Below are 230,686 nucleotides of genomic sequence, written 5' to 3'. Positions count from 1 at the left end.
CAAGTTTTATAGAAAAGAAAACGGTTTTCGATAAATTATTTGAGGTTATTAAAGCAAATTCTCATAAGAAAATTATTATAGGCTCAAGCGTTTTAAGTAGTTTTGAGCGAATCAAAAGCATAATTCAAAATTATGAATATAAATATAATGAGATAAATAAATTAGATGAGGCTAAGGCTTCAATAATAAATGTCGCGATAATTCCTTTAAATCAAAGCTTTTATACGAAAGAATATTTATTTATTACCGCTAGCGAATTATTAGAAGAAAAACCTAGCTCTACAAACACTAACAAAAAACTTAAAAATATCTTGCTGGAGCTTGATAATTTAGCTGAAGGCGAATTTGTTGTTCACAAAGATCATGGAATAGGGCAGTTTTTAAAGCTAGAAGCTTTAGAAATCAAAGGCAAACCACATGATTTTTTAAAGATTTTATATGCCGGCAATGATAAATTATATATACCAGTTGAAAGTATAGAGGTAATAAAAAAATACGGCAATGATAATGCGGTGCTTGATAAGCTTGGTAGCGTTGCATGGCAAAGAAGTAAGGCAAAGCTTAAAAAGCGTATAAAAGAGATAGCACTGCATTTAATACAAATAGCAGCTAAAAGGAAACTTAATAGTAGTGCTTCCGTTGAATTTGACCTTGAAGAATATGATAAATTTTGTGCTAATTTTCCTTTCAGCGAAACGGAAGACCAATTAATCGCTATAAACGATATTAAAGAAGATCTAAGAAACGGTATGTTAATGGATAGGTTAATATGCGGTGATGTCGGGTTTGGTAAAACAGAGGTAGCAATGCGTGCCGTCTTTATGGTAGCAAAATCTCTAAATGAACATTTACCTCAAGTAGCAGTAGTTGTACCGACAACTATTTTATGTAGTCAACATTTTTCAAGGTTCATAGAAAGGTTCAAAGGTTTTGGTTTAAATATCAAGCAATTATCTAGCGTTATTAGTTCTAAAGAAGCAAAAATTATAAGATCGGAGCTTGAAAGCGGTAAAATAAATATAATAATAGGCACTCATTCTTTATTACATAAAAATATAAAATTCTTTAATTTGAAATTGTTAATAATCGATGAAGAACAACATTTCGGTGTCGGTCAAAAAGAATTTCTTAAATCGCTAAAATCCTCTTCCCATGTACTTGCAATGTCGGCAACACCGATTCCTCGAACGCTGCAAATGTCAATGACCGGTTTAAAAGAACTTAGCATTATTGCAACGCCGCCTCTAAACAGGCTGGAAGTTCATACCTCGGTTATGCCGTTTGATCCCGTTATTATCAGAGATGCATTATTACGCGAACATTTTAGAGGCGGAAGAAGTTTTTATGTAGTTCCAAGAATTAAAGATATAGAGGATATCGCAAAACAATTAAAACAAATCGTGCCGGAATTAAGCTATAAAATAGCTTACGGAAAAATGACTCCGAGTAAAATTGATGAGGTTATGAGCGAGTTTTATGCCGGCAAATTCGATATACTAGTCTCAACTACTATTATAGAATCAGGAATTGATATAGCCGAGGCAAATACCATGATCATACATAATGCTGATATGCTGGGTCTTAGTCAGCTATATCAATTGCGTGGTCGAATAGGTCGAGGTAAAATGCGGGGTTATGTCTATCTAACGGTAGCAAGTCATAAAAAGATGACATCGCACTCCTTAAGATGCTTAGAGATAATACAAAATAGTTGTGCTTTGGGCTCAGGTTTTACTATTGCAAGCCGTGATATGGATTTACGAGGTTTCGGTAATTTGATAGGTGAAGAACAATCAGGACAAATTAAAGAAGTAGGTACAGAACTATATCAAGAAATGCTGGAAGAACAAATAGCTATTTTTAAAGATGAACCGATTGTTTCAGAACAACCCTTTATCCCGACTATTAATTTGGGATTATCCGTCTTTATTCCAGATAATTATGTAGCAGATGCAGCTCTTAAACTTGGACTATATAGAAGAATAGGTAATTTAAGTAATGAGATAGAAGTAGAGACATTTAAAGATGAGATGATTGATAGATTCGGTTTACTACCGATTGAATTTAATAATTTACTTGATATTGTAAAAATAAAACTATTATGCTTTAAGTTAAATATTGAAAATCTAGATTCAGGAGATAACGGATTTGTGATTAAATTTTATAAAAATGCCGATATGACTGATAAAATTTTAAAATTCGTTAGTACTTACTCTAATCAGGCAAAAATCAAACCAGATAATAAATTAGTATATATCAAGCAATTAGTAGATAAAAATATAATTGTTGAGGCAAATCAACTACTTTGGAATTTATCGGAGATGTAGACTCGATGTCATTCCTGCTCTGTCATTGCAAGCAGCCGTAGGCTGCGTGGCAATCTCATGAAATAATAACAAACTCCTGAGATTGCTTCGTCAATTGCTATGCAATTTCCTCGCAATGACGGTAACACGTTTTTAACATAATAAATATGTCCCATAACCTAAAGCAATTATTTCAACAACATAACGTAAAAGGTTTGTCGATTAATTCTAAAACCGTTAAGGATAAAGATATCTTTTTTGCGATTAAAGGACGGAATACTGATGGAAATGATTTTATTAAGGATGCTTTAAGCAAAGGTGCAGTATTAGTAATTACGGACAATAAAAAAAATATTGTTATAGATAAAGTAATTTACGTAAAAGATGTGCAGGCAGCTTTATATGAAGCCATAGAAATATTCTATCCTAAAAAACCAAAGGATCTAATAGCCGTAACCGGTACTAACGGTAAAAGCTCGGTAGTATCCTATATAGCTCAAACATATTCGTTACTTGGGAAAAAAGCAGCATCTATAGGTACGATAGGGGTAGAAATATTTGGCTGCGTTAATCTTATAAATGATGTACCGGAATTAACAACTTTAGACTATTTAAGCTTTAGAAAAATTGCTCATAATTTAGCTGAAAATGGTATAGAATATTTAGTTTTTGAAGCTTCTAGTCATGGTCTTGATCAAGCAAGACTTAGGGAAATAAAAGTAAATATCGCATGTTTTACTAGCTTTAGTCAGGATCATCTAGATTACCACCATACAAAAGAAAATTATTTATTAGCCAAACTGAAATTATTTATAAATCATTTATTACCGAACGGTATCGCAATATTAAATTCTGATATAGAAGAAATAGAGTTTGTTAAAGATTATCTACATAATCATAATGTTAAATTTATAACCGTTGGGACAAAAGGTGATTTAGAAATAACTAGACTTAACTGTTCTTTAAAAGGACAAAATATTAATTTTACATTTAATAATAGAGAATATAATTTTAATACCCCGATAATTGGTAGCTTTCAGGCTAGTAATTTATTAATTGCTGTTCTTAGCATTCATTATATTGGTTTTGCTTTTGATGATGTTATAGATTCTTTAGTAGAAGTTAAAGCAGTAAAAGGCAGAATGGAGAGAATAGATAACACTAATATCTTCGTTGATTATGCCCACACTCCGGACGCTCTTGAAAAAGCTTTAACGGAACTGAAAAATATTAAATTACGTGATAGTAAGCTAAGCGTAGTTTTTGGCTGCGGCGGTAATCGTGATAAGGCAAAGAGAAGTCTTATGGGGCAAATAGCCGCAAAACGTGCCGATACCATCATAATTACAGATGATAATCCACGCCATGAAGACCCAAAGCTTATTAGAGCTGAAATCATAAGCGGTATAGAGAAAGCAGATTATACAGAAATAGCAAATAGAGAAGAGGCTATTAAATACGGTATAAATAATTTAAAACAAGATGATATCTTATTAGTTGCCGGCAAAGGTCATGAAAATTACCAAATTATAGGCGATAAGAAATTACCTTTTGATGATGCTGAGGTTGTGAGGAAGTGTATAAAAGTTTGTCATCCCGTGGCTTGACCCATAGTACCGGACAGTTTAAAAAAAACTTGATGTCATCCACGCGGAAGCGGGGATCCAGAAAAATAACTTCAATATTAATACAGAAGTGACATATTTGATAAAATAAACATATAAAAAGCTTGCTTTTTATATGTTTACTGGCTTCCTGCCTACGCGGGAATGACATAAACACGCCATACAACAACACATAAATAACAAAAACATATGATCTGGAATTCTAAAACTTTAAGTGCTGTTCTCGGTATAACAATCTCTAATTCTATAAATTGTAATGAAGTGCAATTTAATTCCAAAGATGTTAAAAAAGGTAATTTATTTATAGCACTTCAAGGTAATAGAGATGGTCACGATTATGTTCTAGATGCAATAGATAAAGGAGCAGCAGCCGTAATTATTAGTAAGCGAGTAGAGATCAATGATAAAGATAAAATTATCTTAGTAGATGATTGTTTTGAAGCTCTACAAAAAATGGCTTTATATAAACGAGAGAATTCAAAAGCTAAATTTATAGCTATAACAGGCAGCGTTGGTAAAACTTCTACAAAAGAAGCACTGAAAGTATTATTACAACATGATTTTCTAGTTTTTGCTAGCCGAGGTAACTTCAATAACAAACTCGGTATGCTTATTAATCTTGCTTCAATGGCTGATGATACGGAATATGCTATTTTTGAGCTTGGCATGAACCATCAAGGTGAAATAAGAGAGCTGGTTCAAATATTAAAGCCGAATATTGCCATGATTACTAATATTTCAGAGGCTCATTTAGAATTTTTTAACTCGCTTGAAGAGATAGCTGAAGCTAAATGTGAGATTTTTGCAAATTTTAGCAAAAATGATATTGCCGTTATTAATGCCGATACTAATTGCTATAACAAAATATTATCGATATTAAAAAACCTTTCTATCACCGATATACATAGCTTCGGTAGATCAGCTAAAACTTCAGCAGAATTAATGTTATATGAGAACCTAGGAGAGCAAGTCTACTTAAAGTATAAGATAAATAATAAAGTCTTAGATGTAACGATACCGTTTATTCCTCGGCATTTTACCGAAAATTATACCGGTGTACTTTTAATTATCGATATATTAGGTAAAGATATAGAGATAGCTGCAAATCACTTAGCAAATATTTCTCCTACTAAAGGAAGAGGGGAAATTATCAATATACAAAATTGTCGTGTAATTTGTGATTACTATAACGCAAGTCCGCAGTCAATGAAAGCTGCATTAGAATATTTAAAACAAGTACCTGCCGAGAATAAAACTGCTATAATAGGCGATATGCTAGAGCTAGGGGAAAATTCTAAACGATTACATGAGAAACTAGTGCAGTACATATTAGATGCTGCTTGTTCTAAGGTCTATTTAGTAGGAGTAAATACTAAATATATTGATGATTTACTACCTTCCAAAATAGCTAAAAAATACTTTAAAAATGTTGATGAATTAATTACGCATATTACGGATTTATTTGAAGGTAATGAGCTGATTCTAATAAAAGGGTCAAGAGGCGTAAAACTTGATAAGATTGTTGATTATTATAAATAAATACACTAGGATATTCTTAATATTGTGTGGTTTGGTTGCCCGTCATTGCGCGGAAATTACGTAGTAATTGACTAAGCAATCTCAGGATGTTTGACGAGATTGCTGCCGCGCAGTCTACGACTGCGCGCAATGACGATTTGGTATCCAATAACATCAAAATATACTTTTAAATTTAAATCTACAAATGTTATACAATCTTTTACTCCCTCATATCCATAATTCACATATAGCTAATTTATTTCACTATATTACTTTTCGTAGCGGTCTTGCTATTATTATAACTCTAAGCCTTAGCTTTATCACGGGTCCGATATTAATAGAATTCCTGCGATCTATTCAAAAAAACGGTCAGCCTATACGCTCAGACGGACCTGAATCGCATCAAACAAAAGTAGGTACTCCGACAATGGGGGGCATTATGATTATTTTGTCTAGTTGTCTTTCTACTTTATTACTTGCTGATTTAACGAATAAATATATTTGGATTACGTTATTTGGTTTTATTAGTTTCGGTATTATAGGATTTATGGATGATTATGCTAAGGTAACTAAAAATAATCATTACGGAGTAAGAGGAAAAAGTAAGCTTTTACTTCAAGGAATTATTAGCGTCATTATATGTGTTTTACTAGAATATCTAGATAAAAGTCCAAGTCATTTACTTAACGTACCGTTTTTTAAAAATTTAAGTTTGGATCTTGGTTATTGTTATATAGTTTTTGCTATATTTGTTATAGTCGGCTCTTCTAATGCCGTGAATCTAACGGATGGGCTTGATGGTCTTGCTACCGTTCCTATTGCCTTTACTGCCGGTTCTTTTGCTTTAATAAGTTATTTAGTAGGAAATCTAATTTACTCGAACTACTTACAGCTAACCTATATACCGAATACCGGAGAGTTAACGGTGTTATGTGCAGGATTAGTCGGTAGCTGCCTTGGATTTTTATGGTTTAATGCACAACCGGCAGAAGTTTTTATGGGCGATACCGGTAGTCTAAGTCTTGGCGGTGTGCTTGGTATTATTAGCGTTATTACTAAGCATGAAATAGTTTTAGCTATAGTTGGCGGCTTGTTTGTTATTGAAACGGCATCCGTAATTTTACAGGTATATTACTTCAAAGCTACTAAAGGAAAAAGAATATTTAAAATGGCACCGCTCCATCATCATTTTGAAAAACACGGCTGGGCAGAATCAAAAGTCGTAATAAGATTTTGGATTATTTCAGTTATATTTGCTCTTATAGGCTTATCATCCTTAAAATTACGTTAACTATATTCGTTTATCTATCTTTTATTTATCAAAATACATTACATATATTAACTTTCTCTTTGCTTTTGTACAAGAAATTTGCTATAATACTGATATTAATTTATAGTAGGTATATGGCATGGTTAAAGAAATAGATATAAATAAATTATTAGCACAAGAAAATAATGCTTTAAATGCTATATTAAGCCACGTAAATGAATTATGCAAGCAAAATAAGCAGTTGCAAGGTTTAATCGAAATACAAAATGAAACTAAAGAACTAGAAAAAGAACATAATAGATCGTTGCCTTGGTTTAAAAGATTTGTAAAAACAGTTTCTAATGTAAAGTATATTTTAATAAAAAGTGAAGAACAGTTAACAAATGAAGCAATAAAGTATAATAATAAAATATTAAAAGATATTGATAATAAGATATATAATATAGCGGAAAAATCTGCACCTTTAAAGCAAGCATTACAAGAAGAAATCGAAAAAAGTTTTAAGGATTTAACAAAGAAAGATTTATCTAAAGATCAAAGAGCAAGATTATCGGAAGTATTTTTTAGTTATAAGAGTAAACCTGAAAGATTCTCAGCTCTACATATGACAAATCCCTTACAATTCATTAATGCTGAAGCGCTAGAGAAACAATTTAATTCTTTAAATGCTACAAAACAAAACATCCAAAATTTAATATCCGAAAATTCTAATATCAAAGAACTGAAAGAAATACAAAAACAGGTTGCTGAAATTAGAGCAGAAGTACCTCATACATTTTTTGAAAAATTAAATAATATTTGGCAAAATGTTAAAAATGTTTTTGTAAATAATAGTGAGCAGGTTTTAGCAAAAAACAAAGAGAGTAATACTAGAACAATTAGAAAGATTGATGAACAATTATATAAAATGCAGCATAAATTTGAGGAATTAATTGAAAATAAAGAAAGAAATATTAAGGATATAATTGCAAAATTACCTGACAATGAGGAGTTACAAAAGATAGTAAGTAACCTTACAAATCACATGGCTTCAAAAAAAGAACCAATATTAGCAAATGTGTCCCTAGCTAAACCTTTGGAAAATAACATTCCACCTCCACCTCCACCACCGCCTCCTTTACCGGACAATAACATTCCACCTCCACCTCCACCTCCACCACCGCCTATGGCTCCGGTTAAGACATTATCTAAGGCTGTAGAAGCTACTACGGTTAAAAAACTGGAAAATCAACCACGTCCTTCTATAGATACTTCTGATTTAATGAGAGAAATAGCAGGGCCAAAAAAACTAAAAAAGGTTGAATTTGACCCTAATACAGGAAAACCGGTTGCACATTCTCATAGTAAGCCTGCTCAGAATGTTAACAAACCTAGTGGACTTGAATCAATTTTCGCACGAAGAGTTGCTATAGAGATGAGTGATAGTAGTAGCAGTGAAAGCGATAGTGGTAACTGGAGTGATGTTAGTGTTAATAGGAATAAATCAAAAATGCTTAAAACTAAAGGAGAACGAGATGCTAAAATGACTACGCATGCTCAAAAAATTAATAATAGGAACTCACAAAAACCATCATTTGTTAGATAATAAATGTCATTCCCACGGAAGTGGGAATGACATAAAACACCATATAAATCTACCCTTTAAACTTCTTAGTTATTTCAACTATTCTTTTACCAAAGAAATTAGCAGTTTTTAAATCGCTTTGAGTAGGAGTAATATCAGGAGAAGATTTGTGGTTAGATTGAGTCATACGTCCTGACCAGCTACCTAAGCGGTTAATTTTATTGAGATCAGGCATCTCATGATCAGAAAAATTCGGAGCAGCTTCAGCTTGCCTGACCCAAATCATACAATGCTGCATAGGGAAGTGAAATAGCTGCTGAATACTGCAAACTTATCACCTGTAAAAAGCAGAATTAGTAAAAGCTGCAGCTATTTTATCTTTCCATTTTTGTTGTGCCCATCTAGTTGAGGTAGCTTCCATAAATATTTTAAACAATCTGGCTAAACTACCCATATAGGTTGGGACTCCAAAAATGATAGCCCCTGCATTGTCTAATAAATCCCAATCGAGATTATTAGGTTTATCTTTATTTATTTGTATAAGAAACATTTGCTCCTGCTTCTTTTATGCTCTTATTTAGTTTTTCAGCTACTATAATATTACGATAGCTACTTTAACCATTTTATTCTCCTATAAATTAACTATAAACTCGGCTTCAGTTTTAGACTTTATTTCTTCAATAGTAACATCGTCAGCTTGTCTAACTAATATCATTTCATCTTTATCAATATCAAAAATTCCAAGATCGGTAATTACTCTGTTAACTACTTTTTTACCTGTTAACGGAAAGTTGCATTCTTTTAATAATTTAGCACCGCCATCTTTTGCGTTATGTTCCATTATAATAACTACTCTTTTGGTGTTAGCGACCAAATCCATAGCTCCTCCCATACCTTTAACCATTTTACCCGGAATAGTCCAGTTGGCAAGATCGCCTGTTTGTGAGACTTGCATAGCACCTAAAATAGTTAAATCGACATGCGAACCTCTAATCATCCCAAATGAAAAGCTACTGTCGAAATAGCTGCTTTCAGGAATAGCAGTAATAGTTTGCTTACCGGCGTTAATTAAATCAGGATCTTCCGCTCCTGCGTAAGGAAATGGTCCCATACCAATCATACAGTTCTCGCTTTGAAATATTACATTCACTCCTTGAGGTATATAATTTGCTACATGCGTAGGCATACCTATACCAAGATTGACATATAATCCGTCTTTAAGTTCCTCTGCGGTTATTTGATAAATTTCTTCTTTGCTCCAAGGCATATTTTATTTTTCCCTGACAGTTAATTGCTCAATACGTTTCTCATATTTTTCACCTACTATTAATCGCTGTATGAAAATATTAGGTGTGTGAATATTGTTAGGGTCAAGCTCTCCCACCTCAACTATTTCCTCTACTTCACAAACTGTAACTTTAGCGGCACCTGCCATGACTGCATTAAAATTTCGTGCAGTTTTATTATAAATCACGTTGCCGCTTTTATCAGCTTTAAAGCCTTTAATAATAGCAAGGTCAGCTTTAAGGGCAGTTTCCATGATATATTTTTTGCCGTTAAACTCCTTTGTTTCTTTACCTTCCTCTACAATTGTACCTATACCTGTTTTAGTATAAAAAGCTGGAATTCCCATACAAGTAGCCCTAATTTGTTCAGCTAAAGTGCCTTGTGGGTTTAGCTCAAGCTCTAAAACCTTATCAAGATATTGTTGCTCAAAAATCTTATTTTCTCCGACATACGAAGAAATCATTTTTTTTATTTGTTTAGTTTGAAGAAGAAGCCCAAGTCCGAAGTTGTCAACACCGCAATTATTGCTTATAACTGTTAAATTTTGAACATTGCTTTTAAGAAGTGCATTTATTAAATTTTCAGGAATACCGCATAGACCGAATCCGCCCGACATTATAGTCATGCCGTCATAAAGAAGTCCTTCAAGAGCAGCTTCAGCCGAAGGATAAATTTTAAATTATTTAATATCTATTATTTAAGACATTAGGAAGATTTGCAAAAGAAGTCAAGGACATACACAAGTTTGGTATATTACAAAAATACTGTACAAGAAATTAAATTTAACCATTGCTGCTTGTTTTTTGTATTCATCAACAGTATTAGTAACTGCATCAAATATTGATGACAATATAACAATTCAAGAAAATTCTAAAAAAAATTATAGTTAATTATAGTTATGTAGTGACTTATGATAAAGATATGTCCTCAAGAGTGAGTAGTAATGTTGCTATGTCATTAATTGAAGGTTACCGTCAATTAGATGATGCTATGTTTGCCGATTCAGATAATATAGCTATGAAGATCTTAAGTTATATTACAAGATTTACTGCTACATCTTGGATTATGGTAGGTAATCATGAAATAGGAGGTTATGGAGCAAGAGCAAAGAATTTGATTTAAAAGTAACAAAATATGAAGTAGATCCTTTTGAGGGTACAACATATTTTAAAACTAAAGATTTTAATTCTTTGCAAGTTCATAAGCACATTGCTATAGATACAGGGGGAATGCAAGCAAGTTATTTGTTATCTGAAAATATTAAAGATAGATACATGGCAAGTAACAAAATTAATCCTACTTACGGTATAGGTTATTTATGGACAAGACTAGAGCAAGCAAGTTATATTTTTAGTACTAAGTTTGATGGCAAAGATAAAAGCGGTAATGATATAAATACATATGTAAAAGCGATTAACTCCATATACGGTAAAAATTATATTACTGTAAAATTTTTTCATATGCTTATTTAGATTTATTTGATCCGTTTTTATTCTATTCAGGATATTCATTTATTAACTTAAATAATATTCCGATGATTGAATTAGGACCGGTTAAATATTTACCGGCTACTAGAGCTATACTTGCTCCATACGGTTTAGAGCGTGGTTTAGTTAACCATTTTGTTGTTGATAACAAATATATTCAAGTTAATATTAATTACGGCAAAAATCAAAAATTTAAGTCTTACGGTGTTGGAGTTAAAGCTAATAACTTAGTCAAAGTTGAATTTATCGGTTTAGGTTTAGAAGCGACATTTTGGAATCAGCCTAAAATGTTAATCGCTACCCCTTTAAAAGAAAATTGTAAGCAAGGTGGACTTGGAGCCGTTAATTTTGAGCTTAGCTTAAATGAAACATTTAAGATAGTCGGCTCAGACGGTTACAAAACAGTGGGATTTATAGAAGGTATGCCTTTAAAATCCTCAGCTATAGTTAGAGCAGGGTTAAAATTAGCTTTATACGAGAAGGCTTTGTTGCATGATTAATATGTCATGCTTGTGAAAGCAGCAATCCAGAAAAAAGCGCGATACATCAAGCTTTTAATTTTCAAAACTTACTGTGTATGCACCGTTTAATTACTGGATTCCCGCTTTTGCAAGAATGACATATTAATCATAATTTGTATATTTTATTATTCTTCTTTTATTATAAAGTATATATATTTGTATATAAGATAATTATGACTATATATGCTAACTATTTTAGAAAAATTCTTATTCTCTTCTGTAAAAACGTTCATCAATATACGTGAAGATACCGTATCTGCTCTTAAAAGGCTTGGTATTAACAATATTCGTGATTTATTATTTTATCTACCTGTTTCATATCAAAATAAAATATTATCTCCTAATTTAACTGAAGTTAGAGACGGTGACATAATCCAAACAGAAATTGTAGTTGAGAGCATTAATTTACCCAAGAAAAGTAGTCAGCCTTTAAAAATTACAGCTAGCAATGATACTGGTTCTTTGTTATTAGTGTTTTTTCATAAACCCCCACCGTTTATTTTTAATAAGCTGCAAGTTGGTACTTCTCATATTATCAGCGGAAAGGTACAATTTTTTGATCATTACTTACAAATTGCGCATCCTGAATTTATTGTAAATCCTAAACTCGCAAAAGAAATAGAGCCGATTTATTCCCTGACATATTTACTTAGTAACAAGAAGTTATATTCATATATCATAAAAGCAATAGAGATATTTGAAGAGAAGTGTAAGAGTATAGAAGATAAAGAAGTAAAAGATTATTTAGATATTATATTGCAGAATTTGCAAATGTTGCATGTTTTCCATCATTGCGAGGAGGCATGCATGCCGACGAAGCAATCCAGTAATGTAAAATCAATAAATGCTAGATTGCCACAGCCCCTAAAGGGGCTTCGCAATGACGATTTATATACTAACGCCAAAAAACAATTAGCAGCTAAGGAGCTTATAGCTAATCAAATATCTCTTTTAAATGTACGTACGCAAATAAGTAGAAGACAAGGTAATATTTACCCTAAAGCTGTATCTATTCAAGCAAATATATTAAATGAGCTAGGATTTGAGTTAACCTCTTATCAAAAGCAAGTCATAGAAGAAATAGAGTGTGATCAAAGCGATAAAATAGAAATGATGAGATTGTTGCAAGGCGATGTTGGTTCCGGTAAAACTTTGGTAGCTCTGCTGACGATGGTAAATGTGGTAGCCACTGGATTTCAAGCAACGCTTATGGCTCCAACTGATTTGCTTGCCAATCAGCATTATGAGTTTTTTGTTAAAGCTTTAAAAAATACTAATATAAGAGTCGGATTACTTACAGGTAAGATACTGGGGGCCGCTCGTAAAAATATTATGATACAACTTGACAACGGTGAGATTGATATATTAGTCGGCACTCATGCTTTATTTCAAGAAAAAGTAAGTTTTAAGAAATTAGGTTATATAGTTATTGATGAGCAGCATAGATTTGGGGTACAACAGCGTTTGAATTTAATAAATAAAGGAGTAAATCCCGATGTGTTAGTTATGACTGCAACGCCGATTCCTCGAAGTCTTGCACTGACTATGTTTGGTGATATGACTATCTCAAAGCTAATGGGTAAGCCGAAAAGTCGTTTACCTATCGCTACAAATACCATGTCCGTTAATAAGATAGAGCATATTATAGTAGCGATAAATAAGAAGCTTATTGCAGGTGAGCGGGTATATTGGATTTGTCCATTGATAGAGCAGGGAGGGAAAGAAACGCCGGAAGAGGATAGTTTATTGATGGATGTGATGAATCGTTTTAACTCTATCGACAATATCTATCCAGGTTATACCGGTATTATTCACGGTAAGATGAAGAACGAGCAGAAAGACCAAATCATGAAGCAATTTAAGGAAGGTGAAATTAAGATATTAGTTGCAACAACCGTTATTGAAGTCGGAATAGACATACCTGAAGCCACTTTGATAATTATTGAAAATGCTGAGCAATTTGGTCTCGCTCAACTTCATCAGCTTAGAGGTAGAGTAGGGCGGGGTAGTTTGCAGTCATATTGTATATTGTTATACAATCCTAAAAGGCTTAGAAAAGTTGCACGAGGTAGGTTTGAGATAATGAAACAAACTAATGATGGATTTTATATAGCTGAGCAGGATTTAAAACTTCGAGGTAGCGGTGAGATTTTAGGAGTAAAACAAAGTGGCGAAATCGCATTTTTCTTCGCCGATTTAGCGGACGATTATGACCTACTTCTTAAAGCGCATAAATTTGCGGCAATAGGCTCAAAAGGTAATGTAAATTTTGTTAACTTTCAGATCAAGCTCTTTGCCAAATCTCAAGTAAGCGAGCTGGTTTAGTTTGAATATGCTATTTCCGCTTGACATTGGCGTTGTTGCGTGGATCGATTTTTCTGTCATTGCGAGAAGAATTACGCAGTAATTCGATAAAGCAATCTCGTGCCAAAATCCTGAGATTGCCGTGCTCCTTTCAGTCGCTAGCAATGATGAAAAACCGTACCGTGCAAGCAAGCTTTTTTATAAAATCTAGAATACTATAAGTTAAAGTTAATCCTGTGTGATTTCAGCAAGTCTAGTAAACAGAGCGTCAATCATATCCCAGCCTTTTTTTTGAATAGTGAGTAAAGAAGCATCATTAATGTTTATTTGTTTTAATAAAGCTATTCCCATTTGTTCATGTTCAGGATCAAGATACATATGTGTTTTGAAATGTTTTGCTGCTTTATGATTAAAAAATATTGATCCTAGTTTTGCATAAAATATAGTAGCACAAGACTCTATTACTAAATGGACAAGGACGGCTCTTTCACTATCTCCAAGAGTCATCATTTTTAGCGTAAACCAAGAACCTAAGGCCTCAAAAATAGAATCTGTAGTTTCTTCATTATTTTCTAGATTTTGGAATAATTCTATATTATGTCCAAATTCATCGGTAAGATGCTCCCATGCAAGTTGTTGAAATTCTTTTGTTTCAGAAAACACTACTCTTGCTAATACCATTTTTTGAAATGCGTCTGACCAAAGCCGAAAATGTTTAAGAAATTTATTTTTTCGTAGCGTACTATCTAACTTAATTTTAAATAATTTGTTTTTTTTAAATTGCTCTTTATATTGTTCATTATCCAACATTAAACGATCTATTATATTCATATATTTAAATATATTAATATTAACTAAATTACGCATCTATTATATTCATATATTTAAATATATTAATATTAATTAAATTACGCTGTCACTTATTCTTAATGTTTATTTACCAATTTTTAAAACCATATGTGTATTTATAGATGAATATGAATTGTAAGATCATAATGTGTATGCAGTAAATATATAAAACATTGCGACTTATCCATTTTAGATTTATAGCTATTTTTTGTGAATAATCGCTTAGGATCATTAATATATAGGTAATTGTTAAGAAAGTGAGGTTTAAAATTAAGTCAGTATTTGAAAAATTAAACTCATTAAAGGAAATCGCAAGAGTAAAAAGAGTTGAATGCACGAAAGAAGCAAAAATTGCTATAAAACAGCAAAGTTTTAAGTTTGCCTGCTCATGTTTTGAAATAAATCCAAGTATCATTGTAGCAATTACAAGAGTCCCGTAATCAATCAAAGCCCAGCTAATATACCACAATAGTACCATTATAATTGCATGACAATAACCGCTATAGAAAAAGCGAGTTAAAGAATTACGAAAATAATAAATATACCATTGCCCTAAATAGATAGAGATTAGAATATTTGTAGTAAGAAACTGTTTAAATAGTACAGTGGTATATATTTGTAATAAAACACCGAATATTATTATATGGGTTTTTGGTTTATCATGAAAATTATAACCGGCAAAAAAGCAAAATACTGGCATAGTTGTACGACCTATGATCCGCATAATTGTTAATTCAGGATATAGATATAAACCTACATGATCAATGATCATGGCTATAATAGCTAAGGCTTTTAGCCAATCCTGATAATTTGATTGGTGCTTATTTTTTGTTATTATCATAATTAACCGCTTTTAATAAATATGCCGTGCCGAAAAATGCTCCCATTCCAACTGCAATTGTACTACCTAGCATACAGACTTTAATCAGTAAATATTCCGAATAAAAATATTCTAAATAATAATGCTTTATTAAAGCAATTATAATAGACATTAATATACAGCATAACAAAATTTTACCGCAGAAAAGTTTTATACCGGCTTCTATATGAAGCTTATTTTGTTTTGTAGTATAGCTATATAATAAACCTAGATTATACCAAGCTGCAATAGATGTACCGACTGCAATACCGATATGTTTCAAAGAATCCATTAATAATAGGTTCATGCCGGTATTAATTATTATTGAAAATAAGGTTATTTTGAGCGGTGTTTTAGTATTTCCGTTAGCATAAAAAATAGGAGTTAAAATTTTTGCCAAAATAAAAGCAGGGAGCCCAAGTGCAAACGCAGAAATAGCCTCAGCTGTATTTGTAGTATCTTGGCTCGTGAATACTCCTCTTTCATAAATTATATTAATAATCGGATGAGATAGAATTATAATACCAAATGTAGCAGGCAACGATAATAATAATCCCATTCTAATAGCATTATTCTGTATTTTTTTTGCAGCTACTATATCATTTGATTTATAGATTTTTGACAGCTCAGGTAGCAATATAGTAGAGAAGCTAGTACCTATTATTGATAGAGGAAATTGATATATCCGGTCGGCATAAGCTAATATAGAAATAGCACCTTCAATAAAGCTAGCAATAGATTGGGATATGAAAAGGTTTAATTGCTGTATGCCGGAGCTAATGGTTGCCGGTCCCATATTAATCAAAAGCTTTTTTACATCGGGATCGCTTAGGTTAAAAATTATCGGAAAGTTTAAATCCGCTCTTTTCACACAGACAAACATAAACGAAACTTGTAATATTCCGGCCATTATTAAAGATAAGCTAATTGAGATAGTAGATTCTATATAATGATCGAATGTTAAAGTAAAAATTATTACGCATATACTTAAAATAACCGGTGAAAAAGCAAATGCAGCGAATTTTTTTATAGAGTTTAATATTCCGCCAAGTAGAGCCGTTAATGAAACAAATATTAAATAAGGTATTGTAATTCGGCATAAAAATACCGTAAGCTCAAACTTTTCTTTTTTACCGTGAAATCCAGGAACAATAAACAGCATTAATTGTGGCATGAAGATTTGCATTAATGCTATTATTACTATTAATGTCACAAGTAAAAGGGTAAAAATCTCACCTGAAAAATTATTAGCAGCTTTCTTAGAAATAAGCATTTTTTCATTATAAATAGGAATGAATACGCTTGATAATGCTCCTTCTGCAAAAATTCTTCTAAATAGATTCGGTAGTTTAAAAGCAACATTAATGCTATCACCCATAGGCGTAGAGCCGAATAATGATGCGATAAACTGTTCACGCACTAAGCCAAATATGCGAGAAATTAATGTGCAAAAAGCTACTACGACTCCTGAACGAAATAATCGACTTCTTGCATAACTTGCCTCTAAAGGTAATTTGTGCGTCAATCCGGTACTCGCATTCTCACGTACTAAAGTGTACGCTGCGGTGCTGTGTTCCGTGTTTCCTTTAAATTCCTCTTTATTAGCTACGTTATGCAAGAAGTCGGTCACTGTTTGTTTTTTATCTTATTTTTCTGATGTCATTCCCGCGGAGGCGGGAATCCAGTAAAACCTATAAAAAATAAAAACTTCTTTTTATAGGTTTATTTTGTTAATTAATGTGTAATTGTTGAGATCGGGATTAAGGCTACTTTTTCTGGATTCCCGCCTCTGCGGGAATGACATCAAGCACCATGCAAGCAACGTCATGAATTCTTATCCCTAGCTGACCCTATCTATTCCTTCATTGATTAAAGCGTCTGCTTTTGATTTATTTTCCCATCCAGTAACTTTAACCCATTTACCTTTTTCTAAATCTTTATAATGCTCAAAGAAATGCACGATACGTTTCTTGAGCATGTCACATAAATCATCTAGCTCTTTAATATGATCGAAAGTAATATCGAGCTTAGAAGTCGGTACTGCGATTATTTTCTCATCAAGCCCTGATTCGTCTTCCATCATCAATACACCGACTGCTCGGCATTGTATAACCGACCCAGGCACTACCGGATGATGAGCTACGACAAGTACGTCTACTGGATCACCGTCATTTGAAAGAGTATGAGGAATAAAACCGTAATTGCATGGATAGCTCATGGTAGTTTGCATAAAGCGATCAACAAAAATTGCTCCTGATTCTTTGTCAAATTCGTATTTGATTGGACCGCTATTCATCGGAATTTCGATAATTACGTTTATTTCGTAATTATTTGCTTTTGCTTTGATTTTATCTATAAACATGTTTTTATTTATTTGGTTTAGTTGTTTTTCGTCATTGCGAGAAAATTTACGTAAGTAATTGACGAAGCAATCTTAGGCCTATTTTACTAGATTGTCACGTCGCTTCGCTCTTCGCAATGACGTTGTTATTGCGGAGGTCTGTAATTCTCATCATGCTTTGCAAGTAATTGTCTTGCTATAAATTTCCCGTTCGATAATTGCCCGATGGCAATAATTCCTTGTCCTTTACGAAATAGAGCCGGAAGGGCGCCTTGATATAATATCTCGCAATCCTTAATATTATCGGTAATAACAAAACTTATCTTATCATCAGCAATTTTATTTATTGAGTCTGTTTTAACAAGCCCACCGACTCTTAACTCTTTGCCTTGTTCTATTTCATTAATTTTTGACGGCGGCAAAAAAAATACTATATTTTTCTCTAAATTGTAAAGTATTATACTAATTCCTAAAAATGCTGAGCAGAAACAAATAATTATTGTTATTAATCTATTTCTTACTCTCTTTTGCATTAAAGTTCTGTTTATTTTTCAATGACTTGTAATTTAAAAAACTTACAATTAACAATGCCGCTAAGGTTAAAAAGGTAAATAAATACGCTACCGATATATAATTATTCATTTCTTAAAAATTCCATAATTTCCTTAGGTGAAGAATCTAAATAGAAATGTTTCAGATATTTTCCGTTTGCATCGATTAAATATGTAAAAGATGAATGATCAAGCATATAGTTCGGGTCATCATCATCACCATGCACACGAGCATAGAAGACCTTGAATTTATCAGTTACATCTTTTATTTGCTGCTCGTTACCGGTAAGACCTATAAATTTCGGATGAAAATGTTTTAGATATTCTTTAAGTGCTATAGGAGTATCACGTTTTGGGTCAATAGTGATAAAAACAGGTAGAATATCTATTTTATGTTTATTTAAAATTTCTACAATCTCCGTCATTTTATTTAGAGAGGTTGGGCATATATCAGGACAACTAGTAAATCCAAAGTAAATGAGGCTTAAGTGGCCTTTCAACTTATCACTATTAAATATCTCTCCATTTTGGTCTATGAGTTCAAAATCACCGCCGATTTTTACGTTATCTTCATAGATATTAACTTGACCGGCAAGTGGCTTTTCAGGCGTTCTTAAAGATAACAACAAATATAATGCTCCTACTCCTATTAATAAGCTAATTACGATAATTATTTTTATAACATTTGACTGTATTTTCATAAGATATTATCCATTTTTGTGTTGTCATCCTAGCTGGTCCTGCTGCATGGCTCTTATGTTATTCCTGCGAAAGCAGGAATCCAGAGAAAAGTGAAAATGTCATACCGTGGCTTGACTACGGTATCTTATATCACAGGCCATGTTCTGAGATCCCGCAATCAAGTTGCGGGATGACATTAAAGGTTACTGGATTCCCGCTTTCGTGGGAATGACATAAAAAGACCATACAACAAAGTCTACTCTTTTACACAAGCCCTAATTTTTTAGGTTTAAAATATTGTACCCAAATATCTATTAACAATTTAGTAATGATAATCGCCGAAAACATTGAAGATATAATCCCGATCGTTAATGCAACGGCAAAACCTTTGATTGCACCTACTCCAAATATATAAAGTAAAAAAGCAACGATTAAAGTAGTTAGGTTAGCATCAAGGATAGTGGCAAACGCAGATTCAAAACCGGTTCTAATAGCATAAAGATTAGACACTCCTTTATGCAGTTCCTCTTTAATTCTTTCGTAAATCAATACATTAGCATCAACAGCCATACCCATAGTGAGTATTATTCCTGCAATTCCCGGCAGAGTTAAAGTAGCTTGGAAAAGTGAAAGTAAAGCTAAAATATATAACAATGCAAGGCTTAAGGCTATATTGGCAAATAAACCAAGCACACCGTAAGACCAAACCATAAATACACACACTGCTATAAATCCTATAAGTCCTGCCTTTTTGCCCGACTCTATAGAATCAGCACCCAAATTTGGACCTATACTTCTCTCTTCAATAATTCTCAGTGGGGCAGGAAGCGAACCGGCTCGCAATAATAGTGCAAGCTCATTTGCCGACTCAACGGTAAAATTTCCTGTTATTATACCGCTTCCGCCCATAATCGCTCCGTTTATCATTGGAGCACTTAGTAATTTATTGTCTAAAACTATAGCAAGGCGTTTACCGGTATTATTTTTAGTTATTGCACCAAATATTTTACTACCTAAATTGTTGAAAGAAAAAGCAACTACCGCTTGCGAATTTTGGTCAAAAGAAGCTGAAGCGGTTGTAAGCTTATCCCCACCCAAAACAACTTTTTTCTTTATAACGACATAATACTCCCCATGACTTTCGTTATCTCCCTTAACTAGCATTGAACCTACTGGAACATGTCCTTTTACCGCTTCTTCGATATTGGCATTTTCATCAACTAAATGAAAAGTTAGCTTTGCAGTTTTCCCTAATATATTCTTCAGGTAAGAGGGATTTTCTTCACCGGGAACTTGCAGTAATATATGCTTATCGCCTTGTTTCTGTAGGGTCGGCTCTTTAGTGCCGGTACTATCAACTCTCATGCGAACGATCTCAATAGATTGGTCTACGACCTTATTAAGTAAGTCATTTAATCTAGATTCGCTGTAGCTAAGCTTTATTTTATTTTCATTTACTTCAGCGATAATTTCTGGATCGATTTTATTAATTATTTTCTTTAACAGCTTTAATTTCTCAGGCGATCTTACTTCTAATTGAATGCTATTTTGTCTAACTAACAGATTTTTATAGCCGATTTTATCCTCACGAAAATTTTTGCGTAAAGTGTCGGCAAGATTTTCCATTGAATCATTTAAGTAGGTGTCAAAATCAACATCGAGTAATAAATGGGCTCCTCCTCTAAGATCAAGTCCTAGATTTACTGAATCATGAGGTAGAAACTTAGAGTGTACCTGCATGAAATTAGGTAAGGCACAAATAACCGCAAAAACCGTACATATAATTGAAAGAAAAATTTTCCACTTAGGAAGATTTTGCACCGCTTACCTTCTTATTTTTTTTGTTTTCTTTTTTTACTGCTACTTCTTTTGTACGACTAGTTATATCGATAATAGCACTTTTTAAAACTTTAATACGTACATCTTTAGCTATTTCGATTTCAATATTATTGTCATTTTCACTTACTTTAGTCACAATACCATAAATGCCGCTATTTGTTAGAACTTCTTCGCCTTTTTTAACTTCACTTACTAATTTCTCTCTTTCTTTGCGTCGTGTTTCTTGTGGACGTAATAATAAGAAGTAAAATACAGCAAAAATTAAAACCATCGGTATTAAGCTTGTTAACCCCGATTGTAAAGAATTTGTTTCTGCAGGCACTACCTCAGTTTCCTGTATTTCTATAGTGTCGTTATTATTTGCCTGATTATCTTGCGTATTTGCTGACATATGTAATTTCCTAATTGTTGCAATAGTCTTTTCCTGTATAACCTCTTTCTAAAAGTAATTTGTATACCTTTGATACTTCAAGCTTTGGTACGTCAAATTTTAGGCTTCGCCTTTGCTCATGTAGTTTTCTACGCTCAGCAGGCTCACCACTTACTTGGCTTCCAACTTTTGAAGTATCTGCGGTATACATCAATCGGGTACTCGCATCTCACGTCCCTTTTTGTACGCTGCGGTGCTGCGTGCCGTGTTTCCTTAAAATTTCTCTTTATAAGATAGGTTATCACTAAGTCTAATAAAATAAAAATAGCTACCTAATAGCTTTAATGCAAGGGTAAAATAATAATATAAAATATATTTAAATGTATTTTATACTAATATAAGTTATCACAAAACCGATAAATGGCTATTTTTATGACAGTTATAACTAATAGAATTTCTAATGCACTAGATATTATACTTTCTAATGTTGTTAAGGAAATCGCTAGACCAAAAGGATATATTATACGTAAAGCAATAGAAAGTTATATAGAAGAAAAAGCAGATTTATTAATTGCTGTGTCTTGTGTAGAAAAAAGAGAAGAAGTAATTTCATTAGAAGATATTAAGAAAAAATATGGTTTGGAAGATTGAATTTATAATAAACTTACTGATGTCATTTGCAAAAGGGTGTTGTTGCTTGGCTCAAAACACATGCTCTATGTCATTCCCGCCTACGCGGGAATGACATAAAATGGACAAAATCACTGGAGCGGGTGAAGGGATTCGAACCCTCGACTTCAACCTTGGCAAGGTAGTGCTCTACCCCTGAGCTACACCCGCTTAAATAAAATAACGGCGTTTTAATGTAAAAAGTTTAAGGGGATCAAAATTAATTACATAAAAACGCCTTAGTGCTTTTTAACCTAAGCGAACCTGAATATAAGTAATTATAAGATAAATTGCAAGTATTAAATTAGAAATTTATTGGCATTGCTAAATAAAGATATATTATTTAATAAATTAACGCGCAAGGCAATTACAAAGTATATTGACTAAGCAATCTAGTTAAAAACTCTGTAAACTAGAATTTATTATTATTTTTTTAGATTGATACGCTCCTTTCAGTCGCTCAGCTCATTACGACACCTGTCTTGAGTTAGCAATGCTATAAAAAATCTAATTTTGTTAACTTGACTTTTATTTTGATATAAAACAGTATAGTTCTTTATTAATTTTAACTAATCTGTAGAAAAGTATGTGAAGTTACGCAAAAGAGCAAAAAAGTTTAGCCCGTAATCAAAAAGAAACAATAGGACTACTATCGATAGGTACGTTTCTTGCATATTTTGATCTCACGCTCGTACACATGGCGGTAATACTTAACGAGCTATTTTTTCCTGAAACCGATGTACTAGCAGCTTCTCTATATTCTGCCATTGCATATTGTGCAACATATGTATTTAGACCTATCGGTGCTTTAATATTCGGTTGGATAGGAGATACTATAGGTCGTAAGGCAACGGTCATTATTACAACTTTTTTAATGTCGCTTTGTTATCTTATAATGGCTAATTATAAAAACTTATGCCGAAATTGGTATTACGGGGACTTTTGTAGTAACTGCGTGTCATATCGCTCAGGGGATGTCCTTTATAGGGGAGGTATTAGGTGCCGAGCTTTATCTAACCGAAATGACAAAAATTCCTCAACGTTATTGGGTGGTGGCTTCGCTTGTTGTTTTTGTAATTTTAGGTGCAACCGTGTAGCATTGGCGGTAGGAACACTTGTTACTTCTTTTGGACTTGATTGGCGTATTGCATTTTGGTTTGGAGCAGCTATTGCTATAGTTGGTGCTGTTGTAAGGACAAATCTTAGGGAGACTCGAGATTTCATTGATGCAAAAAGACGAATAAAGAAAACTGTAGAGCAAGCAGGGATAGATAGTAATCAGCTAAAATCAAGCCCTATTTGGAGTGAAAAAATTAATAAACCAACAGCAATAGCTTTCTTTTTGGTACATTGTGGAGCCCCGTTATGGTTTTATTATTGTTTATATTTATTGCGGTAATATGCTAAAAACTCATTATAATTACAGTGCTAATCAAGTAATTCATCAAAATTTTATTGTTTGTGGTACAGAATTAATAAGTACAATAATTGTTACTTATTTGGTTTGTCAAATACATCCTTTAAAAGTCCTTAAAGTAAGATGAATAATATTTTCTATGGTAGTCCTTATATCTTCTATCTTACTAAATAATATTTCAAATACTATAGAATTACTTTTATTCCAATTATTTATTGTAGTATTTGTCCCTACTACTTTTCCGGCAGGTGCAGTGTTTTATGCAAGATTTCCAGTATTAAAACGTTTTACATGCGGCAGTTTTATATTTGCTTTATCACGAGCTTTAATGTTTGCAGTTTCTTCTTTTAGAACAATTTACTTGATAGATTCTTTTAATCACTGGGGATTATTATTCTTGATTATTCCAATTCTAATTGGTTATACATTTGGAGTAAATCATTTTATAAAGTTAGAGGAGGAAGCAGAGAGTTATTATTAGAAAAAGCTTTGTGTCTTTCAAGTTCAATATTAAAAACTTTTAGGCATAACTTAGCAAATTCTTGTTCTAGTTTATAATTTATATTAGCAGCGATCAGAAGAAAATTTATTAAAGTCGCTTCAATAATTTTTCTAGCTTTCTCAGTGATTTAACTCCCAAAGTTTGCACATTATGAATTCGGTCAAATAATTTTATTAATGCCGTATTGTATCTTTTTTCTTTAATTAATAAGTTTAGGCTTTCTCCGCTACTTATCTTCCCGTAAGATTTAATTCTAGTTAGACCTTCTACGTGTTTTGCTACTTCCGGTCCAAAAATTTCGGTAATTGCTTCTTCAGTTAATTCAGTGTCTTCAATAGTATCATGAAGTAAAGCGGCTTGCAGCATAATAATGTTATAAAGCTTAGGTGCTTCTTCAGCTACAAATTCAGCAAGCATAATTTTTACCTCAATCGGGTGCGAATAATAAGGATCGCCTGATTGACGTATTTGAGAACCGTGTTACGTGCATAGTGGATACCTTTTGTGATTTCGAGTATATCTATAGGATTTGCTACTTTAGTATTTAAATATTCGAGTTTATCAAGTAATTTTTGACTATAAACACAAATTGCAAACTTTTCTTTCCAAGAGCTTATATCTTCTATAAAAATTATTGCTTATTTCATTATAATTTGTGGGCTATTAATTAAAAAATTAGGCATTGCCTAGAAAAAGTTGATAATTTGAAAAGTTTACGTCATTGCCACGCTCTTTGCAGTCGCTTAGCTCATGACGATATCAACCGTTGCGAGGAAATGTCAAAAATTGCAGTAATAAATAGCTGCAGATTAGGTTCTATGAAGGAAAATTAATCCTAAAGTCAAAATATAACTATGTTAAACCGTAATAGTTTAGAAGTACAAGAGTACGCACAAGCTAGCTCCTTAAATAATACTAATCTAACTGCATCACAGGGTGAGTTAATACTAACTGTCGCAAATTTATTGTTCAAAGAGTCAAATATTAATAATCATCAGAATATACAAAGAGATAATAATATATCTTATGAGAATAATATTACCGACTTTGAAAATCAGGATACAAGTTGTGGTATATGTAAATGTCTTGGAGCGATAGCTACTGTTTGCTGCAATGTATATATATTTTTATTTGAATAAACACCAAATTTTACACTAAAAAAATATGAGCAAGGCTTAAGAAAGTTAGGAAACCTAGAGCATCGGTTATGGTTGTTAGAAATACACCGGAGCCTGTAGCGGGGTCTATATCAAAATAATGCAGTATTATAGGAATAGCAGAGCCGAATAATCCGGCTACTAAAAAATTTAAAATAACTGCAATAGCAAAAATAACGCTAAGGTTTAAGTCAAGCAACATCACAAAGCTAAGTCCTGCTCCGATAATTGCAAGTACAAAACCGTTAAAAGCCGATACGGCTATTTCTTTTAATATAACTTTATTGACATTATTATAATGAATATCTTTATTAGCAAGGGCTCTAACCGTAACGGTCATGGCTTGTGTTCCGGCATTTCCGCCCATTGAAGCTACAATAGGCATAATGGCTGCAAGCGTTACAAGTTTTGCAATAGTATCGTTAAAATGGTTAATGATAAGTGAGGTCATGCAGGCGGTGATTAGATTAACAAAGAGCCAAGGAAAACGATGTCTAACGGTATAAAATACATTGAAGAAGGTATCTTGAGTGTGTACCCCGCTTAATGATAATATATCTTTGCCGGCTTGTTCTTCGATAATATAAATTATATTATCGATTGATACGCTACCTACTAACTTACCGCTTTTATTTACTACCGGTACAATAGTTAAAGCATATTGTCTAAAAATGAAGCTTAGTTCATTTAAGTCGGTAAAAGCATCTGCAAGTTTAAAATCTTTGTTCATCAAATCTTTTATCAATTCATTTTGTTTGCCTTTAATTAGCGTGCTAAGAGAAATAATACCGATAGGGCGTAATTTATTATCCGTAACGATTGCCGCATAAAAGTCATTCTTTACGTTCTTGATAAAATTTAATGATTCCTCGACCGTCCATCCTTCTTGAAGATTAATAAAATCTCGTTCAATTACCCTACCTACCGTATTTTCGGGATATGTACAACCTACGGTAATTTGGTGTTTTTTTTCTTTAGTGAGATTACTTAGGATCAGGTCTTTTATATCATCGTCTAGATCGATTACTACTTCAATAGCATCTTCTATAACTAGCTTATTGATTAATTCTGCAGATTTTTTTATGCCTAAAGTTTCTATTATTAAAGGTTTACTATAAGCATTTAATGATACTAACGTTTCAGGCTTAATTTCATCCTGTAATAAAGGAATAATTATTTTATATGTTTTATTGTTAAGATTATCTAAGAAATCTGCTAAATCAGCATAATGAAGCTTGGCCAGCCTGCTTGCAGCAGCATCATAATTGTGATTTTCGATCAGATCGTTAATTTGATCAAAAATTTCAGCAAATTGATCGTGATGATCTGGTAAGATGCTTTTAAATATATTGAAATTAGGCATAGCCTATTGACCTAATAGTTTATTATAGACTTATTATAATTATTTAAAGCTGGGTAGCTAGGCTTGGCACAGAATTGTGTACAATTTGCTAATCAATATAAATCACAGAGTACAAATAAGCAATAGTTTTTATTTTAACTCCTTTTCATTTATCAGGAGTATACAATTAGCACAAACATTTGCTAACAAGACGAACTTAGGAGTAAATATAAAATCTGAAGTGTCGAAACAAACAAAAATTTGACTTTGTGAAAAACCGGCGAATGGTGCGGTCGAGAAGACTTGAACTTCCAATCTTTTTACAGAACAGCACCCTCAATGCTGCGCGTCTACCAATTTCGCCACGACCGCTTAAGTTTTACTCTATAGCAGATTATGAGTAAAATATCAATAGAATTCTTTTGATGTTATTTCCACCTTTCTATGTCATTCCCACTTCCACGGGAATGACATAAACTAGCCATGCGACAACACCTTTAGTCGTTCGCAATGACGGAAAGCTATTCAAGATAAATCAACAACAAAACTAGGTGTAATCGATTGCTTAACAGCAGCTTTCATTAAACTATCTAGTTTTTCATCAATATTATCAAAATCAATATGATATTCTCTAGAATTTCCGGTTAACACTAGGGCAGAGTCTATACCAAGGCGATTTGCTGCAAGTATATCGGTGTAAACAGTGTCCCCAATCATTAACATGCGATTCTTAGGGGTATTATGACATTCTTTTAAAATTTTGCTATATATTTCTTCATATGGCTTACCACTATAAATTACTTTTCCGCCAAGCTGCTTTATTTTTTCGGCATAATAGCCGCTACAATATCTATAAACACCGTGCTGATTTATTCCAAGGTCAGGATTAGCACAAATATTGACCATTTTACGTTGTACAACAATTTTAAATAATTCATTGAATTCGTTTAAATCTAAATTTTCGTTTTCGTCTCTGTAAATAGTCATTAAGAAAATATTAGCTTTGTTAATATCGTCAGTGATAGGATATTGAATTCTGTTTATTATATCATTTTCTAAATGTCCTAAATGATATATTGCTGGTTTTTCTATACCGAACCGCTCTTTACTTTCTAGTATCATTTCTACTGCTATTTCTCCTGAGCTAATGATCATTTCCGGTTCTGCATTTAATCCCCACGATTTAATTGTTTGATGCAGTGAAACAATATTGCGTGGAGCATTAGTGACAAAATATACTTTTTTTCGTTCAATAATCTTATTGATATTTTGTACGACTCCCGGATAGGTAAGCCCCCCTTCAATTATTACCCCCCAAAGATCGAATAAAAACACGTCATAATCATTCATTACATCGAAAATATGTTTGAACTTTAATATATTCATTGTTATCTCGCGAATTTTAAATCAAGAAACTTTACTATTTTAATAAGTTACGTTATAGTCATTTTTATTGTTTCTAGCAACAAGTAATAGAGCCAAATATATAACATGTCGGAAATTGAAAAAAAATTTAACGAATCATCATACGGTGCTGATTCCATAAAGGTTTTAAAAGGTCTTGAAGCCGTAAAAAAAAGACCGGGAATGTATATCGGGGATGTTGGAGACGGGTCGGGTCTACATCATATGATTTATGAAGTAGTCGACAACGCTATCGATGAGTCGCTTGCTGGTTATTGCGATCTAGTACGAGTAACATTAAATAAAAACGGTTCAGTAACCGTATCCGATAACGGGCGAGGTATACCCGTTGAAATTCATGAAGAAGAAGGAATATCGGCAGCTGAAGTTATTATGACTCAACTTCACGCAGGCGGTAAGTTTGACCAGAACGCTTATAAGGTTGCAGGCGGTCTACACGGTGTTGGTGTATCGGTTGTAAATGCTCTTTCTGAATGGCTTGAGCTGCGTATTTGGCGTAATAATAAGGAATATTTGATGAGATTTAATAATGGTATAACGGAAGCTCCGCTTGCGGTTGTCAAAGAAAATATTGATAAAAAAGGTACGGAAGTTACTTTTTTTCCGTCTGTAGAAACGTTTACTAATATAGAATTTGATTTTGGCACTATAGAGCATCGTCTTCGTGAGCTTGCTTTTTTAAATTCAGGCGTAAAGATTTTACTCGTCGATAATCGCTTTGAAGAAGTGAAAGAAGTAGAGTTTTATTATACGGGCGGTATAGAAGCTTATGTAAAATATATAGACAGAGCGAAGCACGCTATCCATCCATGTATAGTAGTTAATACGGAGAATGCTGAGTCCGGTATAAGCCTTGAGCTTGCGATGCATTGGAACGATTCTTATCATGAAAATATTTTATGCTTTACTAATAATATTAGGCAGCGTGATGGCGGAACTCATCTTAGTGCTTTCAAATCAGCGATAACACGTGTTATTACCTCGTATCTTGATACTACGGGTCTTAATAAAAAAGCTAAAAATTACTTTAGCGGTGAAGATACTAGGGAAGGGCTATGTTGTGTGCTTTCCGTTAAAGTCCCTGATCCTAAATTCTCTTCTCAAACAAAAGATAAGCTAGTAAGCTCCGAAGTACGACCGGTTGTTGAGAATGCCGTTTATACAAAGGTTCTTGAGTGGTTTGAAGAGCATCCAGCAGAAGCTAAGGCAATTATAGCTAAGATTATGGAAGCTGCGAATGCTCGTGAAGCTGCTAGAAAAGCAAGGGAACTCACTCGAAGAAAATCAGCTTTAGAAGTTTCGAATTTACCAGGTAAACTTGCAGATTGCCATGCAAAAGATCCTGCTATTTCAGAATTGTTTATTGTTGAGGGGGACTCTGCGGGCGGTACTGCAAAGCAGGGTAGGGATAGCAAAATTCAGGCTATATTGCCTTTGCGTGGTAAAATTTTGAACGTTGAACGTGCAAGATTTGATAAAATGCTCGGTTCGGACCAAATCGGTACGTTAATTACAGCGCTTGGAATTAGTGTTGAACGAGAATTTTCCTTAGAAAAGCTTAGATACCATAAAGTTATTATTATGACTGATGCTGATGTTGATGGCTCGCACATTAGAACTTTATTACTCACGTTTTTCTATCGTCATATGCCTGCGCTAATAAATAAAGGCTATCTATATATAGCTCAGCCACCGCTTTATAAAGTAAAGAAAGGAGCAGCCGAGTTTTATTTAAAGAATGAGCAAGCGCTGCAAGATTATTTGATCAAATCAACTATTAATGATGCAACCTTAATTCTAGACGATAAAGAGCAGTTAGTGGGTGATAATTTAGAAGAGCTAATTAATAAAGTGGTTAAGTTTAACGGCTTACTTGACCATGCTAGCAAAAAATTTAATCGCTCAATTACCGAAATTCTTGCTATTAATGACTTACTTAATAACAAAATATTTGATCCTGAAAGTGATTTAAGACTTAAAAAAGCTTTAGATGTTTTAAATAGCTTAGAAGATTCGCCTGATAAGACTAATTGGGAAGTTTTAAAACATGAAAATAAAATAGAGTTCTTCCGCTTTAGTAGGGGTTTAAAAGAAAGTAAAATATTATTGAAAGAGCAGTTAGAATCATTTGAGTTTGTACAAATATCAAAGCTTGCTTTAACGATTTTTGATATATTTAGTAAGCAATTAAAGCTTATAGTGAAAAGTCAGGAATTCGATATTTTAACACCGAGTCAGTTGTTAAATACCATTATAGAATGCGGAAAAAGAGGTATAAATATTCAGCGTTTTAAGGGTCTTGGTGAGATGAATTCCGACCAGCTATGGGAAACTACTCTTGACCCTACAAAAAGAACTTTGCTTCAGGTAAGAGTTGCAGAAATTGATGAAGCAGAAGGCATTTTCTCTACTTTAATGGGTGATGTTGTTGAACCTCGCAGGTTATTTATCCAAGCAAATGCGTTGAATGTCGTGAATTTGGATGTGTAGTATAATCGGTGTCATACCGTGGCTTGACCACGGTATGACAATTTAATCAGTTTTTTCTCGCAATGACGTTACAATTTTATCAAAATAATTTATGCACAAATTGATTATTCACGGTGGTACACCTCTGAAAGGTAGTATTAATATTAGCGGTGCTAAAAATGCCGTGCTACCTATTATGGCAGCGTCTATTCTTACCGATAAACTGCATATTACTAATGTTCCAAAGTTAACGGATGTTAGTACTATGAAAGATTTGCTCCGAAGTCACGGGGCAGATATTGAAATAATAAAACATCAAGATGAATTTGAGCTTATAATTGATACCAAAAATATAAATAACTTTACTGCAGATTATGAAATAGTCCGTAAAATGAGAGCATCGATTTGGGTGCTTGGTCCTTTGCTTACCAAATACGGTAAAGCAAAAGTATCGCTTCCGGGTGGTTGTGCTATTGGAGCAAGGCAAGTAGATTTGCATATTGCTGTATTAAAAGCTATGGGAGCTGAGATTGAAATAGAAGACGGTTATATTAACGCTTCAAGTAAAGGACGCTTAAAAGGTACTCATTTTGTTTTTGATAAAGTTTCCGTAGGTGCTACGATTAATGCAATACTTGTAGCTGTTTTAGCAGAGGGGGAAACTGTGCTTTTTAATTGTGGTCGAGAGCCGGAAATAGTTGATTTATGTAATTGTCTTATCACAATGGGAGCCGATATTGCAGGTATCGGCACTAGCGAAATAACAATTAAAGGCAAGGATTCTTTAAATAAAGCGAGCTATAAAGTACTTTCTGATCGTATTGAAGCCGGTACTTATATGTTTGCGGCAGCTATTACTAAAGGTGATGTAAAAATTTGTGGGATTGATTACCATATTGTAGAAAATATAGCTTTAAAACTTATCGAAACGGGTATAAAAGTTGTGCCGATCAATAACGGAGTTCAAGTAACTTATGAAGGGAAGTTAAATTCAGTGGATTTAGAAACTAATCCCTATCCTGGCTTTGCTACTGATTTGCAAGCACAATTTATGAGCCTTATGACGCTTAGTAGCGGTGTTTCAATGATCACCGAGAATATTTTTGAAAATCGTTTCATGCATGTTCCTGAATTATGTAGAATGGGAGCAGATATAGTAGTACGAGGTAATAAGGCGGTTGTTCGAGGTGTAGAAATGTTAAAAGGCGCAGAAGTTATGGCAAGTGATCTTAGAGCTTCGGTATCGCTAATACTCGCTGGTCTTAGTACTAATAGCAAAACCGTATTACACCGAATATATCATTTAGATCGTGGCTTCCAAGATTTAGAAAAAAAATTAAGTAATTGTGGTGCAGATATAAAAAGGGTATAATATATTCGATCAACTTCAAAAATGGGCTAAGTCGTTCGTTCTACAAGAGCTGCAGTACGCACGTATTAAGTATACGCTGTGTTCCTCGCCTTGTCAACTCCTTGCTCTTTTTGAAGTTGATCTGCGTATATTCGTTTCCTATTTATTTATAGTATACTATTTTTAACGGAGAAAAATTATGGCAAGAATTACAGCAGAAGATTGTAATAAAATTATACCGGATAGGTTTCGGCTTGTTGTCCTAGCAACAAGATATGCTAAATTATTAAATTATAAAGTAGAAACTAATCACATCAAAAAAGAAAAGCTTGATAAGCCTCCTGTTATCGCATTACGTAGAATTGCTGCCGGAAAAGTATCGGTAGCTCAGTTAGAACAAGATTTAATAAATAGTCTGCGTACAAGAACTATGATAGAGCCGCTTGTTAATCAAGATGAATCAGAAGCTGTAGAAGAAAAATTTGAGTATTTACCTGAAGTGTATATCGGGGAAGATTATTCTGATTTAGATGATCAAATCTTTATTGATGAGCATGGCGAAGATTATGAAACCGATAAGTAAATGCTTATCGGTGTTGGTACTGATATAGTACAAATTCCTAGAATCGAAAAAATATTACATTTATATCCAGAACTTTTTGCTAAAAAAATTCTAACTTCAAAGGAATTAAAACAGTTTGCTTTGTTGGGAAAAATAAACCATGCTGCTTTTTTAGCCAAGCGTTTTGCTGCTAAAGAGGCTGTTAGTAAAGCCTTTGGAGTCGGTATAGGTCAAGGTATAAATTTTAAAGATATTACTATACTAAATAATGATTTAGGTAAGCCTATAGTAGAAGTTAGCTCAAACTATACAAACAAACTCTCTCCTTTTAATATTCACCTTTCTCTTGCTGATGATTATCCTGTGTGTGTAGCATTTGCTGTGATTGAGAGTAGTTATAATGTTATTCGTGGGTAGAGGCGTGTTACTGTGTGAACCCTATTGCATTCCTGCGGAGGCATTGTTGCATGGATACCCAAACCGTCATTGCGAGGCGCGAAGCGACTTGGCAATCTCATGCAGTAATAACAAACTCCTGAGATTGCTTCGTCAAAACTTACAGTTTTTCCTCGTAATGACGACTTGGTATACGGGGAATGCCCGCTCTCGCAATGACAAAATATAAATTACGATCCGGCTTTGCTGTCTGCTTTAGGTAACATGATTTTTACATTAGCTTTAGCTTCTAAATCAGCAATATATTTCTTTAGTATTTCTGCAGCTAATATATTATCAATAGTTACTTTTGCTTCTTCTTTTGTTGGAATAGGCACAGGTTTTTTCTCAAGCACTTTGATAATATGCCAACCGAAATCGGTTTTTACAGGAGTTGAAACTTCATTTACTTTTAAAGCAAAAGCTTTCTTTTCAAATTCCGGTACTAACTGCCCAGGTTGATTTAGTAGAATGTAACCGATAACGCCGCCGTTTGAAGCTGAAGCTTTATCAAGAGATAACTCTTCTGCAAGCTTAGTAAAGTTTCCGCCTTTGCTTAATTTGGTTTTTATATCATTAGCTTCTTTTTGAGATTTAACTAAAATATGAGCAACTTTTATTTGTTCTTTACCTTTAAGATTAACGACATATTTATTATATTCGTCATCAAACATCTTATCTGTAATGTTAGATTTTATGTAGTTTGCTAGTAATTCTTGTTGAGCTAATTGATTTTTTGCATTTTCAAGTTTTTCTTGGAATTCTTTAGAAGAAGTAATATTTGACTTAGCAACTTCTTCTTTTAACAAAAGATTATTAACATAAATTTTTATTAATTTTTCCTGATCTTGTGGTGGAAAATCATCAAAATTTTTGATTGTTTCACCTGATTGAAGATTAAGCTGAGGCTTAAATTCTTTCATAATTTGCGATGCTTTTACTTCACCGCCTTTATAGGTAGCAACTACCTTGTCTTTATCAGCAAAAGCAATACCGGAAAGCATGCTCACTGATAAAAATATAACAGATAATTTTTTCATTTATGACTCATAATTGTGTTAAATATAAACTTAAATTTTATAAAAATAATATATAACCGTCAACAGCTATTTGAGAATATTTTATTTATTAATAATAATTTACAAATATTTGTAGTAAAAAAATTATTCATTTAAATAAAATTATAACATTTGATAATTTTATAAAAAATACCTATATTCAAGTACTAAAATACTAAAAATATCATAAGGACTTTAATGCTTTCTATTTTAAAAAAACTTTTCGGTACTGCAAATGATCGTACTGTAAAAAAACTATTTTCTGAAATTACAAAAATTAACTCGCTTGAACCTGCTATACAAAAATTATCAGATGAGGAGTTGAAGAATAAAACTGTGGAGTTTAAAGAAAAGCTTAAAAACGGAGCTACTTTAGACGATATAGTATATGAGGCGTTTGCGGTAGTTAGGGAAGCAGCTAAAAGAGTTTGCGGTATGCGTCATTTTGACGTTCAGCTTATAGGTGGCCTGATATTACATCGAGGCATGATTACCGAAATGCGTACCGGTGAGGGTAAGACCTTAGTTGCAACGCTTCCTGCTTATTTAAATGCTTTAACTGGAAAAGGTGTACATGTTGTAACCGTAAATGATTATCTAGCACGCCGTGATTCTGCTGCCATGGGTAAAATTTACAATTTTTTAGGTTTATCGGTTGGATGTATTGTTGGCGGTATGCCTGATGAGGTAAAACGAGCCGCCTATAACGCCGATATTACTCATGCAACAAATAATGAACTCGGTTTCGATTATTTAAGGGATAATATGAAGTATAGCTTGCAGGAGCGGGTACTGCGTCCTTTTAATTTTGCTATCATCGATGAGGTTGATTCGATTTTGATAGATGAAGCAAGAACTCCGCTCGTTATCTCGGGTCCGGTTAATGATAATGCAGAATTATACGGTAAAATTGATAAAATAGTACGTCTGCTTAATGCAAGTGATTTTGAAAAAGACGAAAAATTAAAAACTATCAATTTAACGGAAACCGGCATTACACATATAGAATCGCTTTTAAGTAAAGAAAATATTATAAAACCAGATACCAGTTTATATGATTTTGAGAATTTAACTTTAGTACATTATATTAACCAAGCCTTAAGAGCTCATAATATGTTTACTGTTAATGTAGATTATTTGGTGCGTGAAGGTAAAGTAATGATTATTGATGAGTTTACCGGTCGTGTAATGGAAGGGCGTAGATATTCGGAAGGGTTACATCAAGCATTAGAAGCAAAAGAAAATGTGAAAATTCAAAATGAGAACCAAACTTTAGCATCTATTACTTTCCAAAATTATTTTCGTAATTATCCTAAATTATCGGGTATGACCGGTACGGCTATGACCGAAGCACCGGAACTAAAAGATATATATAATCTCGATGTGGTCGCAGTCCCAACCCATAATAAAGTTACAAGGCTTGACCTTGATGACGAAATTTACGGTAGTAAAAAAGAAAAATATGATGCTATCTTAAAGCTAATTAGGGATTGTTACGATCGTGGACAGCCTATACTTGTCGGTACGATAAGCATAGAAAAGTCAGAAGAACTTTCAAGCGTTTTAAATAAAGAAAACATCCCTCATAAAGTATTAAACGCCAAATTTCATGAGCAGGAAGCTTTTATTATTGCTCAAGCAGGTAGGTTTAAGGCAGTAACGATTGCAACTAATATGGCAGGACGGGGTACTGATATTATGCTTGGCGGTAATCCTGAAATGTTAATAGAACAGCTGGATAAAGAACATAATTATGAAGCTAAAATAGCTGAAATAAAAGCTCAAATTGCCGAAGAAAAGAAGCAGGTTATTGAAGCAGGCGGCTTATTTGTGATAGGTACGGAAAGGCATGAAAGCCGTAGGATAGATAATCAGCTAAGAGGAAGATCAGGTAGACAAGGTGATCCTGGTAAAACTAAGTTTTTCCTATCGCTTGATGACGATTTAATGCGTATTTTTGCATCAGATCGTATATCAGGAGTCCTTAGAACACTTGGATTGAAAGACGGAGAGGCTATCCACCATCCAATGATTAGTCGTTCACTTGAGAAAGCGCAGCAAAAAGTGGAAGGACATAACTACGAAATGCGTAAAAATTTATTACGTTTTGATGATGTAATGAATGACCAACGTAAGATAATATACGAGCAACGTACTGAAATTATTAAATCTAAAGATAGTCACGGTTTCTTAAATAGTACTACTGAGGAACTCGCCAAAAAGATAGTATTAACTTTCATGCCGGTAGGCTCTTATAGAGAAGATTGGGATATAGAGAATTTAAGCGTAGAATTACATCGTGTTTTTTCTATAAAATTTGATCATAATGTAGTAAGTAAAAATGATGTAACGGAAGAAGAAATCACGAAGACCGTTATACAAATGGCTCATGATATATATAAGTCAAAAGAAGAAGCCTATAGTAGCGAGTTAATGCATAATGCCGTGAAATATATTTTATTAACTACCCTTGATCAAGTTTGGAAAGATCATTTATATAGCTTAGATCATTTAAGACAAGGCATATCTCTTCGAGCTTATGGCCAAAAAGATCCTCTTAGTGAGTATAAAAGAGAAGCATTTAACTTATTCGAGCAGATGCTTAATAATTTAAAAGAATTATTTATTCAAACCGTATACCATTTCCATATTGACTTAAAAAATGTTCAAAAAGAAGATGTTTCGCTTGAGTATAAAAAACTTCAGAAAAATATGTGTGAGAGTCGGGAAGATCCGGCATTTAGTAAATATAACGCAGGAAGTAGCCTTGAGACTGACCTTAAACCAGTCGTATCACGCATTGATCCAAAAGATAGAAACCCTGATGATCCTACTAGTTGGGGTAGGGTATCTCGTAATGAGCTATGTCCGTGCGGTTCAGGCAAGAAATATAAATATTGTCATGGTGCAAATGAATAGATGAACACCTATAATACCCTACGATTTTTACTCTATGTCATTCCCGCGCAGGCGGGAATCCAGCAAAACTCGAAAAAATCAAAAGGTTATAGCTATTTCTTACAATTTCTTTACATTTTTAGAAAAAGTAAAAATTCTTCGAGATTTTTATACTTTCTGGATTCCCGCCTTCGCGGGAATGACATAAAACAAGCCATTAATTCTTAAGACAATAAAACCTTTTTAAAAATTGTAGGGTATTATAATGAATATCACTTTACATCAGCGTTCTCTAAAAATCCAAGCTAGGCTTAATTTTATAGTGTAGCAAATTCTAGATAGTGCACAAGATAAAATCGCTATGATTATCTTTGGCTCTTTTGCAAGAGGTGATTGGGTGCGTTATCTACCTAACGGTTACCATACGGCAAGGATTAATAAGTAGGAGTTCTCAGTATTGTCTGCGTGACTTCCTAATCGTCATTGCGAGGAAATTGCATAGCCATTGACTAAGCAATCTCAGGAGTTTGTTATTATTTCATAAGATTGCCACGCAGCCTACGGCTGCTCGCAATGACGATTTGGGTATCCAAGCAAGCCTTTTGCAGGAATGACAATGAGATCTTTATCACCTTTAAGAAATACAAAGTATAAATAAGTAGAATATGATAAAAGAACTATTAAATAGTAATTTAACTCTGTTGCTAAAGTCAAATAGAGTAGTAGTGCAAGATATAGAACATTATGTAAAACAATGTAGCTTTGAAAATGTTTTAAAAGAGTCTATTTTTCTCTTGATAAAGTGGGCCTAGTAAGGAGTTTAAATGAATTACGTGCAGTATCTACTACTGAACTATTTTCGGTATCTACAAATAATGCACTAAAAGTTGGCTAAATGGTTAGTTGAAGAAAAAAAAGCAAATGTTAATATGTGTAGTGATATTTTGAAGAATACTCCTTGAAATTCAGCTGCACGTCACAGAAATTGTAGCAGAATATCTAATATCAAAAGGCGTTGCAGTAAACGGGAACGAGGAGCTTGGCTAGGATCACCTTTATATGCAGCAGTAAGCACTTTAATGTAGCAAAACTATTACTTAAGAACGGAGCTGAGGTGGATCAAAGAAAATCCGGAGGAATACCTTTGCATGCGGTTGCTAAAAATGTTCGATGTACTTCTAAAGATATTAAGGATGATGAAATATATAAGCTGTTAGTATCATATGGTGCTGATATCAACGCAAAAGTAGAATGTACAATAGAGCATTTGTCGGTGAAAGTGAAGTAATAACGGAAGAATAATGATATTTTGAGATATCTTAACATATTTATAGGCATTGCCTAGAAATCGTTGATACCCCGTCATTGTAAGCGGCTGTAGGTTCCTGTTGCATGGATACCAAATCGTCATTGCGAGCGACTGTAAGGAGAGTGGCAATCCAGAAAAATAATAAAAATGCTACGCATTTTACTAGCTTGCTTCGTCAATTACTTTGTAATTTTCCTCGTAATGACGTCAACTTTTCAAATTATCAACTTTTTCTAGGTAATGTCTATTTATCGACACGGTAGTTATTGACAAGTTTAGGAAAAAGTTTTATATTCTTCACAAGTTTAAGAAAAAGTTAATAGTATATGTCTAAAGCAAAAACAGCTTCCAAAAATAACCCGACTTCTAGGGAACAGGCTAAAGAATATTTTCATAACGGTCAGAAAATCAAACCGGTCAAGCTTATTGCTGCTCAAAAGTCTTTTCTAGCTGCCGAATATGAATCTTCCGGAGATTTAGTCGTAGGGAGCAATGGTCAGCCATTACCTTGGGGATTAGTTAAAAGCTTATCTTAATATTTTCACTTCCAAAAACCTCGCTAATAAATAATCGGGGGCATAGCTCAGGGGTAGAGCATCTGCTTTGCACGCAGAGGGTCAAGGGTTCGATTCCCTTTGCCTCCACCACTTCCGATAAGGGTTTCAAGGCTTTTTGAAATTTAGTAAAAACTTTGAATGTTCCTTTTGTTTTAATTTTCGCTCCATGTCTTGCTAAAAAAATATTCTGTACCTACTATTATTGGTTATGGGAAGTATTTACAACAGCAGAATCTAGGCAAAAATAATAATCTACATACTCAAAAGTTGAGGTGACTATTTACTTGAGAAAGAAATATACGAAGCTTTGCTAGAACTCAGTAATTATAGCAGTGAAGAGAATAATAAATTATTAAGTACGACTTATTTTTTATAAATTAATAAAAAAATAAGGACATAATATGGAAAACTAAAGAATATGGTTACATAATTGACTATGTAGGGTTATCGAATCAATTAAAACAAGCACATCAATTTTATGAAAATTATGGTTTAAACAATTTTGATAGAGAAGATTTAGAAGATGCTATATTTTTTGTATATGATACATTGAAAGCATTTTTTCCGTTACTACAAGAAATTAAAAATATTTTTATAAAGTGCCTAACGATTTGGATTCTGAACAGCTCGAACAGCATTTAGCCGATAAAGTTATACGCAATAAGTTTTATTTCTTGTTGAATAAATTGAAAAATCTGATGTCTATAGCTTCTAATTCTTATAAATCTTATGAAGAAAAAGAACAAGTTAATTTACAATATGAATAGAATTTAATAAGCTCAAAGAGAGAGTGGAAAAGCGTTATAAAGAAAAACCGGATAAAAAATATATACCGCTCAAGTCATGAAGTTGCTTGATGAGTATGTTATTGCCGGTCATATTACTAAAACTGAAGCGGTTCACATTCGGTCATGGATATGGCTAATCAAATACAAGATACTATTAAGGATTATATCAATATCGATCCTGCCTTTTATCAAAAATTTTCTACCCTTAATAAATAACACAATAATACAGCATCATAATAAACGTTTATCGTAGAGTGATCTTTTAAATAGAGTTAAAAAATAAGAGCTGAATTTAAAAATGATGTGCCAAGTGAACTCGGCACTAACAAAACAATAATAGCTTTTTACAGAATCGAAAAGATCAAAATCAGCGTGAAAATGCCATGCAAATTGCTCTTGATACCTATGACATCATTAAGCAGGAAATAATTGTTCATTGGACAAAAAACACTTCCATTTTAAATGCAAAATTCACTTGATGATTATTTTGTTGATGTTGTTAAAAAAGAAATGAGGATTGACTTTAATAATGAAGATTTAAGTGATGTTGTGGAAAGCCTAATTGATTTTGCTAAAGATCATGAAGCTAAATGATTTGGCTTAAATAACGCAAATAGCGAATTATTGCATAATGCGCTATTATAGAATTTTTAAGCTATCAATATTTATAATATCTTTAGTCGTATTATCGTAATATTTTCCTAATATGTCTAAAGTGTTTTGGTCATAGTCATTTTGAGCTTCCATATGCCATACCGGTTCATAATCGCGAGCTGCTAAAAAATGTTTTGTATAATGTTTTAATTCTCTCTCACCTGAGTTACCAAGTTTGTATGAAAGTGTATAAGAAATGGTGGGTTGATTTGGGGCCTTTTCTATTTTTTATTGAATATAATTATACTGTAATTCGTTTGTATTGCCTATAATGTGGATATTTATGTGTCTGTGTTGTAAGTTATATATCTCTGTTAGCTTTTCAGGTTCTATTGTGCACATAGCATTCCAGCCTTTATCAAATACCTCATTATCTCGTATAGGATTACCGTTTTTTTCTTGTATAAGCTCATTCATTTTCTTACGAAATTTTGCGGTAGTTATTTTACCGGTTTTATACTGATCTATTATTCCGTTAGTTTTTCTTCTTCTTTTGCCATAGTAGCAATATCCGGTATACTTAGTCCGCTGTATTTGCTAAATGTTATTATAGCGAGTTCCCTCTTGGTTAAAATTACCTGCGAATATTTAAAAACATGAGCTTTTATCATAGTGATTACCTATAAATTGTTAGTTTTAAAAATATAAAATTGTTAAATAAAAAATCAATATTATAATATTAAGAAATCATATTTAGGGTAAAATAATGAGTTTAAAATCCGCTTGGTTAGATACGCCTCTTGGTTCTATGCTGGCAATTAGTGATACAGAGAGGCTTTATTTGCTCGATTTTGTTGAAAGTAAAGGATTAGAGTATAAAATTAAAAGACTTAAGATTAACACAAAATCGGCTATTACTGAAGATCGCACTAGACCGATTATATCAATTGAAGAGGAGCTTAAATCTTACTTTAGCGGTACTTTGCAAAAATTTAATACTCAGATATATCTTTTAGGAAGCGAATTTCAAAAATTAGTATGGCAAGAACTAATGAATGTACCTTATGGTGAAACAAGAAGTTACTTTACCCAAGCTAAATTAATAGGTATGGAAAGATCTTATAGAGCCGTTGCAAATGCTAATGGAGCAAATAACTTTGTTATAATTATTCCGTGTCACCGCATCATCAATAATAATGGTAAGCTTGGCGGTTATGGTTCAGGGCTAGATCGCAAAAAATGGCTTATCGAGCATGAGAGACAGAAGTATTAAATAAAAAATCAATGCCTGAATTTCGGTTACAGGAGTTTTAAAAAGTTCATATAATATAATTATAAATTTATATTATAGGATAAATTAATATGTTTAATAAGCTTCAAAGACAAGAATATTATCAGGCATTAATTAATAAAGATGACAGATATGAAAATATCTTTTTTGTAGCGGTTAAAATAACAAGAGTATTTTGTAGACTGACTTGTCCTGCACGGAAACCTAAATTTGAAATTGTGAATTTTATAAAACTGCTAAGGAAGCTTGGCATACTTCATATAGACCTGGTCAGCGTTGCAAGCTCTTTCACATACTTGGCGAAGCTTCAGGTTTAGTTTGTACTCTTGTTAATGCTATTGAGTTTAATCCTGCTAAAAGATGGAAAGATAGTGATTGTGATGAGCTATCAGTAGCTGCTTCTACAGCACGTTGCCAATTTAAAAAACGTTTTGGTATGACGTTTGTAGAATATGCGAGAGCAAGGCGTATGGGTATTGCGATGAAGCAAATGCGCATGGGTGAATCGGTCATGAATACACAAATTGATATGGGTTATGAGTCAAGTAGCGGTTTGCGAGATGCTGTCTCTAAAATAATGGGAGGACCGAAAATTTAACCGGCATTTAAATATTTTAAAAGCGGCTTGGCTAGATACGCCTCTTGTTTCTATGCTGGCAATTAGTGATGAAAAATTGCTTTATTTGCTAGAGTTTGTTGATCGAAGAGGTTTGGAGCGTGAACTTGAGAGGCTAAGGATTAAGATAGAATCTGCTATTATTGGAAGCACTGAACCGATTTGAATGATTGAAGAGGATCTTCAATTGTACTTATAACGGAAAAATTTAATACGTCTATATAGCTTTTAGGAAGCCCATTTCAAAAAATGGTTTGGCAAGAATTAATTAATATACCTTACGGTGAAACACGAAGCTATTTAAATCAGGCTAAAGTTTTGGGCAAACCTAATTCTTATAGAGCTGTTGCAAATGCTAATGGTATGAATCAGTTAGCAATCATTGTTCCTTGTCATCGTATTTATTAATAGCAATGGCAAACTTGGAGGCTATGGCAGGGGATTACATCGTAAAAAATGGCTTATTGAACATGAGAGAAAATTGACAACAAATTAGAAATATTTTACTTGAGAATGCTACTATTCCTGTAGAACGTAGAATGCTATTCTTGAAAACTAGAGGAGAGTAGGGAGAGCATGACCGATTTATTGGTGTGACCGTGCCGACTTTACGTACAATAGCTAAAAGTTATTTATAATTGGATATGGAGGATTTAAGCCGACTTATTACTTCAGAATTTAATGAAGAGAAATTTTTAGCATTAGCTATTTTGATTATGCAATATCAGACAGCACAAGATAAAGAGTTTTTGTATAATTTTTATTTAAACAATATAAAACACGTAAATAATTGGAATTTAGTGGATGCATCAGCTCATCATATAATCGGAGCTTATTTATGGGATAAAGAAAAGGATTATCTCTTTACACTAACAAAATCGGAAATTCTATGGAAAAGACGAATAGCTATAGTTGCTACTTGGTATTTTATCAAAAATAATACATTAGATACGACTTTTGAAATAGCAAAATTACTCTTAAACGATAAACATGATTTAATGTATAAAGCAGTAGGTTGGATGCTACGTGAAGCAGGAAAAAAAGATGAAAAACAATTAATAGATTTTTTGGATCGCTATACTTTACAAATGCCAAGAATCGCAGTTCGTTATGCTATAGAGAGATTACCACAAGAAGTGTACAAAAAATATCTTTTAAAAAACTAGATTTATATTTAATCTATGTTAATATTTCATTTTAATTTATTAAGGGTATTATTATGCTAAAAACATTACTAATTAGTTTTATAACTTTAATTTGTGCAGTAAACTATGCTGATAACCAAACAGCTCAAAATCCTAATTCTACAAATTCTTCTTCTGATCAGCCCGATGATTTACCTGCAGAGGCAGCCGTTCACTTTGCACAGCCTTGGGCAAGACCTACAACAAATGTGCAAGGTAAAGTTAGCAATTCTGCTATGTATTTTACATTAATAAATAGTAGAAGTAAGAGTTATAATTTAGTGAATATATCTTCAGATAAGATAAGTGGAATAGAAATTCATCAAACAATTAATGATCAAGGGGTTAGTAAAATGGTAAAAGTGGATTATCCATTTTTAATTGCCGGTAATATTAATGTTGATTTTAAGCCCGGTGACATGCATATTATGCTTTATGACCCAAAAGTAGATTTAAATGTAGGAGATGAGTTTAAAATAACCTTTTTCTTTGATGACAATACACGAAAAATAGTGAATGTTAAAGTCGCAAATGACAATCCGTATAATAAAACGGGGAATTGAAGGTTATTGTTGCATGGTGCACTCTTCTATGTCATGCCCACAAAGGCAGGAATCCAGTAAAACCTATAAAAAACTTGTTTTTTTAGGTTTAATGTGTAATTTTTATATCAATATTAAGGTTATTTTTTCTGGATTTCGGCTTTTAGCTAAGGACCACTATACACATGACCCTAGAAATTACCGGAAGTGAGTTAATTAAATCTAAACTTATAGATGCTCCTGAACGTTCAGGGGTTTATCGAATGTTTGACGTTAACAAGCAAGTTCTCTATGTCGGTAAAGCTAAAAATTTAAAGAAACGCCTTACTAATTACATTAAAAGCAATTTAGATAATAAGACGCTTCGGATGATTGCAAATACTTGTTTTTTAGAGTATAGCATCACTAATTCTGAAGTTGAAGCACTACTTTTAGAAGCACAGTTAATCAAGAAATTTCAGCCGAAATTTAATATTCTTCTTAAGGACTGCAAGTCTTTTCCTTTCATTAAGTTACGTTTAGAGCATGATTTCCCACAATTACTAAAATATCGAGGTAAAACTCTAAGTGACGGGAAGTTTTTTGGTCCTTTTGCCTCGAGTGTGGACGTTAATACTACTTTGACCGAACTACAAAAAATTTTTAAATTACGTTCCTGCACGGATAATTACTTTAATTCACGTACTCGTCCTTGCTTACAATATGAAATAAAACGTTGTTATGCTCCTTGCGTCGGTAAAATAAACAAGGAAGACTATAGAGACTTAGTAACTCAGGTTAAAGATTTCTTACAAGGTCGCACTAAAGAACTCCAAGAGAACCTATCTAGAAAGATGGAAGAGCTAAGTAGTCAGATGCGTTTTGAAGAGGCGGCAGAAATTAGAGATCGCATTAAAGCACTTAGTTATGTGCAGCTTAAGGCAGGGGTTTCAGATGTCGTTAAAGACGCAGATATAATCGCTATTGTGGAAAAGAACGGGCATTATTGCGTGGAAGTGTTTTTATATAGGGCAGGGCAAGCATGCGGTAATATTCCTTATTTTCCTACTTCTACCGAAAATAGTACCAAAGAAGAAGTATTAGAATATTTTTTATTACAATTTTACCAAAAACAACACGTGCCTGCGGCAATTATAATTAATCATGAAATTAATGATAAAGAGAATGTGATAGAGGCGATTAAGAAAATCAACAATATACTTCAGCTTAATATTACAGTACCTAATAAAGGCGGTAAGGCTAAATTAGTTCAAAATGCTGAGATAAATGCTTTATTTTCTCTAGAGCAGTATTTGAAGAAATTTGCAAAAAATCAAGAGATTATATTTGAAATTAAAGAGCTATTTGGTCTTTCTGCAATTCCTGAAAGAATTGAGATTTATGATAATAGCCATATTCAAGGTAAGTTTGCGGTTGGAGTGATGGTAGTTGCTGGTAAAGTCGGTTTTGATAAAAAAGAATATCGGGTTTTTAATGTCTATGCTCCCTCTCTCGTATGTCATTCCCGTGAAAGCGGGGATCCAAAAAGGTTAATGGATTCCTGCTTTCGCGGGAATGGCATCAAGAACTGCTGGGGTGACATAAAAGGTGACGATTATGAGATGCTCCGGCAAGTCCTAACAAGGCGGCTTACAAGGTTAAGGCAAGAGCCGCATAAATTGCCAAGCTTAATGATTATAGACGGCGGCAAAGGGCATTTAGGCGTCGTTAAAGAGGTGATGGATAAATTTGAAATGAATATTCCTTTTGTTTGTATGTCAAAAGGAGTAGATAGAAATGCCGGTTTTGAACAGTTCCATGTGATAGGTAAGGAAGTATTTACTCTAGATAAGAATTTGCCTGTTATGAAATATTTACAAATCTTGCGAGATGAGGCACATAATTTTGCCATAAAGAATCATAGACTAGGTAGATCACGTGCTATAAAAATATCACGCCTTGACGATATAGAGGGCGTAGGTGAAACTCGAAAAAAAGCATTACTGCATTATTTCGGTTCGTATAAAGCAGTATGCGACGCAACCATATATGAGCTTGCTAAAGTAAATGGTATTAACAAGTTACTTGCTGAGATGATTTTTAATGTTTTGCACAGAAAAAACTAATATTATAACTCATGAAAAACCTAGTTGTATGAGTCGCGATGTCATTCCCGCGGAGGCGGGAATCCAGTCACTAAAAAGTCTAGACATACTAAATTTAAAAAATTAAAAGCTCGATTTTCCTACTTGTCACTGAATTTCCGCTTCCGCAGGAATGACATCGAGCAGGTTTCTGGATTCATGCAATAAGGCTAGCTTTTTATATCCTCAATAGGATCTTTAAGTTCTTGGTATGCTTTGCCTATTAATTTAGGTTCATCATTCTGAGATAAATAATTAATATTAAATTTAGTTAAGTCAGGATAATATGGAGTCATTGTACTATGAATAGAATAATTTAAAGTTCCTGTCATTAAAGAGTTAACAGCATAATTTTTTTGCTTAATAGAGTAATACATATTACGCATATTTTCTGAATACTTAGCTATATCAGCTAAAGTGCTGCCATTAACGTCATCACGTGAATTTAAGCTTAAATTTTATTCTCCCATTCTTGTCTTCAATAGGAATTATTATGCTATATTTTCCTTCAATACTATTTTGCTTAGACATAAAATCCTCATAATTCAATTATTAATCTTGAGTTAACATATTAAATTATTTAAAACTTCAAGTAAATAGATAATATATTTTATATGACTTTCTTCGTAATGACATTAGAATACCACCATCCTAGAATAAATATCACAAGACTCACCATTGTCCCTATAAACACTCCTCTAAGGTTGAAATATTGCAACGATAAAGAATAATATTCCCATATTAAGAAGATAGCTGCTCCGCCAAGTGATGATAAGACCATTATAGTTTTAGATGTTCTGATACCAAAAAGCGTTGTTATTAACGGTACTAATGTTACCGGTCCCCAGAAACCAGTGAAGAATACTACTAAGTCAATTACATTACTAAATTTTAAAGCTACAATTATTGCAAAACTTCCTATTATAACGTTAATAATTCGAGCAATTAATAATAATTTTTGCTGATTTTTAACCTTAAAAATAGGATTGATTATATCTTTAACAATAGCTATAGAAGTAACGTTTAAATCAGAATCAGCAGTAGACATAACGGCAGCTAAGAGTCCACTCATTACTATCCCTTGAATTAAAGTTGGGATGATTTGGTTGATTAAATAAGGTAATACTAAATTTGACGGTTGGTTTGGATAAAGCTTATAAGCAGTTAAACCATTTAAAGTAATGCAAATCAAGAAGAAAAAATATATAGCGGATTTTGCATATATTGCTTTAGTTGTTTGCGTAGGATTTTTATTAATTAAAGCTCTTTGAATAAATGTAGGATATAGATTCATGACGCTAAAACTTAAAGCTGCTGCGATTGTATAAGAAAGTAGGTTGCTCCGATCAAAATTTGCATTTTCCGTAGGTAGGTTATTAATAAAATCTACAAAACCGATTTTATTTAAACTGATAAAAGTTATGGTTGGTATAGCGATTATCATCGCCAAAAATTGTAGTAAATTAGTAAAAACAATAGATTGTAAACCGCCTATTGTAGTATATATAAGTACTATACTATAACTTAAAATTACCCCATTTACATCATTTATTTCTAAGATATATTGAAAAATATAGCCGCTGACGCTTATTTGAGCAGCCAAAAACCCCACTGAAACGATAACCGAACTAACCCCTCCGATAAAACGACCTATATTACCGTAATATGTACTTAGGATATCGCCGATGCTTTCAGCTCCGTAATGTTTGGCAATTAAAGGCACTATATAGATTGCAATTAATATATCTATAGGTATTGTAAGTATAAGAGCGTAAGCATAATATTCATGCCCCAAAAAAGCCTTTTCCATAATGCCGAAAGTGGTGGCTCCTCCGACAGAACTTACAAATATCGTAGCTATTAATAACAGCTTACTATTTTGCGCTTTACTTTCAACATTTGCATAGTTCTTAAAACTACTATTTTTAGTTCGGTAATATATACCAATAAGTAGAATAGATATTAGGTATATGAATACGATAATATTATCAATAGGTAAATTAAACATAAATTAGATTTTAAAGCTCAAACTTAGCATTTGTTCACAATATATATCAAGAATGCTAGATTTATAATTATGTGTCATAATCTGTTCCAAGAAGTTCAGTATCCGGTGTCCAAATATCTTGGTTGGGAGCATATTTCTATATTTTACAGTGGGGTTTAATTTTTTTTTCAGTAGTTTTTTTCTTTAGGGGATAGTTAGAGTTTGATTGAGTTGTAGTTTTTATATTTTTACAATATTTATGTATTTTAAAAATACCTATTTTAAGTTGCGGCATAATTAACCTTTATTTATGTAAAAAATAAAATCATTATTAACATTAATCAATAATTATTTCAAATAAAACATAATATAATTTAATATTTTTTAAATTAACCTATATTAAAATAGTTTTATAGGTCATTATTGAGTATGTTTAAGAAACCTATTCATGTACTTCACCAGCTAATTCAAGTCCTAACTCTTCAGGATTTTCATTAGCAACCACAACAATTTTAGATATTCTTGAACCGGTATAGAAATTTGTAGTATCATTTAATTTTTCTATATCTTTAGTGGTAACAAGAGAATTATCTATAAAATTACTATAATCATTTATCTGAAATTAATATATTAAATAATATGAATTTTCAAGGTGAAAATCACTTTAAAAAATCCATAAAATCATTGGATTAAACTTTGTTGTGTGGTTCGATGTTATTCCTGTATGGCGTTGTTGTGTGGATCAATTCCCCCTCTGTCATCCCACGACTTGATAGCGGAATCCATTCTAAAATACTAATATTAGTATTTTAAATTATTTTTTTGGATACCGTGGTCAAGCCACGGTATGACATCTTAATAATTTAATTCATCCTTGTTAAAAACCCTTGACTCCTTGATATTCCTATAATATTCTATAATTTCCCATTAAATCCCAAATTAACCCAAATTATACCAATGAATGTATTTTTATCTAAGTATGTAAATGGTGTTGATAAAAAGAGTAGGGTATCGGTGCCGGCGAATTACCGTGCGGTACTAGGGAAAGAATTATTTAACGGTGTAATTGCTTATCCGTCGATTAGGAATAATTGTATAGAGGTGTGCGGTATTTCGCATATCGAGAAATTAAGGCAGATGATAGAGACGCTTGATCCTTATTCCGAGGAGCGTGATGCGTTTGAGACTATGATATTCGGGGAAGCTGTACAACTTTCCTTTGATGGGGAGGGAAGAATTATATTGCCGCAATCTTTAATGAAGCATGCAGGAATCGAAGAGCAAGCATGTTTTGTAGGTAAAGGGGTGATTTTTGAGATTTGGCAGCCGCAGAATTTTGAGAAATATTTAAATGCCGCTCAAAAAATTGCTCATGAAAAGCGCTTAACTCTAAGGAATGCTCATTAGTGATACAATCTCACGTGTCTGTAATGCTAAATGAAATGTTAGAGGCCTTAAGCCCAAAAGCCGGTGAGTCTTATTTAGATTGTACGTTTGGAGCAGGAGGATATAGCAAAGCAATATTAGAAAGCTGTAACTGTTATGTCACAGCCTTGGATCGTGATCCAAACGTAATTAAAAGAGCCGAAGAAATTCAGCAAAATTACGGTGAGAGATTTGATTTTGTAGAAACAAATTTTGCGGATAGTTTTGCAAAGCTTAAGGAAAAAAAATTTGATGGGATAGTGCTGGATTTAGGCGTTTCATCAATGCAGTTAGATATAGCAGATAGAGGATTTTCGTTTTTGCATGATGGACCACTCGATATGCGTATGAGCGGGCAAGGGCTTAGTGCCGAGGAGTTTGTAAATGCGGCAGAGGAAAAAGAGCTAGCTGACGTAATTTACAAATACGGAGATGAGAGCTTTTCACGAAGAATTGCTAAGAGAATTGTAGAATATAGAAAAACGGCGAGAATTGATAGTACAGGCAAGTTAGCCGAGATTGTTAGAAGTAGTATAGGATTTAGAAAAGGCAAAATTGATCCTGCAACTAAAACCTTTCAAGCCATTAGGATTTATGTAAACGATGAGCTTGGGGAGTTAGAGCAGTTTTTAGTGAATGTAAAAAATATATTAAAGAAAGACGGACGTTTAGTTGTGGTGTCTTTTCACTCTTTAGAAGATAGGATAGTTAAGAATTTCTTTAAAGAAAATTCGGAAAAGCCGGTAGTAAGATCAAAATATGCTAAAGACGACATGACAATTGATCCAAATAAATGGCTTAAGATTATTACTAACAAAGCTCTAGCACCGTCAGATAAAGAAGTAGGGCTAAATATTAGAGCGAGATCGGCAAAACTTCGAGCAGCAAAAGCGATATATGAGTAATTAATTATGAGTATAAGAAAGCTTCACTATTTAACATTATTGATAACAATTATAGCAATATGTAGTTTGTTTAGCATAAAGGAGCGAGTCTCAACTCTTGATTATCAATTAAGTAGCGTTGTAAAACAGATAAATAGTGAGAATAATAATATTCATATTTTAAAAGCAGAGCAAGCTTATCTACTTTTGCCGGCTAGATTGGAAAAACTTGCGGCGGCTTATTTAAAATTAGAAACAGTTAAATCTTATCAAATGATAAAAGATCCGTTAGGGCCAAATATAGATCAAAATATTAAATTTAATCATAATATTAGTATTTCCAAGAGTAGTAAATGGCGTTACAAAAGAATTACAAATAATAAGTATATACAGACTGTTTCGAGTAGAGTGAAGGGTACTCGATGAACTTCAAAAATTGGCTACGTCATCCTACAAGTACTGTGGTACTCACGTATTAAGTATACGCTCCGTTCCTCGTCTTGTGGATTCCTTGCTCTTTTTGAAGTTGATCTTCGTATCTTGGTAGGATTGTTGCATGGTTTGGACAAAGCGTTCGATGTCATTCCCGCGTAGGCGGGAATCTAGGGTAAAGCGAGATAAATCGAGCTTTTCAAAACATCTTGATTTTAAAGATTTTTTATTTTTCAAATCAAGTTTTGAAAAGGTTTTAAAGTACTGGATTCCCGCTTTTGCGGGAATTACATAAGGATTGCAGAAATATTAGTGTTTGAAACACCATAAATAACATATGAAACAAATTTGGGAAAAATGGAAACCTACAATTAAAAGTCTAACAATTTGGAATGTTTGTAGTAAAAATACAAAAATCCGATTATTAATGGTTATTTGTGTCTTTTCTTTTCTTTTTTGTACTTTATCTTACAGATTGATAATCGTTGCTACGAATGTTTACGATAAAAATATTAATTCCTTTAAAAAAAAGCATCAATTTAGAAAAGAAATAGTTGATCGAAACGGTAATTTATTAGCAGTGAACCTACCTTCTGCCTCATTATTTGCTAATCCACAAATAGTACTTGATCCTGAAACTTCCGTAAAAAAGCTAGCAGAAATTCTACCTGATATTAATAAAGCTAAATTACTTGCAGAACTTAAGTCAAATAAAAGCTTTATATGGGTAAAAAGGGATGTACTACCTAGTCAGCAAGAAAAGATCACTAGCCTTGGGTTACTTGGTTTTGAATTTGAAGAAGAGCAGAAACGAATTTATACCTTTTCTAATTTATTGTCGCATGTTATCGGTTATGTAGGTAGAGACTCGGTAGGGCTTAGTGGCTTAGAGCTCGCTTATGATAAGTATTTAACTAATTCTGATTATGAATTAAACGAACCAAAGAATCGGAAAGAACCGCTTCAATTATCTATTGATATCAGATTACAAAGTATTTTAAGTGAGGAGATTGATAAAACTTTAAAGCAATTTAAGGCCATAGGAGCAGTGGGTATTATTGCTGATCCAAATAATGGCGAGATTTTAGCATTAGTAAATAAGCCTGATTTCGATCCGCATTATCCGAGTTTAGCCAAACCAGAAGAGCTGTTTAATATAGCAAGTCTCGGGATTTACGAAATGGGTTCGGTGTTTAAGGCATTAACTATGGCAGTCGGCTTTGATACCGGTGCAATAAATATGAATGATGCTTATGATATAAGTTATATGAAAGTAGGAGGATTCCAGCTTAAGGATTATACGCCAAGGCAAGGATGGCATAGTGTACCTGAGATTTTTCTATATTCTTCAAATATTGGCACAAGTCAAATTATGCTTGAAATCGGTAAAAGCAATTTTAAAAAATACCTAAAGAAATTAGGCCTATTAGATCAGTTGCAAATAGAATTACCTGAACGAGGTACTCCGTTATTTCCTTCCGAGAAAAGATGGAATGAGTTAACGAGTGTTACTATGTCGTATGGCTACGGCATTTCAATTAGCCCTTTGCATTTTGTTAGAGCAATGTTACCGGTTGTTAACGGCGGTACTTTATATGATCTTACTTTATTAAAAAGAAAGGATGAAAAAGTAATAGGTACAAAAGTTTTTAGTGAAAATACCTCTACCCAAATGAAGAAATTATTTAGAGCGGTAGTAAAAGAAGGTAACGGTAAAAGAGCAGAGGTCAAAGGCTATCTTATCGGCGGTAAGACCGGTACGGCAGAAAAACTTTCACAAGGGGCAGGGGGAAAAAAGAAATATCTAAAAAATAGTAGAGCGTCATCGTTTTTAGGTATGCTGCCTGCATCTAACCCGCAATATATTATTTTTATTAGATTTGATGAGCCGAAACCGACTAAAGAAAGCTTTGGCTTTGCAACCGCAAGTTGGACGGCTGCCCCTACTGCCGGTAGAGTATTTGAACGTATGATATCTTTATATGGTTTAGAACCGATAGAACAAAGTGAGGAAGAAAGTTAAAATATTACCTAATAATTATAGATTTTGTCATTGCAAGCAGGCATTGTTGCGTAGATCGGTAAAACCTACTTGATGTCATCCCCGCCTATGTGGGAATGACATAAAACGAGCTGTGCAACAAAAAGCCTAAATTTTCTGGTAATGACGCATTTATAAGCTAAAAAGGAGGTTTTTATGTCAAAAAATAAAAATATAACAGATAAAGTATACCTATCCCACGGCTTAAGTTTTTGGATCTTACGACAACAATAAATAATATTATATCAAAACAACTATTTATATCCACAAGTTCCGAGGCACAAGCAGAATTAGAGCTTAGCGATAATGCTAAAAGACCTAACCCTAGTTGTTGTGAGTTATTGTAGAATCCATATTCATTTTTTAAAACTGTACAAAATAGAAAATTAATTTATATTTTGTATATGGTTGATATGGTCGTTGGGTGGTTGCAATTTTTCTATTGTCACCCCGTGGTTTGACCACGGGATCCAGTAAAAATGACTACACAAAATGTTGTTTATATAGATCCCGCGATCAAGTCGTGGGATGACAACCTAATTGCCGATCAAGTCACGGTATGACACAGTACAAAACTATATAACAAAAAACTATTTATGTTAAAGATAAAACAGGAAATATATAAAAATAGCTTACAAATAATATTAAAATTGCTGTTTGCTTTGCTATGTTTTTTTATAATATTATTTCCGTTAGTGAGTTATAAAATAAATATTCAAAGCAGAATCTTTCCGGCGATGGAAATTATATTTATTTATTATTTTATGTCGTTATATTCCTTAAATATTTTTGGCATATTTTTTCTCGGTCTATTTATAGATCAAATAAGTGGTATGCCTATCGGTACAAATTCGCTAGTTTTTTTATCGGCATATACGATTTATAAATTATCTTCACAATATTTTGTAGCTAAAAACTATTTAATAAATTTCATTATTTTTTGCGTTTATTCTTTATTTATATTGAATTTTAAATATTTACTAATAACAATCAAGAAGCTAGAAGCAGACGGATATTTAATAATTTTCTTTCAATTTTTAACAACTATATTTTCTTATAATATAATTCGTCTTATACTTGACTCTCCTATGAATTACTTTAAAAAGTATGCTAAATAAGAAAATACTACATGGTGAGTTAATTTCACGAAGAGCCTTTATAATCGGATTAGGTAAACTCGGATTTTTATCGTTGCTTGGAATAAGAATGTTTTATTTACAGCTTATTAAAAGCGAAGAATATAAGACTTTATCGGATAAGAATCGTATTAATTTCGTTGTACTTCCACCGACTAGAGGAAGAATTTACGATTTAGACGGTAATATTTTAGCTACTAATAAACCATGTTATCAGCTAGTAATAGATAGAAGCATTAATAATAATTATAGGGATGAATTAGAAATAATTAGTAATATTCTAAATTTATCTCCGGAAAAATATAATTATATTAAGCAAAAAATTAAAAAATCTAGTCGCCACACTCCTTTAATAATATTTGATCAGCTTGATTGGCAGCAAGTATCAATGATTGAAGAACAAAAGCATAAACTCGCTTCAATATTTATTGATATAGGTTATTTAAGGTTTTATCCTTTTTCAAGCGTTACTTCTCATTTAATCGGTTATCTTGGTCAAATAAATGAGCACGAGAAGCAGGAATTAAATATACATAGTTTAAGCGATTTTAATATCGGTAAATCCGGTATTGAAAAATATTACGATAACAAACTAAGAGGAGCATTTGGTTATAAAAAAGTTGAAGTAAACGCTTATGGTAAGCAGGTAAGAGAAATAGCAGGAACCCCTACTAAATCGGGTGAAGATATGCATTTAAATATCGATGTGTTTCTTCAGAAAAATATCCAGCAATATTTAAATCCTAAAGGTTCTTCGGCAATAGTTATGGATACTAAAACCGGAAATGTACTAATTTGTGCTTCCACTCCGGGTTTTGAATCAAATCATTTCAGTAAATTATCGGAAAATTATTGGCAAAGTTTAACGAGTGATCCTTATAAGCCTTTAATTAATAAGGTAATACAAAATTCTTATCCTCCAGGCTCGGTTTTTAAAATAATTACCGTACTTGCAGCCCTTGAAGTAGGCATTAATCCTAATAAAACCGTTTTTTGCGACGGTAGCTCTGCTCTTGGTACTAATAGCTTTAGATGTTGGAATCATAGCGGACACGGAACGTTAGATATGATGTCTGCTTTAAAGCATTCTTGTAATATTTATATGTATGAATTAGCAAGAATAGTAGGTCCGGATAAAATTCTTGAAGTTGCAAGAGAATTTGGCCTCGGTTCAAAAACCGGTGTTGATTTAGCTCCTGAAAGTAGCGGGTTTGTACCGTCAAAAGAGTGGAAAAAGAAAAAATTAAAGCGTCCTTGGTCAATAGGAGATAGTTTTAATTTAGCAATCGGACAGGGGTTTCTAGGGGTAACGCCGATGCAGCTTGCAAGGTTTATTACAGCTATTGCAAGTAACGGTAAACTGTATACGCCTAGAATATTAAAAAATAATCCGGAATTTTATAATGTCAATATTAAGCCCGAAAATATCACAATAATCCAAGAAAGTTTGTATAATACCGTTAATGTTGCGGGAGGTACGGCGTATTATAATAGAATTTTAGGCAAAAATAGGCAGCTCGCTGGTAAAACCGGTACTTCGCAGGTGCAAGGCAAACTAAATGCTAAAGATGATTTAAGCCGTAAATCTATTGCTTGGGAGAGGCGTAATCATGCCTTGTTCTTAGGCTTCGCTCCTTATCACGATCCTAGTTATTCCGTTACCGTCTTTATTGATCATGGTGGAGGCGGTAGTAAAGCCGCTGCCCCTGTAGCTCGTAAAATTATGTCGGACGTGTTGGATAAGTATTTATAGCTTTTTTTAGTTTGTAGTTTGTGCTATTATGTGTCGTAATGTGTTATTAATTAACGATAGGTCACAAGATGGCAAGACTGAATTTAACTATTCCAGACGAACTAAATAATAGTTTAGCATAGTCAGCAAAAAACTTAGACAGATCAAAAGGGTATATATAGTACGTAAAGCAATTGAATATTATCTACAGGAAATACAAGAAGATTCAGAAGATGCAAAATTGCTTTGCAAAGAATTAATGCCCCTGATTTTAAAACTTACACTACTGACGAAGTGAGGGAATGGTTAAAAAAGAAAAATGTTTAAAGTTATATGAGAAAATAAGGCACGTGCAGAATTAGCTGAATTGTGTGGTATCCAGAAAACAACTTAAAATACTAATAATATTAGTATTTTTAATTAGACCCCGTGATCAAGGAACTAGGTGACAATGGCAAAACTGATCCACACGTATAATAATGCTAGCTTTATATAATTATATCTTAACTCATATCAAAAAATACTTTATTTTAGTTAGTAGTTTGTGTTATTAATAACTAGGCTTTGCATGCGGAAAATTGAATTAATCTATTTTTTGTTGTAAATCATAAGATTTTTTTGAAATAGGAATAACTATTATTGCAAAAATCTTATTAATTTTCTTTTACAAAACCTAGGAATTATTATAGAGTTATATATATGTCTAAGAAAAAGCAGGACGATCAAATAATAAAAGAATTAGAAGAAAGACTAGCAAAACTTAAAGGTACTCCTCCATCACTTGAAGAATTAGAAGAAAGGTTTGCAAAGCTCCAAGATAGACCTTATATCCCCACAAAAAAATCCGGTAATGAAGTAGACGATCTAATTGAGCAGTTGCAATCTGAGCTTAAACTAGAACAAAAAAGTAAAAGCCTTAATGATCAAAAAGACCAAGCAATACGTGATAGGCTAGATAAATTAAGAGAAGACAGTCCTATAACACAAAAAAAGACACCTATAGATCTTTCTTTTAATGATACTAAATCAATAATTACCGATACTATAGATGCTCAGGCAGATATAGCTAGTTCATATGCTAATCGCTCTAACGAGTTAGAGGAGAAAAAAGCATTACTCCATTTAGCTCATAATCTAACTGAAGCGAGAGATATTATTAGGGATATACCCCCTATATCTCAAGAATATGCGCCTAAACTATTAGATGTTATTGCTAGTGGGTTAGGTAAAATTTATGAAGGAATAAAGAAAATAGCTTCGCCTGCAGTTAATATTATAAAAGAAATAGGTAGTAGTCTTGTTAATGCGATTAAATCACTTCCTCACAAATCTTCCAAGCAACAAATAAAATTAAAGAAGTTATATAGAACATATGTTGATTTGAAAGGAATAAAGCCAAAGATAAAAGAACAGTTTCTTAAAAAACATTATGAGCGAATTGATCAGCTACAAACTCCTAAGGAAATATTTGTAGAAACTGCCAAAATTACTCAATCTATAAGGATAGCCGGAAAACAAAAGATAAATACTCTTAAACAACAACAAATTATTAATAGAATGAAGCAGAAAAGTCCTACTGCTTTTATAAATAATAATTCATTTACACCGTCTAATACTCCTACTAATAAAGCAAAGTCTTTCAAGAGCAACCAAAGGTAAATGCTATGTTATTCCTGTGAAAGCAGGCATCTAGAAAAATAACCCTTAATATTGGATAAAATTATACCTTTAACAAAATAAGCATATAAAAAATTTTTTATATGTTTTACTGGATGCCCGCTTGCGTGGAAATGACATAAAGAGCATTTACTGATCCACGCAACAATGCCACGCGGGGATGACATACTGAATGTTCGTATAAGGACCAAGGTATTTAAAGATTATTCTACTCCTTTCATTCCGCTTGTCTTAGCTTTATCAAACGAAGTATCTTTAATTGCTGCTTCGGTAAAATCGGCATTTGTTAGGTCGGAGTTATTAAAGCCCGCCTGATCAATTTTAGCTGATTTAAATATACTATCTGTTAATATTGAGTTTGAAAAATCTGTTTTAGTAAGTATTGCTGCAGAAAAATTAGCCTCTTTTAAAATAGAATTTTTTATTACCGTATTTGTTAGGTTAGCATTTTTAAAGATACTATTTGAAAAATCTACTCTATCAAATATTAAGTTGCTCAAGTCAAAATTTGTTAAATTCATATTTGCTAAGTGAGTTATTTTTTGCAAATCTTTTACCGAATTTATTACTATATTATTTGGTAGAATTTTGCTCGAATTATCACTATTTAAAATAATATTATTAGAAACATTAGTATTAATAAAACCGGAATACGCTTGGTAGTTAATATTATTTATTTGCGAATTAGAAAGGACGGAGTTAATAACCGCAGTATTTGTTAGAGTGGAATTTATTAGAGCTACTTGGTTTAAATTGCCTAAAGTAATTTTAACATCTGAAAAATTTACGTTTTGTATTAAAGATTTAGAAAAATTTATATTATTAAATTGTCCGTTAGTTATATTTGAGTTTATTATTTCACTGCTGTTTAAGTCAGTATTAATCACTATAAATTGTTTAAAATCATTATTGCTAAAAATATTATTAGTATAGCTAATATTATCTAAAGTAATATTTGAGCCTTTAGTTTTATTAATCCTTACAAAATTAGCATTACTATTTTTTATTGATAAATTATTAAATTTATTATCGTTTAGACTCATATTATTTAATATCGCATTATTGATTTTAAAATGCTTTAAAACTGAACTACTAATTGTACTATTTTGTAAATCACATTTAGTAAGGCTAATATTTTGTAGTGTTGAATCTTGAAAGGAAGCGTATGAAAAGCAAGAGTTATTACTTTGTACGTTATTAAAATTTACTTCATTAAAAATACTTTGTGTGAAGTTAGAATCCTTAATTATTACTGCTGTTAATGTAGTTTGACTTAGGTTGCTAGATTCAAAATAATTATTAGTAAAATTGGTATTATTTATTATACTTTTTTCTAAATCCGTACCGTAAAATATTGAATTTGTTATATTAGTATTTTTAAAGCTATTATTCTGTAGGGTAGCTTTTTGAAAATTAACACCGTCGATAGTATTATTGCTCCATAATACATGCCTAAATTTAGAATTTTCAAAGTTGACATTTATTATAGTAGTTTTATTAAAAGCAGTATCGCTAAAATTTGATTGAACAAAATTTGTATTTTGTAATGTTATATTGTGAAAAATTGAACCTTGAAAGTCAGAATTATATCCGGAAATATTTTTTATTACCGAATCTGCAAAATTACTTTCTTGAATTATAGCATTTGTAAGTATTGCTTTTTCTAAATTGCTACCTGTAAAATCAGCACGTAATATTTCGCAGGAAGTCAAATCTATTCCTGATAAATCTTCATTGATTAGCTGTACTCCTATTAATTTTACTCCTTTTAAATTTGAACCGAACTTCTCTTTAAGGTTCACTTTAAGGTTTTTAGAATTTTGCGATATTATATAATTCCGAATTACCGTGCTTTGGCTATCCGTAAGTAATCCGTTCGCATCACGAGTAGATTCGGAGCAGCTGCTTAATAACAAATAAATCGTAATTATTGATATGACTTTAAGCATTTGCTTCCTCATATTCTTCGTCATTTATTCTATTGGTAGGAGGTATATGTAAGCTTAATAATTTTAATTTACGATGCAAAGCCGATCTTTCCATACCGACAAATGCGGATGTTTTTGAAATATTATTATTAAAACGACTCATTTGTGCCGATAGATATTGACGCTCAAAAACTTCTCTAGCTTCTCTAAGCGGCATAGATAACATATCAAAGTTATCTTCAAGTTTTGTAAGATTAGCACTATTTGCTAATATTTCAGAAGGTATCATATAAGGTTTTATAATTTCATTATTACCTGTAGTTAACGGATTCATAATTAAAGTCCATTCAACAACGTTACGTAATTGTCTAATATTGCCCGGCCATTCATAGGATTGAAGAGCAGCGATAGTTTCATCGGCAAAGCTACGTTCTTTTAAACCTGAAAATTTTGAGAGTTGCTTAACAAAATACTTAACGAGTAGCGGTATATCTTCTTTTCTTTCATATAATGAAGGTACTTTTAGAGAGGATACATTAAGGCGATAATATAGAGCTTCTAGGAATTTGCCGTTATTAACTTCATCTTGGATATTTTTAGAAGTACCGGTGATAATTTTTATATCAATTTTAATACTTTTTCCGCAAGGTTTTGTAATAGTTTGATCTTTAAGGAATTGTAATAATTTTACTTGGATAGGAATAGGAATATTACTGACCTCATCTATATATAAAGTACCGTTATTGGCAAATTCTAAGATAGTAGGGCGTTTATTATTTGCCTGCTTTTCCGATTCGCCAAATAATTCTTGATTGATTTTTTCCGTAGTCATACAGGTAGGGCTAAAAATAATGAACGGATTATTAACCCTTTTAGATTGTTTATGAATTAATCTTGCTGCAAGTGCTTTACCGCTACCGACTTTACCGTGAATCATTATACGACTGCTAGAGGTAGCTGCCTTTGCTATTGCCATTTTATATTTTAAAGTTACCGAACATTCGCCTACTAATTCAGTTTTATCTATAACCTTTGATTTTAAATCTATATTTTCGCGTTTTAACTTTGTTACTTCACAAGCTCTTGTAAGTAAAATAACTAATTTATCATTATTAAAAGGTTTTTCTATATAATCGTAAGCACCCATTTTTATAGCATTTACTGCTGTTTCTATAGTACCGTGACCGCTAATAATTATTACCGGCATTAAAGGATAGCGTTTTTTGATTATCTCTAAAATCCCAAGTCCGTCAATTTCGCTTCCTTGAAGCCAAATATCAAGTATAACTGCAGAGACCGGTTTTTCGGAAAGTATTTTAAGGGCTTGAGTACTATTAGCGGCAACCTTAGGGTTAAAACCTTCATCTTTCAAATTTGCAGCAATGAGATTTCGTATACTCTCTTCATCGTCTACTATTAAAACATCTAGTTGTGACATTACAATTTACCTTAAAAATATTAATACTAGGTTCTTGCGTACGATTTCTAAAAAGATTTAATATTTTACGATATTTTTTAGCGAAAATTAATAAGATTTTGAAAGAATTAGTTATTCATTGTTCAAAAAAAATCTTATAATTTGCAGCAAAAAATAGTCAAAATTAAATCTTTTTAGAAATCGTATGCAAGAACCTAAATATATACGTTAATGCCGAATGTAAAAGAAAGCAACATTTTTTTATAACATTTTTGTCACAATAGCTATTTATAATGTAAAGGTTGGCTAAGATTACATAATATTAAAATTATTTAAGGAATTTTAATTAATTTTATTTGCAGTTTGTAGTGTTATAAATGATTATATATAATGAGAGGGGTAGGATATCCAAGTCGTCATTGCGAGCGACCGTAGGGAGCGTGGCAATCTCATGAAATAATAACAAACGCCTGAGATTGCTTCGTCAATTACTTCGTAATTTCCTCGCAATGACGATGACGATTGTGTATCCAACAGTAAAACCGATTTTAAAAATTATGCTTAACATCTTTTTAATTATTATTTCATTATTTATTTGCTTAATAACCTACCTATTTATCAGCAAAACGGATATTTTGACAAATTTGTTGATTTTAAATAGCTTCACGACTTTAGCGAGTTTATTGATTTGTTGTTTAGGTTTATACTCAGGCAATAGTTCATATTTGGATATAGCAATTATTTATTTTCTTCTAAGCTTTATAGCAACAAACGGATATTTAAAATATTTCATAAATGAATCGAATGAAAACAAAACAGATTGATAGACATCTTGCCAAATTCGCTTATAGAGAGGAATTTGTAGGAGACACGAAACGCAGCACCGCAGCGTACACAAGCTTACGTGAGGATGCGAGTATCGGATCGACGCACAAATTACCTCTAGAAGTAGAAGAGTTTGGGAAGATGTCTAATACGGTAATTTTAGGATGCGGTCTTAGCGGCATGTTAACGGCGCTTTCTTTTGCACAAAAGGGTATAAAAACTACTATATTCGAGAGTAAATCGGTAAAAAGCCCAGAGTTTTTTAAAGATATAAGAACTACTGCTTTAACGCCGCATTCTAAAAATTTCTTATTCTCTATTGATATATGGGAAGAGCTTGAGAAGTTTGTAGCAGAAATGCAAGACATATATGTAGTAGATAATAAGGCTTCAGAGATATTAGACTTACGAAATGACGCTGACGCTGTACTTGGATATGTGGTTAAGAATAGCGACTTTAAAAAAATGCTATTGTCAAAAATAACTAATAATCCGTTGATAACATTAATTGATAATAATCAATATCAAGAGGTTATAAGCCATAATGACTACTCGATTATAAAATTTGATGATAACCAAATTAAGTGTAATTTATTAATTATATGTGACGGAGCAAATTCCAAAGTGAGGTCTCATTACTTTGCTAATGAAATTGAGAAACCTTATCAAACTGCTCTTACATTTAATATTAAGCATGAAAAGCCGCATGAAAATTGTGCTATGGAGCATTTCCTGCCTCTTGGTCCTTTTGCTTTGCTGCCTTTAAAAGATCAATATGCTTCATCCGTAATATGGTCAACTTCTTCTGATCAGGCTGCTTTAATTGTTAATTTGCCTTTAGAAGAAGTTAGATTTTTAACTCAAAGAAATGCCGGTAATTCCCTAGGTAAAATTACTATTGATAGTGAGATTAGTAGCTTTCCACTAAAAGCCCGTATAGCAAATAGATATTTTCATAACCGTATAGTGCTTATTGCCGACACTGCCCACACAGTACATCCGCTAGCCGGACAAGGGCTTAATCAGGGCATAAAGGATATAGAGATTTTGAGTATGATAGTTAGTAATAATGGCACATTACAAGAATATCAAAAGCTAAGGCAAGAGGATAATTGTATTATGTATAAGCTGACTGATGAGTTAAATAATATGTTTTCAAATTATTCCAAAAATTTAAGATGTTTAAGACAAATAGGATTTAAGGTGATCAATAATTTTAAACCTGTAAAAAACTTGATTACTAGCTATGCTATGGGGAAGAGGTGAGTGTTCTTTTGTAGCATTTCTAGCTAGTTCTGATGTCATTCCCGCGAAAGTGGGCATCCAGTAATCAAGAATCGATAAAAGCATTGTTTATTTATACTGTTTAAAAGATGGATTCCCGCTTTCACGGGAATGACATAGAATGTGAAATAACATAGAACATAATTTTATAAGATATGCATGAGTAAAGAAAATTTAAGCAGTAAATCATCTATTAATACTCCTAAAGAAGGAATAAAAAATGCAGCAGAAGATAATCAGCTTAAATCTTCAATAAATACTCCTGAAAGAGTAGAGCTTTTAGAAGCAGCACAAACAAAAGCTTCTGAGCCTTCACAGGAGAACGGCAATCGTAAAATAAGCCAGCAGGAACAAGAACGCTGCAAGAGGATACAGCACTTTACGGTGCTAGAGTTGCTCGTGCCGGAATCGCTGCAAGTGGAGTAGCAATCGAAGTGGTACAGGAGGGCAGTAAAGTTATCGCTAGTCCTACTCATATTAGTAGAAGGAGTAATTAACGTTGGAGAAAAAGTAGCAAAAGCTTATGATCCGGTTGATACACTTCAGCAAGGTGCAAAAATTAAAGAAAAAGGTCCCCCAAGTCCCGGTTTAGCCGATAAGGCATTAAATAAAATCATGACACTACCCGGTGGTGAAACTGCAGCAAATGTTCTAGAGAAAACATATAAAACATTAGGTAGTAAAGCAGTAAGACGTGCGGCTAGAATTGGTGGCGTTGCAGTATCGTTAGTCCTTAATCCCACTCCCGTTGGGGTTGGGCTTGCTGCACTTTCTTTATCAACCGTTGCTTACAATGTTGGAAAAGAAACTTTAGCAGTAAAAGAAGATAAGCGTTTAGATAGAAAGAAAAAACTTTAGAAAATATTAAAGCTAATTATGTGAAGCAAGCAGAGTTAGTAGTTACTACTCGAATAGATAAAGCAAAAGATAGCCCTGAACTTAAAAATGTCTTGTATACTTAATGAGCTAAAATTTACCAAGAAAAAGTTGAATCTGAAAAATTAAATACAACTAGAACTAAAGAGATTTTAAAAGCAATACGAGATACTACCTTAGAGACGGTATCTTTAGTAGCACAAGCAAGCTCTGTAGGCGGTATTATAGGCGGTTTGGTAGCAGGTGCTACTGGAGGAGGAGCGGAGTCCTAATGTAATAGGTGAAGGAGATGCTAATTTAGTGCGTATGGAGCGAACAAAAGATAAAATAAATCAAATAAATAGTTTAAAACATCAATAGGAAATTATGAAGATAAGAAAGACTTGCTTGAAAAAGAAAGGCAAGCAAAAATAGATACCAAAGCATTAGAAGAATTTTTAACTATACCCCCTAAAATTGATCAATTAAGTGAAGGGCAGCTAAGAGAGCATTTTAATGTAACTAGAGCAAAGGTTGCAGCGAGACCTGAATTTGCTCCTCCTGCTGAAAAAACTAATTTTGAAAAAGTTAAATCGGCAGTAAAAGTAGGAGTCGGTTATTTTGTTGAATCGCAATTTGGTGATTTAAAAGAAATATACGGTAAAAAAGAAGAAATATTTCAATCTTTTATAACGCCAAATGTTAGCAATAAAGTAAAACCTGAGCAAAATAAAACTCGTGAGCAAGCCAACATATGCAAGAGAATTTGTCACGTGGCAAGGGGGTTCGTTATGGTGCTAGCGCACCATCATCACAATCAACACCGAATGCTTCTAAACACCATGAATCTTCAAGAGGATTTTAATTGTTAATAAAGACTTATAATTAATATCTTGCCGCAGAGATGTTTTTAAGCGGTGCGGAAATACTAGGGGGAGCGGTGAATTTTGTAGCGATTGTTGGAAGAAGCTAGAGTTTATAGCAAGACTCTATTGTAGTATATGTGGACAAAGATTTAGTATAAAAATCTTAGATAACTGCATTTGTGGAAATTGTTATAGCAACAAACCTAATTATGAGTTTGCTCGCAGCTTATTTAAGTGTAATGAGCATAGCAAAAAAATAGTTCATCAGTTTAAATATCAAGATAAGACGATATTTGCTAAGACCTTTGCTAAGCTTTTATATAATAGATATAGCAGCGAGGATATAAAAGATATTGATTTAATCATACCTGTACCTACGAATGTATAATCCTGCTCGTATTTTAGCTATGGAAATTGCAAAAGTTACCGATAAAATGTTAAAAGCTGAGATTTTAACTAAAGCAAAATGGACTAAGTCTCAGACTTTTCTCTCACGAAAACAACACAAAAATAATATAAAGGGTAGTATCAAATTTAACACAAAGTATAATATTGAAACATCTTATTAGTCGATGATGTCGTTACCACTGCTGTTACTATAAATGAATGTGCTAAAATTTTACGACAAGCCGGGGGTGGCGTTGGTAAAAGTCTTAAGTGTTGCTATGACATAACGTTATTGCAAGGGGACATGGTTGTGTGTATCGAAAAACACACTCGATGTTATCCTTTGGCTTGAACATGGGATCCAAAAAATAATAAAAATTTTTAGTATTTTTAACTGGACCTCATGGTCAAGGCACGGGGTAACACAGAAGGTAACTTATGCAAAATGAAATAAAAAAAGTTTGTGTTATCAGTGCGGAAGTAATGGGTTCAGGGATTACAGCGTTAATTGCTAATTCCTCTTATAAAGTAGTGCTGCTTGATATTATTGCTAAAGATTCCGATGATCCTAATAAAATAGTTAACACCGCTAAAGACAATTTGCATAAACAAAAACCTCCACCTCCACCTTTATCTTTTCCTGATAAAGCAAATTTCATTACCATCGGTAATTTAGAATATGATTTAGATTTAATTAAAGAATGTGATTTAGTGATTGAAGTTATTGGTGAGAAGTTAGAAATCAAACACCAATTATATAATAAAATTATTCCTTATCTTAAAGAAGATGCAATTATTGCTTCTAATATCTCTACATTACCGCTTGAAAGACTCAAAGAGAATTTACCAGATAATATTAAATCTAGGTTCGTTATTACGCATTTCTTCAATCCGCCAAGATAATATGGAACTGCTTGAGTTAATTATAGACCCTATGATAAAGGCTGAAGTAATAGAAAGAGTATCAGAGTTCTTAACGAAAACGCTTGGTAAAATTATAGTAAAATGTAATGATACGCCTGGTTTTATTGCTAATAGAGTAGGGTATTTTTTACTTGAATTAGTAGCCCGTAAAGCGATAAGTCAGAATCTTGATGTTGCTACTATAGATAAAATATTTACTACATTTTTGGGGCTGCCGAGTACCGGAATTTTCGGTTTATATGATCTAATCGGGTATGACGTAATGAAGTTCATTTCAAGTTCATTACTTGCCTCTCTTCCTGCAAATGATGCTTATCATAAAACAATATGTAAAGACCCTTGTCTTGATAAGATGATAGAGAAGCAGTTAATTGGACGTAAAAGTGACGGTGGATTTTATCGTTTATCGGTATCAAATGGCAAAAAGATTAAAGAAGTTATCAATATAAACGACTTATCATATAGTCCTGTTCAAAAAGTAGATATTTTAATCTTGATGCGCTTCTTGTAAGTGATTCGGTTTACGGTAAATTTTTTACTGAAATTATCACGGAATTTTATGTTTATTTAGTAGGTCTAGTTTCGTCGGTTACGGATAATATTTATGATATCGATGCTGCCATGAAGCTTGGTTACAGCTGGAAATATGGTCCATTTGAATTATTGACTATAGCGGCTAAAAACGGTTGGAATTCGGTAATTAAAAATGCCGATTTAATGCATATCCCACTTCCGCAATATTTAGCCAATAAAGAATATCAAAAAATCGATAAACAAAAATTTAATTCTCACAAAGATATTTTACAAGAAAGTCAGATAGTATTAGAGAATAGCTCGGCAAAATTAATACTTTATCAAGATGTTTTGATTTTTGTTATTACTATAAAAATGAATTGTTTAAATCATGAGGTGTTTTATTTACTACAAGAAGCAGCAAGTAAAGCCGAAAATGACGGTAAAAATCTTTGTATTTATCCGCAAGGAAATAATTTGTCTGCCGGTGCTGATTTAAAACTTCTTCTGTCTTATATTGAAGGAATTTTCACGATCTAGAGAATTTACTAAAGTTGGGATAGTGAACCATGCTCCACTTAAAATATTCCTCTGTACATGTTATTAGCTTGTGGTCTTGGTGTGGCACTTGGATGTGGATATGAGCTGTTATTGCACTCAAGCTTTATTATAGGAAATCAAGAACTTAACGCAGGGCTTGTAGAACTTGGTGTTGGTTTAATACCCGGGTGGGGCGGTGTTACCGAAATGTTTGCTGGAAGTAATGGTAATAAAACTGCACTAATTAGAAATATCAGCAATATTATAGAGCAGAATAAAACAAGTTCAGCCGGATTACTTGAAAGCAGATTATGATGTAGAGAATATGCACGTAATATTATATTTTAGAGGAAGCTTTAAAATTAAACCTACCTAAAAAGATATTACCGATTCCGCATAAAATTACTTTGCCTAAAATAAATTTAGCAACAGCAATAGATACATCAAAATATAACGATCTACAAAATAAGGTGCTTAGCAAATTTCAAGATATTATTGATACACATAATGAAACAAATGAAGAAGAGCTACTTGCCTATGAGTAGGAAATATTGTGAGAACTTGTAAAAGATCCAAAAACTATAGAGAAGCTGAAAGTAATTGTGGGATAAACTCCTACTATGTCATTTCTGCGAAAGCAGGAATCCAGAAAAAGTAGTCTTAATATTGACAAAATAAACCTAAAAAAACAAGTTGTTTGTAGGTTTTACTGGATTCCCGCTTTCGCAGAAATGACATAAAAACCGTGCGGGTAATGTTACTCCACAATAATATTGCCTATAACACCACGATAGTAAGTTTGAGGGTCGTACATAGCTTCACTGTAAATAGCAGGAGTAGAGAATATGCCCTTATTAACTGCTTTGATTTTATACTGATACGTCATTTTTTGATCAGAAATAGTACCGAAAATCATAACTCTATCATCACGATTATTTATATATATCGGTTTCCATATAATTATTTCCTGCGTGCGTTCTAATATATTTATGTGGTTGTTATCCGGTAAAAGCTCGAAGCCTGCCGGTAATAAATCAAGTAGAACCATATTGCTCAAGGTTTTATTACTACCTGAACGCATGGTGATTTCCACCGTAATATTATCACCTAATTTTACTTTGCTAACCTCTTTATTATTTTCATCGAGATATTTTTTTGTTATTTCTATGCCTTTAAATATCTCTTTATGTTCTGTTAATTGCTTATCATAGCCTGAAGTTAAAAGCTGATAGAAAAAGCCGTTACTTGAGGATGTTAAGTCGATATTCTTATTTTCTACCGACAGCTCAGCAATCATCACTTTATTGCCTGTTAAAGTAACTTCTTTATCTGTAGAGGTTACTTTAATAGTAGCCTCATCTACATGATGTATTTTATCGGCATAGGCAAGACTTGCCATAATAGCATAGCTTGCGGATAGGCTATTATAGTTATCTTTAGCAAAAAGAGCGATATCCTGTACAATGTTTGGGTCAAAGTCTTTTAACCGTTCTGGAAAATGCATAGAAATTAAGTATAAATACTGACTATATTTTATTAGAGGATTGTAATACTGATAGTCTGTTTTTGATATAGGTTTATTTAGAGTAATCTGTCTAATAATTTCTCCGCTTCTTCATTTATTTGCAGCATTTTATAGCTAGCTGCTAAATAAACGCTAGTCAAATCATCTTGCCATGTATTTTTATGGTACTCGTCTAAATATTTTAAAATATTTGCAATATAGCTTGTAGTAATAACGCTGTTTTGTGTCAGGATATAAACCGCATATGCCTTTTCTCTTGCTTCATCTAAGGAGTTTATTGATCTGTTAGCCATATTCTCTAAATAGTAAATACCTTGATTAAATGTATCACTTGGAACGGCTAAATATCTAGTTGCTCCCTCGCTTAAGAAATGCATAGCATAAACGGAAATAAATGGATCGGAATCGTTATTAAAATTGTTCCAATATCTCTAAATCCACCGTCATAATTTTGACGTTCTGATAAAGTTTGGAATATTTTTGATAATGATTCATCCATTTTTTTACGATCAGTTTTAAGAATCTGAACTCGCTCTTGTGCATTATATAATAAAATATTGGCAAAATTTTGGCTTATTAATTGTTCAGTGCAACCATAGGGATAATTATCTAGGAAATCTTTAAAGCCAGAAATAATAGCTAGCGGTGATTTAGAAGCGGAAATTTGTAGTTTAGCAAATTCAGGATATACATCCCGTAAGATTTTTAAATTAGCCTTGTTGTCTGTAATAAAGCCTGTATTAACTGTTGTAACGTTCGGACTAGCAGGGCGAACGCTCGTAGTACTAGTTAATTCGGAGCTATGTACTACTGCCATAGATATTATATCCGGCTTTAGGTGATTTATAGAAGCCACAACCTTTAAATCTGCCGAACCGATTTGATTTTTGCAGGAAGTGTTAATCCAATATCTTGTTTATGTTTATAAATGCCCGCAGTAAACGGTACTACTGCATAGCTAAACGGTGATATAAAGATTTCCGTAGCTTCTATGTCTCTTATAAATTGTACATTTACATATCCTTTACCCTCAAAGCCGTCAGGAATTTTTATTTCTTGAATGCTATTATTTGCATCAGCTTTAAACCATTCAAAATTATGTACTTTATCGGTCTCGATAGTAATTAACCCATAACCTGTATAAGGAGTTATAATATTTAAAAGAATAGTATCGCCGGCTTTATAATCATCTTTATCAAGTTTAACTTTTAAATTTGCTTTGTCTGTTAAATTAGCCGTAACATTTCCTTCACCTATTACCGAAAATTCAGCTTAGGCAAAGATTGTATCTTCTGTATCGGTTAAGTAAATAACGTAATCGCCTGCTTCTTTAGTAGGCACTTTATAAATATAACTTTCGTTTGCCGTGATATTAATTTTGTCAGAAGATATATTAGTCTCAATAGGTACTGAACTGTAAGAATAATTACCGTTACTATCTGCTACTAAGTTATTTACATAATTAATCTTTTTTAAGTTAAGAGTTAAATTAGGTGCAGCTACTTTTTCTGCTTTATTTGATATGGCTATGAATTCTATTGCCGCGCTTGTTTTTGTCTTAATATATTTTAGATCCGCTATTGTTCTAAATCCTATAATATAAGGCAGAGGTGACACTATAAGCGATTTGCTTGCGTTTACGCTTCTTCCTGAATCAGGCTCAAATCCTTCTGTTGAAAATGTTAGATTAAAAGTAGCGTTATAATATTTCTCAAGGTTAAGGTCAAAGTTTGCCGTACCTTTAGAGTCGGTAGTAATATCTCCTAAACGTAAAAACTCTTTATTTCCTTTGCTACTATAAAATTTATATTCTTTAAATCTAGGTACGAAAAACTCGGTAGGTCTAATATCAATAAAGCCGTTGACTTTTCTATTTTCTGCAGGAGTGCCGTAAAGATTTATGAGATTAACGGTTGCTTTAAGATCTTTTGGATTCCTCCATAGCTCATCTTGTGAGTTATTGAAGTTTATGTTTATTTTCATGCAGTCAGGCTGAAAATCACCAACCCTGACAGACACGCTATTAAGATAGTTATTGCTGCCTTTATCTCCTACTAAATATAAGCTTATATTGTATAAGCCGGTTAAGGCATCATCAAGCGTTGAGAATAAATATTCGCCGAATCCTTCTGCATCTAGAACTATTTTACTTTTATCTATTACTTTTCCTCTAGGGTTAGTTACTTGTATTTCTAAAGGTAAGCCGTCAAATTTTCCTTGCCAGTCGGTTTGTTTGAGCATAATGCCTATGTGACCTTGCTCGCTTGGTCTATAGATGCCACGATCGGAAAATAAATAAGCTTTTAACCATTGATCAGAACTAACGGCTCCTGCTACATCAAACCGAGAATAATTAACTTGTCTATCAATTCTACTATACGGCATAAATGAAAAATCATCCTTAGTAGTGAATATATAAGCCACGGGAGTTTTTTCTTTTGAAAAATCATTTATATTTGATAAAACGGCATGTCCTTTACTATCGGTTTTGCTGCTTACTAACACCTCACCGTTAAGTCCTATAATATCTGCTTTTACGCCTCCAGCCGGTTTACCGTTACTGATATAAGAAACAAAGATATGATGCATCCCGGTTTTATCGGTTTTTACTATACAACCAAGATCGGTAAAAAATTAATCTTTTATCTTGAGATATAATGTTATTATTGTCTTTAGCATAAACTTTTGCTAGAAATAACCCCTTGGAATAGCTGCCTGCTTCTTCTACATTAAAATATTTACTGAAATCTAAATCGGTATAATGAGGTAAATTTAAATTTTGAGAGTTCACTATTACTTCGTCTTGAAATACCTCGGAAATATTATACTCATTAAAGGTATATTCATTTATAAAAGTTGGGTTTTGGAAAATATTATATCTATTTGTTTGGCTGATTAAATGATTAACTTCTTGCTGATTACTCTTATCGATTTCTAAATATAATTTATCTATGCCAAGTGAATATACGGGCAGCTTTCTTTCGCCAGCTAATGAAAGAATAGAACCGTCGTACATTAGCTTAACTTCTTTAGGGTTACCCGGTATTTGTACGATTTGAAAATAATCTGAGCCGAGTGTTAAATTATCCGATGTTTTAACACCTTGATTTACTTTAACAAGCAAAGCTCTTGAGGCAAACGTATCTACTTTAAAACTATGCATAGTAGTAATGCTTGGGACGGAAGATAAAAGCTCAAAATTTATTTTTTCACTCGATTTAAGAATATCATCGGTTATTTCTTTCGGATTTTGCCATTTATAGTTTTTTTGCCTGCAACTCCTAAGAAAGCCTGCTTATCCTGCGGAAAAATAACTCTAAATGTTTTTTTATTTCCTCACCCGACACCGGTGTATTTGTGGTAATTATAATTATCTGTTCCGGTTTTAGTTTATCATCTTTAACAATTGTAGCAGTACTATTAGTGATTTTTAAATATGAGGATAGACTTGGAATTAATACATTTTCTTTATAAGAATATCTTATGTTATTTGGCGTCTTATTATTTTGATCTTTTACATTGCTTCCGTATTATTGGTATTGAATTTGATAGAAAACGGTAATTTTTCTTTAGTTGAAGATTTTATAAACTCTATTTTCCTCTAGAGTGTTAGGATCGATAGGATAGTTAAAAGCTATTTTAGTTTGAACGAATTTTTTGGAAATATCGATATTATCCTGTAGATAATTCATTTCTTTAATAATAGGAAGTAGTGGTAAAATCGTGAAACTTATATTATTACTTTTTAAACCGACAAAATTAGGGAATATATAATCTTCGATAGTAATCTTATAAGTTTGATGAGCTACAAAATTGCTTTCTGGAGTAAAATTTATGTTATACCACCAGCCAAATCACCATTCTCCTTTAATATCAGATGAAATAGATATGTAATTATTTATTTTTTTTCCGTTAAGCCCTAGCTCTCTTTGTGGCTTTGTACACCATTCTTTAATTCTAGAGTCGCAAAGGTCAATATTTAACGCATTTTGTCCTGCTAACAGATTTTCGTTAGTTAATTTAAAATATAAAGGTATTTTTTCGTTAAAGCTTGCAGCAATTAGTTGTAAATTTATTAAACATACGAAAATAGTAAATACAAATTTGCGGAAAATATTTTTCATATCTATAGCTTATTATTTATGATCACTTCAATTATATATAAATAAAATTAAGTAAAGTAATGAATAAGGATATTTTTTTCAATATTCAGCAAAAATTTTTTTGTTATTTGGACAAGAAGAGTGTTATGAGATTATCATAATATTCGGATTTACTATATTAGGAGGCAACTATTTGCACAAGCTATGTGTGTATTACTTTTCACTACAATTTTAAATATATTGTTAAAATATATATTTGAAATAACTTTGAATCCTGCTCTAAATATTAAAGGTTTTGCTTTCCCTAGCGGTCATATGAGCAGCGGCGTAGTATTTTACGGTTGGTTGTTTGCAAATATTATATATTCCTTATTAAAATAATAGTAGTGACTTTAACCGGTATGGGATTTGCGCTGATTTATAAGGGCTATCATTATCCGGTTGATATTATTGCATATAACAATTGGAATAATGGTTATTGCTGTTATATATAGTGTAACCAAAGAAGAGATTATTCAAAAATACCCTTATATGTTTGGAGCGTTTTTATGGCTATTAACCGTACCGATGGTAGCTTATCTTAAAATTATTGACGTGCATTGTCTTGCTTGGGTATGGACGGTATTTTGGGGATTACTCGGTTTTACTATTTCTGGACGACTGTTTTATAAATATTTTGATTTTCCTCAATCAAAAAAATCGTTTTATTAATTTAGCTATCATTGTTGCTTCAGTAGCTTTGATTGCATATATTAATTATCTATTCAAACAATATTTGGGATATAAGTTTTATTTAACTTGGTTCTTAATAGGTTTTAGTTTTCCACTATCGGTGAGGTTATGCCATATTCATATAAGATCAACGTATTAGTATATGAAGTGAGTTAAGTTGCACTTCGTTTCCTTATTTATCGTATAAAGCGAAATTTCCTATTGACTTTTATATAAAACAGTATAAGTTTCTTTACAATTTAATTTTTTATAAAGACATTATGCTCGGCTATGAGAAAGAACAAAGCAGCTTAAATCGTAATCAAAAAGAAGCAATAGGTTTATTATCTGTTGGTACATTTCTTGAATATTTTGACCTTATGCTTTATGTACATATGGTAGTAGTATTCAATGAATTGTTTTTGCCAAAGGCTTATCCAAAAGTAGTTTTTATTTATTCTGTATCTGCTTTTTGTTCAACATATTTATTAAGACCTTTTGGAGCTTTTTAATATTTGGTTGGATAGGAGACGCTATAGGACGTAAAACAACAATTATTACTACCACCTTTTTCAATGTCTATATCTTGTTTAGCATAGATGATGTGAAGAAAGATGAGTCTCCCAAAAGACAAAAAATTGACCTCAGTCGAAATGATTTATTGTTGCAGAAAATTAAGAATAATGATCCTGAAATTGTTCGTGTAGAACTACCTTATGAAGAAGATAGTAGTTTTTTGTCAATTGTAATTAAAACTTTAGAGAAAAATACTGTAGTAAAAGAAATTGATTTATATGGCAGCAACCTTAGTAACGATGATATAAAAAATCTAAGTAAAATTGTAAAGTTAAATCAAATATCACATTTAAACCTGAATTCTACTTCTTTAGATAGTGAAAAAATAAAAATTCTTATTGATGCTTTAGCCGATAATACCTCTCTTGAATATTTATCTTTAAATTCTATTGCGCTGAAAATAGAATATTTAAGAATATTAATAGATGCTATTAAAAACCACCCTAATTTAAGTTCTTTAGCATTATAGTAGTGAAGTAGGAAATAAAGGAGCAGCAATTATTAGTGAGTTGTTTCATTCAAAACTACCGTTAAAATACTTAGATATAGGACAAATGAATATTACTGCCGAAGGGATAGACGTTATCGCAAATAATATTAGCAGTGCAAAATTAATGTCGTTAAATTTAGGGTATAAGAACCTTAGAAACGAGGGAGTCATAAAATTACTGCATGCTTTAATGGCTAATCAATATATTAAAGAATTAATATTAAATGAAACAAGAATCTCCGAAAAAAGTGCAGAAGTAATTGAAAATTTTTAACCTCACATCTATTGATACTTTAGATTTAAAACAAATAACTTAGGAGATGAAAATATATAGCATCTGCTTTAAAATTAAATCCATGGTTAAAAACTCTAAATCTTAATAACAAGAATTTAACCCATAATAATATAAAAGAACTTACTACTGCATTAACCGAAAATAAAGCGTTAGAAACTTTACTCATAAGCAATAATATTGAAATAGGAGATCTAGGTTTTGAAGCAATAGCGAACATGCTACAAAAAAACAATTCTCTAAAAAAATTAGCGCTTATGAACATTAAATTAGGAGATCTAAGAGATAATAACATAACCAATTTGGGTGCGGAAAGCTTAAAAAGCATTCCAGGTAACATGACGATTTTAGTAGACGGTAATGATATTGATAATTCAATATTTGAGAAAAGCGTTGAGGCTTTAGGAGAAAAGAATTAAAATTATAAAATAATATTTATATGGCAAATCTAACAAATGCACAGAAAGAAAGGTTAACAGTAGAGTGTGTTAAATATGTAGATAGCCAGACAGTAGAGGAATCATAAGAGATAAAAAATCGAGAGAGGCTTTATTAAAAAGTATTATATTAAACGAATCTATATCTGCCTTAAAAATCCTTACTGAACACTATAAGAAAATACACAAAAATAATAGTGAAACCCTGGATGAAAGTTTTGAAAAATTAGCAGTTCTAGCGGTTTTAGCAAGTAAAACAGAAAAGATGATTCCAAAACAACTTGTTCCTTATATGGTATTTCATGTTGGATTTGCTGACGAGAATCCTACCCACGGGCTATTCAATGACAACAACAACTCAAATCTGCAGAATTTTGCATATGCTTTCCGTACTCGACTTAACTCAAAGATTATAAAAGAAAATGATACTCCTTTACAAAATAGACGCTTTGATGCCTTAGGTAGGTTAATTCTATAATAGCCAATGTAGTGCCGTATGTTTTGACGGCAAACAAATTTTAGTAGCGTTCAACGAATTACATAATTCTAGTGTGAACACAAATAAAGTTGAACAAATTGAGACACATACCACAAAAGTCTTTAAATATTTACAAGATTATGCTACTTACACAGCTTTACCTACAGAAGAGCAAAAAAATTTTCTACAACAACAAAATCTATCTACTCAACGAAAAGCGCTACTTCTAGATGTTGCACAATATTATTATAAAAATAATAGTGACCATAAGGATATATTACCACGTATTTTGCAAGAGCTAGAAAAATATCCGAATAATAATCAAGAGGTTCAACAAAAAGTCTGTAATGTAACCAGTGTAAGTCCAAAAGTAGTGAAGGCAGTAGCTAGAGCTAGAAGAGATTTGATGAAATGAGAAGATGCATTAAACCCTGATACTATTGATGCAAGTAAAAAATTTGTCCATTCAATTATTGAAGCTATAAAACAACCATATAAAATTGTATTAGATGGTCCACTTAGCTATAAAGCTTATGCTGAAATGAGAATAATACAGTATATGAAAGCACAACTTCCAGATCGTGATAATCAATTAAGTGCAGAAATATAATACATAGGATTGTCTAAATTTTGTTGTATTAGTTGTGATTTAATTATAAATAAAGCAACGAAAAATGTAGATTTGCATTTTACTAATAAGAGTAAACAAAAACACTTAATACCGCTTAATATTACTACTAGCGGAGGAAATGGAGTAGGATATGAATGGGATTTAATAGATGTTATAAGAAAAAATCCTGACTGGTTAGAGGATTTGCTAGGTAAAACAGCATATGCAAAATATAACGCTTTATCAGAACAGGAGAAGAAAATAGCAATTAACGGTATAGTAAGATATATAGGCAAAGGGGAATTAAAGATTAAGGACACCCTGCTTAAAATAAACCCGGAGAAAGAACAGAGCAAAGATAAAGAACATGAACCTTTGAAAAAACAGAGACAAAAGCAATTGACTGCTGACACTTCTTCTATTGAAGCTGAAGCAAAAAATGAACCTAGGCAAAAGATAATTGCTGCTAAGTACAACGGAAAGCTTTAAACGATCAGTCACAAAGCAATATCTCAACTGGGAGATAACTCTATATAGAAGAAAAATCTTTATTTCGCGAGAATAAATGTGTTTCTTTCTTGCTTAAATCTCACTTGGTAAAGTTAAATCCACCTCGCTTAAAATATAGTCCGTTCCAGCTTACGGCATTTAACTAAGCCTTTAAGTTCTTGATCCTTTACATAGGTAATTGTGTTTAAGAAGTCAAGATAAGAGCTAACTTTTTGGCTTTTCCTTGTTTTACAAGTCTTTTATAAAAAGGTTTAACTGCCGAATTATATCTTACAGACGTAACAGTGGCCATATATAATGCTGCCCGCATCGTTTTTCTACCACCTTTAGTTTTTGCTAACCTAACACTTAAACCTGAAAAGCTTGATTTTATGATGCGTCCACCGTTTGATTCATTCATAAAGGTGAAAGAAATTGAAGAATGGCGCACCCGAGAGGAGTCGAACCCCTAACCTTATGATCCGTAGTCATATACTCTATCCAATTGAGCTACGGGTGCCTAAGTTTGAAGTACTTATTTCTAAGCCTTATTTCTTGTTGCTAACATACGAAGAAGCATATATAAAAGCATAGTATTTGTCAAGAAACATAAATTGTTCTTATGTTTCTCTGAATAATAAAATATAAAAAATTACAATTAATAATTGCATTATCATATTATATATTGTATATAGAGGTTCATAAATTGATATGAGAAAAAAATGAATAAAATTAATCATAATTTACTTACTTTGGATTAATATGACTGCACAAGCAGACAATATATCAGAAAGTGCTAAAAAAAATTTAGCAGTAATTAACTCTTGAAATGTTGAGGAAAAGTGGTAGAAAGGTAATGTAATAAATTGTAAGTCGGGAGCAACTTTATTAGAAGAAACAGAAAAATATAATTCTCCTAAGTTAAAGCGTTTGACTCATTGTAGTTGTTTTGCGTATGCTGCTAGTGCAGCCTTGGGGTTTCCAAATCAGTCTCTACCATCCTGAAAGCGATAAAATTTTTATACCTTACTTTATCAAATAAGAAAGCTGAGTGGCTTGAAACAGATCTAATAAAGAACGGATGGCATTTTGTTAAAGCAGGAAATCGTGATGATAGTTTTATTCAAGCACAAAAATTTGCTAATCAAGGATATTTTGTTCTATCGGTATATAACAATGCTAATCCAAAAAGAGCAGGGCATATTGCCGTTGTAGTACCAAGTAGTAAGGATATAGAGAAAATAAAAAATGAAGGACCGGACACGGCTCAAGCTGGTAATATTAATTTTTCCTGTAGCTCTTTGAAAAAGGGTTTTAGGAATAAAAAAGATGCATTTAAAAACAACGAAATAAAATTTTATTATTATAAAATATAACAGATATCAGTAAGGTAACCGGACAGTTTTTATTCTATGTCATTCCCGTGGGGCATTGCCTGTATGGATCGATTTCCTGTTGTCATACCGTGGCTTGACCACGGGATCCCTAAATATGATAAAAAAATACTAGTATGTTTAACTGGACCCAGCAGGTACAGGCTACAGGGTGACAATGGTGGAATCGATCTACGCAGGCAATGTCCTCCTGCAGCAGCGGGCATCCCCAGTGTTTTAAGTTATTTTTTTGGATCCCGTGGTCAAACCACTGTATGACACAGTGGATTTTACTGATTCATGCAACAATGTCTTGCAGGAATGACGCCGATTTATGCAACAACGTCCCTGGTTTGCAGGAATGACATAATCAGCTTTTTTAGTTATTGGCTATTTTAGAGATTTATGCAACAGCATATACCCATGAAATTTCTATGGATCCACTTTAGGAGTTTCGCTGTCTTGGTAAGTTATCATACACAAGATGAGCTAAGCCGGCTATTCTGTTTACTATCCCTGCTGTATTTTCATAAGCAAATTTTGCTGCTTCTATTCCTGTATAAGTCGTATTTTTTAATAACTCAAATGTGTTCTCCGGTGAATATGCAAGAGCTGTTCCAACACAAATCCCCAGAGCAACTGTAGGATGAGCATAAAATCTCCATGCAGCCGTTGATATTGCTGTTTTTACAAATATTCGCATGATAATCTAATATATCAAGTATTGACAAAGTACTTACATTCTTTATAACATTGAAAATGTTTGTATTATGAGTATCAAACTAGATTCTTACGAACAAGATATTGAAGATAATTTTGAAAAGCAGCAAAAAATTGATGATAGAAGTGAAATAGTTTTGCTTCAAAAATTTGCAAAAGCACATCTTAGTAAAAAAAGATCTGTTACTATTAGGATTGCAGAACATGACATAGAAGCAATAAAAATTAAAGCTTCTAAGCATGGTTTGCCTTATCAGACCTATCTTAATATGCTAATTCATTCAGACACTACTAAACTCTAAATATATGACCAAGTATAGGTATAATCATGCAAAGAACGTTAAGTTATTGAATGAGCGTGGTGGTATAGGCTTTGAAGAAATAATACAGTCGATTGCTGACGGTAATTTATTAGATATTAAATTACATCATAATCAAGAGCAATATAAAGGTCAAAAAATTTTATATGTTCAAATGATTGCGCAAGTATATGCAGTACTTTATATAAAAGGTTATAAAGATGCTATTTTCCTGAACACTTTATTTCCTAGCAGAAAAGCAAAAAAGGAATTTTTAAAAGATAAGAAATAATATATGCGTTTTATAGAAGAATTTATAAATAAAGGATATTTCCATCAATGTACCGATTTGGATCGGTTAACTGCTATAACGAAAGAAACAAAAATAGCTGCGTATATAGGCTTTGACTGTACTGCTACATCACTCCACATCGGTAGTTTAATGCAGATAATGATTCTGCGATTGCTTCAGCAGCACGGGCATAAGCCTATTGTAATTATCGGCGGCGGTACGAGTAAAATCGGTGATCCTACTTGGAAAGACGAAGTGCGCAAAATTTTAAGCAAAGAAGATATAGCTAAAAATGCCGAAGGTATTAAAAAATCTTTGTCGAAGTTTATCAAATTCGGTGACGGTAAAAGTGATGCTATTATGCTGGATAACGCAGAGTGGTTAGATTCGTTCAATTATCTAGATTTTCTACGGGATTTTGGTAGCTATTTCTCGGTAAACCGTATGCTGACTATGGATTCGGTAAAACTAAGGCTTGAGCGTGAGCAGCATTTAAGCTTCTTAGAATTTAACTATATGTTATTGCAGGCCTATGATTTTTACTATTTAAGCAAGCATTACAATTGCAGCTTGCAGCTTGGCGGTAGTGATCAGTGGGGCAATATCGTAATGGGAGCCGATTTAATTCGTAAAATAAGCGGCAAAGAAGTATTCGGTATGACGACACCGCTACTTACGACTAGCTCCGGTGCTAAGATGGGCAAGACTGCTGCGGGAGCGGTATGGCTTAATGAAGATTTGCTAAGCCCGTATGATTATTACCAATATTGGCGTAACTGCGAAGATGCCGACATAGTTAGATTTGCGAAATTATATAGCGAGTTCACTCAAGAAGAGCTTAATAGGTTTGAGAGTTTAGCGGCAGAAGATATTAATGCAGCTAAAAAACAGCTTGCTTATGAGCTAACTAAGCTTTGTCACTCGGAGCAGGCAGCAAAATCAGCTCTAGAAACTGCAGTAAAGATATTTGAAGAAGGACAAATCGATGAGAATTTACCTACCGTTGTTTTAGAGCAGGAAGTATTACAAGCAGGTATTAGTGCATATGAATTATTTTATGAAGCAGGGCTTGCTACTTCTAAATCGGAAGCACGCAAGCTTATAAGAGGGAATGGTGCTAAGATAAATGATAGATTAGTCGCAGATGAAAATATGATAATTAACACTAATTTCTTACTCGATAAAAAAGTTATAAAGCTCTCTGCCGGTAAGAAAAGACATATATTGGTTAGGGTTTGAATATTTTTCTAGAGTACCATGTTCCCTTCAGTTGTAGCATTATTGTATGGCTCAAATATATTATGTCTAATTGAAACTGTAACTTTCAATTAGACAAATTGTATATTTTCTATCTAATGGGCCCTTATAACATAAGTTAAATTCAAATTTAAACAGTAATGACTAAAATAAGGCTTGATGAATATTTGCTGCAAAAAGGTTTTGTAACAGATATTACCATAGCACGAAGTTTGATTATCCAAGGTAAAGTACATAATAAGCATGAGCAGTTAATTAAGCCTGGGATACAGGTTAATATAAATGACACCGACATTAAGGTAAAGCTACCGCAGCATAATTATGTTTCAAGAGGGGCATTAAAATTAATTGCCGCTTTGGATTATTTTAAAATTGATCCTGAAAATTTAGTTTGTATTGATATCGGTAGTAGCACCGGCGGTTTTACAGAAGTGTTACTTGAGCGTAAAGCAAAATTAATTTTTGCCGTAGATGTCGGTTATGGCGGACTTCATCCTAAATTACGCGATAATCCACACATTAAGGTGCTTGAGAAGACTAATGCACGATATTTAACCGATAAACAAATAATAACGAAGCCTGATTTAATTGTTTGCGATGCCAGCTTTATTAGTTTAACTACTATATTACCGACTGCACTAAATTTAGTTAAAGAAGATTGCATGCTTATTGCTTTAATAAAACCGCAGTTTGAGGTCGAAAAGCATGAAGTAGAGCAGGGAGGAGTTATTAAAAATCCTCTCTTACATCAAAAAGTATGCGATAAAATCAAAGATTGGCTTGAGAAAGAGCATAATTTTAAAATATTCGGTATAATAGCAAGTCCAATACTAGGAGCTAAGGGGAATCAAGAGTTTTTAATATGCGGAAAAAGAAAAACGCTTATTTTTCTATAGTTTATCCTTAATTTGAATTGTTTTAGTAATAATTGCATCTTCTAATGTATAATTATTTAATGTTTTTATAAATGCTTCACTTGCTTCTTTAATAAAATGTTTAAATTGGTATGAATTTGTAATTCTGCAGCTATTAGTATTTTTATTGAAACATTCTACTATATCCATATTAGGTTCGAATTTTTCTATTATATCTCCCAAATTCATGGAAGAAGGGCTAAATGCTAGCTTAATTCTTCCTCCTTTTCCTTTACTACTATTAATATATCCTAATTGTGCTAATCTATGAATCACTTTTATCAAATGATTAAGGGAAATATTATGGTACTCTGATATCTCTTTTACACTACAAATTCTTTCCGGTGTTGAAGCAAGATATATAAGGCTACGTAATCCGTAGTCGGTAAAACTTGTTAACTGCAAAAATTTTATTTATTTTTACCTTAAAAAAACGTCTATATAAGTCTAGTTACTATAATATGTATTTTAAATGCATATTTGTAGTAAAGGTTATATTATTCAAAAAGGAGTAATTATGTCTAGAACAACTATAGTGAGAGAAATAAGAAAAACTGCTGCGCTATTTAAGAATTTTGATATTACTAAATCTTTAAATTTTTATGGAAATTTAGCAACTAAATATGAAGCAGTGGTAAATGAATTTTTTAATAGTAAGGGTTTTAATACTGAAAAACCTGAGAAAGGAATACAGCCAAATGCAATGAAAAATTTTTTAAATCTTACCGGCAGTAGTATTCTAAAGGTTTTAAGTGCATATAGCGAAACAGATAGAAGTAGATCTTTTAGAAGTGATCCAATCCAAGCATTAGAGAATGATCATAAATGTAAAAGGGCGGTATCAAAAATTGTTGATACATGTAGGGCGTAATATTCCTTCAGAGTGATATCAACCTGTTGCTGAAGAGCTTATATCAAATGTAGATGAGGGTAACAAGCTGGTAACGTAAATATAGTAGGAAAGCATTTTGTAAGTGCTGAAAAGAAGCAATATGATGAATTAAAAGCAAAGTATAATATAGCGAGTTTGAAAGTCATAAAATAAAAATCGAAATAGAAAGTGCTGAACAAAAAGTAATACCGCACAAACATAGGCAAATTATTACTTTTAAAGTAGGAGAAAGATACAGTGAATTTACAGTTATAAAAACCGGTCATGATGAAGAAGGTCATTATTATGAATACTTAATAAAGAAAAATCCTAATGGAACTGTAACAAATTATCTATTTGATTCTGAAAATCATCTGGTAAAAGTACACCCTTCATATATTGAATCGGATATAGAAAACAATAAAGATCTCGTTCTTATCAGCGGCGGGTCGGGAGCAAGCCATTCTATTTCTAGAATTAATAGTATAACAAATGAAGAAAATGTTAAGCTGTCCGCCGTTATGCACATTATTCACTCTACTAGAAATAAAAACAGTGATACATTTCAATTAGATGCAGCTGTAAAAAAATTAACTGATATGGCCGCAATATGCGATACTGAAATTCACTATAAATTTTATACTCAAGATAGTTATAATAATATTAATGAGAACGATAATATACATTATCATACCGGTAGAATAGCTGAAGAATTTTTATTAGGCCTTTTAAAAGGTGAAACTGATGAAATTTGTGGGCCTCATTCTTTTAACGACCATGAGCAGCATATATTAGAAGCGAAAATGGGGGTGATGTGTATACTCAGATTCATGTATAAGCATTTTGTTCATCAGGAGGAGACTATGATTCATCTCTAAGCAGACCAGAGGGATTATCGAGTATTTGCCCCTTTATGAATATGTAGTTTTACAAAAATATAAAGTTAAATATTGCTTATATATTCTAATTAGTGTATTTTGGTTACGGATAAGCATTATAAAAATTATAGATAGGTGGGTTTATCCCACCTTTTTTGTTATAAATATCAAATATGCAAACTATTGAACAACAAATAACAAACGTAATAGAAGAATCCTTGACAGATATGGGGTTTGAGTTAGTTCTTGTGAAGTTTAAAGGTGTTAACCCTAAAGTAGTCGAGATATTGATTGATAGCTTAAACAGCGAAAAAGTATCTGTAGAAGATTGTACTAAAGCAAGTAGGACTATCTCCGCTATTCTAGATGTTGAAGATTTAATAGAAGCTGCATATTCTTTAGAGGTAGCATCAAGCGGTCTTGAACGTCCGTTAGTAAAGTTTGAAAATTATAATAGATTTTTAGAAAGAGAAGTTAAAATCAAACTTAAAGAATTATTGAACGGCAAAACTCGTTATCAGGGTAAAATAATTAAAGCCGAAAATAATAAAATATATTTAAAATGTGAGGAACAAGAAGTACTAATTGATTATGATTTAATTAAAAATGCTAATCTAGTGTTAACTGAAGAAGTATTTAAAAAATTGCTAAAGCAATAAGAGATAATATATGTCTAATGTAGGTAATGTAGAAATTTTACAAATTATAGATTCTGTGGCTCGTGAGAAAGGAATATCAAAAGAAATTTTGATTTCAACGGTTGAACAAGCGGTACAAGCAGCAGGACGAAAAAAATACGGTAATGAATATAATATTAAAGCTCAGATAAATAGGAAAACCGGTGAGATAAATCTTTTAAGGATCTTAAAAATAGTAGAAGATGTAGAAGATTACTTAACGCAAATCTCACTTGAAGAAGCTTTAATAAAGAATCCGGAAGCTAAAATCGGTGATGAGATATATGAATATTTACCGCCGATTGATCATGCTAGAGTATCGGCTCAAGCTGCAAAACAAGTTATAACGCAACGTGTTATAGAAGCTGAACGTGAAAAACAATATCATGACTTTAAAGATAGAAAAGGCGAAATTATAAATGGGATAGTTAAGAGAATAGAATACGGTGATATAATAGTTGACCTGAGTCGTGCTGAAGCAATAATAAAAAAAGATCAATTAATTAAGGGGGAGAATTTTAAACCTAATGATCGTATAAAAGCATATGTACAGGATGTAAGGCAAGAAACAAAAGGACCACAGATTTTCTTGTCTAGAGTAGATAACCAGATGCTAGTTAAACTATTTAAGCTAGAAGTACCTGAAATTCTTGAATCTATTATTCAAATAAAATCAGTAGCACGTGATCCCGGTTCAAAAGCAAAAATAGCGGTATTTGCTTCGGATAGTAGTATAGATCCCGTAGGCTCATGCGTAGGTATTAGAGGTAATAGAGTAAAAGCCGTAACAAATGAATTAAACGGAGAGAAAATTGATATAGTATTATGGAGTAATGATCTTGCACAGTTTATAGTTAATGCTCTTGCACCGCTTGCACCTGGGGAAATCACAAAAATTTTGATTGATGAGGATAGGCATAAGGTAGAAGTAGTAGTTTCGCAAGAAAATCAAAGTATTGCAATAGGTAGAAGAGGGCAGAATGTTCGTTTAGCTTCTCAGCTTACAGGTTGGAATATCGATATAATGACCGAAGAGCAAGAATCAAAAAGAAGAAATGAAGAGTTCTTAACTTCTACGGCATTATTTATGGAAGCTTTAGATGTTGAAGAAGTTATAGGTCAGCTTTTATCGGTAACGGGATTTAATTCAGTAGAACAAATTGCTAGTAGTGAGATTAGTACTTTAACAAGAATTGAAGGCTTTGAGGAAGAACTTGCCGTAGAGATTAAAAATCGAGCTATTAATTACGTTGACCTTAAGAATGAAAAGATTATCAAAAAGCTAGAGGATCTAGGAGTTGAGCAAGAATTAATAGATATATTAGAATTATCGCTTGAATTAATATTACAATTTGCCGAATATGGTATAAAGACCATAGAAGATTTAGGAGAGATGAGTGTAAATGAATTTAAAAATTTAGCTCCAAATTCTAATATAACGGACGAAAATATTAAATTGCTGATTAAAACTGCTAGACAGCATGGTGCATTGAAGGATAGTTAGTGGGTTGAATGTAGGGTGTATGTCATTCCTGCGAAAGCAGGCATCCAGAATAAATAGCTTAGTAATTACGGCGTCCTTGAAAAATAAACCTATAAAAATAAGTTTTTTTTATAAATTTTAGTGGATTCCCGCTTGCGCGGGAATGACATAAACGAGCCATGCGAGCAACGCCGCTTTTAGCTAGGAATGACATAATCAAGTAGTAGATGGAAAAAACAGAAACACAAAGGTTTTAAATATGACGGATAACCAGGAAATCAAACCCAAAAAGTTGACACTTGGCAATTCAAAATTATCGCTTAATAAGTCTTTTGACTCTCTTACAGGAGCTCAAAGCTTTGTTAATGCTAAATCTAAAACGCTAGTAGAAGTTAGAAAAAGCTCTACCGGTAGTGCTACTACCCTCTCATTAAATAAAGAGAGGAATAGCTTAGATCAAACTGTTATTGATGCTAATAAGGAAGAATTTAACAGACGTTTATCTATTCTTAAAAAAGCTGCTGAGCAATCTCAATTAAATGACCCTTCAAAAATAAGCACTTTAAGCAAACTTGCAAGTATTAACCAGTCTGCTAACTCCAAAATAGAACCGCTAGAAACTGATAAAGAAGTTGAACAAAAACAGCAAAATACCGAAGACAATAAAGTAGAAGTTAGTGCTAAAATCGTTCAAGATGATAAAGATATACCGTCACAAATACCTAAAAAGAAAGAAGAAACTTTTGTAAAGTCTCCTTTAGTAGGAATGCGAACACGTTACGGTATAGAATCAGAGAAAGAATTAGATAAAACAGCAGATAGTAAAATAATAGCACCAAAAATTAAGCTAGAAGAGCCAAAAAAAATCAAAAAAGCCGATCTTTTCAATATGCTTAGCGACGACGAAAGCGGCAGCTGTAGAACTAGAAGTCTTGCTTCTATAAAAAGAGCTAGAGAAAAAGAAAAGCGTAAATTAGCATCACAAGCACCTGAGAAAGTATATAGAGAAGTGACGATCCCGGAAGTTATCGGAGTCGGCGATCTTGCAAATGCTATGTCTGAAAGAGTGGCTGATGTAATTAAAGAATTAATGAAACTCGGTATTCTTGCAAATGCTAGCCAAACAATAGATGCCGATACGGCAGAACTAGTTGCAACAAATTTAGGGCATACGGTAAAAAGAGTCCAAGAGTCAGATGTTGAAAATGTTTTAATTAGTGATGATAAGGTTGAGGATTTAAGAACGCGTGCTCCGGTTGTGACGGTAATGGGTCATGTCGATCATGGTAAAACCTCATTGCTTGACGCTCTTAAGTCTACAGATGTTGCTGCAGGTGAGCTAGGCGGAATTACACAACATATTGGGGCTTATAGAGTAACTCTTGCAGACGGTAGAGCAATTACTTTTATTGATACTCCGGGGCATGAAGCTTTTTCGGAAATGCGGTCAAGAGGTGCTAAAGTAACGGATATAGTTATTATAGTGGTCGCAGCAGATGATGGAATCAAAACGCAAACGGTTGAGGCAATTAATCATGCGAAAGCAGCGGGCGTTCCTATAATTGTAGCTATTAATAAGATTGATAAGCCTGATATTGATATTGAACGTGTAAAGAACGAATTATATGTCCATGAAATTATCGGCGAAGAGGTAGGTGGTGACGTTATGATTATTCCTATCTCGGCACTAAAGAAAATTAACTTAGATAAACTTGAAGAAGCAATTTTATTAATTGCAGAAATGCAGGATTTAAAGGCAAATCCTTTCGGTTCAGCTGCCGGTGTTGTAATCGAGTCAAAAATTGAACAAGGAAGAGGAACGCTAACCACTATATTAGTGCAGCGAGGTACTTTAAGAAACAGTGATATTATAATAGCTGGTACTGCTTACGGTAAAGTTAAAAAGATGACTAATGATAAGGGACTAGAAATAGTAGAAGCAACTCCGTCTGTTCCTGTAGAAATTCAGGGGTTAAATGAAGTGCCTTTTGCCGGCGATAAATTTAACATAGTACAAAATGAGAAACAAGCAAAAGATATAGCCGAATATAGAATGCGTCTTGCTAAAGAAAAAAAAATATCTATTGCACCGCGTTCAAGTTTAGAAGATTTGTTTTTAAAAGCTTCCGGTAATAGTAAAATTAAGGAATTACCTTTAATTATTAAAGGTGATGTTCAAGGGTCGGTTGAAGCTATTTCAGGTAGCTTATTAAAATTACCGAGTGATGAGATAAAGCTTCGTATACTTCATAGTGGCGTAGGTCCGATAACGGAATCCGATGTATCTCTTGCACATGCTTCTTCGGCTATTATTGTCAGCTTTAACGTTAGAGCAGGGGCAAATGCCTTAACTGCCGCAGAAAAAGAAAAAGTCGATATTCGATATTATAGTATAATATATCATTTAATTGATGATATAAAAGCCATTATGAGCGGTATGCTTGAGCCGATCGTTAGAGAGCAGTATATCGGAAGCGCAGAAATTAGACAAATATTTAATATTACCAAAGTTGGCAAAATCGCCGGTAGCTATGTAACTAAAGGGATTATTAAGAAAGGAGCAGGCGTACGCTTATTACGTGATAATGTAGTCATTCATGAAGGAAAACTCAAAACTTTAAAACGCTTTAAAGATGAAGTTAAAGAAGTTAGAGAAGGATATGAGTGTGGTATAGCATTTGAAAATTACGAAGATATTAGAGAAGGAGACACAGTTGAAGTTTTTGAGCTAATTCAAGAACAAAGACAATTATAATATACTCGTTGAACTTCAAAAATTGCCTACATTATCATACAAGTACTGCGGCGTTGTTGCATGGATACTACTAAATCGTCATTGCGAGTAGTTGTAGACTGTATGGCAATCTCATGCAATAATAACAAACTCCTGAGATTGCTTCGTCAATTACTTCGTAATTTCCTTGCAATGACGAAAAGTTAGAACCACGCAACAACGTCCTGCTTTCGCGGGCATGACATTTAGTAGAATATCCCTTTTTGATTAATCAATTTTAAGTAAAATATAATAAAAAGTTAATAATTATTAGCCTTTATCTTGACCTCCTCATAATTTCTATTATAATGCAATGTTGATTATTGTAATCAGAAATGAGGAAAAATTATGGCCATAACATCAATTTTTAATAAGTTACAAAATTTAATCCCAAATAATACCTCTCCAAAGTCGGCCTCCTATCTTGCTAACGATGAATTTGAGTTTATAACTTTTCCTACTAAGCAAGAAGAAAATACTGATTTTTTAGCAGCGTTAGATAATTCAATTAAGCAGTATGACGAAAAAAGTGCAAGATGTAATAAAAAAATAGTAGAAGCTCAAGCTAAAGATCCTTTTTTAAATTCTAAAATAATCTTCCAAGAAGCAGTAAAAGGTCAGCCAGATACTCTAGGCATCTCTCAAATCAGATTTACAGATCTTTTAAATAAGCTTGATGGTAGTGAAAAAGTAACTAACACACCTAAAAGTAAAGGTTTTTTCAGTACATTTAGTTCATCATTAAAAACAGTTTATGATTCCGGAGTAAAGAGTTTTAATATTATAAAAAATACATCTAGTATTCTTTCTTCTAAAGTTGCTGAAACTTTTAATTTTGTGAGTAATAAAGTTTTTTCTTATTTAAATAATAATGCTGAAGACACATTTAATCTCTTAGATCAACTAGAAACTCTTCCTGATCATGAGTTAGTAGAAGCAATTTTAAACACGTCTGAAAATGCATTAGATGAAGTTTTTGAAAAGATAACATATAAAAAATTGGTAGAATTAATTAATAATATTTCCGATGAACAAGCACAAAAATTAGTTCATTATATTTTGCCGGAGCATTTTGAAAAATTAATGCAATTTATTCCATTAGATAAATTAAATACATATATCGATACTACCCTTTCTTTAGAAAAGCTTACCGAGCAGGAACTAAAAAAATTATCAGATGAGGATATTTCTGATGAACAGCTTGAAAATATAATTATTTTAGCAGGAGAAGAAAAGCTTGCAGAAAATTTTGATATTATTCCAAATAAAAATTTATTAAGAATCATGAGTCATATTTCAAATGATAAGCTAGCACCAATAATTTCGCACGCCTCAGATGAAAGTCTAGTAAGAATCATTGATATTATTAACTCGGATAATCATGATTTATCGAAATCATTAGTTGGGCAAATAATAGCCTTAATACACGACAAGAAGTGTGTAAAACAAGAATCAGGTGCAGTCTCTGATAGTGATTCCGGATTCTTTGATTATGAAGATGAAATAAAAGTATCAGGCAATCAAGTAGAACACTCTAATAGTGATTTTACTATGAAATTATCTTATCATTTTGGAGTCTTTAATTATGAAGATGATGTAGTATACTTATAATAAAGCTCTTATGTCATTTCGTTGATTATAGAAATCCAGTAAATGGATTCCTACTTTTAACTAGGAATGGCATAATTGATTGCGATTTTAGCATCAGGAGGGCGTATGTATAGTGGCTCGATAGAGCTATTTAATTTTACATCGCTCGACAATCTACTAGCAATATATCTACAGGTAACCCAAGCTTTAACTCGTGCAAAACGTGGCAAGGTTATTATATTCGGCAAATGCATAATTTGGTGATATATAAATTCAAGTCCGCTACCGCAACAAACTATATTTTCTTTCTCATTTGTAAGCAGTTTTATAGCATACTCGAAATCTATCAATAACGGCTCTTCTATTTGTCCTGATTTATGAAAAACTTGCATATAAAGCTGTGAGCGATAAGCGTTTAAAAAGACATATATTTTATCATAATCTTTAACTTGAGTTATGGCTCTAAAATAAGCATATTCAAAATTGCTAACCGCTACTGCTTTAATATTCTCCTTGGAAAATAATATACCTTTAGCACTAGCAAGTCCTATTCTAATGCCGGTAAAGCTACCGGGTCCGTTAGTTACAGCTAAATAATCTAAATCATCATATGAACATTTAGCTGATTTCATCACGTCTTCTATCATCGGCATTAGATTTTCTGCTTGCATAGAAGGACGTAATTCTTCTATACATGCAAGGATATTCTCATTTTCGGATATTGCTACCGATGCAGTATTATTGGCTGTGTCAAATGCTAGTATTTTCATAGATTATTATTTGAATAAGTCACTATGTGTACCGGTATGTATATAGATAGTGTACCAGGAAATTTTTGAAAAGCCCTTATGTCATTAAATCTTGATTTTAAAGATTTTTTTTATTATATTACTTTCTTCTTGAGTAAAGCTTTTAAGAAGCTTTACTCAACTGGATTCTCGCTTTCGCAGGAATGACATGGAATAAAATAGTAGAGGTTTGCAGAATCATATTAAATTAAGGTTTTTATACATTTCTTTATACGCAGAATATTTATTAATATTTATTGCTGATTCTTCTAATATTTTTATTGATTCTGCATTTAATGCTTTTTCCTGTGCTATTTTATGATATATCGCTTCTCTTACAAAATTCATAATAGTATCATTTTGCAGTGTGAACTTTAAGAAAATGATGTAATTCGTTTGGTATATCTATGCTTAGTCTAGTCATATTACATACTTATTTAAGTAATTACTTAAGTAAGTATATCATAAAATAAGAAAAATAAAAGTAAAAATATAGTCTCTAAAAATTATTTAAAGTATATTCAATAAAAGTTTGGCGTGCTTCAACCTGTCTATTATTATGAAATAAATATCTATTAAAAAAATAGTTTGTTAGAGCTAAAGCTTGCCGTTTTTCTTCTAATGTAATCTCACTATTATCTGAAAGTAAAAATCTTGGTAACATCAATAATTTATCTTTATAAGGTTTTCCTACTTCATATGATAATGCTCTAGCTGATTTAGGTGATACATAGATTAAATCAGTTGTAACATGGCTCACGCCGCACTTGGTAAGATCAAGCTTATAACCCGTCTCGGCAAGTAAAGCTAGCTCAAAATTAATATAATCACGAAAACAAAAATGCTTTGATAAATTATCTAAATAGTTAATTAGAAATGAAAAAAATTTAGAATGTTCTTCTCTTTCATGAAATAACTCTTTGATTAAAGATATAACGGAATTAAAAGCATATAATTTAGTTTTATTTGTGATAAAATAACCGGTGTAAGATTTAATGAGTTCACATTTAGCCATGCCAATATGTTCATGTAATCTTGCCTGCCAAAGAAAATCTATAATATTCCCTTCTTGATATATAAATTTACTTTTTTTAGAAAATTCTTTTACAACTCCTGAATATAAACCATGATTTTTAGTAAAAACCGTAATAATAAATGTATTTTCTTTCAAAGGTTTTTTAGCAATTATTACTCCTATATCTTTGATATTCATGGTTTTTTTATTAAATTGTTGTCATTGCAAGGAAAATTACGGAGTAATTGACGAAGCAATCCAGTAAAAAATGCTAATTTTTAGCATTTTTTTAATTATTTTCTGGATTGCCGTGCTCCTTTCAGTCGCTCGCAATGACGGTTTGATATCCGTACAACAACCCCATAGCTTCCTCAGAATTCCCTGTATATGATATATTCTTATACCCTAGTTTGATTGCAGTAAATAAAGCGGCGTGATCCTCTCCTACATTTACGGTAAGATCTAAAACTTTTTCTGGAAATTCTTTACTTAGAGTTTTAAACATGTAATCAATTGCTAGCATACCGTAATATTTTACGCTAGAGGCATGATTTGTTAATATCAGCTGTTCTTCTACACTAGATAAAAAATTACGTGCTTCTTCCAAATTTCTTATTTCATAAACTATACTCATTTAATTATCTCTTTTAGGTCCTTTAAATGTGAGACGGAAGATATAAAGTCATACGTTAAATTTTCAAATTTAGAGCAGATAATCTTATTAAATCCAAGTTTTACGGCTTCTTTTATTCTTGTTTCTGCTTTTGCGGTTTTTCTTATTTCACCCGATAAGCTTATTTCGCCGAAAAAGACGCTATGTTCGGGTACAGGGTTGCCGGTTGCAGCAGATATTAAGCTCGCTGTTACTGCTAAATCAGAAGCAGGATCGGCAATTTTAAGTCCCCCCGCAATGCTTAAATATACCTCATAATTAGCAAGATTCAGTCCTATCCTACTACTAAGCACGGCAAGTATCATTGATAACCTATTAGCATCCCAGCCCACCGCAGAGCGTCTAGGAGTTACCATATTTGAGGGTACTATAAGGGCTTGTACTTCCATAAGTAACGGTCTTGAACCTTCGATTCCTGCAAAAATAGACGTACCTATAACGTTCTGTTCTCGCTGCATTAAAAATAGTTCAGACGGATTTGTTACTTCAATAAGCCCGCTGCCGTTCATCTCAAATACTCCTATTTCACCCACACCGCCAAAACGATTTTTATATGAGCGTAAAATACGGAAATGATTATTATGATCTCCCTCAAAATATAGCACGGTATCCACTAAATGTTCAAGTATCTTAGGACCTGCTAGTTGTCCGTCTTTAGTGACGTGACAGCTTAATAAAATAATTATATTGTTTTGCTTAGCATAATTAACAAGCTCATTTGCACATGTACGAATTTGCGAAACAGTGCCTGGAGGCGATGATAATTCTTTTGTGGTAATTGTTTGAATAGAATCAATCACTATTAAATCAATATTATTTTTATTAGCTTCTATACTCGCAATAATATCTTCCAAATTAGTAGCTGCTAAAATATCGGTATTATAGTTAGTTAGGTTTAGCCTTATGGCCCTTAATTTTATTTGGTCTAACGATTCTTCGCCCGTTATATATAAGCAATTCATCTTTGATGCAAAGTTACTTGCTGCTAGCTGTAGTAACAAAGTAGATTTGCCTATACCAGGGTCTCCTCCTATTAATATAGCAGAACCAAGCACTAAACCGCCGCCTAGTACTCTATTGAATTCACCGATAGGGGTAGGGATGCGTAACTGCTCGGTTACATGCCCTGAAAGTTTATCGAAGTCTTGCTTGCTACCGACTTTAACAATTGCTTGATTTGTACTTATTATCTCTTCGACAATACTACCCCATACACCGCAATCAAAGCACTGCCCTGACCATTTAGGACTAATATTTCCACAGTTAGAACATATGTAATGTTTTTTGGTCATGTTTGTTTTTTAATGTCTTGTTATGCGGTTCTATGTCATTCCCACGAAAGCGGGAATCCAGAAAAAATAACCTTAATACAGGTACAAAATTACATACTATTAATAAAATAAAAATATAAAAACAAGTTTTTATATTTTATATGTTTTACTGGATTCCCGCCTGCGCGGGAATGACGGTAAAGCTCAAAACCAACAGCTTACTCTTACCATATAGTTTTTCACGTATAATTTCAATATTTTCATCTAAAATATAATCATCTGTTTTAGCCATCTCAATAACTATAATAGCACCGTCTTTGAGCCAATTATTTTTTATCAGCAGTTTCATTACTTTAGGCACTATATTTTTATGATAAGGGGGGTCTATAAAGACAAGATCAAATGATTTATTAGACATCTTCCCAAACTTCGCTTCTAGAGGTAATTTAGACGTTGATCCGGTACTCGCATCCTCACGTACTAGTGTGTACGCTGCGGTGCTGTGTTCCGTGTCTCCTTGAGATCCCTCTCTATAAGCTGGTTTAAAAAGATGTCTAGTAGCTTTCGTTAGATTTAAAGCATTAATATTAACAAAATTAACATTATTTTCAATGTTTAGAGATTTAGCAAATCCTTCTGCTATTTTTAATGAGGATGTATCAATATCAATTAAGGTAGCAAAGCCTGCTCCTCTTGATAGGCTCTCAAAAGCAAGGCTACCACTACCGGCAAATAAATCGAGAATGTGAGTATTTTCGTTAAATAATTTATTACCGGTAAACTCACCGGAGGTTAATATACTAAATATTGCCTCTTTGAGTTTACCGGTGGAAGGTCGATATTTGATATTTTTAGCGGTAGGTATAATTTGGTTTCTATATTTACCGGATATTATTTTTAACACTTATTTAGTTATATGCTTCTTTTATTGAGCGTGATTTTTTTTCGTCTTTTATTTTTGTGGCAAATCCTTTGCCTTGAGTGTTAGGCTTAAATTTTGCTGCGAATGTATTAGATTTTGCTTGTTGTTTTTCTACAGTTTTATCTTTCTTTTCTTTGATTTCTACTTTTGGCGTTGCTTGGTTTAAATTATTTTGTGCTTGTTTTAAAAGATCTTGTTCTTTGGCTTTATCAATATTATTATTTACATTATTTAAATTTTCTTCCCTTTCTTTAGATTTTTCTGTCTCAGCTTTTTGTCTTGCTTGTTGTTTTGCTATTACTAATTCATCAATATTTTTAGGAGGTGGTGAGATATATTTATCTATACTACTAGTTAAGTTTTCAAATGATTTCTGAAGATTGCGTAAAGGTTTTTGAGTGAGTTTATAAGTTCCGGTAGCGACTAGTCCTCCGGCCAAAATACCTGCGCCTAGAATGACAGCTTTAGTAGTAAGGGCCGTGCCGGTGACCAATAACACAGGCATTGCTACGAAAGGTGCAGCTGCTACTGCAAGACCGGCTACTACGGCAAGTCCTACTAAAAATTTTTTACTTGCTAAACAATTTGTTACGCGGCTAATTCCTGATGTAATACTTTTAGCAAGTTTTGTACAAAGCTGTCCTACTCCGGTTTTCAGAAACCAACCGCTTTTCTCTCTTGCATGAATTTTATCTTGTAATTTAGCATGTTCGTTAACATTGACAGATGTTTTTTTACCGTCTTTATCTTGATGATCTAAATTCCCTTTAGCCTCACCTTTAGTATTATGCATCTTTGTAGCATCGTTGATTTTTGCTTTATCAAAATCTGCTCCTTCTTTATTAATTCCAGCGAGATTTGCTGCTTTTAGATTCGCTTGTTTTAGATTTGCTTCTTTAAATATAGCCTCGGCTGCTTCCACTGCTTGCATATCGGCATTTTCCAACACTGCTTTAGTGAAATTGGCTTTAGTAAGATCGGCACGCTGCATAATTGCATTTTTAAAGTTAGCTTCCTTAGCATTAATATTTTTAGCAATAGCATCCGAAATATTTAATCCCTCGGCTTCTGCTTTTTCTAAAGTAGCATTACTTAACTTAGCAAATTGTGCAGTTGCATTAGTAAGTGTAGCGTTTGTAAGATCGGCATATTCAAGATTTGCTTTATCAAGCTGTGCTTTTGTTAAATCAGCGTTCTTAAGTTTAACACGTTGCATTATAGCTTCTCTTAAGTCAGCTTCTTTTAAAGATAGTATATTTTCAAATTCAGCATCGCTAAAATAGGCATTTCTTGCAGTTATGCCTTGCATGTTACATTGCTCTTTAAATTTTGCTTCTAATGCATGTGTTTTATTCATAAAAACATTTTCAAGATTAGTAGAAACGATATTTGCTTGATCTAGAAGTGCATTATTTAAAACTACCCCCTGCATTTGAACTCTTTGCATATCTGCATAGGCAAGCGATATACCGGTCAGATTAGAATTTTTCCATTCTGAATCTTTAATAATGAACTTTTCGGCATCGGCATTAACCATCATAACCGCATTAAATTTGCTATTTGTTACCTCTACTTCAGATAAATCTACTTTAGGCATGTAAGCTCTCGACATATCACTATTTTCAATTTTGCTCTTTTTAAGATCAGCAAAAAGAAATCCTGCGTTACGAGCCGTAACATTTTGAAAAACGGCATTTTGTAAATTAGCTCCTTCAAAATTAGTAAAATCTAAATTACAATTTGAGATTTTGACACTCTCTAAGTTGGCTGAAGCAAATAATGTATTCTTCAGGTTAAGATTAGTAAGAGTTTTACCTGATAAATTAATCGCTGAAAGATCAGGAACTATATTTAAATCTTCTGAAAGATTTTTTTGCTTTCTCACAAATTCGGTAAGAGATAATTTTGTATTGGATTGTTTTGCTGCTTCAGCTAAATATAGATCAAATTCAGCAGAAGTTAATTTTATATATTCTTTCGGTATATCTCGTTCTTTGGCAGTCGAGCCTATAATATATGATGGGTCTAGTGTTATTTGTATTTCTTCGTCTTTTAACTGCTCAAAAATACCCTCTAAACCCTTACCGCAGAACATTCTAAGATTATCTAAAGCATATACTTCAGTTTCTAATTTGTTTACTTCATGCTGTAACTTGTTGATTTTTTCTAGTGCGTTTTGTCGGTTTCTAGCAATAGTTTCTGCACTATTCCAAAAAGCATTTAAAAAATTGGTAGCAATCCCAGGATTATCTAAATTTTGCTTTAGAGTTTCTAACTCTTCTTGCTTAGTCTTTAGTTCTTTTGATTTGATGTTCCATAAAGTTTGTTCGTCTTCTCCAGCCAAAATATATTTCTTTGTCTTCGTAGCTTCATCTATAACTATTTCTTTGATATGTTCTTTTTCTAAATCTTTATCTATATATTGATTTAATCTTTCAAGATCTGAAAAAGATAGTTTTATATCTCGTATTTTATCTTTGAGATTGGGGATTTTATAGTTATCATAATCATAATCTTTATAATTAAAATCTGTATAATGAAGATTTGCTCCTCTAAAGTCGGTACCGATAAATGTACAATCATTAAATTGTACATTTGTTAAATCTGAATCACATAATATGGTATTTGTTAAGTCACAATTATTAAATACGGCATCTGTTAGTATTGTACCTTGGAAATTAGCATTGGCTAAATCTGCGTTAATTTCCATATTTTCTAAACTAGTAATTATAATGTTATCATTATCTTCAGCGAAATATTTATTTTTGATAAAATCATTTAGCGAGACACTAGGGTTATCTTTTATATAACCAAGGTAATCGTTTAGGTCTTTTTCTGCACATGTATATATATTAAGATTTGTCATATGTATTCTATATGATTAGTTAAAATGTATTAATAATAACACATTACTAATTATTTTCCAGTATTTTATTATTTATTTCTTTATAATCTCCGGGTTTTAGATTATCTATTGTAAAACTACCATATTGAATCCTAATTAATTTGTTAACTTTTAGTCCACAATACTCGAATATTCTTCTAATTTCACGATTTTTTCCTTCAAATAAAACTACTTCAAACCAACAATTAGTCTTATTTTGCTTAAGTAATTTTATCGAATGAGGGTTATAAAATATCCCGTCAATTTCTAAATTTTTATAATTGCTTTTTAGTAGAACATCAGACTTCCCATACGCCCTAACATGATATACTCGCTTTAACCTACTTGAGGGGAGCTCAAACTGACGAGCTAAATCACCGCTATTAGTTAGTAATAATAAACCTTCGCTATTTAAATCCAGCCTACCTATTGAAATAACACGAGGTAAACCAGTTAGCTGTTCAAACACTGTTTTACGAGATAAAGGATCTTTATGAGTGGTAATTAAACCAACAGGTTTGTAATAAATCCAAAGCCTTGGTTTGTGTATATTATTGATTAATGTGCCTGATACTTCAATTTGATTACTAATATCAACATTTGTAGTCGGTGATAAAATTGTAATGCCGTCTACTTTTACCTGTCCTTCAACTATCAGCTTTTCAGCATCACGCCTAGAACAAACTCCTGCATTACTAATTATTTTAGCTAATCTATGCATTTTTAAATATAGTAATTTTCAATAGACCTCTTCCCAAGCGTCGTCTAGAGATAATTTATACGTCGTCGCATCTTCACGTATTTCTATATATGCTGTGGTGCTGTGTCCCGTGTCTCCGTTAAATTCCTCTCTATAAGTTGGTTTGGGAAGAGGTCTAATAAGAATATATAAAAATACCCTTAAAAAGCAATATTAATAATTTTACATAAATTATTAATATAATTATACTATACCGCTAAATATGTTTTAACAAAATTATACGAATGTTAATTTTACTTATCAAAACTTTTTATTCTTTAAAATTCTTATCGTCTTTTTTTAGCTGATTTTCTTTTTAACAAAAATTAAGTCCTTTGCTTTAATCTAAACTTCATTAAATTATGCAAAAACTTATTGGTTCAATCCTGTTAATTTCAGGTACTTGTATAGGTAGCGGTATGATAGCACTACCCATGGTATTAGCAAAATTAGGTTATAATACCTAGTATAATATTGATGTTTGTAATTTGGTTTATAATGTATTATACTTCTTTAATTAACCTAGAGCTTAATCTTCAAGCGGGTAAAGGCTTAACACTTGGGCATTGGGAAAATATTTTTCAGGACATACTGCTCAAATCATCGGTACTGTAAGCCTTAAGCTTCTTTCATATGCTTTACTTGCAGTATTTATATACGGAGGCTCTTCAATATTACAGAAGTTATTAGCTTTAAATACAAGTATAACTTATATAGGAGCGTGGTGTATTATTATTACCTCTAAAAGAAATATCTATATGGGGTATAGTCACTCCGGTAGTTTTTACTTCATTTAGTTTTCAAGTAATCTTCCATACCTTAACTAATTATTGTAACAAAAATGCTAAAGACGGCGTTTTTATTTGGAAGCTTAATTCCTGCAATAGTATATATAATTTGGACTTGTAGTATTCTTATTGAAGTACATCATAATAATCCAACATTTTATCAACAAATGATTACCAGTAATGTAGAAGTCGGAGATTTAAGGAATTAAGTAATATAGCAAAATGGCCGTTCGTACAATTATTAGTTTAGATAATTTCAACTCTTGCTATCGTTAGATCAATACTCGGAGTAGGAGTAGGGCTATGTGATTCCCTTAAAACTATGTTTATGAATTCGATACCGAATGTAGTAATGCGTAATATGACCGCTTCTATCGTTACTATATTACTAGCTTGTATTGTAGCAGTAGTAGTACCTAATGCTTTTATTATAATTTTAGGATTTGCTGGTATGATTCTCGTAATTATTGCAATTTTATTACCGGTTTATCTGTTATATAAAGCAAAGATAAATAATTTATTATCTTGAATTACAAAAACAATATCTAATTATTATATGTGTAATTGTTGAAATGCTTATAATGGGCTATGAACTTGTTAATATAGTAACTAAATAATAAGGTTATTTATTATTAAATATAATAGTAATATTGAAAGAATTTTGTAAATATAAATATTATGATAATAGGCAATAATATAGCAACAATAAAACATGTAAGAAATAACGGGCAAATATCCGTGGGGAAGAAATATGCAGGAAAACAGATACAAGTTTTAACATCAAGTGACGGTACTATAATAATAAAGCCCGGTAAGTTCATTCCTTATAATGAGATGTGGCTTTATAGGAACAATAATAATGAGGTGTTTGATAAAGCAATAGGATAGACAGAAAAAAATAAAAGATAAACATCATCATTGCGAGGAAGGTACGAAGTAACTGACTAAGCAATCTCAGGAAAAATTCCTGAGATTGCCACGCTCACTAACGTTCGCTCGCAATGACGATTTGGTATCCACGCAATAATGACGTAAAACAATTCTGATTTAATTAGAGTTAAAAGTTCTTGTCTCCAAATTACCAAATTTAGAAAATTGACTATCATAATAAAGCGGAACATTTCCAACTGGTCCGTTACGATGTTTTGCAACAATTATATCGGCAATATTATATACTTTGTTGAGCTTATCTAACCATGCGGCATGTTTAGCATCGCCTGCTGCCGGTTCTTTTCTAGTTAAATAATATTCTTCACGATAAATAAACATTACTATATCAGCATCCTGTTCTATAGTTCCCGATTCTCGAAGATCGGATAGCATAGGTTTTTTGTCCTCACGTAGTTCTACCGCTCTTGAAAGCTGAGATAACGCAATAACCGGAATATTTAACTCTTTTGCTATTGCTTTTAAACCTTGGGTTATTTCTGAAATCTCGCTAACTCTATTTTCGGATTTACTTACTCCTCTAATTAATTGTAAATAATCAATAAATAATATACCGAGATTATGCTTGCGTTTCATTCTTCTAGCTCTTGTTCTTATAGCAGAAATAGATAGAGCAGGGGTATCATCGATAAAAAATTGTAATTCCGATAAAGTATTTGCTTCCTTGCGAAGACGGTTATATTTTTCTTCACCTAGAATTCCCGTACGAAGAGAAGTAGAATCAATTTCTGCACACATTGAAAGTAGACGTGTGGTTAGCTGTTCTGAGGACATTTCTAAAGAGAAAAAACCTACTGACTGAATTTCTTTATTATCTCTAATATTTTTAAGACGCATATTATTACAGGCATTAAGTGCAAGATTTATAGCAAATGCCGTTTTACCCATAGACGGACGTCCTGCAAGAATTATAAGATCGGAATTATGAAAGCCGCATAATTTATTATCTAGATCAATCAAACCGGTAGATATACCAATTATATGATCATTATTTTTCATAGCCCTATTAATACTAGTTAGTGATTCTGAAATAGATATACCGATTTTGGTAAAACTTTTTTCATTCAAACCTTCGCTAGCTAAATCGTAAAGTTTAGCTTCGGCATGTTCAATCTGTTCCTTTGCTTCAACTTCTAATGAAGAATTATAGGCATTATTGACTACTTCTTCACCGATATTTATTAAATTACGCTTTATTGCTAAATCATATATTATTTTACCATAATCAACCGGATTTATTACCATCATTGACATAGTTATCAATTTTGCTAAATACTCCGCTCCTTCTACTTCTTGAAATAGTGCATCTTGAGTTAACATACTACGTAAAGTAATAGGTGTAGCTGTCAGCCCTTTTTCAGTAATTTTCTCAATTGCCTTATAGATTTTTTTATGAATAGGTTCAAAAAAATGTTCATCACGTAAAAATTCCGATACGTAATTTAGTAATTCGTTATTGGTTAAAATCGCCCCAAGTAGCATTTGCTCTGCTTGAACATTTGAAGGTAAAACCCTTGGTATAGGTAAATTATCTTCGTTATCAGCTAATATATTTGTTTCGTTATTTATTTTATTACGTGCCATTGTTGTTTGTTAAATTATTATATGGTTTGAAAAAAGAAGCCCTTTATGTCATTCCCACGAGGTATTGTTGCGTGGATACCGAGTCGTCATTGCAAGCAGCCGTAGGCTGCGTGGTGATAAAAAAATTCTGTAAATCAGAATTTTTACTGGATTGCTTCGTCAATTACTTATGTAATGTCCTCGCAATGACGTTAAAACCGATCCACACAACAAAGTCCAAAACAGAACATTGTACATTATTCATTCTTTGCTTCATTTCTATGTTCAGCGATTAATTTATCTACTAAACTTTCTTCCGGTGAAAAATATTTATTAATAATATTACAGGCCTTTTAAAATGCAAGTTTTAATAGTAAAGTTGATACTTTATTGCTCATAACTATCCCAGCGTTTAATTAAATTAGTTTCGATATCGAAAAAATCTAAAACTCTAGTAATAGAATGATTCACTATATCATCTATACTTACAGGGTTATTATAAAAAGCCGGCACGGGCGGCGATATAATGCCGCCGTAACTCGCTACTTTTAACATATTTTCTAAATGTCCGATATGCAAAGGAGTTTCACGGGTCATTAAAATAAGTTTCCTTCTGTCTTTAAGTACAACACCTGCCGCTCTACTAATTAAATTATCTTCCATTGAGTGAGCAATACTTGCTAAGGTCTTCATACTACAAGGGGCTATTATCATGCCTGAAGTTTTAAAAGAGCCGCTTGAAATGGTAGCACCTAAATCTTTATCGTCATAATAATAATTAGCCAGTAGCTTAACTTTATCTATAGAATATTTAGTTTCGAGCTTTATAGTAAGAGCTGCTCCCTCTGAAATAACCAAATGAGTTTCGATATTTTGTTGTTTTAGTACTTCAAGCAAACGAATACCGTATATTGTGCCTGAAGCTCCAGAAATTGCTATAACAATTTTTGTTTCTTTATTCATCTAGGTTTCTATAATTTATCAGTTTAGTATATAATAAAAAAAAAATTATAAAATACATTATATATGCGAATAGCAAAAATATTATTACCGGTAGCAAAATTATTTCCGCTAGATTATTTAATACCTGAAGATTTAGAGCTAAACATAGGTGATCTTGTTGTAGTGCCTTTTAGAAATAAGGAATTAACCGGCATAGTATGGGAGCTTGTTTCAAATTCCGAGGCAAAAAAAATAAAAACTATTAGAGCGAAAGTACCGTTAAACTTAAATATTACTTCAGAAGTTTTAGAATTAATTAAATGGATGAGTAGCTACTATATGTCAGAGCTTGGGAGCATAGCCAAGTTAGTATTACCTATGGATATTGCTGAAAAACCGATTAAAGTTAAGGAGCAGAAAGTCAATAATAACTTTGTGCTACCTGATTTGTCAGAAGAGCAGAAACAAGCAGTAACAATTTTAAATGAAAGTAATAAGCCAACACTTGTTAAAGGTGTTACGGGATCAGGTAAAACAGAAATATATTTTCATCTAATAGCAGATTACTTAGCAAAAGGCAAACAAGTGCTTGTTATGTTGCCTGAAATTGCTTTAAGTACACAAATTATTAATCGTTTTATAGAGCGATTCGGTTTTGAGCCTATCATATGGAACTCAAGCGTTACCAAAGCTCACAAGAAAATGATTTTAAGAGGTATATTAAGCGATAAAGTTAAAGTAGTAATTGGGGCTAGAAGTAGTTTGTTTTTACCTTTTAAAAATCTCGGTTTAATAGTTATAGATGAGGAACATGACGATTCCTATAAACAAGATGACGGTATATTATATAATGCTAGGGATACGGCTATCGTGAGAGGTACATTTGATAAAGCACAAATTGTTTTGTGTTCGGCAACACCGTCTATTGAAACGATACATAATATAGAAATTGGTAAATATCAATTGGTTACATTGGTTAATAGATACAAAAATGTCGATTTGCCAAATATAGAAATAATCGACATGACTAAAGAAAAGCTATCTAAGAATTCCTATTTATCCAAGCTTCTTATAGAAGCTATCAAAGGTAATTTAGATAATAAAAAGCAAGTCTTATTATTTCTTAATAGGCGTGGTTATGCTCCGCTCATGCTATGCAAAGCTTGCGGTCACAGATTGACCTGTAAATTCTGCTCTTCTTGGATGGTAGTACATAAAGCGACTAAAAAACTTGAATGTCACCATTGCGGTTATCAAAGTAAAATTTTTAGTTCTTGTCCTGAATGTCTAGAGGATGAAACATTAACTATATGTGGTCCAGGTATAGAGAGAATAGAGGAAGAAGCAAAAGCACTTTTTCCTGAGAGTAAAATTGCAGTGATAAGTAAAGATCATGCTAAAAGCCCGGAAAAAATAGCACAGCTTCTACATCAAATGGAAAATTTAGAAATTGATATTTTAATAGGCACACAAATAATAACAAAAGGTTATCACTTTCCGAATCTTACTTTAGTTGGAGTAATAGATGCCGATCTTGGAAGCAATAATGCCGATCTTAGAGCATCTGAGCGAACTTTTCAGCTACTACATCAGGTAGGTGGTAGAGCGGGTAGAGGAGATAGTAAAGGTGTAGTATATTTACAAAGCTATTATCCTGATAATACAATTTTTAGTTATGTTAAAGCCGGTGATGAAGATAGTTTTTTTGCAAATGAACTTGAAATAAGAAAATCAGCAGATATGCCGCCATTTTCCAAAACAGCATCGGTAATTTTGTCAGGTTCCAGTGAAGCTAAAATTCTAGAAATTGCTAGGGATATGGTCCGAATTGCACCAAAAGCAAACGTGAAAATTTTAGGACCGGCAAGCTCATTAATGTCAAAGCTCGCTGGTAAATATCGTTACCGAATACTTATTATAGCCGATAAGAAATTTAATTTGCAGAAATATTTAAAATTTTGGCTAAGCCTTATAAAAATTCCTTCTTTTTGCCATCTAAAAATAGATATCGATCCTAAAAGTTTTTATTAGCTTCTATATCTTTCTCCTTGATGCTTCGACGGTGGAACATTAGATGAATGAGGAGAAGGGTTGGTAAGAGATTTTTGTATTTCTTCTATAGCTTTTTTAGTATTTTGAGTAGAATTTTTATAGCATCTTTATAAAAAGCAGCTTTAGCTTTATCTTCGGTAAAAGAATATTGTATAAAATTACCAATATTTTTGCAAATAGGATTATTATCCATTTTTGTAGTTTCTTCACACCATTTACCTACCTCTTGCAGTTTTGCTTCAACTTTAGCTATAGCAGCTGGATTATGTTTATTATCATCATAAATCTGAATAATATTATTTACTTTTTCTTTAAATTCAATGTGTTTTCTACTTTGTTTCAAATGAACTATTATATCATCATTGTTTACTAATTCTCTCAGATTATCAATTATATCAGATAGTGTAGGTGGTTCAGGTAATTTATAATGTTGATTGATTTTTTCAAATTTATCTTTGTGTGGATGATTCTTGATTAGATCATCTTCTATAAAAGAAACAAACTCTTTTTGAGGTACTCCTACTTGTTTTATTAGCCGTCCTAATGAGATTGTTCATAAGCTTTAATAGTAACATCAAGACGCTTCCCTGCCATAGAACCGCTTAATGCTATATAGTGGCTAAATTCCGGAATCAAAGCATCTTTAGTATCAATATTATGTTTAAAAAATTGCTCTATTTTCTCTTTTACGGTTAAATTGGATTGTTTTTTAGGTGTTGTTTCCGGTACTTTTGTTTGTTCCGGAGCCGGTTTTGAAAAAATAATAGGCTTTTGGGTTTCAACTTGCGGAGATGGGGTGTCAACAAATATATCAAGTGCTTGGGAATGTGTAGTTAAGTCAGTCTGTTTTTTATGTGCCTCGTTCCATGCCTTTATTTGCCCAGAAGTGGGTTTTAGAGGAACAGCCGGTTTTGTTTTTTAGTGGGTTATTTGACATATTTTTTGATTTTTTCCCACTCTTGTATTCTATCTTGTATTGATTTTGGAATATTATCTTGTGCCATATTAAGCTCCTATGTTTATTTATATAATTAAACAGCTTGCTTAAATTTTGTATAAATTGCAAGCAAAATTTCTTTTTGTAATGCAATATTTTTACTATAAGATAGTTAGGTTATATATTTTATATATTAGAATCCAAGTTATTAACTAAAATGAGATATGAATTTTATGTACCCCCATATTAGACTTAGAAGAAATAGAAAAGCTTTTTGGCTTAGAGAGTTAATATCCGAAAGTAATTTATCGGTTAGTGATTTAGTGTTGCCTTTATTTGTTGTTGAAGGACATAATGAAAGGCAAGAAATTAAAACTATGCCTGGTATATATCGTTTATCGATTGATCAAATAGTAGAAACGGCAAAAGAAGCAGCAGAGCTGGGTATTAATGTTATTGCATTATTTCCGAGTATTGATCAAAGTCTAAAAAGCGACAATGCCGATGAGGCTTATAATTTAGATAATTTAATATGTAGAACTATTAGAAGCATCAAAAACGCTAATATCGATATTGGTATAATATGCGATGTAGCACTTGATCCTTATACTACACATGGTCATGATGGTATTGTGCATCATGGGGCAGTTGATAATGATAGATCAGTAAGCGCTTTGTGTAATCAGGCATTAGTGTTAGCAAAAGCTGGAGTAGATATTGTTGCACCTTCCGATATGATGGATGGAAGAATCAGGGCTATAAGGGAATATCTTGACAAAGAGGGATTTATAAATGTTGGAATTCTTGCTTATGCCGCTAAATATGCTTCAAGTTTTTATGGTCCGTTTCGCGATGCTGTTAAGAGTAATAAAAAGAATTATTTAGATAAATCAAGCTATCAAATGGATGTACGTAATATTAAGGAAGCAATGCTTGAGATTGAGCATGATATAGCAGAGGGAGCCGATATGGTAATGGTGAAGCCTGGTATGCCGTTTTTGGATGTTATTCGTGAAGCGGCAAATAATTTAAATGCTAAAATTTTTGCATATCAGGTTAGTGGAGAATATGCAATGTTAAAATTTGCAGCAGAAGCAGGGGCAATGGATTGGGAGAGAGCTTTGATGGAGTCATTAATTAGTTTTAAACGTGCCGGTGCCACAGGTATATTTACCTATGCAGCTCTTGAAGTAGCTGAAATATTAAAGAACAATAAAATTAGGTACAAAATGGCTTCTGATATAAAATAAATAATATGTTTTATAATTATATCAAAATTATCAATGTAGTGTAAATCGTTATAAAGAGGCAAAGATGACGCAAAATAAGAAATCAGTATTTAAAGGTTGGAATTTTTTAAAGCCTAAAGGAGGCGGAGCTAATGAGGTAGGAGAGCATGGCGGAGTATATCAAAGCTTAGACGGTAAAATTACAGCGATGATAAAAAAAGAGGCTTCAAGCTCAAAAAATATAGCCGAGTTTTTAGGATCTCAAATTTTTGAAGCTATCAGTCCTGGAAATGGAGCAAAAGTTAATTTAATTGCTCCTGATGATTTTAATAAATCTAAAGCAGTGGATTTGCAAATATATGTCAAATCTGAATTTTTTGAGAATTATAGTAGTGATATGTATGTGGACATGGATAAACATATGTCTGCTAAAACTAAACCGAGTTCTTGGTTTAGAAAGGACGGCGGTAGACCACTTTTTATGGGGACTAGAAATAAATTATTTAGAACCTTAGAAAATGCTTTTAAGGAAATTAAGTATCAGAACTTTGAAAACATTATGCCGGCAAGTTTATTGATCGGCGATTTTGATATACATGTTGGAAATATAGGAGTTATCAGAGATCAAAAAAATCCAAAAACTTTACCTAAATTAGTAAGAATTGATTTTGCTGGTAGTTTTGATAATTTAACAAATAATATATATCCGCATTCAAGAGCCAAACATTTGCCTGGATTCGGTCCCACTAACCATTTTAGAGAATTTCCTTCTAATTTAAGAACAAAAAATCCTAATTTTGCCGATAGCTTAATTGCAGTTTCTAAAATTGATTTAAGCAAAACTATTGATAAAAGTTTTGATGCATTAACTAAATATTATAGTAATGAAGCAATTGCAGAATTTGCAAAACAAGCGCTGCCAAAGCAATTTAATAATAAACAATCTAAAGACATAACGCCTGAAGAAATTAAGGCTAGTTTAATAGATACAATGAAAAAAAGGCAAGAATCCTTAAAGGAATACGGCTTAGAAATTAAAGTAAATAGTTTAATTTCTAAAAAATATAGTTTTCCTTATTACGAAGTGAAAGAGCAAGGATTAAAAACATTAATGAAAGAGTATCCTGATTATTTTGCGAAAATTCTTAATTATGAAGAAAGAAAAAAAGGAGGACAAAAACTTAAATTAAGAAATAAAATTACTACTAATTTTGCAAGAATTTTAGAAATACTTGGTATTAGAGATAGTGCGCAAAAACATTTAATAAAGACAATAAAAAGTTTAAATGAAGATATTAAAGATGAAAGAAATTTAGCTGGTTCTTCTGATAAAATAAAGAAAGAACCAAAACAAAAATTGGTAAAGACAAATATATATGCAAACAGAGAATATGTAGATGCTCTAGAAAAATTTAAGAAAGAAGTTGGAACGGATGATATTGTTAGTGTTACTCCAAGTCAATTAGGTCTAGCTAAAAAAGCTAAACAAAAAGACCAAGATTTATTAAAATTAGATGAAGAAAATCTAAAACATATAAAGAATCTACAAGGAAAGGTTATGAAGCCTACTCAAACTACTGCAGCTAGTGTTGTTAATAAAAAGTCTACACCGGCTAAAACGAGATAATAAATGAACCAAGCAACAAGAAGCCTACAACTAAGTAATTAATCAGTAAAAGCCCATATTGCATCGGCAGCTTAATTATCTCAATCTTTTTAGAAAAATACATGCCTTTTACTACTTTAAGATAATAAAACGCAGCAACTACGCTGGTAAAAATACCACAATAAGCTAATGCGAATTCTTCTTGATTAATTGCTTGGTAAAAAAGGTAATATTTACCGAAAAATCCTGTAAGAGGAGGGATTCCAATCATTGAAAACATAACTATGCTAATTACGGCAGCTATAGTTTTATGATACTCTGCAATTCCTTGTATAGTTTTAAAACTAGCTTTATCGACGTCTTTACCGAGCAGTATAATTAAGCAAGTAAAAAATCCTATACTCCCTACCGCATATATTAGAATATATAGTAGAGCTGCTTTATATCCTTCTTGATTATGCAGAAGAACGCCGATTAATACATAACCGATATTTAAAATAGTACTATAAGCCATTAATCTTTTTAGAGAAGTTTGACGAATGGCTCCAAAAGCGCCAAACAGCATAGATAATATAGCAATTATCTTTATTAAATTATAATTAATAGGATAGTAATTACCTATAATTAATTTGCTGATATTTAATAAAACAATAACCATACCTATTTTTGAGGCAGCGTTGAAATAAGTAACCGAAGTAATCGGTGATCCTTCATATACGTCAGGGACCCAAAAATGGAGTGGAACACTTGAGAGTTTAAAGAAAATACTACTTAAAAATAGTACAATACCGATTATTAAACCAAGATTCATTCCGGAATTATCATTTAGTTTATATAAGATATCCTCAAATTGTAGGCTTCCGCCGAATCCGTATATAAAAGAAATACCGAATAATGATAAACAACTAACTAAACTACCTAAGATAAAATATTTTAAAGCACCTTCCGATGATTTCATATCATTTAATTTGAATCCTGCAAGTGCATATGAAGTTAAAGCAGTAAGCTCCATACCGCAGAATAATAATAGAAAATTCCGTGATGAAATTGCAACAAAAATACCTACAACCGATAATAACATTAAAGTAATAAATTCAAACTTTAATTCATCAGCAACAAGAATAGAGTAATCACGGTATATAATCATTGAGATAATAGTGAATAGTAGCACTATGCTTTTACTAATACCGATATTTATTCCGGTAGCAAATGAGTACCATACTCCTTCATAACTTGAGTACTTAAAGGTAAGAAAAATTGATAATATGCATAGTAAAATAATGATATTAGAAATAATTCTATTTTTATTTGGGATCATTATGGCAAAAAACTGCCCTAAAAGTGCTATTAAAGTCAAAGTTATTTCAGGAAGTAGCAGTAGCATATAAAACTAATATTATTTATGGAAATATAAATATTAGTAAATAAATCATTTTTTATCAACAAACTTATATATAATATTGCACTTTAATACTACCTCTAATTAAAATTATTTTCTTCGTAAAATTATATTATACAAAAAAAGCCTAAACATGATGAGATTGTACGTAGTGCATTTGAAAACCCTATAGTTGCTAAAGCCCTCTACAGCTTAGTTCTAATAATCCTTCTTTGTTCTTATTCTTTAGCAGGCTGCGTATCCTGTACAAATATATTATTACCGGCTATTAAAATTCCTATGGCTAATATTTCATAACTATAAGTGCTAATTTTGTTGAGTGTATAATATCTTATACATTAATAATTAATAGTTGCAATAAATAAAAAAATAAATTATTGTGGTTAATCAATGTTAAATTGCTTAAATAAAATTAAATTCTTAAACTCACACCTATAATTGTTTTAATCTAATTAGGTTTTCTAATAAAAATATGAAGCCTTCTGCACAATCATTAACTGACAAGTTAAGAACCTTATATAGTTCTCACGATACTTTACCAAAGCTAATAGAAGATACGAAAAAAGCTCAGTCTTTAGATGAATATTAAGTAAAATTACAGATATTATTTAGTGAAGACGATGGAGCAGCTAAAGCAGCATTACGCGATAAAGTTGTCGGAGAAAAGAGAGCGATAGAAATAGAGAATATTTTTAAAGCCATAGATACGGAAAGATAAGAGAGCTGTTTAATAAAAATTATCAAGTTCAAGAAGAAAAAATTGATAATATAGTTAAGTCACTAAATGAAGAACATAAGTTTGAGATACTTCGCAGAAATCTACCTAATACAAGTGAATCAGAAATAAAAAATATAATTGAGCAAGTAAACAGAATAAAAGCAGATGTCGGTAAAGTACTGTGACTCGGTAGTGCAGGAATAGGTAAAACCACGTTAATGCATTATCTATCGTATAAATGGGGAAAAGGGGAGTTATGGAGCGATAAGTTTGATTATGTTTTTAGAGTTAAAAGAATTATTAAATGAAAGTTAGAAAGACGGTTATAGTGGGTATTTTGATATTAATAATTTATCTCAAAGTAAGCTTAATTGTTTTATCCATTATTGTTTAGGCAGTAGTGAAAGTACCTTAAGTGTTAAGGAAATAATGGATAGCCAAAATAAAGATAAGATGTTGTTATTACTTGATGGGTATGATGAAGTAGCACATCTAAATACTCGAGATGTAAAAAGTTAATAGATAAAATATTAGAATATCAAAACGTAATAATGAGTTCTAGACTTAATGTGGTTGTAGAAGAAATGCGTAAAACAGGTTTGCGCGGAAAGTAGACAATACAGGACAGGCTGGGATAGTGAGGGAATAGAGCAATATGTACATAAAAATTTTGAGTATGATCAAGAGCTAGGAGTGCAATTAAAAAGCTTTTTGGATACTCATAGCCAAATAAAAGAAATATGTGAAGTTCCTATCAATACTGCATTAATATGTTTGGTTTGGAGTGATCAAGCCATAAGGGATAAATTTCAAAAAAAAACAGTAATCAAGATTTTATAAGTCGTTTATATAGTGAAGTAATAAACTGGCTTAATAATAGGCATATAGAAAAAAACAAAATATAAAAATAAAACTGAAGCTAATGATATAGATGAAGTTATAGAACAAGGATGATTAAAAAGCAAAGGAAGTAATGATCAATTTATTCACTTAACTATTCAAGAATTTTTAGCCGCATGTTATTTAAAAAATCAGTTAACAGATAATAAGATGCAAAAATAAGGTTGAAAACCAGTAATTTTAAATTACTAGATGCTGGGGCAAATAAAAGATTAGATGCCTATGCAATTAAGATAGATAGCCACAATAAAATACTATAGTGGAACAATACAAAAAGCAGAAATCTTTGAGAAATTGAAAGTTTAGCACAAGAAAGCCCATTATTATACGATTACTGTAATGCATTTTATTGGAATATAAAAATATCATAAATGCTTGCTGTATTGCTGAAACTATAAAAATAATATTAATGAGCAAGAGGGTATAATAAAAATTTTAGTAAAAGGTATAGGTTTAATAACGCAAAGTTTCTTAATAGATATATTAACAGATTTGGCTTGCAGTATAGTAGCAGCAACGCATGAGAGAAAGCATGGAAATAAAGTAATTAGTATAAACGATATTATTCGCAATAAAATTGGAATGGAAGATTTAGACGATAACTTAAAGAAAATAGTTATTATTAAAACACAAGAACGTAGAAACGAAATAATAAAGCTCTCAAAAACACCTATGTCACATTCTGATTCTACTAGATTTCGAGCTAATATAAAAGAATTAGGTAATGTAGTTAAAGAATTTGGGCTTTTCTAAAACTATAGAAAGACATGATCAGGATAATATAGCTGTGCAACTAGCTTTAAAGGACTCTATTTTATTTATTGAATCTTTATATACAAACAGTGATGATATATTGAATGAAAAAAACGATTTTTACGTGCAGGATGAAAAGGGTGAAAATAGTAATATTGTCTAATGTGAATCTCTTCTGACACCTAATAAATGTAAAATCAGATAAGCAGCAATTGCACTCTCCTAAGAATCGTGTATGCTGGTTTTCCCGCACACAGCTCAAACCTTAATGCACATGTGATGAGTTTCTTTTGAGTCGGCTCACGCTTTTCAAAATATTTCTTATATGCCGGATCATATATTGTAGTATCCATTTTAACTTTCACATGTCTTACAATCGGTAAATATTTCATTTTGAGTCTCTTTATTCAGACTCTTAGGTTCATCTAGTGACATAGATGGTTGCCTAGCGGAAACAACTCTTTGATACAACCTCGTTGTCACAAACTATTCTATTAAAAGGTTCTTGCACGATAAACTCAAAAACATGATATCTAATACGTCCGATTGTATCCCATACAAATTCTGGAATCTTCTTAAAACCGTCATATCCAAGCAAAGCAAAAATAGTATTATTAATTAACTTATTATCATATATAACATAAGCTCTTTCGCTATAGTATATTTACCCGTCCTGGGCTTTCCTATTAAATAGATAATATTTTAGAGGCAATTTCTATAGCCCTTCACTTTGAGTTATCGAACCAAGTATTATAGAAGTTTCTACAAGATTCAAAAACATCATATTGTCCACTCTGTAATCTTACAAAATCTTCCGTTAAGAAGAGGTTGTCAGTTCTAGTGTTTAATCGTTCTTCAACCGGACAAAAGATTCCTTAAAAAGGTTATTTTGTAACCATTTAGATATTTAAGATAAAATTTAGCAAGTTCTTGAGCATCCAGACCATCTAGTGCCGTATCGATTACAATATTAAAATTTTTATCTAATAATGCTTTTGCGGTTGTAAGCAATATCAACGCAACAATTTTTCTTCTTGCTAACCTATTATTATTAAAACGACCTTTTAGTCTATCATCATTGTTTTCAGTGCCGGCCTCATTTTCTGCAAACTTAAATTCTGTAGGAAAAATCGTACTATAAAACGCTCCGACTTGATCAATTTGTAAATGAATAAATTTATTATTAGATTGCCTACAAATTTCTTTGGCTATTGTTGTTTTACCTACACAAGAAGGACCGTTGATTATTATAACTTGATTCATATTTAACTAATCTCAATTATGATATAATAAATCGTCCCACAAGTAATTTTTAGAAAAAATATATTTATGTATAAACTTATCACAGTAGTTTATTTACTTTTAAATCTTTCTTCCAGTGCCTTATCTAAAAGCCAAATATGTTCTTTTTCAAGTATTTCATAACGTAATTGTTCTTTTTCTTTATCTATAATATGCTTCGATTTAACATGATCTTTGATGAAAATTGCATCACGATAACTATTAAATATTTTCATAAAATCATTTAAAATTTTAACTTCACTATATAATTATGCACTTAAGTAATAACTCCATTAGGCTTATGCGTTGCACACATTATAGCGAGTGGAAAGAATACCATCGCATACGAGCTGAACAAATCTTTGATACTATAAACGTAAAATATGATTCTAACCATACAACTATAACGGCAGAGAATCATTATCATTTTGTGTTATATAAAAGAGTTAAAATCGTTGCAACTGCTCATATAGAATTTTTCAATGAAAATGAATTGGCACTAAGGTCACTTGCAGTAGATAGGCCTTATCAAAACCAAGGATTCGGTAAATATACAATGAAGCTTGCGGTTTTAAACCATTATTTAATTTAAAGCCACAAAACTATGAATTTAATATGGTGTATATGGTTAAGAATCTAGAATCTAACAAATCCTCTACAAAATTTAATTCTGCTTGAGCAAGACGCACGGGGCTATGGTTTTGATTGGCCGGATCATGAGATGATTTTAGAGCAGGCAATAGATGAATGTAGAGAGATAAAAGAAGCTATGGACGATGCCGAACCACCGGAAAGAGTACAAGAAGAAATAGGGGATTTGCTCCATACGGCGATTTCGTTGTGTATTTTTTCAGGGTTGTATGTTGAGACAACGCTTAGCAAGACAAATGAAAAATTTGAGAAACGTATGAGAGCAATAAAAATGCTTACCAAAAAGCATAACCTGCTAAATCTGCAAGGACAATCAGTAGAATTTATGCTGAAGCTTTGGAAAGAAGCAAAAGAGATCACTAAAAATGTTAAACCCTAAAAGTATTCTTAAATTAATAATCTTTCTTAGTATATTTTTACTTACTTTATACGGAGTAAATTTTGCTTTGCATTGGCAATAATCCCGACGTAAATAATGAAGTAGCTGATGATATAGGAATTTGTTTATATAAAAATGCTCATAAAAGCCTACAGGTTAATTCTATGGGAATAGCATTTAATATTTCCTATACCCCAAATGCTGAAAAAGACTGTTTTAATACATCTTTCCCTATTATTCATACTAAAACAGATGCAAAACATAATACTTGGCTTCACATAGTTCGCACTGATTGGCTCGGATAAGGAATTACAAGATTTTATAGACGGTGATATAAAACTCAATTACCCATTTTACACTTTAGAACAAGATTTTTATGATTCTCCTTTATGGTACTACACACTTTTCTCTAAACCTTTATCTTACTGGATCGGTCACGTTTATGCCATTAAAATTGATCATGAGCGTAAAACAATAAAAGTTATAGGCGGTATCAAATGGGGGTTTAAGCTCTCGTATTTTCCCATTAAGCCGAGAATGATTTTACCATCGCCGCTTAGTTTAGAATACTAGCAAGAGGATTGGAATATTTTTACAGAAGAATTAAAAGGATATACAACGCATTAAACTATCACTCAAATATGATCTCTTTAAGATTTTTGAGAAATTTATTATTTACTCAAGTGGCATAATACGCTCAAAATATTTATCCCTTATTCCTAAAAACAAATCAAAAAAAGTAGAGCTAACTGCACTTTGTAAACGGCAACACTTTATTTTAGAATTTTTTATTGTCCACTTCTCCCCAAGTGCTTTACTTACTTTTTTATGTATATTATTTATAATTATACTATACTAACGATGTTATCTGCATCATATTCATCGTCTTTCAATGAGATATAATATATTCATATTTAGCAATTTGATGCCATATATCACTGACTTCTTTTTTCCATGATGAAGACCATTCGCCTTTAACTATATTTCGCACAGAATTTAAATATTCTTTTTTTCTTCAATATCCATATTTAGGCAAAAGATCCCATAACACTTTGTTTGGATCATAGTCTGTTAATGCTTTTTCTTGATTGAATTTGAAGGGATCAAGACTGTTTGTTAAAGGATTAATTAATACAAAATCTCTACGACCTAGATGTCCCTACAATATGATCATTTAAATCTTCGTCCGGTGTTAAACTCGGTACAGAATATCCCCTTTTAAATCTGGCTTTACAAATTCAAGGTCTTCAGCAGCAGAATGTTCTACTACACTTAATAAATATAAAGCATATTTTAGAGTTAATTCTTCAATTGGCGGAGCTTTAATATTTTTATACAAAAATGTATCTATTAAAATATGTCTTTTTGCTTCTTCTTCAGTTTGTTTTTGCTGTTTTATAGATTTCTTACAATTATCACATGAACAACTAGAGTTATTGTTATGATTACATATAGGACCCAATAGAGCAAAACTCGTTTCTGCATAAAAATAGCTATAATAATTTCTACTCTTTAGCTTAATAACTAAATTTGTATCTCGGTAGTATTTACAGAATAATTTATGATGCGTAACAAGCGGAAATCAACTAACTAAACTATTGGGAGATACATTACATTCAATTCTTCTAATTGAGCTATTTTCTCATAGTTATAATAACGTTTTATTAAATCTTTGATTTGTTCTTCTGTTAAATGTGATAAATCTTTATGAGTCATAACTTAATATAAATTAATTGATTCTTAGGTATATAATTGTAACTTATAAAATTACAGCTGTAATAAAAAAACAATATAAATATACAACTATTTTTATTATAAAAGTAAAAATAGAAATTAAAAGACTATCAATATGAGGTAATTAGTAAACGATAAGCTTTGTAAAAAGCTTTTAGACTTTATAAATGTAATAACAAATGCATATGAAACTTTTAAATACTCGACAGTGGAAACCTTGATTACTATTGGGCTTTCCGGTTCGATAAACTACAAAAATTGGCTAACTGTCCAGACTAGAGCATGGTAAGTTAGTATTACAGAAAAAAGATATTGTTGTTTAGGTAAAGTTGATGGTAATATTTTAACAGTCCGTTTTACATTCCGAGATAATCATATAAGAATTTTTAGAGCAGGATACTGGTGCAAAGGTAAGAGAATTTATGCGCAAGAGAATAAAATACACTGATGGGGAAATAGGGGAAGTAAAAATAGTAAAAGATTTCTTGCCGCACCCTAGAGAACTTTTATTAAAAGATGATTCAGTAAAAGTAACCATGTCTTGAAGTAAAGAGAGCGTAGAATTTTTTAAATCAGAAGCAGCAACTGCACATGTTTCTTTACTAGATAAATATACTAAGTATATAAAGAAAATAAACGAGCATAACATACTCTTCTGCTTTTAAGAATTGCTCTTTGTTATCTGCATGAATTCACGTACTCACTTATTAAGTATAAACTGTACACACTCACCATTTGATAACAAATTCAATTCTTGAAATCATGCGAGTATACAATAAACTGAACTGGCGGAGAGAGGGGGATTCGAACCCCCGACACGTTGCCGTGAACACGCTTTCCAGGCGTGCGCCTTAAACCACTCGGCCATCTCTCCCAAATTTTTAGCATTGCCTGTATGGCTTCCTATGTCATTCTCACAAGGTATTGATGTTGTTGCATAGAGTAAAAAGCCTACTCGATATCATCCCAGCGGAAGCGAGGATCCCAAAAAATAAACCTATAACAACAAGTTTTTTATAGGTTTTACTGGATTCCCGGTTTCTCGCGGGAATGACATAAAACAATCTATGCCACAAAGCCTTTAGTCGCTTGCAATGACTACTCGGGTATCCATACGACAAAGCTAAGACTTATTCTGAGAAAAAATATTATTAGCTTCTTCTAGCTCATTTTTAGTATTAACACCAACAATTAAATCATGATCAGTAGATAATAAATATGAAACTTTTTCACCGTGATTTTTACATATTTTTACTATTTCAGTTAAATAAACTTCCTTATGACCGTTAGTATTAGTAGCAAATAAAGGTAAGTATTTATTTAAAATTTCGCTACTGAAAGCCATAATACCTGAATTACAAAGCTTTATGTTTTTCTCTTCTGCGCTTGCATTTTTATGTTCGATTATCTCTAAAAATTCACCATTTTTATCAGTAGATATTCTCCCATATTGAACCGGATTTGCGCTCTCAAAGCTTAAAGTCACTAATGCAGAATTAGTAAGGCTTAAATAAGCTATTAATTCATGCATAAGTTTTGGAGTAATAAGAGGATGATCAGCGTACAAAACTAATATTGTTTTATTTTTATTAATTAAATCTATTGCTGCATAAGTAGCATGAGCTGTGCCTTTAGGTTCTGCTTGCAGTACAAAGCGACACATATTTTCATAGGGCATTAAATGTTTTTTAAGTTCTTCTGAATACACTATAATTACATCATTTGTAACGTTAAGCGAATTCTTTAATACCGTTTCAAGCATTGGAACTCCACCGACTTGATGCATTACTTTCGGTAAATCGGACTCCATTCTAGTACCTTTACCGGCTGCTAAAATAATTATTTGATAATTTGCATCGTTATAAGTCATGGTTCTCCTTGTATTATTTCGTAAACATCATCAGATAACTCATAATTCCCAAAAACTCTTTGCACATCATCGCTTTCTTCTAAAACTTCCACAAGCTTTAGTAATTTTGCGGCTTTTTCCTTATCATCTATAATTATTGTATTTAATGGGATCCAGCCTATATACGAATCTTCAGGTATGCCGTATTTGCCAGTGAAAAAGTCTAGCACTTTAGAGAAATTTTCAACATCCGTATAGATTGTATGGGTGGTATCATCGGATATAATATCATGCCCCCCGGCCTCTATGACTGCCTCTAAAACATCTTCATTAGATGCTATATTTATTGGATACTGAATAACTCCGCAATGGTTGAATAAATAATTGACACTACCGGTTTCGCCTAAACTCCCACCATATTTAGTAAAACTAGAGCGTACTTCTGCAGCAGTGCGGTTTTTATTATCGGTTAAAGCTTCAACTATTATAGCAATACCATTCGGTGCATAACCTTCATATCTAATTTCCGTATAATTTTCGTTATTAGAAGACTCATTAGCACTATTAAGAGCTTTATCTATTCTTTCTTTAGGGAGATTTTGACTACGTGCAGCGGTTAAAGCATTTCTAAGACGTGGATTATTTTCAGGGTTATTAGAAGAACCGGTTTTAGCTGCAGTAACTATTTCACGAATTAATTTAGTGAAAACTTTTGCTCTTTTTTTATCTTGAGCCCCTTTACGATGCTGAATATTTTTGAACTTTGAATGACCGGCCATATTTATTTCTTTTCTTTCAAAAGTAGTATTATATACTCTGAAGTAAAATGAAAAGTAATATACGAAGATCAACTGGAAAAAGAGCAAGGAGTCTGCAAACCGAGGAGCGGAGCATATAATAAACACTCAGCATCCGAGGACTTACAAAGACGACGTAGCTAATTTTCAAGTTCATCGAGTATATTTTTTTCTCCACAAATGATTAATTAACCTTGTTTTGCTTTAAATCTTTTATTCTTTTTATTTATTACAAAAATTTTGCCTCTTCTTTTAACGATCTGACAATCTTTATCACGTTTTTTTAACGATTTTAATGAGCTAACAACTTTCATAAAATATACTTTTACATTTAATTTGGATTGATAATAAACATGTTTATTTAATCAGTCAATTAGGTTCTGTACTCTTGTAATAGAATAATCATAATTATGGCCATTTTTAGTTGCAAATTATAAGATTTTTTTGAAATATGAATAACTATTTCTGCAAAAATCTTATTAATTTTTGCTAAAAAACATCTCAAAATTATAATCATTAATCAAAAATGTACAGGACCTAACAATTTAAAGCATTTTTAAAAAATACCATGTTTCGTGGTTTTTAACTATAAATTTAACCAATAATTACCAAGGGATCAAATTATGAATCAATATTCATTATATAACTTTACTCAAGAAACCATAAATGAAATCAAGCAAAATGGAAGAGAATGGAGTTTAAACAAACCATATTATGATGAATTGCTTGTTGAATTACCGAAATTAGTTCAAAAATTTGATCTATCTGAAATAATTACAAAAGTAGATTATAGATTATCCAGGTAAACATGTATCCATATTTAATGCAGTAGGGGAGCTAGCATCATATGCTCAACTTGCTAAATGGGCTGAGAATGCTATATTAAAGATGAGCAGCAAGGTGAAAATGAAAAAGCTAATAATCAAGGAAAGCTATAAAAGCAGTATTAGAGCATGCTAAAACATCAGGTATAGATTATTTAATAAGAGGCTGGGAAAATAATAAAGGGGCAGCACAAGGCAATCAGATACTGAAACTTCTTTTAAACAAAGTGAAACAAAATATTGACTTAAGTATAGATGAACTGAAGATAGCTAAAATCATAATAGACGAAGCAAATAAAGGAGGATACGGCTTATACGCTATTCCAAATAATTATAAAAATAATGAAAATGCAAAACATGCAGCTAACGAACATAAAAAATGGTATGAAAGCGTAATTAAAGATGATGATTTTCAATGTTAAGCTTTAAGCTATAGTGTGGATACAAGCTCTATATTGCAAGAAAAAGATCTAATTGATCTATCTGAGGATGATTCTACTATATCTCCAGAAATGTCAAAGGAACAAAATAATCTTAACGATCAACAACTTGCAGCTTTGGTTTATCAAGCAACTGCTCACGCTAACAGAGAGGAAATACCACATATACAACCTTCTACTAGTTCTAATAGAGGAGAGAGCGGTACAGAAGATACTATTTTAGGTATGCAAGCTAAGGATTTAGTAACATTAATTAATTTCGGAGTTCAAGCTTTAGATGGGACTACTAATCCTCAAGATGCTCAAGGTAGCACTGCTGAAGACTTTATAACACAAGTAAGTAATCTTTTGCAAGCGACAGGAGGCGATATTAATAATTTGTTGGATATGGTACCCGATATATTAGGTAATCCTCAAAACACTAATGATGCTGCTTGGGATTTAGATTAAATCCTTACCTCTTACATGCTATAACTTCCCTTGCTTCGTAAGATAAGTTATGGTAGGCTAGTTTATCTTATTGTAACTCAAGTTATTTTAGCGTTGCCAGTATGGTTTGGGAATTATGCCAAAATTGTTATTGCGAGCGACTACAAGGAGCGTGGCAATCCAGCAAAACGATAAAAAAATTCTGTAAATCAGAATTGTTTACTGGACTGCTTCGTCAATTACTCTGTAATTTTCCTCTCAATGACGTTAAAACCATGCTACTCCTATTATTATCCTTTATCCTCTTCTCTAAGCCGGCTATTGCCGATCCTGAAATAGCTGAATCCTTTAAATGTTCAAAACTTTTTCCTTACTTTGAAAAAAAATTTAATATCCCATCTAATACGTTACATTCAATAGCTTTAAAAGAATCGGGGAAAAAACATACAACACGTAAAATTACATTAGTATGGCCTTGGACAGTAAATGTTGAAGGAAAAGGCTATTATTTTAACACAAAAAGAGAAGCCGTAAGTTTTGTTAGAGTAGAGCTTATAAAAGGGCGAGAGAGTATTGATATCGGATGCATGCAGATTAACTTAAGGCATCATTTAGGGGCTTTTAATTCCCTTGAACAGGCATTTGATCCAAATAATAACATTCGTTACGGTGCAGAATTTTTGCGTTCAAAATATGATCAGCTAGGGAGCTGGCACAAGGCGATAGCTCATTATCATTCGGCTACACATTCTTTAGGGTTTAAATATAAACAAGATGTAGTTAAAATAGCAAGTAATATGGCTCTTTATAAAGCATCCTTACATAGTTATCTAAATAATAATGAAGGGGCTTTAGAAGATACAATTCCAGTAAATAATAACAAAGTTCAAAAAAAATCACTTTTTAGTGGCAATAAAAGATACAGAAGTAGTATTATGATACCGGTTCCTGCTAAAATTAATTAATTCTATGAATATTAAATTAATTACATGTTTTTTAATATTAGTAAGTGCGGTAAAAGTAAATGCCGATTTTAACAATATTCAAGATAATTTTGAATATCAGGAAGAGCAATTAATAATAGAATTACCTTGGAGCGATTGTACCGAAATTCATAAATTATTAGAGGAAAAATTATCTTTTTCAGAACAGCAAATAAAAAAAGAAAATAAAATTCGTGAGAAATATAAACAATTTTATTTAAAACATAATAATCCTACTAATTTTTCTATGCAATTTCTTGAGAAAAAATCTGAGACTAATGGAGTAGAAACTTTAATATCAGGTTTTTTAAAATTTTGTGAAGATAATTTTCAAACTAGTAAAAGTAAATCTAATTCCCTAAATTATTATATTAAAAAACAACAAGACCAATGGTTTAATGATATAAGAAATGAGAATTACAAAATATATTATAGAAAAAAATACGAAGATAATATCTTGAGAAATAATTAATTAAGGCAACTATATATCTTGTATAACCTAAATTGTTTCGATAATTTTATATAAAATTGTGTTAGTATAGTTAAGTGTTAGATTTTAAAAGTGTTGTTGATTTATTCGAAAAATTACCTACTGAACAAAAGTGCATAATTATTTTACTGATATACGTTGGGCTAACGTAGCTTATTGTCCGTATTGCGGCAACCAAAAGATTTTTCATTATGCAGATGGAACGAATCACAAATGTTAGGCATGTAAAAAGCGTTTTAGTATCAAAATTGGCACAATTTTTGAAAATAGTAAGATTTCTTTAAAGAAATGGTTTACAGCAGTTTTACAAGTTACTACGCAAAAAAAAGTTTATCATCGTTACAGCTTTCAAGAGATATTAATGTTACCCAAACAACTGCATGGTTTATGCTTCATAGGATTAGAGAAGTGACTAAACTAGAAAGTTTTAGTATTCCTTTAAAAAGCACTGTAGAAATAGATGAGACGTATATTGTTGGTAAAGAAAAGAACAAACATCAAAATAAAAAAACTAAAAGTACACAAGGTGGCAGCACAAAGACAACAACCGTTGTAATCGGCATGATAGAGAGAAACGGTAACGCTAAGGTTCAAGTTATAACAAAAGTTAATTCAAAGACCATAGAAAAAGTTGCAATAAATAATATTCTAATAGGGTCAACTATTTTATCTGATGAATGGGGAGCTTACAAGGTATTAGAAAAGTTATATAATCATGAATATATAAATCACGACTTAGGTAAATATATAAGAGAGTCTGTGTCCACAAACACGATAGAAAGCTTTTGGGCGTTGTTTAAGCGTGGTATAATCGGACTCTTAATTCTATTAGAAAAAAAACACATAGAGAGATATTTAAACGAGTTTGTATTTAGGTACAACCATAAAAACTATAATGTAAGAAATATGTTTAATGCTATACTTTTAAATACAGGTAATTATTTATTTTATAAAGCCTTGGTAGGTCGGTATGAAACTCAAGGTAGTTAAAAACGGAGAATTATCTTTTAACGAGGTTTTAGCAATGATAGGTCAAGCTCAGTTAAAAATTAATTCTCCAGAGATTGCAGAAGACAAAATCCCTAAACCATTTATAAAATTTATAAAATGGACAGGGGAAAAAGAAGCCTTATCAAAGAGTTGTGCTTACGCTTATCTGCTAGTTACAATAATCATTATGAGCCTTTAGGAGGAGCACTTTTTTTTGCACTCGTTCCAGACAAAGCTATTGTATCAGATATAAACTTAGATTTCATACAAGGCAGTTAAGGATGAAGCTCGAGCATTAGTTGAGCTGTTAGCTAAGCATAAAGCTAATCACTCTCAAGATTATTACTATGCTGTTAGAAAGAACGCAAATAGCGATAACCCTATTGAGATAGCAACACGTTTCATATACCTTAACAAGACTTTTGTTATAATGGTCTTTATAGAGTAAATAGCAAAGGAGAGTGCAAAGTCCCGATGGGAGCTTATATGAATCCTAATATTCTGGATAAGGATAACATACTTGCTTGCGTGTAGTAAAGCTTTACAAAATGTTGAAATAATATATCCGGATTTTAGCAATATTGCGCCTCAGCCTAAAGATTTCGTTTATATAGACCTGTCATATCAACCTATTAATAATACTTCATTTACAAAATATACAAAGCTTGGCTTTACAGAGGCAGATCAGGTTAAGCTTTATGAAAAATGCAGAGCATTACATAAGAAAGGTGTGAATTTACATCTTAGGTAAATAAAAAGAAAATATAGGTTATACAAGTATATAATTCCCTTAATTTATTTCAGTACTTGATTAATGTATACTCACTGTTAATATACAGGGTTATTTATGTTAAAGAATTTTATATTAGTATTGTTGTGTATAAGTAGTTATAAATCTCTAGGAGAATCTAATAAGACCGAGAACAATGTTTCAGCGATAGAAAGAAAAAAAGTTTCTAGTAATGATAAACAACTAAAACCTGTCTACTTAGAGCATTTTGATCTAACTTCGGATTTAAATCCTACAGAAAAAAGCCTGTTGAGTTTAGAATCTTTATCACCTAATAATAACAATACGAAACCTATAATTGTAGATATTCAGGAGAATTTTGAAGGGCTAGATAGAGTTAAAGGGGATGATATTCGCACTGCAAGACAGAGAGAACTTGTTCAAAATAGTTTGCTAGGAGATTTTTTAGGGGGTTTTATTTCTCGACCGCCACCAACAATTTTAGGAGAGAAAATTCAAGATAGGAGAAGATTATATATTCAACAGACTAAAGCTAAAAAATCACCGAAATAATTCAGTAGAGGCGATAAGTAACAGCTTATTTATCAAGCATGCAGCTAATGATATAATAAGTCGATTAGGGATGATTGATAAGGATTTTTCGGAGATTCTAGAAATATCGGCTAAATGCGGTTATCTTACGAGCTTATTAAAAAATGCTTATCGAAGTGCCGATATTACCGTAACAGATATGTCGCCTTTATTGCTTGATTCTTTTGAGCATAATCATAAATTATTAATCGATGATGAAGATTTAGCATTGCCAAAGGGCTCTTTTGATTTAATTATTTATTCATTAGGGTTACACTGGATAAATGATGTACAACGCTTTTTATCTAATATAAGAATATTTTTAAAGTCTGACGGTATTTTTATCGGTAATTTTGTCGGAGGAAATAGCTTAAAGAATTTACGTAAATCCTTAATAGATGCCGAAATAGCAAGTGATTTTAAGCACTCTCCTCATATTGCTCCTTTTATTCATTTTGCTCATGTTCCGATTTTATTTTCGCAAGCAAGATTTGCCGAAGTAATTGTGGACTATGAAAATATAGAGCTAAAATTTGATAATCCTTTAGCTTTAATGAGAGAAATAAAAAATATAGGTGAGGCAAATTCACTAAATGCTAGTCATAATTATGCTATTTCTAAAAAGATGTTTTCTTTACTACAAAATTATAAAAACGGCTTTGAAGATAATATTCATTTAATTAGTTTTATTGCTTCACCAAATAAGAATAGTATAAGATTAAAGTTGTTATAAAGGTGATAGTGGTGTATTTTAGCAGTATTACATCATTGCGAGGAAATTATGTAAGTAATTGACAAAGCAATCTCAGGATATTTGACAAGATTGCCACGCAGCCTAGGGCTGCTTGCAATGACGATCCAACAATTTATTAAGGTCAAACAAATATGCAAGAATTTGATTTAGTGGTAATAGGTAGCGGTCCAGCCGGTTATACAGGCAGTATTAGGGCTGCTCAACTTGGTATGAAAGTAGCGTGTATTGAGAAAAGCGATACTCTTGGCGGCACTTGTTTAAATATAGGATGCATACCATCGAAAGCTTTACTTAATTCTTCCGAAAAATATGAAGCAGCTCTAAAACATTTTGAGAATATAGGTATTACTGCGGATGTAAAACTAGACTTACAAAAAATGCTAGCTAATAAAGATAAAGTAGTTCTTGATCTCACAAAAGGTATAGAAAGTCTCTTTGCCAAAAACAAAGTTACTAGGATAAAAGGTGAAGCTAAAATTAGTTCTAGTAATATCGTTGAAGTAAATAAAGAGCAAATTAAAGCCAAAAATATCCTAATTACTACAGGTTCCAGCGTCATAGAAATACCGAATATCAAAATAGACGAAGAATTTATTGTTTCATCTACCGGTGCTTTGAAACTTTCTAAAGTACCTGAGAACTTAATAGTAGTAGGCGGAGGGTATATAGGCTTAGAACTTGGTTCAGTTTGGCGTCGTTTGGGAGCTAAAGTAACGGTTATTGAGTATGCACCGAGCATTGTACCTATGCTTGATAAAGAAATTGCTACACAATTTATGAAACTACAGCAAAAACAAGGTATAGAGTTTAAACTGAATACTAAAGTGCTATCTGCTGAAGTAAAGTCAGGAAAAGTAAATCTAACAATAGAGGAGGACGGTAAGAGTTCAGTAGTAACAAGCGATGTTGTGTTGATGGCGGTAGGCAGAAAAGCCTATACGCAAAATCTAGGGCTTGAGTCTGTCGGTATTATTACGGATAAGCAAGGTAGCATTGAGATTAATGACCAGTTCCAAACAGCAGTTTCCAATATTTATGCAGTCGGTGATGTGGTAAAAGGAGCTATGCTTGCTCATAAAGCCGAGGAAGAGGCTGTAGCTGCCGTAGAAATTATGGCAGGGCAGGCAGGACATGTTAACTATAACTTAATTCCAAGCGTAATATATACTTATCCTGAAGTAGCAAGCGTCGGTGAAACGGAAGAACAGCTAAAAGAAAAAGGCATTAATTATAAAGTCGGTAAGTTTCCGTTTTTAGCAAATAGTAGAGCAAGAGCAATCGGTAGTACGGAAGGTATGGTTAAGATCCTTGCCGATAGTAAAACCGATAGGGTTTTAGGAGCTCATATTATAGGAGCTGATGCAGGTACATTAATTGCCGCGCTTACGGCTTATATGGAATTCGGAGCAGCTTCAGAAGATATAGCAAGAACATGCCACGCTCACCCAACTTTAAGCGAGGCTATAAAAGAGGCAGCACTTAGTGTAGATAAGAGGACTATTAATATTTGATATATTTCTACGTCATTGCAAGGAAAAACTGTAAGTTTTGACGAAGCAATCTCAAGCGTCCTGCTTTATGAGATTGCCACGCTCCTTGCAGTCGCGGCGTTGTTGCATGGCTTGAAAACCAGTTCGGTGTCATACCATGGTTTGACCACGGTATCCAGTAAAACCACTCACAATACTAATAATATTAGTATTTGTAACTAGATCCCACGAACAAGTCGTGGGATGACAGAGATGAAGCGCGCCATACCACAAGGCTTTCAGTCGCTCGCAATGACGAATTTAAGGATATTTATGACCAAACAAGAGCTGCGTCTTTATTTCAAAGAATTTTTAATAAAAAACCAAGATAAGATTAATTCCGATTTAGTCAAAAACTCTCTAATCAATAAAATTAGCCGGTTATTACAGGAGTTAAAAGTAAAGACAGTAGGACTTTACTTTCCTCTAAAATACGAAATTAACTTACTTGAAATAACAAACTTACATCCTGAAATAAGATTCTTCCTACCGAAAATCATAAAAAATGAGATAAAATATTGTTCTTATCATTATAACGATCAATTGGCTTTAGGGGCTTTTAAAACCTATGAACCTATAAATAATGATTTTTTTATTCCTGAGTTAGTTATTATCCCAGGACTTGCGTTTAGTAAGGAGGGTTATAGACTTGGATACGGCCAAGGACATTTTGACCGATATCTTAATAATAACCGAAATATATTAACCGCCGGAGTTTGTTTAAAAGAACAATTAATAGATAATTTTCTGATTGAATCTCATGATCGTAAGCTTAAATTTATGATTTCGGTATAATAACCTTAACTTTTTATTGTATAAAATATTAATTTATATTTAATTATAACAATCAACTTAGGGTAAAATGGTTGATATAATAAAAAAATTGTCGTATTGATCGGTGTACCTTTTGCTTTTTTTGCACAAGCAGTTGGAGAGTGGCTAGAAACAGGACAAATATCCGGCGATACTCAGACTGGAGATATTTGCTTTCAATTAGCATTAGTAGGGACACTTAGCCCAGGCCTTTAGTAACTTGCCTGATTATGTATACAACGAATATGTCAAAGTAGTACAAGATAGTGAGATATAAGTTACATTAGTTGGCTAATTTTTTCTATTCATAATAGGCTACAAGTTATTCGATTTATAGCTTTTTTCTTATAAGTTATTACACAAACTTATTATTTCATCTTTATATTTTTGTTTGCGTAAATATTTGCTTTTTAAATTTAGATTTTTAAAATCCTTATGATTTAATGGCGGGTATTTACTAAGCTTTATTAAATCTTCATCTAAAATAAAATGCTTACGAGGAATATTTATAGTTTGTGCATTCTCTTCACGATAAGCTGCAAGCATTTGAATTTTGTGATTAAAACTCTTATCATCACTTCCATATTTTATTTTTTTCCAAGCATCTTTCGGCTCAACCTTATAATTTCTCACATCTAATAAAGCACTAAGAGTAGTTTGATATTTATTAGTTAAATTATTTCTAACAATTATATTATTTAACTCTTTATATATCTTATACAAATACTCCACGTCTAACATTGCATAATTTAACATATCACTAGTAATAGGGCGTTTTAGCCAGTGAGATTTTTGGTGGGTTTTATCGATAGTAATACCGATTAGCTTATAGCAAAGGTCATCATAGCTTAGCTGTTTACCGAATCCGCAAATATTTGCTGCAATTTGTATATCAAAAACATTAGCAGGTAGTGTTTTAAATAAATTATAGAAAATCTCTAAATCTTCACGAGGAGCATGAAATATTTTAGTAATATTATTATCTGCAAGCAGCTTATTAAAAATATTCAGATCTAAATTGCTTAATGCATCAATTATTCCGCAATATTCTTCTGCTTTAACTTGAATTATACTAAGCTGAGCATAATAAGTATAGCGACGCTCAAATTCCGTATCTATGCTTAAGCATGCCTTATTTGCTAACCGGTTACAAAATTCTTCTAATATTTTTTGATTATCGATAATTTGCATAGAAGCTATTTATAAAGCTCCGATAATTTTTAAGAAAAGATTAGTATGAGATAACGACAGCACCACTTCAAGACCGATTAAAATAATAATAATCCACTCAAGTTTGGTGGAATGTTTATAATTAAGATCGTTTGAAAGAATGTCTAAAAGCTCGTGAATCATATTAAGACGATGATTCATTATATTTTGCCGTATTTCTATGTCTTGAAACTCTGCTGTCATGAGATATAGAGGCTCATAACTCGGACGACGCCAAAAAAATTCTGGAGTATCGAATATATCGCTATGCAAACTGATTGAATAACGCTCGTTAAATAATATACCTATTTGCTGTAATATCTCCTTTTTAGAAAGCGATACGCTACCGGTTCTAGCTAGTTCCTGTTGTATAGGGGTTGTTTGAACAATCAAGTTACTAACAGATTGCTCAAGAACGCTAAGTTTAACCGATTGTGCAAGAGCATGGGAAATAGAAAGTTTAACAAAAACTGATTTATCTGCTAAGATTATTTTATTTTTTTCTTCATCAATAAATGTTTTCTTGACTTCCGTATTATATTCAAAATAAATATAATCGGATACCGGCTCTTTAAGCTTATTTACTGGTACTAAATCAGTATCGCTTAAAACTATTTTTTCTTGAATTTCATCGCCGCCCCAAATAGTTACACAACCAAACGGAAAGAAAAATATCTCTATAAAATCAGAATCTTTATTTATCTCTTTCCGAATATATAAAACATCGTCAAAATGTTGAGGTTCAAGACCAATCTTTTTTAAATTAGTCACTAGATCACTCATCTTATATTCGGAAGCAGTACAGTAAGATGAACATCTCATGATTATTAAGTTTAATTTATATAAATTTAGAGTATAGTAGTTAGGAACCTATAAAGTCAATAATATTATAATTATGTATGAAATATTAAGTAATAGAGAAGTTATCAAAATAATAGGTTTCGATTCCGTAAAGTTCCTACAAAATCTCATTACTAACGATATTTGTAAGAGTATAGTCAATTCAGTTGAATTCGGATACAAGGAGCGAGGAGCGAAGCCTATAATAATAGGCGAGACGACGAGTAACGCAGTAGGCGAGTCCAAATCAATTGACTATAATTATTGCTATACTTATTTGCTTAATAATCAAGGAAGATATTTATTTGATTTTTTCGTGTATGTTCATAACCCTGAAGAAATTTACCTTGATATTGATAAAAGTAATAAAGCTGCTTTGATAGAGTATTTAAACTTCTATAAATTTCGCTCAAAAATACAAGTAATAGATTGTAGTAACGAATATAAAGTTATCTACTCACTTCAAAAATTAGATATAGACTCGCTAATTACGGTTCGTGATCCTCGTTATGCTAAGCTTGGTTTCCGCTCAATAAATAAGCTCGATGTCATACCGCTGTGCGGTATCCAGACAATAATTAAAAAAGACTGGATCCCGTGGTCAAGCCACAGGGTGATAGAGGGGGAACCGCCCCCCTCAACAACATCTCCCCGTGAAAACGGGAATCCAATATACCTAGAAGATAAATATAATTTTGCAATAATAGATGGTGTGGAAGATTTAATCACAGATAAATCTATTCCAAATATGTATGGTGCTGAGGAGTTAAATGCAATTAGTTTTGATAAAGGTTGTTATGTCGGGCAGGAAGTGATTTCAAGGGCTAAATATCAAGGAGTTATAAGAAAAAAGATATATAAAATTACAGCAGATGAAGATTTATCTTCATTAGTTAAAGATGCAGAAATACTCGCAGATAACAATAAAATCGGCGTAATATGCTCAAGTTATCACAATAAAGCAATCGCCTTAATCAGAGAAGAAAAATATCTTGCCGATAAAGAAGCTGATGTTACCGTTAAAGGGATTAAAATCAACTTATCTCTCGCACCTTGGTATTAAATAATAGTTAATTTTTTAATAATTACTTGACATTTATCAAGTTTTCATGTATTATTATAATTAGACACAAACCATATTTCATGGTATTTTTTATAAAAAATTAATATAAATTGGAGACTTTTATGTATACATCTTTTCAATTATTAACTTTAGGAAACATAAAATTAATACCGGCTATATTAAGCAGAACTAATGTTAACAACAAACTTAATATTTTTGAAGCTCTTTGTAGTTTAATACCTCAACAATAAGATTAGAATGTTAAAAATGTTTTAGAAAATATTGCTGTACAGATATTAAACAGAATGATCCTCATCCCTGACACTAATTGGGATAAGAAAGATACAAACGGTAATACTATACTTGAATGGGGTATTTGGAGTAATAGCTCCAATGTTATTGATGTATTTCATCATAACCCTGCACTTATGGCAAAATTTGTTTCAACTGAGAAAGCACAAATTCATAATTTTTTCCGTGTTGCTATGGAGTCGCATATTTCTGATGATTTCCGTAAGACACAAATTGAAAAATTTACACAATTAGGTTTAGATATTAATGATCTTGGTCAAGATAATCATATTGCTTTATATTCTACAATAAATATCCGCTTATTACTAATAATCCGAGTAATCAAAATATAAGTTTATTTCAAACTCAAATGGATAAATATTATAAAATAATTGAGAATCTAGTGAAATTTGGTGTTAATCCTTCGCTTGAAGCAAATAATATATTAAATTTATTAGCTACCGGTACTTTACAAATACAAAATACAATATCTAAAATGTCTGATAACGGTCATAAATATTTAGCTCAAGCAGGTTTTAAAACTTTAATAATGAATGTAAAGGAATTAGTAGAAAAAACATTAGGAAAGTGTAACCTTGAAAATTCTACCGGCGGTAATAATATGATTGCTACGCTTGGTAATATAATATGGTCTATTAAACAAGATATTTCAAAAGCATCCGGTCAAGCAAAAACATTGTTAATCAACAATTTTAAAGAACTGAAATCTTTAGCTGAGCCTATAATAGAAAAAATAGTAAAACTTCTTAGAAAAATGCATAAAAATACGCATACAAAACCTGATGTAAATTTCTATGATAAGAGTGGTAAAACACCACTTGATTGGTATAGCGATTATAACGCTACTAAAATCGTAGAAACTTTAATAAAAAATGGCGGTAATGTAAATCTTCAGTGTACTCAAGATGCAGCTGCTCCTAGCCATAGATTATTTTTAAATAATTCAAAAGTATAATGCTAGCAACCCAAAACTGCCAACTCTAAAAGCATTATTAAATAAAGGAAACAAGCCACAGTTTGATCCAAGTATCAAGATGGTAGGTAATAAAAACGGCAGCAGATGTATGAGAAGAGAAAAAAACAGCTATAGTTGATGACAATGATTGTCATAATGCACTTGATGAGTACACAACTTGGTATAATAACGATTATACTGTAGCATCATTAGGTCAGGGCAGTAGCAGTTTAATCTTTATGAATAAAAATGAGTGTTGTATTTCATTCCTAGCTAAAAGCGGCCTTATTGCATGGCTCGTTTATGTCATGTCCGCAGAAGCAGGAATTTCAGCATAAAGCGAGCTTTAAAAAAAATCTTTTAAAAAGTTTTGAAGTACTGGATTCCCGCCTCCGCGGGAATGACATCGAGTCTTATGACACCCATGTGTATTCGTAGGAATGACATACTTTTTTAACTCCACAAAAATATTGTTTGTTTCTTTTTTTATCTTTATTATTATTTGCATAGAAAATCCCTATAACTTAAATCTATGCCAAATATAGATCTCCTTATTTTTACTAGCTTTTTAGCGATTAATTTGCTAGTTGGACTTCTAAATATCACAAATATAAAAAATATTTGCGAATATGCGATAGGAACAAGGAATTTTTCTACAGGTACAATAGTCGCAACTCTTATTGCTACTTGGATCAGTACTAGTACTTTTTTAATCGATAATTCAAGAATATATACGGACGGATTATTGTACTTATTACCTAGTATATTCGGTAGCGTTATATTATTATTGTCTCAAGATCCGGTAGTTAACACCAATGAATTGTTTTTACGAATCATTAAAAGTTATATAGGATTTAAGGGGTTAATAGTCGGCGTTATTATGGCAATGATAATCGCAAGTACAAACTCTTATATTAACGTTGCAGTGGTAACTTTTACTAATGACATAATTAAAAAAGCTTCATTAAATTATAATTATATAACCGCAATTACTATAGGATTAATAGGTTTTATTATATCGCTCTACACTAAAGATTTAATAAATCTATTTTTATTATTGACTAGCATCTATTTACCGCTAATCACTTTGCCGTTAATTTTGTTAATATACGGTTTTAAATCAAGTGCTAAAAGTTTTTTTATCGTTATGATTACTGCAATATTAACTATTATATTGTGGCAAATATTTTCTTTAAGAGCAGTTCTAGGTATTTATCCGATACTATCCGCAACTATTGTAAATTTACTCTTTTTTCTTGGAAGCCATTATATTTTAAAGCAACCCGGAGGGTTTAGTTCTTTAAAAGAGCCGCTAACCGTTAAAATAATCAGGCAAGAGAGAGAAAGAAAAGGTTTGACTTTATTTCGTGATCTTAAGAATTTTAACATCTTTAAATATTGGGAAAGTACCCTACCAAATCAAGAAATTACTTATAGTTATGTCGGTATATTTATTTTAATATCGATGTTCTCATCTTTATATATCACATCAGGTAGCAGAATAATGAACCATTTGGAGATATATAATATTATTTACCATACCACACTTATAACTGCTGCAATATTAATTACTTATCCTTTATGGTCTTTAAAGTTTCAAAAGAATTATATTATATCTTTATCTTGGTTTGTGGCTACTTTCGTTATATTAATATTTTTCGGTAGTTTACTTGTTATATCAAGTTAGTTTTGATCAACTGCAATTAATGTGTTTGATAATTAACCTACTTATAGTTGCAACGATATTCAGGTGGCAAGCTACTTTACTACTTATGACCGTTACGTTTGCTAGTATAGAGCTTTATAAATATTTTATGGATGAGAAGTTATTAATTAGCATAGGTAGTTTTCAATTCAAGGTAGTATATTCCTAACCTTATTTAGTAGCCTTTTAATAGTATGCTTAAAACCAAGGCAGGAGCAAGAAAAATTAGTTAACCTAAAAAATACTCCTTTAGGTAATAGAGTTAATTATAGAGAGCAGGAATTAGAGAAGTTACTTGATTTGAAACATGAGTTCTTACGTAATATAAACCATGAAATCAATACGCCGCTAACCGGTATTATTAGCCTTGGTGAAACCTTATGGGCTAATTATGATAAATTTAATGAAGATCAGCGTCGCAATGCAGTAGAGGTTATAGCTAAAAGCTCTATTAAATTAAATAGCTTGATAAATAATATTCTAGATTTTTCAAAATTATCCAGTCTTAATGATGCACTCAATAAAAAAGATATAAACTCAAGCGAATTGCTACATGAAAGGATTAAAATATGTAAGAAATTATATCTAAACGGCAAAATCTTAAATTTTGTATCTGATATTGAAAAGAATATAATAATTATATTCTTTTCAATTTTAACTGTGATCCTCATTATATTAAACACACATTCGATAATCTAATAATAAATGCTATCAGCTATTGTAGTGAGGGAATAATAAAAATTGATCTACACATGCAAGAAAATAATATCTTGTTTTATAGTATAAAAGACGATGGAATAGGAGTACTGAAAGAGGAATTGCAGAGTATATTCGGTGTATTTGTCGTAAGCTCTAAAACACGTACGGCAGGAGGTAGATGAGTAGGACTTGCATTATGTAAGAAAGTAATAGAACTGCACGCCGGAAAAATTTGGGCAGAAAACGATAAACAGGGAAAGACTACTTTTATTTTTACGATGCCTTTGTAATTGAAAATGTCATTCCGTTGAGCACAGGAATACAGTACTGTTTGCTGTCATACCGTGCCCCGCCACGGTATCCAAAAAACAACTTATAACACGCATTTTTTAACATTTTTACCGGATACCGTGGCAGGGCCACGGTATTACATTATTATGAAAAAAATTATTTTTAATAAACAACAAGATTTTATATCAATTATAGAACCGGCGTCAAGCTGTCTAGATGCACAAGATAAATTAAAGGAAGCTATTAAAATACTAGCGTTGCATGGTTTTAAAACTTTAGTAGATGATAAGATTTTTTCAGGTGATGCATTGCCTTTTTTCGCTGCTTCTAAAGAGGAAAGGTTAAGAATGTTTGAAGCTATGGAAAATGAACAGGTTAAAATAATTTGGGCTTTTCGTGGCGGATGTGGATGCAGTGAATTTGTAGAAGATTGTTTTAATATAGAACCAAAAGGGGATAAAGTCCTGATAGGCTATAGCGATATTACCGTTTTGCATTTATTACTAAATAACCATTATAATATCCCAACTATTCACGGTTCAGTGTTAACTTCGTTACTACCGCCTACTAATCAGGATATTATGCCTATAATAAATGTTCTTAAAGGAGAAAAGAGTGAAATACAACTTATACCTATAAAGAAAATTAGTGAGGAAAATATAACAGGTACAATAACAGGCGGGAATTTAACGGTTTTAACTCAATTGATTAGTACTGGTTTGCAAATTCATTCTCATTCCTATGCTTCTTTATGTCATTCCCGCGGAAGCGGGAATCCAGAAAAAATAATACTGGATCCCCGTTTCCACGGGGATGACAATAAAATTCTATTGCTTGAAGACGTTAATGAAAAAGCCTATGCCGTACATCGTAATCTAGTTCAATTAAAAAATACCGGTATATTTGAATGCATAAAGGCAATAATCTTTGGTGATTTTACTAAAGGGGATGAGTTTGTAGAACAAGCTATAAAAAGTTTTTATTTAAATCATATTCAAAATATTGGAACTTATAAAGCAGCAGGAATAGCGCATGGAGAAGTAAATCATCCAGTTATTATGAATCATGAAGTAATTATAAACAGTAATGTTTTAAGTTTTACTAGCCCTTTTGAAATAGTAGAAAACAAATGACAAATTCTATCAGAATAGGTACAAGAAAAAGTCCACTTGCTTTAATACACACTAATTTAGTTATTCAGCAAATCAAACAATTTTTTCCTGATATCAATTGTGAAATAGTGCCGATTATTACTAGCGGGGATTTAATCCAAAATAAACCATTATACGATATAGGTGGTAAAGCTTTATTTTTAAAGGAAATAGAGCAAGCCTTGCTTGATAAAAAAATTGACTTAGCTGTTCATTCTTTAAAAGATGTACCGGGTAGAATACCTGAACCGCTAGTAATAGCTGCTGTTTTAGAACGTGAAGACCCCAGAGATGTTTTTGTTTGTCTAAAATATAAATCTATAGAAGAGCTGCCGCAAAATGCCGTAATAGGTAGCTCGGCAGTACGAAGAAAAGCATTTATCCAAAAAATAAGACCGGATTTAAAGGTAACGGTTTTTAGAGGGAATGTTGATTCAAGAATAAAAAAGCTAATGACCGGCGAAGTTGACGCAACAATTTTAGCATATACAGGTCTTAAAAGGTTAGAGGTGTTTAATCCGGAGTATTGCCATTTGATAGAGTATTCACAGATGTTACCGTGTATAGGGCAGGGAGTCATTGCAGTTGAGATTAGAAAAGATGATAATGCTATGCTTGAGATATGCAACCAAATTAATCATCTTCCCACTTTTGAGCTCATAAAACCCGAAAGAGCATTTTTAGAGTATCTAGATGCTAATTGCCGCACCCCGATTGCTGCTTATTCACAATATCTAGATGCAAATCCTAGACATCTTTCCAAACTCGCTTATAGGGAGGTATTTGAAGGAAACACAGAAGCACTTGCCACCGCAGCGTACAAAAGCAATCGCACAGATGCGAGTACCGGATTGACGTACAAATTACCCCTAGAAGTAGAGTTTGGGAAGATGTCTAATATACAAACCAATTTTATGCTCGGTAACCTTGATGGCAGTAAAATAACTTTCCATACCGAAACTACCAATATAAAAACTTCAACAGAAGCAGGCATAAAAGCCGCTAAAATGATGTTAGAAGCTATCTGTAAATAAATTTTAATCGATAATTTAATTCTTTTTTGCTGCACATTATAAGATTTTTTTGAAATATGAATAACACCCTATCAAAAATCTTATCAATTTTTGCTAAAAAAGCTCTTTACTTGCTAATTACAATTTATTTACAGATAACCTCTAAAATATCTCAATTTGCAAGATATTATCATGACAATACAAAGATTTTTAGACTTAGAATTATCAAAAGGACAGTCCTGTTTTTTGTGGGGAGCACGTAAAACTGGTAAGTCAACATATCTGAAACAACGTTTTCCGGATATATATAGATTGATTACAAGCTGATATCCTATAAAGTTTACTTTCAAAATCCTAAACGTTTAAGAGAAGAATTGAAGTCAAAAGACGGCATCTCAACTATTATTATTGATGAGGTGCAAAAAATCCCCTTACTGTTATAAGGTTCATTATTTAATAGAATCTAATAAAGCTTTACAATTTATCCTTTGCTGCTCCAGTACTAGGCGCTTAAAATCAACAGGTAGCAATTTACTTGGCAGAAGAGCTTGGAGATATATGTTTTTGCTGCTCTATGCTATTCTGAGATAAAAGAGCTTGATTGGCATAAAATTTTTAATCATGGACTAATACCTGATCATTATATTGCATCAAAAAAGCTTCATAAATATCTTGCGTCCTATTGATATGACTATATTTTACCTGAAGTACAGTTTGTGAAGCAAATTTAAGAAAACGCAAAGCACTTGCAAGGTTTCTAGAGATTATAGGCATTTCAAACGATGAGATGATAAATTATAGTAATATAGCAAGAGATTGCGGTGTTGATGCAAAAACCGTTAGAACATATCTTGAAATATTAGAAGATATATATTTAGGATATCATCTTTATCCGTATAGATCACTTAGCAAAAGGCGAATTATTACGGAAATGCCTAAATTTTACCTTTTCGATACCGCACTTAGCAACTTACCTAAGGAAATATGAATATCAGGAAATGACAGGGTTTGATGCTGGTAAATCTTTTGAGCATTATGTATTCTTAGAATTAATAGCTTATAAATATTTAAACAACAAAAGAGATGAATTATTTTATTGGTGTACTAAAGACCCAATGGAAGTAGAATCAAATATTACCTTATTACGCTCAGTTTGTGGACAGACATATCTCTTTAGCTCATCCCATCTCTGATTCCATTTTTCCCGCTTGCTTTTCAGATTATCAAAATATTCAATCTTTTTGTTTAATTCATTATCATGCATAGTTCATAACTCTTGAGTTTAAACTTGTATTAGCTGTTAAATATGGTGTTGCCAATTTTCTTGATACTTTCTTAAGTTTCTTGAGGAAATCACTATTATAAAGCACTTCATGGTTATATTTTTTGCCAATAGCTACAGTCATACTAGGCAAGCCTAGGGTTAATCCTTCAATATCCTTAAGGGATGTGATCTTGCCAAGAGATGCACGTAACGGCGGTAAATCTTTTAATCGTGGTACTGATCGCATATTAAAATGTTCCCGCGATATTCAGCAATCTGCAAGTGATATACTGAAGTTTTAACAAAGATAAGAGACAAAATATAATGTAGACAGGATTTTTATACTTTTATAAAACAGGTTAGCTATATTTTTTATTCAAAAATTTTTCAGTGCGCGGACACTCCCATTATTGCCATATACTTTTTGAACTAAAAATATACAGATATAAACTGTTAATGAATATGCACATTTATATAATACTTCTTTATAAAATATCGACAAAACTTTACTTGTAGAGAATACATTTACAAAAAATCCTGACATCACAATACCATCTACGACCGCACACATTATTAAACTAGCAAAATTTCTTGTATTCAAAGAACATCTTGGCTTAAGTTGTGAAAATATACTTGTACTACAATATGTTGATAATAATACAGATACAAAAGATGCAAAAACAACTCCTTTAATAACACGACCATGAATATAATAATTGAAGTTCCATAACAAACCAAAACTTACTATTATACATAACGCCACAGCAATCAAAGCTCTCTTTCTACCATATAGCTCAGATATAATATTGGTAGTTATAGCTAAAAACACAAATACTAAAGAACACTGAGATATTTTATTAAAACAATTTAGTAAATAAATGAATACACCAAGTAGTGACACCAATGGTATGTAAAACTTAGCGTTAATATTACTCATACACTTTCCCTTTCTTTTAGATTTAATTTTATCAAATAACACAGATTATTGCTAGTAATAAATAATAAAAAAATGAAAATTTTTAATAATAAGCGATTAATTATCTTTAAAAAAAGTTTACAAAAAGCCCCCTATACTTGATTTTATACCGCATAGCCCCCCTATTGATTCTGTGAGGTTATTTTTGCCAAAAAATGAAAAAAACTGATAAAAATCTTGTAAAAAAGTAGTGACACCAATGGTATGTAAAAACTTAGCGTTAATATTACTCATAACTTTCCCTTTCTTTTAGATTTAATTTTATCAAATAACACAGATTATTGCTAGTAATAAATAATAAAAAAATGAAAATTTTTAATAATAAGCGATTAATTATCTTGAGTGAATTTAGGGCTAGGCTTTCTCGTTACCCACGAAAAAGTTAATCCTTTACAAACCCCCATTACTCTCAAGATTTCTAAGTTCTCTTAGTGCTATATGCTGGTTACATGCTGGTTTTTCCTTAAATGAACAATTATTTATCATTATTACCCTATCGTAATTATTTTCTTCTCAACTAATACAATTAGTTTTATCAAACTATCACTACCAATTTAAATTTTTGTTTTGCTCACGTTTCGTCACTCTAGACTATATTTCTTTAAAACAAACTACCAATTATTGAAATAACATCTTAAAATTTCATAAATACAGACTTGTACAATAGTGTTATTTGTTTTTAACCCCCCCTAGCTAAAATTATAATCCTCTTATAATATGTTGAAAATAGCTTTAAGTGCTATTTCTTTAATGTCCCCTTCGGGGATATAAAATCCCTCGCCTTTAGGCGAAGGGAAGATATAATGAAGTTGCGTAGCAACGAGAAGTTAAAGCTCTCGTTATTTGCCAAAGCCGGTTGACGCATTTCATGCATCAAAGCCAAAGTCATGTAACTTAGCACGGCTTGCTTATTGCGAAAGTAATTATTGGAACGTTGCTTGCTTAGTCTAATCAACAACTTGTTGATAAAACTCAAGTTGAAGTCACGGCCTGATCTCATTCTTAGCACATCGCCATCGTCTTCAGTCAATGGGTGAAACTCCTCTAACTTCTGAGGCAAACCCCAACCTTTAACCTTGCTGGCAATTTTGCTAATCACACCAGCCAATTTTTGTCAAGATTGATTAACCCCTCCACTACCTGCATCATCATCTTTTGAGTCAGAGTCTGACTTACTGCCTGAATCGCTGATTGGAGAGGACTCACTAGAATTTATGGTTGGCATCTTACTTACTGAACTTACCACTCCTTCTGATTGAAAGTTTTGCTCTTCCGTTGATTTACTCTCTTCCAAACTTTGTCCACAATTTTCCTCAAAATTTTTTTTTTGCCATATCTAGATATAGATAATAGATATATTATTATATATACCTATTATATTGTGTGATGGAAAATTTTTTCCGGTTGAGTGGAAATTTTTTTGGGTTAGGTTGAATATTTTGATCTATTGAGTTATGTGTTGTTTCAGATTGCTTTGAAAATTCTTGTTGGTTAGAGTCGCAATTAGTTTTACTACGAAAACTGACAAAATTTTTAAGGAGTTTGATACATTGAATATTAGGACATCTCATATTAGTATAATCAAGGTAGTTGAATAAAAATCAATGAAACCACTGCCTTTCAGTTCTTCTAGACATTGCTTTACCCGTTTTTGACAAACTCCTAGCTTTTGCTCGAAGAAAAGAAAACTTTCCTGTAGTTCTTCTGCTTGCTTACCAAGCTTATTATAAAAATTTATATGAGAAACTATTAACGATAAAAGTTGACGAGAAGTTGTACTTAATCTTTTACCATGGTTATTGTTAAGATTTCGCCACTCAGGTGGAATAAAATTACCCACAAAATTATAAAATATGGTATCATGATTACCAGCAAAATGACCGGGAAAAGTTAACATTTCTGTCATACTCCCTCCTTCTGTAGACCAGTTAGAGGAAAACTTTATAGAGAAATATATGGGGGTAACTTTAGTAAAAAACCATCATACGGGTTTTTTATTAAAATCATAAAAGTCTTAAAAGCCTAGAGGTAATATGGTGGGCGATGGGGGATTCGAACCCTCAACCTTTACGATGTCAACGTAATGCTCTAACCAACTGAGCTAATCACCCTTATAATTTTTTTAATCTTTATATAGTTTTGGGTTTATTGAATTATGGACCTTATAATATTTACAATTAAGATAAGTGTCAATTGATTAGTTCAAGTTATATGTTAAAAAGATTATATTGATAAAAAATAGTTATATTGCATACATTTATTAAAAAAACAGAAAAAAACTCCTAAAACAGCTATTTCAATAACTAAAACTTAAGATTACAGGAAGGTTTTAATGAAAAACTTTGATAAATTTAAAAAAGAGTTATTATCAAACCCCGAAGTAAAAAAAGCTTATGAAGAACGAAAAATGGAATTTGAGATAGCAAGCACTTTAATAAAGGTTCGTCTTGCATCTAATATGACTCAGGCGGATGTTGCTAAAAAAATGTCTAATTCTCAAGCGCAAATAGCAAGAATGGAAAGCGGACATCATATTCCTAATTTCTTAAGCCTTCAAAAATACACTAAAGCTGTAAATCAAAAAATTAATTTGTTGATTACCCCATCATAGGGTGTACTACTAAATCTATATGTAGTTTTTAACCCTTGTTTTTTAAAAAATTCATTAATGTACTAGATTTCAAGCTTTATTTCCATTATTTATAATATTTTATTATTTAGTCTATAATTTTATGGTGGATTTAAAAACTAAAGCCTTTGATATTTCTCAAAATTTCACTATTGCTCTTGACGGTCCTGCGGCTTCAGGTAAAGGGACTATCGGTTTAATACTGGCCAAGAAATTTTCTCTTAAATATTTTCAGTCAAGTATTGTTTATAGGCAGCTTGCGTTTGACTGTATTAGTCAAAAAATAGATGTCACTGATATAGATGCGGTAATTGCTTTATCTAAAGAATTAAAACTCGACAATAATTTTGACTTAGAGAATGAGAATATAGGAAATATAGCATCGCAAATTGCCGTAATAAGTGAAATTAGAAATAATCTAAACAAATACCTGATTAATCTAGTCAAAACAACACCTAGAATGATTATGGAGGGTAGGGATATAGGCACCGTTGTTGCACCGGACGCCGATTTAAAGATTTTTATAACCGCAAATCCTCAAATTAGGGCTGAAAGACGATATAAGCAGTTGCAAGCAAAAGGAAAAACATGTATACTCGCTGAGATTTTACAGCAAATAATTTTGCGAGATAAAAGAGATAAAGAGCGAAAAGCTGCACCGTTATTACCGGCTTCAGATGCTTTAATTATCGATACTTCAAAGCTTTCGGCTATGGAAGTCGTAGAAGAAGTAACAAATTATATAAAGAATAAAATAACTTGAAAAAGTGCTAGGTTATTTTATTCGATTTTATGGCGTTATTGCATGGCTAGTATGTCATTCCCGCGTAGGCGGGAATTCAGCAACTAAAAGGTAAAAACACACTGAATTTTTAATATTAAAAGCTCAATTTCGCTTTTTCTGGATTCCCCGCCTACGCGGGAATGACATAGAACGCTTTTTTTAGCCATGCAAGAGCATCCAATTTTATTAACCTTTCAAAAAAATTTTATTAGCCTAGGCACTTGAGCTAATATTACGAGAAGAATATGTCAATAAAACTAAAACAACGATTTGTTCCACAACTTGCAGCAATGAATCACAAATTTGCAGAAGATTTCTCTAAAATGCTTGAAACCGTTGATACAAGTCATATAAAAGAAAAAACGGTAGTTAAAGGTCAAGTAATCGAAATAAAAAACGATATAATTATTGTGGACGTTGGATTAAAAAATGAAGGTAGAATACCTAAGTCTGAATTTTTAGCTTTACCTGAAGTTGGGGACGTAGTTGAAGTTTTCATCGAGACAATTGAAGGACGTAACGGCAGAACAATATTGAGCCGTGAAAAAGCAGTTAAAGAGGAATTATGGGGACAACTAGAAATCATGTGTTCCAAGGGCGAATTTGTCGACGGTACGATTTTCGGTCGTGTAAAAGGAGGCTTTACCGTGGATTTATCTGGTGTAGTAGCATTCTTACCGGGAAGCCAAGTTGACGTTAGACCTATTAAAGATCCTACTTCTATAATGAATATCAAGCAACCGTTTAAAATTTTAAGTATGGATAAAAAGCTTGGTAATATAGTAGTTTCAAGAAGAGCCATTTTAGAAGAATCACGTTCCGAAGCTAGAGATGAGATGCTATCTAAAATTAAAGAAGGCATGGTATTAGAAGGAACCGTAAAAAATATTACTGATTACGGTGCGTTTATCGATCTTGGAAGTGTTGATGGTTTATTACATTTAACCGATATTTCTTGGGGAAGAGTTAACCATCCTTCAGAAGTGTTAGACTTTAACCAAAAGGTTAAAGTAATGGTTATTAAGTTTGATGAAAAAACCAAAAGAATATCACTCGGTATAAAACAACTTGATTCTAACCCATGGGAAGCAATTAAAGAAGAATTCCCCGTCGGTAAACAAATGACCGGTAAAGTTACAAATTTTGCTGATTACGGCGTATTTATAGAATTAAAAGACGGGCTTGAGGGACTTGTTCATTCAAGCGAAATTAGTTGGTTAAAATCTAATCAAAATCCTAGAAAAACGCTAACTATAGGGCAAGAAGTAGAATTCGTAGTTTTAGAGGTCGATACTGAAAAGCATCGTGTTTCTTTAAGTATTAAACAATGCCAAGAAAATCCTTTAACAAAGTTCGCTGAAAATAATCCTGTCGGTACTATAATTAAAGCACCGATTAGAAATATTACGGATTTCGGTATTTTTGTTGCACTCGGTAATAATATGGACGGCATGATTCATGAAGGTGATATTAGCTGGGAAGATAAAGGAACGGCTCTATTAAAATCATACAAAAAAGGTGACGAAGTAGAATGCAAAGTTCTAGCCATTAATATTGAAAAAGAACAAGTTAGTTTAGGTATAAAACAATTGTCGCCGAATCCATATCAAGAAATCAGTGATGAATATAAAAAAGGCACCATAGTTAAAGCCCTTATAACAGAAGTTAAAGATGAGGGACTCGAAGTATTATTAAACGATAAAGTAGCAGGTTTTATTAAAAGCACTGAACTATCGGATGAAAAAGACGAACAGAAGCCTGAAATGTTTCAAATAGACAAAGAAATAGAAGCAAAAGTGGTTTCTATCGAGAAATCAACCGGTAGAATTTTATTATCGGTAAAAGCTCATAAAATAGCAGAACGTCAAAAAGCTCTCAAAGCATATGGTTCTAGTGATAATACTACCAATATGGGAGATATACTTGCTAATGCTTTAGAAGATAAGAAGTAATAATCTAGTATAAGTCATTGCGAGGAGAAACTGTAAGTTTCAACGAAGCAATCTCAGGAGTTCTATGCTACTTCATGAGATTGCCACGTCGGTTATTAAAATAACCTCCTCGTAATGACGAAAAACTATTTAATTAATCAATTTCAGGAGAAAATATTAATGTCGTATGTACCGATAGTAATTGAACCAACATCACGCGGTGAACGTGCTTATGATATATATTCAAGATTGCTAAAAGAACGTATAATCTTTGTATGTAGTACTGTTGAAGATCATATGGCAAACTTAATTGTTGCACAATTATTGTTTCTTGAAGCAGAAAATCCTAAAAAAGATATATATATGTATATCAATTCCCCCGGAGGAGTTGTAACCGCAGGTCTTGCAATTTATGACACAATGCAATATATAAAACCTAAAGTGGCTACATTATGCATAGGTCAAGCTTGTTCTATGGGTTCACTTTTACTGTGCGGGGGCGAGAAGGGGATGCGTTATAGTTTACCTCACAGTCGTATTATGATCCATCAACCATCAGGAGGTTATAAAGGGCAAGCTACCGATATAGAAATCCATGCTCAAGAAACCCTAAAAATCAAAAGGTTACTTAACGAATTGTATAGTAAACATACTGAACAAGAGTTACAACATATCGAAAAAAGTATGGAACGTGATAATTTCATGTCACCGGAAGAAGCAAAAAAATTTGGATTAGTAGATAATATAATATCGTCCAGAGATGTTATGGCATTGTTAGCAAAATAAAGATTAAATTCTATAGATTTAGTTTTATTATTATAGTATAAGAGAATTAATTTGTTATAGTCAAGTCAGTGGGATTTGCACACCAGAAGCGAGGAGTTAAACCTAACTAATAGGAGAACAACGAATGACGATGCAGGCGAGTCCAAATCAATTGACTATATTGGGGTCATAGCTCAGTTGGTAGAGTGTTTGAATGGCATTCAAAAGGTCGGGGGTTCGACTCCCCCTGGCTCCACCATGTCTTATTGCTGTTTCAATTTATAAATACTTCACACAGTAAACATATCATAAACTAAGGACTTTTTGCTTTCCAAAAAAAGTTAGATAATATTCAAATCTTATCATAATTCCTTTTTAGATTAGTTTTAACTTACTTAGTGAATTAATAAGAGGCTATAAAATGCATAAAGTAATTACACAATTATCAGAAATTAAATTAATTGGTATTACAACAGGCCGGAGAATATAAAGCTCAAAGCGGGGCATTTTAAAGGTAATACAAGTTATTTAATGATAAACAATATATTAACATAAGCTTTACCCCACTTTCTACTTCTCATTTTTTGCTTTTTTTTAAAAAAATGGCTAGAAATGCCACATATAAAACTATGGTGAGATAAGGATATAGAATGGAGCTTAGAATTGATCGAACAAAAATACTCAAGCTATGTTATAGGATATAAGCTAGAAAATAATGAGCCTAAAAATATACACGCTTACATTATAGAAGCAGACTGTACTCCTTTACAATGCTTATGATTTTGCGCGTTCAGACCCATTAATAAACTTACCTTCAAAACTTGCAGCACTTGATTATTTCTTTAATGCTTAGGTGCTGTGGACATTTAATAGAATAATCATAATTATGACTCTTTTTTGCTGCAAATTATAAGTTTTTTTTGAAATATGAATAACTATTCCTTCAAAAATCTTATTAATTTTCGCTAAAAAATACTTCAAAATAAAAAATCAATTAGAAATCTTCACAGAACCTAGATATATTAATATAGATTAAGTGTAAAAAGAATTAGTGAGAAAATGCTAAAAGATCAGAATTTAGATATAGAAAGAAAGCAAGACCATATTGAAATTAATCTTACGCAAAACGTTGAATCTACACTTAAAAGCGGTTTTGAATCTATTCACTTTATTCACAATGCATTACCGGAACTTAACTACGATAGCATCAATACAACTACTACTTTCCTCGGAAAATCTTTACAAGCACCTATCCTAATTTCTAGTATGACCGGAGGCACGACTAGAGCTAGAGATATTAACTATAGACTTGCACAGGTCGCTCAAAAAGCCGGTATTGCTATGGGGCTTGGCTCTATGCGGGTTTTGTTAACGGAACCGGATACAATCAAGACATTTGCAGTAAGGCATATAGCTCCCGATATCCCTTTACTAGCCAATATCGGTGCAGTACAGCTTAATTACGGAGTGACACCTAAAGAATGTCAGTATTTAGTGGATGCTATTAAAGCCGATGCCTTAATTTTACACTTAAACGTGTTACAGGAACTGACTCAGCCGGAAGGTAATAGAAACTGGGAAAAGCTGTTACCTAAGATAAGAGAAGTGGTTCATTACCTCTCTATTCCGGTAATTGTTAAGGAAGTAGGATACGGTTTATCTAAAAAAGTTGCTGAGAGTCTTATTGACGCAGGGGTTAAGGTTCTTGATATTGCAGGGAGCGGTGGGACATCTTGGAGTCAAGTAGAGGCTTATCGTGCTACAAATTCGTTACAAAACCGTATAGCTAGTAGCTTTATTAACTGGGGAATCCCGACTTTAGATTCTCTAAAAATGGTGCGGGAAGTTTCAAAAGATATTCCGATTATTACCAGTGGTGGGTTAAAATCCGGCATTGACGGTGCAAAAGCAATTCGTATAGGAGCTAATATTTTTGGACTTGCCGGTCAATTTTTAAAAGCGGCAGATACTTCTGAAAGCTTGCTTTTCGAAGAGATACAATTGATAATCGAGCAACTTAAAATTACCATGCTATGCACCGGATCACGCACTTTAAAAGATTTAGCAAAAGCAGAGATTAGGTTGTAGTAAAATTTATATTCATAATATATTGGCACCAAATTCAAAAATAACTCTTTCGGCCTTATAATCACTCATTTGAACAAGTTTAATTTCCTCAAGATAAATTACCTTTGGTAAATTCGTTAATGACTTTCCGCCAAAATATTAATGCCAGCTTATTTTCAGAAATAACCACAACTTCCCATAATCTTTTATACATTTGCCAAATTTGCTTAGCTACTTGCCTACCAACTCCTTTATTTTGAAATCTTGCTATAATAAAAAATTCCCCCATATTCCAATCGATTTTATAATGCGTTCCAACCTTATTAAGCAATATAAAACCTGCTATTTCGTCATTTAATTTAATTCAATAGGCTTTCCTATCCGTTTCTATAAAATATTTTTTGTAATTATCAGCGTCATATAAACCATCTCGTGACAATGTCCAATAATATTCATCTGATTCAAACCCACAATAACGCGATATATCATATATATAAAACCGTACCATATTTTGGATTAGAGGATAATCAGCAACGGTTGCAGTGGTTAAACGTATATTCTTTACAGATTCATTCTTCATAACTCTTGTCTTAAATATAATTTAGCCATTTCTCCGGAATTATGATAACCTAGCACTTCATAAAATATATGCGTACTGTCTTTAGCACATCGATAACCAGAAGTAAGATCAACGATTACGAGGCTATATTTTTTTACTATTTCTTCTAAATATTCCATAAGCTTTTTACCTATTTGTTTTCCCCGATAATTCTCATCAATAACTAAAGCTTCAATATGAATTCTAGTTTTATCTGAGGCGAAAAGCAGCGATTTAGACCAAGCAATAAATCCAACTCTTTTATTATCTAAACTAGCTAAAGCAACACCATACCCCTCACGATTTATAAAATTCTTAAAACGTGCTATTAATTCTTCTGAACTAGAAGGATAGCCAAGTTGAGCCATCAAAGGTAAAATATTTGTCATATTATCAGGAGTTGCTAAACTAATATTTACACTACTCATAATTATCCTTTTTCTCTTCGTTTCTTTAACCTAGCTAAATCTTTTGGACTAGGTAAATAGCTTTTTCATTTCGTAGGTAAATTCTTCGGTTAATTTAAGTTTAAATTTACCCGTTTTTAATTCAATAACAACATAGCATTTAAGTTTAACATGATAAAAAACTAAATCTAAGTAATAATCCTCTCCTTCTAATTCTATAGGTATGGATTACCTATAAATGCAAAATCTTGACTGAGTTCTAATAAAAAATCCTTAATATTATCTATTAGCTTATTTTCTAGTTCTCGTTCTAAAATATTTGCTTTAATATCTAGAAATTCTAAATTATAAGGATTTTTTATAATTGATTTTGCTAAATCAGACTGCATTGCCGGTAAAGTATGTCCAAAATTATTTATACTTTTTCCTGATCTTGCGTATAAATTGCTTTTAATTTGCAAGGTTAGTACGTTACGTGACCAACCGTTTTCTATAGTTTGTGCATACATACCAAAGCCTTTCAGTATGATTTTTAACTTTTGAGACAATGACTATATGATATCCCCAGGGAATTTCTCCAACAGGCTGTTGGGGGATGTGTTCATCGTTATATTCTTCAGCAAATTGCCTCATATAAGAAATATTTTATTTTGATAAGATCATCTTTTCATTTCAGGAAATTCTTTTAATAAGTCTTTAGAAAAATTTTCTATAACTTTTGCTCCCCACTTCTCAAGCTTTTGACGTTTAATTATTTGAAAACCAATATTTCAATATAGTTTTATCAATTCTTTATTTACGCTTAAATGTGCACGAATTCGTATTTGCTTGATTTCTAGCTTCAGATTCTCAATTAAATCGTAGTATGATTTGTAATCTAAAATATTATTCATTTACTCAATATTATTTGTATGCTCTAAAATCTTCTCTGCTAAAGCACTTGCCGTTAGATCACTAACATCTATTTCTAACAAATGAGAATGCGTTATATTAATTAACTCTGCGTTTCCTTCAATACTCAAAGATTTATAACACAAAACTCTATCGGGCCTTTGTATTCGTTTATTATTTTCCTCTACTGAAATAAGTAGTTTTACCGGTACAACAAGAGAGTCACGCTGCAAAGCCATATTTTCTACTTGCTTAAAAAGCTTATGATCACCTTAATTATCTTCTAAGACATTGGTTAATAATTATTATATGGCTTTTTGGTTATTTAGGTATATGTTAAATATTGCTGAATATCATAGAAAGTACTAAAAAACACAAAATTTCCTTTCATATATCCTTTAGTGTTTTATAATGGCATACAAAAATAATACTGCTCCTTTAAATTTATGGGCATTATTTGAAAATAGTGAATTAGTAAAAGCTACTTGTATTAATGATTATCAGCTAATTAATGTTCATGAAATTCCTGATGAAAAATTGACAGAAAATACTTGGTCAGGAATTTTATAATTTTTTATGAAGCACATTCATACACGAGATTTGTTAAAGAGATGGTAAGAAATAGCAGACCTTTTAACTATATTTGCTGAGGTTAATATAGGGATTGATTATATAGAGTTAATTTTATTCTACATTTTGACCAAACTCGGTCAAAATGATATAATAGAAATAGCAAAAATACTTAAAGCACAATATAATATAGCCAAAAATTTAATCACAGCTGGTGTAAAAACTGATTTAATAGCTACCTCAACCGGATTAAAGAAGGAAGAGGTTGAAAAACTTAAATAAATTACTTATACATGTATTTATTATCATTTATATTAGGAGGATTAAATGCATTACTCCGTCAATTACATTTATCAATTCGCTCTATAGAGTTTTATAAAGATGTATATAAAAACTATCAAGGGTACGGAATAAGATATGTATTTACCTTATCTTTTATTCCATCAATAATTTATTGTATTTTTATATTAAATTACCTAATAACTTTAAAAGATTATTTTAACGGAATACAATCATCAAAAGTTACAGCCAACATTGAATATATTATCAATCAATTACCGGAAATTAAATATAATAATTCAAACATTTCAGTTGAAGAAGTAGAGCCTATATATTTATATAGCAAGAATAACAATAAAATAGTCGTCATTGATACAAAAAATCAAGTTTCTAACAAAGAAAAAAGCAAAATACCGTTTGTACTTGAAGAGAATAAGCTGAAGATAAATTTAATTGTAGCCAATACTAAGAAAAATTTCCCAAGTACTATTAACTATTCTGAGATATTCAAGCAAAATGAAGTAATTTTAACTCCTGAAATAATAAAAAAATATTTTGCCGATCATTTATTATATGCCCCCAATTTATTTATTTATTTCGGTATGCCGGCTATTATATTATTTTGGTTTGTAACATTCTTATTAGAGAGAAGTATTATAGTTTTGTTAGTATATAGCTTAGCTAATTTACTTACTACTAAAACTTCAATACAAACTTCTATAAGGTTAGTAATGTTTTCAAGCGGAGTCCCGATAATATTACAACCGGTTATTATTATATTAATACCGGAATTAAGCATATTATTACAGCTACTACAAATGTTTACAACTTGTTTAGTATTTGTCGCTATTTGGCAAATTAACAAGAACCTATCGCACTATATGTAAGAAAAATCAGTTATCATATAATATGTGATTTTAAATCCTCAATTTACTAAAAAAATAGCCTATTATTAAAAAAATAAAAGTTTTTATTGTTAAAATGAAACCTAAAGTTATTTTTTTATAAATTTATTTAAATGGGTAAGAACAAAAAAGAAAGTAAGGTTTGCAGAAGAGCTGCAAGTTAAGGAATTTTCACAAGATAAAGAAGCAACAGAAGTAGACCTTATAAGAGGAAGAATAATTAATATTTATGATAAAGGTGGCTACTTAAAGCTGGATCAATTGGTAATTCATGAACGAGAAGCTATTGGAGTAAAAAATGTTGAAGTAAAGAGCAATCTAAATTTCTTTCAACAAATTTTCGCTGCAGTAGGTCTTATAAAGGACACAAAAACAATCAAAGAAGCATTTACTTATACTATCGGCTATACAAGGAATATTAAAGGATAACGGTCAATTTATTAATAATTCTGAAGAAATTAGAAAATTTGTTGATAAAAATAGAGATATTCAAATTGCAGATATTGACGGTATCGGTATTGGTAATTTAAATCATCAGGGTAAAATACAAATTAATTCATAAGTAATGAAAAAATTATTCTTTATAAGGATGGTCAATTAGCTGCTATTGCAAGAAAAGGTCCACTTATAAATCAAGAAGGAGAGCCTTTATACAAAGATAACTTAGTCCAAAAAGATAATAAAGTTTATCTAGTTGGAGATGTCAGAAGAAATATTGATACACCTTTTAGAGATCCCAAAACTAGAGCTAGAGATAATTGGAATAGATTAATAAAGAAATTTAAGCATGCTTTAATACCGGAACATGAGTTAGGAAAATGAAACGATGCAATAGTAGATTCTGTAAGAGTTAAAGTAGTTCATCCCAATCCAAAACTTGCAGAACATCATCTTCAAGAAATAGCTCAAGGTAAACAAATATGGGATGGGCATAAATTTAAAATATTACGTATGGGACCAGAAGAAAAAAATCACCAATTATTCTATGATACCTCCTCTCAAAGATTACTTGATGCTAACGGTACAGTAGCTTCTACTATCGGTAAAGAAAGTAAAAGCATGAATAATGTTCAAGCATTTGTAATGGGAGAGGATGGAACAATTTATATGGGTACTCATAAAAATCAATATTTGCCAAATACTAAAAATCTTGTTCAAGGTTCATTTTTAAGTGGAAAGCCTGCGGAAGCAGCAAGAGTTATAGGTATAAATGATAGGGGAAAATTGATTACCTTCGTAATAATAGCGGTCATTATCAACCTGAAGCTTTAGATATGTACTGTGCTGTAAAAAAATACAAGAAACTATGCCCGGTGCTTTAGATAAAAATTGTCAAATCGATATTCAAGGGCATCTCGAATACTTGTTACTGATTTTGTAAAAAATATGGAAACCAAAGTAGGTTTCAGAAAAAATGCTAAAACTCATTATGAAAAACTAAGAGAGGCAAGAATAGAGAAAATTAAAAATTATCAAACTAATTTAAAAAATATTGCTGCTTCTTCAAAACCTAAAGCTAGAAATAGAACAACAAACAGAGGGCGTGGATAATAAATTAACTATTTATAATTATGTCATTCCTGCGAAAGCAGGCATCCAGCTAAATGTCATACTCCAGCATTGTTGCATGGATTGGTAAAACCCATTATGTCACCTAGTTCGCTTGACCACTGGGACCATAAAAATAATTTAAAGTACTAATATTTAATTGGGTCCCGCTACAAGCTTGCGGGATGATGACAAAACAATTTTGGATTCCCGATTCTAGCTAGGAATGATATCGAAGGTGTTTTTTGCACCATGCAACAACGTCCCTAGGTAATGTTGGATTAACACTTATTTATAATATTCTCTCCTTCTTTTCTACTGCTACTAGTTTTTACACAATTAAATTTTAGTTTATATTAACAAGCTAATTTTTTATTAAATAATATAATTATATACTTGACTAAATTACTTGGGTATTGTAGATATTAAACAATTTTAAGTTTTAATAGGTTGGTTATATGATGCTGACGACTAAAGGAAGATATGCCGTAATGGCAATACTTGAAATGGCTTCAAAATCAAGTGCCGAACCGGTCACTTTGAATGAAATGTCCGTAAAACAAAATATATCACTTAACTATTTAGAGCAGATATTTTCTAAACTTAAAAAAGCTGATCTAGTTAAGGCTATTAGAGGATCGAAAGGTGGGTATATTTTAATCGGTAACCTAGAAGAAATAAAAATTTCCGATATTATGGACGCCGTTAACGAAAATTTTATAATGACTACCTGCTATAAGAAGTCAGTTAAAACTTGCGTGCCTGATACAATAAAATGTAATTCGCATAAATTATGGCAAGGTCTTGGTAAGCATATTAGAGATTATTTTGAAAATATCTCAATTAAAGATGCTTTAAACTCAAATTTAAATATATGATATATTTAGACCATAATGCTACTACTTTTATCGACCCTAGAGTTAAGGAATTCATAATAAGTTTAATGGACAAGGCGCTTAACCCTTCATCAGCACATAGCTCAGGTAGATTTGCTAAGAATCTCATAGAAACGGTACGCGCACAAATAGCGACGGCTCTTGGTATAACCTTATCATCTAGAGAATATGATATTACTTTTACTTCATCAGGAACTGAAGGTAATAATTTAATAATGAAAAATTTTTATGACGGCGATATTTTTATTTCAGCTATTGAACATTTATCGATCTATAACCATATAAACTACGCTCCAAATATTAAAGTTATAAGTGTTAATACGCAAGGGCTAGTTGATTTAGAACATTTAGAAGAGTTGTTAGCTCAAAGTAATACTAGTAAAAAACTAGTTTCCATAATAATGGCTAATAATGAAAGCGGAGTTTTACAAGATATAGCTGAGATAGGTAAAATAACTAAAAAATATGAGGCAAAATTTCATAGCGATTTAGTGCAAGGTTTTGGCAGAATACCAATAAATATCAAAGCATTAGGATTAGATTTTGCTACAATTTCAGGGCATAAAATAGGAGGGGGGCAGGGTGGTGCTGCTTTAATTTCTAGCTCTAATTTTCAAGTTACTCCAATGATTATAGGAGGAGGGCAGGAAAAATCAGTACGCTCAGGCACTGAAAATGTTTTAGCAATTGCAGGATTTGGTTTAGCTTCTGCATTGAGGACAGACAATATCTCAGAAAATTATATAAAAATCAAAAAGTTACAAGAAAATTTAGAGCAAAAATTAAAAAAATATCCTAATGTAAATATTGTTAGTAATAACGTAGCTAGGTTGCCTAATACTACCTTAATTACTATACCAAATACGGATGCACAAGCGAAATTAATCGGGTTTGATTTACATAATATTTGCGTAAGTTCCGGTTCTGCTTGTTCATCAGGAAAAATATCTAAATCACATGTATTAACCAATATGGGTGTAGGGGAAGAAGAAGCAAAATCTTCGATTAGGATATCTTTAAGCCATACTAATACGGTAAGTGATATAGAGGCTTTTATAGAGGCTTTTGAGGAGATTTACGATGTCATTCCTAGCTAAAAGCTACGTTGTTGCACGGCTCGGTTTATGTCATTCCCGCGAAAGCGGGAATGACATCGATGACTGTTTAAACTATACCAAAACATGCATTAATTTAACCATATGACCCCACAATTAAACAATTTAACCTTACCGATATATATGGATTATCAGGCAACGACTCCAATAGATCCAAGAGTAATGGAGGCAATGTTGCCTTATTTTACTACCAAGTTCGGCAATCCTCATTCACGCAGCCATTCTTTCGGTTGGGAGGCAGAAAACGCCGTTGAAGAGGCAAGGAGTATGGTAGCAAAGTTAATAGGAGCGGATACTAAAGAAATTATTTTCACTTCCGGTGCAACTGAGTCTAACAATCTTGCAATAAAGGGAATAGCAAAATTTTACAGCAATAAAAAGAATCATATTATTACCGTAGTCAGTGAACATAAATGCGTACTTGATGCTTGCAGGCATTTAGAGCAAGAAGGTATAAAAATCACATACTTACCGATTAAGCCAAATGGAATAATCGATTTAGAAACTCTAAAAAATGCCATTACAGATCAGACTATGTTAGTTTCAGTTATGGTGGTTAATAATGAAATAGGTGTTGTTCAGCCTTTAAAGGAAATCGGGAAAATTTGCCGTGAAAAGGGCGTTTTTTTTCATTCCGATATTGCTCAAGGTTTTGGTAAAATTCCAATTGATGTTAACGCATTTAATATTGATCTTGCCAGTATCTCAGGGCATAAAATTTACGGTCCGAAAGGAATAGGTGCATTATATGTAAGGAAAAAACCTCGTGTGCGTATTACACCGCTCATAAACGGTGGCGGGCAGGAGAGAGGTATGCGTTCAGGTACGCTACCGACTCCTTTAATCGTAGGGCTTGGCATGGCTGCTGAAATAGCGTATAGTGAGATGGAAAAAGATACTAAGCACGTAAATTACTTATTCGACAGATTTTTAAATAATATACATAAGCGAATTTCAGAAGTTTATTTAAACGGCGATAAAAATCAAAGATATAAAGGTAATTTAAATTTAAGCTTTGCCGGAGTTGAAGGAGAATCAATGATCCTTGCCATTAAAGATTTAGCGGTTTCCTCCGGTTCTGCTTGTACTTCTGCCTCTTTAGAGCCGTCATATGTTTTACGTTCTATTGGAATCGGTGAAGAGCTTGCCCATACTGCAATTCGGTTCGGCATAGGTAGATTTACTACCGAGCAGGAAGTTGACTACGCAGTAAATTTAATATGCTCAAAAATCGATAAACTAAGGGCATTAAGCCCTCTTTGGGAAATGATGCAAGAGGGAATTGATTTGAAAAAGATTAAATGGGCTGTACATTGAGAATATCGGCATTGCGAGCAGCCGTAGGCTGCGTGGCAATCTTGTCAAATATCCTGAGATTGCTTCGTCAAAACTTACAGTTTTTCCTCGCAATGACGGCTCAGGTATTCACACAAGTATAACATACAAAACCAAATTTTAGAGAATAACAATGGCTTATAGCAAAAAAGTGATAGATCATTATGAAAATCCTCGTAATGTTGGATCGCTTGATAAAGAAAATAAAAATGTTGGTACAGGACTAGTTGGAGCTCCTGCTTGCGGTGACGTTATGAAGTTACAAATCGCAGTTGATGATGACGGGATTATTACAGATGCTAAATTTAAAACATTCGGCTGCGGTTCAGCTATTGCTTCAAGTTCTTTAGTAACGGAGTGGGTTAAAGGAAGATCGGTAGAAGATGCCGAGACTATTAAAAATACCGAAATAGCAAAAGAATTGTCACTTCCACCGGTCAAATTACATTGCTCACTACTTGCTGAAGATGCAATAAAAGCAGCTATAGCCGATTACAAACAGAAAAAAGAAAGCAAAAAAGACTCTTAAAATATGAAAAATGTTATTTCATTAACCGATTCTGCTGCAAAGCAAGTAAAATTGCTAATAGAAAAACGCGCCAAGCCTACCTTTGGTATTAGGGTAGGGGTTAAGTCAGGCGGTTGTGCCGGTCAGACTTATTACGTGGAATATGCCGATAGTAAAAATCAATTCGATGAAGTAGTTGAAGAAAAGGGCGTACGGATACTAATCGACCCAAAGGCATTAATGTATATTCTAGGTTCTGAAATGGACTATGTAGAGACTAAATTCAAATCCCAATTCACTTTCACCAATCCTAACGAAAAAGCTAATTGCGGCTGCGGCAAATCTTTTAGCGTGTAACGCTTTATAATCAATAAAGGTTTTAAAATATGTTTAACTGGGTTTATAATAAAATATTCTCTTAAAAGCACTAGAGGAAAGAATTGATTTCTTTTCTACGCTTAATACAGAAGAAAAGGAAAAAAGAAGGGCTGAAATTAGACTTATGAGGGATGCTGATATCAAAAATGATAAAAAGTCTATTCTAGAAGCAATAGTAAAAAAGGACAAATTATTTTAGAACCCTATACGGAAATACCTTTAAAAGAAAGTTGGCTATTTAATCACAAAAAGGTTTTAACGCAATTAAATAATGGTATTAAAGATTCTGCTAAAGGGCAAGTTAAATTTATAGAAGATTTCAGTAAATATTTAGATGATGACTTTGAAAATTCTTTTTACTATTCAAGCTAGTAAAGATTTGGAAGAACTCGAAAATAATAAAGGATTAGAAAAACGTTTAAAAGCAGTAAAAAAACACTGGCATATCTACAGGCAAACCCTCGTCATCCTAGTTTCAATACCCATAAACATAAAAATCTGTTAAAGGACATAACGGAGAAGAAATATTTAAAGCTTATGCTGAAAATAATATTCCTGCTGCTTATAGAATTTTTTGGTATTATGGACCAAACAAAGATAATATCACACTATTCTAGCAATTACAGCACATCCATAAAAAGTCAATTGCAGTTGACTATTACACCAATAGCTTTATTTTAAGAAAAATCATGCACATCACCGGCAAATGAAATCCCCCAGCCTACTGCGATATGATTAGGATCGCGTATATTAGTATATTTAACTAAATCCTGAACAGGAGTATCCATAATTTGTGAAATTTTTGATAAAGCATCTCCTGATTTCACTGTATAAACTTTAGCGGTGCGATTTGGCATATTAACTCCTAAGATTATTTTTGATAGCTTAAAAAGCTATCAATCTTTTGTTTAGAAATCAAGAGTAAAATAATTATAGTTTTAACTATTGCTAAAAATCATTATTTCAGCTATGTTAAAGCTGTTTCTTTAAATTAGATTAATATGTCACAGAAATTAGGTTTCTGGGCGGTTTTTGCCTTAGTAACCGGCAGTCAAATCGGTACTAGCGTTTTTATCTTGCCGTTAAGTTTAGCACCGTTCGGTATATACAGCATTTGGGGCTGGGTACTTTCATTATTCGGTGCTATGAGTATAGCACTTGTATTTTCTACCCTTTGTGCAAAATTTCCTAAAACAGGAGGTCCGCACGTTTATGTACGGGAAAATTTTGGGGATAAAATAGCTTTTTTCACCGGTTGGACTTACTGGATTATATCCTTTGTCAGTACAAGTATAGTAGTCATTTCGGCAATAGGTTATCTAACGCCTTTTTTTAAATCACAAGCGATTTCAGACTTAATATTACAGATCATATTATTAGGTGCTATTATGGTTTTAAATTTAAAAGGTCCTGAAGTAGCAGGAAAAGCAGAGTTTTATTTAACTCTCTTAAAATTTGTTCCATTGCTTATAGTAGGTTTATGTGCTTTATCACATTTTAATATAGATAATATAACTATTGCCGAGGAAGTAGAGAATTTAAGCATTCCGAGCATTATGGGCAGAGTTGTACTTCTTACTTTTTGGGGATTTATTGGCATAGAATGTGCAACTACCACGGCAGGTGCAGTAAAAGATCCGGCAAAAACCATTCCACGAGCCATAATAGTTGGAACTTTTTGCGTAGCAGTGTTATATATTATTAATAGCATAGGTATAATGGGATTAATCCCTGCTTCTGAACTTGTCAGTGCTAAAGCTCCTTATGCCGATGCCGCTTCATTATTATTCGGGGGTAAATGGTCAAGCGTAATTACGGTTATAGCCTCGATTATATGTATAGGTACGCTCAATGCTTGGGTGCTAACTAGCGGACAGATAGCTCTTGGGCTTGCAGAAGACGGTTTATTACCGAAATTTTTTGCTAAGAAAAATAGCAATAACGCTCCAACTCACGGAATTATTGTAAGCTGCCTTGGCATTGTGCCGTTATTAGTCTTTACGGCAAATGATAATTTGGCCAAACAGATTACACAAATAATAGATTTCTCGGCCATCACATTCTTATTCGTCTATTTAATTTGTAGCTTAGCTTTTTTAAAGGTGATTTTTAGCTCAAAAGAAAATTTTTCTTATTATTATTTACTTATAGCTATAATATCGATTGTCTTTTGTGCATGGGTTATCTATGAAACACCTGTTAAAACTCTTATTATAGCTAGTTCTTTTACTATCTTTGGTATTCCTTTGTATTATGGATGGTATAAATGTCATTCCCGTCTATGAGCGTTACCTAGCTGGATGCTGAGCCGTCATTGCAAGCGACTGCAAGGAGCGTGGCAATCCAGAAAAAATAATAAAAAAATTCTGTAAATCAGAATTTTTTAACTGGATTGCTTCGTCAATTACTTAAGTAATTTCCTTGCAATGACGGCTCAGCCTCCAAGCGGGCAAGAGCACGACATAAGAGATATAAACAGAGATATAAACATGACAAAAATCCGCATTAATCTGCTTAGAAATTTATTCACAGAATATGATATAGACGGTTATATAATTCCGTCTAACGATAAATATATGAGTGAATATGTTCCAAGCTATGCAAAGAGACTTGAATATATAACAGGTTTTACTGGTTCAAACGGTATAGCTATTATATATAAAGATACAGCATTATTCTTTACCGATGGACGTTATTTAGAGCAAGCAAATAAAGAGCTGGATTTAGAGCTTTTTAAACTTTTTGACTTAAAAGATATATCTAAGTTTGGTAAAGATGCAAAAATAGGATACGATTCTGAATTATTTACTTATCCCACTATATCAAATTTAAAGTTCAATTTTCAGAAGATTAATGGAAATTTAGTTGATAAGATTTGGCCAAATCAGCCGCTAGAGCCAAACTCTAAAGTTTATTTGTATGATATTAAGTTGGCGGGCGTTAGTCATACTGATAAAATAAGTAAATGTCGTGAAATTTTTTTGGATTCCCGCTTTTGCAGGAATGACACCGAGCAATCTGCCTTAGTCATTCTCGATAGCTCCTCCATATGTTGGTTACTAAATTTGCGTGCCAGTGACGTTGCTTATACGCCTTTAATGTTTGCAAAAGTTATACTCACTTCTACACAATTATATTTGTTTATAAATCCTACAAGAATCGATGCCGAAATTATTAATGCTCGTCCTGAAATAACGATTTTACCGGAAGAAGAATTTGAAAATATTTTAAGAGATAGCAAGAATAAACATCTTTCCAAACCAGCTTATAGAATTTTTATTGATGATACTATAGCATCTGTTCATATAATGGACTTAGTAGCTGATAAAAAAGTACAAAAAATTACCGATCCATGCTTAATGCTTAAAGCTTGTAAGAACGATGTAGAAATTCAGCATGCAATCGATTTGCATATTAAAGATGCAGTAGCTTTATGTGAATTTTTTGCTGATTTTTCTCAATGTCATCCCCGTGAAAACGGGGATCCAGAAAAACATAATAACGAATTGACCGAGTATTCCCTCGGTTTAAAGCTTACAGAGCAACGAGCTAAACAAGAGGGATATGTTTCGGATAGTTTTCCTGCTATTTGCGGATTTCAGGAAAATAGTGCTATTATTCATTATAGAGCTGACCAAAAAACTGCTAAAAAAATTGAAGGGCAGGGGATATTACTGATAGATTCTGGCGGTCAGTATCAAGGTGCTACTACCGATATAACTAGAACAATAGTAATAGGTACACCGACAGATGAGCAGAAAAAGCGTTATACGCAAGTACTTAAAGGACATATTGCTTTAGCTAAAGCAAAATTCCCAAAAAATATCATCGCAGGAGCTAATCTTGATATACTCGCTCGGCAATATTTATGGCAAGAAATGCTAGATTATCCACACGGTACAGGGCATGGGGTAGGGAGTTTCTTAAGTGTTCACGAAGGACCGCAAAGCATAAATCTTCTTAATAAAACAATACTTAAAGCAGGTATGATCTTATCTAATGAACCGGGGTTTTATGTTCCTGGAAAATATGGTATTAGGATTGAGAATTTGATGTATGTAAAAGAAAATAATGGATGGCTTGAGTTTGAGACCTTAAGCCTAGTGCCTTATGCTAGTAAATTGACTGATATGAAACTACTTAATATTGATGAAATAAACTATATCAAGGAATATTATAACAAAATTAGAGCTAAAATTTATGATTTATTATCCACGCAAGCGAGGAATTGGCTTAATAATGAAATAAATTTATATTGTAATTGACGTTTCTGCTATTTATTGGTATAAGGTCTATTTCTACTTTTCTACATTGGGACGTCGCCAAGTGGTAAGGCAACGGTTTTTGGTATCGTCATCCGGAGGTTCGAATCCTCCCGTCCCAGCCATTTGATGTTAATTTTATATTTTTTTCTACATTGGGACGTCGCCAAGTGGTAAGGCAACGGTTTTTGGTATCGTCATCCGGAGGTTCGAATCCTCCCGTCCCAGCCATTCGTCAATTTTCAATAATTAATTAAGTAATTGTTGTTCTATAATCTATATTATGGAAAATAAAATGGTGCATTCGATTGGATTTGAACCAACGACCTTTGCCTTCGGAGGGCAACGCTCTATCCAGCTGAGCTACGAATGCAAATAACTAATAAGAGCGATCCAACATAAATTTAATAATCGAAAACAAATAGTCTTTATAAATATTCTGAACCGGAATTTTATTTAATAACTTACTTGCTGCATTTTCTAAGTTACTCAAATAATTAACTGTTTCATTGTAAATTTCATGCTTTACCATTAAGTCATGTATTTTTACAAAGTCATCTTTAGTACGCTTATCACATTTAATTATATTTTCAAGCCAAAGCTGCTTATCTTGCGCTAACTTATTATATAAAAAAATCAGCGGTAACGTAACTTTTCCTTCTAAGAAATCATCGCCAATATTTTTGCCTACCTGTTTATCATTACCCAAATAATCAAGCAAGTCATCTATAACCTGAAATATCGTACCGAGTAATTTCCCAAAGTCCTGCATATCTTTAGAAATATGGTCTACCTGCTCTGCTATAATAGTTCCAACTGCACAAGCAGTTCCAAATAGTTCGGCGGTTTTAGATTTAACTATTTGCTGATATTCGTCTATAGTTATAATACGTCGTTCATTTAACTTCACTAGCTGTACTACCTCCCCTTCGGAAATAATTGCTGAAGCTTTAGCTAGAACATGCATAGCTTTAATAGAGCCGGAAGCTACCATTAACTTAAAAGACTGACTAAAGAGGAAATCACCCACTAAAATACTTGTTTTACTGCCCCAAATAACGTTAGCCGTAGGTTTGAATCTTCTTAAAGTACTGTCGTCTACCACATCATCATGAAGCAATGTGGCGGTGTGAATGAATTCAACGGCACTTGCGAGCTTTATATGATTATCGCCTTTATAATCAAACATTTTAGCAGTTATTATAGTTAAAAGCGGACGAATTCTTTTACCTCCTGCTTCTAGTAAATATTTACCGACCTTTTCTATTAACTCTTCATCACTTTTTAAACAGCTAATGATTAAATTGTTTAACTTAGTTACTTCATCTTTTAAATCTTGCTGTATTTTTACTATAATATTCATGGTTGGTATTTTTATACTCGTGCCAAAATCCTGAGATTGCCACGCTCCTTTCAGTTGCTTGCAATGATGATTAACGCAGTTCATCGAGTATACATTCCTCTAATATTTTTTGATTAACATTAGGAATTAACTCCATAATTTTTTCTTTTACATTTTCACCGGGTTGCACTTTTTTTACTGCTGCTTGATATAAAGATAAATAATATAAAGGTATAAGTTTATTTATATCATCTATATTACCTATTTTAGCTTTGTTTAAATCGGACAAATCAAACACATACTCAATGCTAGCATCAATTAAATTAGATGAATTCGGGTGATCAGAAATAGTTTTTAGAAATGATTTCAAAGCATTCCCGTATACTTCCTTACTCTCTTCCGAAAAATCTTTAAAATCCCCTACTCCGTATATATATGCACTTAAAACATCTATTATTCTAGAGTAATTATTAATTATTATCGTACCTTTACTGTAAGAATCTTTAAGAGCATTTACTATAGTTTCATTTGTTATATTAAATCCCGATGCGTTTGAATAGAGACTTAAAGCATTTATCTGTGCTCTAGTTAATTTGTTTAATTCAGTTACTAAATTAATATTTAAATTAAAATTATATTCCCTATCTTCAAAAATACTAAAATTATATTGTTTATTATTATTTAAAATATAGCTTAGTTCATTATTAAAATCTTTATATAGCTTATTATCAGAAAGTTTAAATAAATAGGTTTGCTTATCGTAATATTTCTTTATAAATTCTAATGAACCTATTATAAAACCAGGTTTTAGCTTAAATTGCGAATCTACCAAAAGATCAATATTATTATTGCCGAAATCGTTTAACTTACCTTTATATAATAAATTAATATTATTTTCAAAGTTATTACTATTGATTTTTGCATTAGTAACTTCAATTGTTAAATCTTTAGCAATATCTTTAAAATTCACACTACTAGTACTAATCAAGAAATTACCGGAAAATTTGAAATTATTATTCCAAGCGGGTCTATATAATAATAAGCCGGCAGGTATTATTCTATCTTCAAGGTTACTTTGTACTATTTCGGTTTCATAATAAATTGCTAATTTTTGCGGTATGTTATCAAGGAAATCCTGTTTACTTGTGTAATACTTACTTTTGTCAAATAACATAGTAAGTATAGTATGATCTTCTTCATATAATTTTTGATTATCGACTAAGTCAAAAATTTCTGTTTTACCGGAAGTAAATTTAATATTTTCTATTAAATTTATAACTTCAAATAAATCTTTTTTAAATCGTACTATTTCAAATAATTTAAAATTTAACGGTATTTTTGTTGATAATATACAGTTCTCATTATAAAATCTTACTCCAAAGCCTCTTTGAACCGGCTTAAATTTTCCGAATGCTTCTCCGGAAAAATGTATAAATAATTTCTGCTTAAGTAAATCATAACCGATATTTATCGGTGTGGTAAATTCAGTTACTCTATTAATACTCTCTTCTTGCCAATTAATTACTGAAATACCTAATTTGAAAGGGAAACCATATGGCTGAACTTTAGAAAACTTAATAAGATATTGCTGATTAGGATTATTATCAGCCTCTTCTATATTAAGGTTGGTACCGGCATATTGTTGATTTATAGAGTGTGATAAAGAGAACATAATAGTAAACCACAACCCACTATATGCGAGTATAATAAAGATAGTTATAAATAATATTATTTTAAGAATTTTTTTCATCTTTAAATCGGTATTATAGTGTGATTTTCTTTTGCTGTATGGATAAGTTTTTTCGTCATTGCAAGGAAAAATTGAAAATTTTGACGAAACAATCTCAGGAGTTTGTTATTATTGCATGAGATTGCCATGCAGTCTACGACTGCACGCAACAATGCCCGCTTGCAATGACGTTTACTTACACAGCTCTATATATTCCTTATTCAATTTTATAACGTTCCAAATCCATAAACTCATCATAACTATAAAAGTTACTAATAAATATATTATAATAGAATCAAAGGTAGCAGTCGGAATAATAATAAATATCAAAGACTGTATAAATGCTCCAAGCGATTTACCGAATTTAGTACCTATTACCTCTACGGCAGCTTTTCCCTTAGTTCTAAGCTCTAAAGATAAAGGAATATACGCCATTTCTTTTGTTGAATCGAATAATGAATATTTGGACGATTTACTCAGTATGTTCTGAATTGCTCCAACAATAATCGCTGCATATAGAAGATTAAAATCACCGAAACATTCTCCTATTTCTTCAATAAAAATTATAAAGATAAAAAACATCAAGCCAGTAATAGACAACATAATAGGAGTTAATAATGCCGAAATGAACCAACCGAGTCTTCTAAGAATATTACTGCCTATTATCATGAAAGTAACGCATGATATCCCCATCCAAATATTAAACCTGCCCATAAAGTTAACATATTCTATAGTGTTGGGATGTAATTCTTTTATTTTTGCTTTCCAAGGTCCTTCAACTATATTTATTAATAATCCATAACAGATTATTAATAAGGCAATACGACCTATATATTTTGAGTGCATTACTAATTTGATACTTTCAATTACCGAAAGTTTTGTTTTCATTTTAGCTGTAACTTTTTTTGCATCTAAAACATTTATGGAATCTGTTAAAATAAATCTATTTATTATTCTAAATAGAAGCATAGCAATTATTCCTGCAGTAACAATAATTGACATGATTGGCTTAAGCATTATAGCATTTCCAACAGATAAATTAAAAGCATCCGGTAATAATTCTGAATCAATGACGTCCTGCCCGCTTGAGAAAAAGACAAGTACGCTGCCTGCTATTATAAGACCGATATTACCGACCATTCCAAGAACGGGATAGAATCTTTTAGCTTTAGAAGTATCAAAAATGTGATTGGCAAACTGCCAAAACATTAAGTTTATGACTACTGCACTCCATAATTCCGCGAAAATATACATCAGTGCATAACTCCATTGACTACCTATTTTAATAAACCATTTAAAATGAGGGTATGAAGCAATTAATTTATTTATCATTTCATCATTAGGATGATAAATATCTTGATTTGGATAAATAATATAGGCAAATAATAAGAAAAATAGTAAAAAACTGCCGACTATAATGTAGAAAATATATTCAAAATTTAAGTTATTACTAAGTTTAACATAAAGTACGGTAAAAATTACGCACGAGGGTAATACTAACCATAATTTTAAGAAGCTAATAATTTCAGCCCCCATAGAGGGTACTACTAAACTATCTTTGATAGATCTTAAAGCCCCAAAATTAAAAAGGATACATAACATCATTAAAGCCATAGGTATAAATAGCTTTAATTCTTTCCTTTCTATAGGCCAAATTATTTCTTTAACTTTTTCAAAGAAAATTTTAGGCGGTAACATTTTTATTGTAACCTTACATATTAAAGTTAACTTTTAAATCTCTTAAGTGCTAAAGTCAATTAAAATAATTAATTTATACTACTCCAAGGTGTTATTTCTTGATATCGCCAGTAATATTTTGTGATCTTATCTAATTTGTCCTGATTTGTCTTCCATAATTCCTGCTTATCGGTAGTCCATGGCTTAGGTCCTGCATAGTGTAAAATGAAATAAGAAAAATAAGGGCTTTGAGTCTAAAAATATGTAAAACAGTTCCATCTCATCGATAAGATTTAATAAATCTTAGTTAGGAAAAGAAAAATCACATTTTGACTTTTGTAAAGTTTTTAAAAGCATATTTTTATCTTGCGTTTTTTGCATATTTTTTAAGTTTAAAAATACTACCCCGCTATTTTTATAAGAATTAGCTATATTTCTCTTACATTCTTTTGTCACTTTATGACTAATCTATGGGAGTTATTTGAAAACAGTGAACTTGTAAAAAATACATATGGATTAATGATTATCAGTTAATTAATGTTCAAAATATTTCTGATGAAAAATTAAAAGAAAAAGCTTGGTCTGGAATCTTGCAGTTTTTTTTTAAAACAGATCCACAAACGAGATTTATTAAAGAGATGGCAAGAAGTAGCTGATCTTTTACCAGAATTTATTAAAGTTAATATCGGTATAGATTATATAGAGCTAATTTTGTCCTCTACACCTTGAATCAGATTAGGGAAAATGATAAAATAGAAATAGAAAAAATACTCAAATCGCATTTAAACCCTGCATTAGGAGGAAACCTTATGAATAGCTTAGCTCATAGCTGGAAACAAGCAGGTATTGAAGAAGGTAGAAAAAAAGAGAAAATTACTATGACTAAAGAAATGAAAAAAGAAGGGCTTTCTTTAGAAACTATTATGAAAATAACAAAATTAGATAAGAAAGATATTGAGACATTAAAATAACATGATTACATTACATGCTGCAAATCAACAGAAGACTCACATTTTTGCATATTAAGCCTATAGGCACTGAGAGCTAAAGGCATATATACTCGATCAACTTCAAAAATTGGCTATGTTGTTTCATAAGCTCTGCGGTGCTCACGTATTAAGTATACGCTCCGCTCTTTGCCTTATAGACTCCTTGCTCTTGTTGAAGTTGATCTTCGTCTATCAATTTTTCATTTACTCGAAGTATATAAATTCATGTTAAATAACTCTCGTTTATGTATTATTTGGTTGTTTGGGCTTATTAGCGGTTTTAATCTAATGATGACCGGTAATACTTTAAATTATTGGCTTGCTAAAGAAGATATAGCACTGCAAACAATCGGTATATTATCATTCATAACGCTTCCCTACTCTATTAATTTCTTGTTAGCACCGATTTTTGATTCAGTGCAAATTAAATATTTAAACAAAATATTCGGTCATAGATTATCTTGGATTTGCTTAACTAGTAGTGCATTGATATTTCTTATATATATTTTCAGCTTTCTAGATCCTAGTACTAATCTATTATTATTTGCTTTCACAGCTTTAATTATTTCTTTTTTTAGTGCTGCACAAGATACTATATTAAGTGCTTTAAGAACGGAAATAGTACCTAAAGAATCGCTTGGGTTTACTTCAGGAATATATATATTCGGTTATCGGGTCGGTATGCTTTTAGCCGGTTCTGGAGCTATTTATTTATCTATTTATTTAACATTTAATGAAATATATAAAATCTTTGCCGGTTTAGTATTTATTTATTTAATTTTATTGATTGTAGGAATTAAGTATTGTTATTTAAACGAGAACATACATATACAGATAATCAAGAATGATATAAAAAATAATCAAAATAAAAAAAACATAATAAATTTTATATATAATGCGTTAAAACCTATAGGTTCTGTTTATTTCATTATTCTTATATTAATTTTCCTAGTATTATATAGGTTACCGGATAACTTAATTAATGTTATGATTAATCCGTTTTTGCTTCATCTTGAGTATGATGCTTTTGAAATAGCAAGCGTTGGAAAGTTTTGTGGAGTTGTAGGAGCTATAATCGGTGGACTTGTCGGCGGGGTTATTATGAAACATAAAAATATATTAAATAGTATATTTTTATTTGGTATTATTCATGCTTTAGGACATATTTTATTTATTTTTCTTGAAATAAACGGTAAAAATTCTTTATTATTATTTATTACGATAGGAATAGCAAGTATTACCGGCGGTATGACAATGACTGCTTATATCGCTTTTATTTCTGCACTCTGTCAAGGTCAATTTCGAGCTACTCAATATTCTTTTCTTTCATCGATGATGGGGATTTCGCGCTCAATTTTTCCTATAATTTCAGGCTATATTGTAGTAAATTTCGGTTGGCAAAATTTCTTTTTATTTACTACTATTATAACTATTCCGTCTCTATTAATTTTATTAAAAATAAAAACTAAATTACAATAATGAATGAATATATTAAGTATAATATTTTTAATACCGTATTTTGCTATTTCTTCCATTATACCAAGTGTTTTTATATTAAATCACAGTGCAAAATATCGTAGCTTCAAAAAAGCTCTACCTAGTGTAATTGTTGCTTATGTTATAATATACTTATACATATAATCGTTTTCAATCATGATTTCTTCTTTATTTTTATGATTTGATATAACAATACCTCTTTTCATAATTGGATTTATTTTGCTAATCTGTATGGAATATAATACTTGGCATCAATCATATTTTAATTTAACAATAGAACCTTAGCCTATTTCTATGTAGAAACAAAGTTTAGTTTCTATATTGTGATATCAATATTATCTATATTAAACCCATATATAATGAGTATATTAAATATTGGTTTTTACAAATATCAAGGAAATGACATTAAAATTATTTACATGTTTATTTGTATATAGTTTTTATCATTGGCAATAATTGGTTATAATATTAGAAAATTAAATAAAAATGCTATAATATTAAAAATAATTAATAAAATGGGAGCAGTAACAATTTGGAGCATAGCTCTAGTATATAAAATGGCTATTTAAATGAATAATGATATATTAAGTGCTTTTTTACATGGCATCGTTTTAGCTCTCGGTTTAATAGTGCCGCTCGGAGTACAGAATATTTTTATATTCAATCAAGGAGCAACACAGCCAAAGTTTAGCAAGGCTTTACCTAGCATAATTGCAGCCTCAATATGTGATACTATGCTTATATGTATGGCAGTTCTTGGGATATCTTTGTTAATTCTTGAAATTTCTTGGTTAAAATTATCTATATTTATTGTTGGATTTATTTTCTTAATTTATATGGGATATAATACTTGGAATCAGCCGCCTATTGATCTTACAATGAATTCCGGGGCTTTTTCAGCTCAAAAACAAATTTTATTTGCTATATCGGTGTCAATATTAAATCCGCATGCAATTATGGATACGATTATAGTAATAGGTATTAGTGCTTTAAAGTATAGCGGTATTGCAAAAATTATATTTACCTTAACTTGCATACTTATATCTTGGATATGGTTTTTTTCTTTAGCAGTTGCAGGTTATAATATTAGAAAGCTAAATAAAAGTAGTACGATTTTCACTATAATTAATAAAATAGCTGCTATTATTATTTGGGCCGTTGCTTTTTATATTGGAGTACAAATATTGTATGAAATCGGTTTTATTAACTAGACATATTGAAGAAAATAATGAAACTATAAAGGAAATAAGTAAATATAATTTAGATTTACGTGATATTCATTGTCCTTTAATTAAATATAAAACTCTAGATTTTAATATCGCTATTTTAGATAATTACTCAAATATAATAATAACTAGTAAATATGCAGCAAGTATCTTAACCGGTCATAACTTAAAACAAGATATTTGGGTAGTAGGTAGTAAGTCAAAACGATTATTAGGCAAGAAAGTAATGTATACTGCTAAAAACGTGGAAGATTTGATTAAGCATTTTCCTCCTGATTTATATGAGCAGACTATATATTTATCTTCAAATGAAATTACTAAAGATTTACCTAGCAAAATAGCTAGACATATCATTTATAATGTAGAATATTTGAATGAGCTGCCCGTATCTATTATAAAAGCATTTAAAAATAATATTGATTTTATATTACTTTATTCTCAAAATAGTGCTAGGACTTTAGTAAAATTATTACTACAAAATAATTTACTAGAGTACTTACAAGATAGTTTAGTTGTAGCCATAAGTTTGAAAGTTGCAAATATAGTTAGACCTTTTATAAAAAATGTGGTTTATTGTGATGATCAAAACCTTAACGATATAATCAAGTTATTATCTGAAAATGCACAAATTCGATAGTTTATTTAAAAGCAAAAACATCTTTTTTATAGCAATAGTAATATTTGTCTTATCTTCTTTTACTCTTTATCATAATAGATCCGATATTTTAAAACTTTTTAAAAGTGAAAATAAGGATTTAAGCCAAATTCCTGATCAAGCAGTAGAAAATAAAGAAAATACTACCCTGGAAGAAAAGGAAGCAGCTCCTCTATTATCTACCAAGTCGCTTTTAAATTACGTAAGTTCTTTAAAGTTTCCTGAAGCACCGACTAATTTAGTAGAACCAAAATTAGAAACTGTAGTCAATTCAGCTTCATTCGGATACAAGGAACAAGGAGCGAAGAAGCCTATAACTAATAGGAGAGCGACGAGTGATGAGGTAGGCGTATGGGTATCACTTGACTATATTAATTACTTATTAAATGTAAATCTATTAGTATATAATTTCATGCAAGATAAGGATTATAGTAAAGAACTAAGAATAGTAAAGTCCCGTCTGCTGCCTCAAGATATAAGGAATATTTTAAATAACTTAGAAGCATATAATAATTATCTTTTTTCTAAATCAAGTAGTACGGAAGTAATTTTTCCTACCAACCATAAGTGGCTGGCGAAGTTTATCAAAATTGAAAAAAAACCTTCTGCTATGATGATAAAAGAACAAGATAAACCTCTAATTTTAGAGAACTTAAACTATCTAATCGATTGTCTTTATTCAGAAAAATTTATGCAGGAGTTTGTAAATAAAGATGTTTAGGTTATTATTAATATGTGCTACTTTTTTACTGCTTTATTTCGGATTTACTTTTATAGAGAGCTTTGATTCAAAAGTTTTTATTAGTTTATATGATTATAATATAGAGACTAACTTGTTCTTTAGTCTTATTTTAGGTCTTTTATTACTAATTTCTTGTTTTATTGTCATTAGATTTCTAATATTAATTATCGATTTACCATCTAAAATACATAATATTTTTAGTAAACGAAAAATTAATCATGGTAGATATGCTTTAATTTTAGCTTTTGCCGAATATATTATGAATAATAAAGCTAAATCTGCTTCTATTGCTCGCAAAAATTTATCTTCTGAGGATCTAAAAGATTCACAAGAATTCCATAATTTAATCTTAGCCGTAACTGAAGAGGATGTAGATAGAAAAATTTCCTATTTTCAAAAACTTATTACATCTAAAGAATTTGTTTTTTACGGTAGCAAAAATCTAGCAAAACTTTATTATGATAAATCTTTTTATGAGAAAGCAGAAAATTACGCAACCAAGGCTTATAATTTCAATGAACTTGATATTGACAATTTAATTACTTTAATGCGTTGTTATGCTAGACTTTCTCTATGGACAAAATTTATTTTTATAACGAATAAGCTCGCAAAATTTCATAAACATGAGTCTATGCCGGAAATTGCTGAGTATTATTTATTAGCAGTGAAGCAAGAAATAGAAAGTAATAATACGGCTAATGCTATAGATTATTTGGCAACGGCTGTAGATTTAAATTTTTATAACGACGAATTACTAGAATTTTACTTTAATTTAAATAATAAGCTTAATGTTAATAAAAAGATCAAAATATTAAAAGATGCTTTTCGTATTATCCCTTCTTTAAAATTAGTGCAGCTATTTAAAAAATTCACTTCTCTATCAGATAGGCAAATTTATGAAGAATTAACTCAAGAGTTAGATGCTAAAAAAGATGAAATATTAATTTTAGCAATAGAAGCTTATTTAGAATTGTAGATGTTGTGATATGGATTCTTTTATGTTATTCCCACGAGATATTGTTGCGTGGATACCGAGTCGTCATTGCAAGCAGCCGTAGGCTACGTGGTGATAAAAAAATTCTGTAAATCAGAATTTTTACTGGATTGCTTCGTCAATTGCTACGCAATTTCCTCGCCATGACGACTTGGGTACCTGCAACAACGCCTGCTTGCAATGACGGATAAGCCGAACCACACAACAAAAACTAATATAAAAATAATTTCTTTGGGTGCTTACTAATTTCTTCATTTACATTATTACTATGGTGATGATAATTAGATTGAATTGTTATTAAATAGGCATTTATTGCTTTAGAAAATTCTTCAGTTTTATAACGAAAGAAATGGTCAGCTCCATTGATAATTTTATAATCAACTTTAATATGGGATTGTTGCTTAGATAATCTATTTGCTAGGTCTTTTACATCATCTGCCGATACTATACTATCATTATCTCCCTGTAATATAAATCCTGGAATAGGACAAGGTGAGAGGAATGAGAAGTCATATTTATGAATTGTATTAACCGGCGGTGAAATAGCAATAAAATGATTTATTTCCGGACGTCGCATTACAAGTTGCATAGCTATCCATGCTCCGAAAGAAAATCCTAATATCAGATTAGACTGAGCATTTGGGTTATTCTGCTGTAACCAGTCGAGAGCTGCCCCCGCATCAACCACTTCACCGACTCCGTTATCAAATTTACCTTGTGATCCCCCTACTCCTCTAAAATTAATACGTAAGACTGTATAACCGTTATCTGCTAAAATCTTATAGGCATTATAAACTACTTTATTATTCATATTACCCTCATATAAAGGATGAGGATGAAGAACTAATGCAATAGGGGCGTTAGGCGCGGTAGCTTTTACATATCTTCCTTCAATTCGTCCTTCCGGACCGTTAAAATAAATTTGTGGCATAATTATTCATAATATTTAATTTGTTCGATATGATATTTTACCACTTTTTCTTATTAGTGCAACTATTCTGAATTAAAATATGAGTGTATTGACGCATGCCGCCATATATACTAAAATTGTGGTCAAATCAGTTGGATGTAATTACAAAGAGCGAGAAGCGCAGCCTATAATAATCGGAAAGCGACGAGAGACTATGTAAGTGAATTCAAATCATTTGACTATAGCGGATAATAATAACTGAATGGAGCTATATTCAGTAGATATTAGATTACGCGTTTCAGCAGATATAAAACTTGAAGCAGTAGAAATATTTAAGCAAATGGGGATGACTATGTCAGAAGCCATGAGGATATTTTTCTAACTCAATGTATAAATGGTTTGCCTTTCAAACCACATATTAAGATTCCTAATGAAAAGACTATAAAAACTTTTGAGAATACAGATAAGCAAATTGGTTTAACTATCGCAAATAATACAAAAGAAATATTTAATAAGTTAGGCACCTAATTTGTATCATCATTACAAACGACTAAAAAGCTTGTTGTACGACTTCTATGTCATTCCTGCGAAAGTGGGAGTCTAGAAAGGATCACCTTAATACTAGTATAAAAATTACAGATTATTGACAAAATAAACCTAAAAAAACAAGTTTTTTATAGGTTTTACTGGATTCCCGGTTTCGCGGGAATGACATATAAAGATTATCTAAGAAAATACTGCTCGCTCCACTGCATCTACGCTATGTTGCACTAAATCCTTAGCAATTTCTTTAGTAATCATCTTTTTTAGACCGTTTTTAAGTTCTTGTCTAACACATCCAAGCATTTGCGGTTCTGCTACAATAATCAATTCCTTATATTTAGCTTGATCAGCAGTAGTTACTTTCTCTAAATGTTTAATAACGCTCCTTGCTGCTTCTTTATGTACTATATCTTTTAGCGAAGTATGCGGCTCAAACAACGAAGCCGGTGTAGATTTATTTTGGTAAAGGCTTTGTCTTTTTTCTCTATGGTGGTGATGCTCCTCTAAATCCAAAGATAATTTTAAAGGTGTATTAGTAGTAATTTTAACTCCTTGAGCGTCGTAAAGCATCATTTGCTTACTATCGATAACCGCAATTAATTTTAATGCTGTTGTCCTGACCATAAATACCTCCACAAGAACTAAGTTGTAATTTTATGATAATACTAATTATTGTTAAAACCTAATATTAATTTAATAATTTTTGCTTTTCACTGTTAATAATTTGCTCAACCTTGTCATTAAGTATACGTACGTCTGTTTGCTCTATTTCTTCTTTTTCTATTACACCTATAATCTTTATCTTTATAGTTCCAGGTTGCTTAAACCAAAAACCTCTAGGCCAAAATAAACCGGCATTATGAGCTATCATCACAATTGGAACTTTAGTAATTGAAGCAAGCTTTACGGCACTTGGTTTAAATTTTACCGTTCTATCAGGCGGAACTTTAGTTGATTCCGGAAATATTATTAACCATAATCCTTCTTTTATTTTTTCCTGACCTTCTCTTAAAATCTGAGCAACCGAGCTATTAGTACCACGGTCAACTGCAATAGGTTTAACCATCCGAAGTCCCCAACCAAGCAGGGGTATATTAAATAATTCACGCTTTAATACCCAAGAATGTTTAGGAATAATCAGTTGCATAAACATTTGATCCCAAAAGGATTGGTGATTAGACACGACGATTGCAATAGTCTTCGGTAATTTCTCAAGCCCCTCTACTTCATATTTTAAACCGCAACAAATTTTTGCAAGCCACACAAAAGCATAAGAAAAGATAATGGCAATTCTATATCTTATTTGATAGTTGACATTGAAAAATGTTACTGGTATGTAACATATAAGAAAAAAAATAAATGTAAATAATGATAATAATCCGTAAAATGATAAAATTCTTAAACGCCACAGCATAATTATTAAGATAATTATATTAATAAAAATGGTATTTATAACATAATTTTACAATGAGTAAAATAAAAAGGTATTAAATGAAAAAAACTGTTCTTTCCGGTGTGCAAGCAACCGGTTCTTTACATCTCGGTAACTATCTTGGTGCAATTAAAAACTGGGTTAAAATGCAGGAAGAATATAATTGTTTTTTCTTCTTAGCAGATTTGCATGCTATCACGGTTGATATTAAGCCATCAGAACTTAACAATTCAATTATGGAGGTGCTTGCTGTTTATTTAGCAGCAGGGCTTAACCCCGACAAAGTAACGATTTTTGCCCAAAGTATGGTGAAAGAGCATACTGAACTTGCTTGGCTACTAAATTGCGTTACACCGCTTGGATGGTTAAAGCGCATGACGCAATTTAAAGATAAAGCAGGTAGCGATCAAGAAAAGGCTTGTCTTGGGTTATTTTCCTATCCGGTACTTATGGCAGCGGATATCTTAATATATAAAGCCGATATAGTGCCTGTAGGTGAGGATCAGAAGCAGCATTTAGAGCTAACAAGAGATATTGCAGGGGTAATAAATAGAAAATTTAACAAAGAAATTCTAAAAGTTCCTGAGGTTTTAATTAGTGAAACAGGCACAAGAATTATGAGCTTACGGGATGGATCAAAGAAAATGAGTAAATCTGATATTTCGGATTTTGCCCGTATCAATTTAAAAGACGATAACGATCTTATTCATCAAAAAATAAAAAAAGCCAAAACCGATCATTTAAGTTTTGTTAGCTATGATCAAGAAACAAGACCGGAAATTAGTAATTTATTAGATATTTATAGCAGTTTATCCGAAGAAAGCTTGGAAAAAATAATCGGTAATTATCAAAACCAAGGTTTCGCAAAATTTAAAGAAGATTTGGCAGAAATTATTATTACAAATCTACAACCGATACGTGATAAATATTTAGAATTAATGAATGATAAAGGATATTTATTAAAAATACTGCACAAAGGAGCAGAAAAAGCAAGAATTAGAGCTTCTGAAACGGTTAATGAAGTGAAAGAACAATTCGGATTTGTAATTTAGATTCATATATTGCAAGATTTCCCTTGAAATATATAAGATTATTTGGTATGAATCTTCTTGGATAGGTGGCCGAGTGGTTTAAGGCACTAGTCTTGAAAACTGGCGTACGGGCAACCGTACCGTGGGTTCGAATCCCACCCTATCCGCCAGCTCAGTTTATAGTAGTATTATACCCTTTTATTTGCTTTATAGTGCTTAGTATATTTTCTAGTAAAATCCTAATCATTTTTTGATAAGGCACATGTGCAGTTGCTGCTTCGGATTTAAAAAATTCTACGCTCTCTTTACTTAAAGACATGGTTACTTTTACTGAATCACCTTTTAATAAAAGTTCTCTAGGATGTGGTAAGAAATCTTTTACTATTTTTACTTCCCCTATTTCCCCATCAGTGTATTTTATCTCTTGCTCATAAATTCTCTTGCCTTTACGCCAGTATCCTGCTCCAAAAATTCTTATATGATTACCTCGGAACATAAAAAGGACTGTTAAATATTACCATCAACTTTACCTAAACAAAAATATCTTTTTTCTGTAACACTATGGTCTACATCTTGAAGGATTATCCTTTTGATATCTAGAAAAGCTTTTTGAGCTTCATAAAAGCTTACGTTATGCTACCAATATTAATTTTATTTTTTTCTTCATCCCATTCAAAAGAAGAATGCATTTTTAGCCTTTAATCGATTAATTTAATAATACTTAGCTCTATACTAAATGTCCATATATGTAATTTAAAATCACTATCTTTACTAAATTCTAATAGACCTTCTAAATGATTTTTTTGTATAGAAGAAGCAATTTTAACTTCAAATGCATAATTATTTTGCAATATAAAATCAACCTCATATCCTTCAAGGGAACAATTAGCCTCAGGTTTACAAAGCTTGCTAGTTAATCCATCAATGAACTGGTTTAACCTGAGCATAGTAGTTGAGGATGAAAATCAATACCAAAGTAAATTAACATCAGCTGATGAACATGTTAGCCCAAATGATAGAAAAAGCCATAATGGATATATTCAACAATCCAGCTTCTAATTTCTACAATCAGATTCATCAGTTTTTTCTAAATCTAGCTGCCTTTGGTACAGCGATATTCTATGTTGAAGAAGACCTATTATTGCCCCAAACTCTATTGTTTCGTAATATTAATTTATAGGAATGTTACTTTGAAGAAGATAAATTTGGTTTTGTTAATACCATGTACCGACTATTTAGCATGCCAATTAAAGCTGCATCAGCTAAATGGCCAGACTTTGCCGATTTCAAGGAAAGACTAGCTAAGAATCCTGATGAAACAGTAAAGATATTGCACATAGTTAGCCCACAAAGTGAGAATCAGAGAGGTAAAGGTGGAAAAGGAAAAGGGTTAATGACAACACTTGCCTATAGCTCAGAATATATCTACTTATCTGAACAAAAAATTATCAGTCAATCAGGATATTTATATTTTCCGTTTTTTGTTACGCTGTGGATTAAAGGAGAAGGTCAAGTATACGGCTATGCTCCAGCTCACCATGCTATCTCAAGAGTTTAAAAGAGTTGTTGCTATTTCTGCACTAGCATCTATAGAACTTTTTACATTTTTTAATGGTTCTATTCATTCCCCCGCTACAATTAAAGCCTTTTGTGATTTAAACTCTATTATTTTATTGTATGACAATGCTATAGGATTAAATTTTGAGACTGCTGAAGATTTAGAATTTTTTATCATAATAAATACTTATTAATAAATAGGCATCATGTATTATAAAGTTTTTTAATTAAAGTTAATAACTTGACGTATTTCTATTGGTATTTCACCTCCACTATTTTAACTCTTAATAAACACCAATTCGTTATCAGATGAGTGTTTAGTACTAAATGCATAACCTAAATATGAGAAATTCTTAAGTAGCTCAGGTGAGTCAATTAGGTTGTTAGCAATAACCTTGACCATCGCCCCTCGAGCTTTTTTAGCATTTATACCGATTGTTGATAATTTACCATTCCTATTTTCTTTAAAATGAACGTTAACTAATTGATATTTAAGTTTATTTGGGTTTATTACAGATGAATATTCTTGTGATGCTAGGTTGAGTAAATATTTATTTTCCTGTTTAGCAAGAATTTTATTAATATAATTAGTGACTTCATCTTGCCAAAAGTTTGTTAAATTTATTTCATTTAATTTTGTTGCCATTTCTAATCTATACGGCTTAATAGTATCTAGCGGTTTTAAGACTCCGTAAAGTCCTGATATAATAAGCAAATGTGATTGCAAGAAATTTAATGCATGATTAGTTAATTTTTCTATATGTATATTATTAAAAACATCTCCTGCATAAGCAAAAATAGCCGCTTTACTCTCTTGATTATCAAAATCCTTAAATCTTTCTTTATTTATATGTGCAAGTTTTGCACTTATATTCATTATTTTCGATAATTGATTCTCAGAATAGCTTTGGAGTGTAGCAAGTAGTTTATTAGTTAACGTAAGGAACACTGGAATCGTCAGCTCCGTCTTGGGAGCTAACTTCTCGAAATTTAGAGTTTTAGCAGAAGAAATAATAGCAAGCATTTCTATCTAGCCGGAGTACTCGGAAGAGATGAAGCAGTGCTAGCGATATTTCTGTTAGTACTATCGATTGTTTGCATAATTGCATAGCTTGGATCACCGTCAAGCTCTACTACTTCTTTGGGTTTCGTAGTTTTTGGACCGGTACAGCCAATTAAAGCTATAGAAGCAAATAAAATTATTAAATACCTTATCATAAATACCCTGTTTTAATTTTACACTTAAGATAGCTGCCTATTATTATAATGTCAAGTGAGAGGAAAACTTTATTACCCTACCCTATAACCTTTCAGTAATAGTCTAAAGATTCTTCATAATATTTTAAATCTAATTCTGCCTAATTTAAATTAGGTTCATCTTTGCTGCTTTCTATTTCGGGTTCAGGTTTAAGCTTATCATAATTTTTCTAGTTTTTAAATAATATTCTAAAGTTTCTTCATATTCCCATCTAGGTAGAGGGTGATTCTCAGATTCTTTTTCTAAATATATCATTATTGATGATGTTTTGTCCTTTAAAGATTCATTACATAATTCTTCAACAATAGGATAATATTCTTTCTTATTCAGATACTAAAGGCATGATTGTTGGTGTACTATCATTTAAGTAATTATATAATGCTTCAAAAAAAGAATCATATTGCCTATTACCTATAATATCGTGATATATAAAAGAGTCTATATTAAGTGCTTGAATAATCAGCTTCCCATCTATCGATAATATTTTTTTGAAGAGTTCTAAATCTTCAGTATGAAGAGCCATGGAAATTTATTCCTTAAATAAATTTTTAGGCATTCTGTAATAAACCGTATTATAGAATTTTTCGCTTTCAGGAAATTTGCGTTTGCGGATAGAGAAATTACCGAAATTTCTGATTTCGATACGCTTTTGTTGTTTAAGAGATTCGTTTAAATAATCTAAAATTAAATCTACTGAATCTTTAACATCTTCTTTAGAAAGATAATTCAGCTTATCATGTATTTTATCTATTAAATAATTCTTAGTAATCATTATTAAAAAATCGCTTTGATTCCGTTAAAACTATTTTTAAAAAAACTAGGTGCTATACTATCAAAATCTTCAAGTATTATGTCCATTAATGTTGGTTTTGGTTTTAATTGATAATCTTTAACTAGTAGATTAACATTAATTTTCTGAACTTCCTGTAACCATTTTAATGCAGTATCTTCCGAGCCTATAGCATCCACAAGCTTTAACTTTAAAGCCTGACGACCTGAATATACTCGTCCATCTGCGAGCTTTTTTACTTCTTCTATAGGAAGATTACGCCTCTCTGAAACAAGTTCAAGGAAGAAATTATAAGTATCTTCTATATTGTCCATAATGGCTACCCGCACTGCTTCCGTCAGTTTTTCGGTAGGATTTGGGACAGCTTTTAATTCACCCGATTTGAAATTATTAAACTTAATCCCCAATTTTTGAGCAAGCTCCGTTACCTCGGCTGTTTGTAGTATTACACCGATTGAACCTGTAATAGTTCCGTTATGGCTGATAATATAATCACCTCCAAGAGAGATTAAATAACCGCCGCTTGCAGCCATTGTTCCCATAACTATCACTACCGGCTTTTTTGCGGATATTTTACGCAGAATATTATAAATTTTTTCAGCGCCGACTACCGTACCGCCGGGAGAATTTACGTTAACTATTAACGCTTTAATATGAGAATCATCGATTATTTTTTTGAGTTTTTTGTCACGCTTTTCGTCTTCAAGAATTATTTCGTCTATTAATACGGAAGCTATATAGTCTTCATTACTATTAATAGGTAACACCTCTTTTGGAGCAAAGTCTTTACCGACTAGTAAGAATACGATCGCAATTAAAATAATAGCTGCTAGCTTCCAAATTAACAAACGAGATTTTATTTGTCTTCTTTCAATTAAATAATCAGGTGTTATACTCATGATCTTATATACTTTTTTAGAATACTAAATGCAGACCTATACTGTGACAGGCGTGAGGAGCGAAGCCTATAATATAATTAAGGTGAGGCCGACGCACAACGCAGCACAATATAGGTATCAATTGACTATAGACCGTTCTTAGGACGTTCAGGACTCTTCATCATCTCAAAAAACTCACCGTTAGTTTTAGTATTTTCAAGTTTTTTGAGTAAAAATTCTATTGCTTCACTGCTACCCATTGGATCGATAATACGACGAAGGACCCACATTTTATTTAATATTATTTTATCTACTAATAAATCTTCTTTTCTAGTTCCTGATCTAGTTATATCAATAGCCGGATAAATACGCTTATCGGCAATCTTACGATCTAGAACTATCTCGGAATTACCTGTACCTTTAAACTCCTCAAAAATTACCTCATCCATACGAGAACCGGTTTCAATTAAAGCCGTACCGATTATAGTAAGCGAACCGCCGTTTTCAATATTTCTTGCTGCTCCGAAAAATCTTTTAGGTCTCTGAAGAGCATTAGCATCAACACCGCCCGTTAATACTTTACCTGATGACGGCACTACAGTATTATAAGCACGAGCTAAACGTGTTATCGCATCTACTAAAATTACCACATCTTTTTTATGTTCTACTAAACGCTTTGCTTTTTTGATAACCATTTCTGCAAGCTGCACGTGCCTACTTGCCGGTTCATCGAAAGTAGAGCTAACAACCTCCCCACGTACGGAACGTTGCATATCGGTTACTTCTTCAGGTCTTTCGTCTATTAACAGTACTATTAAAAATACTTCCGGATTATTGGTTGTAATTGCATGTGCTATATTTTGTAATAGTACGGTTTTACCTGTACGAGGCGGTGCTACTATTAATGCACGTTGTCCTTTACCCATAGGGGCAACAAGTTCAATAACCCGTGTACTAAAATCCTTACTATCTTTACTATTATTTTCAAGTTCTAATCCTAATTTTTCATCAGGGTATAAGGGGGTTAAATTATCAAAATGAACACGATGATAAGCTTTAGAAGGGTCTTCAAAATTTACTCTATTGACTTTCAGTAAAGCAAAATAACGTTCCCCGGCTTTTGGAGCTCTGATCTGACCTTCTACAGTATCACCGGTACGCAGACCAAAGCGACGAATCTGACTAGGAGAAATATAAATATCATCAGGGCCTGCTAAGTAGTTTACTTCCGGCGAACGTAAAAAACCAAATCCGTCAGGTAGTACTTCAAGTACCCCCTCTCCCACGATTAAAACTCCCTGCTCTACGGATTTTTTCAAAATTGCAAAAACTAATTCTTGTTTAAGTAATGAATTAATATTTTCAATTTTTAATTCTTCTGCTTGAGCTTGTAGTTCCTCCGGTAATTTACGTTTTAATTGTTTTAAATTAATAATATTACCGTTCTCTGCAAAATTATTATAATTGTTATTGGATTCGGTATTGTTAAGTTCTGCTGTGGATTCTTTATTAGTTGTGTTCATTATTTTATTATTAATAGATTATAATTGAAAAGTTGAGTTAGCAATCAAGTTTAAAGGTAAGTAATATACTTATTTAAGTTAGGAATCAAATTAGATTTTTAGAAAGTTTTATTTATTCTTGCGGTTTAAAGAATTATTTATCTTGTTAGCTTATAAGAGCTGGCTATGTATGTAAAAGCATACTAACAACGTTAATAGCACATTGTCAACCCAAATCGTCATTGCGAGCAGGTAATCGGTAAATGGTCATTGCAAGAAAATTACGAAGCAATCTTGGGAGTTTATTATTATTGCATGAGATTGCTGCACAGCTTACGGCTGCGTAGCTCATGACGACCCTGGTAACCTCTTTTCGCAATGACGGATGAATCAATCCACGTAACTCTAGCAATCCTTTGATCTTAACAATAACACATTTGTATTAAGTAATGGCATGAATACATTTTTAACTTCATTTAATAAGGCCTCATTGCTTATTGCTTGGTTTAATTCGTTGCGTACCGCATCAAATATTTCTCTTAAACTTTTCTCTTCTACCATATATTTAAAAATATATTTAGTGCTTCTAAATATCGACATTGAGATGTTAACATTATTTAATATCCCATTATTAATAGTAAAATTAATAGCATTATTTACTGCTGAAGGATTAGATTCCAAATGCTCATAAATTTGTTTAGCAAAATTGGCAATATTATGGAAGTACGGTATATTATCAAGGTCATCAAGAGAGGCTACACTATCTTTTTGATTTGATACGTAAAATGAATGTTTAATAATATTACCGGTAAGTATTTCAGAAATTGCTTCTCTAGTTACTTTATCCATCTTTTTAATTTTTTGTAGAAGTGAAAAATCTTTTATATAATTTTCCGGTCTTAATAAAATTTTCTCTAAAGGATCAAGATAATCAACAAAATTTAAGCTTGCTTTTTCTACGAATTCATATAACTCAGGAACGGAATAGGCTCTATCCTGTTTGTGCAGGAACATATCATAAACTCCGATGTCACCGAAATTTTGGTAATCTGAAAATAACTCCCAACCTCTTTTATACCAGTTAGTAGCAGGCAAATTATCTAGAATTAGCTTCCCGTTCATTACTTCTTCGATACGGCTTTTAGTATCTTTATTTATCATTTTCATTACATCCTGAATTTGATAAACACCGGTACGTCCGTATTTAGCATATACCATTAAACCCATACCGCCGGTCGGCTTTAAAGAATCTTTTAGATTTTTTAAACCTTCATCAGGATTTGCTAAATGATGAAGCACGCCGGTACAATTTATATAATCGAATTTTCCAAGTTTTAGATTAGGTATATTTAATATTGAATCATTAATCCATTTAATATTTCTAAGACCTCGTACTTCTGCACGTTTTTGTGCTACTTCCATGCTAGGCTTGCTGAAATCTAGATATATTATTTCGGCATTTTTATCTTTTAACTGCTCGGCAAGATAAATAGTCGAATCACCGGTGCCGCCGCCTGCTATTAAGCATCTAAAATTATTATTAAAATTTTCTTTTCCTTGATATAGAAAATGGTTTAATTCTCCTAAGAACTCACCGCATGTTGCAAGTAAATATTCTTGTTCTTGATTTGGGTCTCTGAAAGGATAAGGATAATCTTGATAATGCTCTTGTACTTCTGCTAAGTCTTTAGAAATTGTAGTATTTTTTGTTTTCTTTAAATTTCTCATAAATTATTATTTTTTACGTTGTTATTATATATACTTAGTCTATCTACTCTTTTAGAAGTATATCTTTTATAATTAATTGAATAGTATAATTATCTTGCCAATTATTAGTTTTTAACGTTCCTATTGCAGCAATATTTTTTGTTTTAGGGCTTAATAAAACATCTTCAAATGCAGTGCCTACCGAATTAAAAGCAATAGCAGATAAGGCTTTATTACCAAAGCCTCGCTTATTTGGAACAAGCATACATTTAATATGCTTACTTCCAACGATATCCGCTTTTAATACAAATAAATCATCAAATTTAAATATAGGCTCATGATTTCCTTGACCGAAAGGCTCTAAAGTGTTTAATTCCTCCATTAAAGGGAAATTCACACTATTAACCGTTAAATCAATATCATATTCCGCATGCTTATAATTTTCTAGTTTAGTTATACTAATTCTAAAAGCATTATTAAAAAAATTCTGCAATTCTTGTAATTTTTCAGCCGTTACGGTAAAACCTGCCGCCATAGCATGACCTCCGCCTGCTATTAGCAAATCTTTGCTTTTAGCATTGATAATTTCAGCACCAAAATCAATACCTAAAATAGAACGGCATGAAGCTTTACCAATCCCGTCATTTAAAGCTATAACTGCCACCGGCTTATCAAATTTTTCTTTTAATTTGCCGGCAACGATTCCTATAACGCCTGGATGCCATCCTTCTTTTACGATAAATAATACACTACTATCTTGTTGTGTCAAAGCAATTTCCATCGCTTCTTCTATCATTAATAACTCAATTACTTTACGCTCATTATTGTGTTTTTCAAGTTCTTTAGCTAATTTATTTGCTTCATTAGAACAACTAGTAGATAGGAGATGAGCCCCTAAACTTGACTTGCCTACTCTACCGCCTGCATTGATACGCGGACCTAGAATAAACCCTAAATGATAACATTTTGGTATTTCATGAAGCCCTGCCATATCATATAATGTTTTAATCCCTATATTTTGCCTTTGTTGCATTACTTTCAATCCGCTTGCAACAAATGCACGATTTAAGCCTGTTAATTTCATCATATCGCAAACAGTACCAAGAGCCACTAAATCTAGATACTGCATTAGATTAGGCTGAAGCATTGTTTGCGTGAAATAATTTTGCTTCTTTAAATTCGATAATATTGCAGTTGCAAATAAGAAAGCAACTCCTACGGCTGCCAAATGTTTATATTCGCTTTTTTCATCAATACGATTTGGATTTACTATAGCTACTGCATCCGGTAATATTTCCGTAGTTATATGATGATCGATTACTATAACATCAAGGTTAACGTCTTTTGCGTATTTTAGGGCTTCATGTGCCATAGCACCGCAATCAACCGTAATTAATAATTCTGTGCCGTGATCTTTAATTTTTTGCATAGCAAAAGGAGTTGGACCGTATCCTTCAGCTATACGATCAGGAACATAAATATCACATAGTATATTTAAATCTCTAAAAATATTTTTAAGTAAAGCGGCTGAAGTAGCACCGTCTACATCATAATCGGCAAAGATACATATTTTTTGGTTATTTAAAATAGCTGTAACAGTTCTATCTACAGCCTTTTCCATATCAAGTAGATGGAAAGGATCAGGTAATAAATTTTTGATTTTCGGTCTCAAGAAATTTTCTACTTCCTCTAGATTATTTACTCTTAATGATACTATCCTAGCAAGTAAATCACTAATTTTGAAACTACGACATAACTCGGTGACTATATCTTCGTTAATCAGTTTCTGCTGCCAGATTTTACCGTTTATAGATACTTGTGGTTTCATTTGTTTATTAGGCTGTATTTTTGCTGTATATCGTCATTAAAAATAATAAAAAATACTAATAATGTTAGTATTTTTAACTGGATCCTGTGGTCAAGCCACGGGGTGAACAGAGGTGAAATTGATCCACGCAACAATGCCTACTCACAATGACGATATACACTTATATCTCCAAAAGTTTTTTAGCTTCATCATCTGCAATTAAAGCTTCAACAAACTCATCTAATTGTCCGTTTTTAACTACTTCGTCTATCTTATAAAGTGTTAAGTGTATTCTATGGTCGGATACTCTTCCCTGTGGGAAATTATAAGTACGTATCCGCTCCGAACGATCTCCTGAACCTACCTGCCCTCTTCTGCTATCGGCTCTTGCTTGTTCCTTTTTACGTCGTTCTTCTTCATAAATTCTAGCACGTAGAATTTTTAACGCCTTTGCTTTATTTTTATGCTGTGACTTCTCATCTTGCAAGGCTACGGTAATACCGGTAGGGATATGAGTTATACGTACGGCAGAATCGGTAGTATTAACGTGCTGTCCACCAGCCCCTGAAGCTCTATAAGTATCGATTCTTAAGTCTTTATCTTCAATTTTAATATCAACCTCTTCAGCCTCAGGAAGTACTGCAACCGTTGCTGCCGAAGTATGAATACGTCCTTGTGATTCCGTTTCCGGTACTCTCTGTACTCTATGAACACCTGACTCAAATTTGAGCTTAGAAAATACATCTTTGCCTTTTATTGACGCTGATGCTTCTTTATAACCGCCTATTCCCGTATCGGAAATTGCTAATATCTCAAAACGCCATCCTTTTAACTCAGCATATCTTTGATACATATTAAAAAGTACGGCAGCAAAAAGTGCCGCTTCTTCTCCGCCGCTTCCTGCTCTAACTTCAATAATAGCACTTTTACTATCCGCATCATCTTTTGGTAATAAAGCAATTTTTACGGCTCTTTCAAGTTTTGGTAACGAATTTTCAAGAGTGTATATTTCGTCTTCAATCATTTCTAAAGTGGCATTATCAAGTCCCACTTCTAGCTTAAAATTATTTGCTTCTTCAAGCTCAGATTTAGCCTTATTATATTCTTTAATTTTTGCTACAACATCTTCAAGTTCTGCATATTCTTTAGATGCCTTAACAAACTCGTCTCCCATAATGCCGGAAGATAGTTTGTTGCCTAAATTTTCGTATTTGTCTAAAATTTTTGCTAAATTATCTGAAAAACGCATGTTATTTTATTGTGATTTGTTTATGGGTGCGATTTCAACGTTATTGCGAGAAGCAACTGAAAGTTGCAACAAAGCAATCTCAGGATATTTGATGAGATTGTCACGCAGCCTATGGCTGCTCGTAATGACGACTTATATCAACATCAAAACGGGACTCTCTATAAACTTTTTAAATGCTGCCAAGAACTCAGCACCGACTGCTCCGTCTACTACTCGGTGATCGGCAGAAAGAGTTACGTCCATAATTGTTGCTATAGTTATTTGATCATTCTTGACTATAGCACGTTTTGCAATAGCTCCGACGCCCATTATACAACTTTGCGGTGGGTTAATTATAGCATTGAAATTCTTAATACCGTACATACCGAGGTTAGAAATGGTAAACCCTCCACCCTGAAATTCTTCAGGGGTTAATTTATTATCTTTTGCTTTCTTTATTAATGCTTTCATTTCACGAGATAGTTCTAGAATGTTTTTTTGATTGGCATTTTTAACTATCGGTGTAACAAGCCCGTTCTCAATCGCTACCGCTACTGAAATATCGACATTATTGTAATATCTAATTGCATCTTCTCCCCAGCTAGCATTGGCATTTGGCACTTCTTGTAAAGCTTTGGCTACTGCTAAAATAATAAAATCATTAACCGATATCCTTGTTGATTTATCTTCAGAAAAAGATTTATTAATGTCTTCTCTTATATCTAACAATTTATCGACATTACATTCTATAGATAAATAAAAATGTGGAACTGTTTGTTTAGATTCAAGCAGACGCTTGGCTATAATCTTGCGGATATTATTATTTGGTACTAAACGATATTCTTCAGGATTTCTGCTAACTATTTTATTATGAGCAGTGCTAGGAGTATATGATAAGATATCTTGTTTGACTATTCTACCGTGCGGACCGCTACCTTTCACGCTCTCAAATCTAATATTTCTCATTTTTGCAAGTCTTTTTGCAAGCGGTGAGGCGAATATTTTACTAGCATCATGTTTTATAACTGTTACCTGTTCTTCTACATTAGTTATATTCTCGTGGGGTTTCAGAAGATTAGCATCTGTTTTCGGTGACGGTGATACACTATTATTTTTTGCAATAAACGCATCAATGTCTGTTTTTTCTTCTCCCTCTTCACTTAACACGGCAATTAAAGAGTTAACAGGTACATTTTGACTATTTTGTGGGATAACTATTTTGGCAAGTATACCTTCGTCTACTGCTTCTACTTCCATCGTTGCTTTATCGGTTTCAATTTCAGCAATTACTTCTCCAGGATTAACTTTGTCCCCTTCTTTTTTTAACCACCTAGCTAGATTTCCTTCCGTCATAGTTGGAGATAAAGCAGGCATTAAAATTTTAATCGGCATAACTTATTTAGATTTGACTTTTTATTGTTGTTATTACACGTCATTGCGAGGAGAGGCCAAGCCTCGACGCGGCAACCTCATGAAACAGTAAAATTCCTGAGATTGCCACACTCTCTACGTTCACGCGCAATGACGATTTGAGTAGCTATTGCACCTTAATATCAGGGCTAACGATCATTATCATCTGTTTACCTTCCATTTTAGCATGCTGATCGATTTTAACGAGTCCTTCGAGCCCTACTTCTATACGTTTAAATAGTTCTTGACCGACCTCTTTATGAAGAATCTCTCGTCCCTTAAACCATAAAGAAATTTTTACTTTATCTCCGTCTTTTAAAAATTCTTTTATTTTTCTTAACTTAGTTTCAAAATCACCTATACTAATATTAGGTTTAAATTTCATTTCTTTAAGTACGATGATTTTTTGTTTTTTGCGTGCTTCATGCAAACGTTTTTTGCTTTCGTACTTAAACTTACCAAAATCTAGAATTTTACAGACAGGGGGTACAGCATTCGGTGATATCTCGACTAAGTCAAGACCGGCTCTTTCCGCCATATCTAATGCTTCTCTAATATTTACGACGCCGTGCATTTCGCCGTTTTCGCCTACTAAACGCACTTCTCTAGCTCTGATTTCTCTATTAGCCTTAGGAAAATTATTTTTAGAAATAAAATGTCTCCGTATTATGTTTATAAATAAATATATATTGGATTTAACTTATTTTATTTAAAATTACAAGTAAATAAAATATTTTATCTTTAATTTTATTTAGAAAGTTTTAAAAAAAATTGAAACTACAAGGCAAATTCCAAATATTAATAAACAGATTCGTGTTAATTTAGCTACTCTTGCCTGTATTTTCAAGTTTTTTAGGTCTATAGCATGCTTATGAGCTTGCTCTTGTTGTGCCATATGCATTAATTCCTTTAAAGTACCGGGATAAATACTCTCATACTCACTGATTAAATCAATTGGCGGTAATATATGTTCAAATTTTTTACGGTAAAAATTATTATCAGGTTCGTTTACACTAAAAGTCTTAGCATAACCTTTATTTAATCTATTATTTTTGTTAAAAAAACGTTTAGTCTCTTTCATATCCCTGTTTTATTTTTTGAAATGTATATAATATATTACTTTCAACTATTTTAAAATAATCAATTAATTGCGTTTCTTTTTTTTGCTGTTGTTTGGAGCTTTTCATATTTATTATATTCTGTAGCTCTGCATATACTAGTTTTATAAAACTTTGTTTCATTGATTATACTAAATTTATAAAATCTGTTTTTGGTATTAGCGGTTCGCCCCTAAAATTTATAGCATTATTAAATTTATTGCAACAGGTTATAAAATTTTTATCACATCCGGCAGTAATTTTTACTTCCTCGGCATCTTTAAAATAATCCGGTATAATATCCTCTAATATAATCAAATCACCGAAATTGCTTAGAACTTTACTGTTAAAACGATTTTGCTGAATATAATTTGACCGCCGTATAATAGCCGTTTTCCTCAAAAATACCTTCAATGATTATATGGTTTTGTGCGGAATCGTTAAATTCTGTTTCTTTTAAATCTAAACTGGACTTTGGTAAAAAAACTCTCTCTTCACTTTTTATAGCATGATCGCTATTTGTTAAGTTTAATTCCTCACCGCTAGCTCGCTTAATTTGAAAACAATAAACAAAATTCGTAAGCTTTGTAATTACCTCTTCAATCGCAATACTCATATAATCACCTCCACTAACTCTATGTTGTATAACGCTATAGAACCGTCATTACAATAAGAATATTCAAAACTATCTATACTAAATCTAACTGCTATGTCAAAAGTAAAATCAGCAGTTAAAATTACATCTTGACCTAAGGGACTTGGTAAGGTCACTATACCATCGTTGTAATCTACAATGCCCATAGTTCTTACATTATTAATGTATAGAATGACACTATTATTAACCGGTTTAGTGATAACTCGTTCGTAAGGAGCAATAGGATCGCCATATATCTTCCTTAGCTGAAATTTATTTAAATTACCGTCCCCTTTAGCAATAACTTCGTTAATTCCTCTATAATCTGCATAATTCCTAAATCTCAAAGCAAAATTACTTCCACATCTTGCTTTAAAAAAGCTATTAAATTGCTCAAATTCCGTACTGCTTAACCTTGCATTTTTGATTAAATATTTCTGACTCGTTAATTGCGAAAGGATCTTCACTATTTTGCTGTTGACATATTTCAATAGTTTTTACGTGTGTAACAACACTTGGTTTGAGAAATTTTTCATTAATATTGACTGACAATAAGGAGGTATTTATACATTGTTCATGCTTAAGTTCTCTTCCGACTAAGACCATAATATCTCTAAATTGTGTTATATTTATATTTTGAAGTTCCTAATTAGGCATTTTTTATTACTGCGTCATATAATTCTACTAAACCTTCACATGCGTTATTATTACCCGTAAATAGTGTACATTTAAAAGCTTTTTCAATTTTATAAAATCTTCCATTAATGTACGAATGTTATTAGAAGAAAGTTTTTTAAATTCGTTTAATGGCTCATATGCATTTGTTAAAAACGCTTGAGACAGATAACTTGGGTTGTTATTCTCTTGGGACATATATTTATTACCTTGTTAAATTGGAGCTTAAGTAGAAGTTAACAAAAATTAAATCTACAATTTAAATTTAGTAATATTTTTTGCTAAAAAAAAGTTCGGCATTGGAAAAAGAGATTATTTTTTTGGACGGTAGTTGCAATATTATTCTGCCGGTATTATCGATATCTTTAAAAAGACCGGTTACTATATCATTTTGATATTTAACGCTAATATTTTCATATAACTTATAAGCATGTTCTAACCATTTTTTTCTAATAAAAGGAAAACCGTTATTATGCCAAATTTGATAATATTCTTCAAAATTTTCTATTAATATCTCAAGTAAAGCTTGCGGTTCTATAGGTGGTAGATTTTCGCTTATTAAGCTAGTAGTAGGCTGGTCGATATTATCAGGGTGATAGCTAATATTAATGCCGATACCGATAATAAGGTAATAATTATTTTCTACTTTAACAGATTCAAGAAGTATACCGGCAATTTTCCGACTGTTAATTAATACATCATTGGGCCATTTTAGTTGTATAATGTTATTTTCGTTCCTTATGTCATTCCCGCTTTCGCGGGAATGACATAGAGAACTATAGGAGTGACATAAAGAGGTTATACTATCATAAACGCTAAGTGCCGTAACAAAAGATAATTGCGGCACTAATTCTAGCTCTTTATCAGGCTTTATTAGTAAACTTACATGTAAGTTACCTGACCTAGACTGCCAGTTTTTGCCGCTTCTACCACGTCCATTAGTTTGAGATTTGGCAAGTACTGCATAGTTTGAATCAACTTTAGCATTCTGAGCCATTTTCATAGCCTCAGAGTTTGTACTGTCTAGCTTGTCAAAAACAATTAGTTTAAATGTACCGATATTCATTTTTTTGAGTAGCCGTCATTGCGAGGAAAGGCGAGCTGTGTTGCATGGCTTGAAAAACCCGCTTGATGTCATTCCCGCTTTCGCAGGAATGACATCAAAACACCTAACTCGCCTCCTACTGACATGACTTGTAGCTACACTATGTTTGCTTTGAATTTTTGGTGCTTCGCTTTTACTCTTAGTTATAAAGCTTTCTAAATCTTGTTTAGTAAATTTAAACTTAGCAATATTTTCATCAAAGGTTTTAGTTTTATCAAATCTTACATCTTTAGTTTTATCTATTCCAAGTACCTCAATGAAACTATCTTTTATTTTACTTGAAGCAGCAGTATCATTTAAGGTATACAATAAAGCGTTCAATGAGTTTGTATCGGCTTTTAGTGTATTATTACGACTAGTTGCAGCAATAATTACATATTCTTTAAGCTTTTCATTTAATTCTTTTTCGTTTAATGCTCCGGTTTTACAAAATGATAATAACATCTTTGCTTTATTATCATGATTTTCAATAACTCCTTCTTGCCATTTAGAAGTATTATTTTCTGTTGACTGAATAAACATTTCTAACAATTTAGTGCCAAATGTTTTATGTAGATTTTTATTATCATAAACTTCATAAACATTATAGTAGAAATTTTTGATGGTCAAATATTTTATCTGCTTCTTTGCCAAGGTCATGATTATTCAAATGTTCTCTAGTGTGACAATATCCTTTAATATGCAAATAATTAGAATATTTTTGTGCATCTTTGAAATCCAAAGTATCTATTCCGGTAGTATCTAAAACAGCAGTGTTTAAAGCATTTTCACGTAACTGTTCATTAGTTGCTCTTAGAGTTTCAGTATATTTAAATTTTCCTCCTACTTTTGCAAGTGTCTTAAATAATATATCAGCTAAAAACTTTACGATATCACTTGGGCTTTCAAATTTTTTTGCACTATATATAGCAATATTTGCATCAGCTTCCATACACGTACCACAAGCCATAGCTAGAGTTCTACCTTGTTTTTTAGCTAAGGTAATCTCCTCCATATTATCAGTTATTGTTTTTGTATCAAATTCCAGTTCATTGCCTTTAAAATATTTTGTCGGTATATTATCTCTATATCTGCCGTCTATATATTTTTTACTGTCAATTTCTACCGACTTAAAAACAAGCGGTATAGAAGCAGAAGCACAGCAAGCTAAAGTAATTTCAACATTTGGCGTATCAAAGCTATTGAAAATAGTTAGTTCACTTGTCTCTTGCTGAGTTGCCATAATTACTAAATCTTTATACTGCACTGGATTGTATTTTCGCAGTAACGCTATATCCTTAAAATATATTTTACCGTCTTTTTGGTTGTATCTTTCTCTTAATTCATCAAGAGCTTTATCATCTTTAACATTTACTATATCTGATCTCTGTAAAAAATTTCCTATATTTTCTTTAATAACAAGTTCTAATAGAGCATATAAAGGTTTACCGTCTTTATTTAACTGTACTATATCCACAGAAAATCCTTTTTTTCCAAGTAAAGTTTGCAGATTTGTATTTTTAGAAATTTCTTCAAATCGCTCAGGCGGGTGTCCCAAGAGCTACCACTGTGGCAGTTATAGCACCAGCGGAAGAACCTGCTACCGCCTTGACATTATCTAAAATACCAGCTTTTTTGCTGTCTCATAAGCTCCGAAATATATTGCTCCCTTAGCTCCTCCTCCACTAAAAGCTATATATTCGATAGGAGCTTTCTGTGCTTGCTCTAACTCCTGCAATGTTTTTGTTTGATTGCTAGAAGATTGTTGAATTTTTTTAGGTCTTTTAACTCCTCTAATATATCAGATTGCTCATTAACTACAGGAGTTTGTGACTCTTGCTTCAGATTATTAATAATAGGATGTTTTCTTACCTTTATATCAGCCATAGTTTTATTTTATTAAGTTATCTTCTACAAACTGCCAGTTGATCATATGCTTAATAAATATGTCAACATAATCAGGTCGTTTGTTACGATAATCAATATAATAAGCATGTTCCCATACATCACATGCAAGAAGTGGCTTCATACCGTGTGCTATAGGTGTACCGGCATTAGCGGTTTTTATAATTTGTAGCCTATTATCGTGATATACAAGCCATGCCCAGCCGCTACCGAATTGTCCTACTGCCTCTTGCTTAAAATGTTTACAAAACTCTTCAAAACTAGCGAAATCTTTATTAATTTGTTCTAATATTTTACCGCTTGGCTTACCTCCGCCCTGCGGCTTTATTGAATGCCAAAAAAAGGTATGATTCCATATTTGGGCTGCGTTATTAAAAATAGCCGCATTTGAGTTTTGTGATGACCATTCTATTATTTCTTCTAAATCTTTTTTTTGTAATTCTTCTTTATCTTTGAGTAAATTGTTTAGATTTTGTACATAAGTATTATGATGCTTACCATGATGATAATCAAAAGTCTCGAGAGTAAAATGTGGTTTAAAACTTTCTTTCTCATAAGGTAAATCAGGTAAGATAAAAGGATATGAGGTTTGATTAGATTTGTTGCAATAGGTCATGTTATTTTCTCCTATGTTGGTTTTTATATATTTATAGCGAGAATCAATACGTCATTGCGAGGAAAAATTGAAAATTTTGACGAAGCACAATCTCAGGAGTCCTACTTTATGAGATTGCCACGCTCCTTGCAGTTGCTTGCAATGACGATTTAGTATCCACGCAGGCATGACATCATAGTAACTTATAAAAATCGGAAGCTAAATAAAGCGATCCGGTTATTATAATATTTGCTTTATTATCGCCGTTTATCTTCTTTATATCACTAATCGCTTCTTCGAGTGAGTTGCTTTTGCTAAAATCAATACCACTCTTTCTGCCTTCCAAATTTATTGTTTCTGCACTATGGCTTAGCGGTTCGGATAACACTTTAACGCCGTAACCTTTAATTGTCAAATCCTTAAAGTAAGAGCAAAATTCCTCAATATTCCTATTTTTAGTCATACCGAGTATTAAATATATCGATGATTTTAAATTATCACGCATCCAAGTTGCCAAAACTTGAGCTCCGCCATTATTGTGAGCTACGTCTATCCAAATTTGAACATTATCACCTATTAATTTAGAATATTTCTTCGGTTCTATTTTTTCGATTCTAGCAGGCCAAATAGTATTTTGTAATCCTTTAGCAATAACCTCATTATTAATATTAAATTGTTTGTTAATAAGGCTTATTAAGGCAATAACGCTTGCAGCATTTATTAATTGATGATCACCAAGTAGCGAAGGAGTCGGAAACTCATAGGTAAAATTTCGTGATGAATAAATAAATCCGTTGTCCGTCTTTTTAATACCGAAATCATATTCATAACAGAAACTCGGTACTTCTAACTCTTCAGCCTTGGCAAATAATGTTTCATAAACTTCCAAAACTTGCATACTTATAACGCAAGGAACGCAAGACTTCATAATACCAGCTTTCTCAACTGCTATTAGGGGTAATGTATTACCCAGCATATGCATATGATCATATGAAATAGGTGTAATTAAAGTAATTAATGGTTGTTCTACTATATTTGTTGCGTCTAACCGACCGCCTAGTCCCGTCTCTAAAATTAATATATCGGCTTTTGTTTTCTCAAATGCTAGAAACGCTGCTGCCGTAGTACCTTCAAAGAAGCTAGGTTCAATATTAACTTTTTCGCTTGCTACCCTCACCTGCTCACAAACCTGCCATAATTCATTATCCGAGATTTTCTCACCTGCTACTACGATTCGTTCATTAAATTCTAATAAATGAGGAGATGTATAGCAATGTACCTTATAACCGGCAAGCGTAAAGATGCTTTTAAGCATAGCACTACTTGAACCTTTACCGTTTGTACCTGCTATATGTATGACGGGAGGAAGTCTTAAATGAGCATTACCTAAGGCTCTTAAAAGTCTTGCTATATTTTCAAGATCATATTTAATGTTATTTTTCCAGGTCGGCACGGGAAAATGAGGCATTAGCATTGTTATTGATTTTTTTCATGAATGATAGAGTTATACCATATTTGTTGTCAACTTAAAGATCGATGCCATTCCTGCAAAGGTGGTGTTTTTGCATGGCTCGAAACAGGGTAAAGCGAGATAAATCAAGCTTTTAGAAAGCTTAAAAGTAGCGGATTCTCGCTTGCGCGGGAATGACATCGAAACTTTAGATCAACTGTTTTTAGGCAATACTGAAGTTCATCGAGTTTTTGGTTTTACTGCATTGATAAGTCCAATTAATAATACTGATTTAATTATTCCCGGTATTATAAAAGGTAATACGCCGCCGTAAAAGGCACCGCTTGCTCCTAAGAATGTAGAGAGCCACATCCAGCCTAAACTCATAATAATTATATTACCGATCAAACATAAAGATATCTGATTTAACCATTGATTAGAAGTAAAAATTTTATCTTTTAAGCTAGCCATAACATATACGGCAATTACAAAACCTGCTAGATATCCTCCGGTAGGACCGAATAATATTCGTAAACCGCTTGAAAATTCTCCAAACACAGGGATTCCCATTGCTCCAAGAGTTATGAAAGATAATATTGTTAAAGGTGCGGTAGTCTTATTATATGTAAGTCCGATGAATATTACTGCAACGGTTTGCAATGAAATAAATATAGGCTTTATAGGTATTACTATTTGTGAACAAATAGTAAGTAATGTCACTCCTAAAACTATTTCTATTGCTTGCCTTGTGGTTAACGGTAGTGAGATTGAATTAAGTTGCATAAAATTACCGCATGATTTATTTTTAAGTAATTACACTAAATAGAATTATATAATGTCCTTGTCAAGAATATAAAAATGAAAATAAAAATTTATAATGATCTAGGAGTTTCAAAAGAAAGTATTAAGCATTGCGTGCATACCTTAAGACTTTATGCTCCAAAGTATAACGTAGATTATATTACTGCACAAGAAATTATAGACGAAAAGTGGGTTCAAAACACCTTATTACTTATTTTACTCGGTGGAAGAGATTTATACTATGTACAAAAATTGCAAGGCAAAGGAAATGCTAATATAAAGAATTATATTAAAAACGGTGGTAATTTTCTTGGGATATGTGCAGGCAGTTACTACAGCGGTAACTATGTAGAATTTGCTAAAGGAACAAATATAGAGGTTATAAGTAAAAGAGAATTAAAGATTTTCAATGGAACGGTTAGAGGACCATTGCTTGCTCCTTATTATTACAACTCACATAAAGGAGCAAGAGCCGCTTATCTAAAAATAAATCCAACACTTAATTTAAATATTAAGGATTGTTATGCTTTTTATAATGGCGGTGGATATTTTATTGATGCAGAAAATACCAAAGATACTAAAATAATAGCAAGTTATGAGGATTCTCAGGCTGCAATAATAAAATGTACTTACGGCGACGGGACAGCTATTTTAAGTGGAGTTCATCTTGAATATGATCCTGCACTCATAAAAAATCAATCTCTTAATAATATTCATAAAATACTAAAAGCTCATGATACGGAAAGAATCAAATTATTAAATTATATATTAGACTTCTTCGGAAACGTGCTTATAGAGAGGAATTTGTAGGAAACACGCAGCACAACAGAACCGCAGCGTACTTAGAAGTACGTGAGAGGATGCGAGCAGCGAATTGACGCACAAATTACCTCTAGAAGTAGAGTTTCCGAAGAAGTCTATTCAAAAATCTAAATCTGTATAATAGTTTGGAGGGGTAAAGCCAGGGATTCTATCTTGTAGTAATAACCTAAAAGCCGGTCTTGATTTAATTAGTGAATACCAATGTTTGATAAGCGTCCATTTATCCCAATAAATCTCACCGAAATAATCGAGTACCGATAAGTGACAACTTGCGGCAATATCAGCAATAGTTAGTGAATCCGATACAAGATAACTTCTTTTTTCTAGTAAAGAAGTTATATATTCTAAGTGATAATTTAAATTATTTTTTGCAACACGTAAAAACTCGGTTCGTGGGCTACTCATTTTAGCAATTGATCTTATAACTTTTTCATCGATAATAATCTTAGTAACTTCACGATAAAATTTATCGTTAAACCAAAAGAATAATCGTCTAATTTCGCAACAAATATCAATATCTTCATCTAAAAAATTAAAATTCGGATATTTGCTATTAAGATATTCAACAAAAGGATAAATACCTACCACAAATAAGCCGTATGATTCTGCTAAAATAGGTAAAGTTCCGGCAGGATTTATTTTTAAGAAATCTTTATTGAATTGCCAATAATCTTCTTTAATCGTAGTAAATTCTATATCTAATGCTTTTAAGAAGACACGGGCTTGTCTTGAAAGAGGACAAATAGGATTATGATATAACTTTTTCATTAAATTGTGTTACAGTCCTAGTCATTCCGCGACTTGATCGCAGGATCTATCAATATTTGTTAAGCTATTTTCTAAGCTCCCGCGATCAAGTCGCGGGATGACAATAAGGTCTATAAGCCGGATTCTGTATGAATATTAATTCATTGCAGTTATTTATCTAGGATAAACGTTACCGTTTACCTCAAGCGATCTACCCGCATTACAAGCCGGCTAGAGATAACCCGGGAACTTGATAAGTTCTGTAACGCCTATTTGATCTTGCTCTTGGTGGGGTTTACCATGCGTAACTTGTTACCAACTTACCGGTACGCTCTTACCGTACCTTTTCACCCTTACCAAAAATACTCGATCAACTGCAAAAATTGGCTGCGTCATTTCACAAGTACTACGGTACTCACGTATTAAGTATACGCTCCGTTCCTCGTCTTGTGAACTCCTAGCTCTTTTTGAAGTTGATCTTCGTATTCATACTTGGCGGTGTATTTTCTGTGGTACTGTCCCTAAAGTAATAATACTCTGCCGGAGGTTAACCGGCACCATACCTCTATAGAGTCCGGACTTTCCTCGTGATCTATAGCTTTGCTATATTATCACGCAACTGCACGACCACTTAGAATTATGGTCAATTTTCTTAAATTAGTCAATAACATTTAGAATAAGTTCAATTAACTTATTAGATTCTGTGAAGGTTTCTAATTGATTTGCTATTTTGAGATATTTTTTAGCGAAAATTAATAAGATTTTTTTTGAAAATTTGACTTTTGTACACAGAATATAATTAAATTAACAAGTATAATAACAAATTAAAATTTCAACTATTTTATTAAAGATATTCTTAATTTAACGTTGCTACTATTTTTTTCATACTGTATAAATATGTATTTAATGCTCCTAAACACATAAATTGTTAGCAAATTTTGATATATGATATGAAAAAATTAATTTATTATTTTGGCAGTAATGGTAGTGATGGAAACGCTAGAATGAAAAATATACTTGGTAACAAAGGTGCTGGTCTTGCCGAAATGTCCAACCTAAAACTACCTATTCCTGATGGTTTTACAATAACTACAGAGCTATGTAATTATTTTTATACCCACAATAATAACTTTCCTAAAAACTTTCAAAGCGACTTAAAAAAAGCTATCACTGAACTTGAAATAATTACCGGTAAAATTTTCGGCAGTACAAGCAATCCTTTATTGTTATCGGTGCGTTCGGGCTCTACGGTTTCAATGCCTGGAATGATGGATACTATCCTTAATCTTGGAATGAATAACGAAGTGTGTAATGCTCTTGCGGATTCCTGCGGTGATAAACGATTTGCTCTTGATAGTTACAAAAGATTTTTAGAAATGTACGGTTCAACGGTATTATCTATACCTAGTGATCTATTTGAACAAATTTACGAAAAGCACAAGATGCAAGCCGATATTCATAAAGATAGCGATATTACCGTAGAATTATTAGAAAAAATTATTGATGATTTCAAACGGTTGCATATTAAGTATACTAAGCAACTAATTAATGATCCTTATGAACAGTTAGAATCGGCAATTAAAGCGGTGCTACATTCTTGGATGAGTAATAGAGCGGTTATATATAGAAAAATCAATAATATTTCGGAGGATTGCGGTACTGCTATTAATATCCAAGCAATGGTTTTCGGTAATTTAGGTAAAACTTCAGCTACGGGAGTTGCTTTTACTAGATCACCTGCTACAGGAGAAAAAAAGCTCTTTGGAGAGTTTTTAATAAATGCTCAAGGTGAAGACATAGTATCGGGAACTAGAACACCTATGCCTATTATTGCAAATGATTCAAATTCTATGCAAGCAATGATGCCGGAAGTGTTTAAGGAGTTATCACAAATTGCACAAAAGCTTGAAGAACATTACTTAGATATGCAGGATATAGAATTCACTATAGAAAATAATAAGCTATATATTTTGCAAACACGTACTGCAAAAAGAACAGCCATCGCTGCTATTAATATTGCCGTACAAATGGTAGAAGAAAAGCTTATTTCTAAAGAACAAGCCTTAATGCGAATCGATCCGGAATCATTAAATCAATTATTACATACAAGAATTGATTACAGTAAGGGGCTTACTTCTATTGCTGAGGGGCTACCTGCTTCTCCTGGGGCTGCAACAGGTATTGCAGTATTCTCACCTTATGATGCCGAAAAATTATCTCATCATCATAAAGTAATTTTAGTACGCCATGATACTAGTCCTGAGGATATTAACGGAATGCATGTTTCTTCAGGTATTTTAACTATTAGAGGGGGAATGACTTCACATGCTGCAGTTGTGGCAAGAGGTATGGGGAAGCCTTGTGTTTGCGGTACAAGTAATTTATCTATAGATGAGAAAAAACAAATATTAACAGCAGGCGACATAGTTATTAAACAAGGTGATATTATAACGATTGATGGAGGTAGCGGTAAAATCTTCTTAGGTGAAATGCCGTTAATTCAACCTACTTTCAGTGAGGAATCAAAATTAATTTTAGATTGGGCAGACGAGATTAGTAGCTTAAAAGTTCGTGCAAATGCTGAAACAGTTAACGATGCTTTAGTATCTGTAAAGTTTGGAGCTCAAGGTATAGGTTTATGTCGTAGCGAACATATGTTTTTTGATAAAAATAAAATTCCTTTAGTAAGAGACATGATTATTGCTCCTGATATAGAACGGAGAAAGCTTGCCGTGCAGAAATTATTACCTCTGCAAACTGAGGATTTTAAAGCTTTATTCAGAGTAATGAAAGATAAACCGGTAAATATTAGATTACTTGATCCGCCGTTACATGAGTTTTTACCTACCACCGAAGAAGATAAAAAGAATTTAGCCAATAGCTTAAATCTACCTTTATCCATGATTAATCAACGTCTTCATGCTATGCATGAAGTAAATCCTATGCTCGGTCACCGTGGATGTAGACTTGGTATATGTTCGCCAGAAATTTACCAAATGCAAATTGAAGCAATTTTTACAGCTATTTTTGAGCTACATAAAAAAGAACATATAGAATGCAACTTAGAATTAATGATTCCTTTAATTAGCAATGTAGGTGAAATACAAAAGCTTAAAATGGATATTTATGCGGTAATAGAAGAATTAGAGCAACGTTATAGCTATAAGTTTTCCTTTACGCTCGGTACTATGATAGAACTACCCAGGGCAGCACTCGGCAGTAAGAAAATAGCTAAGGAAGTTGACTATTTTAGTTTTGGTACTAATGATTTAACTCAGACTACATATGGAATTTCTAGAGATGATATTGCCTCTTTTCTTCCATATTATTTAGAAGAAAAGATTTTTGAATCTGATCCATTTACTACTCTCGATGAAGAAGGAGTAGGAGAATTAATTGAAATTGCTATAAAACGCGGAAAAAGCAGTAATGCTAATTTGAAACTCGGAGCTTGCGGAGAACATGCAGGGAACCCTGCCTCTATAGAATTTTTTCATAGAATGAATTTAAACTATGTTTCTTGTTCTCCATATCGTATCCCTATAGCAAGAATCGCCGCAGCACAAGCTAAAATTAAACACGGGTGATAAAGGCGTTGTTGCAAGCGGGTATTGGATACCTATAGTGCCGGACATTTTCGTTCTATATCATTTCCGCGTGGCCTTGTTGCGTGAATCAATTTCACCTCTGTCACCCCGTGGCTTGACCACGGGATCCAGTTAAAAATACTAAAATTATTAGTATTTTTTATTGTTTTTTGGACCCCGTGGTTAAGCCACGGGGTGACACAGTGGGTTTTACCGGTTCACGCAATGACCAAAAAATTATTTACAATATTTACAAATTAATATGATCATAATACCAATATTAAGCATTTTTGGGTTTTCATCTTTTTTTGCCAAATATTTCAAAACAAAATTGACTTTCGCTATTCCCATAACAATCAGCATATTAGTACCGATTTTATATTGTTTTGCTATGTTAAAGCTATTACCGGCTACAACATATATATATTATTTCATCGGTATATTTTTAGCTTGCATGTCATTCCTGCATTTTATAGGCGTTGTTGTAGGGGGTGGCTCCGCTCCTTTCATCCCGCGACTTGATCGCGGGATCCAGTTAAAAATGTTTAGTATTTTTAAGTTATATTTTTGGATACCGTGGTCAAGCCACGGTATGACACCGCACGCATTTCTTGATCTACGCAATAATACCTCCTTCATGTCATTTCTGTGGAAGCAGGAATCTAGAAAAAATATAATTGAAATCATTGTATTTACTTTATTGATTCTTTTGTTTTTTCTTTATACCAGAGATGCATCGCTGCATTCTTATGATGATTTCTCACATTGGGGAATATTTACTAAAGAATTATTATATTTCGGTGTTTTTGAAAATCAGTCTTCGTTAACTTCCATTATTACTACTCATGCCCATTATCCAAGAGGAGCTGCCGTTTATCATTATTTTATGCTGCTACTTTCAGGTTATTCGGACGGTAACGTATTATTTGCTCATTTCTTATTACATTTAGCATTTCTAGCTCCTTTAGCTGCAAATAAGAAATTGTGGCAAACCGGAATGTTGTTTTCACTTTTACTTTGCGGCGTAGTATTATATACGACCGGAATTCGTTCAATATATAACGATAGTACTATTGGCTTAATGTTCGGAGCTATTTTTGCAATTTATATCCTTGCGGAAGACAAGAAAAAAGCATTATTGCTTATTTTACCTATTACGATATTACTTGCCTCTTTCCGAGAAATTGGAACATGGCTTGCTAGTTTTGCTTCGATAATTCTTATAGCTCATTATACAATTTTTTATAAAAAGCCTAAGAAATCAAGTGATTATATTACGTATCTGATTTTACTTACTTTACCTATTTTGTGTAATTTTATTTGGATGAGTTATTTTAAAAACACCCATGATTTTTTTGACAGATGCGAACATAGTTTTAGCAATTTAGTATATATTGCTGAAAATTTTAATGAACAGCATAGATCATTATTACTAAATTACGGTAAATTTCTCTTGTTATTCTTATTAAAAGAAGGAAGTTTAGTTGTATATACTATTTGTATAGCTGCATGGTACGGAATTCGTAAATATAAACCGGATTTGCTGAAAGAATATAAATTTTTCCTGATAAGTACGTTTGCGTGTTTTATAATTTTTGCTTTGTGGCGGTTATATTTATATTTCTTTAACTTTAGTTATGAAGAGGCAATTAGAGGGGCATCGTTACTTAGATATCTTGGCTGTTATGTTATAGCTATCGGAATGATTGCAGCTTCGTATGTTAAAAATAGTATTTTCTTACACAAGCAAAGTAATAAAGAGTTATTTATATGCTTTCTGCTTCTTGCTGTTTCTACGTTTTCCGTAGTAAAAAATATACTAAGAATCAAACACTTAAACTTAGAACAAAAGAATTTTATCCAGCAAACAATAGAAGTGAAAAAGCTATTGGAGCAAGGCAATAAAATTGAATTTAACTTTAGCGGTAAGAAAGATAATTTACAATGTTATATATTAAATTATAATCTAGTACCGTATTTAGGTAAGAAATCCTTACAAGAATGCATAAAAGCTCCTAAAGAAGCGATTATAGAAACAAAGGAAGAAGCGGTATACGCTCCTTTTAAATAGAGTTGAGGATTTGTTGCACAGCTCCTATGTCATTCCTGTGTGGCCTTGTTGTGTAGATATTACCCAATCATTGCCAGCAGTTGTAGTACTTGCGTGGCAATCTCATAAAATAATAACAGACTTCTGAGATTGCTTCATCAATTGCTATGCAATTTCCGTAGCTCAGATTGGACAGCTGATTCACGCAACAACATCACGCGAGAATAACATAAAACCAATATAGATTTTAACAATTATGGATATAAAATATAATTTAGCTGCCGCTTACCGAATAATGGCGTATTTATCGCTGGATGATCATACTTATACGCATCTATCCGCAAGACCTAAAAATGCCGTTTTTTACTATATTTATCCTTTTGGACTAAGATTTGAAGAAGTAACTACAGAGAATCTTTTAAAAGTTAGTTTAGACGGACAAATTTTAGAAGGAGAAGAATATCAATATAATAAAACCGGTTACTTTATTCATGGTAGTATTTATAAAACACGCCCTGATATTTCTCTATTTTTCATTATCATACTCCTGCAGCTATTGCCGTTTCTGCTTTAAAATGCGGGCTTTTACCGATCAGTCAATGGGCATTACATTTTTACGACAGAATATCATATCATAATTATAATTCTCTAGTACTAGATGCCGACAAACAGAGTAGTAGACTTGTTACTGACCTTAAACAGAATTATGTGATGTTACTTCGTAATCACGGTGCTATTACCTGCGGAAAAACTATTCATGAAGCTATGTTTTATACTTACCATTTAGAACAAGCTTGTAAAACGCAATGCCTACTAAATTCTACAAAAGAACAAGAGCTTATAATCCCTTCCGTAGAAATATGTAAGCAGACGGTAAAAGACTTATTATCGTTTGAAGAAGATTTAGGCAAACGTGACTGGGCAGCTTGGCTACGACTTGTGAAGATGTGATCACAATACTACGACCCAAGCGGCTTTACTTGCTTGTTTTAAGGATTTATCAAGTGTTGCTATTGGTAACCCACAGCGTAATACTAGCTCTAAATACTAGCATCATAAAGTGTTAATCCATATTGTACGGCTAAATCCATTGTCTCAAACCATATATGTTCCAATGTTATTTGATCAATTTTGATGTAAAGATCCTTTAAATTTGATGTAAAGATCCTTTAAAGTATAAATTGCTTGGTGACGTTGATTTGCAGTAAGACGTTTTGCACGCTCTGCACATAATAATACATTTCCAATCTCAAGCCCCCAAATAGCAGGGACAATTGCTCCTTCTGTTATGGTTTTATCTAGTATATCCAAGCTTGCTACTTCATCAGGCATAAGCCATGATAAAGTAATTGAAGAATCTAAAACAAAAGAGACCATTTTTTACTTCTTACCCTCATGTAGTATGTGAGGATACGAGTCTAGGCTTGATGTATAAATTACCTCTAGAAGCGCAGTTTGAGACAATGTCTAATGCCTACAACCGCTATCGTGAATATGTGGAGGATGGAGTTTTATATGCTTTAGCATCTTTTTAAGTAGTGTATCACGCTTAAGTTTTGATGAATAATCTAAGAAAGTTTTGCCGTTTAAATAATCTATTTCATGCTGAATTACAGTTGCTAAAAAGCCTTCTGCTGCTAGTTCTTGCTTATTACCGTTATAATCAAGATATTTTAGCTTGATTGCTTTTGATCGTGTAATAGATGCTTCAATGCCTGGAAACGATAAAGAATCCTAAATAAAAGTTTGTGTTTCTTCTGAAAAATAAGTTATGTCCGGATTAATAAAAACTATAGGCGATGATTTATTATTTTCATGTAGGTCAACTACCGCTATACGCTTTAATATTCCTACCATATTAGCACCCAAGCCCACTGCCCTTTCTATATGTAAATTCTGAAGCATTGTATCGACAATAGTACGAATATTGTCATCAACAATGTCTATATATTCTGCTTGTTTTTTAAAAATATCGTTTGGTGCATAAACTATTTGATAGTAAGGTTTATCTTGATTCATTAATATACTCCGATAAATGAAGAGTGATTTTTGCATTGCTAAATAAAGATAGATATCGTTATTGCGAGCGAGCATTGTTGCGTAGACCGGTTTTCCCGTCATTACAAGGAAATTACAAAGTAATTGATGAAGCAATCCAGTAAAAAATTCTAATTTACAGAATTTTTTAATTATTTTCTAGATTGCCACGCAGCCTACGGCTGCTCACAATGATGACTCAGTGTCCATGCAACAACGCCTCCTTGCAATGGTGTAGCTTTTTCAAACCATCAATATTTATTTAGCAATGCCATTATTTCATTACGATAGCTGATAATATATTCTGATTATAAGGTTCTTGCAAATGATATGAGCGTCTTTTACTTGGATATTTTAACGGATTTGTGTAAGTATCTTCAGCAATATTTTTTATATCTTTGACGCCTGCTTCTTTAAGTTTTAACTCTACAAAAGCCGGTAAATCAAACATATAATGATTTTCTTTTATAGAGTTTATAAAAAACTGTTTATTGTTAATATCCTTACTTAAGAAAGCTTTATAATATTCATCATCAACTTCATATGAACTTTGAGCTATGGCAGGACCTATCACTGCTATTAAATTCTTTGCTCCTTTTTCTGTTATTTTAGTAACTATATTACTAATAATATTATTTATACTTCCTTTCCAACCTGCATGTGCCGCTCCGATTATTTTACCGTCGCCGCTTGCAAGTAATACCGGTACACAATCTGCTGATTGTACCGCTAATACTAAATTTTTCTTAGTTGTAATGCTGCCATCTGCTTCAGGTACGGCAATTATGGACTCGTCAGCATTAACAATTTGATTGCCATGTACTTGGTTTAAAATTAAAATATCTTGTGCTTTAAAATAAGTAGTAATAGATTTTTTGTTTTCAACTATTTCTGTTTCATTTATAGAGTTATTTTTTTTTATATATCTATGACTAGAATTATTGAATGTTTTATCAAAAATTTTATAATAAACTGATCCGTTTATTAATCCTTCCATGAAAATATCCCATATTAATTATAATAGTTTTATTAATACTTTATCCGGTCGTTTACAAAAAAATAAACAGCTAGAAAAAATAATAGCACAATTTCATCAAGACTATAACCTAATCCCTATTATTGGCGTAGAAATAGAGTTTTATTTAAGCCACAATATTGATATAGCTAAATTTGAAATACTTTCAAGAAAATACTTAGCTAGATTTAAAATTGCTAAAATAAAAAAAGAAAAAGGCAATAACCAATTTGAAATAGATCTCCCCCCTTCTGTAAACTTAATACAATATATAAAAAATATATTAGAGGTTAAAACTATTTTAAAAAAAATGGCACAGCAGTTAAACGGTTATATAGATTTTTCGCCTAAGCCGTTTTTGGATGATTATGGTAATAGTATGCATTTTCATATTAATTTTCATTCCGAGTTCAATGATTATTATATAATTTTAGCAGCACAAGGGCTATGTCACTATATGTTAGACACCCTACTCGCTTTTATGCCTACTACTCTAGATTATTCACGGATAAATAAAAAATTTATGGCTCCTACGCATATATCGTACGGTGGAAATAATAGAAGCGTAGCCGTACGAACTCCAAATGCTTTTCCCAAACGTTTAGAACATCGCTTATCTTCCCCCGAAACCGATCCATATATAGCAATTTTTACTATTTTAAAGTCAATATTGTTGGCTTTGAAATCTCCAAGTTCGCTCCAAACAATAGAAAAAATTTACGGAAATGCTTTCGATCCACAATATAATTTAACTCCATTACCGACATCATCTCAGGCGAGCTTTATGTTATTTAAACCGGATTTTTTTAAATAATTTGTATTTTGTTCACAAAACCTAAAAACTAAACAATAATTGTTTTTTACAACTAAAATAAAGATTGATATAAAATATTAAATATAAAACTGCCGAAAATTGTTTCAATTCAGTATTTTATTTTTCTGATGAAGTGCTTTAAGCTGCACTTCACTCTATATTTTCATAATTTTTCATTAGATAATTAAATTCCGCACCATAGATAAATATCATATTTATAATATAAAAGAATATTAATGTAACTATTATACTACCAAGTGAACCATACATTAGATTTAATTGATTATAGTAGACTATATAAGTTGAAAGCAAATAGCCGCTTATTATCCATAATATCACAGTTAATAAAGCCCCTGGAAATACATCAATAAAATTTAGTTTTACATTAGGTAATATATAATACAAAGATGAGGCACCTAAAAATAATAAAATTAAAATTAAAAAATATCTTATAAAATTTAAAATGATCTTATATTTTTCAATGGTCTCTAATATTATCGGAATTTTTGTAAATAATATTGGAATCACCACTAAAAGAAACATAGTAAAGGTAATCAAGGCACTAATTATAAGAAACTGTATAATACTAAGTAATCTTCTTCTTATATAAGGGGGTGGAGATTTTATTTGATATACACGATTTAAAATAGTCCTTAAACATTCTACAAAAGAAGAAGCAGTCCAAATACTGCCTACTATGGCAAGATTCATTAAACTTTGAGGAGGAGCACTTAGTAATTCGCGTATTCTTTTTTCTATTGATTCCATTGCTTGTTCTGGAAGACTCTCTAGAAAAATTTGTATAAAATTTTGACCAAGTTCTGAAGCTCCTAAAAAGCTTGTTAAAGCTAATAAGAATACTAGGAAAGGGAAAATAGATAAAAGTATCATGAATGACATATATCCCGAATGTTCAACGCCATCATCTTCTATTGTTCTAAATAAGGCTACGTAAAGACAATTACAAATTTTTCTCATTATAAAAGCTAAGTTGTTATTATTAATTTTATATTTAATCTTAAATAAGTTCGCTGTAAATAATTAATTTATAATTAAAATGAAACTATACTTTATCCTTGATTTGAAATATTAATATAGAAATGAAATTTTTTCCTTGCATTAATTTTATATTTTTCTATAATGCACCAAAAATTTTTTATAAATTGTTAATTTATGCTTCAGTAAATAAGTTTTTAAAACATAAGGTATTCATATTTTACAAATAATTTTAAAGTTCTTATGATATTTTTATTTGATAAGAAATAATTTTATTCTATTAATAATTATTTACCAAATGATTACAAAAAACTTAAAAAATGTTATTTTGTAGTTGCTTATAATATTAATTTATGGTATCATTTCTACTTACACTTGGATAAGTTTAACGGTATTAAATTATTAATAACCACATGTTTTATAATAATATAGGATAATATCATTTTTGTTCAAAGAAAATTTTTAAATATAGATATAATTAGTAACCAAGGAGAGGATAATGGGTAGAAAAAACGATATTATACAAAAAATCGATAGTTTTATCGGCAAGAAAATTTATTCTTTAAGACTCGCTAAGGGGTTGTCTCGTCAACAACTGGCTGAAGTAATTGATGTTACGCATCAACAATTACAAAAATATGAAAAAGCAATTAATAGAATTTCTGTAGGAAGGTTAGTACTAATTGCAGAAGCTTTAGATAGGAATATTGATTATTTCTTTGAAGGTTTAGAAGAAGCTAATAAACCGCAGCCCGTACATACTCAACATCAACGTATGTGTATTGAAGTTTCAAGAAATTTTATGAAAATTAATAGCACAGAAGAACAACAAGCCGTTAATAATTTAGTAAAATGTTTAGCTGGAAAGAAAAACTAAAAACTAATGCATAACGGCAAGCTGCCATCCTGATTACGTTGTGATATAATTTATGTCATCCTCGCAGAAGCGGGAATAACATTGCTTGCCTTGATAATATACAGAATACAAATCTTGATCAGCGTTGTGGAGGGGAAGACTCTCTTTTAATAGGTGTTGATTTATTTAAATTTTCCGACTGAATGATATCTCTTGCATTCATTAATGCTCCCATAATTTTTATATTCCCTTTGATATTAACTCTATCTCTTCCTACTACCATTTTAGCTTTTTCAATATCTGGATTATCTTTACTTATAGGTTTTAATTGAGACTTTCCTGATACTACCCTTACATCTTCCGTTTTAACACTAGGGTTTTCAATTGCTTCTGCTCGTTTTTGTTCTTGTAATAACTTATCTATAGTTTGTAAACGTACCTCTTTAGATAAAGTTTTATCATCAATTAAATTAGTTTTAATGAAACTTTGCTGTTCTGCAGTAGAAGATTTAGTACCAAATGCCTTTACCAGCTCATCTACTTTTTTTATTGATTCCTCTTTTTTTTCTTCAAGAGTTTTAAGGTTACCATTTGGAGAAAGCATAGCACGAAAATTATTGACTTTCTCAACTGCAAGCTTAGAGATATTATTTAATATACTAGAAGTTTCTTGTACAATTCTTGCTTCTGCCGACACTACCGGTTCTTTAGATTTTTCTAATGCTTCTATAACAGGATTAACAGCGTTAATTACTTCTCGAGCTTTGTTATATATATCATCGTGAGGCTTGTGTTCTTCTATATTCTGTCCTTTTAACCCTTCAGTTAAATTTTGAGTGTCTCTATCTAAAGCTGTCTCACTCGCTGCATCTTTAGCTTTTTTAAGTGCCTCTTTCTCAGAGTCATTAATATTACTATTATCGATCCCGCTAGAAACTGCCTTAGTTATTTCAGGACCTCCTTTGCCTTCATAAATACCGTCTACTAACCCTTTAGTCATTAGCTCTCTATCAGGTAAAGTGGTCTGACTTTCTGCAATACCTTTTTCCGCTGATGCCATAATAAGTGCTTTATTAGGTAAGGATAAAGAGGTATCACTATGAGTAGCTATAGTCTCGCCTACCCCTTTAACAATCGTTGCTTTGTCTTGAGCTTCAAGCGAGCTTCCTGCAACTGTGTTAGTAATTTCTTGAATTATTTCGCCTTTGACTACTGCTGTAGCCGGACCATCTAAAACATTAGATATAATGGCTTGTATGTTTGTTGTTTTTAATTCAGTATTACTTAGAGGATCAAACAAAATATCATTTACTTTTTTTATTGTATCTTTTTTAGTTTGTTCTGCCATAATCTTATCTAAATGCTGCTGCATCAATTGTTGTTGTGCCGGACTGAGAACTTGGGCTTCTACACCTTTCTTTAATACAGAACCTAATAATTTTTGTTTTTCCGCATTGCTTAATTCAGAGACATTAACCTTATCACCTACTGCTATAAGCATTACAGTAGAAAGGTTACTTTTTATTACAACATCCTTAATACCGTCAATTGCTGCAGCTCTACTTGCATCATCTTTAAGACTTAAACCGACATCTACTGCCTTGTCTAACACCTGCTGTTTTTGCTTCGGCTCAAGATTCTCTGAATTTAAAACGATAGCTACTGTAGCTTCAAGCATTTTTGATTTTTCTAGGTCTGGGGTATTCTGATCATTTTTTATGGTTTCTAATACTGCATTGACTCCAGCTACTTTTGCATCCGGTTTGAGGTTTTTATTATTGACCGTATTTTCAGCGAAAGCAATGATATTAGCCTGCTTTTCAGCAATATCACTTTTCTCATTATTAAGAATTACCGTGGCTGCTTCTTTAATTAAATCAATTTGTTGGTTGCTATCAATTTCTTTTGTTAAACCTGCATTTACATAATTTAATAAATATTGCATGCTGCCTGATAAAGCCGTAGCTGCATTAAGAAGATTTGGATTCACGTGTTGCGACTGTGGCATTTGTGAAGTCTCAGGTTGCAGTGGTTGGTTAGTAGGAGTAATTGGTGGTACTTGTTGTTTATACTGAGGTGGTTCAACCGATGAACTTGTTGTTTGCTGTGGAGTTATTAGCGGTTGTTCCTTACTTTGTCCTTGTCCTATTATAATATCTTCAGCTTGCGATAAATCAACGCTCTGCCCTTGGTTCAGTTCCACCTCCTTCATCATTTCTTTATATTTACCGCGTGTTACCGCAAGTGTATAAATTTCTCCACCATGCTCTATATAAGCTATTGCGTCATCTCCGGTTCCGGCAAATTTTAAAGGTTTTGGTGAGCTTATTTCTTTAAGTTGAGGCTTACCGTTTGGTCCTTCTTCGTAGTGGGCAGTGAAATATACGGCTTTATCTTTGGAGGGCTTTGTGCCATCAGCTTTTAATGCTACCATCGATAAATGCATTGACCCATCGGCTTGATCAAGTTTTATAGGAAAATCTATTTCCCTATATGAGCTGATCTGAACCTGAGTACCGTCTTGTTTAGCTAAAGTAAAAGGCTTAGTTTTAACAGTTGTTTCATTTAAGGTACAGAGTTCATCACCTGCATCATTTTTAACTACTGTTGCTCTAAGATCGCTTGCACTTACGTGATTTTCCCACTGTACCGGTTTAAATCCACCAGGGTATCCACTAGCGGCGCTAAATGTATTATGCACATTTTTATAGCCGGCTATTTCTATTGATTCTAATTTCTTTTTAAGCTCAGGCTTTTCTAAAGCCTTATCAATAAATTCTCTATTAGCCGGATTACCGAAAAAAGTACTTAATGTTTTATCTTTTTCTTTTTCTTCTTCTATTTCTTTTCTTTTTTGTTCAGCTAAATCACGGTCTGTAAGGGCTGCCAGGTCTTTTAATATTTGTTCTATTAAATTATCTTTTTGCGGTTGTATAATTGTTTCTCTTACAGCCTTGGTTATTGGGTCTGATGTCTGACTGTCAGGAGAGATATTGCCCGATAAAGCACTCATTGAAGGGGTAGATTGAGCAGAAGATTCAGAAGTAACGATAAAACCATCGTCAGCTTCTAGTTCTGGGGTTGTAGTTTGAGATAAAAATTCTTTTTGCTCTTGTTCTAATGTTTGCTTTTGTTCTTCTGTATATTCCTTATTTGCTAAAGGATCAAATTCACTTGTATCTAGGTTACCGTCTTTACTCATAAAACCTCTCATTTAACCAAAAATTAATTAGCATAAACTGTAAGTGATGCGTAGTCAAGTCGATGTTGTTATATTGATCTTTACCCTCTTATGTCATTCCCGCGTAGGCGGGTATCCAGTCACTAAAAAGTCTAAGCACACTAGATTTTTAAATTAAAAGCTCGATTTATTTCGTTTTTTTCTGGATTCCCGCCTCTGCGGGAATGACATAACATATCCTTTTTTCACAGTTTGAGTTATACTGTCAAAGATAGTATATAGAGATTTTAGTAATATCAAGACAAAACTAATATTATTGAGAAAATTTAATAGAATTTTTATATTCTTTATTGAGTGCTTTAGTTGCCCAAAGCCAGGTTAAGCAAGTAATTATAAATATAATCATTAAACAGATGGAAATAGATTGATAACTAGCGGAAGGTAATATTATAAATACCAATGATTGTAAAAATGCACTACCAGATTTACCGAGTTTTGTACCTATCACGTCGGCAGCAGCTTTGCCTTTTATTTTTATTTCCGGATCTAAAGGAACATAGGCCATTTCTTTTGTTGAATCAAATAAGGTATATTTGCTTGATTTACTAAGCACATTTTGAATAGCACCTATTGTTATAGCAATTAAAGCAGGATCGGTTAGAATAAAATTTACTATTATTAAGCCGGCAAATCTTTCAAAATTATTAACGGCAAAAAATAATATACCGGTAATAAAAACTATTAAAGGGGTGATAACAGCCGCCGTAAACCAGCCAAGTCTTCTAACTATATTTGAACCAAGTACGACAAATAAAATAGTAAATACTCCGGTATAGCTCAAATAACTTCCTATAAAAGCTGCATATTCGGTTGGAGTTTTATAAATTTTAGTAGCTGCTGCTTTCCAAGGACCTTCTACTAAATTAATGGCAATGCCATAGCAGATAAGCAAAGTTGCAATTAATCTAATATGTCTTGACGATAGAAGCATCTGAAAACTTTCGGCAATAGTCATAGATTTTTTCTTTGCTTTAAATCTGAGTAACGCCATATGCTCTTTGTCTAGTACTTTATGATTAAGCAACCAAAAAGTTTTAATAGCTATTATTCCTAAAATTAATACTATAGTTAGTATAATTTGTATAGAAAGTGTATGAAAAGACGATTGCAATGCAAATTTATTAGTTACGTAATCATTAATATTACTTAGATTTTCTAAAAACTGCCCTGCTAAATAAATACCTGTTTGACTAAGTAAACCGAATAACGGATAAAATCTTTTAGATTCTTCTACTGTAGTAATATTATTAACAAACTGCCAAAAAAGTAATGCGAAAACTACGTTTGGCCATAATTCGGCTATTATATAAAATAACGAAAAACTCCATTTTGATAAAAGCAATATAAACCATTTTAAATTAGGTAAACTTGCCGTTAAATTTTGAACGGTTGCAGGACTGAAATGCAGCATTTCATGATTTGGAAAAATAACGTAAGCAAAAAGAGCAAAGAATGTTAAAAATATTGATATAATAAGATAAAATATATTTTCTGCTTTCATCTTATTAACAAGCTTTACATATATAGCAGTTATTAAAAAAGCTGACGGCATCACTCCCCAAAACTTCAAAAACGAGATAATCTCGGCACCGATCATAGTAGTAACAATACTATCTTTTAAAGCTCTGATTAGATTTTGGATAAATAAAATACAGAACATTAATAAAGTGATGAATAAAAATTTAGAAACTTCATGGCGTTTTATAGGCCAGATATAATCGGTAAGTTTAGAAAAATAGCTATTGATTTTAGAGGAAGAATTTTCTATATTACTGGGGTTAATCGTCATTATTTGGTCTAACCTATCTTGCTATTGGCTAGAGTTATATATTAAAGATTGTCTAAATTTAAGTCAAGTTAAAATCACATTAAAATGAGTAATTATTGGTTAAATATTTATAAACCAAGAGGTATAAGTTCTGCTCAACTTGTTAGCATAGTAAAAAAAATACTCGGTAAAACCAAGATAGGACATGCCGGTACTTTAGACGTAGAAGCGGAAGGAATATTACCGTTTGCCGTAGGTGAAGCTACAAAACTGATACGTCTGCTCATTGATGCTAGAAAAACCTATATTTTTACCGTAAAATTCGGAATGCAAACCAATAGCGGCGATTGTGCTGGTAAAGTAATAGCAACGAAAGATTGTGTCCCTTCTCAAGAAGAAGCTTATGCCGTATGTTCTAAATTTATCGGTAGCGTAACACAAATACCGCCGGCTTTTTCAGCTCTTAAAGTTAACGGTGTAAGAGCTTATAAATTGGCTAGAGAGGAAAAAAAAGTAGAATTAAAGCCACGAAATATAACTATTTATGATCTAAAATGTTTAAATTTTGATGAGAAAAATGCTACCGCTACATACTATACGGAATGCTCAAAAGGTACTTATATAAGGACTTTAGCAGAAGATTTGGCATTGTCCTTGCAAAGTTTAGGATTTGTGATAGAATTACGCCGTACTCAGGTTGGAATATTTAAAGAAGAAAATGCTATCCGAATTAAATCGCCTGACGAAATTACCAAAAATGCCCTAGAGGCAAAAAGTATAAAGATAGAAGCAATACTGGACGACATCCTGGTTCTTGATGCAACTGACAGCCAAGCACAGCAAATTAAATATGGACAGAAATGTTTATTTAATTATGAAAAAGACTTTAGACATCTTGCCAAATTTGCTTATAGAGAGGAATTTAAAGGAAACACGGAACGCAGCACCACAGCGTACACTTTAGTACGTGAGGATGCGAGTACCGGATTGACGTACAAATTACCTCTAGAAGTAGAGTTTGGTAAGATGTCTATTGATCTTTTGTGGGTTCGCTATAAAGGCACTTTGCTTGCAATAGGTAGCTTAAACAAAAGTTGCTTTAATTCTTTACGAGTATTTAATTTAACACAAGACTTCTTTTAAAACTGGAAGTCTATATATTTAAGGAGAAATGATCGATGTCGATTACTACAGAACGTAAACAACAATTAATTAAAGAATATGCTATAACGGAAAATGATACCGGTTCAAGTGCAGTGCAATGTGCTATCTTAACTGAAAGAATCAATAATTTAACCGAGCATTTTAAATCTAACCATAAAGATCATACTTCAAGACGCGGATTATTAATTTTAGTCGGGCGCCGCCGCAGATTACTTAACTATATTAAAAAGAATAATGTTAGCAAGTATTTAGATTTAATAAGTAAGCTAGGAATTAGAAAGATTAAGTAGTTGGATAATCGTCATTGCGAGCAGCCGTAGGATGCGTGGCAATCTCGTCAAATATCCTGAGATTGCTTCGTCGAATTACTTCGTAAGTTTCCTCGCAATGACGTGGTAGAATACAATAAAATATAAATTATGAGATGAGATAAATAGATGTTTAACGAAATAACTAAGAGTGTTACATGGAACGGGCAAGTTCTTGAGCTTAGTACAGGTAAAATAGCAAGGCAAGCTGACGGGGCAGTTACGGTAAAAATGGGTAATTCCGTTTTATTATGTACGGCAGTAGTAGCTAACAAAGCAAAAGAGGGCATAGGTTTTCTTCCTTTAACAATTAATTATAGAGAAATGGCATATGCTGCCGGTAAGATACCAGGGGGATTTTTTAAACATGAGGGAAAACCATCAGATAGAGAAGTTTTAGTATCTCGTTTAATAGATAGACCGATTAGACCATTATTTCATCCGGCTTTTGTGAATGAAACGCATGTCACTTGCAGTGTTCTTTCATATGATCCTGAAACTCCGGTAGATATACTTGCAATTATCGGTGCATCGGCTGCACTTAGCCTATCCCCTGCTCCTTATCTAGAAATAGTTGCGGCAAGTAAAGTAGGTTTAATCAATGGTGAATTTGTTTTAAATCCGACACTTGCATTATTAAAAACAAGTCAGCTTGATTTAGTAGTTGCAGGAACATCAGATTCAGTAATGATGGTTGAATCAGAAGCTCATTTACTTTCTGAAGAACAAATGTTAGAAGCTGTAAAATTTGGATTTGAAAGCTTTCAGCCGGTAATAAAGATAATTAAAGAACTAGCAGAAGAAGCTAAAAAACCAAAACTTGAAATGCAAGCTTTATATCCTGCTTCATTAAAGAAAGAAATTGAGAAGTTATTTGTAAAAGAAATTGAACAAGCTTTTGCAATGAAATCTAAACAAGAACGTAGCACTAATTTAGATTTAATAACTGAAAAAGTTTTTACACATTTTGTAAGCGACATAGAAAATAAAAAATATAGTCATTATCAAATCGAATCAGCTTTAAAAGCTATTGAATCAGGTATATTACGTAACGAGATTTTAGAAAAAAATAGACGTATCGATGGAAGAAGTACCACGGATATAAGACAAATTGCTTGTGAAATAGGTTTACTACCTTCCGCACATGGTTCAGCTTTATTTACTAGAGGTGAAACGCAAAGCTTAGTTAGTACTACATTCGGTACTAGTTTAGATGAGCAGATAGTTGACAGTTTAGAGGGTGAGTATAAAGAGCGTTTTATGCTCAATTATATCTTTCCGCCCTACTCTGTAAATGAAGCAATGCCAATGAAAGCACCTAGTCGTCGTGAAGTCGGACACGGTAAACTCGCATGGCGTGCTATTAATCCAATATTACCTAATAAAGTACAATTTCCTTATTCTATTAGAGTAGTTGCCGAAACTACGGAATCTAACGGTTCTTCTTCAATGGCAACTGTTTGCGGTAGTTCTCTTGCTTTAATGTATGCCGGCGTACCGATAAAAGCACCGGTTGCGGGTATTGCTATGGGACTTGTTAAGGAAGGTAAAAATTTTGCCGTATTATCGGATATTCTCGGCGATGAAGATTATTTCGGTGATATGGACTTTAAGGTTGCAGGAACTGGCGAAGGGATTACTGCATTACAAATGGATATCAAAATATCCGGAGTAGATTTTAAAATAATGAAAGTAGCTTTAGAGCAAGCACGACTCGGTCGTTTACATATACTGGAGCAAATGAATAAAGTTATCAGTAAACCAAATAACGAACTAAGTAAAAATGCTCCTTCTACTACTACTATAAAAATAGATAAGGATAAAATTAGAGATATTATAGGACCGGGAGGTAAAGTAATAAAGGAAATTTGTGAAACTAGCGGTGCTAAAATAGATATAAGCGATGACGGTACGGTGTCTGTTTATGCTTCAGATAGAGATAAGCTAAAAGTTGCCTTAGATAAAATTAAAGCTATTGTCGTTGAACCTGAAATCGGTGAAATATTTAACGGTACGGTAGTGAAAGTCTTAGATTCCGGTGCTTTTATTAATTATGTAGGTAATAAAGACGGCTTTGTTCATATTAGTGAAGTATCAGGAGAAAGAATAGAAACGGTTAGCAGTGTTTTAAAACAAGGCGATATAGTAAAAGTTAAGCTAATAGGCTTTGATAATAAAGGCAAAGCAAAATTAACTATTAAAAATGCCGATAAAGATAAATTTTCAAATAATACAAAGCCAAAAACTAGTGTTAATAATACTAAGGACAATTCAGAACCTGAGCAGCGACATGATTCTAGTAAAAAACGCGCTTGGAATGAAGATAATAATGCTGAAATTGCTGAAGTAATTACAGAACGTAAGTATTTTAATTGATATGAAGCTTAATCGTCATTGCGAGGAAATTACGAAGTAATTGACGAAGCAATCTCAGGAGTTTGTTATTATTTCATGAGATTGCCGTGCAGCCTACGGCTGCTCGCAATGACGGTTCGGGTATCCACAAAAATAGCTCATAATACTAATAATTTGTTGGATACCGTGGACAAGCCACGGTATGACAATGAGTAAATAAATGACCAACACAAATAATTACCGAATCATCGCAAAGAGGGTTATTTCTAGTGAAGCAAGTGCTTTAGAAAAATTATCCGAAAATATCCCTGAAGACTTTAACAGAATTATAGAATTTTTACTATCTTTCAAAGGACGGATAATCCTAACCGGCATAGGCAAAAGCGGTTATATTGCAAGAAAAATCGCTGCTAGCTTTTCTTCAACCGGTATGCCTGCTTTTTATTTACATCCGGCAGAAGCAAGTCACGGCGATTTAGGTATGGTGACGAGAAATGATATAGTAATTATGTTATCTAATTCCGGCGAAACTAAAGAACTATTTAATATAATTGAATATTGCAAGAACTCTTCCATAAAAATTGCTGCAATGACAATGAATAAAAATTCTACTTTAGCTAAAAGAAGCGATTTTTTATTAATAGTACCTGAATACCAGGAAGCTTCTGTAATTGGAGTTCCTACTATATCATCTTTAATCATGCTATCACTCGGTGATGCTTTAATGACTGTTATACATGAAAAACGAGGCTTTACTAAAGATGATTTTAAAATTTATCATCCGGGAGGTACAATCGGCGCTAATTTAACAAAAATTAAAAACCTAATGCGTAGCGGTGATGAAATACCTTTAGTATATGAAGATACTTCCTTTGCCAAAACTATAATTATTATGAATAAAAAACGTTTAGGTTGTACGCTTGTAACAGATAAAAACCAAAATTTGGTGGGAATTATAACCGATGGGGATTTACGTCGTCATATTAACGATCAAATCCACTTAAAAACAGCATCAAGCATTATGACCAAAAACCCTATTCATATCTCATCGGAAATATTTGCAAAAGAGGCTTTAAATTTAATGAAAGCCAAGAATATCACTAATATACCGATTGTTGATGATAATATTATTATAGGCATTATTCATATTCATGATTTACTACGCATAGGGGTTAGCTAAAATCTATGCCCTCTTCTTATAAACGGCGAAAAAAAATTTGGAAATCTGTATATCTTTTAATAACAGTTGGAATTTTATATATAGGGTATATATTAATTAAAAGCGGTTATATTAATGAAAAAAACGATATTAACGTTACAAAAAAAAGTTTAAAAGACAATAAAAAGTTTGATTTAAAGTATAATATTATATTGAAAGATTCAATTTTTGAAGGAGTAAGTAAAAATTTAAATGCGTATAAGATTAAAACTGAACGAGCTATAAAAGAGTCGAATAACAAATATAAATTAGATATAATAAATGCTATTTATAACGTAAATCAAGACCAAACTCTTATTATCAATGCGAAAGAAGGCTTTTTAGATGAAGAATCAAGCATATTAGATTTAAAAAACGATGTAAAACTTTTTTTTGATGAGATCATATTTAACACTAACGATGCAAGGATTGATTTAGTAAATAAGAATATAACCGGTCATTCCCCTGCTACGTTACTTTACAAAAACTCTTCAATTACTTCGGATAGTTTTAATACAAAAGATGAAAATAATATTATAATTTTTAAAGGCAATGTCTCTACAATCATCGATTTATCGGATTAGACATCTTGCCAAACCAGCTTATAGAGAGGAATTTAAAGGAGACATGGAATGTAGCACCGCAGCGTACAAAGAAGTACTTGAGGATACGAGTACCGATTTGATGTCTAAAAATTACCTCTAGAAGCGAAGTTTGGAAAGATGTCTATTATTAAACTTGTTTTACTTCTTATAATTAGTAATATAATATATGCTAATGATAAAAATATTTCAAATTTACATATCACATCTGATAGTTTAATTATTGATAGAACCAAACAAAAAGCAGCATATCTTGGAAATGTTATTGTTTACTTCGATAATGTGATACTTAGAACGAAAGAATTATATATTTTTTATAAAACAATAGATGAAAAGCAAACTATTGATCATATAGTTGTCCCTACTAAATTGACTGTAGAAAGAAAAATAAATAATGAATTATTACTTGCAGACAGTGCTAAATATTTTTGCGATAATAAACAACTGATTCTACTTGGTAATGTAATATTACAGCGTGACGATAATGTTTTAAAAACTAATAAACTAATCTACTATGTAGATATTATTAAAAAATAGAGCTATTTACCGTTGGTACGTCATGGCAAGCGATTGCAAGAAGTGTGACAATCCAGAAAATAATTAAAAAAATGCTAAAGATTAATATTTTTAACTGGATTTCTTCGTCAATTACTTACGTAATTTTCTCGCAATGACGTTGAAAATTAATCCACGCAACAAAATCTTAACAAATAAAAAAGATGGACAGCTTACACGTTAAAAATATATCAAAATCCTACAAAAAAAGGAATATATTAACTGATATATCTCTGAATATAAAACAAGGAGAGATAGTTGGTTTATTCGGTCCGAATGGAGCCGGTAAAACAACTTGCTTTAACATTATTATCGGTTTAATGAAACTGGACTCAGGGCAATTACTTTTAAATGATATCAATATTACCAACTTGCCTATTTATTTACGAGCAAGGCTTGGGCTCGGCTATCTTCTTCAAGAACCTTCGATATTTCGGGAATTGTCGGTTGAAGATAATATTAAGGCTGTAGTTGAGATATCTAACAATGATAAAGAAGTAATTGAACAAAAAACCCATAATTTGTTAGAGCAGTTTTCGATAGTGCATTTAAAAGATTTATCCGCTGCTAGCTTATCAGGCGGTGAAAGGCGTAGGCTTGAGATTGCACGTGCACTTGCAATAGAGCCTAAATTTATCATGCTTGATGAACCGCTTGCCGGTATTGACCCGCTTGCTATTTCCGATATTAAAAATCTCATTACTTATTTACGTGAATTTAATATAGGTATATTAATTACCGACCATAATGTACGTGATACTCTAGATATAGTCGACCGTGCTTATGTTATTTTTGAAGGTAAAGTATTATTAGAAGGAAGTGCTAAGGAAATAGCAAATAGCAAGAAAGTTAAGGAAGTGTATTTAGGTGAGAGCTTTAGTTTCTAGACTGTGCAAATTCGTCATTGCAAGCGACTTGCAGGTGTTGTTGCATGGATTGTTTTATGTCATTCCCGCCTACGCGGGGATAACATCGAGTAGGTTTTCCGAGCCATGCAACAAGGCTCTTTTGTAGGAATGACATAAGAGCCATGTAATAATATTCAAAACAGTTTTCTATGCAAATTAACAAAGAAATTTTTAGGGCTTATGATATAAGAGGCAATAGCCTTAAAGATTTAACGGAAGAAGTAGCTTATAAAATCGGCTTTGGTTTTGCCGAGATGACTATAACGAAAGATAACGATAAAATCTGTGTCGGTTTAGACGGTCGGCTTAGCTCCCCTACCCTTTGTAAAGCTTTAGAACTAGGATTAACTAATGCAGGGGCTGAAATCATAAATATTGGCGTAGTTCCAACACCAGTTTTATATTTTGCCGATAAACACTTTACGCCCGCCGGTAGTATTATGGTCACGGGGTCACACAATCCTCGTGACGATAACGGCTTTAAAATACTACAAAACGGTAAACCTTTTTTCGGTGATCAGATACAGGAGTTATTGACTAAGATTTTGGATAACTACCCCAATACCACACCAGCATCCCCTTATGTCATTCCTGCGAAAGCAGGAATCCATAATATACAATCTAAATACCTAAAACGTATTTTAGATGGAATAAACATTAATCCAAAATTAAAAGTGGCTTGGGATTGCGGCAATGGAGCAACCGGCGATATTGTTGAAGAACTTAAAAAGCATCTCTCAAACAAGAATATAATCATACATAGTAAAATTGACGGGAATTTTCCAAGCCATCATCCTGATCCTACAAATCCTGCTAATTTGCAGGAGTTAATAAAAGTGGTTAAAGAACAAAATTGTGACCTTGGTATAGCTTTTGACGGTGACGGTGATAGAATCGGCATTATAAGCTCAAGCGGTAAAATATTATTAGGTGATCAAATTTTATGCATTTTTGCTGAGGATATTTTAAAGGAAAATCCAAACGCAACTATAATAGTTGATGTAAAAGTCAGCCAATTTATAGTCGCTAAAATAAAATCATATGGAGGACATCCTATAATATGGCGAACAGGTCATCCTTTTATTAAAAGCAAAATGCTTGAGACAAAGGCTTTACTCGCTGGCGAAATGAGCGGGCATATATTCTTTGCCGATAAATATTTTGGTTTTGACGATGCAATTTATGCAGCTCTTAGATTTTTAGATTTACTTAGTAGATCAAGTAAAACTCTAGATGAGATAATAGAGGATGTACCGAAAAGCTATAGTACACCGGAAATTAAAATTGTTGTTCCTTCAGAGTTAAAATTACAAATTATTAAAGAGATTAAAGAAAAATCATTAGAAGAGAAAATGGAGTTTAATGATATAGACGGTGTACGGGTAAATACTGCACATGGTTGGTGGCTCTTGCGTAGCTCTAATACCGAATCTATTATAGTTGCAAGGGCTGAATCAGATAGTAAGAATGGTTTAGAGGAAATAATCACTATAATTAATAAATATCTTGAAAAATACGGGTTATTAATTAATTATTAACACATTATTGCTTTCTAAAATATTATTTTATATATTTTTCTTACATTAAATTAATATAAAGAAAAATAATATGTTAAAAATCTCAAATATCAATCACTCATTTGTTGATACTAGATTAGTTACAATAACACCAATAGGTGTAAATACATTAAATATTAACGTTGAGGCACCATTAGTAATAAAACATAAAGACCTTGAGCCTACTGATAATCCTCTTAACAGTGACGTAGCCGCATCTCATGGTTTAAATAGTCTGACCATTGACTACAGTGATGCGGGCTTATTTAGTGCTCCAACTATTAGTTATGACAACAAACTTGGTACAATAACATTTAGTGGACCAGCAGATAGTAATGCTAATACTGACACTTTAGGAAATACTAATGAAACCGTTTAAGGGTATGAGGTCATTCCTGCTAGGCGTTGTTACATGGATAGGTTTTTCTGTCATTGCGAGGCGTTACGTTAGCAACGACGCGGCAATCTCATAAGATAATATAAAAAAACTCCTGAGCTTGCCACGCCATCATAAATGCTGGCTTGCAATGACGATACAAGTTTGTATTTATTAGTTAAACAAGTGACAAAGAAAGAAATATACTCAAATGATTTGGAGAATGGGAATGTAAAACGAGGAGCGAGTACGCACAGCCTATATTTAATAGGTGATCCGAAGTTTTGCAGAAACAATTCTTCAAAGCAGAAGAGTATAATTATATTATGCGGGCCGACTGCTAGCGGGAAGTCTTATTTAGGTCATGAACTGGCTAAAGCTTATAACGGCGAAATCATTAATATCGACTCAATGCAGGTTTATAAGGAAATTCCTATTATTACCGCCTCCCCTCCGAAAAGCTACAAAACTGAAATCTTGTATCACTTATATAACTTCTTATCAATGACAGAAGATTTCTCGGTAATAAAATATCTAAAACTTGCGACAGAAAAAATAAAAGAAATAACCGACAGGGGTAAGCTACCTATATTAATAGGTGGAACGGGTTTATATATTAATTCTTTAGTGTTTGGCTATAATAATATTCCTGATATATCAGAAGATTTACAAGCACAGGTAAGAAATTTACATGTTAAAATAGGCAATATAGAATTATGGGGTAAATTAGAGAAGTTTGACCCGCTTGCTGCTTCTAAAATAAACCAAAATGATACTCAGCGTTTAATTAGAGCTTATGAAGTATTCATGCAAACTGGTAAATCTATTTTTTCTTTTCAAACTTTGCCAAAAGAACAAATCTTATCTGATTTTAATTGCAAAATTATTTTCTTAAATCCTGAGCGAAAGTTTTTATATAAAACATGTGATGAGCGTTTAGATAAGATATTTAAAGAAGGGGCAATTGACGAAATAGCTTTAATAAAAAAGCAATTTGCTCCTAAAGATTATACGAATTTGAAAGCTGTAGGGATAAAAGAAATTTTAGCTTATTTAAACGGCAATCTCACTTTAGATGAGGCTTTAAATGCAGCTCAAATACGAACCCGTCAGTATGCTAAAAGACAAGTTACTTGGTTTAAAAATCAGATACAAGATAAAATCACATTGGAATATGCTAACCAAGAAGAATTTACTCAAACTTTAAAAAACTCTTTTAAAACTATATAGCTTATCTACGTATTGCTTCTTTCTTTTTATTATTGGAAATAGGAGTAATGGAAAGTGTATTTGTCTTAGGTCCTACAATATTAATCTTACTATTTAAATTTGAGACGATACTTTGTGCTTCTTTTAATACATCAGCCGGAACTTTATTTTCTAATTCTGGTTTCTTATCAGATTTTTGATAATAACCAACTCCTGCTTGAACAACATTTAGTATTTGTTTAATAATATTCAGTGCTTGTCCTTCTTTCCAAACTAAACTACCTATACTAGTAGCAACATTAATATATTTTTTATTTTCAATATTTTCTAAGATTGGAATCAGCTTATCCGGTTGATTGAGCATAGGTGTTAGTATACTATATAATTCTTTCTTATCGAGCTTATTTATACCGGATACATCTTTTAAAGTTTTATCTAAAATACCTGTAAATATTTCCTTATTATCGTTTAAATATTTTTTGATCTCGGGATTATCTTTAGTTAACATTACCAATTCTTTAGCTATTCCCGTATAATCACCTTTAACAAATCCATCAAAAACCTTTTTTAATTATTCAGGATTATCAAGTAATATAGGCATTACATTCGTAAGTTTTGTAGTATCTTTTGTTTCTAGTCAATAATTTTCAAGCTGCTGTTTATAGTGTGGCTATTTTTTTCATCTTGCTCTAAAATGCCTTTAATTAATCGAATAAACCCTCTTTACTTTGCTCTACTAATATATCTTTTAATTTAAATGCAGGATCTATTAAGGGCGGAGATTATATTACCGGTTAAACTCATATAATCGCCTTTATTTAAGTCTGCAATAATCTCATGAGCAACTTCCGGTTTTGACATAACTTCACCTACTATACTAAGCATTTGTTTATCGAAATTATATTCTTGCGTTATGCTTTGTATATTCGGAGTATTTTCAATAATAGCTGCGGCAATATCTGTTAAGACTGTTTTATTATCAGCAAAAAAACTTTTTAATTTATCGTCACCCGCTACCATTTCTAAAGATCTCCACAAGCCACCATTACTCCTTGATTTGCATTCAGAGTATCAAAAATCTCTGTTGTTTCAGGCATTTTATTTAATAAATCTCTACATCAACTTTATAGCTTTCAAAATATTCTTTTAAGAAAGGTTTAGCTTGTTCTTTAGTTTCTATTAAGAAACCTTCTATAATTATTTATTTTTCAGGAGATAATTTATTAAACCTTTTTAGAGCATTAGGATTGTTTATATTTTCAGCCAGCTCTTTTTTAAATTCAGGATGTTCATTCAATATTTTTATAACTTTTGCATATGTGTCATTTACTTTGAGGTTTTTGTAATATATCATCAAAAGCTTTTATATAGTCGCTTGGAAGTATTTCAGTTATGTAATTCGCAATATCGTTACCTTTTTCATTAAAAAATTTTCAGCAATTTTTATCCGTGGATAACATTCCTAATGTTTTAGAAGTTACTTTATTCATAGTCCGGTACTTCTTGCTTTATCTCAAGTGCAATTTCTTGAAGGCTTTTAAGTACAGCATCATTTTAAAAACATTCTTTTAGTATTTCGAGTCTCTTTTCATCTAAAGCACTCTTATCTTGAAATTCTCTAAAACCTGCTTTTGCTAAGATTTGTCCTATTTTTGGTAAATCATCGGAATGCTTTTTTAGAAAATCCTATATTTCGGATTTGTCAAGAGCAGATTTTTGAAACTTTGAATCAAGATATATATCAGAGGAGCTTGCAAGTTTAACAAGATTATAACTATTTACGGGATTAGTGAAGGCAAACTTCGCACCTTTTAATAATACTCCTATACTAACTGGTAATATTTTTTCTTTGGAGATGCAAGGTCATAAATAAAGCTTGTCAATGCCTTTCTGCATCAGTAGAAGATAATGTCCTTTTAACAGTTTTATTAAAATTCTTTAATGTAATATCTTTAATGGAATTTGTAACTGCCGTAAAAATAATGAAATATATTTAATTACATAAACATTAAATTATCTTAAAATTGATTTAAAGAAATAAATTAAGCACTACTTAAATATTTTAATTTATATTACATAATATGGTAATTAAATCAATTTGATCTAAGATTTATGGAGTTATCTGTGTATTTGTTTACTTTTTGTAGGTAATGATGCGTAAGTATTTGATTTATCCTGATTATCTACTACATGCACTTTACTATCTAAATTTGAAACTATATTTTTTGCTGCTTTTAAAACATTTAATTTATTAATATTTTCGAACTCATTTTTAAAGTTATCTTTTAACTGTTCATTGAAGATTTCTTTTGGTAAATAAATTCCACCGGTAATAGTGCCTACCCCAGTATATTTAGATTTAGAATATAAAGTAGAGGCAATATTACTTGCTAACTTTTCTAGATTTTTTGGCTCTAAAAAATTATTTATATTATCAGGATTTTCTTTAGAATATTCAGAAACGATAGGTTTTAGCATCTGATTTATCATGTAAAAATCTTCACCTCTATTATCACCTTTATCAAAAAGTTTTTGTGATATTTTCTCGCTTAAAATATTTGCCAATAAATTACTCTTAATATTTTGTTTATTTGCAATATTTTCATATAAAGGGTTCAATACTTGTAATGGAGAATTTACATGATTTGTAATATGTTTATATTGATTTGTTCTAGGAGTAGCTAGGTTAGTAACCATATTCATAGGTAGTGAATTTAGTTTTTCTATAATATAGTCTTTAATCGTTTGATTTTCTTCATATAATCTTTTTACTTGTTGAGCAAATTTTTTTTTACTAAGTACATTTCTTTTTCCTTCAGCTTGTATTTGTAAAAATAATTTATCAATTGCCTTATCAATTAATTTTGCTTGTTGTTCTTTAATTAGTTTAGGTACTAAAGGAGGGATAGCCTTATCAAGATTGTAAGTATCAGTAAGTAGCATTAAATTATCAGGTAATTTAGCCTCTGCTAAATTAATATTTTTAAAATTACAATCTTTTAAAGAAGTGACTTTAGTTAAATCTGCATTTTTTAATGATACGCCTGAGAAGTCGATATTAGATAAATCACCTACTAATATAGCTCCCTCTAAGCTGAATTTTCCATTTTGTATTTTATGTAAATTATTTCTAAGAGTAATTGCATCTATAGTTTTATCTTTAAAATCTTGTGATGGACTAAATACGTCTTTTAGTTTTTCAGTAGCATAGCTCAAACCTGCTTTTATAATATTCGGCAATTGCCCTTCCAAATAATTTGTTTTTTGAACTAGATTATATATAGCACTAGCAGCCTCACTATAATTACTTTTTTCAACCTCTTCTATAACTTTAACTAATTCATTAGGATGGTTTAACATTGATGGAAGTACATTATATAATTCTTTCTTATCAAGGTTATTTATACCTGGTATTTCTACTAAAGTTTTATCTAAAATACTTGCAAATATTTCTCTATTATTGTTTAAATATTTTTTAATTTCAGGATTGTCTTTAGTTAAAGCTATTAACTCTTTTGCCATTCCCGTATAATCACCTTGAATAAAATCTCGAAAAATCTTTTTTAATGATTCAGATTGATCAAGTAATATAGGCATTATGCTCGTTAGCTTTGTAACATCACTCGCTTCCAGACTATAATTTATAAGTTGTTGTTTTATAGTTTGGCTGTTTTTTGCATCTTGTTCTAAAACTCCTGTAATTAAATTATCAAATAGACCTCCTTTACTTTGCTCTACTAATATATCTTTTAATTTAAATGAAGGATCATTAAGGGCGGCGATTATATTACCGGTTAAACTCATATAATCGCCTTTATTTAAGTCTGCAATAATCTCATGAGCAACTTCCGGTTTTGACATAACTTCGCCTACAATACTAAGCATTTGTTTATCAAAATTATATTCTTTTGTTATGTTTTGTACGCTAGGAGTATTTTCAATAATACCTAAAGCAATATTTGGTAAGATTGTTTTATTATTAGCAAAAAAACTTTTTAATTTATCATCACCAGCGACCATTTCTAAGGATTTCTCAAGAGATATCATTACACCTTGATTTGGAGCATTAAGAGTATCACAAATCTCTTTTATCTCAGGCATTTTATTTAATAAAGTAGGAATAATATCTAAAATTTTAAGATCAATTTTGTAGGTTTCAAAATGTTCTTTTAAGAAAGGTTTAGCTTGTTCTTTTGCTTCTTCTAAGAAATTTTCAATAATTATTTGTTTTTCAGGAGATAACTTATTAAATCTTTTTAGAGTATTAGGATTGTTTATATTTTTAGCCAGTTCTTGCTTAAAATCAGGATGTTCATTAAATATTTTTAATAAATTTTTCTTTTCGGGTTTTTGTAATATATAATCAAAAGTTTTTATATAATCGCTTGGAAGTATTTCAGTTGCTCCTGTACGTATGTATTTCGTAATATCTTCACTCTTTTCGTTAAAGAATTTTTGGAAGTTTTTATCGGTAACCAGCATATCTAAAGTTCTAGAAGTCACTTTATTCCAGTCCGGTAGCTCTTGCTTTACTTCAACTGCAATTTCTTGAAGTTTTTTAAGTACTTGTTCATTTTTAAAACATTCTTTTAGTATTTCGAGTCCCTTTTCATCTAAAGCACTCTTATCTTGAAATTCTCTAAAGCCTGCATTTGCTAAGATTTGACCTATTTTAGGCAAATCATCCGAATGTTTTTTTAAAAATTCCCATATTGGAGATTTTTTAAGAAGTGATTTTTGAAATTCCGGATCAAGATATATCTTAGAAGAGTTAGCAAGCTTAACAAGATTATAAGTATTTACAGGATTAGTTAAAATAAATTTTGCTCCGAGTAATATCGTTCTTAAGCTTATACTCTTTGAAGATGATAAGTCCTGAATTGCACTCTTTAGTACTTTATTAGCTTTAGAAGAAGATAAAACTTTTTCTACAACTTTTTGATAGTTTTTATTATTTATAACAGCCATAAAATCACTTGCAATGTTTAAATATTCTAAATCTATTTTAAAAAATTTTTAAAAATAAAGATCAGGTATTTTTAATTTTTTGTTATTGTTGTTCTTAATATGTATACTTCGACACAACATGTTTAGCATAAGTGCTATCTGAGTATATTATTTAGCCTCCGCTGTGGCGTCCATCTCAGTGAATACTTCTTCCCATGAACCGGTAGTCGCTGCTTTTGAATATTCAGTTGTTCTATTTTCAAAAAAGTTCGTATGTTCGACTCCGTTTAGCATTTCATCAAGCCAAGGAAGGGGGTTATGATTTACCAAATATACATCTTTGAGTCCTAGCTGCATTAAACGACGGTCGGCAATATAACGAATATATTGTCTTACTTCATATGCCGTTAATCCCTCAATACCGCCAACTTCAAAAGCAAGTTCAATAAAGGCATCTTCAAAATGCACAATAGTCGTACAAGCTTCATAAATACGTTTACGTAAAGTTTCTGTCCAAACTTCAGGGTTTTCTCTTACAAAAGTCTTAAACAGAGTAATAATTGAGTTAGTATGAAGTGTTTCATCACGCACTGACCAAGCAATAATCTGTCCCATACCTTTCATTTTATTAAAACGAGGGAAATTAAGCATGATCGCAAAAGAAGCAAATAGCTGTAATCCTTCAGTAAAAGCTCCAAATACTGCGAGTGTAGTTGCTATATCTTCTTTGGCATCCACTCCGAATTGCTGCATATAATCATACTTGTCTTTCATTTCCTTATATTTAAGAAATGCTGAATATTCTACTTCCGGCATACCTACCGTATCAAGTAAATGTGAATATGCCGCGATATGTACCGTTTCCATATTAGAAAATGCTGATAACATCATTAATATTTCAGTCGGTTTAAATACTCGTGAATAATGCTTCATATAGCAATTATTCACTTCAATATCTGCCTGTGTAAAAAAACGAAATATTTGCGTTAATAGATGTTTTTCCCCTGGCGTTAAGTTATATTTCCAATCTTTAACATCGTCGGCAAGCGGTACTTCTTCCGGTAGCCAATGAATTTTTTGTTGAGTATGCCAAGCTTCATATGCCCATGGATATGAAAACGGTTTATAAATTGGACTTGCATCAAGTAGTGACATAATTTTTCTTCTTTTAATTTTTCTATTTCTTCTTTTGATATCGGCTCATTATCCGCTAACATTTCTTTTGCTATTTCTGTATTGCTTCTAGTTTCTCCAATTTCAATACCCTCAGCTTTCCCCTCATTATATTTACTTTTTTGATTTAACTCTTCCGTTTGAGTAGCAAGCATCGCTTTAATATAATTATCATATTCTGCTTCGCTCCAGTTAAATTATTCAATAGTTTTATAAACTGATAATGCTATTTTCATCTTTTGTATGTTGCGGGGGTTCTTTTGCTCTATCGAATTTAGCCATCATATATAACCAATCATTTTCTAAGCTTTCTCACTCATCTGCTTCTTTGGTAAATTTGTCTAATTCAACAAATACGCAAGCATTTAAGTTGATGCTTACCGTTGCCGACATTAATAGTTTGATGATAGCTAATACATTCTTGTTCCTCGGGCAATGCCTGAAATCCAGAAATAATTACTACCATTACTACAGGAGCTAGATCAACATATTCTTTTCCTCTTTTTAATTGCGAAGAAAATGCTATACAACTAATGGTACTCTTGATAAAGAAGCATCGGCATAGCCGTTTTGCATCTCAACAATATAAATATTGCCGGAGTTATCTCGAACTTTTACGTCTACTATACTCCTTTTATTCTATCCTAAATCCGGCGCTTGTTCGTTTGAAATATATTCAAGGTTGATAATCCTTAACTCTTCAGGTAACCTCATAATATATTGAGAAAGCCTAGTCACCTTGTTTTATCCGTAAACAATTTTTTAAATGCTACATCATTTGTTGGGTCTAAATATCTTTGCATAGTTATACTTACTGACAAGCTAAGCATTCTTCGTAGTTACCGGCTTCTGCTAACTTATCGTTTTGTTCCTCTAAATCTTTAAAATTGGCCTTTAATACGTCATGCGAGACCTTATCGGCTCGCTGTATTGATGTCGATCGACAGTAATATAAACTTTTTACTCCTTTTGTCCAGGCTTTAAAATGAATATTATTTAAATATTTCTTACTAACATTCCCCGGTAAAAAGATGTTTAAAGATTGTGCTTGCGTAATGTAAGGAGTACGATCGCTTGCCAGTTCAATTAGCCAATTCTGATCAATTTCGTAAGCGGTTTTGAAAACCTGTTTTTCTTCTTCGGATAAAAATGTTAAATGTTGTACTGA

General features: G+C 32.1%; 237 protein-coding genes, 11 tRNA genes, 1 other RNA gene and 22 pseudogenes (2 of these 271 cut by a window edge). 161 read left to right on the top strand and 110 right to left on the bottom strand.

Features of this window, described 5'->3' with window-relative positions; translation table 11 throughout:
- The 5 genes from mfd to rickA form a co-directional block, all read left to right on the top strand.
- On the top strand, window positions 1-2,327 hold the 3' portion of the coding sequence (gene mfd / locus BTU51_RS05220) for a transcription-repair coupling factor (protein WP_012262503.1). 1,042 nt of this gene lie to the left of the window's left edge; 2,327 of the gene's 3,369 nt are visible here — the last part of the coding sequence; its start codon lies off the left edge, out of view; it ends in the stop codon at window positions 2,325-2,327.
- Between the two features lie 146 nt (window positions 2,328-2,473).
- Complete coding sequence (locus tag BTU51_RS05210) at window positions 2,474-3,913, top strand: UDP-N-acetylmuramoyl-L-alanyl-D-glutamate--2,6-diaminopimelate ligase (RefSeq protein WP_012151073.1); 1,440 nt, start codon at window positions 2,474-2,476, stop codon at window positions 3,911-3,913.
- 207 nt (window positions 3,914-4,120) lie between these two features.
- The gene (locus tag BTU51_RS05205) at window positions 4,121-5,470 is read left to right on the top strand and encodes a UDP-N-acetylmuramoyl-tripeptide--D-alanyl-D-alanine ligase (protein ID WP_012151072.1); all 1,350 of its coding nucleotides are present in this window, start codon (window positions 4,121-4,123) and stop codon (window positions 5,468-5,470) included.
- A 184-nt stretch (window positions 5,471-5,654) separates the two neighbouring features.
- Entirely contained in the window at window positions 5,655-6,740 is a 1,086-nt protein-coding gene (gene mraY / locus BTU51_RS05200) for a phospho-N-acetylmuramoyl-pentapeptide-transferase (protein ID WP_012151071.1), read from the top strand.
- A 118-nt stretch (window positions 6,741-6,858) separates the two neighbouring features.
- Window positions 6,859-8,304, top strand: coding sequence for an Arp2/3 complex-activating protein RickA (rickA, locus tag BTU51_RS08630; protein ID WP_012262501.1), 1,446 nt, complete (start codon window positions 6,859-6,861; stop codon window positions 8,302-8,304).
- A 49-nt stretch (window positions 8,305-8,353) separates the two neighbouring features.
- Here the strand turns inward: rickA and BTU51_RS09380 are convergent, their stop codons facing one another.
- The 4 genes from BTU51_RS09380 to BTU51_RS05175 form a co-directional block, all read right to left on the bottom strand.
- The gene (locus tag BTU51_RS09380) at window positions 8,354-8,569 is read right to left on the bottom strand and encodes a hypothetical protein (RefSeq protein WP_012151068.1); all 216 of its coding nucleotides are present in this window, start codon (window positions 8,567-8,569) and stop codon (window positions 8,354-8,356) included.
- Window positions 8,570-8,617: 48 nt separating this feature from the next.
- Window positions 8,618-8,833: a flavodoxin family protein gene (locus BTU51_RS09375; RefSeq protein ID WP_012151067.1), complete on the bottom strand. Its 216-nt coding sequence runs from the start codon at window positions 8,831-8,833 to the stop codon at window positions 8,618-8,620.
- Window positions 8,834-8,914: 81 nt separating this feature from the next.
- Window positions 8,915-9,550, bottom strand: a complete 636-nt coding sequence (locus BTU51_RS05180; protein WP_012151066.1) for a 3-oxoacid CoA-transferase subunit B — start codon at window positions 9,548-9,550, stop codon at window positions 8,915-8,917.
- A 3-nt stretch (window positions 9,551-9,553) separates the two neighbouring features.
- Window positions 9,554-10,195, bottom strand: a complete 642-nt coding sequence (locus tag BTU51_RS05175; RefSeq protein WP_012262499.1) for a CoA transferase subunit A — start codon at window positions 10,193-10,195, stop codon at window positions 9,554-9,556.
- Window positions 10,196-10,473: 278 nt separating this feature from the next.
- Here BTU51_RS05175 and BTU51_RS05170 point away from each other — a divergent pair, with 278 nt between their 5' ends.
- The 4 genes from BTU51_RS05170 (at window position 10,474) to BTU51_RS05155 (ending at window position 13,903) form a co-directional block, all read left to right on the top strand.
- Window positions 10,474-10,692 carry a hypothetical protein gene (locus BTU51_RS05170; protein ID WP_230453542.1) on the top strand — a complete coding sequence of 73 codons (219 nt, stop codon included), beginning with the start codon at window positions 10,474-10,476 and terminating at the stop codon, window positions 10,690-10,692.
- A gap of 68 nt (window positions 10,693-10,760) precedes the next feature.
- Complete coding sequence (locus tag BTU51_RS09370; RefSeq protein ID WP_230453541.1) at window positions 10,761-11,042, top strand: hypothetical protein; 282 nt, start codon at window positions 10,761-10,763, stop codon at window positions 11,040-11,042.
- A gap of 62 nt (window positions 11,043-11,104) precedes the next feature.
- Complete coding sequence (locus BTU51_RS09365; RefSeq protein WP_230453738.1) at window positions 11,105-11,557, top strand: hypothetical protein; 453 nt, start codon at window positions 11,105-11,107, stop codon at window positions 11,555-11,557.
- Between the two features lie 204 nt (window positions 11,558-11,761).
- Window positions 11,762-13,903: an ATP-dependent DNA helicase RecG gene (locus BTU51_RS05155; protein ID WP_012151064.1), complete on the top strand. Its 2,142-nt coding sequence runs from the start codon at window positions 11,762-11,764 to the stop codon at window positions 13,901-13,903.
- Window positions 13,904-14,110: 207 nt separating this feature from the next.
- Here BTU51_RS05155 and BTU51_RS05150 read toward each other — a convergent pair whose 3' ends face one another.
- The 9 genes and pseudogenes from BTU51_RS05150 to BTU51_RS10205 all read right to left on the bottom strand — a co-directional run.
- Window positions 14,111-14,713: a hypothetical protein gene (locus tag BTU51_RS05150; RefSeq protein ID WP_012151063.1), complete on the bottom strand. Its 603-nt coding sequence runs from the start codon at window positions 14,711-14,713 to the stop codon at window positions 14,111-14,113.
- A gap of 106 nt (window positions 14,714-14,819) precedes the next feature.
- Window positions 14,820-15,572, bottom strand: coding sequence for a TraX family protein (locus BTU51_RS05145; RefSeq protein WP_012151062.1), 753 nt, complete (start codon window positions 15,570-15,572; stop codon window positions 14,820-14,822).
- Window positions 15,553-17,115, bottom strand: coding sequence for a murein biosynthesis integral membrane protein MurJ (gene murJ / locus BTU51_RS05140; protein ID WP_410526369.1), 1,563 nt, complete (start codon window positions 17,113-17,115; stop codon window positions 15,553-15,555). Before murJ ends, BTU51_RS05145 begins: the two co-directional genes overlap by 20 nt.
- A gap of 315 nt (window positions 17,116-17,430) precedes the next feature.
- Complete coding sequence (gene ppa, locus BTU51_RS05135) at window positions 17,431-17,952, bottom strand: inorganic diphosphatase (RefSeq protein WP_012151060.1); 522 nt, start codon at window positions 17,950-17,952, stop codon at window positions 17,431-17,433.
- Window positions 17,953-18,077: 125 nt separating this feature from the next.
- Entirely contained in the window at window positions 18,078-18,464 is a 387-nt protein-coding gene (gene ccmE / locus BTU51_RS05130; protein WP_012151059.1) for a cytochrome c maturation protein CcmE, read from the bottom strand.
- 101 nt (window positions 18,465-18,565) lie between these two features.
- Complete coding sequence (locus BTU51_RS05125; RefSeq protein WP_012151058.1) at window positions 18,566-19,183, bottom strand: SCO family protein; 618 nt, start codon at window positions 19,181-19,183, stop codon at window positions 18,566-18,568.
- A gap of 244 nt (window positions 19,184-19,427) precedes the next feature.
- Window positions 19,428-20,984 (bottom strand): protein translocase subunit SecD, encoded by a 1,557-nt coding sequence (secD, locus tag BTU51_RS05120; protein ID WP_012262495.1) that lies wholly within the window; start codon window positions 20,982-20,984, stop codon window positions 19,428-19,430.
- Window positions 20,968-21,393: a preprotein translocase subunit YajC gene (gene yajC, locus BTU51_RS05115; protein WP_012151056.1), complete on the bottom strand. Its 426-nt coding sequence runs from the start codon at window positions 21,391-21,393 to the stop codon at window positions 20,968-20,970. The genes secD and yajC overlap by 17 nt, the downstream gene beginning before the upstream one ends.
- Window positions 21,394-21,430: 37 nt before the next feature.
- Window positions 21,431-21,687, bottom strand: a pseudogene (locus BTU51_RS10205) (palindromic element RPE1 domain-containing protein); the annotation flags it as partial.
- Window positions 21,688-21,792: 105 nt separating this feature from the next.
- On the opposite strand from BTU51_RS10205, the gene BTU51_RS05105 reads away from it, so the two are divergent.
- Complete coding sequence (locus tag BTU51_RS05105) at window positions 21,793-22,023, top strand: antitoxin (RefSeq protein WP_014362385.1); 231 nt, start codon at window positions 21,793-21,795, stop codon at window positions 22,021-22,023.
- Window positions 22,024-22,137: 114 nt separating this feature from the next.
- Here BTU51_RS05105 and BTU51_RS05100 read toward each other — a convergent pair.
- A tRNA-Gly gene (locus BTU51_RS05100) sits at window positions 22,138-22,212 on the bottom strand.
- 526 nt (window positions 22,213-22,738) lie between these two features.
- On the opposite strand from BTU51_RS05100, the gene BTU51_RS09360 reads away from it, so the two are divergent.
- Both BTU51_RS09360 and BTU51_RS09355 read left to right on the top strand, forming a co-directional pair.
- On the top strand, window positions 22,739-23,440 hold the full coding sequence (locus BTU51_RS09360; RefSeq protein ID WP_230454785.1) for an MFS transporter: 702 nt from the start codon (window positions 22,739-22,741) through the stop codon (window positions 23,438-23,440).
- 157 nt (window positions 23,441-23,597) lie between these two features.
- On the top strand, window positions 23,598-23,939 hold the full coding sequence (locus BTU51_RS09355) for a hypothetical protein (protein ID WP_012262492.1): 342 nt from the start codon (window positions 23,598-23,600) through the stop codon (window positions 23,937-23,939).
- On the opposite strand, the pseudogene BTU51_RS05085 reads toward BTU51_RS09355, so the two are convergent.
- A pseudogene (locus BTU51_RS05085) lies at window positions 23,902-24,586 on the bottom strand (HD domain-containing protein). The gene BTU51_RS09355 and the pseudogene BTU51_RS05085 overlap by 38 nt on opposite strands.
- A gap of 228 nt (window positions 24,587-24,814) precedes the next feature.
- On the opposite strand from BTU51_RS05085, the gene BTU51_RS05080 reads away from it, so the two are divergent.
- Window positions 24,815-25,099, top strand: a complete 285-nt coding sequence (locus BTU51_RS05080) for a hypothetical protein (protein WP_012151050.1) — start codon at window positions 24,815-24,817, stop codon at window positions 25,097-25,099.
- A gap of 10 nt (window positions 25,100-25,109) precedes the next feature.
- Here the strand turns inward: BTU51_RS05080 and mgtE are convergent, their stop codons facing one another.
- The 3 genes from mgtE to BTU51_RS05065 all read right to left on the bottom strand — a co-directional run bounded on the left by mgtE (window position 25,110) and on the right by BTU51_RS05065 (window position 27,845).
- Window positions 25,110-26,480 carry a magnesium transporter gene (gene mgtE, locus BTU51_RS05075; RefSeq protein ID WP_012151049.1) on the bottom strand — a complete coding sequence of 457 codons (1,371 nt, stop codon included), beginning with the start codon at window positions 26,478-26,480 and terminating at the stop codon, window positions 25,110-25,112.
- Window positions 26,481-26,744: 264 nt separating this feature from the next.
- Window positions 26,745-26,831, bottom strand: a tRNA-Leu gene (locus tag BTU51_RS05070).
- A 153-nt stretch (window positions 26,832-26,984) separates the two neighbouring features.
- Window positions 26,985-27,845, bottom strand: coding sequence for a TIGR01459 family HAD-type hydrolase (locus tag BTU51_RS05065; RefSeq protein ID WP_012151048.1), 861 nt, complete (start codon window positions 27,843-27,845; stop codon window positions 26,985-26,987).
- A gap of 105 nt (window positions 27,846-27,950) precedes the next feature.
- Between BTU51_RS05065 and gyrB the strand changes: the two genes are divergently transcribed.
- The 4 genes from gyrB (at window position 27,951) to acpS (ending at window position 32,683) form a co-directional block, all read left to right on the top strand.
- Complete coding sequence (gyrB, locus tag BTU51_RS05060) at window positions 27,951-30,374, top strand: DNA topoisomerase (ATP-hydrolyzing) subunit B (RefSeq protein WP_012151047.1); 2,424 nt, start codon at window positions 27,951-27,953, stop codon at window positions 30,372-30,374.
- A 91-nt stretch (window positions 30,375-30,465) separates the two neighbouring features.
- Window positions 30,466-31,725, top strand: a complete 1,260-nt coding sequence (murA, locus tag BTU51_RS05055; protein WP_012151046.1) for a UDP-N-acetylglucosamine 1-carboxyvinyltransferase — start codon at window positions 30,466-30,468, stop codon at window positions 31,723-31,725.
- A 178-nt stretch (window positions 31,726-31,903) separates the two neighbouring features.
- Window positions 31,904-32,287 carry a DNA-directed RNA polymerase subunit omega gene (gene rpoZ, locus BTU51_RS05045; protein ID WP_012151045.1) on the top strand — a complete coding sequence of 128 codons (384 nt, stop codon included), beginning with the start codon at window positions 31,904-31,906 and terminating at the stop codon, window positions 32,285-32,287.
- Entirely contained in the window at window positions 32,288-32,683 is a 396-nt protein-coding gene (gene acpS / locus BTU51_RS05040; protein ID WP_012262491.1) for a holo-ACP synthase, read from the top strand.
- A gap of 209 nt (window positions 32,684-32,892) precedes the next feature.
- Here acpS and BTU51_RS05035 read toward each other — a convergent pair whose 3' ends face one another.
- Window positions 32,893-33,741 carry a peptidylprolyl isomerase gene (locus tag BTU51_RS05035; protein WP_012262490.1) on the bottom strand — a complete coding sequence of 283 codons (849 nt, stop codon included), beginning with the start codon at window positions 33,739-33,741 and terminating at the stop codon, window positions 32,893-32,895.
- A 216-nt stretch (window positions 33,742-33,957) separates the two neighbouring features.
- On the opposite strand from BTU51_RS05035, the gene secA reads away from it, so the two are divergent.
- The 7 genes and pseudogenes from secA (at window position 33,958) to BTU51_RS09800 (ending at window position 39,905) form a co-directional block, all read left to right on the top strand.
- Window positions 33,958-36,678 carry a preprotein translocase subunit SecA gene (gene secA / locus BTU51_RS05030; protein WP_012151042.1) on the top strand — a complete coding sequence of 907 codons (2,721 nt, stop codon included), beginning with the start codon at window positions 33,958-33,960 and terminating at the stop codon, window positions 36,676-36,678.
- Window positions 36,679-36,922: 244 nt separating this feature from the next.
- Window positions 36,923-37,084, top strand: a pseudogene (locus BTU51_RS09350) (nucleotidyltransferase); the annotation flags it as partial.
- Window positions 37,085-37,696: 612 nt separating this feature from the next.
- Window positions 37,697-37,945 (top strand): ankyrin repeat domain-containing protein, encoded by a 249-nt coding sequence (locus tag BTU51_RS05015; protein WP_012151041.1) that lies wholly within the window; start codon window positions 37,697-37,699, stop codon window positions 37,943-37,945.
- Between the two features lie 347 nt (window positions 37,946-38,292).
- On the top strand, window positions 38,293-38,502 hold the full coding sequence (locus BTU51_RS05010; RefSeq protein WP_004998070.1) for a hypothetical protein: 210 nt from the start codon (window positions 38,293-38,295) through the stop codon (window positions 38,500-38,502).
- 36 nt (window positions 38,503-38,538) lie between these two features.
- Window positions 38,539-38,613 (top strand) — tRNA-Ala (locus BTU51_RS05005).
- 509 nt (window positions 38,614-39,122) lie between these two features.
- Window positions 39,123-39,290, top strand: a complete 168-nt coding sequence (locus BTU51_RS08615) for a hypothetical protein (protein ID WP_012151040.1) — start codon at window positions 39,123-39,125, stop codon at window positions 39,288-39,290.
- Between the two features lie 483 nt (window positions 39,291-39,773).
- The gene (locus BTU51_RS09800) at window positions 39,774-39,905 is read left to right on the top strand and encodes a hypothetical protein (RefSeq protein ID WP_012151039.1); all 132 of its coding nucleotides are present in this window, start codon (window positions 39,774-39,776) and stop codon (window positions 39,903-39,905) included.
- Window positions 39,906-40,193: 288 nt separating this feature from the next.
- Here the strand turns inward: BTU51_RS09800 and BTU51_RS04995 are convergent, their stop codons facing one another.
- Both BTU51_RS04995 and BTU51_RS08610 read right to left on the bottom strand, forming a co-directional pair.
- Window positions 40,194-40,382 carry a hypothetical protein gene (locus tag BTU51_RS04995; RefSeq protein WP_012151037.1) on the bottom strand — a complete coding sequence of 63 codons (189 nt, stop codon included), beginning with the start codon at window positions 40,380-40,382 and terminating at the stop codon, window positions 40,194-40,196.
- Between the two features lie 50 nt (window positions 40,383-40,432).
- Window positions 40,433-40,576, bottom strand: a complete 144-nt coding sequence (locus tag BTU51_RS08610) for a hypothetical protein (RefSeq protein WP_012151036.1) — start codon at window positions 40,574-40,576, stop codon at window positions 40,433-40,435.
- 95 nt (window positions 40,577-40,671) lie between these two features.
- Here BTU51_RS08610 and BTU51_RS04990 point away from each other — a divergent pair, with 95 nt between their 5' ends.
- The 8 genes and pseudogenes from BTU51_RS04990 to uvrC all read left to right on the top strand — a co-directional run bounded on the left by BTU51_RS04990 (window position 40,672) and on the right by uvrC (window position 45,643).
- Window positions 40,672-41,178, top strand: a complete 507-nt coding sequence (locus BTU51_RS04990; RefSeq protein WP_012151035.1) for a methylated-DNA--[protein]-cysteine S-methyltransferase — start codon at window positions 40,672-40,674, stop codon at window positions 41,176-41,178.
- Window positions 41,179-41,267: 89 nt separating this feature from the next.
- On the top strand, window positions 41,268-41,513 hold the full coding sequence (locus BTU51_RS04985; RefSeq protein ID WP_012151034.1) for an Ada metal-binding domain-containing protein: 246 nt from the start codon (window positions 41,268-41,270) through the stop codon (window positions 41,511-41,513).
- Window positions 41,514-41,632: 119 nt separating this feature from the next.
- The gene (locus tag BTU51_RS09345; protein WP_075807919.1) at window positions 41,633-41,794 is read left to right on the top strand and encodes a cysteine methyltransferase; all 162 of its coding nucleotides are present in this window, start codon (window positions 41,633-41,635) and stop codon (window positions 41,792-41,794) included.
- A gap of 52 nt (window positions 41,795-41,846) precedes the next feature.
- Window positions 41,847-42,308 (top strand): annotated as a pseudogene (locus tag BTU51_RS10000) (methylated-DNA--[protein]-cysteine S-methyltransferase).
- Window positions 42,304-42,450 (top strand): annotated as a pseudogene (locus BTU51_RS09340) (DNA alkylation repair protein). The pseudogenes BTU51_RS10000 and BTU51_RS09340 overlap by 5 nt, the downstream one beginning before the upstream one ends.
- Before the next feature lie 6 nt (window positions 42,451-42,456).
- Window positions 42,457-42,978 carry a DNA alkylation repair protein gene (locus BTU51_RS04960; protein ID WP_012151030.1) on the top strand — a complete coding sequence of 174 codons (522 nt, stop codon included), beginning with the start codon at window positions 42,457-42,459 and terminating at the stop codon, window positions 42,976-42,978.
- Window positions 42,979-43,031: 53 nt separating this feature from the next.
- Entirely contained in the window at window positions 43,032-43,559 is a 528-nt protein-coding gene (locus tag BTU51_RS04955; RefSeq protein ID WP_012151029.1) for a copper chaperone PCu(A)C, read from the top strand.
- 164 nt (window positions 43,560-43,723) lie between these two features.
- Window positions 43,724-45,643: an excinuclease ABC subunit UvrC gene (gene uvrC / locus BTU51_RS04950; RefSeq protein ID WP_012151028.1), complete on the top strand. Its 1,920-nt coding sequence runs from the start codon at window positions 43,724-43,726 to the stop codon at window positions 45,641-45,643.
- A 188-nt stretch (window positions 45,644-45,831) separates the two neighbouring features.
- Here uvrC and BTU51_RS04945 read toward each other — a convergent pair whose 3' ends face one another.
- Both BTU51_RS04945 and BTU51_RS04940 read right to left on the bottom strand, forming a co-directional pair.
- Window positions 45,832-46,047, bottom strand: coding sequence for a hypothetical protein (locus tag BTU51_RS04945; RefSeq protein ID WP_012262483.1), 216 nt, complete (start codon window positions 46,045-46,047; stop codon window positions 45,832-45,834).
- A 224-nt stretch (window positions 46,048-46,271) separates the two neighbouring features.
- Window positions 46,272-47,669 (bottom strand): sodium:solute symporter family protein, encoded by a 1,398-nt coding sequence (locus tag BTU51_RS04940; RefSeq protein WP_012151026.1) that lies wholly within the window; start codon window positions 47,667-47,669, stop codon window positions 46,272-46,274.
- A 936-nt stretch (window positions 47,670-48,605) separates the two neighbouring features.
- Between BTU51_RS04940 and mraZ the strand changes: the two genes are divergently transcribed.
- From mraZ to BTU51_RS04890, 8 genes and pseudogenes are all read left to right on the top strand, one after another.
- Window positions 48,606-49,055: a division/cell wall cluster transcriptional repressor MraZ gene (mraZ, locus tag BTU51_RS04925; RefSeq protein WP_012151025.1), complete on the top strand. Its 450-nt coding sequence runs from the start codon at window positions 48,606-48,608 to the stop codon at window positions 49,053-49,055.
- Complete coding sequence (gene rsmH, locus BTU51_RS04920; RefSeq protein WP_012262480.1) at window positions 49,055-49,978, top strand: 16S rRNA (cytosine(1402)-N(4))-methyltransferase RsmH; 924 nt, start codon at window positions 49,055-49,057, stop codon at window positions 49,976-49,978. The genes mraZ and rsmH overlap by 1 nt, the downstream gene beginning before the upstream one ends.
- A gap of 6 nt (window positions 49,979-49,984) precedes the next feature.
- A complete protein-coding gene (gene ftsL, locus BTU51_RS04915) occupies window positions 49,985-50,383 on the top strand; it encodes a cell division protein FtsL (protein ID WP_012151023.1) in 399 nt (132 codons plus the stop codon).
- A gap of 343 nt (window positions 50,384-50,726) precedes the next feature.
- Window positions 50,727-52,412, top strand: coding sequence for a peptidoglycan D,D-transpeptidase FtsI family protein (locus BTU51_RS04910; protein ID WP_012151022.1), 1,686 nt, complete (start codon window positions 50,727-50,729; stop codon window positions 52,410-52,412).
- Window positions 52,413-52,586: 174 nt separating this feature from the next.
- A pseudogene (locus tag BTU51_RS09335) lies at window positions 52,587-52,777 on the top strand (hypothetical protein).
- Between the two features lie 249 nt (window positions 52,778-53,026).
- Window positions 53,027-53,548: a hypothetical protein gene (locus BTU51_RS04900; protein WP_012151020.1), complete on the top strand. Its 522-nt coding sequence runs from the start codon at window positions 53,027-53,029 to the stop codon at window positions 53,546-53,548.
- A complete protein-coding gene (mrdA, locus tag BTU51_RS04895) occupies window positions 53,538-55,319 on the top strand; it encodes a penicillin-binding protein 2 (protein WP_012262477.1) in 1,782 nt (593 codons plus the stop codon). The genes BTU51_RS04900 and mrdA overlap by 11 nt, the downstream gene beginning before the upstream one ends.
- A gap of 678 nt (window positions 55,320-55,997) precedes the next feature.
- Entirely contained in the window at window positions 55,998-56,957 is a 960-nt protein-coding gene (locus tag BTU51_RS04890; RefSeq protein WP_012262476.1) for a hypothetical protein, read from the top strand.
- Window positions 56,958-57,178: 221 nt separating this feature from the next.
- On the opposite strand, the gene BTU51_RS04885 is transcribed toward BTU51_RS04890, so the two are convergent.
- Window positions 57,179-58,924 carry a pentapeptide repeat-containing protein gene (locus BTU51_RS04885; protein WP_012151017.1) on the bottom strand — a complete coding sequence of 582 codons (1,746 nt, stop codon included), beginning with the start codon at window positions 58,922-58,924 and terminating at the stop codon, window positions 57,179-57,181.
- Window positions 58,917-60,341, bottom strand: a complete 1,425-nt coding sequence (locus BTU51_RS04880; RefSeq protein WP_012151016.1) for a sigma-54-dependent transcriptional regulator — start codon at window positions 60,339-60,341, stop codon at window positions 58,917-58,919. Before BTU51_RS04880 ends, BTU51_RS04885 begins: the two co-directional genes overlap by 8 nt.
- Window positions 60,342-60,877: 536 nt before the next feature.
- Between BTU51_RS04880 and BTU51_RS04875 the strand changes: the two genes are divergently transcribed.
- The 11 genes from BTU51_RS04875 (at window position 60,878) to BTU51_RS09320 (ending at window position 67,059) form a co-directional block, all read left to right on the top strand.
- Window positions 60,878-61,144: a monovalent cation/H+ antiporter complex subunit F gene (locus BTU51_RS04875; RefSeq protein WP_012151015.1), complete on the top strand. Its 267-nt coding sequence runs from the start codon at window positions 60,878-60,880 to the stop codon at window positions 61,142-61,144.
- Window positions 61,125-62,411, top strand: coding sequence for a 2-octaprenyl-6-methoxyphenyl hydroxylase (gene ubiH, locus BTU51_RS04870; protein WP_012151014.1), 1,287 nt, complete (start codon window positions 61,125-61,127; stop codon window positions 62,409-62,411). The genes BTU51_RS04875 and ubiH overlap by 20 nt, the downstream gene beginning before the upstream one ends.
- A 177-nt stretch (window positions 62,412-62,588) precedes the next feature.
- The gene (locus BTU51_RS07880; protein WP_012151013.1) at window positions 62,589-62,855 is read left to right on the top strand and encodes a hypothetical protein; all 267 of its coding nucleotides are present in this window, start codon (window positions 62,589-62,591) and stop codon (window positions 62,853-62,855) included.
- Between the two features lie 189 nt (window positions 62,856-63,044).
- Entirely contained in the window at window positions 63,045-63,287 is a 243-nt protein-coding gene (locus tag BTU51_RS08860; RefSeq protein WP_012151011.1) for a hypothetical protein, read from the top strand.
- A gap of 401 nt (window positions 63,288-63,688) precedes the next feature.
- Complete coding sequence (locus tag BTU51_RS04860) at window positions 63,689-64,156, top strand: hypothetical protein (protein WP_012262472.1); 468 nt, start codon at window positions 63,689-63,691, stop codon at window positions 64,154-64,156.
- Window positions 64,157-64,172: 16 nt separating this feature from the next.
- The gene (locus BTU51_RS09330) at window positions 64,173-64,538 is read left to right on the top strand and encodes a ComF family protein (protein WP_075807955.1); all 366 of its coding nucleotides are present in this window, start codon (window positions 64,173-64,175) and stop codon (window positions 64,536-64,538) included.
- A 437-nt stretch (window positions 64,539-64,975) separates the two neighbouring features.
- Complete coding sequence (locus BTU51_RS04845; protein WP_012262470.1) at window positions 64,976-65,440, top strand: 3-hydroxyacyl-CoA dehydrogenase family protein; 465 nt, start codon at window positions 64,976-64,978, stop codon at window positions 65,438-65,440.
- 1 nt (window position 65,441) lies between these two features.
- Window positions 65,442-65,972, top strand: coding sequence for a 3-hydroxyacyl-CoA dehydrogenase family protein (locus BTU51_RS04840; protein WP_230453737.1), 531 nt, complete (start codon window positions 65,442-65,444; stop codon window positions 65,970-65,972).
- Window positions 65,973-66,082: 110 nt separating this feature from the next.
- Window positions 66,083-66,514: a Clp protease/crotonase-like domain-containing protein gene (locus BTU51_RS04835; RefSeq protein ID WP_041472475.1), complete on the top strand. Its 432-nt coding sequence runs from the start codon at window positions 66,083-66,085 to the stop codon at window positions 66,512-66,514.
- 57 nt (window positions 66,515-66,571) lie between these two features.
- On the top strand, window positions 66,572-66,829 hold the full coding sequence (locus BTU51_RS09325) for an enoyl-CoA hydratase/isomerase family protein (RefSeq protein ID WP_041472474.1): 258 nt from the start codon (window positions 66,572-66,574) through the stop codon (window positions 66,827-66,829).
- A 92-nt stretch (window positions 66,830-66,921) separates the two neighbouring features.
- Window positions 66,922-67,059 carry a hypothetical protein gene (locus BTU51_RS09320; protein ID WP_230453736.1) on the top strand — a complete coding sequence of 46 codons (138 nt, stop codon included), beginning with the start codon at window positions 66,922-66,924 and terminating at the stop codon, window positions 67,057-67,059.
- A 212-nt stretch (window positions 67,060-67,271) separates the two neighbouring features.
- Here the strand turns inward: BTU51_RS09320 and BTU51_RS04820 are convergent.
- Window positions 67,272-72,163 (bottom strand): annotated as a pseudogene (locus BTU51_RS04820) (alpha-2-macroglobulin family protein).
- Window positions 72,164-72,382: 219 nt separating this feature from the next.
- Between BTU51_RS04820 and BTU51_RS08255 the strand changes: the two are divergent.
- From BTU51_RS08255 to BTU51_RS04780, 8 genes and pseudogenes are all read left to right on the top strand, one after another.
- Window positions 72,383-72,523 carry a phosphatase PAP2 family protein gene (locus BTU51_RS08255; RefSeq protein ID WP_155114726.1) on the top strand — a complete coding sequence of 47 codons (141 nt, stop codon included), beginning with the start codon at window positions 72,383-72,385 and terminating at the stop codon, window positions 72,521-72,523.
- A gap of 90 nt (window positions 72,524-72,613) precedes the next feature.
- Entirely contained in the window at window positions 72,614-72,853 is a 240-nt protein-coding gene (locus BTU51_RS09315; RefSeq protein ID WP_230453735.1) for a hypothetical protein, read from the top strand.
- Between the two features lie 281 nt (window positions 72,854-73,134).
- Window positions 73,135-73,365, top strand: a complete 231-nt coding sequence (locus BTU51_RS04810) for a hypothetical protein (RefSeq protein ID WP_012262466.1) — start codon at window positions 73,135-73,137, stop codon at window positions 73,363-73,365.
- Between the two features lie 92 nt (window positions 73,366-73,457).
- Window positions 73,458-74,216 (top strand): annotated as a pseudogene (locus tag BTU51_RS04805) (leucine-rich repeat domain-containing protein).
- A 213-nt stretch (window positions 74,217-74,429) separates the two neighbouring features.
- Complete coding sequence (locus BTU51_RS04795; protein ID WP_012151008.1) at window positions 74,430-74,630, top strand: hypothetical protein; 201 nt, start codon at window positions 74,430-74,432, stop codon at window positions 74,628-74,630.
- A gap of 283 nt (window positions 74,631-74,913) precedes the next feature.
- A complete protein-coding gene (locus tag BTU51_RS09310) occupies window positions 74,914-75,126 on the top strand; it encodes a hypothetical protein (RefSeq protein ID WP_012151007.1) in 213 nt (70 codons plus the stop codon).
- A gap of 73 nt (window positions 75,127-75,199) precedes the next feature.
- Window positions 75,200-75,541 carry a hypothetical protein gene (locus tag BTU51_RS09305; protein ID WP_012262464.1) on the top strand — a complete coding sequence of 114 codons (342 nt, stop codon included), beginning with the start codon at window positions 75,200-75,202 and terminating at the stop codon, window positions 75,539-75,541.
- A 204-nt stretch (window positions 75,542-75,745) separates the two neighbouring features.
- Window positions 75,746-76,225, top strand: a complete 480-nt coding sequence (locus tag BTU51_RS04780) for a hypothetical protein (protein WP_012151005.1) — start codon at window positions 75,746-75,748, stop codon at window positions 76,223-76,225.
- Window positions 76,226-76,430: 205 nt separating this feature from the next.
- On the opposite strand, the gene BTU51_RS10195 is transcribed toward BTU51_RS04780, so the two are convergent.
- The 3 genes from BTU51_RS10195 to BTU51_RS04755 all read right to left on the bottom strand — a co-directional run bounded on the left by BTU51_RS10195 (window position 76,431) and on the right by BTU51_RS04755 (window position 78,301).
- Window positions 76,431-76,646: a transposase gene (locus BTU51_RS10195; protein WP_012151004.1), complete on the bottom strand. Its 216-nt coding sequence runs from the start codon at window positions 76,644-76,646 to the stop codon at window positions 76,431-76,433.
- Window positions 76,647-76,668: 22 nt separating this feature from the next.
- Window positions 76,669-76,745 (bottom strand) — tRNA-Arg (locus BTU51_RS04770).
- Between the two features lie 1,298 nt (window positions 76,746-78,043).
- A complete protein-coding gene (locus BTU51_RS04755) occupies window positions 78,044-78,301 on the bottom strand; it encodes a hypothetical protein (protein WP_012151002.1) in 258 nt (85 codons plus the stop codon).
- 67 nt (window positions 78,302-78,368) lie between these two features.
- On the opposite strand from BTU51_RS04755, the gene BTU51_RS04750 reads away from it, so the two are divergent.
- The 4 genes from BTU51_RS04750 (at window position 78,369) to BTU51_RS04735 (ending at window position 81,062) form a co-directional block, all read left to right on the top strand.
- Window positions 78,369-78,620 carry a CopG family antitoxin gene (locus BTU51_RS04750; RefSeq protein WP_012151001.1) on the top strand — a complete coding sequence of 84 codons (252 nt, stop codon included), beginning with the start codon at window positions 78,369-78,371 and terminating at the stop codon, window positions 78,618-78,620.
- Window positions 78,621-78,624: 4 nt separating this feature from the next.
- Window positions 78,625-78,909, top strand: coding sequence for a hypothetical protein (locus BTU51_RS04745; protein WP_012262463.1), 285 nt, complete (start codon window positions 78,625-78,627; stop codon window positions 78,907-78,909).
- 3 nt (window positions 78,910-78,912) lie between these two features.
- Window positions 78,913-80,148 (top strand): tyrosine--tRNA ligase, encoded by a 1,236-nt coding sequence (gene tyrS / locus BTU51_RS04740; RefSeq protein ID WP_012150999.1) that lies wholly within the window; start codon window positions 78,913-78,915, stop codon window positions 80,146-80,148.
- 158 nt (window positions 80,149-80,306) lie between these two features.
- Window positions 80,307-81,062, top strand: coding sequence for a TlyA family RNA methyltransferase (locus BTU51_RS04735; protein ID WP_012150998.1), 756 nt, complete (start codon window positions 80,307-80,309; stop codon window positions 81,060-81,062).
- Here the strand turns inward: BTU51_RS04735 and BTU51_RS04730 are convergent.
- Window positions 81,057-81,485: an Rrf2 family transcriptional regulator gene (locus tag BTU51_RS04730; protein WP_012150997.1), complete on the bottom strand. Its 429-nt coding sequence runs from the start codon at window positions 81,483-81,485 to the stop codon at window positions 81,057-81,059. The two genes, BTU51_RS04735 and BTU51_RS04730, sit on opposite strands and share 6 nt — an antisense overlap.
- A gap of 112 nt (window positions 81,486-81,597) precedes the next feature.
- On the opposite strand from BTU51_RS04730, the gene BTU51_RS09295 reads away from it, so the two are divergent.
- The 6 genes from BTU51_RS09295 to BTU51_RS04695 all read left to right on the top strand — a co-directional run bounded on the left by BTU51_RS09295 (window position 81,598) and on the right by BTU51_RS04695 (window position 89,373).
- Window positions 81,598-81,951 carry a hypothetical protein gene (locus tag BTU51_RS09295; RefSeq protein ID WP_230453538.1) on the top strand — a complete coding sequence of 118 codons (354 nt, stop codon included), beginning with the start codon at window positions 81,598-81,600 and terminating at the stop codon, window positions 81,949-81,951.
- Between the two features lie 521 nt (window positions 81,952-82,472).
- The gene (locus tag BTU51_RS04720; protein ID WP_012150995.1) at window positions 82,473-82,829 is read left to right on the top strand and encodes a ferredoxin reductase domain-containing protein; all 357 of its coding nucleotides are present in this window, start codon (window positions 82,473-82,475) and stop codon (window positions 82,827-82,829) included.
- A 173-nt stretch (window positions 82,830-83,002) separates the two neighbouring features.
- Window positions 83,003-83,488, top strand: a complete 486-nt coding sequence (gene rimP, locus BTU51_RS04715; protein ID WP_012150994.1) for a ribosome maturation factor RimP — start codon at window positions 83,003-83,005, stop codon at window positions 83,486-83,488.
- A gap of 10 nt (window positions 83,489-83,498) precedes the next feature.
- Window positions 83,499-85,010: a transcription termination factor NusA gene (gene nusA, locus BTU51_RS04710; RefSeq protein WP_012150993.1), complete on the top strand. Its 1,512-nt coding sequence runs from the start codon at window positions 83,499-83,501 to the stop codon at window positions 85,008-85,010.
- Between the two features lie 238 nt (window positions 85,011-85,248).
- Window positions 85,249-87,744 (top strand): translation initiation factor IF-2, encoded by a 2,496-nt coding sequence (infB, locus tag BTU51_RS04705; RefSeq protein WP_012150992.1) that lies wholly within the window; start codon window positions 85,249-85,251, stop codon window positions 87,742-87,744.
- A 366-nt stretch (window positions 87,745-88,110) separates the two neighbouring features.
- A complete protein-coding gene (locus BTU51_RS04695) occupies window positions 88,111-89,373 on the top strand; it encodes a hypothetical protein (RefSeq protein ID WP_012150991.1) in 1,263 nt (420 codons plus the stop codon).
- Window positions 89,374-89,429: 56 nt separating this feature from the next.
- Here BTU51_RS04695 and tsaB read toward each other — a convergent pair whose 3' ends face one another.
- From tsaB to BTU51_RS04655, 10 genes and pseudogenes are all read right to left on the bottom strand, one after another.
- Window positions 89,430-90,122, bottom strand: coding sequence for a tRNA (adenosine(37)-N6)-threonylcarbamoyltransferase complex dimerization subunit type 1 TsaB (gene tsaB, locus BTU51_RS04690; protein ID WP_012150990.1), 693 nt, complete (start codon window positions 90,120-90,122; stop codon window positions 89,430-89,432).
- 216 nt (window positions 90,123-90,338) lie between these two features.
- The gene (locus tag BTU51_RS08595) at window positions 90,339-90,488 is read right to left on the bottom strand and encodes a hypothetical protein (protein ID WP_012150989.1); all 150 of its coding nucleotides are present in this window, start codon (window positions 90,486-90,488) and stop codon (window positions 90,339-90,341) included.
- A 151-nt stretch (window positions 90,489-90,639) separates the two neighbouring features.
- Window positions 90,640-91,353 (bottom strand): DNA repair protein RecO, encoded by a 714-nt coding sequence (gene recO, locus BTU51_RS04685; RefSeq protein WP_012150988.1) that lies wholly within the window; start codon window positions 91,351-91,353, stop codon window positions 90,640-90,642.
- Between the two features lie 20 nt (window positions 91,354-91,373).
- A pseudogene (locus tag BTU51_RS09995) lies at window positions 91,374-91,502 on the bottom strand (lytic transglycosylase domain-containing protein); the annotation flags it as partial.
- Window positions 91,475-91,789 (bottom strand): hypothetical protein, encoded by a 315-nt coding sequence (locus BTU51_RS04680; RefSeq protein WP_012262461.1) that lies wholly within the window; start codon window positions 91,787-91,789, stop codon window positions 91,475-91,477. The pseudogene BTU51_RS09995 and the gene BTU51_RS04680, both read right to left, overlap by 28 nt.
- Window positions 91,786-93,120 carry a DNA repair protein RadA gene (gene radA, locus BTU51_RS04675; RefSeq protein ID WP_012150986.1) on the bottom strand — a complete coding sequence of 445 codons (1,335 nt, stop codon included), beginning with the start codon at window positions 93,118-93,120 and terminating at the stop codon, window positions 91,786-91,788. Before radA ends, BTU51_RS04680 begins: the two co-directional genes overlap by 4 nt.
- A gap of 145 nt (window positions 93,121-93,265) precedes the next feature.
- Window positions 93,266-94,003, bottom strand: a complete 738-nt coding sequence (locus BTU51_RS04670; protein ID WP_012150985.1) for an RsmD family RNA methyltransferase — start codon at window positions 94,001-94,003, stop codon at window positions 93,266-93,268.
- A gap of 4 nt (window positions 94,004-94,007) precedes the next feature.
- Window positions 94,008-96,887 carry a pentapeptide repeat-containing protein gene (locus BTU51_RS04665; RefSeq protein ID WP_012150984.1) on the bottom strand — a complete coding sequence of 960 codons (2,880 nt, stop codon included), beginning with the start codon at window positions 96,885-96,887 and terminating at the stop codon, window positions 94,008-94,010.
- Window positions 96,888-96,933: 46 nt separating this feature from the next.
- Window positions 96,934-97,626, bottom strand: a complete 693-nt coding sequence (locus tag BTU51_RS04660) for a pseudouridine synthase (protein ID WP_012262460.1) — start codon at window positions 97,624-97,626, stop codon at window positions 96,934-96,936.
- A gap of 60 nt (window positions 97,627-97,686) precedes the next feature.
- Window positions 97,687-97,791, bottom strand: a pseudogene (locus BTU51_RS04655) (palindromic element RPE1 domain-containing protein); the annotation flags it as partial.
- Window positions 97,792-98,006: 215 nt separating this feature from the next.
- Between BTU51_RS04655 and BTU51_RS09840 the strand changes: the two are divergent.
- From BTU51_RS09840 to BTU51_RS04630, 4 genes are all read left to right on the top strand, one after another.
- On the top strand, window positions 98,007-98,111 hold the full coding sequence (locus BTU51_RS09840) for an aromatic amino acid transport family protein (protein WP_012150982.1): 105 nt from the start codon (window positions 98,007-98,009) through the stop codon (window positions 98,109-98,111).
- A 99-nt stretch (window positions 98,112-98,210) separates the two neighbouring features.
- Window positions 98,211-98,441, top strand: a complete 231-nt coding sequence (locus BTU51_RS09290) for a to amino acid permease (protein ID WP_014362372.1) — start codon at window positions 98,211-98,213, stop codon at window positions 98,439-98,441.
- A gap of 271 nt (window positions 98,442-98,712) precedes the next feature.
- Window positions 98,713-98,961 carry an aromatic amino acid transport family protein gene (locus tag BTU51_RS04635; RefSeq protein ID WP_080581308.1) on the top strand — a complete coding sequence of 83 codons (249 nt, stop codon included), beginning with the start codon at window positions 98,713-98,715 and terminating at the stop codon, window positions 98,959-98,961.
- A gap of 149 nt (window positions 98,962-99,110) precedes the next feature.
- A complete protein-coding gene (locus BTU51_RS04630; protein ID WP_012150981.1) occupies window positions 99,111-99,320 on the top strand; it encodes a hypothetical protein in 210 nt (69 codons plus the stop codon).
- Window positions 99,321-99,479: 159 nt separating this feature from the next.
- Here the strand turns inward: BTU51_RS04630 and BTU51_RS04625 are convergent, their stop codons facing one another.
- Window positions 99,480-100,964, bottom strand: a complete 1,485-nt coding sequence (locus BTU51_RS04625) for a replicative DNA helicase (protein ID WP_012150980.1) — start codon at window positions 100,962-100,964, stop codon at window positions 99,480-99,482.
- 366 nt (window positions 100,965-101,330) lie between these two features.
- Window positions 101,331-101,906, bottom strand: a complete 576-nt coding sequence (locus tag BTU51_RS04615; protein ID WP_012150978.1) for a UbiX family flavin prenyltransferase — start codon at window positions 101,904-101,906, stop codon at window positions 101,331-101,333.
- 63 nt (window positions 101,907-101,969) lie between these two features.
- Here BTU51_RS04615 and BTU51_RS04610 point away from each other — a divergent pair, with 63 nt between their 5' ends.
- Window positions 101,970-103,916 (top strand): primosomal protein N', encoded by a 1,947-nt coding sequence (locus tag BTU51_RS04610; RefSeq protein WP_012150977.1) that lies wholly within the window; start codon window positions 101,970-101,972, stop codon window positions 103,914-103,916.
- Between the two features lie 85 nt (window positions 103,917-104,001).
- Here the strand turns inward: BTU51_RS04610 and BTU51_RS04605 are convergent, their stop codons facing one another.
- Window positions 104,002-104,280, bottom strand: coding sequence for a hypothetical protein (locus tag BTU51_RS04605; RefSeq protein ID WP_012150976.1), 279 nt, complete (start codon window positions 104,278-104,280; stop codon window positions 104,002-104,004).
- Between the two features lie 827 nt (window positions 104,281-105,107).
- Between BTU51_RS04605 and hemB the strand changes: the two genes are divergently transcribed.
- Complete coding sequence (gene hemB, locus BTU51_RS04595; RefSeq protein WP_014362368.1) at window positions 105,108-106,124, top strand: porphobilinogen synthase; 1,017 nt, start codon at window positions 105,108-105,110, stop codon at window positions 106,122-106,124.
- A 64-nt stretch (window positions 106,125-106,188) separates the two neighbouring features.
- Window positions 106,189-107,730, top strand: coding sequence for a hypothetical protein (locus BTU51_RS04590; protein ID WP_012150972.1), 1,542 nt, complete (start codon window positions 106,189-106,191; stop codon window positions 107,728-107,730).
- Here BTU51_RS04590 and nuoN read toward each other — a convergent pair.
- On the bottom strand, window positions 107,717-109,093 hold the full coding sequence (gene nuoN, locus BTU51_RS04585) for an NADH-quinone oxidoreductase subunit NuoN (RefSeq protein ID WP_012150971.1): 1,377 nt from the start codon (window positions 109,091-109,093) through the stop codon (window positions 107,717-107,719). The genes BTU51_RS04590 and nuoN overlap by 14 nt on opposite strands.
- A 951-nt stretch (window positions 109,094-110,044) precedes the next feature.
- On the opposite strand from nuoN, the gene BTU51_RS10190 reads away from it, so the two are divergent.
- From BTU51_RS10190 to BTU51_RS09280, 3 genes are all read left to right on the top strand, one after another.
- Complete coding sequence (locus tag BTU51_RS10190) at window positions 110,045-110,134, top strand: hypothetical protein (RefSeq protein WP_014362594.1); 90 nt, start codon at window positions 110,045-110,047, stop codon at window positions 110,132-110,134.
- Window positions 110,135-111,218: 1,084 nt separating this feature from the next.
- Window positions 111,219-111,479, top strand: coding sequence for a hypothetical protein (locus tag BTU51_RS09285; protein WP_014364544.1), 261 nt, complete (start codon window positions 111,219-111,221; stop codon window positions 111,477-111,479).
- Window positions 111,466-111,642: a hypothetical protein gene (locus BTU51_RS09280; RefSeq protein ID WP_230453537.1), complete on the top strand. Its 177-nt coding sequence runs from the start codon at window positions 111,466-111,468 to the stop codon at window positions 111,640-111,642. Before BTU51_RS09285 ends, BTU51_RS09280 begins: the two co-directional genes overlap by 14 nt.
- A 692-nt stretch (window positions 111,643-112,334) precedes the next feature.
- Here the strand turns inward: BTU51_RS09280 and BTU51_RS04565 are convergent.
- Window positions 112,335-112,742: a phosphotransferase-like protein gene (locus tag BTU51_RS04565; RefSeq protein WP_012262452.1), complete on the bottom strand. Its 408-nt coding sequence runs from the start codon at window positions 112,740-112,742 to the stop codon at window positions 112,335-112,337.
- An 89-nt stretch (window positions 112,743-112,831) separates the two neighbouring features.
- Entirely contained in the window at window positions 112,832-112,996 is a 165-nt protein-coding gene (locus BTU51_RS08590) for a hypothetical protein (protein WP_012262451.1), read from the bottom strand.
- A 65-nt stretch (window positions 112,997-113,061) separates the two neighbouring features.
- Between BTU51_RS08590 and BTU51_RS04560 the strand changes: the two genes are divergently transcribed.
- The 3 genes from BTU51_RS04560 to BTU51_RS04550 all read left to right on the top strand — a co-directional run bounded on the left by BTU51_RS04560 (window position 113,062) and on the right by BTU51_RS04550 (window position 114,095).
- Window positions 113,062-113,352: a GNAT family N-acetyltransferase gene (locus BTU51_RS04560; RefSeq protein ID WP_012150963.1), complete on the top strand. Its 291-nt coding sequence runs from the start codon at window positions 113,062-113,064 to the stop codon at window positions 113,350-113,352.
- A gap of 129 nt (window positions 113,353-113,481) precedes the next feature.
- Window positions 113,482-113,790: a MazG nucleotide pyrophosphohydrolase domain-containing protein gene (locus tag BTU51_RS04555; protein ID WP_012262449.1), complete on the top strand. Its 309-nt coding sequence runs from the start codon at window positions 113,482-113,484 to the stop codon at window positions 113,788-113,790.
- Window positions 113,791-113,852: 62 nt separating this feature from the next.
- Complete coding sequence (locus tag BTU51_RS04550) at window positions 113,853-114,095, top strand: hypothetical protein (RefSeq protein WP_012150961.1); 243 nt, start codon at window positions 113,853-113,855, stop codon at window positions 114,093-114,095.
- A gap of 887 nt (window positions 114,096-114,982) precedes the next feature.
- Here BTU51_RS04550 and BTU51_RS04540 read toward each other — a convergent pair.
- Both BTU51_RS04540 and BTU51_RS09795 read right to left on the bottom strand, forming a co-directional pair.
- Window positions 114,983-115,252 (bottom strand): hypothetical protein, encoded by a 270-nt coding sequence (locus tag BTU51_RS04540; protein ID WP_012150960.1) that lies wholly within the window; start codon window positions 115,250-115,252, stop codon window positions 114,983-114,985.
- A 128-nt stretch (window positions 115,253-115,380) separates the two neighbouring features.
- On the bottom strand, window positions 115,381-115,506 hold the full coding sequence (locus tag BTU51_RS09795; RefSeq protein ID WP_012262446.1) for a hypothetical protein: 126 nt from the start codon (window positions 115,504-115,506) through the stop codon (window positions 115,381-115,383).
- A 440-nt stretch (window positions 115,507-115,946) separates the two neighbouring features.
- Here BTU51_RS09795 and BTU51_RS10185 point away from each other — a divergent pair.
- Window positions 115,947-116,170 (top strand): annotated as a pseudogene (locus tag BTU51_RS10185) (CopG family transcriptional regulator).
- Between the two features lie 140 nt (window positions 116,171-116,310).
- On the opposite strand, the gene BTU51_RS04530 reads toward BTU51_RS10185, so the two are convergent.
- From BTU51_RS04530 to ykgO, 4 genes are all read right to left on the bottom strand, one after another.
- A tRNA-Ser gene (locus tag BTU51_RS04530) sits at window positions 116,311-116,398 on the bottom strand.
- Between the two features lie 249 nt (window positions 116,399-116,647).
- Window positions 116,648-117,394 carry a sugar phosphate nucleotidyltransferase gene (locus BTU51_RS04525; RefSeq protein WP_012150958.1) on the bottom strand — a complete coding sequence of 249 codons (747 nt, stop codon included), beginning with the start codon at window positions 117,392-117,394 and terminating at the stop codon, window positions 116,648-116,650.
- The gene (locus BTU51_RS04520) at window positions 117,391-118,152 is read right to left on the bottom strand and encodes a YebC/PmpR family DNA-binding transcriptional regulator (RefSeq protein ID WP_012150957.1); all 762 of its coding nucleotides are present in this window, start codon (window positions 118,150-118,152) and stop codon (window positions 117,391-117,393) included. Before BTU51_RS04520 ends, BTU51_RS04525 begins: the two co-directional genes overlap by 4 nt.
- Before the next feature lie 206 nt (window positions 118,153-118,358).
- The gene (gene ykgO / locus BTU51_RS04510) at window positions 118,359-118,484 is read right to left on the bottom strand and encodes a type B 50S ribosomal protein L36 (RefSeq protein ID WP_004998227.1); all 126 of its coding nucleotides are present in this window, start codon (window positions 118,482-118,484) and stop codon (window positions 118,359-118,361) included.
- A gap of 309 nt (window positions 118,485-118,793) precedes the next feature.
- On the opposite strand from ykgO, the gene BTU51_RS04505 reads away from it, so the two are divergent.
- The 13 genes and pseudogenes from BTU51_RS04505 to lpdA all read left to right on the top strand — a co-directional run bounded on the left by BTU51_RS04505 (window position 118,794) and on the right by lpdA (window position 125,912).
- Window positions 118,794-118,976, top strand: coding sequence for a hypothetical protein (locus tag BTU51_RS04505; protein ID WP_012150956.1), 183 nt, complete (start codon window positions 118,794-118,796; stop codon window positions 118,974-118,976).
- Between the two features lie 245 nt (window positions 118,977-119,221).
- Complete coding sequence (locus BTU51_RS04500; protein WP_012150955.1) at window positions 119,222-119,416, top strand: hypothetical protein; 195 nt, start codon at window positions 119,222-119,224, stop codon at window positions 119,414-119,416.
- Between the two features lie 15 nt (window positions 119,417-119,431).
- Window positions 119,432-119,884, top strand: a complete 453-nt coding sequence (locus tag BTU51_RS04495; RefSeq protein WP_012262444.1) for a hypothetical protein — start codon at window positions 119,432-119,434, stop codon at window positions 119,882-119,884.
- 101 nt (window positions 119,885-119,985) lie between these two features.
- Window positions 119,986-120,828 (top strand): lytic transglycosylase domain-containing protein, encoded by an 843-nt coding sequence (locus tag BTU51_RS04490; protein WP_012262443.1) that lies wholly within the window; start codon window positions 119,986-119,988, stop codon window positions 120,826-120,828.
- Between the two features lie 4 nt (window positions 120,829-120,832).
- Window positions 120,833-121,318, top strand: coding sequence for a DUF2532 domain-containing protein (locus BTU51_RS04485; protein ID WP_012150952.1), 486 nt, complete (start codon window positions 120,833-120,835; stop codon window positions 121,316-121,318).
- A 130-nt stretch (window positions 121,319-121,448) separates the two neighbouring features.
- Complete coding sequence (locus BTU51_RS10180) at window positions 121,449-121,556, top strand: transposase (protein WP_155114716.1); 108 nt, start codon at window positions 121,449-121,451, stop codon at window positions 121,554-121,556.
- 68 nt (window positions 121,557-121,624) lie between these two features.
- The gene (locus BTU51_RS04475; RefSeq protein ID WP_012262442.1) at window positions 121,625-122,326 is read left to right on the top strand and encodes an IS1595 family transposase; all 702 of its coding nucleotides are present in this window, start codon (window positions 121,625-121,627) and stop codon (window positions 122,324-122,326) included.
- A complete protein-coding gene (locus BTU51_RS04470; protein WP_012150950.1) occupies window positions 122,307-122,525 on the top strand; it encodes a hypothetical protein in 219 nt (72 codons plus the stop codon). Before BTU51_RS04475 ends, BTU51_RS04470 begins: the two co-directional genes overlap by 20 nt.
- A gap of 266 nt (window positions 122,526-122,791) precedes the next feature.
- Window positions 122,792-122,860: pseudogene (locus tag BTU51_RS10175) on the top strand (DNA adenine methylase); the annotation flags it as partial.
- On the top strand, window positions 122,847-123,077 hold the full coding sequence (locus BTU51_RS08830; protein ID WP_012262441.1) for a DNA adenine methylase: 231 nt from the start codon (window positions 122,847-122,849) through the stop codon (window positions 123,075-123,077). The pseudogene BTU51_RS10175 and the gene BTU51_RS08830, both read left to right, overlap by 14 nt.
- Window positions 123,078-123,173: 96 nt before the next feature.
- A complete protein-coding gene (locus BTU51_RS04460) occupies window positions 123,174-123,629 on the top strand; it encodes a hypothetical protein (protein ID WP_012150948.1) in 456 nt (151 codons plus the stop codon).
- Between the two features lie 31 nt (window positions 123,630-123,660).
- Complete coding sequence (locus BTU51_RS04455) at window positions 123,661-124,380, top strand: methyltransferase domain-containing protein (RefSeq protein WP_257786434.1); 720 nt, start codon at window positions 123,661-123,663, stop codon at window positions 124,378-124,380.
- 152 nt (window positions 124,381-124,532) lie between these two features.
- Entirely contained in the window at window positions 124,533-125,912 is a 1,380-nt protein-coding gene (gene lpdA, locus BTU51_RS04450; RefSeq protein ID WP_012262440.1) for a dihydrolipoyl dehydrogenase, read from the top strand.
- A 7-nt stretch (window positions 125,913-125,919) separates the two neighbouring features.
- On the opposite strand, the gene BTU51_RS09785 is transcribed toward lpdA, so the two are convergent.
- Window positions 125,920-126,045: a hypothetical protein gene (locus BTU51_RS09785; protein WP_012262439.1), complete on the bottom strand. Its 126-nt coding sequence runs from the start codon at window positions 126,043-126,045 to the stop codon at window positions 125,920-125,922.
- Window positions 126,046-126,203: 158 nt separating this feature from the next.
- On the opposite strand from BTU51_RS09785, the gene BTU51_RS04445 reads away from it, so the two are divergent.
- The gene (locus BTU51_RS04445; protein WP_012150945.1) at window positions 126,204-126,725 is read left to right on the top strand and encodes a 5-formyltetrahydrofolate cyclo-ligase; all 522 of its coding nucleotides are present in this window, start codon (window positions 126,204-126,206) and stop codon (window positions 126,723-126,725) included.
- A gap of 96 nt (window positions 126,726-126,821) precedes the next feature.
- Entirely contained in the window at window positions 126,822-126,959 is a 138-nt protein-coding gene (locus BTU51_RS07840; RefSeq protein ID WP_012150944.1) for a hypothetical protein, read from the top strand.
- Window positions 126,960-127,088: 129 nt separating this feature from the next.
- Here the strand turns inward: BTU51_RS07840 and BTU51_RS04440 are convergent, their stop codons facing one another.
- Complete coding sequence (locus tag BTU51_RS04440) at window positions 127,089-127,934, bottom strand: ribonuclease D (RefSeq protein ID WP_012150943.1); 846 nt, start codon at window positions 127,932-127,934, stop codon at window positions 127,089-127,091.
- Window positions 127,935-127,943: 9 nt separating this feature from the next.
- A complete protein-coding gene (locus BTU51_RS04435) occupies window positions 127,944-128,735 on the bottom strand; it encodes an RMD1 family protein (protein WP_012150942.1) in 792 nt (263 codons plus the stop codon).
- A 112-nt stretch (window positions 128,736-128,847) separates the two neighbouring features.
- Here BTU51_RS04435 and ygfZ point away from each other — a divergent pair, with 112 nt between their 5' ends.
- The 10 genes and pseudogenes from ygfZ to BTU51_RS04375 all read left to right on the top strand — a co-directional run bounded on the left by ygfZ (window position 128,848) and on the right by BTU51_RS04375 (window position 137,174).
- A complete protein-coding gene (gene ygfZ, locus BTU51_RS04430; RefSeq protein ID WP_012262436.1) occupies window positions 128,848-129,855 on the top strand; it encodes a CAF17-like 4Fe-4S cluster assembly/insertion protein YgfZ in 1,008 nt (335 codons plus the stop codon).
- 305 nt (window positions 129,856-130,160) lie between these two features.
- Complete coding sequence (locus tag BTU51_RS04425) at window positions 130,161-130,499, top strand: hypothetical protein (protein WP_012150940.1); 339 nt, start codon at window positions 130,161-130,163, stop codon at window positions 130,497-130,499.
- A 17-nt stretch (window positions 130,500-130,516) separates the two neighbouring features.
- Window positions 130,517-131,122, top strand: a complete 606-nt coding sequence (locus BTU51_RS04420) for an ankyrin repeat domain-containing protein (RefSeq protein ID WP_012150939.1) — start codon at window positions 130,517-130,519, stop codon at window positions 131,120-131,122.
- 532 nt (window positions 131,123-131,654) lie between these two features.
- Complete coding sequence (locus tag BTU51_RS08825) at window positions 131,655-132,809, top strand: SLC5/6 family protein (protein ID WP_230453536.1); 1,155 nt, start codon at window positions 131,655-131,657, stop codon at window positions 132,807-132,809.
- A gap of 318 nt (window positions 132,810-133,127) precedes the next feature.
- Complete coding sequence (locus BTU51_RS08820) at window positions 133,128-133,526, top strand: sensor histidine kinase (RefSeq protein ID WP_012150938.1); 399 nt, start codon at window positions 133,128-133,130, stop codon at window positions 133,524-133,526.
- Window positions 133,469-133,816: pseudogene (locus BTU51_RS09275) on the top strand (sensor histidine kinase). Before BTU51_RS08820 ends, BTU51_RS09275 begins: the two are co-directional and overlap by 58 nt.
- A gap of 147 nt (window positions 133,817-133,963) precedes the next feature.
- Window positions 133,964-134,950, top strand: a complete 987-nt coding sequence (locus BTU51_RS04390) for an LD-carboxypeptidase (RefSeq protein WP_012150936.1) — start codon at window positions 133,964-133,966, stop codon at window positions 134,948-134,950.
- Complete coding sequence (gene hemC / locus BTU51_RS04385; RefSeq protein WP_012150935.1) at window positions 134,947-136,002, top strand: hydroxymethylbilane synthase; 1,056 nt, start codon at window positions 134,947-134,949, stop codon at window positions 136,000-136,002. The genes BTU51_RS04390 and hemC overlap by 4 nt, the downstream gene beginning before the upstream one ends.
- Window positions 136,003-136,753: 751 nt before the next feature.
- Window positions 136,754-136,969, top strand: a complete 216-nt coding sequence (locus tag BTU51_RS04380) for a DUF4143 domain-containing protein (protein WP_410526368.1) — start codon at window positions 136,754-136,756, stop codon at window positions 136,967-136,969.
- Window positions 136,970-136,979: 10 nt separating this feature from the next.
- On the top strand, window positions 136,980-137,174 hold the full coding sequence (locus tag BTU51_RS04375; protein WP_012150931.1) for a hypothetical protein: 195 nt from the start codon (window positions 136,980-136,982) through the stop codon (window positions 137,172-137,174).
- Between the two features lie 63 nt (window positions 137,175-137,237).
- Here the strand turns inward: BTU51_RS04375 and BTU51_RS04370 are convergent, their stop codons facing one another.
- The 5 genes from BTU51_RS04370 to BTU51_RS04345 all read right to left on the bottom strand — a co-directional run bounded on the left by BTU51_RS04370 (window position 137,238) and on the right by BTU51_RS04345 (window position 140,332).
- Entirely contained in the window at window positions 137,238-137,492 is a 255-nt protein-coding gene (locus tag BTU51_RS04370) for a hypothetical protein (protein WP_012150929.1), read from the bottom strand.
- A gap of 129 nt (window positions 137,493-137,621) precedes the next feature.
- Window positions 137,622-138,182 carry a VUT family protein gene (locus BTU51_RS04365; RefSeq protein ID WP_014362924.1) on the bottom strand — a complete coding sequence of 187 codons (561 nt, stop codon included), beginning with the start codon at window positions 138,180-138,182 and terminating at the stop codon, window positions 137,622-137,624.
- Window positions 138,183-139,335: 1,153 nt separating this feature from the next.
- Window positions 139,336-139,515 carry a hypothetical protein gene (locus tag BTU51_RS04355; protein WP_012262431.1) on the bottom strand — a complete coding sequence of 60 codons (180 nt, stop codon included), beginning with the start codon at window positions 139,513-139,515 and terminating at the stop codon, window positions 139,336-139,338.
- A 273-nt stretch (window positions 139,516-139,788) separates the two neighbouring features.
- Window positions 139,789-140,127, bottom strand: coding sequence for a protein kinase family protein (locus BTU51_RS04350; protein ID WP_012262430.1), 339 nt, complete (start codon window positions 140,125-140,127; stop codon window positions 139,789-139,791).
- A gap of 128 nt (window positions 140,128-140,255) precedes the next feature.
- Window positions 140,256-140,332: transfer RNA gene (locus BTU51_RS04345), tRNA-Val, on the bottom strand.
- 221 nt (window positions 140,333-140,553) lie between these two features.
- On the opposite strand from BTU51_RS04345, the gene BTU51_RS04340 reads away from it, so the two are divergent.
- The 6 genes from BTU51_RS04340 to fni all read left to right on the top strand — a co-directional run bounded on the left by BTU51_RS04340 (window position 140,554) and on the right by fni (window position 146,418).
- Complete coding sequence (locus BTU51_RS04340) at window positions 140,554-140,832, top strand: helix-turn-helix transcriptional regulator (protein WP_012150926.1); 279 nt, start codon at window positions 140,554-140,556, stop codon at window positions 140,830-140,832.
- 121 nt (window positions 140,833-140,953) lie between these two features.
- On the top strand, window positions 140,954-141,613 hold the full coding sequence (gene cmk / locus BTU51_RS04335) for a (d)CMP kinase (RefSeq protein ID WP_012150925.1): 660 nt from the start codon (window positions 140,954-140,956) through the stop codon (window positions 141,611-141,613).
- A 266-nt stretch (window positions 141,614-141,879) separates the two neighbouring features.
- Entirely contained in the window at window positions 141,880-143,586 is a 1,707-nt protein-coding gene (locus BTU51_RS04330) for a 30S ribosomal protein S1 (RefSeq protein ID WP_012262429.1), read from the top strand.
- A gap of 159 nt (window positions 143,587-143,745) precedes the next feature.
- Window positions 143,746-144,351, top strand: a complete 606-nt coding sequence (gene clpP, locus BTU51_RS04325) for an ATP-dependent Clp endopeptidase proteolytic subunit ClpP (protein WP_012150924.1) — start codon at window positions 143,746-143,748, stop codon at window positions 144,349-144,351.
- Between the two features lie 162 nt (window positions 144,352-144,513).
- A tRNA-Ala gene (locus BTU51_RS04320) sits at window positions 144,514-144,589 on the top strand.
- An 800-nt stretch (window positions 144,590-145,389) separates the two neighbouring features.
- Window positions 145,390-146,418: a type 2 isopentenyl-diphosphate Delta-isomerase gene (gene fni, locus BTU51_RS04310; RefSeq protein WP_012150923.1), complete on the top strand. Its 1,029-nt coding sequence runs from the start codon at window positions 145,390-145,392 to the stop codon at window positions 146,416-146,418.
- Between the two features lie 88 nt (window positions 146,419-146,506).
- Here fni and BTU51_RS04305 read toward each other — a convergent pair whose 3' ends face one another.
- From BTU51_RS04305 to BTU51_RS04275, 6 genes and pseudogenes are all read right to left on the bottom strand, one after another.
- A complete protein-coding gene (locus BTU51_RS04305) occupies window positions 146,507-146,728 on the bottom strand; it encodes an acetyltransferase (RefSeq protein ID WP_014362361.1) in 222 nt (73 codons plus the stop codon).
- 33 nt (window positions 146,729-146,761) lie between these two features.
- Window positions 146,762-146,977 carry a hypothetical protein gene (locus tag BTU51_RS04300; protein ID WP_014362360.1) on the bottom strand — a complete coding sequence of 72 codons (216 nt, stop codon included), beginning with the start codon at window positions 146,975-146,977 and terminating at the stop codon, window positions 146,762-146,764.
- Window positions 146,974-147,423 carry a GNAT family N-acetyltransferase gene (locus BTU51_RS04295; protein ID WP_012150922.1) on the bottom strand — a complete coding sequence of 150 codons (450 nt, stop codon included), beginning with the start codon at window positions 147,421-147,423 and terminating at the stop codon, window positions 146,974-146,976. Before BTU51_RS04295 ends, BTU51_RS04300 begins: the two co-directional genes overlap by 4 nt.
- A gap of 48 nt (window positions 147,424-147,471) precedes the next feature.
- Window positions 147,472-147,791: pseudogene (locus tag BTU51_RS09270) on the bottom strand (PDDEXK nuclease domain-containing protein).
- A gap of 82 nt (window positions 147,792-147,873) precedes the next feature.
- Window positions 147,874-148,035, bottom strand: a complete 162-nt coding sequence (locus tag BTU51_RS04280) for a DUF1016 N-terminal domain-containing protein (RefSeq protein ID WP_075807913.1) — start codon at window positions 148,033-148,035, stop codon at window positions 147,874-147,876.
- A gap of 260 nt (window positions 148,036-148,295) precedes the next feature.
- A complete protein-coding gene (locus BTU51_RS04275; protein ID WP_012150920.1) occupies window positions 148,296-148,532 on the bottom strand; it encodes a hypothetical protein in 237 nt (78 codons plus the stop codon).
- 172 nt (window positions 148,533-148,704) lie between these two features.
- Between BTU51_RS04275 and BTU51_RS08585 the strand changes: the two genes are divergently transcribed.
- The 11 genes from BTU51_RS08585 (at window position 148,705) to BTU51_RS04230 (ending at window position 155,806) form a co-directional block, all read left to right on the top strand.
- Window positions 148,705-148,863: a transposase gene (locus tag BTU51_RS08585; protein WP_012150919.1), complete on the top strand. Its 159-nt coding sequence runs from the start codon at window positions 148,705-148,707 to the stop codon at window positions 148,861-148,863.
- A gap of 126 nt (window positions 148,864-148,989) precedes the next feature.
- Window positions 148,990-149,145, top strand: a complete 156-nt coding sequence (locus BTU51_RS08580) for a hypothetical protein (RefSeq protein WP_012150918.1) — start codon at window positions 148,990-148,992, stop codon at window positions 149,143-149,145.
- A gap of 11 nt (window positions 149,146-149,156) precedes the next feature.
- Window positions 149,157-150,029 (top strand): DUF1189 family protein, encoded by an 873-nt coding sequence (locus tag BTU51_RS04265; protein ID WP_012150917.1) that lies wholly within the window; start codon window positions 149,157-149,159, stop codon window positions 150,027-150,029.
- Window positions 150,030-150,308: 279 nt separating this feature from the next.
- Window positions 150,309-150,476 carry a hypothetical protein gene (locus BTU51_RS09265; RefSeq protein WP_230453732.1) on the top strand — a complete coding sequence of 56 codons (168 nt, stop codon included), beginning with the start codon at window positions 150,309-150,311 and terminating at the stop codon, window positions 150,474-150,476.
- Window positions 150,477-150,998: 522 nt separating this feature from the next.
- On the top strand, window positions 150,999-151,319 hold the full coding sequence (locus tag BTU51_RS04255) for a hypothetical protein (protein WP_230453534.1): 321 nt from the start codon (window positions 150,999-151,001) through the stop codon (window positions 151,317-151,319).
- 114 nt (window positions 151,320-151,433) lie between these two features.
- Window positions 151,434-151,598, top strand: coding sequence for a hypothetical protein (locus tag BTU51_RS08575; protein ID WP_012150916.1), 165 nt, complete (start codon window positions 151,434-151,436; stop codon window positions 151,596-151,598).
- 455 nt (window positions 151,599-152,053) lie between these two features.
- Window positions 152,054-152,473 carry a Fe-S cluster assembly transcription factor gene (locus BTU51_RS04250; RefSeq protein WP_012150915.1) on the top strand — a complete coding sequence of 140 codons (420 nt, stop codon included), beginning with the start codon at window positions 152,054-152,056 and terminating at the stop codon, window positions 152,471-152,473.
- Window positions 152,470-153,588, top strand: a complete 1,119-nt coding sequence (locus tag BTU51_RS04245) for a cysteine desulfurase family protein (protein ID WP_012150914.1) — start codon at window positions 152,470-152,472, stop codon at window positions 153,586-153,588. Before BTU51_RS04250 ends, BTU51_RS04245 begins: the two co-directional genes overlap by 4 nt.
- Window positions 153,589-153,690: 102 nt before the next feature.
- Complete coding sequence (locus BTU51_RS04240) at window positions 153,691-154,923, top strand: IscS subfamily cysteine desulfurase (RefSeq protein WP_012150913.1); 1,233 nt, start codon at window positions 153,691-153,693, stop codon at window positions 154,921-154,923.
- A 151-nt stretch (window positions 154,924-155,074) separates the two neighbouring features.
- Window positions 155,075-155,470 (top strand): Fe-S cluster assembly scaffold IscU, encoded by a 396-nt coding sequence (iscU, locus tag BTU51_RS04235; protein ID WP_010977348.1) that lies wholly within the window; start codon window positions 155,075-155,077, stop codon window positions 155,468-155,470.
- Window positions 155,471-155,473: 3 nt separating this feature from the next.
- Complete coding sequence (locus BTU51_RS04230; protein ID WP_004998325.1) at window positions 155,474-155,806, top strand: iron-sulfur cluster assembly accessory protein; 333 nt, start codon at window positions 155,474-155,476, stop codon at window positions 155,804-155,806.
- A gap of 698 nt (window positions 155,807-156,504) precedes the next feature.
- Here BTU51_RS04230 and BTU51_RS04220 read toward each other — a convergent pair.
- Window positions 156,505-156,684, bottom strand: a complete 180-nt coding sequence (locus tag BTU51_RS04220; RefSeq protein ID WP_012262425.1) for a LysM peptidoglycan-binding domain-containing protein — start codon at window positions 156,682-156,684, stop codon at window positions 156,505-156,507.
- Between the two features lie 144 nt (window positions 156,685-156,828).
- Between BTU51_RS04220 and BTU51_RS04215 the strand changes: the two genes are divergently transcribed.
- The 4 genes from BTU51_RS04215 (at window position 156,829) to BTU51_RS04200 (ending at window position 160,320) form a co-directional block, all read left to right on the top strand.
- Complete coding sequence (locus BTU51_RS04215; RefSeq protein ID WP_012262424.1) at window positions 156,829-158,112, top strand: APC family permease; 1,284 nt, start codon at window positions 156,829-156,831, stop codon at window positions 158,110-158,112.
- 141 nt (window positions 158,113-158,253) lie between these two features.
- A complete protein-coding gene (locus tag BTU51_RS04210; protein ID WP_012150911.1) occupies window positions 158,254-160,092 on the top strand; it encodes an aminopeptidase P family protein in 1,839 nt (612 codons plus the stop codon).
- Window positions 160,093-160,139: 47 nt separating this feature from the next.
- A tRNA-Gln gene (locus BTU51_RS04205) sits at window positions 160,140-160,214 on the top strand.
- A gap of 31 nt (window positions 160,215-160,245) precedes the next feature.
- Window positions 160,246-160,320, top strand: a tRNA-Gln gene (locus BTU51_RS04200).
- 65 nt (window positions 160,321-160,385) lie between these two features.
- Here the strand turns inward: BTU51_RS04200 and BTU51_RS04195 are convergent.
- The 4 genes from BTU51_RS04195 to tlc3 form a co-directional block, all read right to left on the bottom strand.
- Window positions 160,386-160,462: transfer RNA gene (locus tag BTU51_RS04195), tRNA-Arg, on the bottom strand.
- Between the two features lie 6 nt (window positions 160,463-160,468).
- Window positions 160,469-161,452 carry a polyprenyl synthetase family protein gene (locus tag BTU51_RS04190; protein WP_014362358.1) on the bottom strand — a complete coding sequence of 328 codons (984 nt, stop codon included), beginning with the start codon at window positions 161,450-161,452 and terminating at the stop codon, window positions 160,469-160,471.
- Window positions 161,453-161,522: 70 nt separating this feature from the next.
- Window positions 161,523-163,181, bottom strand: a complete 1,659-nt coding sequence (locus tag BTU51_RS04185) for a hypothetical protein (protein ID WP_012262423.1) — start codon at window positions 163,179-163,181, stop codon at window positions 161,523-161,525.
- Window positions 163,182-163,352: 171 nt separating this feature from the next.
- The gene (gene tlc3 / locus BTU51_RS04180; protein ID WP_012150908.1) at window positions 163,353-164,858 is read right to left on the bottom strand and encodes a nucleotide exchange transporter Tlc3; all 1,506 of its coding nucleotides are present in this window, start codon (window positions 164,856-164,858) and stop codon (window positions 163,353-163,355) included.
- A gap of 704 nt (window positions 164,859-165,562) precedes the next feature.
- Here tlc3 and BTU51_RS04160 point away from each other — a divergent pair.
- From BTU51_RS04160 to BTU51_RS04130, 7 genes are all read left to right on the top strand, one after another.
- Complete coding sequence (locus BTU51_RS04160; RefSeq protein ID WP_012150905.1) at window positions 165,563-165,808, top strand: RpnC/YadD family protein; 246 nt, start codon at window positions 165,563-165,565, stop codon at window positions 165,806-165,808.
- A 243-nt stretch (window positions 165,809-166,051) separates the two neighbouring features.
- Window positions 166,052-167,305 (top strand): AmpG family muropeptide MFS transporter, encoded by a 1,254-nt coding sequence (locus BTU51_RS04155; protein WP_014362480.1) that lies wholly within the window; start codon window positions 166,052-166,054, stop codon window positions 167,303-167,305.
- A gap of 464 nt (window positions 167,306-167,769) precedes the next feature.
- Window positions 167,770-167,892 carry a hypothetical protein gene (locus BTU51_RS04150; protein ID WP_012150903.1) on the top strand — a complete coding sequence of 41 codons (123 nt, stop codon included), beginning with the start codon at window positions 167,770-167,772 and terminating at the stop codon, window positions 167,890-167,892.
- Window positions 167,893-168,534 (top strand): LysE/ArgO family amino acid transporter, encoded by a 642-nt coding sequence (locus tag BTU51_RS04145; protein WP_012262421.1) that lies wholly within the window; start codon window positions 167,893-167,895, stop codon window positions 168,532-168,534.
- Window positions 168,512-169,186, top strand: a complete 675-nt coding sequence (locus BTU51_RS04140) for a uroporphyrinogen-III synthase (RefSeq protein ID WP_012150901.1) — start codon at window positions 168,512-168,514, stop codon at window positions 169,184-169,186. Before BTU51_RS04145 ends, BTU51_RS04140 begins: the two co-directional genes overlap by 23 nt.
- Window positions 169,170-169,925 (top strand): palindromic element RPE2 domain-containing protein, encoded by a 756-nt coding sequence (locus BTU51_RS04135; protein ID WP_012262420.1) that lies wholly within the window; start codon window positions 169,170-169,172, stop codon window positions 169,923-169,925. Before BTU51_RS04140 ends, BTU51_RS04135 begins: the two co-directional genes overlap by 17 nt.
- Complete coding sequence (locus tag BTU51_RS04130; RefSeq protein ID WP_012150899.1) at window positions 169,918-170,922, top strand: tetratricopeptide repeat protein; 1,005 nt, start codon at window positions 169,918-169,920, stop codon at window positions 170,920-170,922. Before BTU51_RS04135 ends, BTU51_RS04130 begins: the two co-directional genes overlap by 8 nt.
- A 229-nt stretch (window positions 170,923-171,151) precedes the next feature.
- On the opposite strand, the gene BTU51_RS04120 is transcribed toward BTU51_RS04130, so the two are convergent.
- On the bottom strand, window positions 171,152-171,871 hold the full coding sequence (locus tag BTU51_RS04120; RefSeq protein WP_012150898.1) for an alpha/beta hydrolase: 720 nt from the start codon (window positions 171,869-171,871) through the stop codon (window positions 171,152-171,154).
- A gap of 241 nt (window positions 171,872-172,112) precedes the next feature.
- Between BTU51_RS04120 and BTU51_RS09260 the strand changes: the two genes are divergently transcribed.
- A complete protein-coding gene (locus tag BTU51_RS09260; RefSeq protein ID WP_012262418.1) occupies window positions 172,113-172,232 on the top strand; it encodes a type II toxin-antitoxin system RelB/DinJ family antitoxin in 120 nt (39 codons plus the stop codon).
- Between the two features lie 17 nt (window positions 172,233-172,249).
- Complete coding sequence (locus tag BTU51_RS09985; protein ID WP_012262417.1) at window positions 172,250-172,378, top strand: hypothetical protein; 129 nt, start codon at window positions 172,250-172,252, stop codon at window positions 172,376-172,378.
- Window positions 172,379-172,576: 198 nt separating this feature from the next.
- Here the strand turns inward: BTU51_RS09985 and BTU51_RS04110 are convergent, their stop codons facing one another.
- Window positions 172,577-173,017 (bottom strand): host attachment protein, encoded by a 441-nt coding sequence (locus tag BTU51_RS04110; RefSeq protein ID WP_012150896.1) that lies wholly within the window; start codon window positions 173,015-173,017, stop codon window positions 172,577-172,579.
- Window positions 173,018-173,081: 64 nt separating this feature from the next.
- Complete coding sequence (locus BTU51_RS04105; protein WP_012262415.1) at window positions 173,082-173,807, bottom strand: lysophospholipid acyltransferase family protein; 726 nt, start codon at window positions 173,805-173,807, stop codon at window positions 173,082-173,084.
- Between the two features lie 77 nt (window positions 173,808-173,884).
- On the opposite strand from BTU51_RS04105, the gene trpS reads away from it, so the two are divergent.
- Window positions 173,885-174,877 (top strand): tryptophan--tRNA ligase, encoded by a 993-nt coding sequence (trpS, locus tag BTU51_RS04100; protein WP_012150895.1) that lies wholly within the window; start codon window positions 173,885-173,887, stop codon window positions 174,875-174,877.
- 59 nt (window positions 174,878-174,936) lie between these two features.
- Window positions 174,937-175,026: transfer RNA gene (locus BTU51_RS04095), tRNA-Ser, on the top strand.
- Window positions 175,027-175,028: 2 nt separating this feature from the next.
- Here the strand turns inward: BTU51_RS04095 and BTU51_RS04090 are convergent.
- Complete coding sequence (locus tag BTU51_RS04090; protein WP_012262414.1) at window positions 175,029-175,352, bottom strand: hypothetical protein; 324 nt, start codon at window positions 175,350-175,352, stop codon at window positions 175,029-175,031.
- 202 nt (window positions 175,353-175,554) lie between these two features.
- Window positions 175,555-175,803 (bottom strand): hypothetical protein, encoded by a 249-nt coding sequence (locus tag BTU51_RS04080; RefSeq protein ID WP_012150893.1) that lies wholly within the window; start codon window positions 175,801-175,803, stop codon window positions 175,555-175,557.
- 47 nt (window positions 175,804-175,850) lie between these two features.
- On the opposite strand from BTU51_RS04080, the pseudogene BTU51_RS09255 reads away from it, so the two are divergent.
- Window positions 175,851-176,414 (top strand): annotated as a pseudogene (locus tag BTU51_RS09255) (portal protein).
- Window positions 176,395-176,607, top strand: coding sequence for a hypothetical protein (locus BTU51_RS04065; protein WP_012150889.1), 213 nt, complete (start codon window positions 176,395-176,397; stop codon window positions 176,605-176,607). Before BTU51_RS09255 ends, BTU51_RS04065 begins: the two are co-directional and overlap by 20 nt.
- Window positions 176,608-176,690: 83 nt before the next feature.
- Here the strand turns inward: BTU51_RS04065 and BTU51_RS04060 are convergent, their stop codons facing one another.
- The 20 genes and pseudogenes from BTU51_RS04060 to BTU51_RS03935 form a co-directional block, all read right to left on the bottom strand.
- Entirely contained in the window at window positions 176,691-177,437 is a 747-nt protein-coding gene (locus BTU51_RS04060) for a YaaA family protein (protein WP_012150888.1), read from the bottom strand.
- Window positions 177,438-177,439: 2 nt separating this feature from the next.
- A complete protein-coding gene (locus tag BTU51_RS04055) occupies window positions 177,440-177,631 on the bottom strand; it encodes a hypothetical protein (RefSeq protein ID WP_012150887.1) in 192 nt (63 codons plus the stop codon).
- Window positions 177,632-177,993: 362 nt separating this feature from the next.
- A complete protein-coding gene (locus BTU51_RS04050; RefSeq protein ID WP_012150885.1) occupies window positions 177,994-178,194 on the bottom strand; it encodes a hypothetical protein in 201 nt (66 codons plus the stop codon).
- A 6-nt stretch (window positions 178,195-178,200) separates the two neighbouring features.
- A complete protein-coding gene (locus BTU51_RS04045; RefSeq protein WP_012150884.1) occupies window positions 178,201-178,443 on the bottom strand; it encodes an HU family DNA-binding protein in 243 nt (80 codons plus the stop codon).
- A gap of 2 nt (window positions 178,444-178,445) precedes the next feature.
- Window positions 178,446-179,360, bottom strand: a complete 915-nt coding sequence (sppA, locus tag BTU51_RS04040) for a signal peptide peptidase SppA (RefSeq protein ID WP_012150883.1) — start codon at window positions 179,358-179,360, stop codon at window positions 178,446-178,448.
- A gap of 125 nt (window positions 179,361-179,485) precedes the next feature.
- Complete coding sequence (gene rho, locus BTU51_RS04035) at window positions 179,486-180,862, bottom strand: transcription termination factor Rho (protein ID WP_004998383.1); 1,377 nt, start codon at window positions 180,860-180,862, stop codon at window positions 179,486-179,488.
- Window positions 180,863-181,246: 384 nt separating this feature from the next.
- On the bottom strand, window positions 181,247-182,569 hold the full coding sequence (locus BTU51_RS04030) for a class I SAM-dependent methyltransferase (RefSeq protein ID WP_012150882.1): 1,323 nt from the start codon (window positions 182,567-182,569) through the stop codon (window positions 181,247-181,249).
- A 43-nt stretch (window positions 182,570-182,612) separates the two neighbouring features.
- Window positions 182,613-184,376 (bottom strand): single-stranded-DNA-specific exonuclease RecJ, encoded by a 1,764-nt coding sequence (recJ, locus tag BTU51_RS04025; RefSeq protein WP_012150881.1) that lies wholly within the window; start codon window positions 184,374-184,376, stop codon window positions 182,613-182,615.
- 160 nt (window positions 184,377-184,536) lie between these two features.
- Window positions 184,537-185,604, bottom strand: a complete 1,068-nt coding sequence (prfA, locus tag BTU51_RS04020) for a peptide chain release factor 1 (protein ID WP_012150880.1) — start codon at window positions 185,602-185,604, stop codon at window positions 184,537-184,539.
- 132 nt (window positions 185,605-185,736) lie between these two features.
- Entirely contained in the window at window positions 185,737-186,975 is a 1,239-nt protein-coding gene (locus BTU51_RS04015; protein ID WP_012262412.1) for a pyruvate dehydrogenase complex dihydrolipoamide acetyltransferase, read from the bottom strand.
- Between the two features lie 145 nt (window positions 186,976-187,120).
- A complete protein-coding gene (infC, locus tag BTU51_RS04010; protein WP_012150878.1) occupies window positions 187,121-187,594 on the bottom strand; it encodes a translation initiation factor IF-3 in 474 nt (157 codons plus the stop codon).
- Between the two features lie 150 nt (window positions 187,595-187,744).
- Window positions 187,745-188,074, bottom strand: coding sequence for a DUF2335 domain-containing protein (locus BTU51_RS04000; protein WP_012150877.1), 330 nt, complete (start codon window positions 188,072-188,074; stop codon window positions 187,745-187,747).
- A 163-nt stretch (window positions 188,075-188,237) separates the two neighbouring features.
- Entirely contained in the window at window positions 188,238-188,408 is a 171-nt protein-coding gene (locus tag BTU51_RS03995) for a phage BR0599 family protein (RefSeq protein WP_012150876.1), read from the bottom strand.
- Window positions 188,409-188,436: 28 nt separating this feature from the next.
- A complete protein-coding gene (locus tag BTU51_RS03990; RefSeq protein ID WP_012262411.1) occupies window positions 188,437-188,706 on the bottom strand; it encodes a baseplate hub domain-containing protein in 270 nt (89 codons plus the stop codon).
- The gene (locus tag BTU51_RS03985; RefSeq protein WP_014362352.1) at window positions 188,703-189,191 is read right to left on the bottom strand and encodes a phage distal tail protein, Rcc01695 family; all 489 of its coding nucleotides are present in this window, start codon (window positions 189,189-189,191) and stop codon (window positions 188,703-188,705) included. Before BTU51_RS03985 ends, BTU51_RS03990 begins: the two co-directional genes overlap by 4 nt.
- A gap of 473 nt (window positions 189,192-189,664) precedes the next feature.
- On the bottom strand, window positions 189,665-190,465 hold the full coding sequence (locus tag BTU51_RS03970; protein WP_012262409.1) for a biotin--[acetyl-CoA-carboxylase] ligase: 801 nt from the start codon (window positions 190,463-190,465) through the stop codon (window positions 189,665-189,667).
- Window positions 190,466-190,579: 114 nt separating this feature from the next.
- Window positions 190,580-192,370, bottom strand: a pseudogene (locus BTU51_RS09980) (patatin-like phospholipase family protein); the annotation flags it as partial.
- 4 nt (window positions 192,371-192,374) lie between these two features.
- On the bottom strand, window positions 192,375-193,004 hold the full coding sequence (locus BTU51_RS03950; RefSeq protein WP_012150870.1) for a superoxide dismutase: 630 nt from the start codon (window positions 193,002-193,004) through the stop codon (window positions 192,375-192,377).
- Between the two features lie 172 nt (window positions 193,005-193,176).
- Window positions 193,177-194,457 (bottom strand): folylpolyglutamate synthase/dihydrofolate synthase family protein, encoded by a 1,281-nt coding sequence (locus tag BTU51_RS03940; protein WP_014362478.1) that lies wholly within the window; start codon window positions 194,455-194,457, stop codon window positions 193,177-193,179.
- 216 nt (window positions 194,458-194,673) lie between these two features.
- On the bottom strand, window positions 194,674-195,216 hold the full coding sequence (locus BTU51_RS03935; RefSeq protein ID WP_012262407.1) for a biotin transporter BioY: 543 nt from the start codon (window positions 195,214-195,216) through the stop codon (window positions 194,674-194,676).
- 75 nt (window positions 195,217-195,291) lie between these two features.
- Here BTU51_RS03935 and BTU51_RS03930 point away from each other — a divergent pair, with 75 nt between their 5' ends.
- Window positions 195,292-196,044, top strand: coding sequence for a BPL-N domain-containing protein (locus BTU51_RS03930; protein ID WP_012150866.1), 753 nt, complete (start codon window positions 195,292-195,294; stop codon window positions 196,042-196,044).
- Window positions 195,987-196,168, top strand: a pseudogene (locus tag BTU51_RS09975) (palindromic element RPE1 domain-containing protein); the annotation flags it as partial. The gene BTU51_RS03930 and the pseudogene BTU51_RS09975, both read left to right, overlap by 58 nt.
- Here BTU51_RS09975 and BTU51_RS03920 read toward each other — a convergent pair.
- Both BTU51_RS03920 and rnpB read right to left on the bottom strand, forming a co-directional pair.
- The gene (locus BTU51_RS03920; protein ID WP_012150865.1) at window positions 196,156-196,824 is read right to left on the bottom strand and encodes a glutathione S-transferase family protein; all 669 of its coding nucleotides are present in this window, start codon (window positions 196,822-196,824) and stop codon (window positions 196,156-196,158) included. The pseudogene BTU51_RS09975 and the gene BTU51_RS03920 overlap by 13 nt on opposite strands.
- A gap of 97 nt (window positions 196,825-196,921) precedes the next feature.
- Window positions 196,922-197,438, bottom strand: an RNA gene (gene rnpB, locus BTU51_RS03915) — RNase P RNA component class A.
- A gap of 315 nt (window positions 197,439-197,753) precedes the next feature.
- Here rnpB and ppdK point away from each other — a divergent pair.
- Complete coding sequence (gene ppdK / locus BTU51_RS03910; protein WP_012150864.1) at window positions 197,754-200,390, top strand: pyruvate, phosphate dikinase; 2,637 nt, start codon at window positions 197,754-197,756, stop codon at window positions 200,388-200,390.
- Window positions 200,391-200,627: 237 nt separating this feature from the next.
- On the opposite strand, the gene BTU51_RS09970 is transcribed toward ppdK, so the two are convergent.
- Complete coding sequence (locus tag BTU51_RS09970) at window positions 200,628-200,753, bottom strand: hypothetical protein (RefSeq protein ID WP_012150863.1); 126 nt, start codon at window positions 200,751-200,753, stop codon at window positions 200,628-200,630.
- Between the two features lie 28 nt (window positions 200,754-200,781).
- On the opposite strand from BTU51_RS09970, the gene BTU51_RS03890 reads away from it, so the two are divergent.
- Both BTU51_RS03890 and BTU51_RS03885 read left to right on the top strand, forming a co-directional pair.
- Entirely contained in the window at window positions 200,782-202,461 is a 1,680-nt protein-coding gene (locus tag BTU51_RS03890; protein WP_012150862.1) for a hypothetical protein, read from the top strand.
- A 235-nt stretch (window positions 202,462-202,696) separates the two neighbouring features.
- Window positions 202,697-203,391: pseudogene (locus tag BTU51_RS03885) on the top strand (class II aldolase/adducin family protein).
- Window positions 203,392-203,565: 174 nt separating this feature from the next.
- Here BTU51_RS03885 and BTU51_RS09245 read toward each other — a convergent pair.
- On the bottom strand, window positions 203,566-203,817 hold the full coding sequence (locus BTU51_RS09245) for a type II toxin-antitoxin system VapC family toxin (RefSeq protein WP_014362477.1): 252 nt from the start codon (window positions 203,815-203,817) through the stop codon (window positions 203,566-203,568).
- Here BTU51_RS09245 and BTU51_RS10170 point away from each other — a divergent pair.
- On the top strand, window positions 203,790-203,975 hold the full coding sequence (locus tag BTU51_RS10170) for a hypothetical protein (protein ID WP_012262403.1): 186 nt from the start codon (window positions 203,790-203,792) through the stop codon (window positions 203,973-203,975). The genes BTU51_RS09245 and BTU51_RS10170 overlap by 28 nt on opposite strands.
- Here the strand turns inward: BTU51_RS10170 and def are convergent.
- The 3 genes and pseudogenes from def to pgeF all read right to left on the bottom strand — a co-directional run bounded on the left by def (window position 203,908) and on the right by pgeF (window position 205,474).
- A pseudogene (gene def / locus BTU51_RS08190) lies at window positions 203,908-204,459 on the bottom strand (peptide deformylase). The gene BTU51_RS10170 and the pseudogene def overlap by 68 nt on opposite strands.
- A 108-nt stretch (window positions 204,460-204,567) precedes the next feature.
- Window positions 204,568-204,650, bottom strand: a pseudogene (locus BTU51_RS09965) (lytic transglycosylase domain-containing protein); the annotation flags it as partial.
- 101 nt (window positions 204,651-204,751) lie between these two features.
- Window positions 204,752-205,474, bottom strand: coding sequence for a peptidoglycan editing factor PgeF (gene pgeF / locus BTU51_RS03860; protein WP_012150859.1), 723 nt, complete (start codon window positions 205,472-205,474; stop codon window positions 204,752-204,754).
- Between pgeF and BTU51_RS03855 the strand changes: the two genes are divergently transcribed.
- The gene (locus BTU51_RS03855; protein WP_012150858.1) at window positions 205,473-206,306 is read left to right on the top strand and encodes a type I glutamate--ammonia ligase; all 834 of its coding nucleotides are present in this window, start codon (window positions 205,473-205,475) and stop codon (window positions 206,304-206,306) included. The genes pgeF and BTU51_RS03855 overlap by 2 nt on opposite strands.
- A 150-nt stretch (window positions 206,307-206,456) precedes the next feature.
- On the opposite strand, the gene BTU51_RS03850 is transcribed toward BTU51_RS03855, so the two are convergent.
- A complete protein-coding gene (locus tag BTU51_RS03850) occupies window positions 206,457-207,284 on the bottom strand; it encodes a YihY/virulence factor BrkB family protein (RefSeq protein WP_012150857.1) in 828 nt (275 codons plus the stop codon).
- Between the two features lie 517 nt (window positions 207,285-207,801).
- On the opposite strand from BTU51_RS03850, the gene BTU51_RS03845 reads away from it, so the two are divergent.
- On the top strand, window positions 207,802-208,179 hold the full coding sequence (locus tag BTU51_RS03845) for a helix-turn-helix domain-containing protein (protein ID WP_010977292.1): 378 nt from the start codon (window positions 207,802-207,804) through the stop codon (window positions 208,177-208,179).
- Between the two features lie 118 nt (window positions 208,180-208,297).
- Here BTU51_RS03845 and BTU51_RS03840 read toward each other — a convergent pair whose 3' ends face one another.
- Window positions 208,298-211,360, bottom strand: a complete 3,063-nt coding sequence (locus BTU51_RS03840; protein ID WP_012150856.1) for a Sca4 family spreading effector — start codon at window positions 211,358-211,360, stop codon at window positions 208,298-208,300.
- A gap of 292 nt (window positions 211,361-211,652) precedes the next feature.
- A complete protein-coding gene (gene tlc4, locus BTU51_RS03835; protein WP_012150855.1) occupies window positions 211,653-213,188 on the bottom strand; it encodes an NTP/NDP exchange transporter Tlc4 in 1,536 nt (511 codons plus the stop codon).
- Window positions 213,189-213,272: 84 nt separating this feature from the next.
- Here tlc4 and truB point away from each other — a divergent pair, with 84 nt between their 5' ends.
- The 11 genes and pseudogenes from truB to miaA all read left to right on the top strand — a co-directional run bounded on the left by truB (window position 213,273) and on the right by miaA (window position 223,419).
- The gene (gene truB, locus BTU51_RS03830; RefSeq protein WP_012150854.1) at window positions 213,273-214,310 is read left to right on the top strand and encodes a tRNA pseudouridine(55) synthase TruB; all 1,038 of its coding nucleotides are present in this window, start codon (window positions 213,273-213,275) and stop codon (window positions 214,308-214,310) included.
- Between the two features lie 35 nt (window positions 214,311-214,345).
- Window positions 214,346-214,621, top strand: a complete 276-nt coding sequence (rpsO, locus tag BTU51_RS03825; protein WP_004995678.1) for a 30S ribosomal protein S15 — start codon at window positions 214,346-214,348, stop codon at window positions 214,619-214,621.
- Window positions 214,622-214,768: 147 nt separating this feature from the next.
- Complete coding sequence (gene pnp / locus BTU51_RS03820) at window positions 214,769-217,015, top strand: polyribonucleotide nucleotidyltransferase (RefSeq protein WP_012150853.1); 2,247 nt, start codon at window positions 214,769-214,771, stop codon at window positions 217,013-217,015.
- Window positions 217,016-217,214: 199 nt separating this feature from the next.
- Complete coding sequence (locus BTU51_RS03815; RefSeq protein WP_012150851.1) at window positions 217,215-218,174, top strand: KpsF/GutQ family sugar-phosphate isomerase; 960 nt, start codon at window positions 217,215-217,217, stop codon at window positions 218,172-218,174.
- A 5-nt stretch (window positions 218,175-218,179) separates the two neighbouring features.
- Window positions 218,180-218,776, top strand: a complete 597-nt coding sequence (gene lptC, locus BTU51_RS03810) for an LPS export ABC transporter periplasmic protein LptC (RefSeq protein WP_012150850.1) — start codon at window positions 218,180-218,182, stop codon at window positions 218,774-218,776.
- Window positions 218,772-218,923 (top strand): annotated as a pseudogene (locus BTU51_RS09240) (palindromic element RPE1 domain-containing protein); the annotation flags it as partial. The gene lptC and the pseudogene BTU51_RS09240, both read left to right, overlap by 5 nt.
- On the top strand, window positions 218,915-219,331 hold the full coding sequence (locus BTU51_RS03805; protein WP_012150849.1) for an LptA/OstA family protein: 417 nt from the start codon (window positions 218,915-218,917) through the stop codon (window positions 219,329-219,331). The pseudogene BTU51_RS09240 and the gene BTU51_RS03805, both read left to right, overlap by 9 nt.
- A gap of 182 nt (window positions 219,332-219,513) precedes the next feature.
- On the top strand, window positions 219,514-220,236 hold the full coding sequence (gene lptB, locus BTU51_RS03800) for an LPS export ABC transporter ATP-binding protein (protein ID WP_012150848.1): 723 nt from the start codon (window positions 219,514-219,516) through the stop codon (window positions 220,234-220,236).
- Window positions 220,237-220,406: 170 nt separating this feature from the next.
- Complete coding sequence (locus BTU51_RS03795; protein WP_012150846.1) at window positions 220,407-221,795, top strand: phosphomannomutase/phosphoglucomutase; 1,389 nt, start codon at window positions 220,407-220,409, stop codon at window positions 221,793-221,795.
- A gap of 70 nt (window positions 221,796-221,865) precedes the next feature.
- The gene (locus BTU51_RS03790) at window positions 221,866-222,192 is read left to right on the top strand and encodes a hypothetical protein (protein WP_012150845.1); all 327 of its coding nucleotides are present in this window, start codon (window positions 221,866-221,868) and stop codon (window positions 222,190-222,192) included.
- Between the two features lie 135 nt (window positions 222,193-222,327).
- A complete protein-coding gene (miaA, locus tag BTU51_RS03785) occupies window positions 222,328-223,419 on the top strand; it encodes a tRNA (adenosine(37)-N6)-dimethylallyltransferase MiaA (RefSeq protein ID WP_012150844.1) in 1,092 nt (363 codons plus the stop codon).
- Between the two features lie 217 nt (window positions 223,420-223,636).
- On the opposite strand, the pseudogene BTU51_RS09235 reads toward miaA, so the two are convergent.
- From BTU51_RS09235 to BTU51_RS03745, 4 genes and pseudogenes are all read right to left on the bottom strand, one after another.
- A pseudogene (locus BTU51_RS09235) lies at window positions 223,637-225,355 on the bottom strand (pentapeptide repeat-containing protein); the annotation flags it as partial.
- Window positions 225,356-225,516: 161 nt separating this feature from the next.
- Window positions 225,517-228,366: a pentapeptide repeat-containing protein gene (locus tag BTU51_RS03765; protein ID WP_012262399.1), complete on the bottom strand. Its 2,850-nt coding sequence runs from the start codon at window positions 228,364-228,366 to the stop codon at window positions 225,517-225,519.
- 147 nt (window positions 228,367-228,513) lie between these two features.
- A complete protein-coding gene (locus BTU51_RS03760) occupies window positions 228,514-229,500 on the bottom strand; it encodes a ribonucleotide-diphosphate reductase subunit beta (RefSeq protein WP_004995690.1) in 987 nt (328 codons plus the stop codon).
- An 829-nt stretch (window positions 229,501-230,329) separates the two neighbouring features.
- A protein-coding gene (locus BTU51_RS03745; protein WP_012150839.1) for a ribonucleoside-diphosphate reductase subunit alpha crosses the window boundary here: on the bottom strand, window positions 230,330-230,686 show its 3' portion. The gene runs 1,467 nt beyond the window's last position; the window shows 357 of its 1,824 coding nt (coding positions 1,468-1,824); the start codon falls outside the window, past its right edge; its stop codon occupies window positions 230,330-230,332.

This window comes from Rickettsia rickettsii, assembly GCF_001951015.1.
GTDB lineage: Bacteria > Pseudomonadota > Alphaproteobacteria > Rickettsiales > Rickettsiaceae > Rickettsia > Rickettsia rickettsii.
The sequence above is the reverse complement of the archived record's forward strand: the minus strand, read 5'-3'. Positions and strand labels throughout refer to the sequence as shown.

Bases quoted from the DNA above. Each gene is read 5' to 3' on its own strand.
- BTU51_RS05210 (WP_012151073.1), top strand. From the start codon at position 2,474: ATGTCCCATAACCTAAAGCAATTATTTCAACAACATAACGTAAAAGGT.
- BTU51_RS05205 (WP_012151072.1), top strand. From the start codon at position 4,121: ATGATCTGGAATTCTAAAACTTTAAGTGCTGTTCTCGGTATAACAATC.
- mraY (WP_012151071.1), top strand. From the start codon at position 5,655: ATGTTATACAATCTTTTACTCCCTCATATCCATAATTCACATATAGCT.
- rickA (WP_012262501.1), top strand. From the start codon at position 6,859: ATGGTTAAAGAAATAGATATAAATAAATTATTAGCACAAGAAAATAAT.
- BTU51_RS09380 (WP_012151068.1), bottom strand. From the start codon at position 8,569: ATGATTTGGGTCAGGCAAGCTGAAGCTGCTCCGAATTTTTCTGATCAT.
- BTU51_RS09375 (WP_012151067.1), bottom strand. From the start codon at position 8,833: ATGTTTCTTATACAAATAAATAAAGATAAACCTAATAATCTCGATTGG.
- BTU51_RS05180 (WP_012151066.1), bottom strand. From the start codon at position 9,550: ATGCCTTGGAGCAAAGAAGAAATTTATCAAATAACCGCAGAGGAACTT.
- BTU51_RS05175 (WP_012262499.1), bottom strand. From the start codon at position 10,195: ATGACTATAATGTCGGGCGGATTCGGTCTATGCGGTATTCCTGAAAAT.
- BTU51_RS09365 (WP_230453738.1), top strand. From the start codon at position 11,105: ATGATTGAATTAGGACCGGTTAAATATTTACCGGCTACTAGAGCTATA.
- BTU51_RS05155 (WP_012151064.1), top strand. From the start codon at position 11,762: ATGCTAACTATTTTAGAAAAATTCTTATTCTCTTCTGTAAAAACGTTC.
- BTU51_RS05150 (WP_012151063.1), bottom strand. From the start codon at position 14,713: ATGAATATAATAGATCGTTTAATGTTGGATAATGAACAATATAAAGAG.
- BTU51_RS05145 (WP_012151062.1), bottom strand. From the start codon at position 15,572: ATGATAATAACAAAAAATAAGCACCAATCAAATTATCAGGATTGGCTA.
- ppa (WP_012151060.1), bottom strand. From the start codon at position 17,952: ATGTTTATAGATAAAATCAAAGCAAAAGCAAATAATTACGAAATAAAC.
- ccmE (WP_012151059.1), bottom strand. From the start codon at position 18,464: ATGCAAAAGAGAGTAAGAAATAGATTAATAACAATAATTATTTGTTTC.
- BTU51_RS05125 (WP_012151058.1), bottom strand. From the start codon at position 19,183: ATGAAAATACAGTCAAATGTTATAAAAATAATTATCGTAATTAGCTTA.
- yajC (WP_012151056.1), bottom strand. From the start codon at position 21,393: ATGTCAGCAAATACGCAAGATAATCAGGCAAATAATAACGACACTATA.
- BTU51_RS05105 (WP_014362385.1), top strand. From the start codon at position 21,793: ATGGCTATTTTTATGACAGTTATAACTAATAGAATTTCTAATGCACTA.
- BTU51_RS09360 (WP_230454785.1), top strand. From the start codon at position 22,739: ATGGCGGTAATACTTAACGAGCTATTTTTTCCTGAAACCGATGTACTA.
- BTU51_RS09355 (WP_012262492.1), top strand. From the start codon at position 23,598: ATGGTAGTCCTTATATCTTCTATCTTACTAAATAATATTTCAAATACT.
- BTU51_RS05080 (WP_012151050.1), top strand. From the start codon at position 24,815: ATGTTAAACCGTAATAGTTTAGAAGTACAAGAGTACGCACAAGCTAGC.
- mgtE (WP_012151049.1), bottom strand. From the start codon at position 26,480: ATGCCTAATTTCAATATATTTAAAAGCATCTTACCAGATCATCACGAT.
- BTU51_RS05065 (WP_012151048.1), bottom strand. From the start codon at position 27,845: ATGAATATATTAAAGTTCAAACATATTTTCGATGTAATGAATGATTAT.
- gyrB (WP_012151047.1), top strand. From the start codon at position 27,951: ATGTCGGAAATTGAAAAAAAATTTAACGAATCATCATACGGTGCTGAT.
- murA (WP_012151046.1), top strand. From the start codon at position 30,466: ATGCACAAATTGATTATTCACGGTGGTACACCTCTGAAAGGTAGTATT.
- rpoZ (WP_012151045.1), top strand. From the start codon at position 31,904: ATGGCAAGAATTACAGCAGAAGATTGTAATAAAATTATACCGGATAGG.
- acpS (WP_012262491.1), top strand. From the start codon at position 32,288: ATGCTTATCGGTGTTGGTACTGATATAGTACAAATTCCTAGAATCGAA.
- BTU51_RS05035 (WP_012262490.1), bottom strand. From the start codon at position 33,741: ATGAAAAAATTATCTGTTATATTTTTATCAGTGAGCATGCTTTCCGGT.
- secA (WP_012151042.1), top strand. From the start codon at position 33,958: ATGCTTTCTATTTTAAAAAAACTTTTCGGTACTGCAAATGATCGTACT.
- BTU51_RS05010 (WP_004998070.1), top strand. From the start codon at position 38,293: ATGTCTAAAGCAAAAACAGCTTCCAAAAATAACCCGACTTCTAGGGAA.
- BTU51_RS09800 (WP_012151039.1), top strand. From the start codon at position 39,774: ATGCAAAATTCACTTGATGATTATTTTGTTGATGTTGTTAAAAAAGAA.
- BTU51_RS04995 (WP_012151037.1), bottom strand. From the start codon at position 40,382: ATGAATGAGCTTATACAAGAAAAAAACGGTAATCCTATACGAGATAAT.
- BTU51_RS08610 (WP_012151036.1), bottom strand. From the start codon at position 40,576: ATGATAAAAGCTCATGTTTTTAAATATTCGCAGGTAATTTTAACCAAG.
- BTU51_RS04990 (WP_012151035.1), top strand. From the start codon at position 40,672: ATGAGTTTAAAATCCGCTTGGTTAGATACGCCTCTTGGTTCTATGCTG.
- BTU51_RS04985 (WP_012151034.1), top strand. From the start codon at position 41,268: ATGTTTAATAAGCTTCAAAGACAAGAATATTATCAGGCATTAATTAAT.
- BTU51_RS09345 (WP_075807919.1), top strand. From the start codon at position 41,633: ATGACGTTTGTAGAATATGCGAGAGCAAGGCGTATGGGTATTGCGATG.
- BTU51_RS04960 (WP_012151030.1), top strand. From the start codon at position 42,457: ATGGAGGATTTAAGCCGACTTATTACTTCAGAATTTAATGAAGAGAAA.
- BTU51_RS04955 (WP_012151029.1), top strand. From the start codon at position 43,032: ATGCTAAAAACATTACTAATTAGTTTTATAACTTTAATTTGTGCAGTA.
- uvrC (WP_012151028.1), top strand. From the start codon at position 43,724: ATGACCCTAGAAATTACCGGAAGTGAGTTAATTAAATCTAAACTTATA.
- BTU51_RS04945 (WP_012262483.1), bottom strand. From the start codon at position 46,047: ATGCGTAATATGTATTACTCTATTAAGCAAAAAAATTATGCTGTTAAC.
- BTU51_RS04940 (WP_012151026.1), bottom strand. From the start codon at position 47,669: ATGTTTAATTTACCTATTGATAATATTATCGTATTCATATACCTAATA.
- mraZ (WP_012151025.1), top strand. From the start codon at position 48,606: ATGAATGTATTTTTATCTAAGTATGTAAATGGTGTTGATAAAAAGAGT.
- ftsL (WP_012151023.1), top strand. From the start codon at position 49,985: ATGAGTATAAGAAAGCTTCACTATTTAACATTATTGATAACAATTATA.
- BTU51_RS04910 (WP_012151022.1), top strand. From the start codon at position 50,727: ATGAAACAAATTTGGGAAAAATGGAAACCTACAATTAAAAGTCTAACA.
- BTU51_RS04900 (WP_012151020.1), top strand. From the start codon at position 53,027: ATGTTAAAGATAAAACAGGAAATATATAAAAATAGCTTACAAATAATA.
- mrdA (WP_012262477.1), top strand. From the start codon at position 53,538: ATGCTAAATAAGAAAATACTACATGGTGAGTTAATTTCACGAAGAGCC.
- BTU51_RS04890 (WP_012262476.1), top strand. From the start codon at position 55,998: ATGTCTAAGAAAAAGCAGGACGATCAAATAATAAAAGAATTAGAAGAA.
- BTU51_RS04885 (WP_012151017.1), bottom strand. From the start codon at position 58,924: ATGCTTAAAGTCATATCAATAATTACGATTTATTTGTTATTAAGCAGC.
- BTU51_RS04880 (WP_012151016.1), bottom strand. From the start codon at position 60,341: ATGTCACAACTAGATGTTTTAATAGTAGACGATGAAGAGAGTATACGA.
- BTU51_RS04875 (WP_012151015.1), top strand. From the start codon at position 60,878: ATGCTTAACATCTTTTTAATTATTATTTCATTATTTATTTGCTTAATA.
- ubiH (WP_012151014.1), top strand. From the start codon at position 61,125: ATGAAAACAAAACAGATTGATAGACATCTTGCCAAATTCGCTTATAGA.
- BTU51_RS07880 (WP_012151013.1), top strand. From the start codon at position 62,589: ATGAGTAAAGAAAATTTAAGCAGTAAATCATCTATTAATACTCCTAAA.
- BTU51_RS08860 (WP_012151011.1), top strand. From the start codon at position 63,045: ATGACACTACCCGGTGGTGAAACTGCAGCAAATGTTCTAGAGAAAACA.
- BTU51_RS04845 (WP_012262470.1), top strand. From the start codon at position 64,976: ATGCAAAATGAAATAAAAAAAGTTTGTGTTATCAGTGCGGAAGTAATG.
- BTU51_RS04840 (WP_230453737.1), top strand. From the start codon at position 65,442: ATGGAACTGCTTGAGTTAATTATAGACCCTATGATAAAGGCTGAAGTA.
- BTU51_RS04835 (WP_041472475.1), top strand. From the start codon at position 66,083: ATGAAGCTTGGTTACAGCTGGAAATATGGTCCATTTGAATTATTGACT.
- BTU51_RS09325 (WP_041472474.1), top strand. From the start codon at position 66,572: ATGTTATTAGCTTGTGGTCTTGGTGTGGCACTTGGATGTGGATATGAG.
- BTU51_RS09315 (WP_230453735.1), top strand. From the start codon at position 72,614: ATGGTTATTGCTGTTATATATAGTGTAACCAAAGAAGAGATTATTCAA.
- BTU51_RS04810 (WP_012262466.1), top strand. From the start codon at position 73,135: ATGCTCGGCTATGAGAAAGAACAAAGCAGCTTAAATCGTAATCAAAAA.
- BTU51_RS04795 (WP_012151008.1), top strand. From the start codon at position 74,430: ATGCTACAAAAAAACAATTCTCTAAAAAAATTAGCGCTTATGAACATT.
- BTU51_RS09310 (WP_012151007.1), top strand. From the start codon at position 74,914: ATGATTCCAAAACAACTTGTTCCTTATATGGTATTTCATGTTGGATTT.
- BTU51_RS10195 (WP_012151004.1), bottom strand. From the start codon at position 76,646: ATGAATGAATCAAACGGTGGACGCATCATAAAATCAAGCTTTTCAGGT.
- BTU51_RS04755 (WP_012151002.1), bottom strand. From the start codon at position 78,301: ATGCGAATATTTGTAAAAACAGCAATATCAACGGCTGCATGGAGATTT.
- BTU51_RS04750 (WP_012151001.1), top strand. From the start codon at position 78,369: ATGAGTATCAAACTAGATTCTTACGAACAAGATATTGAAGATAATTTT.
- BTU51_RS04745 (WP_012262463.1), top strand. From the start codon at position 78,625: ATGACCAAGTATAGGTATAATCATGCAAAGAACGTTAAGTTATTGAAT.
- tyrS (WP_012150999.1), top strand. From the start codon at position 78,913: ATGCGTTTTATAGAAGAATTTATAAATAAAGGATATTTCCATCAATGT.
- BTU51_RS04735 (WP_012150998.1), top strand. From the start codon at position 80,307: ATGACTAAAATAAGGCTTGATGAATATTTGCTGCAAAAAGGTTTTGTA.
- BTU51_RS09295 (WP_230453538.1), top strand. From the start codon at position 81,598: ATGTCTAGAACAACTATAGTGAGAGAAATAAGAAAAACTGCTGCGCTA.
- BTU51_RS04720 (WP_012150995.1), top strand. From the start codon at position 82,473: ATGCACATTATTCACTCTACTAGAAATAAAAACAGTGATACATTTCAA.
- rimP (WP_012150994.1), top strand. From the start codon at position 83,003: ATGCAAACTATTGAACAACAAATAACAAACGTAATAGAAGAATCCTTG.
- nusA (WP_012150993.1), top strand. From the start codon at position 83,499: ATGTCTAATGTAGGTAATGTAGAAATTTTACAAATTATAGATTCTGTG.
- infB (WP_012150992.1), top strand. From the start codon at position 85,249: ATGACGGATAACCAGGAAATCAAACCCAAAAAGTTGACACTTGGCAAT.
- BTU51_RS04695 (WP_012150991.1), top strand. From the start codon at position 88,111: ATGGCCATAACATCAATTTTTAATAAGTTACAAAATTTAATCCCAAAT.
- tsaB (WP_012150990.1), bottom strand. From the start codon at position 90,122: ATGAAAATACTAGCATTTGACACAGCCAATAATACTGCATCGGTAGCA.
- BTU51_RS08595 (WP_012150989.1), bottom strand. From the start codon at position 90,488: ATGAATTTTGTAAGAGAAGCGATATATCATAAAATAGCACAGGAAAAA.
- recO (WP_012150988.1), bottom strand. From the start codon at position 91,353: ATGAATATCAAAGATATAGGAGTAATAATTGCTAAAAAACCTTTGAAA.
- BTU51_RS04680 (WP_012262461.1), bottom strand. From the start codon at position 91,789: ATGAGTATAGTTTATGAAATAAGAAATTTGGAAGAAGCACGTAATTTT.
- radA (WP_012150986.1), bottom strand. From the start codon at position 93,120: ATGACCAAAAAACATTACATATGTTCTAACTGTGGAAATATTAGTCCT.
- BTU51_RS04665 (WP_012150984.1), bottom strand. From the start codon at position 96,887: ATGACAAATCTTAATATATATACATGTGCAGAAAAAGACCTAAACGAT.
- BTU51_RS04660 (WP_012262460.1), bottom strand. From the start codon at position 97,626: ATGCATAGATTAGCTAAAATAATTAGTAATGCAGGAGTTTGTTCTAGG.
- BTU51_RS09840 (WP_012150982.1), top strand. From the start codon at position 98,007: ATGCAAAAACTTATTGGTTCAATCCTGTTAATTTCAGGTACTTGTATA.
- BTU51_RS04630 (WP_012150981.1), top strand. From the start codon at position 99,111: ATGATAATAGGCAATAATATAGCAACAATAAAACATGTAAGAAATAAC.
- BTU51_RS04625 (WP_012150980.1), bottom strand. From the start codon at position 100,964: ATGGCACGTAATAAAATAAATAACGAAACAAATATATTAGCTGATAAC.
- BTU51_RS04615 (WP_012150978.1), bottom strand. From the start codon at position 101,906: ATGAATAAAGAAACAAAAATTGTTATAGCAATTTCTGGAGCTTCAGGC.
- BTU51_RS04610 (WP_012150977.1), top strand. From the start codon at position 101,970: ATGCGAATAGCAAAAATATTATTACCGGTAGCAAAATTATTTCCGCTA.
- hemB (WP_014362368.1), top strand. From the start codon at position 105,108: ATGTACCCCCATATTAGACTTAGAAGAAATAGAAAAGCTTTTTGGCTT.
- BTU51_RS04590 (WP_012150972.1), top strand. From the start codon at position 106,189: ATGACGCAAAATAAGAAATCAGTATTTAAAGGTTGGAATTTTTTAAAG.
- nuoN (WP_012150971.1), bottom strand. From the start codon at position 109,093: ATGCTACTGCTACTTCCTGAAATAACTTTGACTTTAATAGCACTTTTA.
- BTU51_RS10190 (WP_014362594.1), top strand. From the start codon at position 110,045: ATGCATTATCTATCGTATAAATGGGGAAAAGGGGAGTTATGGAGCGAT.
- BTU51_RS04565 (WP_012262452.1), bottom strand. From the start codon at position 112,742: ATGAATCAAGTTATAATAATCAACGGTCCTTCTTGTGTAGGTAAAACA.
- BTU51_RS08590 (WP_012262451.1), bottom strand. From the start codon at position 112,996: ATGAAAATATTTAATAGTTATCGTGATGCAATTTTCATCAAAGATCAT.
- BTU51_RS04560 (WP_012150963.1), top strand. From the start codon at position 113,062: ATGCGTTGCACACATTATAGCGAGTGGAAAGAATACCATCGCATACGA.
- BTU51_RS04555 (WP_012262449.1), top strand. From the start codon at position 113,482: ATGATTTTAGAGCAGGCAATAGATGAATGTAGAGAGATAAAAGAAGCT.
- BTU51_RS09795 (WP_012262446.1), bottom strand. From the start codon at position 115,506: ATGACTCATAAAGATTTATCACATTTAACAGAAGAACAAATCAAAGAT.
- BTU51_RS04525 (WP_012150958.1), bottom strand. From the start codon at position 117,394: ATGACTTATAACGATGCAAATTATCAAATAATTATTTTAGCAGCCGGT.
- BTU51_RS04520 (WP_012150957.1), bottom strand. From the start codon at position 118,152: ATGGCCGGTCATTCAAAGTTCAAAAATATTCAGCATCGTAAAGGGGCT.
- ykgO (WP_004998227.1), bottom strand. From the start codon at position 118,484: ATGAAAGTTGTTAGCTCATTAAAATCGTTAAAAAAACGTGATAAAGAT.
- BTU51_RS04505 (WP_012150956.1), top strand. From the start codon at position 118,794: ATGAATCAATATTCATTATATAACTTTACTCAAGAAACCATAAATGAA.
- BTU51_RS04490 (WP_012262443.1), top strand. From the start codon at position 119,986: ATGGTTTGGGAATTATGCCAAAATTGTTATTGCGAGCGACTACAAGGA.
- BTU51_RS04485 (WP_012150952.1), top strand. From the start codon at position 120,833: ATGAATATTAAATTAATTACATGTTTTTTAATATTAGTAAGTGCGGTA.
- BTU51_RS04475 (WP_012262442.1), top strand. From the start codon at position 121,625: ATGGTTTACAGCAGTTTTACAAGTTACTACGCAAAAAAAAGTTTATCA.
- BTU51_RS04470 (WP_012150950.1), top strand. From the start codon at position 122,307: ATGAAACTCAAGGTAGTTAAAAACGGAGAATTATCTTTTAACGAGGTT.
- BTU51_RS04460 (WP_012150948.1), top strand. From the start codon at position 123,174: ATGTTAAAGAATTTTATATTAGTATTGTTGTGTATAAGTAGTTATAAA.
- lpdA (WP_012262440.1), top strand. From the start codon at position 124,533: ATGCAAGAATTTGATTTAGTGGTAATAGGTAGCGGTCCAGCCGGTTAT.
- BTU51_RS09785 (WP_012262439.1), bottom strand. From the start codon at position 126,045: ATGACACCGAACTGGTTTTCAAGCCATGCAACAACGCCGCGACTGCAA.
- BTU51_RS04445 (WP_012150945.1), top strand. From the start codon at position 126,204: ATGACCAAACAAGAGCTGCGTCTTTATTTCAAAGAATTTTTAATAAAA.
- BTU51_RS04440 (WP_012150943.1), bottom strand. From the start codon at position 127,934: ATGCAAATTATCGATAATCAAAAAATATTAGAAGAATTTTGTAACCGG.
- BTU51_RS04435 (WP_012150942.1), bottom strand. From the start codon at position 128,735: ATGAGTGATCTAGTGACTAATTTAAAAAAGATTGGTCTTGAACCTCAA.
- ygfZ (WP_012262436.1), top strand. From the start codon at position 128,848: ATGTATGAAATATTAAGTAATAGAGAAGTTATCAAAATAATAGGTTTC.
- BTU51_RS04425 (WP_012150940.1), top strand. From the start codon at position 130,161: ATGATCCTCATCCCTGACACTAATTGGGATAAGAAAGATACAAACGGT.
- BTU51_RS04420 (WP_012150939.1), top strand. From the start codon at position 130,517: ATGGATAAATATTATAAAATAATTGAGAATCTAGTGAAATTTGGTGTT.
- BTU51_RS08825 (WP_230453536.1), top strand. From the start codon at position 131,655: ATGCCAAATATAGATCTCCTTATTTTTACTAGCTTTTTAGCGATTAAT.
- BTU51_RS04390 (WP_012150936.1), top strand. From the start codon at position 133,964: ATGAAAAAAATTATTTTTAATAAACAACAAGATTTTATATCAATTATA.
- hemC (WP_012150935.1), top strand. From the start codon at position 134,947: ATGACAAATTCTATCAGAATAGGTACAAGAAAAAGTCCACTTGCTTTA.
- BTU51_RS04375 (WP_012150931.1), top strand. From the start codon at position 136,980: ATGACAGGGTTTGATGCTGGTAAATCTTTTGAGCATTATGTATTCTTA.
- BTU51_RS04370 (WP_012150929.1), bottom strand. From the start codon at position 137,492: ATGCGATCAGTACCACGATTAAAAGATTTACCGCCGTTACGTGCATCT.
- BTU51_RS04365 (WP_014362924.1), bottom strand. From the start codon at position 138,182: ATGAGTAATATTAACGCTAAGTTTTACATACCATTGGTGTCACTACTT.
- BTU51_RS04350 (WP_012262430.1), bottom strand. From the start codon at position 140,127: ATGACAGAAATGTTAACTTTTCCCGGTCATTTTGCTGGTAATCATGAT.
- BTU51_RS04340 (WP_012150926.1), top strand. From the start codon at position 140,554: ATGAAAAACTTTGATAAATTTAAAAAAGAGTTATTATCAAACCCCGAA.
- cmk (WP_012150925.1), top strand. From the start codon at position 140,954: ATGGTGGATTTAAAAACTAAAGCCTTTGATATTTCTCAAAATTTCACT.
- BTU51_RS04330 (WP_012262429.1), top strand. From the start codon at position 141,880: ATGTCAATAAAACTAAAACAACGATTTGTTCCACAACTTGCAGCAATG.
- clpP (WP_012150924.1), top strand. From the start codon at position 143,746: ATGTCGTATGTACCGATAGTAATTGAACCAACATCACGCGGTGAACGT.
- fni (WP_012150923.1), top strand. From the start codon at position 145,390: ATGCTAAAAGATCAGAATTTAGATATAGAAAGAAAGCAAGACCATATT.
- BTU51_RS04300 (WP_014362360.1), bottom strand. From the start codon at position 146,977: ATGAAGAATGAATCTGTAAAGAATATACGTTTAACCACTGCAACCGTT.
- BTU51_RS04295 (WP_012150922.1), bottom strand. From the start codon at position 147,423: ATGAGTAGTGTAAATATTAGTTTAGCAACTCCTGATAATATGACAAAT.
- BTU51_RS04280 (WP_075807913.1), bottom strand. From the start codon at position 148,035: ATGAGGCAATTTGCTGAAGAATATAACGATGAACACATCCCCCAACAG.
- BTU51_RS04275 (WP_012150920.1), bottom strand. From the start codon at position 148,532: ATGGCTTTGCAGCGTGACTCTCTTGTTGTACCGGTAAAACTACTTATT.
- BTU51_RS08585 (WP_012150919.1), top strand. From the start codon at position 148,705: ATGGCATACAAAAATAATACTGCTCCTTTAAATTTATGGGCATTATTT.
- BTU51_RS04265 (WP_012150917.1), top strand. From the start codon at position 149,157: ATGTATTTATTATCATTTATATTAGGAGGATTAAATGCATTACTCCGT.
- BTU51_RS04255 (WP_230453534.1), top strand. From the start codon at position 150,999: ATGGGACCAGAAGAAAAAAATCACCAATTATTCTATGATACCTCCTCT.
- BTU51_RS08575 (WP_012150916.1), top strand. From the start codon at position 151,434: ATGGAAACCAAAGTAGGTTTCAGAAAAAATGCTAAAACTCATTATGAA.
- BTU51_RS04250 (WP_012150915.1), top strand. From the start codon at position 152,054: ATGATGCTGACGACTAAAGGAAGATATGCCGTAATGGCAATACTTGAA.
- BTU51_RS04245 (WP_012150914.1), top strand. From the start codon at position 152,470: ATGATATATTTAGACCATAATGCTACTACTTTTATCGACCCTAGAGTT.
- BTU51_RS04240 (WP_012150913.1), top strand. From the start codon at position 153,691: ATGACCCCACAATTAAACAATTTAACCTTACCGATATATATGGATTAT.
- iscU (WP_010977348.1), top strand. From the start codon at position 155,075: ATGGCTTATAGCAAAAAAGTGATAGATCATTATGAAAATCCTCGTAAT.
- BTU51_RS04230 (WP_004998325.1), top strand. From the start codon at position 155,474: ATGAAAAATGTTATTTCATTAACCGATTCTGCTGCAAAGCAAGTAAAA.
- BTU51_RS04220 (WP_012262425.1), bottom strand. From the start codon at position 156,684: ATGCCAAATCGCACCGCTAAAGTTTATACAGTGAAATCAGGAGATGCT.
- BTU51_RS04215 (WP_012262424.1), top strand. From the start codon at position 156,829: ATGTCACAGAAATTAGGTTTCTGGGCGGTTTTTGCCTTAGTAACCGGC.
- BTU51_RS04210 (WP_012150911.1), top strand. From the start codon at position 158,254: ATGACGGCTCAGCCTCCAAGCGGGCAAGAGCACGACATAAGAGATATA.
- BTU51_RS04190 (WP_014362358.1), bottom strand. From the start codon at position 161,452: ATGAATATTATAGTAAAAATACAGCAAGATTTAAAAGATGAAGTAACT.
- BTU51_RS04185 (WP_012262423.1), bottom strand. From the start codon at position 163,181: ATGAAAAAAATTCTTAAAATAATATTATTTATAACTATCTTTATTATA.
- tlc3 (WP_012150908.1), bottom strand. From the start codon at position 164,858: ATGTTACCGCCTAAAATTTTCTTTGAAAAAGTTAAAGAAATAATTTGG.
- BTU51_RS04155 (WP_014362480.1), top strand. From the start codon at position 166,052: ATGTTAAATAACTCTCGTTTATGTATTATTTGGTTGTTTGGGCTTATT.
- BTU51_RS04145 (WP_012262421.1), top strand. From the start codon at position 167,893: ATGAATAATGATATATTAAGTGCTTTTTTACATGGCATCGTTTTAGCT.
- BTU51_RS04140 (WP_012150901.1), top strand. From the start codon at position 168,512: ATGAAATCGGTTTTATTAACTAGACATATTGAAGAAAATAATGAAACT.
- BTU51_RS04135 (WP_012262420.1), top strand. From the start codon at position 169,170: ATGCACAAATTCGATAGTTTATTTAAAAGCAAAAACATCTTTTTTATA.
- BTU51_RS04130 (WP_012150899.1), top strand. From the start codon at position 169,918: ATGTTTAGGTTATTATTAATATGTGCTACTTTTTTACTGCTTTATTTC.
- BTU51_RS04120 (WP_012150898.1), bottom strand. From the start codon at position 171,871: ATGCCACAAATTTATTTTAACGGTCCGGAAGGACGAATTGAAGGAAGA.
- BTU51_RS09260 (WP_012262418.1), top strand. From the start codon at position 172,113: ATGGAGCTATATTCAGTAGATATTAGATTACGCGTTTCAGCAGATATA.
- BTU51_RS04110 (WP_012150896.1), bottom strand. From the start codon at position 173,017: ATGGTCAGGACAACAGCATTAAAATTAATTGCGGTTATCGATAGTAAG.
- BTU51_RS04105 (WP_012262415.1), bottom strand. From the start codon at position 173,807: ATGCTGTGGCGTTTAAGAATTTTATCATTTTACGGATTATTATCATTA.
- trpS (WP_012150895.1), top strand. From the start codon at position 173,885: ATGAAAAAAACTGTTCTTTCCGGTGTGCAAGCAACCGGTTCTTTACAT.
- BTU51_RS04090 (WP_012262414.1), bottom strand. From the start codon at position 175,352: ATGTTCCGAGGTAATCATATAAGAATTTTTGGAGCAGGATACTGGCGT.
- BTU51_RS04080 (WP_012150893.1), bottom strand. From the start codon at position 175,803: ATGCTCAGGTTAAACCAGTTCATTGATGGATTAACTAGCAAGCTTTGT.
- BTU51_RS04065 (WP_012150889.1), top strand. From the start codon at position 176,395: ATGCTATCTCAAGAGTTTAAAAGAGTTGTTGCTATTTCTGCACTAGCA.
- BTU51_RS04060 (WP_012150888.1), bottom strand. From the start codon at position 177,437: ATGCTTGCTATTATTTCTTCTGCTAAAACTCTAAATTTCGAGAAGTTA.
- BTU51_RS04055 (WP_012150887.1), bottom strand. From the start codon at position 177,631: ATGATAAGGTATTTAATAATTTTATTTGCTTCTATAGCTTTAATTGGC.
- BTU51_RS04050 (WP_012150885.1), bottom strand. From the start codon at position 178,194: ATGGCTCTTCATACTGAAGATTTAGAACTCTTCAAAAAAATATTATCG.
- BTU51_RS04045 (WP_012150884.1), bottom strand. From the start codon at position 178,443: ATGATTACTAAGAATTATTTAATAGATAAAATACATGATAAGCTGAAT.
- sppA (WP_012150883.1), bottom strand. From the start codon at position 179,360: ATGAGTATAACACCTGATTATTTAATTGAAAGAAGACAAATAAAATCT.
- rho (WP_004998383.1), bottom strand. From the start codon at position 180,862: ATGAACACAACTAATAAAGAATCCACAGCAGAACTTAACAATACCGAA.
- BTU51_RS04030 (WP_012150882.1), bottom strand. From the start codon at position 182,569: ATGAGAAATTTAAAGAAAACAAAAAATACTACAATTTCTAAAGACTTA.
- recJ (WP_012150881.1), bottom strand. From the start codon at position 184,376: ATGAAACCACAAGTATCTATAAACGGTAAAATCTGGCAGCAGAAACTG.
- prfA (WP_012150880.1), bottom strand. From the start codon at position 185,604: ATGCGTTTTTCAGATAATTTAGCAAAAATTTTAGACAAATACGAAAAT.
- BTU51_RS04015 (WP_012262412.1), bottom strand. From the start codon at position 186,975: ATGCCGATTAAAATTTTAATGCCTGCTTTATCTCCAACTATGACGGAA.
- BTU51_RS04000 (WP_012150877.1), bottom strand. From the start codon at position 188,074: ATGAAAGAGACTAAACGTTTTTTTAACAAAAATAATAGATTAAATAAA.
- BTU51_RS03990 (WP_012262411.1), bottom strand. From the start codon at position 188,706: ATGAGTATTGCGATTGAAGAGGTAATTACAAAGCTTACGAATTTTGTT.
- BTU51_RS03970 (WP_012262409.1), bottom strand. From the start codon at position 190,465: ATGAATATCGGTACATTTAAACTAATTGTTTTTGACAAGCTAGACAGT.
- BTU51_RS03950 (WP_012150870.1), bottom strand. From the start codon at position 193,004: ATGACCTATTGCAACAAATCTAATCAAACCTCATATCCTTTTATCTTA.
- BTU51_RS03940 (WP_014362478.1), bottom strand. From the start codon at position 194,457: ATGCTAATGCCTCATTTTCCCGTGCCGACCTGGAAAAATAACATTAAA.
- BTU51_RS03935 (WP_012262407.1), bottom strand. From the start codon at position 195,216: ATGCAACTTAATTCAATCTCACTACCGTTAACCACAAGGCAAGCAATA.
- BTU51_RS03930 (WP_012150866.1), top strand. From the start codon at position 195,292: ATGAAAATAAAAATTTATAATGATCTAGGAGTTTCAAAAGAAAGTATT.
- BTU51_RS03920 (WP_012150865.1), bottom strand. From the start codon at position 196,824: ATGAAAAAGTTATATCATAATCCTATTTGTCCTCTTTCAAGACAAGCC.
- ppdK (WP_012150864.1), top strand. From the start codon at position 197,754: ATGAAAAAATTAATTTATTATTTTGGCAGTAATGGTAGTGATGGAAAC.
- BTU51_RS09970 (WP_012150863.1), bottom strand. From the start codon at position 200,753: ATGCTGATTGTTATGGGAATAGCGAAAGTCAATTTTGTTTTGAAATAT.
- BTU51_RS03890 (WP_012150862.1), top strand. From the start codon at position 200,782: ATGTTAAAGCTATTACCGGCTACAACATATATATATTATTTCATCGGT.
- BTU51_RS09245 (WP_014362477.1), bottom strand. From the start codon at position 203,817: ATGGTCTCTTTTGTTTTAGATTCTTCAATTACTTTATCATGGCTTATG.
- BTU51_RS03855 (WP_012150858.1), top strand. From the start codon at position 205,473: ATGAAAATATCCCATATTAATTATAATAGTTTTATTAATACTTTATCC.
- pgeF (WP_012150859.1), bottom strand. From the start codon at position 205,474: ATGGAAGGATTAATAAACGGATCAGTTTATTATAAAATTTTTGATAAA.
- BTU51_RS03850 (WP_012150857.1), bottom strand. From the start codon at position 207,284: ATGAGAAAAATTTGTAATTGTCTTTACGTAGCCTTATTTAGAACAATA.
- BTU51_RS03845 (WP_010977292.1), top strand. From the start codon at position 207,802: ATGGGTAGAAAAAACGATATTATACAAAAAATCGATAGTTTTATCGGC.
- BTU51_RS03840 (WP_012150856.1), bottom strand. From the start codon at position 211,360: ATGAGTAAAGACGGTAACCTAGATACAAGTGAATTTGATCCTTTAGCA.
- tlc4 (WP_012150855.1), bottom strand. From the start codon at position 213,188: ATGACGATTAACCCCAGTAATATAGAAAATTCTTCCTCTAAAATCAAT.
- truB (WP_012150854.1), top strand. From the start codon at position 213,273: ATGAGTAATTATTGGTTAAATATTTATAAACCAAGAGGTATAAGTTCT.
- rpsO (WP_004995678.1), top strand. From the start codon at position 214,346: ATGTCGATTACTACAGAACGTAAACAACAATTAATTAAAGAATATGCT.
- pnp (WP_012150853.1), top strand. From the start codon at position 214,769: ATGTTTAACGAAATAACTAAGAGTGTTACATGGAACGGGCAAGTTCTT.
- BTU51_RS03815 (WP_012150851.1), top strand. From the start codon at position 217,215: ATGACCAACACAAATAATTACCGAATCATCGCAAAGAGGGTTATTTCT.
- lptC (WP_012150850.1), top strand. From the start codon at position 218,180: ATGCCCTCTTCTTATAAACGGCGAAAAAAAATTTGGAAATCTGTATAT.
- BTU51_RS03805 (WP_012150849.1), top strand. From the start codon at position 218,915: ATGTCTATTATTAAACTTGTTTTACTTCTTATAATTAGTAATATAATA.
- lptB (WP_012150848.1), top strand. From the start codon at position 219,514: ATGGACAGCTTACACGTTAAAAATATATCAAAATCCTACAAAAAAAGG.
- BTU51_RS03795 (WP_012150846.1), top strand. From the start codon at position 220,407: ATGCAAATTAACAAAGAAATTTTTAGGGCTTATGATATAAGAGGCAAT.
- BTU51_RS03790 (WP_012150845.1), top strand. From the start codon at position 221,866: ATGTTAAAAATCTCAAATATCAATCACTCATTTGTTGATACTAGATTA.
- miaA (WP_012150844.1), top strand. From the start codon at position 222,328: ATGCTGGCTTGCAATGACGATACAAGTTTGTATTTATTAGTTAAACAA.
- BTU51_RS03765 (WP_012262399.1), bottom strand. From the start codon at position 228,366: ATGGCTGTTATAAATAATAAAAACTATCAAAAAGTTGTAGAAAAAGTT.
- BTU51_RS03760 (WP_004995690.1), bottom strand. From the start codon at position 229,500: ATGTCACTACTTGATGCAAGTCCAATTTATAAACCGTTTTCATATCCA.